Annotated in this window: 154 protein-coding genes and 1 pseudogene (1 of these 155 cut by a window edge); 73 read left to right on the plus strand and 82 right to left on the minus strand. The window is 66.1% G+C overall.

Annotated features, from left to right (window positions below; genetic code table 11):
• Both ABD243_RS13930 and ABD243_RS13935 read left to right on the plus strand, forming a co-directional pair.
• A protein-coding gene (locus ABD243_RS13930; RefSeq protein WP_344366826.1) for a sugar porter family MFS transporter crosses the window boundary here: on the plus strand, window positions 1–811 show its 3' portion. It extends 638 nt beyond the left edge of the window; only the last 811 of its 1449 coding nucleotides appear in the window; its start codon lies beyond the left edge, outside the window; its stop codon occupies window positions 809–811.
• Between the two features lie 93 nt (window positions 812–904).
• Window positions 905–1942 (plus strand): LacI family DNA-binding transcriptional regulator, encoded by a 1038-nt coding sequence (locus tag ABD243_RS13935; protein ID WP_344366828.1) that lies wholly within the window; start codon window positions 905–907, stop codon window positions 1940–1942.
• A 119-nt stretch (window positions 1943–2061) separates the two neighbouring features.
• On the opposite strand, the gene ABD243_RS13940 is transcribed toward ABD243_RS13935, so the two are convergent.
• Window positions 2062–3057, minus strand: a complete 996-nt coding sequence (locus ABD243_RS13940) for a Gfo/Idh/MocA family oxidoreductase (protein WP_344366830.1) — start codon at window positions 3055–3057, stop codon at window positions 2062–2064.
• Between the two features lie 183 nt (window positions 3058–3240).
• Between ABD243_RS13940 and ABD243_RS13945 the strand changes: the two genes are divergently transcribed.
• Window positions 3241–4272 (plus strand): LacI family DNA-binding transcriptional regulator, encoded by a 1032-nt coding sequence (locus tag ABD243_RS13945; RefSeq protein ID WP_344366832.1) that lies wholly within the window; start codon window positions 3241–3243, stop codon window positions 4270–4272.
• Window positions 4273–4279: 7 nt separating this feature from the next.
• Here ABD243_RS13945 and ABD243_RS13950 read toward each other — a convergent pair whose 3' ends face one another.
• Window positions 4280–4873 (minus strand): DnaJ family domain-containing protein, encoded by a 594-nt coding sequence (locus tag ABD243_RS13950; RefSeq protein ID WP_344366834.1) that lies wholly within the window; start codon window positions 4871–4873, stop codon window positions 4280–4282.
• A gap of 718 nt (window positions 4874–5591) precedes the next feature.
• On the opposite strand from ABD243_RS13950, the gene ABD243_RS13955 reads away from it, so the two are divergent.
• Window positions 5592–7619, plus strand: a complete 2028-nt coding sequence (locus ABD243_RS13955) for a glycosyltransferase family 2 protein (RefSeq protein WP_344366836.1) — start codon at window positions 5592–5594, stop codon at window positions 7617–7619.
• 44 nt (window positions 7620–7663) lie between these two features.
• On the opposite strand, the gene ABD243_RS13960 is transcribed toward ABD243_RS13955, so the two are convergent.
• The 4 genes from ABD243_RS13960 to ABD243_RS13975 all read right to left on the minus strand — a co-directional run bounded on the left by ABD243_RS13960 (window position 7664) and on the right by ABD243_RS13975 (window position 13023).
• Window positions 7664–8554, minus strand: coding sequence for an NAD(P)-dependent oxidoreductase (locus ABD243_RS13960; protein ID WP_344366838.1), 891 nt, complete (start codon window positions 8552–8554; stop codon window positions 7664–7666).
• A gap of 18 nt (window positions 8555–8572) precedes the next feature.
• On the minus strand, window positions 8573–10492 hold the full coding sequence (locus ABD243_RS13965) for a TRAP transporter large permease (RefSeq protein ID WP_344366840.1): 1920 nt from the start codon (window positions 10490–10492) through the stop codon (window positions 8573–8575).
• Window positions 10493–10572: 80 nt separating this feature from the next.
• Window positions 10573–11607: a DctP family TRAP transporter solute-binding subunit gene (locus tag ABD243_RS13970; protein WP_344366841.1), complete on the minus strand. Its 1035-nt coding sequence runs from the start codon at window positions 11605–11607 to the stop codon at window positions 10573–10575.
• Between the two features lie 60 nt (window positions 11608–11667).
• Window positions 11668–13023 (minus strand): NAD(P)H-dependent oxidoreductase, encoded by a 1356-nt coding sequence (locus ABD243_RS13975; protein ID WP_344366844.1) that lies wholly within the window; start codon window positions 13021–13023, stop codon window positions 11668–11670.
• 240 nt (window positions 13024–13263) lie between these two features.
• Between ABD243_RS13975 and ABD243_RS13980 the strand changes: the two genes are divergently transcribed.
• Together ABD243_RS13980 and ABD243_RS13985 are read left to right on the plus strand one after the other, a co-directional pair.
• The gene (locus tag ABD243_RS13980; RefSeq protein ID WP_344366846.1) at window positions 13264–14298 is read left to right on the plus strand and encodes a LacI family DNA-binding transcriptional regulator; all 1035 of its coding nucleotides are present in this window, start codon (window positions 13264–13266) and stop codon (window positions 14296–14298) included.
• A 24-nt stretch (window positions 14299–14322) separates the two neighbouring features.
• Window positions 14323–14634 (plus strand): putative quinol monooxygenase, encoded by a 312-nt coding sequence (locus ABD243_RS13985; RefSeq protein ID WP_344366848.1) that lies wholly within the window; start codon window positions 14323–14325, stop codon window positions 14632–14634.
• 123 nt (window positions 14635–14757) lie between these two features.
• Here the strand turns inward: ABD243_RS13985 and ABD243_RS13990 are convergent, their stop codons facing one another.
• The 4 genes from ABD243_RS13990 to ABD243_RS14005 all read right to left on the minus strand — a co-directional run bounded on the left by ABD243_RS13990 (window position 14758) and on the right by ABD243_RS14005 (window position 19933).
• Entirely contained in the window at window positions 14758–15723 is a 966-nt protein-coding gene (locus ABD243_RS13990; protein WP_344366850.1) for an MBL fold metallo-hydrolase, read from the minus strand.
• Window positions 15724–15732: 9 nt separating this feature from the next.
• Entirely contained in the window at window positions 15733–17421 is a 1689-nt protein-coding gene (locus ABD243_RS13995) for a long-chain-fatty-acid--CoA ligase (protein WP_344366852.1), read from the minus strand.
• Between the two features lie 79 nt (window positions 17422–17500).
• On the minus strand, window positions 17501–18742 hold the full coding sequence (locus ABD243_RS14000) for an MFS transporter (protein WP_344366855.1): 1242 nt from the start codon (window positions 18740–18742) through the stop codon (window positions 17501–17503).
• Between the two features lie 369 nt (window positions 18743–19111).
• Window positions 19112–19933: a TM2 domain-containing protein gene (locus ABD243_RS14005; protein WP_344366857.1), complete on the minus strand. Its 822-nt coding sequence runs from the start codon at window positions 19931–19933 to the stop codon at window positions 19112–19114.
• A 375-nt stretch (window positions 19934–20308) separates the two neighbouring features.
• On the opposite strand from ABD243_RS14005, the gene ABD243_RS14010 reads away from it, so the two are divergent.
• From ABD243_RS14010 to ABD243_RS14040, 8 genes are all read left to right on the plus strand, one after another.
• Entirely contained in the window at window positions 20309–20611 is a 303-nt protein-coding gene (locus tag ABD243_RS14010; RefSeq protein WP_344366859.1) for a hypothetical protein, read from the plus strand.
• 27 nt (window positions 20612–20638) lie between these two features.
• Window positions 20639–21142, plus strand: a complete 504-nt coding sequence (locus tag ABD243_RS20940) for a DUF2510 domain-containing protein (protein ID WP_425547205.1) — start codon at window positions 20639–20641, stop codon at window positions 21140–21142.
• A 224-nt stretch (window positions 21143–21366) separates the two neighbouring features.
• The gene (locus tag ABD243_RS14015; RefSeq protein WP_344366861.1) at window positions 21367–22965 is read left to right on the plus strand and encodes a PucR family transcriptional regulator; all 1599 of its coding nucleotides are present in this window, start codon (window positions 21367–21369) and stop codon (window positions 22963–22965) included.
• Window positions 22962–23906, plus strand: a complete 945-nt coding sequence (locus ABD243_RS14020) for a glutaminase (protein ID WP_344366863.1) — start codon at window positions 22962–22964, stop codon at window positions 23904–23906. Before ABD243_RS14015 ends, ABD243_RS14020 begins: the two co-directional genes overlap by 4 nt.
• A 73-nt stretch (window positions 23907–23979) precedes the next feature.
• Window positions 23980–25494 carry an amino acid permease gene (locus ABD243_RS14025; RefSeq protein WP_116766229.1) on the plus strand — a complete coding sequence of 505 codons (1515 nt, stop codon included), beginning with the start codon at window positions 23980–23982 and terminating at the stop codon, window positions 25492–25494.
• Window positions 25495–25557: 63 nt separating this feature from the next.
• Window positions 25558–25704, plus strand: coding sequence for a hypothetical protein (locus ABD243_RS14030; protein ID WP_161958206.1), 147 nt, complete (start codon window positions 25558–25560; stop codon window positions 25702–25704).
• A 98-nt stretch (window positions 25705–25802) separates the two neighbouring features.
• Complete coding sequence (locus tag ABD243_RS14035) at window positions 25803–27530, plus strand: thiamine pyrophosphate-dependent enzyme (RefSeq protein WP_344366869.1); 1728 nt, start codon at window positions 25803–25805, stop codon at window positions 27528–27530.
• Window positions 27531–27756: 226 nt separating this feature from the next.
• On the plus strand, window positions 27757–29232 hold the full coding sequence (locus tag ABD243_RS14040) for an HAL/PAL/TAL family ammonia-lyase (protein WP_344366871.1): 1476 nt from the start codon (window positions 27757–27759) through the stop codon (window positions 29230–29232).
• A gap of 111 nt (window positions 29233–29343) precedes the next feature.
• On the opposite strand, the gene ABD243_RS14045 is transcribed toward ABD243_RS14040, so the two are convergent.
• Window positions 29344–30123, minus strand: coding sequence for an SDR family NAD(P)-dependent oxidoreductase (locus ABD243_RS14045; RefSeq protein ID WP_344366874.1), 780 nt, complete (start codon window positions 30121–30123; stop codon window positions 29344–29346).
• A 67-nt stretch (window positions 30124–30190) separates the two neighbouring features.
• Here ABD243_RS14045 and ABD243_RS14050 point away from each other — a divergent pair, with 67 nt between their 5' ends.
• Window positions 30191–30895 carry a TetR family transcriptional regulator gene (locus ABD243_RS14050; RefSeq protein WP_344366876.1) on the plus strand — a complete coding sequence of 235 codons (705 nt, stop codon included), beginning with the start codon at window positions 30191–30193 and terminating at the stop codon, window positions 30893–30895.
• Window positions 30896–30998: 103 nt separating this feature from the next.
• Here ABD243_RS14050 and ABD243_RS14055 read toward each other — a convergent pair whose 3' ends face one another.
• Both ABD243_RS14055 and ABD243_RS14060 read right to left on the minus strand, forming a co-directional pair.
• Entirely contained in the window at window positions 30999–31538 is a 540-nt protein-coding gene (locus ABD243_RS14055; protein ID WP_344366878.1) for a DinB family protein, read from the minus strand.
• 148 nt (window positions 31539–31686) lie between these two features.
• Complete coding sequence (locus ABD243_RS14060) at window positions 31687–32412, minus strand: DUF2306 domain-containing protein (protein ID WP_344366880.1); 726 nt, start codon at window positions 32410–32412, stop codon at window positions 31687–31689.
• A gap of 134 nt (window positions 32413–32546) precedes the next feature.
• On the opposite strand from ABD243_RS14060, the gene ABD243_RS14065 reads away from it, so the two are divergent.
• A complete protein-coding gene (locus tag ABD243_RS14065; RefSeq protein WP_344366882.1) occupies window positions 32547–33284 on the plus strand; it encodes a TetR/AcrR family transcriptional regulator in 738 nt (245 codons plus the stop codon).
• Window positions 33285–33291: 7 nt separating this feature from the next.
• Here ABD243_RS14065 and ABD243_RS14070 read toward each other — a convergent pair whose 3' ends face one another.
• The 3 genes from ABD243_RS14070 to ABD243_RS14080 all read right to left on the minus strand — a co-directional run bounded on the left by ABD243_RS14070 (window position 33292) and on the right by ABD243_RS14080 (window position 35138).
• Window positions 33292–34080 (minus strand): alpha/beta fold hydrolase, encoded by a 789-nt coding sequence (locus ABD243_RS14070; protein ID WP_344366885.1) that lies wholly within the window; start codon window positions 34078–34080, stop codon window positions 33292–33294.
• A 91-nt stretch (window positions 34081–34171) separates the two neighbouring features.
• Window positions 34172–34669 carry an SRPBCC family protein gene (locus tag ABD243_RS14075; protein WP_344366887.1) on the minus strand — a complete coding sequence of 166 codons (498 nt, stop codon included), beginning with the start codon at window positions 34667–34669 and terminating at the stop codon, window positions 34172–34174.
• A gap of 19 nt (window positions 34670–34688) precedes the next feature.
• Window positions 34689–35138 (minus strand): ArsR/SmtB family transcription factor, encoded by a 450-nt coding sequence (locus ABD243_RS14080; protein ID WP_344366889.1) that lies wholly within the window; start codon window positions 35136–35138, stop codon window positions 34689–34691.
• Between the two features lie 205 nt (window positions 35139–35343).
• Here ABD243_RS14080 and ABD243_RS14085 point away from each other — a divergent pair, with 205 nt between their 5' ends.
• Window positions 35344–36357, plus strand: coding sequence for a medium chain dehydrogenase/reductase family protein (locus ABD243_RS14085; RefSeq protein ID WP_344366892.1), 1014 nt, complete (start codon window positions 35344–35346; stop codon window positions 36355–36357).
• Window positions 36358–36402: 45 nt separating this feature from the next.
• Here the strand turns inward: ABD243_RS14085 and ABD243_RS14090 are convergent, their stop codons facing one another.
• Window positions 36403–38376 carry an ATP-binding protein gene (locus tag ABD243_RS14090; protein ID WP_344366894.1) on the minus strand — a complete coding sequence of 658 codons (1974 nt, stop codon included), beginning with the start codon at window positions 38374–38376 and terminating at the stop codon, window positions 36403–36405.
• 246 nt (window positions 38377–38622) lie between these two features.
• Here ABD243_RS14090 and ABD243_RS14095 point away from each other — a divergent pair, with 246 nt between their 5' ends.
• On the plus strand, window positions 38623–39195 hold the full coding sequence (locus tag ABD243_RS14095) for an MOSC domain-containing protein (RefSeq protein WP_344366896.1): 573 nt from the start codon (window positions 38623–38625) through the stop codon (window positions 39193–39195).
• A 140-nt stretch (window positions 39196–39335) separates the two neighbouring features.
• Here the strand turns inward: ABD243_RS14095 and ABD243_RS14100 are convergent, their stop codons facing one another.
• From ABD243_RS14100 to ABD243_RS14125, 6 genes are all read right to left on the minus strand, one after another.
• Entirely contained in the window at window positions 39336–40019 is a 684-nt protein-coding gene (locus tag ABD243_RS14100; protein ID WP_344366898.1) for a hypothetical protein, read from the minus strand.
• Between the two features lie 90 nt (window positions 40020–40109).
• Window positions 40110–41231, minus strand: a complete 1122-nt coding sequence (locus tag ABD243_RS14105; protein WP_344366900.1) for an NAD(P)/FAD-dependent oxidoreductase — start codon at window positions 41229–41231, stop codon at window positions 40110–40112.
• A gap of 65 nt (window positions 41232–41296) precedes the next feature.
• A complete protein-coding gene (locus ABD243_RS14110; RefSeq protein WP_344366903.1) occupies window positions 41297–42352 on the minus strand; it encodes a Gfo/Idh/MocA family protein in 1056 nt (351 codons plus the stop codon).
• The gene (locus ABD243_RS14115) at window positions 42352–43131 is read right to left on the minus strand and encodes an amino acid ABC transporter ATP-binding protein (protein WP_344366905.1); all 780 of its coding nucleotides are present in this window, start codon (window positions 43129–43131) and stop codon (window positions 42352–42354) included. Before ABD243_RS14115 ends, ABD243_RS14110 begins: the two co-directional genes overlap by 1 nt.
• A complete protein-coding gene (locus ABD243_RS14120; protein ID WP_116766251.1) occupies window positions 43128–43916 on the minus strand; it encodes an amino acid ABC transporter permease in 789 nt (262 codons plus the stop codon). Before ABD243_RS14120 ends, ABD243_RS14115 begins: the two co-directional genes overlap by 4 nt.
• 112 nt (window positions 43917–44028) lie before the next feature.
• Window positions 44029–44877 (minus strand): ABC transporter substrate-binding protein, encoded by an 849-nt coding sequence (locus ABD243_RS14125; RefSeq protein ID WP_344367153.1) that lies wholly within the window; start codon window positions 44875–44877, stop codon window positions 44029–44031.
• A 203-nt stretch (window positions 44878–45080) separates the two neighbouring features.
• Here ABD243_RS14125 and ABD243_RS14130 point away from each other — a divergent pair, with 203 nt between their 5' ends.
• From ABD243_RS14130 to ABD243_RS14140, 3 genes are all read left to right on the plus strand, one after another.
• Window positions 45081–46163 carry a LacI family DNA-binding transcriptional regulator gene (locus tag ABD243_RS14130; RefSeq protein WP_344366910.1) on the plus strand — a complete coding sequence of 361 codons (1083 nt, stop codon included), beginning with the start codon at window positions 45081–45083 and terminating at the stop codon, window positions 46161–46163.
• Between the two features lie 134 nt (window positions 46164–46297).
• Window positions 46298–47593 carry a cation:proton antiporter domain-containing protein gene (locus ABD243_RS14135; RefSeq protein WP_344366913.1) on the plus strand — a complete coding sequence of 432 codons (1296 nt, stop codon included), beginning with the start codon at window positions 46298–46300 and terminating at the stop codon, window positions 47591–47593.
• Window positions 47594–47938: 345 nt separating this feature from the next.
• The gene (locus ABD243_RS14140; RefSeq protein ID WP_344366915.1) at window positions 47939–48142 is read left to right on the plus strand and encodes a hypothetical protein; all 204 of its coding nucleotides are present in this window, start codon (window positions 47939–47941) and stop codon (window positions 48140–48142) included.
• A gap of 58 nt (window positions 48143–48200) precedes the next feature.
• On the opposite strand, the gene ABD243_RS14145 is transcribed toward ABD243_RS14140, so the two are convergent.
• From ABD243_RS14145 to ABD243_RS14170, 6 genes are all read right to left on the minus strand, one after another.
• A complete protein-coding gene (locus ABD243_RS14145; protein WP_344366917.1) occupies window positions 48201–48794 on the minus strand; it encodes a cysteine hydrolase family protein in 594 nt (197 codons plus the stop codon).
• Window positions 48791–50284 (minus strand): NAD-dependent succinate-semialdehyde dehydrogenase, encoded by a 1494-nt coding sequence (locus tag ABD243_RS14150; protein WP_344367155.1) that lies wholly within the window; start codon window positions 50282–50284, stop codon window positions 48791–48793. The genes ABD243_RS14145 and ABD243_RS14150 overlap by 4 nt, the downstream gene beginning before the upstream one ends.
• Window positions 50281–50796, minus strand: a complete 516-nt coding sequence (locus ABD243_RS14155) for a riboflavin kinase (protein WP_344366919.1) — start codon at window positions 50794–50796, stop codon at window positions 50281–50283. The genes ABD243_RS14150 and ABD243_RS14155 overlap by 4 nt, the downstream gene beginning before the upstream one ends.
• Entirely contained in the window at window positions 50793–51278 is a 486-nt protein-coding gene (locus ABD243_RS14160) for an NUDIX domain-containing protein (protein WP_344366921.1), read from the minus strand. The genes ABD243_RS14155 and ABD243_RS14160 overlap by 4 nt, the downstream gene beginning before the upstream one ends.
• Window positions 51279–51402: 124 nt before the next feature.
• The gene (locus ABD243_RS14165) at window positions 51403–52833 is read right to left on the minus strand and encodes a purine-cytosine permease family protein (RefSeq protein WP_344366923.1); all 1431 of its coding nucleotides are present in this window, start codon (window positions 52831–52833) and stop codon (window positions 51403–51405) included.
• A 101-nt stretch (window positions 52834–52934) separates the two neighbouring features.
• On the minus strand, window positions 52935–53873 hold the full coding sequence (locus ABD243_RS14170) for a flavin reductase (protein ID WP_344366924.1): 939 nt from the start codon (window positions 53871–53873) through the stop codon (window positions 52935–52937).
• 140 nt (window positions 53874–54013) lie between these two features.
• Between ABD243_RS14170 and ABD243_RS14175 the strand changes: the two genes are divergently transcribed.
• The 7 genes from ABD243_RS14175 (at window position 54014) to ABD243_RS14205 (ending at window position 59519) form a co-directional block, all read left to right on the plus strand.
• Complete coding sequence (locus tag ABD243_RS14175) at window positions 54014–54694, plus strand: GntR family transcriptional regulator (protein ID WP_344366926.1); 681 nt, start codon at window positions 54014–54016, stop codon at window positions 54692–54694.
• A 100-nt stretch (window positions 54695–54794) separates the two neighbouring features.
• The gene (locus ABD243_RS14180; RefSeq protein ID WP_344366928.1) at window positions 54795–55406 is read left to right on the plus strand and encodes an amino acid synthesis family protein; all 612 of its coding nucleotides are present in this window, start codon (window positions 54795–54797) and stop codon (window positions 55404–55406) included.
• The gene (locus ABD243_RS14185; protein ID WP_344366931.1) at window positions 55403–55957 is read left to right on the plus strand and encodes an amino acid synthesis family protein; all 555 of its coding nucleotides are present in this window, start codon (window positions 55403–55405) and stop codon (window positions 55955–55957) included. The genes ABD243_RS14180 and ABD243_RS14185 overlap by 4 nt, the downstream gene beginning before the upstream one ends.
• An 11-nt stretch (window positions 55958–55968) precedes the next feature.
• Window positions 55969–56709, plus strand: coding sequence for an alpha/beta fold hydrolase (locus tag ABD243_RS14190; protein WP_344366933.1), 741 nt, complete (start codon window positions 55969–55971; stop codon window positions 56707–56709).
• Window positions 56699–58186 carry an aldehyde dehydrogenase gene (locus tag ABD243_RS14195; protein WP_344366935.1) on the plus strand — a complete coding sequence of 496 codons (1488 nt, stop codon included), beginning with the start codon at window positions 56699–56701 and terminating at the stop codon, window positions 58184–58186. Before ABD243_RS14190 ends, ABD243_RS14195 begins: the two co-directional genes overlap by 11 nt.
• 8 nt (window positions 58187–58194) lie before the next feature.
• The gene (locus ABD243_RS14200; RefSeq protein WP_344366938.1) at window positions 58195–58452 is read left to right on the plus strand and encodes a tautomerase family protein; all 258 of its coding nucleotides are present in this window, start codon (window positions 58195–58197) and stop codon (window positions 58450–58452) included.
• On the plus strand, window positions 58452–59519 hold the full coding sequence (locus ABD243_RS14205) for an LLM class flavin-dependent oxidoreductase (RefSeq protein ID WP_344366940.1): 1068 nt from the start codon (window positions 58452–58454) through the stop codon (window positions 59517–59519). The genes ABD243_RS14200 and ABD243_RS14205 overlap by 1 nt, the downstream gene beginning before the upstream one ends.
• Before the next feature lie 310 nt (window positions 59520–59829).
• Here ABD243_RS14205 and ABD243_RS14210 read toward each other — a convergent pair whose 3' ends face one another.
• From ABD243_RS14210 to glnT, 7 genes are all read right to left on the minus strand, one after another.
• Window positions 59830–60450, minus strand: coding sequence for a helix-turn-helix domain-containing protein (locus ABD243_RS14210; RefSeq protein WP_344366942.1), 621 nt, complete (start codon window positions 60448–60450; stop codon window positions 59830–59832).
• 29 nt (window positions 60451–60479) lie between these two features.
• Window positions 60480–61736: an allantoate amidohydrolase gene (locus tag ABD243_RS14215; protein WP_344366944.1), complete on the minus strand. Its 1257-nt coding sequence runs from the start codon at window positions 61734–61736 to the stop codon at window positions 60480–60482.
• A 73-nt stretch (window positions 61737–61809) separates the two neighbouring features.
• A complete protein-coding gene (locus tag ABD243_RS14220) occupies window positions 61810–62946 on the minus strand; it encodes an FAD-dependent oxidoreductase (protein ID WP_344366946.1) in 1137 nt (378 codons plus the stop codon).
• Complete coding sequence (locus ABD243_RS14225; protein ID WP_344366948.1) at window positions 62946–64310, minus strand: FMN-binding glutamate synthase family protein; 1365 nt, start codon at window positions 64308–64310, stop codon at window positions 62946–62948. The genes ABD243_RS14220 and ABD243_RS14225 overlap by 1 nt, the downstream gene beginning before the upstream one ends.
• Before the next feature lie 10 nt (window positions 64311–64320).
• A complete protein-coding gene (locus ABD243_RS14230; RefSeq protein ID WP_344366950.1) occupies window positions 64321–65061 on the minus strand; it encodes a GltB/FmdC/FwdC-like GXGXG domain-containing protein in 741 nt (246 codons plus the stop codon).
• Entirely contained in the window at window positions 65049–65957 is a 909-nt protein-coding gene (locus tag ABD243_RS14235) for a class II glutamine amidotransferase domain-containing protein (protein ID WP_344366952.1), read from the minus strand. Before ABD243_RS14235 ends, ABD243_RS14230 begins: the two co-directional genes overlap by 13 nt.
• Before the next feature lie 25 nt (window positions 65958–65982).
• Entirely contained in the window at window positions 65983–67371 is a 1389-nt protein-coding gene (gene glnT / locus ABD243_RS14240; RefSeq protein WP_344366954.1) for a type III glutamate--ammonia ligase, read from the minus strand.
• A 254-nt stretch (window positions 67372–67625) separates the two neighbouring features.
• Between glnT and ABD243_RS14245 the strand changes: the two genes are divergently transcribed.
• Window positions 67626–68915 (plus strand): ammonium transporter, encoded by a 1290-nt coding sequence (locus tag ABD243_RS14245; RefSeq protein WP_344366956.1) that lies wholly within the window; start codon window positions 67626–67628, stop codon window positions 68913–68915.
• A gap of 28 nt (window positions 68916–68943) precedes the next feature.
• Window positions 68944–69522, plus strand: coding sequence for a HutD/Ves family protein (locus ABD243_RS14250; RefSeq protein ID WP_344366958.1), 579 nt, complete (start codon window positions 68944–68946; stop codon window positions 69520–69522).
• 136 nt (window positions 69523–69658) lie between these two features.
• Here ABD243_RS14250 and ABD243_RS14255 read toward each other — a convergent pair whose 3' ends face one another.
• A complete protein-coding gene (locus ABD243_RS14255) occupies window positions 69659–70261 on the minus strand; it encodes a TetR/AcrR family transcriptional regulator C-terminal domain-containing protein (RefSeq protein WP_116766257.1) in 603 nt (200 codons plus the stop codon).
• Between the two features lie 139 nt (window positions 70262–70400).
• Between ABD243_RS14255 and ABD243_RS14260 the strand changes: the two genes are divergently transcribed.
• The 4 genes from ABD243_RS14260 (at window position 70401) to ABD243_RS14275 (ending at window position 74227) form a co-directional block, all read left to right on the plus strand.
• Window positions 70401–71858 carry an APC family permease gene (locus tag ABD243_RS14260; protein ID WP_116766258.1) on the plus strand — a complete coding sequence of 486 codons (1458 nt, stop codon included), beginning with the start codon at window positions 70401–70403 and terminating at the stop codon, window positions 71856–71858.
• Entirely contained in the window at window positions 71848–73467 is a 1620-nt protein-coding gene (locus ABD243_RS14265) for an amidohydrolase (protein WP_344366963.1), read from the plus strand. The genes ABD243_RS14260 and ABD243_RS14265 overlap by 11 nt, the downstream gene beginning before the upstream one ends.
• Window positions 73468–73793: 326 nt before the next feature.
• On the plus strand, window positions 73794–74000 hold the full coding sequence (locus tag ABD243_RS14270; protein ID WP_116766260.1) for a hypothetical protein: 207 nt from the start codon (window positions 73794–73796) through the stop codon (window positions 73998–74000).
• The gene (locus tag ABD243_RS14275) at window positions 73997–74227 is read left to right on the plus strand and encodes a hypothetical protein (protein WP_344366965.1); all 231 of its coding nucleotides are present in this window, start codon (window positions 73997–73999) and stop codon (window positions 74225–74227) included. The genes ABD243_RS14270 and ABD243_RS14275 overlap by 4 nt, the downstream gene beginning before the upstream one ends.
• 81 nt (window positions 74228–74308) lie before the next feature.
• Here ABD243_RS14275 and ABD243_RS14280 read toward each other — a convergent pair whose 3' ends face one another.
• Window positions 74309–74950 carry a TetR/AcrR family transcriptional regulator gene (locus ABD243_RS14280; RefSeq protein WP_344366967.1) on the minus strand — a complete coding sequence of 214 codons (642 nt, stop codon included), beginning with the start codon at window positions 74948–74950 and terminating at the stop codon, window positions 74309–74311.
• Window positions 74951–75085: 135 nt separating this feature from the next.
• Here ABD243_RS14280 and ABD243_RS14285 point away from each other — a divergent pair, with 135 nt between their 5' ends.
• Together ABD243_RS14285 and ABD243_RS14290 are read left to right on the plus strand one after the other, a co-directional pair.
• Window positions 75086–76129, plus strand: a complete 1044-nt coding sequence (locus ABD243_RS14285) for an agmatine deiminase family protein (RefSeq protein ID WP_344366969.1) — start codon at window positions 75086–75088, stop codon at window positions 76127–76129.
• Window positions 76129–77850: an amidase gene (locus ABD243_RS14290; protein WP_344366972.1), complete on the plus strand. Its 1722-nt coding sequence runs from the start codon at window positions 76129–76131 to the stop codon at window positions 77848–77850. Before ABD243_RS14285 ends, ABD243_RS14290 begins: the two co-directional genes overlap by 1 nt.
• Window positions 77851–77891: 41 nt before the next feature.
• On the opposite strand, the gene galE is transcribed toward ABD243_RS14290, so the two are convergent.
• From galE to ABD243_RS14310, 4 genes are all read right to left on the minus strand, one after another.
• Window positions 77892–78929 carry a UDP-glucose 4-epimerase GalE gene (gene galE / locus ABD243_RS14295; RefSeq protein ID WP_344366974.1) on the minus strand — a complete coding sequence of 346 codons (1038 nt, stop codon included), beginning with the start codon at window positions 78927–78929 and terminating at the stop codon, window positions 77892–77894.
• Window positions 78926–80098, minus strand: coding sequence for a galactokinase (galK, locus tag ABD243_RS14300; protein WP_344366976.1), 1173 nt, complete (start codon window positions 80096–80098; stop codon window positions 78926–78928). The genes galE and galK overlap by 4 nt, the downstream gene beginning before the upstream one ends.
• Window positions 80095–81306, minus strand: coding sequence for a galactose-1-phosphate uridylyltransferase (gene galT / locus ABD243_RS14305; protein ID WP_344366978.1), 1212 nt, complete (start codon window positions 81304–81306; stop codon window positions 80095–80097). Before galT ends, galK begins: the two co-directional genes overlap by 4 nt.
• Before the next feature lie 279 nt (window positions 81307–81585).
• Window positions 81586–82512: a C2 family cysteine protease gene (locus ABD243_RS14310; protein WP_344366979.1), complete on the minus strand. Its 927-nt coding sequence runs from the start codon at window positions 82510–82512 to the stop codon at window positions 81586–81588.
• Between the two features lie 330 nt (window positions 82513–82842).
• Between ABD243_RS14310 and ABD243_RS14315 the strand changes: the two genes are divergently transcribed.
• Window positions 82843–84102, plus strand: a complete 1260-nt coding sequence (locus ABD243_RS14315) for an NYN domain-containing protein (protein WP_344366981.1) — start codon at window positions 82843–82845, stop codon at window positions 84100–84102.
• Window positions 84103–84150: 48 nt separating this feature from the next.
• On the opposite strand, the gene ABD243_RS14320 is transcribed toward ABD243_RS14315, so the two are convergent.
• Entirely contained in the window at window positions 84151–85047 is an 897-nt protein-coding gene (locus ABD243_RS14320) for a LysR family transcriptional regulator (RefSeq protein WP_344366983.1), read from the minus strand.
• Window positions 85048–85179: 132 nt separating this feature from the next.
• On the opposite strand from ABD243_RS14320, the gene ABD243_RS14325 reads away from it, so the two are divergent.
• From ABD243_RS14325 to ABD243_RS14335, 3 genes are all read left to right on the plus strand, one after another.
• Complete coding sequence (locus tag ABD243_RS14325) at window positions 85180–86592, plus strand: M20 family metallopeptidase (RefSeq protein ID WP_344366985.1); 1413 nt, start codon at window positions 85180–85182, stop codon at window positions 86590–86592.
• A 124-nt stretch (window positions 86593–86716) separates the two neighbouring features.
• Window positions 86717–87961 carry an MFS transporter gene (locus ABD243_RS14330; protein WP_344366987.1) on the plus strand — a complete coding sequence of 415 codons (1245 nt, stop codon included), beginning with the start codon at window positions 86717–86719 and terminating at the stop codon, window positions 87959–87961.
• A 299-nt stretch (window positions 87962–88260) separates the two neighbouring features.
• Window positions 88261–88911 carry a M15 family metallopeptidase gene (locus tag ABD243_RS14335; protein WP_344366989.1) on the plus strand — a complete coding sequence of 217 codons (651 nt, stop codon included), beginning with the start codon at window positions 88261–88263 and terminating at the stop codon, window positions 88909–88911.
• A gap of 20 nt (window positions 88912–88931) precedes the next feature.
• On the opposite strand, the gene ABD243_RS14340 is transcribed toward ABD243_RS14335, so the two are convergent.
• Together ABD243_RS14340 and ABD243_RS14345 are read right to left on the minus strand one after the other, a co-directional pair.
• Window positions 88932–90935: a vWA domain-containing protein gene (locus ABD243_RS14340; RefSeq protein WP_344366991.1), complete on the minus strand. Its 2004-nt coding sequence runs from the start codon at window positions 90933–90935 to the stop codon at window positions 88932–88934.
• Window positions 90936–90965: 30 nt separating this feature from the next.
• On the minus strand, window positions 90966–92354 hold the full coding sequence (locus tag ABD243_RS14345) for a sigma 54-interacting transcriptional regulator (RefSeq protein ID WP_344366994.1): 1389 nt from the start codon (window positions 92352–92354) through the stop codon (window positions 90966–90968).
• Between the two features lie 146 nt (window positions 92355–92500).
• Here ABD243_RS14345 and ABD243_RS14350 point away from each other — a divergent pair, with 146 nt between their 5' ends.
• The 9 genes from ABD243_RS14350 to ABD243_RS14390 all read left to right on the plus strand — a co-directional run bounded on the left by ABD243_RS14350 (window position 92501) and on the right by ABD243_RS14390 (window position 101190).
• Window positions 92501–93178 (plus strand): MSMEG_4193 family putative phosphomutase, encoded by a 678-nt coding sequence (locus tag ABD243_RS14350; RefSeq protein WP_344366997.1) that lies wholly within the window; start codon window positions 92501–92503, stop codon window positions 93176–93178.
• A 46-nt stretch (window positions 93179–93224) separates the two neighbouring features.
• Window positions 93225–93926, plus strand: coding sequence for an SCO1664 family protein (locus ABD243_RS14355; protein WP_344366999.1), 702 nt, complete (start codon window positions 93225–93227; stop codon window positions 93924–93926).
• A 159-nt stretch (window positions 93927–94085) separates the two neighbouring features.
• Window positions 94086–95105: a VOC family protein gene (locus tag ABD243_RS14360; RefSeq protein WP_344367001.1), complete on the plus strand. Its 1020-nt coding sequence runs from the start codon at window positions 94086–94088 to the stop codon at window positions 95103–95105.
• Window positions 95106–95112: 7 nt separating this feature from the next.
• Window positions 95113–96075: a fumarylacetoacetate hydrolase family protein gene (locus tag ABD243_RS14365; protein WP_344367003.1), complete on the plus strand. Its 963-nt coding sequence runs from the start codon at window positions 95113–95115 to the stop codon at window positions 96073–96075.
• Window positions 96072–97118 (plus strand): cyclase family protein, encoded by a 1047-nt coding sequence (locus ABD243_RS14370; RefSeq protein ID WP_344367005.1) that lies wholly within the window; start codon window positions 96072–96074, stop codon window positions 97116–97118. The genes ABD243_RS14365 and ABD243_RS14370 overlap by 4 nt, the downstream gene beginning before the upstream one ends.
• 88 nt (window positions 97119–97206) lie before the next feature.
• Window positions 97207–98331 carry an FAD-dependent oxidoreductase gene (locus ABD243_RS14375; protein ID WP_344367007.1) on the plus strand — a complete coding sequence of 375 codons (1125 nt, stop codon included), beginning with the start codon at window positions 97207–97209 and terminating at the stop codon, window positions 98329–98331.
• Complete coding sequence (locus tag ABD243_RS14380) at window positions 98328–99401, plus strand: amidohydrolase family protein (RefSeq protein WP_344367009.1); 1074 nt, start codon at window positions 98328–98330, stop codon at window positions 99399–99401. Before ABD243_RS14375 ends, ABD243_RS14380 begins: the two co-directional genes overlap by 4 nt.
• Window positions 99402–99413: 12 nt before the next feature.
• On the plus strand, window positions 99414–100412 hold the full coding sequence (locus ABD243_RS14385; RefSeq protein ID WP_344367011.1) for a fumarylacetoacetate hydrolase family protein: 999 nt from the start codon (window positions 99414–99416) through the stop codon (window positions 100410–100412).
• Between the two features lies 1 nt (window position 100413).
• Complete coding sequence (locus ABD243_RS14390; RefSeq protein ID WP_344367014.1) at window positions 100414–101190, plus strand: SDR family NAD(P)-dependent oxidoreductase; 777 nt, start codon at window positions 100414–100416, stop codon at window positions 101188–101190.
• 19 nt (window positions 101191–101209) lie between these two features.
• Here the strand turns inward: ABD243_RS14390 and ABD243_RS14395 are convergent, their stop codons facing one another.
• From ABD243_RS14395 to ABD243_RS14420, 6 genes are all read right to left on the minus strand, one after another.
• On the minus strand, window positions 101210–101992 hold the full coding sequence (locus ABD243_RS14395; RefSeq protein WP_344367017.1) for an SDR family NAD(P)-dependent oxidoreductase: 783 nt from the start codon (window positions 101990–101992) through the stop codon (window positions 101210–101212).
• A 73-nt stretch (window positions 101993–102065) separates the two neighbouring features.
• Entirely contained in the window at window positions 102066–103028 is a 963-nt protein-coding gene (locus ABD243_RS14400) for a LysR family transcriptional regulator (protein ID WP_344367019.1), read from the minus strand.
• Window positions 103029–103103: 75 nt separating this feature from the next.
• Entirely contained in the window at window positions 103104–104681 is a 1578-nt protein-coding gene (locus ABD243_RS14405) for a GMC oxidoreductase (protein WP_344367021.1), read from the minus strand.
• 19 nt (window positions 104682–104700) lie between these two features.
• Complete coding sequence (locus ABD243_RS14410) at window positions 104701–106197, minus strand: MFS transporter (RefSeq protein ID WP_344367023.1); 1497 nt, start codon at window positions 106195–106197, stop codon at window positions 104701–104703.
• 154 nt (window positions 106198–106351) lie between these two features.
• On the minus strand, window positions 106352–107158 hold the full coding sequence (locus ABD243_RS14415) for a hypothetical protein (RefSeq protein ID WP_344367025.1): 807 nt from the start codon (window positions 107156–107158) through the stop codon (window positions 106352–106354).
• Window positions 107155–108195, minus strand: a complete 1041-nt coding sequence (locus tag ABD243_RS14420; protein WP_344367027.1) for a Gfo/Idh/MocA family protein — start codon at window positions 108193–108195, stop codon at window positions 107155–107157. Before ABD243_RS14420 ends, ABD243_RS14415 begins: the two co-directional genes overlap by 4 nt.
• Before the next feature lie 106 nt (window positions 108196–108301).
• On the opposite strand from ABD243_RS14420, the gene ABD243_RS14425 reads away from it, so the two are divergent.
• Complete coding sequence (locus ABD243_RS14425; RefSeq protein WP_344367029.1) at window positions 108302–109564, plus strand: ROK family protein; 1263 nt, start codon at window positions 108302–108304, stop codon at window positions 109562–109564.
• Window positions 109565–109612: 48 nt separating this feature from the next.
• Here ABD243_RS14425 and ABD243_RS14430 read toward each other — a convergent pair whose 3' ends face one another.
• The gene (locus ABD243_RS14430; RefSeq protein WP_344367031.1) at window positions 109613–110029 is read right to left on the minus strand and encodes a C-glycoside deglycosidase beta subunit domain-containing protein; all 417 of its coding nucleotides are present in this window, start codon (window positions 110027–110029) and stop codon (window positions 109613–109615) included.
• A gap of 68 nt (window positions 110030–110097) precedes the next feature.
• Between ABD243_RS14430 and ABD243_RS14435 the strand changes: the two genes are divergently transcribed.
• The gene (locus tag ABD243_RS14435; protein WP_344367033.1) at window positions 110098–111111 is read left to right on the plus strand and encodes a restriction endonuclease subunit R; all 1014 of its coding nucleotides are present in this window, start codon (window positions 110098–110100) and stop codon (window positions 111109–111111) included.
• 76 nt (window positions 111112–111187) lie between these two features.
• Here ABD243_RS14435 and ABD243_RS14440 read toward each other — a convergent pair whose 3' ends face one another.
• From ABD243_RS14440 to ABD243_RS14495, 12 genes are all read right to left on the minus strand, one after another.
• Window positions 111188–112192, minus strand: a complete 1005-nt coding sequence (locus ABD243_RS14440) for a sugar phosphate isomerase/epimerase family protein (protein WP_344367035.1) — start codon at window positions 112190–112192, stop codon at window positions 111188–111190.
• 14 nt (window positions 112193–112206) lie between these two features.
• On the minus strand, window positions 112207–113409 hold the full coding sequence (locus ABD243_RS14445; RefSeq protein ID WP_344367037.1) for a Gfo/Idh/MocA family protein: 1203 nt from the start codon (window positions 113407–113409) through the stop codon (window positions 112207–112209).
• The gene (locus tag ABD243_RS14450; RefSeq protein ID WP_344367039.1) at window positions 113406–113804 is read right to left on the minus strand and encodes a C-glycoside deglycosidase beta subunit domain-containing protein; all 399 of its coding nucleotides are present in this window, start codon (window positions 113802–113804) and stop codon (window positions 113406–113408) included. The genes ABD243_RS14445 and ABD243_RS14450 overlap by 4 nt, the downstream gene beginning before the upstream one ends.
• An 8-nt stretch (window positions 113805–113812) precedes the next feature.
• On the minus strand, window positions 113813–114877 hold the full coding sequence (locus tag ABD243_RS14455) for a sugar phosphate isomerase/epimerase family protein (RefSeq protein ID WP_344367041.1): 1065 nt from the start codon (window positions 114875–114877) through the stop codon (window positions 113813–113815).
• A gap of 21 nt (window positions 114878–114898) precedes the next feature.
• A complete protein-coding gene (locus tag ABD243_RS14460; RefSeq protein WP_344367043.1) occupies window positions 114899–116002 on the minus strand; it encodes a sugar phosphate isomerase/epimerase family protein in 1104 nt (367 codons plus the stop codon).
• Window positions 115999–116394, minus strand: coding sequence for a C-glycoside deglycosidase beta subunit domain-containing protein (locus ABD243_RS14465; RefSeq protein ID WP_344367045.1), 396 nt, complete (start codon window positions 116392–116394; stop codon window positions 115999–116001). The genes ABD243_RS14460 and ABD243_RS14465 overlap by 4 nt, the downstream gene beginning before the upstream one ends.
• A gap of 66 nt (window positions 116395–116460) precedes the next feature.
• Window positions 116461–118023 carry a GMC oxidoreductase gene (locus tag ABD243_RS14470; protein ID WP_344367048.1) on the minus strand — a complete coding sequence of 521 codons (1563 nt, stop codon included), beginning with the start codon at window positions 118021–118023 and terminating at the stop codon, window positions 116461–116463.
• Window positions 118020–118796 carry a TIM barrel protein gene (locus ABD243_RS14475; RefSeq protein ID WP_344367050.1) on the minus strand — a complete coding sequence of 259 codons (777 nt, stop codon included), beginning with the start codon at window positions 118794–118796 and terminating at the stop codon, window positions 118020–118022. Before ABD243_RS14475 ends, ABD243_RS14470 begins: the two co-directional genes overlap by 4 nt.
• A gap of 29 nt (window positions 118797–118825) precedes the next feature.
• Window positions 118826–119197 (minus strand): nuclear transport factor 2 family protein, encoded by a 372-nt coding sequence (locus ABD243_RS14480; RefSeq protein WP_344367053.1) that lies wholly within the window; start codon window positions 119195–119197, stop codon window positions 118826–118828.
• A gap of 6 nt (window positions 119198–119203) precedes the next feature.
• Window positions 119204–120040: a carbohydrate ABC transporter permease gene (locus tag ABD243_RS14485; protein ID WP_344367055.1), complete on the minus strand. Its 837-nt coding sequence runs from the start codon at window positions 120038–120040 to the stop codon at window positions 119204–119206.
• Window positions 120041–120043: 3 nt separating this feature from the next.
• Window positions 120044–121003, minus strand: a complete 960-nt coding sequence (locus ABD243_RS14490) for a carbohydrate ABC transporter permease (RefSeq protein ID WP_344367057.1) — start codon at window positions 121001–121003, stop codon at window positions 120044–120046.
• Window positions 121004–121055: 52 nt separating this feature from the next.
• Complete coding sequence (locus ABD243_RS14495; RefSeq protein ID WP_344367059.1) at window positions 121056–122351, minus strand: ABC transporter substrate-binding protein; 1296 nt, start codon at window positions 122349–122351, stop codon at window positions 121056–121058.
• 233 nt (window positions 122352–122584) lie between these two features.
• Between ABD243_RS14495 and ABD243_RS14500 the strand changes: the two genes are divergently transcribed.
• Complete coding sequence (locus ABD243_RS14500; RefSeq protein ID WP_344367062.1) at window positions 122585–123529, plus strand: LysR family transcriptional regulator; 945 nt, start codon at window positions 122585–122587, stop codon at window positions 123527–123529.
• A gap of 62 nt (window positions 123530–123591) precedes the next feature.
• Here ABD243_RS14500 and ABD243_RS14505 read toward each other — a convergent pair whose 3' ends face one another.
• On the minus strand, window positions 123592–125070 hold the full coding sequence (locus tag ABD243_RS14505) for a sugar phosphate isomerase/epimerase family protein (protein WP_344367065.1): 1479 nt from the start codon (window positions 125068–125070) through the stop codon (window positions 123592–123594).
• Between the two features lie 30 nt (window positions 125071–125100).
• Complete coding sequence (locus ABD243_RS14510) at window positions 125101–126393, minus strand: C-glycoside deglycosidase beta subunit domain-containing protein (RefSeq protein ID WP_344367158.1); 1293 nt, start codon at window positions 126391–126393, stop codon at window positions 125101–125103.
• A gap of 178 nt (window positions 126394–126571) precedes the next feature.
• Here ABD243_RS14510 and ABD243_RS14515 point away from each other — a divergent pair, with 178 nt between their 5' ends.
• Together ABD243_RS14515 and ABD243_RS14520 are read left to right on the plus strand one after the other, a co-directional pair.
• A complete protein-coding gene (locus ABD243_RS14515) occupies window positions 126572–127129 on the plus strand; it encodes a hypothetical protein (protein ID WP_344367067.1) in 558 nt (185 codons plus the stop codon).
• Window positions 127126–129987, plus strand: a complete 2862-nt coding sequence (locus tag ABD243_RS14520) for an ATP-binding cassette domain-containing protein (protein ID WP_344367069.1) — start codon at window positions 127126–127128, stop codon at window positions 129985–129987. The genes ABD243_RS14515 and ABD243_RS14520 overlap by 4 nt, the downstream gene beginning before the upstream one ends.
• Here the strand turns inward: ABD243_RS14520 and metH are convergent.
• Window positions 129977–133627: a methionine synthase gene (gene metH, locus ABD243_RS14525; RefSeq protein WP_344367071.1), complete on the minus strand. Its 3651-nt coding sequence runs from the start codon at window positions 133625–133627 to the stop codon at window positions 129977–129979. The genes ABD243_RS14520 and metH overlap by 11 nt on opposite strands.
• A 194-nt stretch (window positions 133628–133821) precedes the next feature.
• On the opposite strand from metH, the gene ABD243_RS14530 reads away from it, so the two are divergent.
• The 3 genes from ABD243_RS14530 to ABD243_RS14540 all read left to right on the plus strand — a co-directional run bounded on the left by ABD243_RS14530 (window position 133822) and on the right by ABD243_RS14540 (window position 137317).
• Window positions 133822–134598, plus strand: a complete 777-nt coding sequence (locus ABD243_RS14530) for an electron transfer flavoprotein subunit beta/FixA family protein (protein ID WP_344367073.1) — start codon at window positions 133822–133824, stop codon at window positions 134596–134598.
• Between the two features lie 11 nt (window positions 134599–134609).
• Window positions 134610–135593, plus strand: coding sequence for an electron transfer flavoprotein subunit alpha/FixB family protein (locus ABD243_RS14535; RefSeq protein WP_344367075.1), 984 nt, complete (start codon window positions 134610–134612; stop codon window positions 135591–135593).
• Between the two features lie 512 nt (window positions 135594–136105).
• Complete coding sequence (locus ABD243_RS14540; RefSeq protein WP_344367077.1) at window positions 136106–137317, plus strand: cytochrome b/b6 domain-containing protein; 1212 nt, start codon at window positions 136106–136108, stop codon at window positions 137315–137317.
• A 24-nt stretch (window positions 137318–137341) separates the two neighbouring features.
• On the opposite strand, the gene ABD243_RS14545 is transcribed toward ABD243_RS14540, so the two are convergent.
• The 4 genes from ABD243_RS14545 to ABD243_RS14560 all read right to left on the minus strand — a co-directional run bounded on the left by ABD243_RS14545 (window position 137342) and on the right by ABD243_RS14560 (window position 142159).
• The gene (locus ABD243_RS14545) at window positions 137342–138025 is read right to left on the minus strand and encodes a response regulator (protein WP_344367079.1); all 684 of its coding nucleotides are present in this window, start codon (window positions 138023–138025) and stop codon (window positions 137342–137344) included.
• The gene (locus tag ABD243_RS14550) at window positions 138018–139415 is read right to left on the minus strand and encodes a sensor histidine kinase (protein ID WP_344367081.1); all 1398 of its coding nucleotides are present in this window, start codon (window positions 139413–139415) and stop codon (window positions 138018–138020) included. The genes ABD243_RS14545 and ABD243_RS14550 overlap by 8 nt, the downstream gene beginning before the upstream one ends.
• Window positions 139416–139697: 282 nt before the next feature.
• The gene (locus ABD243_RS14555; RefSeq protein WP_344367085.1) at window positions 139698–140531 is read right to left on the minus strand and encodes a sulfurtransferase; all 834 of its coding nucleotides are present in this window, start codon (window positions 140529–140531) and stop codon (window positions 139698–139700) included.
• 191 nt (window positions 140532–140722) lie between these two features.
• Window positions 140723–142159, minus strand: a complete 1437-nt coding sequence (locus ABD243_RS14560) for an MFS transporter (RefSeq protein WP_344367087.1) — start codon at window positions 142157–142159, stop codon at window positions 140723–140725.
• 437 nt (window positions 142160–142596) lie between these two features.
• Between ABD243_RS14560 and ABD243_RS14565 the strand changes: the two genes are divergently transcribed.
• Together ABD243_RS14565 and ABD243_RS14570 are read left to right on the plus strand one after the other, a co-directional pair.
• Window positions 142597–143079 carry a sensor histidine kinase gene (locus ABD243_RS14565; protein ID WP_344367089.1) on the plus strand — a complete coding sequence of 161 codons (483 nt, stop codon included), beginning with the start codon at window positions 142597–142599 and terminating at the stop codon, window positions 143077–143079.
• Between the two features lie 145 nt (window positions 143080–143224).
• Entirely contained in the window at window positions 143225–144058 is an 834-nt protein-coding gene (locus ABD243_RS14570) for a hypothetical protein (RefSeq protein WP_344367091.1), read from the plus strand.
• Window positions 144059–144553: 495 nt separating this feature from the next.
• Here ABD243_RS14570 and ABD243_RS14575 read toward each other — a convergent pair whose 3' ends face one another.
• Window positions 144554–146038 carry an HNH endonuclease signature motif containing protein gene (locus ABD243_RS14575; RefSeq protein ID WP_344367160.1) on the minus strand — a complete coding sequence of 495 codons (1485 nt, stop codon included), beginning with the start codon at window positions 146036–146038 and terminating at the stop codon, window positions 144554–144556.
• A gap of 76 nt (window positions 146039–146114) precedes the next feature.
• Window positions 146115–146999: an aminoglycoside phosphotransferase family protein gene (locus ABD243_RS14580; RefSeq protein ID WP_344367093.1), complete on the minus strand. Its 885-nt coding sequence runs from the start codon at window positions 146997–146999 to the stop codon at window positions 146115–146117.
• 256 nt (window positions 147000–147255) lie between these two features.
• Between ABD243_RS14580 and ABD243_RS14585 the strand changes: the two genes are divergently transcribed.
• On the plus strand, window positions 147256–147564 hold the full coding sequence (locus ABD243_RS14585; RefSeq protein WP_344367095.1) for a hypothetical protein: 309 nt from the start codon (window positions 147256–147258) through the stop codon (window positions 147562–147564).
• Between the two features lie 107 nt (window positions 147565–147671).
• Here the strand turns inward: ABD243_RS14585 and ABD243_RS14590 are convergent, their stop codons facing one another.
• The 4 genes from ABD243_RS14590 to ABD243_RS14605 form a co-directional block, all read right to left on the minus strand.
• A complete protein-coding gene (locus ABD243_RS14590; RefSeq protein WP_344367097.1) occupies window positions 147672–147854 on the minus strand; it encodes a hypothetical protein in 183 nt (60 codons plus the stop codon).
• 110 nt (window positions 147855–147964) lie between these two features.
• On the minus strand, window positions 147965–148165 hold the full coding sequence (locus ABD243_RS14595; protein ID WP_344367099.1) for a hypothetical protein: 201 nt from the start codon (window positions 148163–148165) through the stop codon (window positions 147965–147967).
• Between the two features lie 33 nt (window positions 148166–148198).
• Window positions 148199–148783 (minus strand): hypothetical protein, encoded by a 585-nt coding sequence (locus tag ABD243_RS14600; protein WP_344367101.1) that lies wholly within the window; start codon window positions 148781–148783, stop codon window positions 148199–148201.
• Window positions 148784–148788: 5 nt separating this feature from the next.
• The gene (locus ABD243_RS14605) at window positions 148789–148923 is read right to left on the minus strand and encodes a hypothetical protein (protein ID WP_344367103.1); all 135 of its coding nucleotides are present in this window, start codon (window positions 148921–148923) and stop codon (window positions 148789–148791) included.
• Window positions 148924–149595: 672 nt separating this feature from the next.
• Between ABD243_RS14605 and ABD243_RS14610 the strand changes: the two genes are divergently transcribed.
• A complete protein-coding gene (locus ABD243_RS14610; RefSeq protein ID WP_344367105.1) occupies window positions 149596–151218 on the plus strand; it encodes a DUF262 domain-containing protein in 1623 nt (540 codons plus the stop codon).
• On the plus strand, window positions 151208–152452 hold the full coding sequence (locus ABD243_RS14615) for a type II toxin-antitoxin system HipA family toxin (protein WP_344367107.1): 1245 nt from the start codon (window positions 151208–151210) through the stop codon (window positions 152450–152452). The genes ABD243_RS14610 and ABD243_RS14615 overlap by 11 nt, the downstream gene beginning before the upstream one ends.
• A gap of 29 nt (window positions 152453–152481) precedes the next feature.
• Here the strand turns inward: ABD243_RS14615 and ABD243_RS14620 are convergent, their stop codons facing one another.
• The 4 genes from ABD243_RS14620 to ABD243_RS14635 form a co-directional block, all read right to left on the minus strand.
• Complete coding sequence (locus tag ABD243_RS14620; protein ID WP_344367109.1) at window positions 152482–154539, minus strand: ABC transporter ATP-binding protein; 2058 nt, start codon at window positions 154537–154539, stop codon at window positions 152482–152484.
• Window positions 154536–156278: an ABC transporter ATP-binding protein gene (locus ABD243_RS14625; RefSeq protein ID WP_344367111.1), complete on the minus strand. Its 1743-nt coding sequence runs from the start codon at window positions 156276–156278 to the stop codon at window positions 154536–154538. Before ABD243_RS14625 ends, ABD243_RS14620 begins: the two co-directional genes overlap by 4 nt.
• A gap of 92 nt (window positions 156279–156370) precedes the next feature.
• Window positions 156371–156946 carry a hypothetical protein gene (locus ABD243_RS14630; protein ID WP_344367113.1) on the minus strand — a complete coding sequence of 192 codons (576 nt, stop codon included), beginning with the start codon at window positions 156944–156946 and terminating at the stop codon, window positions 156371–156373.
• A 146-nt stretch (window positions 156947–157092) separates the two neighbouring features.
• Window positions 157093–158013: a 2-hydroxyacid dehydrogenase gene (locus tag ABD243_RS14635; protein ID WP_344367115.1), complete on the minus strand. Its 921-nt coding sequence runs from the start codon at window positions 158011–158013 to the stop codon at window positions 157093–157095.
• Between the two features lie 121 nt (window positions 158014–158134).
• Here ABD243_RS14635 and lhgO point away from each other — a divergent pair, with 121 nt between their 5' ends.
• The 3 genes from lhgO to ABD243_RS14650 all read left to right on the plus strand — a co-directional run bounded on the left by lhgO (window position 158135) and on the right by ABD243_RS14650 (window position 161288).
• Window positions 158135–159349 carry an L-2-hydroxyglutarate oxidase gene (gene lhgO, locus ABD243_RS14640; protein ID WP_344367117.1) on the plus strand — a complete coding sequence of 405 codons (1215 nt, stop codon included), beginning with the start codon at window positions 158135–158137 and terminating at the stop codon, window positions 159347–159349.
• Window positions 159350–159560: 211 nt separating this feature from the next.
• Complete coding sequence (locus tag ABD243_RS14645) at window positions 159561–160409, plus strand: serine hydrolase (RefSeq protein WP_344367119.1); 849 nt, start codon at window positions 159561–159563, stop codon at window positions 160407–160409.
• A gap of 213 nt (window positions 160410–160622) precedes the next feature.
• On the plus strand, window positions 160623–161288 hold the full coding sequence (locus tag ABD243_RS14650) for a response regulator transcription factor (RefSeq protein ID WP_344367121.1): 666 nt from the start codon (window positions 160623–160625) through the stop codon (window positions 161286–161288).
• Between the two features lie 51 nt (window positions 161289–161339).
• Here the strand turns inward: ABD243_RS14650 and ABD243_RS14655 are convergent, their stop codons facing one another.
• Window positions 161340–161519 carry a hypothetical protein gene (locus ABD243_RS14655; protein ID WP_344367123.1) on the minus strand — a complete coding sequence of 60 codons (180 nt, stop codon included), beginning with the start codon at window positions 161517–161519 and terminating at the stop codon, window positions 161340–161342.
• Window positions 161520–162039: 520 nt separating this feature from the next.
• Between ABD243_RS14655 and uraD the strand changes: the two genes are divergently transcribed.
• The 8 genes and pseudogenes from uraD to ABD243_RS14695 all read left to right on the plus strand — a co-directional run.
• Window positions 162040–162537 carry a 2-oxo-4-hydroxy-4-carboxy-5-ureidoimidazoline decarboxylase gene (uraD, locus tag ABD243_RS14660; RefSeq protein WP_344367125.1) on the plus strand — a complete coding sequence of 166 codons (498 nt, stop codon included), beginning with the start codon at window positions 162040–162042 and terminating at the stop codon, window positions 162535–162537.
• Window positions 162534–162875 carry a hydroxyisourate hydrolase gene (gene uraH, locus ABD243_RS14665; protein WP_344367128.1) on the plus strand — a complete coding sequence of 114 codons (342 nt, stop codon included), beginning with the start codon at window positions 162534–162536 and terminating at the stop codon, window positions 162873–162875. The genes uraD and uraH overlap by 4 nt, the downstream gene beginning before the upstream one ends.
• Window positions 162876–163311: 436 nt before the next feature.
• Window positions 163312–164667, plus strand: a complete 1356-nt coding sequence (locus ABD243_RS14670; RefSeq protein WP_344367130.1) for an MFS transporter — start codon at window positions 163312–163314, stop codon at window positions 164665–164667.
• Between the two features lie 67 nt (window positions 164668–164734).
• Window positions 164735–165418, plus strand: coding sequence for a GntR family transcriptional regulator (locus ABD243_RS14675; protein ID WP_091254270.1), 684 nt, complete (start codon window positions 164735–164737; stop codon window positions 165416–165418).
• A complete protein-coding gene (locus ABD243_RS14680) occupies window positions 165415–166212 on the plus strand; it encodes an aspartate/glutamate racemase family protein (RefSeq protein WP_344367134.1) in 798 nt (265 codons plus the stop codon). Before ABD243_RS14675 ends, ABD243_RS14680 begins: the two co-directional genes overlap by 4 nt.
• A gap of 58 nt (window positions 166213–166270) precedes the next feature.
• On the plus strand, window positions 166271–167716 hold the full coding sequence (locus ABD243_RS14685; protein WP_344367137.1) for an amidohydrolase family protein: 1446 nt from the start codon (window positions 166271–166273) through the stop codon (window positions 167714–167716).
• Window positions 167717–167757: 41 nt separating this feature from the next.
• A complete protein-coding gene (locus ABD243_RS14690) occupies window positions 167758–168456 on the plus strand; it encodes a maleate cis-trans isomerase family protein (RefSeq protein ID WP_456509112.1) in 699 nt (232 codons plus the stop codon).
• 180 nt (window positions 168457–168636) lie between these two features.
• Window positions 168637–168929, plus strand: a pseudogene (locus ABD243_RS14695) (pyruvate dehydrogenase (acetyl-transferring), homodimeric type); the annotation flags it as partial.

A 168929-nucleotide genomic window follows, 5' to 3' on the forward strand; every position in this document is an offset into this window, starting at 1 on the left:
CGAGGACAGCCGCCGCGTCCTCGACCTCAGCCGCAGTCCGGAGGAAGCCGCTTTCGAGTACAAGGAAATCGTCGAGTCCGCGAATGCGGCCCGGAATGAGCGCTCCAGCGCCTGGCGCGATCTGAAGAACAATCCCTGGATGCGCCGGCTCCTCTGGGTCGGTATCGGACTCGCCGCGGCCCAGCAGGCAACCGGCATCAATACCGTGAACTACTACGCACCCACGATCCTCGAGCGCAGCGGCCTCGGCGTGAGCGCTTCCCTAGTGGCTACCATCGCCGTGGGTGTGACTTCGGTGCTGATGACCGTCCTGGGCATCTGGCTGCTGGGCTTCATCGGGCGCCGCCGCATGCTGGTCATTGGTTTCTCCGGGGTCGTGGCTTCGCAGGCACTGCTCGCCGTCGTCTTCACGCTTCCCCAGTCGGAAGTCGTCAGCTACACCATCCTGGCCGCGATGATGCTGTTCGTGGCCTTCGTGCAGTGCTTCATCGGCACCTGCGTGTGGCTGCTGCTCTCTGAAATCTTCCCGCTGGCCATCCGCGGCTTCGCGATGGGCATTGCGGTGTTTTCCCTCTGGACCGTGAACGCGGCGATCTCCTTCCTGTTCCCGATCCTGGTCGTCGCCCTGGGCTCAACCGGCACCTTCACCGTGTTCGTCCTGGTGAACATTGTTTCCCTGATCTTCGCGGCGAAATTTGTCCCGGAGACCAAGGGGCAATCGCTGGAGGAGCTGGAGGTACACTTCCGCACCGGGGCCATACCCGTCATCGCGTCCGCGATGGCAGCTGACAAAGCGGCCGCAGTCCTGTAACCCCGGCAGCCGCCGCACCGGGCCCCGTGCCCATGAATGGCGATGGCGGGAACCGCCGTCGATCCCGCGATACGCTTGCCGGCAGGAGGCCATTTGTCCGGGAGTGAACCGAAGCAGCACGGAGTAGCCAAGCGCGCCACCATTGAGGATGTGGCGCGCTTGGCCGGCGTATCGCGTGCCCTCGTTTCCCTGGTGCTGCGGGGTTCACCAAAGGTGAGCGAACAAAAAAGAGACGCCGTTGCCAGCGCCATTGCCACTCTCGACTACCGGCCCAACAACGCGGCCCGCTCGCTTGCCAGCGGACGGACGCGAACAGTGGGAGTGCTCCTGGACGACCTCGCCAATCCTTGGTTCGTGGAGCTGCTCGACGGCCTGCAGAGCATCTTCCGGGAGCAGAACCTGAGGATGGTCCTCGGCGACCCGCGCTATCTGGCCCGCCCGGGGGAAAGCCCGGTGTCCGCGTTCATGGAACTTCGCGTCGACGGTCTGGTCATCGCAGGAGACTTCAACGCCGATGAAGACCTCACGCGCGCCACACTGCACACGCCGGCCGTCGTCGTCGGCACCCGCGCGTTCGACCTCCCGGCAGCGGACCGTGTCACCAACGACGACGCTGCCGGTGCCCGCATGGGCGTGGAGCATCTGATTGGTCTCAGCCACAACGACATTGCCTTCCTCACCGCTCCCACCGGAGCCGCCAGGTTGCGGGCCGACGCCTACCGGGAGACGATGACCCGGCACGGCTTGCAGGACTACATCCGGGTGGTGCCTACGGACATGAGCGAACACTCCGGCTTTTCGGCGATGAGCCGCCTTATCGAAAGCGGCCGGACGCCCACAGCGGTCTTCGCCGCCAACGACATCCTCGCCGTCGGTGCGCTCTCGGCCGCCGACGACCACGGCATCAGCGTCCCTTCACAACTCTCACTGGTCGGATACGACAACACCTATCTCGCCGGGATCCGGCACGTCTCCCTCACTACCGTCGACCCCGTCAGCCGGGAAGTGGGTATCCGAGCCGCAGAGTTTCTCCTCGCCCGCATCGCCGACCACTCCCTGCCGCCACGTACCGAGGTGCTGACACCCCGACTCGTCGTTCGCAACAGCACCGCTCAAGCCACCTCCACCTAACAGCGCCGGCCACCCAAAGGCAGCGCGCAACCGGCCCCATCCGTCGGACCTGACGGCTTCCTCCGGCCATGATTAAGCCCGCAGGTCGGCCCCGACGGCACCCCGCGCCTTGGGGAGACTTAGTATTCGATCCGCTCCGACTTCCCCGTGTGCAGGGAGCGGGTGGCGGCCTCCGCGATGGCCTGGGCCTTCAACCCGTCATCGAGCGAGGGCGTCAGGGGCGTCCCGCTCTCCACCGCGGCCACGAAGTGGGCCAGGGCGGCGGCATAGGTGGGCTGGACGCGTTCGAACCACCCGGGGTGCAGCCCGTCGTCCACCACCTGGCCGGCGCGGTACCGCGACACGGCTCCGGTGCGGCGGCGTCCGGCCTCGACCAAACCGGCGGAGCCCATGACCTCGATCCGCTCGTCGTAGCCGTAGCCCGTCCGCCGGACGCTGTCGATCTGCACCAGCGCACCGGTCGGCAGCCGGAGGGTGACCGCGGAGGTGTCGACGTCGTCGTACTCGGCCAGGCGGGGATCTGAAAGGGCGGAGCCGGCGGCGAAAACTTCCACCGGGTCCAGCCCGGTGAGCCAGCGGGCGAGGTCGAAAAAGTGCACGGTCTGGTCCCGCATCTGGCCGCCCGACGTGGCGATGTAGGACAGCGGCGGGAGGGCCGGGCCCCGTGTGGTGAGCTGGAGGAGTTCGACGTCGCCGATCTCACCGGCGTCGATGGTCCGCTTGAGTTCCGCGTAGTCGCGGTCGAAGCGGCGGTTGAAGTCGATCATGACCGGGACGGCGCGCCCCGCCGCGTGGGCGGCGGCTTCCCGGGCCCGGTCAAGGTCCAAGTCGATCGGCTTTTCGCACAGTACGGCCAGGCCGGCGTCGGCGGCGCGGACCAGATGCCGGGCGTGGGTGTCGGTGGAGGAAGCGATGAAAACGGCGTCAATGTTTTCCGGATCGAACACCTCGTCCAAGTCCGCGGCGGCGCTGGCCCCGTGCGTCTCGGCCAGGGCCTGCGCCCGGCTCCGGTCGATGTCATAGATGCGGGAAAATTCGACGCCGGGGTGGGAAGCGAGGTTGGCGGCGTGGACGGATCCGATGAAACCGGCGCCTAAGAGAGCAAAGCGCAGCACGTCAGTGTCCTGTCTCGTGGCGGGCGGGCTTCGGCGACTGTGGTGCACTCATAACAATTCCTCACTGCTCGGCAAACCCCATTGACGAACTACTTGGACAATTACTTGGACCGGTCCATAATGGACTTTGTCGGGATCACCCGTCAACCCCTATGCTGGGACGGCATCCAGAGGAGGAGCGCCATGAACCAGCCGCCGGCCCCCGGCCATCCGCCCCGCCGGCCCACCATCCGCGACGTCGCCGAGCGCGCCGGAGTGTCCAAATCCCTCGTGTCCCTGGTGCTGGGCGGATCGTCCAACGTGAGTTCAGACCGCCGTCGGGCCGTCCTGGACGCGATGGCCGAACTCGGCTACAGGCCCAACCAGCTGGCCCGCGGGCTCTCCAGCCCGCACAGCGGCACTATCGGTGTCCTGCTCAACGACCTCCGAAATCCCTGGTTTGTCGAGCTCCTCGAGGGCCTGAGCGCGACGCTGCACGCAGCCGGGGTCTCCCCCGTGCTGGTTGATTCCTACACCGACAACAGGGTGGGCCGACGATCCGTGGAGACTCTGCTGGAGCAGCGCATCGACGGCCTTGTGGTGGTCGGCACCACGTCAGAGGAAGCTGCCCTGGAGACGGCCATCGCGACCGTGCCGGTGGTCCTCGCCGGCACCCGGGAGCCGGCGCTGCCCGGGGCGGACATCGTGGTCGACGACGATGAATCCGGGGCCCGTCAGGCGGCCGAGCACCTCATTGCCCTGGGCCACCGGCGCATCGCCCACCTGCAGGGCCCCGGCGAGATCGGCCGGCTGAGGCGGGCAGGCTACGAGGCCGCGATGCGGGATTCCGGGCTTGATCCCTGGGTGGTGGCCGGCGGCATGAGCGAGGAAAGCGGGTACGAGGCCGCGCGCCGACTGCTGGCCGGACCGCAGCGGCCCACCGCGATTTTTGCGTTCAACGACCTCGCCTGCATAGGCGCGCTCTCGGCCGCCGCCGACCAGGGCCTCACGGTGCCGGGCGACCTCTCCCTGGTCGGCTACGACAACACGTACCTCGCCCGCATCCGCCACCTGTCCCTAACCTCGGTGGACAACGGCAACTTCGCCGTGGGCCTGCAGGCAGGCAGGTACATCCTTGAACGGCGGGAAACCCGGGATCTTCCGCAGCGGCTGCATCTCGTTCCGACGCAGCTGGTGGTGCGGGGTTCCACCGGGCATCCCCCGGACAGCGCCTAGGCAGCGCCTAAGCGGAGCCGTTCCAGAGCCGCCGCCACCAGGACTGGGCCGGTTCCGGCTCGGTGGGAGCAGCGGCGGCCGTGGCAGCCCGGCGCCCCCGCCAGCGGTCCAGTTCGACGTCGACGTCGCGCGTCTTGGTGATCACCGGCGGGCCGCCCTGAAGCTGCCGCCGGGCATCGATGACCCGAGCGTTGAAGTCCTCCACCATCTCGCGCACCTGCTTCTCGCCGAACTGGGCATCGAGCCGGGCATCGAGTTCGGCGTCCTCGGTGCGGAGCAGGATCGCCTTCGGGCCCAGGCCGGAGATATTCTCCCGCTGGATCAGGCCCTTAACCCACCAGTCGGGGTCGTACACCTCCCCCAGGCCCGGGATGGGTTTGCCGGCGTACTTGAGGTTGTCGAACTTGCCCTGCGCCATGGCGTCGCGGATCAGGTACTCGGCCTTGGCGGCGTCGTCAATCTTGGCCCGCTTCTGCCGGAGTTCCTCCTCCGCGGCGTTCAACGCATCGTTCTCCTGCGCAGTGCTGCCCGAGGCCCGCACGCCGCGAAGTTCCGCCGCGCGCTCCACCCGGCGCCGGAACGCGCTGCTTGAACCGCTCACCCCGCTGCTCATCAGCCACCACCGTCCTCGCCTGCCGGAATCGCGGATCTGCCTTTCCAGTATGAGGAACAGCAAGGCGGCGGCGAAAGGGTTGGCAGGCGATTGGACTGCCAAACTCCCTGCGCCCCGGGCCCGCCCGCAGTCCACAGCCGAGACGGGACCCTAACGCCCCCGTAACCCGGTGTTAACCCAACCGTGCAAGGCTGGGGACTTCGGAAACTAAGCATCCTTCCCATCTTTCCTGCAGAACAGATCCCGAGGAGTTGCAGCCGTGAACAGCCAAGAGCGCCGTCCGTCCGGAAGCCCCCAGCCCGCCAGCAGTGAGGAAGGAACCCGGGATCTGAGCAGCACGCACGTCACGCATGTCCGGGAAGATGTGGCCCTGGCAGGACGGTGCGCCAATGTCCACTTGCCCACCGGGCGCACCTGCACGTTGCCCGTGCGGCATCCGGGCTCGTGCAAGTTCGTCGGCCCTGGGGACGCGGACAACATCGCCGTGCACTAAACCAGTGCACTAAGCCAGCGCACCAAACCGCAGCGCACTGGGCGCCTGTGCAGCGGGTTCCGGCGCATTAACATGCGGTGATGGCTCCTGGCGCCACCCAAACAGCACCCCGGGCGCAGTTTTGTGCAAGTATTACGCCAGCCCCGGCGACGCGGGGCACTCCGCGGCTACGATGATCGGACTTGAGCACCGGATCTAGCTGAGGGAGATCACGTGTCTCGTGAGGATCTACGGCAGCGCGCCGAAAGCGCATCGGCTGAGGGACTGTCGGCCGACAAGACTTCTGCGGCGCCGCGGCCCGCACAACTTGATGCCACGGCGCTGACCCGCGCGGGCATTGCCGGCTGGGCTGCCCGTCTGGGACCTCCCGGGCCGGAAGCGCCCCGGTCCCGGCGGCTGGCCCATCTTGGCGGCCTTGCCGCGATCGCGGCCCTGGTCCTGTACCTGACATGGCGTGTGCTGTTCACGATGCCGTCCGGCGAATGGAACCTGACCATCGCCTGGATCCTGGTGACCTTCGAGGCCCTCCCGCTGGCCGGCCTTATCCTGAAGGCGTGGTCCGTGTGGAACATCGACAGCCATCCGCCGGCGCCGGTGACCGAGGCACCCAACGGCATGCGGGTCGCAGTCCTGATCCCCACGTACAACGAGCCCATCGAGGTGCTGACGCCCACGGTGGCCGCGGCCTGCGAGCTCGCCCCGGACCATGAGACCTGGGTCCTCGACGACGGCGACCGGCCCTGGGTTGAGGAAATGTGCGCCGCCTACGGCGCCCGCTACGTCCGCCGAGACGTCCACGACCACGCCAAGGCCGGCAACATGAACCACGCGCTGGGCCTGATGGCCGCGGAAAAGGCCGCAGGCGGCCCGGGCATCGACATCATCGCGGTGCTGGACTGCGACCACGTCCCGCTGCCCACCTTCCTCACCGCCACGCTGGGCTGGTTCGAGGACCCGGAGATCGCGCTGATCCAGGGTCCGCAGTCCTTCTACAACGGCGGCGCGTTCGACGACGACGGCATCACCGGCGAGCAGGGCACCTTCTTCAACGTCCTCATGGCCTCCCGCAACGTTCCCGGCGCCGGGCCCTTCTGGTGCGGGTCGACGTCGTTGTTGCGGATGAGCGCCCTGGAAGAGGTGGGCGGCGTGGCCACCGAAACCATCACCGAGGACATGCACACCACACTCAAACTCATCCGGCGCGGCTGGCGGACCGTGTACCACCACCAGACCCTCGCCGTCGGGCTGGCGCCGGCGACGCCGGACCAGTACCTGTTGCAGCGGCGGCGCTGGGGCATGGGCGCGATGCAGATCCTGGTCCACGAGAAACTGTGGGCGGCCAAGGGTTGGATGTCGTGGCGGAACTACCACGAGTACCTCAACGGCACGCTGTGGTGGCTGGAGGGCATCGCCACACTGGTGGCCTTCCTGATTCCGGTGCTGATCATGCTGTCCGGGGCCCAGACCTCCACCGCCGGTCCGCTGCTGTTCACCGGGGTCTTCCTGGTCATGTTCACCGTGCGGCTGTGGGGCTCCAAGCAGCTCATGCGCAACGAAATCCATTGGCCCACGGCCTTCGCCCTGCGGATCTTCCGCGTCCCGGTTGGCTTGGCGTGCCTCTGGTGGCTCATGTCCCGGAACGTCCTGGAGTTCCAGGTCACGCCCAAGGGCGCCGCGGATTCGCGGCTCCGCGGCCGGACGCCGCGGATTCTGATCGTGATGGTGGTTCTCATCACCGCGGTCATTCTGTACGCCGCCGCCGGGCTGGCCGGCCTGGTTCCCTGGCGCACGACGCCCGGTTCCACGGTGGCCTCTGGCGCCTGGCTGGTGCTCGCCGGCGCGGTCCTGGTCCTCGGCACCCGGCGGATCCGGGCCGCTGAATTCGCCACGTCCCGCCGCAACGCGCACCGGATCGAGGTGACGGCGCCCGTGGAAGCCGAGGGCGTCTGCGGCGAACTGCTGGACATCTCCGTCGGCGGCGCGGCCGTACGGTTCCCGCACGGAACGCTGCCGGCCTCGGGCCTGGTCACACTCCGGCTCCCCGAAGCCGCGCCGGTCCAGCTGCAGGTCATCCGGACCACCGAGCAGCAGGACGGATCCCAGACCGCGTCCCTGCGGGCGGCCGACGACGACTGGGCCGCCTACCGTGCGCTCTCGTTGTGGATCTTCCACACTCCCGCAGGGGCGCTGCCCGAATTCCCGCCGGGTGTTCCGGCCGCGGCGTCGCTCCGGGGCCGCTGAGGATCGCGGGCCCTCCGAGGTAGGTCGCCGACGCCGCCACCGGGTCAGCCACGGAGGCCGAGGTAGATGCCCGTGTGGTCCAGGTCGCCGTGGCCCGCGGAGACCATCGCCTGAAACGCCGTCAGGAGGCTTCCGGCGAGGGGCAAGTTCAGGCCCGCCCCCGCGGCGACCTCAGCGATGAATCCGAGGTCTTTGAGCTGGTTCTTGGCCGATCCGCCGCCTGCGAAGTCGGTGTCAATCCACCGCTGCCCTTTTTGCCGGAGCACCTCGGAGTTCGCGAGTCCTCCGGCCAGGATTGACTGGACCCGTTCAAGATCCAGCCCGGAGGCTTCGGCGAGCGCCATGGCTTCTGCCAGCGCGGTGACGGTGGCGGCAACGACGATCTGGTTGCAGGCCTTGACGGTCGATCCGGCACCGGTGTCGCCGAACCAGGCGACCGTGGAGCTGTATAGCCGGAAGAGCGGCGTGAGCTGCTCCACAACGTGGCGGGGTCCGCCAATCATGGTGCTTAGCCGGCCCTCTTCGGCGCCGATGGTGCCGCCGCTGAGCGGTGCATCAATGACCGTCACCCCGTGTTCGCGCTGGCATTCGGCGGCGAAGGCCGCGACGGCTACAGGCGAGACCGTGCCATGGATGACCAGTACGGGGTTGACGATCCCGGCAGCCTTCCACGCGGCCAGGAGCCCGTCCTGTCCTTCCAGGAGCCGCTGAACATTCGGGAGGTCGGGCAGCACGGTCAGCACCACGTCGCTGGCCGCATCCGCCGGGGAGGCGGCAACGCGGCCGCCGGCGATGGCCTCGGCCTTGTGCGCCGTGCGGTTCCAAAGCGTCAGGGGGACGGCCGCGGCGATGATGTTCCGGGCGATCGGGGCGCCCATGGGACCTGTTCCCAGCAGGGCCACTGACGTGGGCAATCCGGTGGAAGTAACGTTCATTGTTTGCGGTCTCCTGGCTTAGAAGGGGATGAGCCCGGCGAGGGCGGGGAGGAAGGTGCTGAACCAGGGAACCGCGGCCAGCACGAGGAGCCCGATGAACAGGGCCGCCAGGTAGGGCCAGAAGTGCGTGAGGCTGTTTTCCACGGTTTCGCGGGCGGTGGCGCAGGCGACGTAGAAGCCGACGCCCGCCGGAGGAGCGAACGAGCCGATGCCCATGGAGATGATGAGGACCATGGCGTACTGGACCGGGTTGACGCCGAAGTCCGTGGCGATCGGCAGCAGCAGCGGGGCAAAGATGAGTACTGCCGGCAGCCCCTCGAGCAGCTGGCCCATGATGATGAGCAGGATCACCGTGAACAGCATGAACAGGACCGGGGAGTCGCCGAGTCCGGACATGAGGTCGTGGATCTGCTGCGAGACGCCGGCGAGTGCGAGGGTCTGGGCCAGGGGCGAGGCCGCGGCGATGATGAAGAGCACCATGCCCGCCGTCGTCGTCGTTTCACGCAAGGTGTCACCGAGGAGTTTCTTGCTGCCGCGGCGGTAGGTGGCGGCCAGGACGAACGCGTAGGCCACCGCGACAGAGGAGACCTCCGTCGGGGTCGCGAAACCGGTGAGGATGCCCGCCACCATGCCGACCGGCAGGAGGAGGGTTGGCAGCGCGAAGAATGTCGCCGAGCCGCGTGCGCGCCAGGTGGCCTTGGGGCTGGCGACGCCGCCCTGCTTGCGGGCCCGCAGGAACACGAGGCCCATGACGACGAGCGCCAGGAACGCCGCGGGAATGAACCCGGCCAGGAACAGGGTGGTGGTGGAGATGGTCGTGATGGAACCGAGAACGAGCAGCACGATGCTGGGCGGGATGGTTTCGCCCATGATGGCCGACGCTGATAGGACAGCGACCACCTCGCCGCGCGGGTATTTGCGTTCCTCCAGCATGCCGCGCATCGTGGTGCCCACGGCGGCGACGTCGGCGACTTTGGATCCGGAGATGCCGGAGAAGATGTACATGGTGACGACGACCACCTGCAGCAGGCCGCCGCGCAGATGGCCGATGAGGGCGTCAACGAGCTTGGCCAGCGGCAGGGTGAGGCCGGCGGAGTTCATGACCGTGCCGGCGAGGATGAAGAACGGGATGGCCAGCAGCACGAACCCCTTGGCGCCTGAGGCCATTCCGATCGGGATGGCGCTGACATCGGAAATGCCGCCGAGGTAGAGGTAGATTCCGGACGCCAGGGCCAGGACAAAGGCGATCGGGAGACCCAGGAAGAGCAGCAGGAACAGCACTGCGAGCACCACGCCGAGGAGGACGTTCGGCGATGCGTAGTAGAAAAGGGGCGGGGCCAGGAGAACGACGGCGACCATCGCCGCGGCGATCCCGGCGGCAACCAGAACGGGACGGCGTTCCTGCCGCCAGAGCTTGACGAGCGCGAACCATGCGATGAGCACCATGCCGGCAGAGAAAGGCATCGAAACCCAGAACACGGGCAGCTGCAGGATCGGCGTCTTTTCGTCGATCTGCTGGGCTAGGGTCGGCACGAAGAGGGCGAATGCGCCGGCGCTCATGACGAAGACGAGCCAGTCGACCAGGGCCGCCAGATAGGGCTTCCACCCCGCGGGCAGGCGCATGATGAGTGCCTGCACCGACATGTGCGCGCCCTTGGGATAGGCGATCGCTCCGCCGATGAAGGCAATCGTCAGGAGTGCTATCTCGGATACTTCCTGGGTCCAGAGCACGGAGTCGCCGGTGATGAGCCTGACCATGATGTTCAGCAGGATGACCAGGAGCTCGGCGAGGATCGCCGCGCCCACGATCCACTCCAGTGTTCTGTCGAACCAGAGTCCCCCGCTCCAGCGCGAAGCGACGTGACCGTGGTGCAGGATCTCTTCCGCGTCAGACGGAATGACCTCCTCGAGTTCCTCGGGAGCGAGGGCGTGTTTCATGTTCTTCCAGACTGTCGACATTGAGAGCGGGAGGGCGGGCAGGGGCGGGAGGCCGGGAAGACGCTCCCACCCCTGCGGGACTAGCTAGAGGTGGTGAAGGCGATCGCCTGATCGAAGAATTCCTTGCCGATGAGCTGGGAAAACTCCGGATACAGACTCTTTGAGGCGGCCTTGAACTCCTCGAGGCCGGTGGCAGTGATCTCGTTGGTCTTCATGCCCTTGGCAGCGAGTTCGTCCAGCTGCTTCTTGGACTGTTCGGCGTCGTAACCGGTCTTGAACGTTGAGGTTTCCGCCGACGCGTCGGTGAGGGCCTTCTGCTGGTCGGCGCTGAGCGACTCCCACTTCTTCGACGACAGGGCCAGGACCCAGGCGTCGTTGATGTGGTTGGTCAGCGAGACGTACTTCTGCACTTCGGAGAACTTGTTGGTCCAGGGCACTTCGATCGGGTTTTCCTGCCCGTCGATCGTTCCGGTCTGGAGACCGGTGAAGACCTCGGAGAACGCCATGGTGGTGGGGCTGGCGCCCAGCTTGCCGAAGAAGTCGGTCCAGAGAGTGTTGCCCGGAACCCGGATTTTCAAGCCCTTCAGGTCCGCGGGCTTCTCGATGGGACGGACCGAGTTGGTGATCTCGCGGCCGGTCCGGGTCAGGAAGCTCAGGGCGACGGTGTCCTTCTTGGCCAGCTTGTCCTTCAGAGCCTGGCCCGGCTTGCCGTCAAGGAAGGCCGCTTCCTGCTTGGTGTCCTTGAACAGGTACGGGATGCTGATGGCATTCATTTCCGGCACCACCGAGGCATACACCGAGGTGGACAGGATCAGGGCATCCAGGGAGCCGCCCTGCAGCCTGGTCACGGCGGCGTTCTGGTCCCCGCTGAAGCTTGTGCCGTTGGGAACCACCGTGACGGCGACGGAACCGTTGGACGTCTTCTTCACCTGGTCGGCGAAGTGCTGGGCCGAGACTCCGACAGAGGATGTGAGCGGGTCCGGAATCGACAACTGGATCTTGGCGACCGGTCCGGCCTGCCCTCCGCCGGATGCTCCGGCGGCACAGCCGGCAAGGACGGAGGCTGCCAGGCTGCAGGCCAGGACTCCGGTGATGGCGCGGGTCTTCGTATTCATGCGATGCCTTTCTTCATTGGAAGGATGTGATCCGGCGTACGGAAGCAATCAGGGAGTGAGTCAGGCCCCTACGGCAGCGGTTTCGGCGATGAACACCTCTGTTTCGCGGCGCAGCTCAAGAGCCTGGGACAGGGAGTCGTCAATGATGACATCGTCCCAGCGGACAATGTCGCCCTTGGCGACGTCGTTACGCAGTTCGACGTGGTGGGCCAGCGCAACCGGGAGGGCGCCGGTGGCCACCGAGTGCTTGGCCGAAACGAGCTTGCCCCAGACTGTGAAGCCGCCTTCGCCGTCGAGGAATTCGCCGGCTTTGAGGTCCTTCTTCGCCGTCGCGACGACGTCACCGAAGAATCCGATGGGCGAACCCGTGGCGATCCCCCGGAGGGCGGCATTGGCGATGGAGACGTTGAGTTCGAGGCCGACGTAGTGGTACGGGCGGTACAGGGCCGCGTACTGGCCGGTGGGGTCCGGGTGCCAGGGGTACTCGTTGAAGCAGCCGGAAACGTAGCCGTTCGTGGCTTTCACGACGACGAAGACACCCTCCTGGGTGTTGTGGCTGATCCAGCTGCCGTCGCGGTTGACGCTGGACATGACATCGACGCTTCCCTCGTGGGCCAGTGCCCCGCCGACATCGCTGGGACGGCAGATTGTGGCGATTTCCTCGACGTTGCCCGGCGTAAAGCTCAGCCCGGCATCGGACGGTTCGAGCCCGGCGCCGTTGGCCACGGCGGCCATTTCGATTGCCGCCTTGGTCCCGTCCCGGAAGGACGTGTGCATGTAAGGGTTCAGCTGCCCGGAGTCGGTGAGCTCCTTCGAGAATTCCCAGTTTTCCCAGACGTTGTCGGGGTTCATTTCGTGATAGTGCTCAAGGTACTTGGCGCCCTTGCCTGCACAGACCACGTCAAACCCGCTGGTGCGGGCCCAGTCCACCAGCTCCATGATGAGGGCGGGCTGGTCGCCGTAGGCCATCGAATAGACGACACCGGCGGCTTCGGCCCGTTTGGCCAGGGCGGGGCCTGCCAGGGCATCGGCCTCGACCGTCACCATGATGATGTGCTTCCTGGTTTCAATGGCGCGGAGCGCGTGCTTGATCCCCACGATCGGGTTGCCGGTAGCCTCGACGATCACGTCGATGTCGACGTCGAACAGCTCGTCCGCGTTGGCAACAATCGCCGTCGTGCGGTTTGTGAGCGCCGTGGCGATGTCGGGGGCGATCTGCCCTGCGGGCCAGTCGACCAGCGCGAAGGCGCCTTCGGCGCGTTTGACGTTGATGTCCGCGATGGCGACGACGTGGATGCCGGGGATGTTGTTGGCCTGGGCAAGGTACATGGTGCCGTAGCGGCCGGCGCCGATCAGGCCGACCCGGATGGGGCGGCCTTCCTGTTCACGGTCGGTGAGGAGTTTGTGAAGATTCACTGGAGTCTCTCTGGTAGGGGTGCGAAGCGAAGAGACACCCTTCCGCCGTAGCGGATGGCACAACTTCCTTGTCGCGGTTTGGCTTGAAATTTACCCGAAGTGGAACCGGTTCCACTTTTGTACCACCCGGTGCTAAGCTGTGTCAACGGATCCAAACGAAACGTCTTCCGCCAGCTCATGGCGTTCGACCGGAGACGCTGTGTACGAACTACTGCCTAGGATTTCCCTCAAGGAGGAGCGGTGAAGAAGGCCCCAACCATTCGCGATGTCGCGGCGGCTGCGGGAGTCTCGGTCTCGGTCGTGTCCCGGGTGCTGAACCCGGATTCCGGGCCCGTTGCACCAGCAAAGCGACAGGAAGTCGTCCGGGTCATCGATGAGCTGGGCTACCGCCCCCGGGCAGCGGCCCGCGAGCTCAGCGGGGGCCATGCCCTCACGATCGGGCTCGTTGTCACCGACCTTTCCAACCCGTTCTTCGCCCGCCTGGCCGACCGCATCGTCTGGGAGGCCCGCAGCCACGGCGTGCAGGTTGTCTTGATGACCACCCAGGAGGATCCGCATCTGGAGGCGGAATCGCTGGATACCCTGCTGGACCGGTCCGTCAGCGGCGTCATTGCCACTCCCACGGGCGGCAACATTGAGAAATGGGCGCGGTTGCAGGACCTTGGCGTGAATGTGGTGTTCGTTGACCGCACCATCGAGGAACTCGGCAATGTCGACGTCGTCAGCATTGAAAACTTTGACTCCGCCCGGCGCTCCACCGAGTACCTGATCGGCCTCGGCCATACCCGGATCGCCCTCGTTACGGGGCCACTGAGCACGTCAACGGGCCGGGCCAGGATCAGCGGTTACCGGGCGGCGCACGAGACCGCTTCGCTGCCGGTTGACCCCCTGCTCATCCGCGACGTCCCCTTCCGCGGGGATGCCGGCGGCGATGCCGTCGGTTCCCTTCTTGCCATGCCGCAGCCGCCCACGGCCCTCATCGTCGCCAACACGGCCCAGGTGCAGAGCTCGGTGCGGCGGCTTGTCCAGAAGGGGGTCCGCATTCCCGAGGACCTCTCGGTGATCGTCTTCGATGACAATCCGTGGACAGAACTAATGACCCCGCCGCTGAGCGTGATCCGCCAGCCGCTGGACATGCTCGCCGTCCATGCGCTCGAACTCGTGCTTGGACGCATGCAGGGCAAGCTGCCGGAAGGGCCCCGGCTAATCGAGGTCAAGGCCGACTTCCTGCCGCGCAACAGCTGTGCCCCGCTCGCCCAGACCGCTACCCGCTAAGAACCACATCGCAAAGGAAAAACCATGCCCGTCGTCGTCACCGCAACGTTTACACCCAAAGAAGGATCCTTTGACCAGGTGGTCGAGGCCCTGTCCCCGGCCATTGCAGAGGTCCACGAGGAACCCGGCTGCCTCCTCTACGCCATACACGAATCTCCCAACGGCCAGATCCTCATGATCGAGAAGTGGGAGTCCGCTGAACTGCTCGATGCCCACGGCGCAGGCGGCCCGGTTCAACGGCTGAACGCCTCCTTGGAAGGCCTCCTGCAGGGGCCGGTCGCCGTGATGCGCCACGAGCCAATCCCCGCCGGAACCCCGGGCCAGGGCGCTCTCTAAGAGCCGTCCCCGTCTAACCGCGCCTCAAGTGGGCATTTCGAGGCAATGTTCTTCACGATCATCGCCGCGAAGTGCCCGCTTGCGTCGGCGTATTCGCCGTTGAGGGCCGAGGCGGCTACCGCCTCACTCCCCCTCGACGCAGAGGATGAAACCGGGAGACACGTGTCGGCCGGGGCCCCCGCCGGCCTCGTCGATGGCCCGGCGGATCTCCCGGAGGTCGTCGACTTTCATCTGCAGCGGCGGTTCGTCCGGCTGGTACGTGGTGTAGATGGGGTAGTCGACGCCGGGTTCCCGCGACATCTCGATGTGGCAGCCCAGGACGTGCGTGACGGGACGGGTACCGCAGAACCTGATCAGCCGTTCGATGGTGCGGACAAACGCGGGCCAGTCCTGGATATACAGCCGGCCGGGATATACCGTGTCGCCGGTGAGCAGGAAGCCGGTGTATGGATCGTAGAACGTGACTGCGGCGTTGTGGTGCCCCGGGCTCGGCCAGCATTCCAAGACGCGTCCGCCCAGATCCACCTGCGCCGGCTCCACGGAGCCGCCGCCGTCCGAGTCGCTCTCGTCGTCTGAGCCGTCGCCGCCGCCGTCCGAGTCGCCCTCGTCGTCTGAGTCGTTGCCGTCGTCGTCAGGGTAGTCAGTGAACCCGAAGAATTCCCACGCGCTGTCCCGGGCCGCGTCCACTAGAACGGTGTCGGGGCGTCCTGCGAACTGGGCATCTCCGGCAACATGGTCGCCGTGCGGATGGGTGTGGAGGACAAGTAGCTGGTAACCGTCGCGGGGATGCCCGGCAAGCCACCCGTCCATAAGGCCGTCGACAACGCGGCGCAGGGGGAAGAAGTCCGGGGACGCGGTGGCGCCGGTATCGATGAGCACGGCACGGGCGTTGCCGAAAAGCAGGAACATGAACGGCGCCTCGTAATTGACCGCCATGTTCTGACGCAGGATGAACGTGTGGTCGTCGTAGGCGTGGACCTGGATGTCCGGGTCCGTGTTGTGCTTCGCGGACTCGGATCCGTGGATCCAGGCCACCTCCAGATCGCCGGGGCGCGGGACGCCTGCGGTGAAGTCGATTTCAGTGTGCATTCGGCTTCCTCACAGCTCCGGCAGAACTTGCTCGCGCACCTGCTTGCGGAGGATCTTCCCCAGCATCGAACGGGGCATGTCGCCGATCGCCACGATCCGTTTGGGGACCTTGTAACCGGCGAGGTGCTCGCGGCAGTACGTGCGCAGGGCCTCCTCGTCGAGGTCGGCACCCGGGGCGAGTTCGACGGCGGCGACCACCATCTCACCGCCGCGCTCCAGCGGCTTGCCAATCACGGCGGCGTCGGCAACATCGGGGTGCAGCCGCAGCGCGGCCTCCACTTCGGTGGGCGAGACGTTGAAGCCGCCGGTGATGATGAGTTCCTTGGCCCGGTCCACGATCTTGGTGAAGCCGTCCGCGTCCACGGTGACGACGTCGCCGGTGCGCAGCCAGCCGTCGGGCGTGAGGGCTTTCGCGGTTTCCTCGGGGTTGTTCCAGTAGCCCTGGAAGACCTGCGGGCCCTTGATCAGCAGCTCCCCCGGCTGGCCCTGAGGGACCTCAACGGCCGGGTCGTCGATGTCCACCACCTTCATGAGCGTGGACGGGAAAGGTACGCCGATGGTTCCGGTGCGCCGGGTGGGGAAGAACGGGTTGCCCATGGCCACCGGCGAGGACTCGGTCATCCCGTAGCCCTCCACGAGCAACCCGCCGGATACGGATTCCCACAGCTCTACGACGTGGTCGGGCAGGTTCATGGCGCCGGAAATGCAGTATTTGCAGGACCGCAGCGAGATGCCCTTTTCCTTCGCGGCCATCGCGGTGCGTTCGTAGATCGGCGGGACGGCGCAGTAGACGGTGGCGGGCGCCTTCTTCATGGCGGCAAGGATCAGATCCGGGTCGAACTTCGGGAAGAGGACCAGCAGGCCCTGTTTGCGGATGCCGTAGGTGAGGTAGAGCGTCATGCCGAACGCGTGGAACATCGGCAGGATCGCGTAGAACACCTCTTTGCGGTACTCCGCGCCATGCATCCAGGCCTCGCCCTGCAGCGCGTTGGAGTACAGGTTGAAATGGGTCAGCATGGCACCCTTGGGCCGGCCCGTGGTGCCCGAGGTGTACTGGATCGCCGCGAGGTCGCCCACGGAGGGCCGCGGGTGCGCGGGGTCGATCCGGCCGTGGGCGAGGAGCCCCTTCCACGGCGTGGTGCCGGGCGCCGGCGCGGTCAGCGAGGCACGCGTTTCGCGCAGTTTCTTCACCGGCAGGTGCAAGGCGAGGCGTTTGACGGCGGGGAACGCCTCCAGCAGGTTGACGGAGACGATGTGGTCGATTTCGACGTCGTCCGGGAAGTCCCGGACCGCCGCCGCGGCCTTGTCCCATGCGATCACGATCCGCGCCTGGTGGTCCTCAAACTGGTGGCGCAGTTCCCCGGGGGTGTACAGGGGGTTGTGTTCGACGACCACCGCGCCCAGGCGAAGCACCGCGTAGAACGCGACGACGTGCTGCGGGCAGTTCGGCAGGATCAGGGCCACCCGGTCACCAGCGCGGACGCCGAGGCGGCGCAGGCCCTCGGCGGCCCGGTCCACCTGTTCGCCGAGATCGGAGTAGCTGGTGCGGCGGCCGAAGAACTCCAGTGCCGGCGCGCTCCCCGCCTCGGCCACGGACCGCTCCAGCATGTCCACGAGCGACTCCGTGGGCAGTTCGATCTCCGCCGGGACGCCCGGCTGGTAATTCTTCACCCAGGGCTGCTGGTCAGTTTTCGCCATGGCCCCATCATTTCCTGAAGTTCCGGCCGGGGCGAATTCGGGCGCGGGGGGCCGACGGCGGGTGCCGGGCGGCTGATGCTCACGCCGGTACGCTATGGACGGCCTCCGGGTCCGGTACCGCGGCCTTCGCCGTCCGGGTCAGCGCGATGGCTGCAAGTGCCACGACGGCGAGCGCGGCGCAGGCCGCGAAGACTCCCTGGTATCCGAGCGCGGTCATGGATCCGAGGGCGATGATCGGGCCGGAGACGATCGCGCCGACGCGCCTGGTGTTCATGTAGAGGCCCGAGGCCAGCCCCGGACGCGGAATGATCTGCTGAAACAGGGTCAGGCCCACTCCGGCCACAATCGCAAAGAACCAGGCATTGAGGATCTGGAGCGCGATGAGACCTACGGGGTCGGCGACGAAGGCCATCGCGGCGTAGTACGCAATCCCGGCGAGACAGCCTGAGGTGATGAGGGCACGGCTGGAGAACCGCGCGCTCAGCCGCCCGATGACAAGCAGCGCGGGGATCTCAAGCGCGGCGGAAACGCCCAGCGCGATACCCGCCCAGAGGACGTCCAGGCCAAGCCGGCCGGTCACGAAGAGGCCCATGACGGACACTGCGGCACTGTTGGTGGCCTGCAAGGCGATGAACGCGAGGACGACGGCGGCGAGGCCGGCCCTGGACAGCGGCGGGCCGTCGTCGTCCGGGGTTGACGGGCCGGTCGGGTCGCTGACCGTCTGCGGTTTCCGGCGGATCATGGCCGCGGTGGTGGCAATGTTGAGCACGGCCACCGCTGCGAGGGCCAGCAGGATCGCACGGTTGCCCAGCGTACCCATGATGAGCGTTGCCAGTGGCGGCCCGGCCACCCACGCGACGGAGACGACGGCCCGGGTTTTCATGACGTCCGCCCGCGGCGCCCCCGAATGTTTGAGGTGCGCGAAGAGTAGCGAGACGCCGACTCCCGCCGGGCCGCCGAGGGCGATCAGGCCGACGACGGCGACCGGGAGCGAGGTAGTGCCGGCCAGCACGCCGGCGAGCACAAGGGTCAGCCCGGCGCAGACCAGGAGGGGCCGCAGATAGTTGTTCATGCGGTCGGCATAGGCGGGCACCAGCAGGGCGGCGACAAACCCGCCGGCGTTGTAGACGGCAAGGACCCACCCGACGTCGGCGGGGGTGGCGTCATACAGCGCGACCAGCAGGAGCGCCAGCGCGGGGTTCAGGAAGGCGAACTGCAACCCCCAGAGCAGTGCCGCCGAGGACACCAGCAGGCGCGGGGGCGTGGGTGAGGCCCGTGGCGTTTCCTCGAGTCTGGGGCCGCCGCTCTGACGCATGCGCATGTCGGTTGTCTCCTGTCAGGTCGCGGGTGCCGGCCGGCGGCGGCCAGACGGCCGCACCCACGCCCCCAAGGCTAAGCGCGGCCGTTGCGGCCCGGGAGTCACTGCCAGTACCCCCATCGGGAGGGGAGGCACCCAAGGTGGTTCGACCTCCCGGGCGGGGAACGATGGAATTGAACAAAACTTTGCCGGAGACCTACGTAATGAATCCTCTGTCTTGGCCGCCTTAATAGGCCATGGTGCGGATTACGGTCGCGGCAACGGTGCCACTCCATAAAGACCTAATTGATGAGACCGATCAGAGGGCAGCAGGAAAAGAGCCCCCGACGAGGTATTCGCCGAGGGCTCCTAAGTCAAGCAATGTAGTCGCTACTACTGCTTTTCTTCGACCGTGACCGTCCAGCCAGCGAAGTTAGCCGCGGTCACGTCCAGGTAGTAAGCACCCGCGCTCTTGTGCAGGGCCGTTTCCCCGGACTCGTCCTTGGTGACCATCTTGACCGGGATTCCGCCGTCCTTCATCTTGTCCTTGCCGTCCTCCATCAGATAGATGGCGCCAATGGCCGCGGGCTTGCCATTGACCAGCTCGGCGCCCGTGAACTCATAAACGAGTCGAGCTTCCTTGCCGGACAGCTGGAAGGACTGGCTGGCCAGGTCGGTCGAGCCGGTCAGCTCGGCAACCTTGGTCCACGTCGCAGCGGCAGCCGGAGCGGCGGCGGCCGGAGCGGCGGCGGCCGGAGCGGCGGCGGCCGGAGCCGAAGAGGGAGCGGAACCTCCACGGGCGATGTTGATGATGAAGCTCAGCGCCACGAGGGCCAGAGTCACGATGAGCGCGATCTTCTTGTGCTGCTCGTAGCCTGCAAGCTTGAGGCCCTGCTTGTCCGTCTGCTTGTTGGTTAGGACCAGGATGAGGTCCACGAGGGCCCAGATTCCCACACCGCCGAAGGTGACGAGCTTCAGGATGCCGGTGCCGACCTTGCCCAGGTAGAAACGGTCAACACCGAAACTGCCAAGGAGCAGGGACAGCAGCCAGGTCGTCAGGAACGACTTGCTGCTTACGCCGTACTGCTGTCCGGCCTGGGGGCCCTGGAAAGCGGCCGGAGCGCCCGGGTAGGCTACGGGGGCTCCGGGGTACGGTGCCGGAGCCTTCGTGTAGTCGGCCGGGGTTCCGGCGGGAGGGGGCGTTGGCTGGCTCATTGAGGTCCTTTCGTGGGCAGCCTGATGACAGGCCGCGCTACGGATGCGAGGTTGAAATGGTGCGATATTGCGGCTGGCTGGTCGACCAGTCTTGGGTGCGAGATTCGCAATGTGAGCGGCGTATACGCCTGCAGACTTGGCGCGCTAAGGCGGGCTCATGTGTCTTGTTCTTCCCCCAAAGTTATGCGCGGCATCGCCGCTCATTCCCAGAGAATACACAGCTACTTCGGCGTCACCAATTTTGACGGGATGTTATTTCCGGCATCGCCCTGTATTGCGTCACAAAGCCGGCAAGAGACGGCTTCGACTCCCGGGCTGCACCTAAAAGACCTGACAGGTAGTCGCAAAGAAATCACCAGTTAGCGCCACAGCTGAATGACTTGGGATAAAGTCCGGATCAGCAGCGTTTTGGCGGGATGCTTCCACGGATTACAGCACAGCTTTAACACGGCCTCGCGAGCAAAATCCAGCAGGGGAACGCCTCTGAAAGGAAAAGACCTCACGGGCAAGATGAAAGGCAACCGTCTGAACATGGCGGCAAATGTGGGGACTTTTGTCACCAGCCGCCAGCAGCTGAATGTGCAGCGAACCCTCATGCAACAGAATGCCATTCGGGCCGAGTACGCGGCAGCCCAGCTGGCCCAGATGAGGCACGAGCAATTCACCGAGGAATACTAGCGGCTTTGCCAGTGGGCAGACGCGGAAGTGGCGGCCGGGCGCAGGAGTCAGGAGGATGCGAATGACTACGTCGCAGGTTACTGGCACAACCTCACCACTCCGGCACCTCAGGCGTCCGACAGAATCACCGCCAATTTCGGTGAATTTCTGGCTGCGGGCTTCAACATTGGCGGGCCCCGCGCCAGTTGGTATAACGAGGGCGGCACCGCCCGCTACTGGGACGGCCACGCGTGGACGCACCACACTACGTCCCCTGAAGTGGCCCGTGAACTAGTCAAGAGGCTAACGGCGGACAGGTATGCCCACGATGGCGTGCAGACTCTCCCGGCCTACGAGCCACAGCCGCCAGCTGTGCAGCCGCAAATGCCGCGGGAATCTATTGGTCCAATGCAGCCTGTTCAGCAGACTCCGGCGGCGCCGCCGTTGCCGCCGTTGCCGCCCTCCGGCTGGTACCCGACGGGTACGCCCGGAGTCCTGGGCTTTTGGGATGGCCAGTCCTGGACCGGCCAGACTCGGCCTGAATCGCGTTGAACCGGAAAGAGGACGACGGCGGGACGTGCACGCCGTCGTCCTCTACCGCTTGCGGGCACAGGCTGGCCCACGCCCCACACCGCAACCGGGCCCTCCTTGGTCCCCGGACCTAAAACGAGCCGCGTAATTTAGGATCATTTCCATATTTTCGGGGATAACCGCTCGATAGCATGAAGTGTCCGGACAGAGCCGTCCGGGAGGGTGCCAATGTCAGAAGGAAGCCCATGGCCGCAGCTACAGTGGACGACATCCTCGCGGATCTCCCGCTGGGCTCCGCGACCCTGATGCTTCGGCCCGCCCGCACGGATGCGGCGATCGAGCGCTTTCTGATCGTGGACGCCGACGACGAAAGCTCCGACGGCGGGGCCGCGTTTGTCCTGTTGGTCGGCGTTCGCGGACGCTCCGCGTTGCCGGCAGTTCGGCGCCTGCTGAAGAACCCTCCCCTGGTCCTGGCCGTCAAGGGCAGCCCGGAGGAACTGGCGGAAGCCGAAGAACTGCTGCGCGCCGCCGGAACCGGCCTGCTGCTGGTGGACCCGTCCGCGGACTGGGACCGCCTCCTGTCCATCGCCAAGGACCGCATCCAGCCGCCCAGCTACCAGCGCGAAGTGCTGACCCTGCTTGAAGAGGACCTCTTCGCCATCGCCCAGACGACTGCCCGGCTGACCTCCAGCCACGTCGTGATCGAGGACGCCGCCAACAAGGTCCTGGCATATTCCACCGTCACCAACGCCATTGACGAGCTCCGCAAGGCCTCCATCCTGGCCCGGCGCGGCCCGCGCAAATACGAACTCCTGCTCAAAGACCTTGGCGCCTACCGCGAGCTGCACCGGACCCGCCTCCCGGTCCGGGTACCCGCCCGGCCCCAGGACGGCCTGCGGGAACGCGTCGCCATCACCTTGTTCGCCGGCAACCGCATCATGGGCTACATCTGGCTCCAGGAAACCGGCGCCGGCTTCGGCGACGACGTTGATTACGTGCTCACCGGCTCTGCCGCGCGTGCCTCCGCCGAGCTCATCCGGTACCGCAACCAGCAGTCCGTGCACATGCGCGAGGACCGGATCGCGCGCCTCCTTTCGGGTCCGGCGGAGGCTGCGGCGAGCGCGCACAGTGAAAAGATCCCGGCGGACCGCCCCTCGGCCCTGATCCTGCTTGGCCTCTCAGCGTCTGAAGCCCGGGAGGACGACGCGGCGCTCAAGCACGGGGAGCTGGCCAATCTCGCGTCGATCCACGCGGCCGCCTACAAATCGTCAGCCATCGTGGGACAGTTTCACGGCGACACCGCCGTCGTCATCCCCGGTCTCCAGTCCGCCAACGCCGACGCCGGACTGCGGAGTCTGGCCGAGGCAATCGTCAAGGACGCCGCCAAGCACCTCGGCATCAACCCCTTTGCCGCCGTCGGACCCGTCGTCCCCGATCTACTCTCGATTCATTCCGCGATCGGAATAGCCGAAGCCCTGCTCGGCTGCATGCGACGGTCCGGCGAAGTTCCGGTAGCCACCGTCGACGACTTTGAGGCGGAAATCCTCTTCCACGACGCCGTCGAAAACTTCACGACGGCGGCCTTCCGGCACCGCAGCCTCTGGGCCCTCCTCCGACACGACGCGGAACTGGCCGAAACCCTGCGTGCATTCTTCGACGCCTCCCTGGACGTGGCCGAGTGCGCCAAGCGGATGCAGCTGCATAAGAACACCGTCTACTACCGGATCAACAAAGTCAGCCGGGTCACCGGGCTGAACTTCGGCAATCCCCGCGATTCATTGGTCGCCCTGCTTCATGTTCAGGAGTGGGCCGGCACACAGAAGGAGCACCTGGGCAAGAAATGATGACAGCACTTGATTCGCCGCCGCTTGGCCCGGTCCTCGAAGACCTTGTCCGCAGCCACCGGCCCCGGACGGAAGCGGGGTCAGTTCCGGCCAATATTCCCCACCTGCAGGTCCCGCCGTTCGACCGGTTCGGCATCGCGGTTGCCACGACGTCCGGAGAAGTCTTCAGTTCCGGCGACGCCGATCTTCCGTTCTCGATCCAGAGCATTTCCAAGGTCTTCACCCTGGCGATGGCGCTCAGCGCCGACGACTCCGGCTCGTTGTGGTCCAGGGTCCTTCGCGAGCCGTCAGGGACGTCCTTCAACTCCCTGGTCCAGCTTGAAGTCGAGCACGGGATCCCGCGGAACCCCTTCATCAATTCGGGCGCACTGGTGGTCACCGACCACCTGATGGAAAGATCACCCGACGCCGCCGCTCAGGTCCTGCGCTTCCTCACCGACCAGGTGGGTCACCAGAATGGAAGACAGGGTCCCTTCATCGATGAGGTGGCCGCAAGGAGTGAGCTGTCCAGCAGCAGCCGCAATCTGGCCCTTGCCCACTTCTTGAAGGCATTCGGCAACCTGCGGCGGCCCGCACAGGCCGTGGTGGAGAACTACGTCAGGCAGTGCTCAATCATGATGACCTGCGTGGAGGTGGCCAAGGCGGGCCTGTTCCTCGCGCAGGATGGCCGCGGGGCGCAAGGCGCGGTGGTCTCCCGGAGCGAGGCAAAGCGCATCGGCTCCATCATGCTGACCTGCGGCATGTATGACGCCGCCGGCGAGTTCGCCTACCGCGTGGGACTTCCGGGGAAAAGCGGTGTGGGCGGCGGCATTCTGGCGATCGTCCCCGGCGAGTGCGCCATCTGCGTCTGGAGCCCGCGGCTGGATTCCAAAGGAAATTCCCTGGCAGGCTCGGCGGCTCTCGCCGACCTGTCCGACCGGACCGGGTGGTCGATCTTCTGATCTGACGCCTCGCTGTCCCCACAATCTCTCTCCAAACCCCATTTAGATCTCCGACAGATCGAAAGGAACACCCATGCCCAACAACCCCAATGACGAGGTTGGCTTGTACGAGGCCGATGGTGGCCACGCCCATGCTTCGGATGCACTGATCCACGCGGAGGACTCTGGCTACCACAAGAGCCTGAAGCCCCGGCAAATCCAGATGATCGCAATCGGCGGGGCCATCGGAACCGGCCTGTTCCTGGGCGCCGGCGGCCGGCTCAACGCCGCCGGCCCGTCACTGGTCATCGCCTACGCCGTCTGCGGCTTCTTCGCGTTCCTGATCCTGCGCGCCCTGGGAGAACTGGTCCTGCACCGGCCCTCTTCAGGATCGTTCGTGTCCTACGCCCGCGAATTCTACGGAGAGAAGGCCGCATTCATCTCCGGCTGGTTCTATTGGATCAACTGGGCCACCACCACCATCGTGGACATCACCGCCGCGGCCCTCTACATGAACTTCTTCGGCAAGTACGTCCCCTGGATGGGGACCGTTCCACAGTGGGCGTGGGCGCTGATCGCCCTCATCGTGGTCCTCTGCCTGAACCTTGCCTCCGTCAAGGTCTTCGGCGAACTCGAGTTCTGGTTCGCCCTGATCAAGGTCGCCGCCCTCGTCGCGTTCCTGCTGATCGGCAGCTACTTCGTCATGTTCGGCACCCCCTTGGAAGGCCAGGAAGTCGGCTTCAGCCTCATCACCGACAACGGGGGCATCTTCCCCAACGGCCTGCTGCCCATGATCATCCTCATGCAGGGCGTGCTGTTCGCCTACGCCTCGATCGAACTGATCGGCACGGCCGCCGGCGAAACCGAAAACCCCGAAAAGATCATGCCCAAGGCCATCAACTCCGTGGTCTTCCGCATCGCCGTGTTCTACGTCGGCTCGGTCATCCTGCTAGCCCTGCTGCTGCCCTACACCTCCTACCAAAAAGGCGTCAGCCCGTTCGTGACGTTCTTCGGATCCATCGGCATCCAGGGCGTGGACGTCATCATGAACCTCGTGGTCCTCACGGCCGCCCTGTCCTCGCTGAACGCCGGCCTTTACTCCACCGGCCGCATCCTGCGCTCTATGTCAGTAGCCGGATCGGCCCCGAAGTTCGCCCAGCGGATGAACAAAGCCGGCGTCCCCTACGGCGGCATCGCTATCACCGCAGGCGTCTCCCTCCTCGGTGTCCCGCTGAACTACCTGGTCCCCGGCCAGGCCTTCGAGATCGTCCTGAACGTCGCCTCGGTAGGCATCGTCGTCACCTGGGCCACCATCGTGCTCTGCCAGATCCAGCTCAAACGGTGGGCAGACAAGGGCTGGCTCGAACGCCCCTCGTTCCGGATGTTCGGCGCCCCCTACACCGGATACCTCTCCCTCGTCTTCCTGCTCGGCGTGCTCGTCATGGTCTTCATCGATTCCCCTCTCACGCTGCTGGTGACCCTGGTGGCCTGCGCGCTGATGGTCGGCGGCTGGTACGCCTGCCGGAAGCAGATCCACGACATCGCCGAAACCCGCGACGGCTTCACGGGCGCCGCGCCCGTGCTGGCCAACCGGACTCCGATCCACTAATCGCTAATCGAACATTCGTCTGCTGACCGGTCCCACCATCCGACCTACAACCTGAAAGCCTCCATGAAGCCACGAAACCCGCTGAATCCCGGCCGCACCAGCACCCTGCAGGAGCGCCACCCGCCAGCCGTGCGCACCAGCAACCCGCCGGCGTCGAACGACAGCTGCGAGGACGGCTGCTTCTTCTGCACCGGACCGGAAACCGACTAGGCGCCACCATCCGTTCCGCTGGATTCAGTGGACATGCCTTGCCCGCCAAACCAACCCAAGAAGACAACCAAGTGATGAAAACGGAGTCTGCATCCACCATGACCGCAACCGACACGTACCCAGTCGACGGCGCCACCCTCCCACCCCTCCAGACGGTCCCGGCGGCTATCCCGGACAGCTTCAACGGCAGCGGCGCCCTGAAATCCGCCGGCCACGTGATTGTCGATTCCCTCGTGGCGCACGGGGTTGAGCGCACCTTTGTTGTGCCGGGCGAAAGCTTTCTGGACGTCCTCGACGGGCTGCACGGCTCGGACATCGAGACCGTGGTCTGCCGGCACGAGGGCGGCGCCGCGTACATGGCCGAGGCCGACGGCAAGATGAACCAGCGTCCCGGCGTCGCAATGGTCACCCGCGGGCCCGGGGCGGCGAACGCCCACGTCGGCCTGCACACCGCGTGGCAGGACTCCACCCCGATGCTGCTCTTTGTCGGTCTCATTCCGTTCGCGCACCGGGACCGCGAGGCGTTTCAGGAGTTCGACATCAAGGCGTGGTTCGACACCGGTGCCAAACGCGTGATGGTCCTGGACCACCCCGAACGGGCCTCCGAGATTGTCGCCGAGGCCATGTTCGCGGCCATGAGCGGCCGCCCCGGCCCCGTGGTGGTAGGCCTGCCGGAGGACATCATCCGCGTGCAGATCGATCCGGCCCTGCACCCGGCCATCCCGGTGGCCGCGGGCGGTATGAGCAGCACGGATGCCGGCGTCCTTGCCGAGGCCCTGGCACAGGCCAAGAAGCCGCTCTTTGTCACCGGCGGGAACGACTGGACCCAGGACGCGGCCACGGAACTCACCGAATGGCTCGAAAAGCATCACATCCCGGCCGCGGCGGAATGGCGCACGCAGGGAACCGTCTCCTTCGACTCCCCCAGCTACGTGGGACCGATCGGCTACGGCCGACCCCGCCCCACCTACGACCTCCTGGAGGAAACCGACCTGCTCGTGTTCGTCGGGACGGTCCCGGGCGACGTGATCACGGACGGCTTCGTCTGCAGGCAGGACTGGAACAAGAAGAACTTCCTGGTCACCATCGATCCCTCGCTGCGCGGCCGCTCCGGCCCCGTCTCCCGCCAGATCCTGGCCAAGCCGGAGGCCTTCGTCCGGGATCTCGTTAACATCGACCTCCCGGTGAAGGAGGAGTGGAAGGCGTGGACGGCCCGGATGCGTGCCGAGCAGCAGTCCTTCGCCAGCCTGCCGCCGTCCAGCCCGGACGAGGGGCCTGCCAAGATGGACACCCTCATGGCCAACCTCGTGCCGCTGCTGCCCGAGGACGCGATGGTCACGTTCGGGGCCGGCGAGCACACCAACTGGGCGCACCGGTACTTCCCCACCCGGCGCTACGCCTCGATGATCAGCGCCCGGAACGGCTCCATGGGGTACTCGATTCCATCGGCCATCGCGGCTTCGCTGGCCAGCCCGGAGCGGCGGGTGGTCACCATCGCCGGCGACGGGGAATTCCTGATGAACGGCCAAGAGCTCGCCACGGCCGCCCAGTATGGAGCCACGCCGCTCATCATCGTGATGGACAACCAGGAGTACGGCACCATCCGCACCCACCAGGAACGCCACTACCCGTCCCGGGTATCGGGCACGCAGCTGAAGAATCCCGACTTCGGCATGATGGCCCGGGCCTTCGGCGGTTTCGGCGTCACGGTCACCGAGGACCAGGACATCCCGGCCGCCCTCGAGGCCGCGCTGGCCGCCATCGACCGCGACGGCGTGTTCGCCCTGGTCCACCTCGTCGTCGAACAGCGCGTCAAGGCCTACTAGATTGCGGTCCGGACAGTAAACAGACGGACGACGACGGCGGGAGCCTCCCGCCGTCGTCGTGTCCTCCTGGTTGCGCTATCAGGTCTGGTTGTCATTCGGCGCCGATAGCCGCCATTTCTGAAAGTGCAACGGGTGGTGGGGTGTCCCCTTGTCCGGTGATCTCCTGTCCGGTGATCTCTTGTACGGTCGGACGCCCCGGACCACACTGGTTGCTGGAGGCAACGTCATGGAACCAGTCACCATCAGCGATCTGCCGATGACGCAGGAGGAATTGGTCGCCGTAGCCGAGGGCGCGCCGGTGGCACTCGGCGAGCCCGCCAGGGCACGCATCGCGGCGAGCCGGGTCCTGTTGGAGGAGGCCATGTCCGGCGGCGACCCGATCTACGGGCTCAGCACCCGGGTCGGCCACGGCAAGGACACCAGGGTGCCGCGCGAAGAACTCGAACGGCAGCAGCAATTCCTCGTGGCAAGCCATGGCGGCGCGTTCGGCCCCCTGCTGGACCGGACAGTGGTCCGGGCCGCGATGGCCGTTCGCCTCAACGGCATGGCCCGGGGCGGCTCCGGCGCCAGCCCGGCCGCTGCAGACACCCTGCTGGCCATGTTGAACGCCGGCGTCCACCCGGTCCTGCACAGCACGGGCTCGGTCGGAGCGGCCGATATCAGTCCGATGGCCGGCATCGCCCAGGTGGCTGTCGGCACCGGCACAGCGGAATTCCGGGGCGAGACCCTCGCCGGAGCCGAAGCCCTGCGCCGTGCGGGCATCGCGCCGCTCCGGCTCGAGGGCCGGGACGGACTGGCCATAATCTCGGCCAACGGCGTCTCGATCGGCCACGGGGCCCTGGTGCTGGCCCGCGCGGCGCGGACGGCCGGCGCCGCGGACCAGGCCGCAGTCCTGTCCATCGAAGCCACCCGGGGCAACCCTTCGGTCTTTTCGGCCTCCGCGGCCGCGGCCAAGCCGTATCCGGGGCAAGTCGCGGCAGCGGCCCATCTGCGCGAACTGCTGGAAGGCAGCTTGCTCCTGAACCCGGGCGGGCCGCGGTCGGTGCAGGATGCCCTTTCCTTCCGGGTGATCCCGCAGGTCCACGGCGCGTTCCGTGAGTTCCTCGCCACGGCCGGGAGTGCCGTGGACACGGAGCTGAACTCCGCGAGCGATAACCCGCTGGTCGACGTCGCATCCGGCTCGGTGCTGAGCAACGGCAACTTCCATCCGATGGTGCTGGCGATCGCCTTCGACGCCCTGCGCGTGGCTCTGGTCCACGTGGGGCAGCTCAGCGAACGCCGCATGAGCCACTTGTGGACTGCCGTCATGGCGGCGAAGAAGTCGGGGCCCCCGCCCGGGAACCGCGGGCCCGCCGCGGCGCCGGGCGTGCAGCTCCGCTACGCCGGCTCCGCCTGCTACACCGAGCTCCGCCTCCTGGCAGCTCCCGCCACCCTGGACTCGACCATCCTGGATGTCGGCGTCGAGGACCATGCGACGGGAGCCATGCTGAGCGTCCGCAAGACCGAGGAAGCGCTGAGACTTCTTGAGGACCTGCTGGCGATCGAGGTTCTGCTGGCCGCCGACCTGCTGCGCATCTCGTCGCCGGGAACGCTCGGCGTTGGGGCCGCGGCCGCTCTCGGGCTCACCGAAGAGGCGGCGGCCGGCGCAGGATCGGCCGCCGACGTCCACCGCAATCTGCGGGAACGCTTCCCCGGAGCCTAGCCCTCCCCCTGGATGCGCTATCAGTCCTGGTCGTCATTCGGCTCGGATAACCGCCAAGTCTGATAGCGCAACGGGTGGACACGGGTGGGTGGGCCCGGGGTGGACGGACCCTTAGACCGCCGACCAGCCGCCGTCGGACGCGAGGACCGCGCCGTTGACGTTGGTGCCGTCGTCGCTGAGCAGGAAGGTGATCGAGGCTGCCAGCTGCGCCGCGGTGGCGGGGGCCGGGATGTTCACGCCCATGAGCGGCTGGAGGCGCGCGGCACCGAGCTCGGATCCCCACGGGGCCTCGATGTTCGTGATGGTGGCGCCGGGGGCCACTGCGTTGAACCGCAGGCCCTTCGGCCCGTACATCACGGCGGAGTTCTTGGTCAGGCCGATGACGGCGTGCTTGGACGCCGTGTAGGTGGCGCCGGCGGCGGACCCGCGCAGCCCGGCCTCGGAGGCGATGTTAACTACGGAACCGGTGCCGGCCTCTAGCATGAGCGGCACGACGGCGCGGGTCAGGCGCATGAGGGCCGTGACGTTGATCCGGAAAACCCGCTCCCAGGTTTCGTCGTCCACCTCGTGGATCGGCGTGAAGTTGTCCATGATCCCGGCGACGTTCGCCAGCGCATCAACGCGCCCGCCCGCCGCGGCCACGACGGCGGCAACGGTTTCCTCAGTGGAGATGTCGCCGGGCACGGGAACCAGGTCCAGGCCGGCGTTGTCCTGCACGAGGGCGTCCAGGCGTTCCTTGCTGATGTCGGCCGCGATCACCCGGCCGCCCTCCCGCGCGACGCGGAGGGCCGTGGCCTGTCCAATGCCCGATCCCGCACCCGTGACGATGACGGTCTTGCCGGCAAAGCGGCCCGCGGTGACGGTTTCCTGCCATGAAGCTTCGTTGCCCATGATGTCCTTCCAGACGTTGAGGATGCTGACAGGCTCACCTTATGACACTCTGTGTCATTATGTAAGGGTGAATACCGGCCAGCCCTCCGAGGACCACCAGCCCGCCGCCGCGCGCGCCACCGGGCGGCCGGCGACGATCGACCCCGAGGCCGTCGCCCGCATCGCCCTGCGCCTGTTCGCCGAGCGCGGCTACGAACAGACGTCCATGGAGGACATCGCGGGCGCGGCCGGGATCGGGCGCAAAAGCCTTTACCGCTACTTCCCCAGCAAGGCCGACCTCGTCTGGGGCGGCATCGAGCCGGTCACGGAGGCCGCCGGCCGGGCACTGGACCAGGCTCTGGGAAGAGAGCTGGACAGCGCGGGCGACGGCGGCGGCCCCGTTGGCAAGTCCGACGACGGGGCCGCTGGCGCGTCCGACGGCGGGCATCGGCCAGGGACGGGTGCGGCGCAGATCCGGGCGGGACTGAGTGCGGCGGCCGTCGCCGGGGCAGCCGCGCTTCCGGACCTCGCCCTTACCCGCGGGCGCCTGCGGCTCATCGCCGAACACCCGGAACTGGCCAGCCGGAGCTACGCCGCCCTCGCCCCCCAGCGCGAGCGGGGCCGCCGGTATTTGATCACGCTCGGCGTCCGCGACGACATGGCCGGCTACCTCTGCGCGGCCTATCTCGGGGCAACGTTCGAGGCCTGGATGCAGTGGGCCGCCGGCAGCGATCCCGATCCCGCGCCATACCTGCTGGCCGCCCTGACCGTGCTGCAGATGCCCGACGCGTAGGAGTCTTCGAAAGACGCGCAGGACTCCCTGAAGACGCCGGCGGGCGAGTGGCGCCATCGGACTCCCCGCCGGAAACGCCCGGGGAACGCTGTGGCCGCCGCGGCTACTCCCCGGTCTGCCCGTCCACCGCTTCGCGGAGGAGGTCGGCGTGGCCGTTGTGCCGGGCATACTCCTCGATCATGTGGCACAGGATCCAGCGTAGGCTCGGCGCCGAGCCATCCGGCCAAGAGCGCCGGGCCAGTTGGTCCAGGCCGCCGCTGGCCAGGGCATCCGCGAGGCGTTCCCGGGAGCGGTCGACGGCGCCCTGCCACAGGTTGCGCAACTGGTCCGGGGTGTCCTCGGCGGCGGAATGCCAGTCCCAGTCCGGGTCGGCCTTCCAGTCCACGGTTCCGAACGGAGCCTCCCGGTCCCGCGCGTGCAGGGAACGGGAAAACCATTCGCCTTCCACGTAGGCCATGTGCTTCAGCAGCCCGCCCAGGGTCATCGATGAGGCAGCGGTCGTCGCCCGGAGGCCGGCGGCTTCCAGCCCGGCGCACTTCCACGCCAGCGTGGCCCGCTGAAAGTCCAGGAAACCCAGGAGGGTCGCGGTTTCATCGGCGGCAAGGGGAGGCTCCGGGCGCCCCTGATCGTCCACAATCGTCATGCGCGTGAGTCTAGCGGCCTGCCATCCGGCGTCCGTGGGGCGCGCCGCCGACGCCTCGCCGGCCTCGAACTCGCCGGAAACTCTCCGAGTCGCCGGGAAATTACGGCGAACCGGCACGCTTCCGGCTACCTCGACGACGGCGGGCGCCTCACGCCGTCGTCCGCCTCACCGGTTCAAGACCCGCGACTTTCCGCCGGGAAGACCGCGGCACCCTCGTGGCCCGTTGCGCGCGGCGGCGGATGACAAACTCGGCCACCGCAACATTGATCACCCAGGCCGATCCCAGCAGCGCCGCCCGGGTCGGCTCGTCGGGCGGGCCGACCAGCAGTATCCACGGCAGGCTCACCAGCGCCTGCGTTCCCGCGGCGACACCGATCGCGTAGCCGCGGGTCATCCATGCTCCATGCCGCACGAAGTCCCGGCGCAGAATGGCTACGACTCCCAGGACAATGCTCGCCGCCATGGCCGAGCCGAAGACGAGCCGCAGGACGAAGAGCGCCGGGCCGTCGCCGGGCGGCAGCGGATAGAAGGCGGCCATCCACAAACCGGACAGGGCGGCCAGCAGGCCCGCGGGTGCAAGGATGCGGCCGGCGATGCGGTGCCAGCCGCGGCGGCCCCGCAGCGAGGGCAGGAACTGGAATGCCCCGAGCAGGCTGTAGGTCGTGACGCAGACAATGTGCGTCACCACGGGAACAGGCGAGGCGAAGAACCGGGCGTTCTGCGGCGTGATGGCGGCACCTCCGGTCAATTCCGTCAGCCGCGCCGCCCCCGCAAGGACCGGGATGAGGCTGAGCAGGATCAATCCGGCGGGTACCGGCCACTGGGGGCGACGGCGGACGCGGGGCACGGGAGCGCTGCTGGCATGAATTGTCATGGCTTGGTCCTTCGCTGGAGCGGCCCACGGCCTGTTTCGCGCGGCTCGTGGTGTACGGCGTACACCTGATGCGCACAACGCTAGGTGTACGCCGTACACTTGTCAAGAGGAGACCGCTAGGGAAAGGTGGCCGGATGACCCAGCAAGCGGAGCGCACGCGCCGGATCCCCCTGAGCCGGGGCCGGGTACTCACGGCCGCCGTCGTACTGGCCGACGAGGTGGGGATCGAGGCGCTGAGCATGCGGCGGCTGGCCCAGGAACTCGGCGTCGTGCCGATGGCGCTCTACAAACACGTGGCCAACAAGGAGGAACTCCTCGACGGCATGGTGGATGCGCTCGTCAGCGAGATCGATCCTCCCGCCCGCGATGCCGACTGGAAGGACGCAGTGCGGCTGAGGGTGCTCTCGGCCCGGCGGGCGCTCCTGCGTCACCCGTGGGCCCGTCAGGTCCTGGAGTCGCGCACCAACAAGACGCCGGCGGTCCTTGGGTACATGGATTCGTTCATCGGGATGTTCCTGGCCGGCGGCTTCTCCGTCGATCTGACCCACCACGTCATGCATGCCCTGGGCAGCCGCATGTGGGGGTTCACCCAGGAGCTGTTCCCTGACTCCGCCGGCGGGACGGCGGAGGAGACGGCGGATCTGCCGCCGGAGGCGCAGGCCGCCATGTTCCGCGAGATGGCCGAGCGGTATCCGAACATCCTGAAGGTCGCCACCTCGTCCGCGCACGAGGACTCCGTGGTGGGGCAGGGCTGCGATGACCAGTTTGAGTTTGAGTTCGCGCTGGATCTGCTCCTGGAGGGCTTTGAACGACTGCACCGGCAGCACTGGACTTCCATGCCGAAAAAGACCTCGACGCCGGCAGAGCCCTGACCGCGCCCTACTCCTCCAGGAACCGCAGCAGGTAGGGGACGATGGTCCGCATGGCCGTCAGGTCGCCGCCGCTCGCAGACAGTTCGCCGAGGTAATCGCCATGGCCACCCGGCACGATCATCAGGCGCGCCCCGGGAATGACACGGGACATCCGCACGGCGTGTTCTGGGCTCATGACGTCGCGGTCGGCGCCCAGGACGAGGGTGCGGGCCGTGATGCGGCGCAGGTCATCGTCCGGCCAGCCGGCGAAGGTCAGGATGCGCTGACGGTCCAGCTCGAACAGCCGCTCGAGGTGTCCGGGCTCCGGATTCAGCCGGCGGTCCGCATTCTTAAGCGCCTCCGGCATTTCGGCAAGGGTGCCCTTCGCCATGCCGTCCCAGAACTCGTCGCTGACCGCGTCCCGGCTGACGAAGGTGGAGGCGGCAATCAGGCACCGCACGGAGGCCGGATACCGCATCGCCAGCGCCAGCGCGGTATGGCCGCCGGCGCTGAAACCGAGCACGTCCACGGAGTCCACCCTGAGCTCGTCGAGCACGGCTTTGACGTCGTCGGCGGAGTTTTCAGCGGTGAGCGGGCGGCCGGTCGCCGCGGTCCGGCCGTGCCCTTCTTCATCGACGGCGATTACCTGGAGACTCTCGGCCAGCAGCGCCGGGATGAGGCCGGCGAAGTTCGTCTCGATGGTCGACCCTCCGCCGGGGATGAGCAGCAGCGGGGGCTTGTCGGCCCGCGGGTGACCGTGGACCTCGTAGTACATGCGGAGATCGCCATTGGCCGCGTAACCGTGGGTGAAAGTCACAAGGCATCCTAACGCCGCACGCGGCGGGCTGAATAGGGCCAAAGCGGACGACGGCGGGAGGGTTCCCGCCGTCGTCCGTTGTCGTTGCAGCTCAGGCGTTGACGGATTCGGCGAGGATCGCGTCCACCTGGCCCAGGGCCTGGTTCATGCCCTCTTCCATGCCCATGGCGACGATCTGCTCCATCTGTTCCTCGGCCTCGAAGGTGGACAGGACGGTCATCCGGGTGCGGCTGCCGATCGGTTCCAGAGTCACAACCCCGTGGATGCTGCCCATGTCGGCCACGGGGTCGCCGTTGTCGTCCGAGAAGCCGTCATCGAACTCCAGACGGTGCGGGGCGTCGATGGCGATGAACCGCCACCAGCCACGGGCCTTCTCCCCCTCGGGGCCCGTCATGAAATAGGTGGCCTCGCCGCCGGGGACGAAGTCGTGCTTCTCGAACGTGGCCGGCCACGTGGGCGGGCCCCACCAGCGCTCGAGCTGGCGCGGGTCTTCCCAGATCTGCCAGACGCGCTCCACGCCGGCGTCGAATTCGGCTACCACGGCGAGGCTCAGCGCCTCGAGATTCTTGACTGAACTGACAACGGTCATGACAAACCCTTCCTATCCTTCAGCGTTGCTGCGTGTTCCCTGCCTGTTTCGTGCCTGCTTCGGTGCTGTCTGATTCTGACCTGGCTGGTTCTGTCTGGCCTGGTTGCGGGTCGGCTGTCTCGGCGAGCAGGTCGGCGATCCGGTCGGCCCGCTGCCGCCAGATGACCTCGTACTCATCGAGCAGGCGGCGGGCCTTCTGTAGCCCGTCATGGTTGGCCCGCACAATCTGTTCCCTTCCCCGCTTCTCCTTCGAGACCAGCGAAGCCCGTTCGAGCACCGCCACGTGCTTCTGGACGGCCGCGAAACTCATGGCGTAGAGGGCAGCCAGTCCGGAGACCGAGTACTCGCCCACCGTCACCCGGCGCACAATGTCCCGTCGGGTCGTATCGGCCAATGCCTGGAACAGATGGTCAAGTTCTTCGTCGCTGAGCGGTTCGCCGAGCTGATTCCTGCGCTGATCTACAACCATTTGGTTGTAGGATAGTCCGGCCCTGCGACAGGAGTCAATGGGGTGGCGGGTGGCCCGGGACGCCGAGTTCGCCGGAAGCCCGCCAATTCGCCGGAAGCTTACGGCGACCTCACACGGGTCCGGCGAATTCGCGTGCCTGTTGCCGGAGACATCCGTGCCGGATGGACCCGGTGTGCCGGCCGCGCGCCGGGCGTAGAGTGAGCCCATGAAGCGTGTAGTGATCGACCGCTTCGGCGGCCCCGAGGTCTTGAATGTGGTGGAGGTCGAGGATCCCCGCCCGGGTCCGGGTGAAGTCCGCGTCAGGGTCCTCGCCTCCGGCGTCTCGTTCACCGACGCACAACTGCGGGCCGGTACCTATCTCGGCGGGCCGAAGCCGCCGTTCACGCCCGGCTACGAGCTCGTCGGCGTCGTCGATGAACTCGGACCCGGCTGCTCGCGGATACGCGTGGGAGACCGCATCGGTGCGCTGACTGTGTGGGGCGCCAACGCCGAGAAGGTCTGCGTCCCGGAAGTGTATGCGGTGGAGGTGCCCGAGGACCTCGACCCGGCCGAGGTCGTGAGCCTCGTCTTCCCCTACATGACCGCCTACCAGTTGCTGCACCGCACGGCCAAGGCGAAGCCCGGGGAGAGCGTTCTGGTGCACGGCGCGGCCGGCCGGGTGGGCACAGCGATCCTCGAGCTCGGAGCGCTGGCCGGCCTCCGCCTCTACGGGACTGCTGCCGGCCGGGACCGTGCTGCCGTGGAGCGGCTCGGCGCGGTGGCAATCGACTACAAGAACGAGGACTTCCTGGCCCGGCTCCGCGGGCTCACCGGCGACGGCGTAGACATAGCCCTCGACGGGATCGGCGGCCCGCTGTCGCTACGTTCCTTCCGCGCACTCCGGCCCGGCGGACGGCTCGTGGTGTTCGGCCGCTATGCCACCATCGCTAAGGGGCGCAAGAACTGGCCCGGGGTGGTCGCCTGGTACGCGGCAACCGGGAGCGTCGCCCTCTGGGGCTGGCTTTCGCCCCGCCGAAAGGTGCTGTCCTACCGAATCCAGAAGTTGCGCATCCATCACCAGGACTGGTTCCAAGCGGATTTCCTGGTGCTCCTCGAGATGCTCCGCCGTGGCGAGATCCACCCTGTGGTGGCCGAGCGGCTGCCGCTTTCGGAGGCCCGGCACGCCCACGAACTGCTGGGAAGCACGGCGGCAACAGGGAAAATCGTGCTCGTCCCCTAATCCGGCACGGTCACCGCCGGGTCACCGCGCGAACTCCGGCCGCGCCTAGCCCAGGAACGTGCGGTGGATGTCGCTCCCGTAACGACGGATGATGTCCCGTTTGGCGGCCTGGAAGGCCTTAAGGTCGCCCGCATGCCCGTGCTGTTCCACGCGGCGCCTGGCCAGCTCGTCCGAGATCACATCCAGGAAGAGCTCGGCCAGTAACAGCCGGGCGGAATCCCGGAAACGGCCGCGGCCGTCGACATACAGCTGGACCGTCGGGGCGCCGGTGTTGATGATGACCTTGCGCTCCGCGGGGCTGTAGACGGCACGGTCCGCGCTGTTGTGCAGGGTGCGGAAGTCGTAGCCGGTGAAGAGGTCGACGCCGTGATCCCGGCTCGGGCGGTGGACCTCGCGGTGCGCCGCCTGTTGCGCCGAGGCGTCGGTGGCGATGGCGTGGTGCGGCGGCTGGTCGGTGCTGCGGCGGGAGGCGTGTTCAGCGATGACGATCTCGCACAATGCCCAGTAGTCGCCAGCCCGGACAGTGATCTCGCCGTGCTCCCCCGACCGGTCCCCCGCCATGGTCCACTCGATCCTCCGCGTGTCCCTGAGCGCGCTGACCGGGACCGGGGCGGGTGTGGGGTCAATCCGCAGTGAACCGGGCAACGCGAGCTCAAAGGTGAGCGTCCCGGCGTCGGGCAGCTGGCCCGGATCCAGCAGCAGCGCGACATGGAACGGATGCCCCGGCGGGCGGTAGTAGAAGGGCGTGGTGAACCGCAGGGCCGCCGGCGGTGCCGCCGCCGTGCCGTCGCCGTTCCGGAGCGCCGGCGCCGTCTCCAGCCCCAAATCGATGACGGCTGCCTCGCTCATGTGCTGCAGCAGGTGCTCGATCATCTCCGCGGTCCGCCCCGACGTCGTGGCGCGTTCCAGGTGGGTGAGCTTTTCCTTCTCAGCCTGCACGGGGCCGGCGATCATCCGGCTGACGGCGCGGGAGAAGGCTGCAACGAAGGGGTCCTTGAGATTCAGACCCTCCCGCTCGTCGCTGATGATCGCCTTGCCCCGGCCCAGCATCTCGGTCAGTGCCGGGCAGCGCACGGTGCCGAAGAGGTATTCCGTGCCTACCTGGTTCTCGTACTCGAACAGTTGGCAGTCGAGCACGGCCATGCCGGATTCGACCACCAGGCCGGCAGTGCGTTCGTCGCCCTTGAGCGTCAGTTCCACGTCCCGTGCCCGCTTGAGCGTGACGGTGAACGGGAACTCCTCACCATCAAGGCTGAAGCTTCCCGGCTGGTCGGGGCCGAGGAGCACACTGGCCGGCGGTTCGTGGAAACGGATGTTCTCGCTGCCGTAGTCCTCGGCGCCGGGGCGTCCGTGCACCAGCTCCACCTCGCGCCGGTCCAGGACGTCCCGCAGGTAGATGTTGTCCGAGAGCGACTGCAGCAAGGTCGAGTGCTGGGTGATCGTGACGTGGGGATTGTCGACGACGATCGTCACCCGGGTGCCGTTGCCGGCGGCGCCGTCCGTACCGTCGGCGCCGGCGTCGATGTCCCCGGCGGGGATGCCCAGCCGGGCGTAGTCGGCGGGGAAGGCGCGGCGGTCTGCGCCGTCGTCGTCGTAGAGGTAGCCGCCGTTCTCGCCTCGGAAGACGTCGATGCGGGTGAACCGGCCGTTCTGGATGGTCTCGATCCAGCCGTGGCCCAGACCGAAGATGGCCTGCTTGAGCCCGCGGCCGAAGTACCCGCGGCCGGCGCCTTCACCGCGGGCGAGCGGGCTGTGTGCGCCGCCGTAGCTGAGGATGCGTCCGGCCTGCTCGAAGGACATGCCCTCCGCTTGGTCGCTGACCATCAGCACGGCCCCCGCGTGGTGGCGCTCGTAGCCGACGCGGATCCGGCCGGTCACGGACGCCCCGGCCTTCTCCAGCCGGGCGTAGCTGTCGTCGCTGTTGGTGATCAGTTCCACCAGCGCCTTCTCCACCGAGGCGAAGCGCCGGGAGTCGATCCCGATCACCCGCTGGTCCACTTGGATTTCGGCAACCGTCATGCTCTTTACCTCGCTCACAACTTCGCTGTTGCTGCGCCGTCGGCACGGGACCGGGCCGATACGTGGAGCGTAGCAGTTTGGGCGCCAACACCGTTCCCCACGGCCGAGTTCGCCGGAAAGCTGCCAATTCGCCGGAAGCTTCCGGCGAGCTCGCACGTTTCCGGCGAATCCGGCGCGCAGCCTCGGCGTGGGGCCGCCGAGGCGTGCATGGTGCCGAGTCTGTGTGATGGAGGATAGTTTTAGGGCATGACGGCAAGCTACAGGTACGACGTCGGGATCCTCCATCTGCTCGTCTCGCCGGCGCACGCCTACTTTGGCCGCGCGCGGGACGGTGCGGCGGAGGTCCCCACCACGGACGCGGACCGGGTCGAGGTGGTGGCTGGCAAGGGCATCGTCGGCGACCGGTTCTTCGGCAAGGCCGCGCACATGGACGCCGCCGTCACCATCCTCGCGGTCGAAGCCCTCGAGGCGATGGCCGCAGAGCTCAGTATCGGGCCCTTTGACCCGCTCCTGACTCGGCGCAATGTGGTCCTCCGGGGCGCTCAGTTGGCTCCCCTGCTGGGCCGGGAGTTCGCCCTTGAATCGGGCGGGGACGTGGTCAGGTTCCGGGCCGGTCGCCCCGCCCACCCCTGCGCCTGGATGGACCGGATGCTCACTCCGGGGGCGCATGCCGCCATGCGGGGTCGGGGTGGCGTGCGTTGCCAGCCGCTCTCGGACGGCTTTCTGAGCCGCGGGCCGGCCGTGCTGGTCAGCCCTGTCCCGCTCGAACCCGAGAAAGCCGGCCACGCTGTGGTGCTCCGGCCGACACGCCTGCCGTAGCAGTAACCGGATTGCGCAGGGTCCGGGGCTCACAGCCACAGCCGATTTCGCCGGAAGGCTGCCAATTCGCCGGAAGCTTCCGGCGAGCACGCAGGTTTCCGGCGAATCCGGACCGGAGGCTTCTGCTGCGTACGGCGGCGCTACGGCTGGGCTGCGGCGACAGGCGCGGCCGCCCGCGGCCAGGCCTGGTCGAGCCCTTTCATCCGCCGGTACGCGACCCGCACAAACCGCACCCCGTTCGAGGCGATACTCACCACCCCGAAGAACGCGAAGCCGAACACCGGGTCCCCCGCCTCGGCGATCTTCAGCACGGCGATGCCGGCCAGGAAGTAGATGCTGCCTTCCAGGGTGTTCACGCCCAGGGAGAGCAGGCTCAGGCCGCGGGTGGAGGCGCTGACCAGGCCCTCGTACGCGGCGGGGACGGCGTAGAAAAGGGTCGATACGCCCAGCATGAGCCCGAGGGCGTCCCGCACGGGCATGAAGAACCGGGCGCCGATCGTGGCAACGGCGAGGGCCGCCGCCGAGCCGGCCCCGGCCAGGACAATTTCGCGTCTCTTCCGGGTATCGGTCCGGGCCACTTCCCGGCACAGGACTGCGTGGATCACGATCCACAGCATGTTGGCGGCCAGCACCCACCAGCTCTGGACCAACAACGCCAGAGCCAGCCAGCCCAGTCCGGTGCCGGCGAGCACGCCCAGGCTCATGCCGCTGACGCCATCGCTGGTCCCGGTGCGCTGCACCCGCAGGAGCGCGGGAACTGACCGGATGAGCTCGACGGCGATCAGGGCCAGCCCGGCAAGCGCGGCGGACGTCTCGGCGAACAAGTTGCTCCTTCAGGTTCCCGCGACCATTGCGCAGTTGAAGCCACCATAGCCGAGCCGTGACGGGCACGGCTCGGCCTCTGATGGCAGTGCCTAGGAGAAGCGTCCCGGCCGGAACGTGGCGAGCATGGGGTGTTTCTTGCCGGTCATGATCTCGCCCGCGAGCAGTTCGCCGGCGATGAGGCCCAGCGTGGCCCCCGAGTGTGTGAAGGCCACGAAGCAGCCGGGCACCTGGCCGAGCTCGCCGAGGACCGGCTCGCCGTCGCCCGGGATGGGCTTGTAACCGATCTTCCACGAGGCAGGCTTGAGTTCGGGGTTGCCGGCGATGAGCTTGGAGGCTTCGTCGGCGAGTTCCTGGACGACGTCATCGGGGACGCTGAAGGAGCCGTCGGCGTGTTCGGTGATGTGCTCTTCGTACCAGTCGTGGTCCAGGGCGAGTGTGTTGCCGGGGTTGGGCCGGACGGCGGCCCGAGGGGTGTTCAGCACGGCCTGCAGACCGTGCTCCACGGGTTTGGTCACCACCAGCATGGAGACCGGGGACCCGTTCGGGATGTCGACGCCGAGGGGCGCGACGACGTCCGGCGTTGCGGCACCGCACGCCACCAGCACCGCGTCCGCCTCAAAGGTTTCACCTGCTGCCGTCTCGACGCCGGCGGCCCGGCCGCCGTCGACCGTGACGGAGACTTTTCCGGCGTTGAGGATGAGTTCGCCGCCCAGGGCATGGAACTCTTCCATCAGGAAGTCTACGAGTTCGGGCAGGCTGACCCAGCCCTCGCCGGGGTTGAAGATGGCGTTCTCCGGCACGGCGTCCGGATCGATGCCGTGCGTGGCCGCGGGAATCTGTTCGGGGGCAAGGAGCTGGGAGTTGTAGCCGATGGATTCTTCGTAGTCGTGGCGGGCTTCCGTGGCGGCCGCCTGTCCGGCGGAGTTCCACATGAGACCTCCGCCGAACTGCAGCCAGTCCCGGTCCGGGTCCGCGGCGAAGAGGGTGCGGTAGCGGTCCACGCCGGCGACCCGGAGCTGGTGGTACGGGGTGGACCGTTCTCCGGCCGAGTTCAGCCACGACAGCGAGCGGCCCGTGGCCTCGCTGGCCAGGCCGCGTTCGCTCAGGAGGATGACGGAGGCGCCTGCGCGGAGCAGGTGGACGGCGGTGGAGACGCCGAGGATGCCGCCGCCGATGACGGCGACGCGTTTGGTTGAGGGCGTGGAGGACATGGGTCTCCCTTTCGTTGCGTAGTGGGTTTGGGGTGCGCCCGGGCCTTGGCCGGGGCGCAGTGTGGCTAGGCGAAGGCGCGGATCGTGTCGATGACCTTCAGGACTTCGAGGGACTCTGCGGGGTCCACGGGTAGCGGGCCTTCGCCCCGGAGGGCTCCTGCCAGCCGGGTGTAGAACTCGGGATAGGCGCCCGTCTGGGCAGGGACGGGTTGGGTGGCGCCATCGACGCCGACGCGCCCCCAGGATTCCTCGGGGTCGACGCCGTACGCGGGATCCGAGGACGTCATGCCGGCAGCGAGGGCCGGCTCCTGGCTGTCCAGGCCCCACTTCGTGTAGCCGGCCTCGGAGCCCGCGACATGAAACCGCGGGCCCACCTGGGCCGCCATGCCGTTCATCCACAGCCGCGATCGGACCCCGGATTCATGGAGCAGGGACACGAAGGCCTCGGTGTCGGCGCCGTCTGGGTCCGGGCCGCGGTTCGCGGTCTCCCCATAGCTTTCCGTCACAGCACCAAAGAGCTGGATGGCCTGGTCGATCAGGTGGGCGCCGAGGTCGTTGAGGATGCCGCCGCCGTCGGACACTGCGGCGGTGTCCCGCCAGTTCCCGAAGCCTTCCGGCCGCCACCACTCAAAGCGCGACTCGAAGGTGCGGACCTCCCCCAGTGCGCCTTCCCGGAGAAGCTTGCGGAGCGTCAGGAAGTCGGCGTCCCACCGCCGGTTCTGAAATACCGTGAGCTGCACCCCGGCGTCGGACGCCCGGGCGATGAGCGCCTCGCCTTCGGCCGCCGTCGTGACGAACGGCTTGTCCACCACCACATGGAGGCCACGGGCCATCGCGGTTGCAGCGAGGTCGAAGTGGGTCAGCGGGGGCGTGCCGAGGACCACGAGGTCAAGGTCGCCGGCGAGGTCGAACAGGGCCTCCGGCGTCGGGACGATCCGGGTGTCAGGGTAGAGCCGTGCCGCTTCGGCAGCGCGGACCGGATCCGCCGTGACGATCATGTCCAGGGAGTAGCCGGGATGCGCCGAGATCAGCGGCGCATGGAAGACTTTGCCCGAGATTCCGAAGCCGACGACGGCGGTGCGGACGGGTGCCGCTCCTGCGTTTCCCTTCAGGGTCTCCATCAGAGCACTTCCGAGAGGAAGCGCTGGAGGCGTTCGCTTCGGGGGTTGTCGAAGAGGTCGGCGGGGGTTCCGGACTCGACGACTTCGCCTTCGTCCATGAAGACGACCTGGTCGGCGACTTTGCGGGCGAATCCCATCTCGTGCGTGACCACGAGCATGGTCATGCCGCGGCGGCCGAGGCCCGCCATGAGGTTCAGCACCCCTTTGACCAGTTCCGGGTCCAGGGCGCTGGTGGCCTCGTCGAAGAGCATGACTTCCGGTTCCATGGCCAGGGCGCGGGCGATCGCGACGCGCTGCTGTTGTCCGCCGGAGAGGTCGCGGGGGCGGTGGTCGGCGCGTTCGGCGAGGCCGACCTCGGCGAGGCGGCGGCGGGCGCGTTCCCTGGCTTCGGCTTTGGGCATGCCTTTGACGCTCCAGAGGGCCAGGGCCACGTTCTCGAGGGCGGTGTGGTCCGGAAAGAGGTTGAAGTGCTGGAACACCATGCCGATGCGGGCGCGCAGGATGTCCGGCTTGACCGCCAGGGCGCTCTCGCCGGCCAGGAGCACGTCCCCGCTTTTGGGTTCGTGCAGCCGGTTGACGCCGCGCAGGAGGGTGGACTTGCCGGAGCCGGAGGGCCCGATGATGCACGTGGTGGTGCCCGGTGCGACGGTGAGGCTGACGTTGCGGAGCACCTCGATGTCGCCGTAGGCCATGGTGAGGTTCTTCAGTTCCAGGCTGGAGCCGTGGAAGGTCTCGATGTCCGGGGCGGTGTTCTTTGTGGTGTTGCTGGCGAGGCTCATGTGTTGCTCCCGGTGGTCAGCGGCGAGGCCGCGGCGAGTTCCTTGACTTCCTTGAGACCGCTGCTGGGTGCGGCGGGGCGGCGCCGGCCGGTGCGGAAGCGGTTGTCGAAGTGGTTGACCAGGTGGGTCAGGGGCACCGTGATCAGCAGGTAGAAGATTCCGGCCATGACCAGGGGCGAGAGGTTGCCGGAGAGGACGGCGGCGTCCTGGCCGACGCGGAAGAGCTCCCGTTCGGTGACCAGCAGGCCCAGGAAGTAGACCAGCGAGGAATCCTTGACGATCGCGATGAACTGGTTCACCAGCGCCGGGAGGACCCGGCGGACGCCTTGCGGAACCACCACGAGGGCCATGGATTTTGCGTAGCTCATGCCCAGGGCACGGCAGGCCTCTCCCTGGCCTTTGTCCACGCTCTGGATACCGGCGCGGAAGATTTCGCCGATGTAGGCGCTGGCAATCAGGCTCAACGCGATGATTCCCAGGGGGTACGGCGACGGGCCGAAGATCGACTGGCTGAAGCGGGCGAATCCCTGGCCGATCAGCAGGATGGTCAGGATGGCCGGGAGGCCGCGGAAGAGGTCCGTGTAGATCCGCGCCGGGACCCGCAGCCACTTGGAGGGGGATATTCCCATCACCGCAACGATCATGCCGAGGGCAACTCCGATGATCGTTGCCGCGATGGAGATGATGAGGGTGTTGAGGAGACCGACTCCCAGAAGCTGGGGCAGGACTTCGGCCATTGCGTCGAAGTCGAAGAAGGTGCGGGTGATGGTGCTTAACCAGTCCATGGTTGCTCTCAGACGTAGGTAGCTTGTGGATCCCGGACGGGCCGCGCTGCGCGGCCCGCCCGGTCAGGTGGCCGCCGGGCTAGGTCCCGGACGTGCCTCGTTGTGGGGACGCTTATTTGCTGGGGGCCGGGCTGGCCGTCTGTTCCGCCTTAGGCAGGTACTGCTCGGGCATCGGGGAGCCCGGGAACCACTTCTGGTAGAGCTTCTTCCAGGTGCCGTCCTCCATGGCTGCGGCCAGGCCCTTGTTGAGGGCGTCCTTGAAGGCGGTCTTGCCCTTGGCCACGGCGAACCCGGCGGGGGCATCGAAGGACGGGATGTCCGCTGCGCTGACCAGGCCGTACTGCGTTTCATAGGCCTTGGCGGCCTCGTAGTCCAGGAAGTGCGCATCGACGGATCCGCTGTTGACGGCGGCGATTGCGGTGTTGTTGTCCGGGAAGCGCACCAGGCTCGCGGAAGTGAAGTTCTTGACGGCGTAGGCCTCCTGCAGCGTTCCCTGCACGACGCCGAGTCGCTTGCCGGCGAGCCCGTCGGCGCCGGTAATGCCCGAGGTCTTCGTGGTGATGACCGTCAGATATCCGGCGAGGTACCCATCGGAGAAGTCGACGGTCTGCTTGCGCTTGTCCGTGATTCCAATGGCCGCAACGCCGGCGTCGAACTGACCGTTGGAGACGGCGGCGAGCAGCCCAGAGAAGTCCTGTCCGGTGAAGACGACCTTGTCGATTCCGGCGCGGTGGGCGACGTCCTTGAAGAGCTCGACGTCGAAGCCCGTGAAGTTCCCCTGCGCGTCGGTGAAGGTGTAGGGCTTCGAATCGCCCAGGCTGGCCACGCGAATGGTGCCGGCCTCAATCAGGCCATAGGGGTTGTCCGCCGGCGAGGACGCTGCGGAGGAGGTTCCTCCGCAGCCGGACAAGGCCAGGACCGCGGCAACAGCGGCGGCGATGAGCGCCACCGGGCGGCGCATTTTGTTTCCTGTGTTCACAGCGTTTTCCAATCGTGGGAGTGAGGGCGAGGTGGGCGGGCAATTGGCCCCCGGGTTGCGGACTGTCGATGCGAGCCTTGCTGAGTCCGGTCTCAGTCCCTAAGATTGAGACCGGACTCACATCGATTGCTAGAAATGTAATCGAAGCCACATGGGGCGTCAAGAGTCCGCTACGAAAGGCCGTAATGAATAGTGATGCTTCCCGGCGCCGCGATGTCACTGTCGCCGACGTCGCCAGAGCCGCCCAGGTTTCCAAGGCCCAGGCTGCCCGCGCCCTGGGCAACTACGGTGCCGTGAGCGACGACGTCCGTGAGCGGGTGCTGGCCGCTGCCGAGGAGTTGGAGTACCGGCCCAACGAGCTCGCCCGCAGCATGAACACGGGGAAATCGCACACCATCGGGGTGGTGGTCGGCGACATTGAAAACCCCCATTTCGGCCTCGCCACGCGGGGCATTACCGACACCGCCAAGCGCAGTGGTTTCAACGTCATCCTGATCAACACGGATGAGGATACCGAGGCGGAAATCGATGCCGTCCGGGTGCTCCTGGACAAGCGCGTCGACGGCCTGATCGTGGCACCGGCGTCATCCGTGGAAACGCAACATTTACGCCGCGTTCACGAATCCGGCCGCCCGCTGGTCCTGCTGGACCGCAAGGCGTCGGGGCTCGACGTCGACACCGTGGCGGTGGACATGGAGGGCATCTCGCACGACTCCACGAGCTACCTGATCGGGGCCGGACACCGGAGGATCGCCTTCGTCTCCACCCTCAAGACGGACGAGCCGTACCGCGACGGCATGGTCCTGGACTCGTCCCAGATCTCGGACCGGCGCGACGGCATGAAACGGGCGTTCGATGAGGCGGGTCTGAACCTGCCGGACGATCTGATCCGCCTCAACGCCGGCGACAACGAGTCGATCAAGAAGATCACCCGCGAGCTGCTGCAGCGCCCGGATCCGGCGACGGCGATCATCGCCTCCGACGGCCTGATCGGCCTCAGCGTCGTTGAAGCCATCCAGGAGCTGGGCCTGCGGATTCCGGACGACGTCTCATTCCTCATGTACGACGACTTCGCCTGGACCCGCCTCACCACCCCGCCGCTCACGGTCATCGCGCAGCCCGTCTATGACATGGGTGTTGCGGCCGCGGCGGCCCTGATCCGGCAGATCGAAGGCCGGAAGGTGCCCGCGGCCGTGCCGGAGTTCACGGCCGAACTGATCCGCCGCGGCTCGGTCGCAGCCCCGCGGGTGACCGGTGTCGGCAACTAATCTGCGGCCGGCCAGGGTCCCTAGGGACTTTGGACACGGGCATCGGCAGCCTCGCCGCGCCTAAAGTTGAACATGGCCTGTTCCGACACGTCTCATGACGACTCCGGGGGCACGGAGGCGGGCACCGATCCGTCATGGAACTGACGGTCGTAGTCCTGATCACCGCCGCACTGTTCGCGTGGGCGCTGGTATCGGCGCGGCTGCAGCAGGCGGACCTGACCGCTCCTATAGTGTTCACTGCTGTCGGCATGGGCCTGGCCTGGGCCGGGCTGGTCGATGCCGCGTCGCCCCCGGCGGCCATCACCCCGGTTGTCGAGGTTACCCTGGTGTGGGTGCTGTTCTCCGACGCCGCCCGTCTGCCCCTTCAGGAGTTGCGCCGGGACGTGGGCCGCTATGTGCGGTTGCTGGGAATCGGCCTGCCTCTGACGATTGTGTTCGGGTGGGTGCTGGCCGCCTGGTTCTTTCCTCAGTTCGGACTGTGGCTGGCCCTGCTCGTCGGTGCGGCGCTGGCCCCTACTGACGCCGCGCTCGGGATCCCCGTGGTGACGAATCCGGCGGTGCCGTCGCGGATCCGCCAGCTGATCACCGTCGAGAGCGGCCTCAACGACGGCATCGCCACCCCGGTCGTCATGGTCGCGATCGCCGGCGCGGCCGCCGCCGCAGGTCTGGAGAGTGCAGCTGGTCCCGGCAGTGCCGCCGTCGAGCTGCTTATCGGCGCCGGCGTTGGCGCGGCAACCGGCGCCGTGGGCGGGTGGCTGCTGCAGCTGGCCCGCCGGCGCGGGACGAGCGCCGAGGACTTTGCCGGTGTCGGAGTCCTTGCCCTGAGCCTGCTCGCCTACACCGCCGCCCTCGCTGTGGGCGGCAACGGATTCGTCGCCGCCTTTTGCGGCGGTCTGGCGTTCGGCACGTGCGCCGGTCAACGGGCGCCGGCCGAACTGGTCTTCGTCGAGCAGATGGGCGGCTTGGTGTCGCTGCTGGTGTGGCTGGCCTTTGGAGCCATCACCATTCCGACCATGCTGGCGCACTTCGTCCCCCTGACCATCGTGTATGCCGTGCTCAGCCTCACGGTGGTGCGCATGCTGCCGGTGGCACTGGCCTCGCTTGGCACCGGACTGGACCGGCGCACCGTCCTGTTCGTGGGCTGGTTCGGTCCGCGCGGCCTGGCGTCCCTCGTGTTCGCGCTGCTGGCGCTGGAAGCCCTCGGACCAGCGTCCGACCAGGCGGTGGCCGTCATCGCCGCCACCGTGCTGCTCAGCGTCCTGGCGCATGGCTTCAGCGCCGCGCCGCTGGCCGCCCGCTACGGCAGAGCCGCTGCCGCAGCAGGGCCGGAGCCGGGAGGGCCGGTGCCGGTCACCCGCGCTCCGGCCCGGGGCCTGAGCCGCAGGCACACGCCCACGGCACTTTTCCCGCGGAAGCGCCCCCGTCTGTAGTCCGAACGGACCCTGCGCGACGCCGTCGCAGTTCGCGCCACGCCGGTGCCTGTGATGAGTCTCACGCGCTATTTTCGCCATCTGGCTTGAGACGTCTGCGCGGCGCTGTGCACTATGGAAAGGCAGGGCAGGGAGCATTGCTCCCGGTCACGCGGCCCCGATGTTCGCTCCGACGCCACGCGTCCGCAGTGAACCGGGGGCACCCATCCTGGTGGACGCAATGAGGCCAAACCGGTGAGCTCGCAGAGCTGCCCAAGGTTTCAGGCGTTCCTGGTTTGGCCCCACGGCGGCTCCGCATCGGTGCGGCAGCCGGACATCCGGATTCATGAATGGAAGCACTGAACAATGACGTTTGAAACTGCCAACTCTGTAACCCACAAGCTCTGGGACCGCGCCACGATGCACCACGAGCTGGACGCCCTGATTCACGACCTCTCGGAGCGCCACAACACCGCCAAGAGCAACATCGCGGTCCACGCCAGCGGACCGGGCACCTTCACGCTCAGCCTGACCCACGGTGCAGCAAACCTTGAGGCAGTTTCCGCCTAGCAAACACACGGAGGACGACGGCGGGAGGTGACTCCCGCCGTCGTCCTCTGGCGTTTGTCTAGAGTTCCGCGGGCTTAGCTGCAGGCCGTAAATTCAGGAGGGATTCGCTTTTGACGACCCTGATCATCGGGGAAAGTAGCTCCATGAGGTTTAACGCCTGATCATGAGCAGCGTCGCTTTGGCCGGCGCAGGCGTCCTCGACCACCGTCACATATCGACCTGCATCCACGGCGCCCAGGGCCGTAGCGAGGATGCAGCAGTCGGTTGCCACGCCAGTGAGGATCATCTCGTCGCCGACGGGGATCCGTTCTGCCAACTCTTGCCCCCATTTGGAGAACGTCGGAAGGTCTATTGAGGCGCGGAGCTCAACGCCGGGAAGTTCGATGTGCCATATGGGATCGGCGGGATCCAGGCGCATGCTTTGCCAGCGGTCGTAGTACGACGACCACGAGCCTTTCTCCACGGGGCCGGGGACAAAGCGCGTGATGATGGGCTCCAGTCCGGAGGCTGCCAGACTCGCGATAGTTCGGGTCGCTTGGTCGTAGCGCGGGATGTGCCACTCCCCCGTCTGGCGGAAGGCGCGTTGCATGTCAATCACGACCAGATGGCTGTTTGCCCCGCCCGTTGAAGTCCTGGCCCAGCTGCTAGTCACGATTTCCGGCCTTCCTTGGCAGCCCAGGGGTCGGCGATGCCGATGTATTGGGTGGTGGTGTATTCGGCGATGCCTTCGGTGCCGCCCTCGCGGCCCAGGCCGGATTGTTTGACGCCGCCGAAGGGAGCGGCGGCGTTGGAGATGACGCCGGCGTTGAAGCCGACCATGCCGAATTCGATCTGTTCCGCGACGCGCAGGAGCCGGTTGAAGTCCCGGCTGTAGAGGTAGGAGGCCAGCCCGTATTCGGTGGCGTTGGCCAGCCGGATCGCGTCCTCTTCCGTGCCGAAGGTGGTCACGGGCGCCACGGGCCCGAAGATTTCCTGGCCCAGGATCGCGGCGTCGTTCGGGACGTTGGCGAGCACGGTGGGCCGGTAGAAGTAGCCGGGACCGTCCACGGGGGAACCGCCGGTGACCGCTGTTGCCCCGGCGTCGACGGCGGCGGTCACCAGGGCGTGGACGTCGTCGCGGGCGCCGGCGTCGATCAGCGGGCCCACCGTGGTGTCCGGTTCGGTGCCGCGGCCCGTGGTCAGGGCACCCATGGCGGCGGCGAACTTCCGAGTGAACTCGGCGGCTACGGATTCCTGGACGAGGAAGCGGTTGGCGGCGGTGCAGGCCTCGCCCATGTTGCGCATCTTCGCGGCCATCGCGCCCTCGACCGCGGCGTCGAGGTCGGCGTCCTCGAAGACGATGAACGGGGCGTTGCCGCCGAGCTCCATCGAGGTGCGCAGCACATTTTGGGCGGCGTCGGCCATGAGGCGCTTGCCCACCGGGGTGGAACCGGTGAAGGAGACCTTCCGGAGCCGGGAATCGGCGAGCAGCGGCCCGGAGATCCCGGCGGCGCTGGAGGAGGCCACAACGTTCAGGACCCCGGTGGGCAGGCCGGCGTCGAGCATGGTCTTCGCGAAGAGCTGGGCGGTCAACGGAGTGAGCTTGGCCGGTTTAAGGACCATGGTGCAGCCGGCGGCGACGGCGGGCGCGACCTTGCGGGTGGCCATCGCGAGGGGGAAGTTCCAGGGCGTGATGAGCAGGCACGGCCCCACGGGCTTTTTCTGCACCAGGATCTTGTTCCTGCCTTCGGGGGTGGTGAGGTAGCGGCCGTAGTCGCGGACCGTCTCCTCGGAGAACCAGCGCAGGAACTCGGCGCCGTAGGCCACCTCGCCGCGGGCCTCGGCCAGCGGCTTGCCCATTTCCAGGGTCATGAGCAGGGCGAAGTCCTCGGCGCGCTCGGTCACCAGGTCAAAGGCGCGGCGCAGGATTTCGGCGCGTTCACGGGGTGCCGTCCGGGCCCAGGCGGCCTGGGCCTTGTCGGCGGCGTCGAGCGCGGCGAGGGCGTCCTCGCTCGTCGCGGAGGCGAGCGTGGCGAGGACCTCGCCGGTGGCGGGGTCGTGGACGTCGAACGTGCCGCCGTCGGACGCGTCACGCCACTGCCCGCCGATCAGCAGACCGGTAGGGACGGAAGCGATGAACGCCGCCTCCCGGTCGAGGGTCATCGTGTTTCCTTCAGCCACTGAGGGCTCCTTTCAAAGGCCTTGTGCGTTGCTCGTTGTGCGACAGTTAACGTTCGGGGCAGTTGCTCAGGACAACTCGCGACGCCGCTCTCGTGGGATCCCGGCGAAACGAGCCCAGGATAGTGCTGTTGGGCCCAGTTCCGAGTTGCTGTGATGTCGTGGCGCAGTTGCTCGGTTAGGGCGTTAATGCTTGAGAAGGTTTGTTGATCCCGCAGCTTGGCGGTCAGGGTGACAGTGAGCTTCCGCCCGTAGAGGTCTTCGTTGAAGTCCAGGAGGTGGGCTTCGAGCAGTTTGTTTCCTATCTGGGCATAAAACGTCTGCCGTCGTCCAATGGAAACTGCCGCGAGCCAGGACGTTCCGGAGTCGGTCCGGATCACCGCAGCCCATACCCCGTCCTCTGTCTGTTCATCGAAGAGCTGGATGTTGGCGGTAGGGAACCCGAGTGTCCTGCCTCGTTCGTCCCCGTGTTCGACGAGGCCCTGGATGACTGTCATGATCCTGTTCCGTGTTGGTTTGGTGGTGCCGGGGCCGCCTCGAGGACCTGATCCAGCCACGTCACGCGGTTGCTGAATCGTCTGATCCTCGAAGGCGCCGTCCAGCGGAAAGTGTCGTGTTCGTCATTGACGGTCAATCTGCGGCGCCGGGTGACGGCCGTGAAGGTGTGCACCAGCCACGGATTGCCTTCCTTGTCGGGCAGCAGAAGCGGTGTCCCCTGCCGGAAATCGATCAGGTCGTTCTCGGTAAGTCCTGTTTCCTCGCGAAGTTCCGTAAAAGCTTGCCCTTCAGGAGAGGTTCCAGGCTCGAGGTATCCGGTGATGCAATGCCAGAGTCCGCGGTCATGTCCGACGGAGTGGCTTCGCTTGAAGAGGGCGATCCGTCCTCGCCACTTAACGATCACGGCAACCACGGTGCGGGGCGGGCATTCTGCGGGTGGATGTGCCTCTCCGCCTACCCATAACAGCGGTGCGATACTCATGTTGATCCTGGTCCGTCTCGATTGTTGTTGGGCGGATGCGGTTGTGCTGTATGGCCGTGGCGACCCATGGCTGTTGGGGATGGGACTGGCGGCTCCCCTCCTGTCGTCGGGGAGCCACCTGGTCTTAGAGGGTTTGCCCGGCGATGCTGCGGTCGAGCATTTTATGTCCGGAGAGGCGCGGACGCCGGTGGGTGGCGAAGTAGACGCCGGCCGCGACGGCGGCCCCGACGTAGTAGGAGAGGTCTCCTATTTGGGGGAATGCGGCTGCGATGGGGCCGGTGTAGATCGAGGACATCCAGAACGGGGATGAGACGACGACGCCTGCGGCCCAGGCCACGAAGCCCCATTCGAACTTCCTGCTCTTGTCGAAAAGCTCGCGCAGGCCCCGTTCCGTGCGGCGCCCTCCGAACAGGTAGTCGCACACGAGGACAGCTACATATGGGGCGATGCAGTAGGCGGTCAGATTCAGGAAGGCGGTGAAACCTGCGTTGAATCCTTCCTGGCCCCACAGCGCCACGAGGTATGAGGCGACACAGATGACCACGACTGCCGTGTGGCGTTTTACCGGCACGCCCATGGTCTGGATGGAGATCGCGCCGCCGTAGACGTTGAGAAAGTTTTGGGTGAAGGAAGACAGCGCGACGACGCCGAGTCCGACCGCGGCCCAAGGGCCCATGAGTTCCTTAAGGGCGCCGATGCTGTCGGAAGCGCTGGTAGTGGATCCGAGGACGGTCCCGAGGACTCCCATCCAGACCAGGGTGATGAAGTTTCCTAGCATTGTCGCCCAGCTGGCGCCGCGCCTGTTGCCGGCCGTGTTGGGGAGGTATCGGGAGTAATCGGAGGCGAATGGCATCCAGGCGACGATGAAGGAGAAGAACCATCCGAAGAAGATGATCCAGCCGCCGATGCCGTCAAAGCCCGGGGCAGATTCGTTGACGACGTTCACGACACGGCCGTTGGCCGCCGCAACGATGGTGATGAAGGCGAAGCCGATGACCAGGACGAAGGAGAGAATGCGCTGGAGGAAGTGGATGAGGTTGTATCCGACGACGGCAACGCCAAGCTGGATGCCCATGAGAATCAGGGCAGAAAGCCAGAACGGCACATCGGTCAGTAGTGAGATGGCCTTGCCGCCGAGGATCACGGTGACGGCGGCCCAGCCGATGCCGGCGAAGACATTCACGTATGCCACCGGGAAAAGGTTGCCGATGAATCCGAGAGGTCCCCGGCCCTGCATCTGCTGCGGGACGCCCAGCCGGACACCCATGGCTGACAGGTATCCCATTCCCGCCGAGGACGTCACGCCGGCGAGGACGATGGCCAGGACGGCAGCCCAGAAGGGCAGACCAAAGTAGGCGGCACTGAAGCCGAGGACAACGATGGGGAAGTTCATGCCTGCCGCGAACCAGAGGAAGAACTGAGAGCGGGGCTTGCCGTGCCGTTCCACGTCGGGGATGTGTTCGATGCCGTAGGGCTCAATTTTTGTGAGGCTGTTGCGGTATCCGCGGTCTTCGGCGACGCTGTCTTCGACAGCACGCATGATGTCTGGGCTCATTTTTGGTCCTATAGTTGAATGCGCACCTTGGTGCGCTGCTTTCGAGCAGATGGGTCGGCGCGGCTGGTTTCCTGTCCGAGGTTGGTCAGCCGCGCCGGAACTTAGAGTTCGGCGAGGTCTGCGCCGTCATAGAACCGCCCGGCTTTATAGACCATCGGTGCCGCGTTGTCGATCTCTGCATGACGGACCCGGCAGATAAAGACCGTGTGGGTCTTCGCTTGGAATCGTTCCTGAATCTCGGCTTCGAGGGATGCGGCCGAGCCGTCCAGAAGCGGGCTGCCGTTCGGGCCCTCGTGCCAGTCAAGCTCCGCGAACTTGTCCGGGGCCTTGGAGGCGAAGACACGCACGGTGTCGAGCTGCCCCGTTCCCAGGATGTTGATGCCGAGGTGGCTTGATGAGAAGAGCGCCGGATAGGTGCTGGACGTCTTCTGGACACAGATCAGCACCAGGGGCGGCTCGACAGAGACTGAACAGTAAGAGTTCGCCGCCAGGCCTTTGGGCGTTTCGCCTTCTTTGGTGGTGACCACGGTGACGCCGGTGATGAACTGGCGGTTGAACGCCTTCATCAAATCTGCGTCAAGCTCCGGGACGTCACCGCCCTCTCCCGCTTCGGCCGCGGCTATCCCGCGCAGAGGGCGAATCCCGAGGCCGGCCAGCAGTTCACTCCCGTCCCACGTCACGGTTTCTTTCGTGATCTTCCCGTCCTGGAGGACCAGGATGTTCGAGCCCCTGGTCTGAACGGTAAGGCCCGTGGGCGGGACGCCGAGGTATTCGTGGGTGTGGGTGCCCGTGGACGTCCAGAAGACGGCCACCGTTTCCTCACCTTCGACGATGTCATCGATCGTCGTGCGCAGGTCCGGGAAAGCTTCCCGCACCGCGGCGATCTCGGCTTTTAGACCAGTGATGTCGACAGTTGCGCCTGTCGCCTTACTGGTTCGCGTGTAGCCAGGGGCCACGAGGCCGTCGAGAGCGTTGAGCTCACCCTTGTCCCAAGCAGCGAGCCAAGCTGACGTGATTAGCGGTTCAAGTGTCTGTTGCATACCAATGACCGTAAGGCAGGTCACATGAGCGCGTCAACAGAAACCGATGAAAACCCCTAAATTGCCGGAATTCGTCGAATTTTGAGAAAGCCACCCCCGTCCCTTGACTCGCTTCTTGCATGCAACATAAGCTGGCATGCATGCAAGAAGAAATGGTGCTCAGTGTTGAAGCAGATGAACGGAAGGGCCTCCTCGAAAAGATCCGGGGCCTCGTCCTGGGAGGCGACTTCCCGCCCGGCGCAGTGCTGCCGGAGGCTTTCCTTGCCCAGGAATTCGACGTCAGCCGCACTCCGGTACGGGAAGCCCTCAAGCAGCTTCAGAATGAGGGACTGGTGGAGATCCGTCCGAAGGTAGGAACCTTCGTCCGCGAGCCGACCCACAGGGAGATCATCGAGCTGTTCCAGCTGAAGGAGTCCCTCGAGGGACTCGCAGCATCGCTGCTCGCCCGCCGCGGCGAGACACCGGAACTGTCTGCTCTCCGCCGGAACCTCGAGGACTCCGAGGCCGCGGTCCTCACAAATGACAGCGAGGCCTACGCCCGGCTGGTTCATGAGTTTCACTGGACCATCGTCCGGGGCTCGGACAATCTCAAGCTTGCGGAGCACTATGAGCGGCTCATGAACCAACTCGCCTACCAGCGGCTGGTCCTGCGCACCATTGAACACCCGGGCAGGATCGCAGCCTCCACCCGCGAGCACCGCGCCGTCCTCGAAATGATCGAACACAAGGACCCCTTCGGTGCCGAAACCGCCATGAGGAACCATGTCCATGCCTCGTCCCGAGAGGCCCTCACCGAACCGGCGCAGTCGCTCCGGAACTGAACGACCCACGAAAGGAAGCCATGCGCTTCTCCATCTTCCACGCCCTCGGCGGCTTCTGGTCCGTCCGGTACACCAACCAGCACGCACTGGCCGGGACCAAATGATGAACGACCAAAGGCTCGGCATCCGCAAAATCGTGTACTACAGCGAGGAGACACTGCTCGAAAACGGACTCTCCCCGGCCGTGCCGGCGGTCCGCGCCACGGCAGCGGCTGTGGTCAGCAACCCTTGGCTGGGCGGAAGAGCCACCGACGACCTGAACGAGGAAGTAATCCGGCTCGCCCCGGTGCTTGCGCGCAAACTCACCGACATACTCACCAACGAGCTCGGGGGCGTAGACGCGATCCAGGCGTTCGGCAAGGCTGCAATCGTGGGCACCGACGGCGAGATTGAACACGGCGCCGCACTGATTCACACGCCGTTCTTTGGAAACCTCGTCCGGGAGTATTTCGACGGTGAATCCATCATCTGCTTCGCCGATGACCGCGCCGACGCCGGCGCCTCACTCGTTGTTCCTCTCTGGCACAAGAACGCCGCCGCCACCCGCACCCACTATCAGACGATCACCACCCGCATTGGGGATGCGCCCCGGCCCGGAGAAATCGTCGTCGTACTCGGCGCTTCCACGGGGCCCCGTCCCCACTCACGCATCGGCGACCGGCTCACCGACCCCATCGTCAAAGCAGACACCCTAGGAGAACTAATTTCATGAGCATCCGCAAAATCGTCACCCTGACCGAAGACATCCTCATCGAAGGCGGGCGGGAGGTCACGCCCACCGCACGGGTCGCCGTCGTGGCCGCCATCGTCAAGAACCCGTGGGCCGGACAGGGGTTCGTCGAGGATCTCTCTGCCGGGATCGACGGGAACGCCTCTGACATCGGCGCACTGCTCGCCCCCCGGGTGCTCGAAGCTCTCGGCGCCCCCGCCGAAGCGTACGGCAAAGCCGCCATCGTGGGCCTGAACGGTGAAATCGAGCACGGTTCCGGACTGATCCACACCCTTGCCTTCGGAAACCATTTCCGTGACGCCGCCAAGGCCACCACCCTTCTGCCGGCCGTGGAAAAGCGCGGCCCCGCCGGCGTCGTGTTCGACATTCCGCTCAAGCACATCACCGACGCGACCATCCGTTCCCACCACCAGAGCATCGAGGTCCGGATCAACGACGCGCCTCATGCCGACGAGATCGTGATCGCCCTCGCCGCCGCAGCCCAGGGACGCCCGCAGCAGCGCCTCGCCGCGTTCGCCACCGAAACGAAGTAGGAGACGCACCCGTGAGCCGCGTCCGCGTAGCGCTGATCCACGGCGTCGGCCTCGACGGGTCGATGTGGGAGCCCTTGCGTGAATTCCTCGAACCGGAATACGACGTTCAGGTCCTCGAGCTCCTGGGGCACGGACGCCGCGAGGAAGCCGCGCCTGAGGGGCTAACTCTGGCCGCACTCGCGGCGGACGTCGCAAACCGCCTCGAACCGGGCACCCATGTGGTCGGATTCTCTCTGGGCGCCCTCGTCGCGCAGCATCTGGCCAGGTTCCGGCCCGAGCTCGTGGCCAGCCTGGTTTCCGTCGGATCCGTGTGCGCCCGTACACCTGAAGAGCATGCCGCGGTGATGGTGCGGCTGGCTGCGGCGGAATCCGACTTCCCCGCAACGGTGGAAGCATCCATCCGCCGGTGGTACCCGGAAGGGTCCCCTGTCCCGGCAGAACTGGTCGTGGCAACGCGGGAAGTGCTACTTCGCAACGACCCGCAATCCTTCCTCGCCTGCTACCGCGTCTTCGCGACCGCAGACGCGGAGATCGCGCCGGAGCTCCCCCGGATCGCCGTTCCGGCCCATGCCGTGACCGGTGAGCTGGACCCGGGATCGACGCCGGACATGAGCGTCAGGCTGGCTACGGCCATACCCGGTTGCACCTACTCGGTCATCCGCGGGGCCCGGCACATGATGCCGGTGGAGCGTCCCCAAGAGCTGGCCAACACCCTCACTGCCTTCTTCAAGGAGCATTCACATGTCCACTGATCGCCGCTACGAGCACTTCATCAACGGGGAATGGGTTCCACCCTCATCCGGGGAGTACTTCGAAAGCACGAACCCGGCCACGCTGGACGTGCTCTACCGGGCCGCACGCGGTAACGAATCCGACATCGACCGGGCGGTTTCGGCCGCGGCGGCCGCCTTCGAAAACCCCGCGTGGCGGGATCTCAGCCAGACCCGGCGCGGGCATCTGCTCCGGCGCCTGGGGGACTTGGTGGGCGAACACGCGGAGGAACTCGCCCGCATGGAATCCGAAGACAACGGCAAGCTCCTGCGGGAGATGCGCGCCCAGCTCGCTGCCGTGCCCGAGTACTACTATTACTACGCAGGCCTGGCTGACAAGATTCAGGGCGATACTATCCCGGGCTCCAGCCGGGCCATGCTGAACTACACCCTCCGCGAACCCCTCGGGGTCGTCGGGGCCATCACACCATGGAATTCGCCGCTGACGCTCACGACCAGCAAGCTCGCTCCCGCCCTCGCCACGGGCAACACCATCGTGATCAAACCGTCCGAATACACCTCTGCCACCGTTCTGCGCTTGGCCGCGCTGGCCGACGAAGCCGGCTTCCCGCCCGGTGTCATCAATGTCGTCACCGGCTTCGGAGCAGAAGCCGGAGCCGCACTGGTTGAAGACCGCAGACTGGCCAAAATCTCCTTCACCGGCAGCACCGCAACAGGCGCCCGCATTGCCTCCTCAACCGCGTCCCGCTTTATCGGCTCGACGCTGGAACTGGGCGGCAAGTCCCCGAACATTGTCTTTGCCGACGCCGACGTGGCCAATGCCTCCATGGGGGTCGTAGCCGGCATCTTCGCAGCGGCCGGCCAGACCTGCATAGCCGGAAGCCGCGTGTTCGCCCACAAGTCCGTCTACGACGAGCTTCTTGAGCGTGTCGCCAACCGTGCCCGCAGCATCGTCATCGGCGACCCGCTGTTGGACGCCACTGAACTCGGGCCGCTGGCCTTCCAAGACCAGCGGGACAAGGTCGCCAGTTACGTGACCCTCGGCATTTCCGAAGGTGCCACCGTTCTGACCGGCGGCGGCCGGCCCGATACCGGCCTCAGCGGCTACTTCTTCGAACCCACGGTGCTCACCGACGTGGACAATTCCATGCGCGTGGTCAGGGAGGAGATCTTCGGCCCGGTCGCTGCGATCATGCCATTTGAAACCGAGGAAGAAGTACTCCGCCTGGCAAACGACACCAGCTACGGACTGGCCGCCGGAATCTGGACCACCAACCTCGCCCGGGCCCACCGGATGGCAAGCCGGCTCGAAGCCGGCACCGTCTGGGTCAACACCTACCGCACCATGTCTCCCCAATCACCCCGGGAAGGCTTCAAGACCAGCGGGGTCGGCGTCGAACACGGAATGGAAAGCATCCGGGAATACACCAGACTCAAGAGCGTCTGGATCAACACGGACGAATCTCCCCTTGCCGATCCCTTCGTCATGAGGAGCTAAGGGACGTAATGCCTCTTATCGAAGTCTCCATCGCCCGGGGCCGAACCCCCGAGCAGCTCCGCTCGCTCATCAGCGAGCTTCACCGTGCCGCCGAAAGCTCAGTGGGCGCGGCACCCGAAAACACCACCGTCCTAATCCGTGAAATCGAGCATGAACTGTGGTCTCGCGGTAACCAAACCATCGCCGAACGCAACGCAGAAGCCCAGCAAGCGGCACCCATCCAGGCAGTGGCGGCGAACATCGCCCCAGATCGAAGGAGTCACTAATGCGCTTTTCCCTCTTCGCCCACATGGAGCGCTGGGACGAGACCGTCTCACACCAAGAATGCTTCGAGAACCTGACGGAGCTCACCCTCATCGCGGAGGCCGGAGGCTTCAGCACCGTCTGGATTGGTGAGCACCATTCAATGGAGTACACCATCTCGCCCAGCCCCATGCCCCAGCTCGCATACCTCGCGGCGCGCACGTCGCGTATCCGCCTGGGCGCCGGAACGATCATCGCACCCTTCTGGAACCCACTCCGGGTAGCCGGCGAAACGGCGCTCCTTGACGTCATCAGCAACGGCCGGATGGAAGTCGGACTGGCACGTGGCGCCTACCAGTTCGAGTTCGACCGTCTCATGGGCGGCATGTCCGCCGTCGATGGCGGCAAGCACCTGCGCGAGCTCGTCCCGGCCGTGCGCGCGCTCTGGGAAGGGGACTACGCCCACGAGGGCGAGGTCTGGCAGTTCCCGACGTCGACCAGCGTCCCCAAGCCCGTGCAGAAGCCGACCCCGCCCATGTGGATCGCCGCCCGCGACATCTCCTCACACGAGTTCGCGGTCGCAAACGGCTGCAACGTGATGGTCACGCCTCTCATGAAGGGCGACGAGGAGGTCGAAGACCTGGCCCGCAAATTCGACTCCGCTGTGGAGAACAACCCCGGCGTCCCCCGCCCGGACCTCATGGTGCTCCGCCATACCCACGTTCACCCTGCAGACGAGCCCGAGGGATGGCGGCGCCCGGCCGAGGGCATACAAAAGTTCTACAGGACCTTTGACGCCTGGTTCGGAAACAAAACCACCCCGAAGAACGGTTTCCTCGAGCCCAGCCCTGCAGAGAAATTCGCCGACCGCACGGAGTTCACGCCCGAGTCCCTTCATCAGACGGCGATGATCGGGACGCCTGACGAGATCATCGAGCGGATCCGCCACTACGAGGCACTCGGTGTCGACGAGTTCAGCCTCTGGTCGGATAACAGCCTCACCCATGAGGAGAAGAAACGCTCGCTCGAGCTCTTCATCGAACACGTCATGCCGGCCTTCCAGGAGCAGCCTGTATCCGCGGCACGTTGATATCCGCTGGCGGCTGAATCAGGACAACACGCCAGTACCGCAAGCCGGGACGTGCAGCCTCGAGGGAAACCTTCGTCGAGCGCGCATGCGACCTGTAACGCAGTCAGCGAGCTCTTGAACGTCTCGGGGTCGCCGTAAGCATCGAAAGCTTATGGCGACCCCTGCTGTTAAGCAGCGGAATCATGGCCAGTGGAACGCCGCCATCCAAGCGCGGACCCTTCATCCGCGGCGCCACCACGGATGCACGCATCGCCTCCTGAATCCTGCGAATTGGCAGGACCGGGATACGCCAGACGGTAAGTAAGGGCTATTATTTGGCCGCGATGGCCAGGAATCTGATCGGCAGGTCCAAGAGCTCTAAGGGGCCGTGGGGGCCTTCGCCGTCGAGGAGCAGCGAGTCGCCTGCCTCCATGGTGTATTCGTAGGCTCCGTGGCCGTAAATCATCTTTCCGGTGAGCATGTAGATGAATTCGGTGCCCGGGTGCTGGAACAGGGGGAAGACGTCGGAGGCGTTCGTCAGTGTGACGAGTGTCGGTTCGAGGGCGTCGGTGCGTCCTTTCAGGGTCCCAAGCACCCGGTATTCGTGCCCGTGTTGTGTTCCGCTGCGCACGGTCAGGCTGCCCTGGCCGTTTTTGGTGAACGTCGCATCGCGGTCGGTGTCGGCGCCCCGGAACAAGGCCGTGACCGGAATCTTTAGGCCGTCGGCCAGGCGCTGCAGTGTGGTCAGCGAGCACGAGGTGCTGGCCGACTCGATTTTGGAGATCATCGCTTTGGACAGCCCCGTCCGGGCCGCGAGTTCGGCGGCCGACAGCCCGTGGGCTGTCCGGTAGCGTCGGAGCTGCCCGGCAATGATGCGTTCCAGTTTGCCCGCCGCATCCTCTGCCGGTGCCTCTACCGGAACGTCCGTTTCTCCGCCAGTCTGATTGGTCACCCAGCCATCATAGGCTTCAGCCACGGCTTCTATCCGATCACTCGGGCCTCTCCCAGCAGGCCCGCGAGAACGTCTGCCAGGGCGCCGGCACCGGCCTCGGCATCGTGGTCCTCCACCAGTTCCTCCGGCGAATGCGAGATCCCGGTCGGGTTCCGTACGAACAGCATGGCGGTGGGGATGTGACCGGCGAGCACTCCCGCGTCGTGGCCGGCGCCGGTGTCCAGGACGGGCGCTTCGGGAAGCAGCGCCTGCAGCCGGTCACGCAGACCGGTGTCGAAGTGCACGGTGGGGCTCAGTGATTCGGTGCCGAAGCTGACGGTGCACCCTTCCTCGGCGGCGATGACCTGGGCGTTGAGGTGGATGGACTCGACCAGGGCAGCGGTCACCTCGTCCCGCGGGTGCCGGAGATCAAGCCACAGGTCCACCCGGGAGGCGATGACGTTGGTGCCGCCAGGGACGGGCTGGAGCCGACCGACAGTGGCGCGTGCGTCCCGGTACTTCGAAGCCGTGTCGCGGATGCCGATCATGATCTTGGCCGCGGCGATCATCGGGTCTTTCCGGTCGTTCATGAGGGTGGTTCCGGCGTGGTTTCCCTGCCCGTGCACTGACAGCTTCCACCGGCCGTGGCCCAGGATGGAGGATCCGATGGCCACCGGCCGGTCCAGATCAACCAGGCCCCTGCCCTGTTCGACGTGCAGTTCAACGAACACACCCAACTGTTGGAGGGTCGTGCGGTCGGCGCCGATGAACCGGGGGTCCTGTCCGTTGGCGGCGGCCACGTCGGCGTAGGTGTTGCCGTCTGTGTCTTTGAGGTTGCGGGCTGTGTCGGGGTCCAAGGCGCCGGTGAGCAGGCGCGAACCCAGACATGCGACGCCAAAGCGGGAACCTTCCTCTTCGGGGAAGACCGCGATGGCCAGGGGCCTGCGGGGTCGGATGCCCTGTTGTTTCAGGATGTCGACGGCCACCAGTGCGGAAGCAACACCCAGGGGGCCGTCGTATTCACCTCCGCCGGGGACGGAGTCGAGGTGGCTTCCCGTGACGACGGCGTCGCTGCGTATGCCGGTGGCGGTGTCCCACCAGGCCCAGATGATGCCGTTGGTGTCGGTGGTGACGTCCAGTCCGCGTCTGCTGGCCTGCTCGATGAACCAGCTTCGCAGTTCGGTTTCGGCGTTCGAGAAGACCGGGCGTGAGTATCCGCCGCGGAAGGTGTCGGTCCCGATGCCGGAGATGTCCCTCATGAGGCCGGTGACGGTGTCGGTTGCCGGTTTGGTCGCTGGGGAGGTCACTGGCTGGTCCGTTTCTGTAGGTGATTTTCGTGCCGGGTCAGTAGGTGCTGACCGGCTCGTCGGTGCTGACCGGTTAGTTGGCGCTGATTCGGGCGGTTGCCGGGCGGAACCGGGCAGGGATGTCGCCGGTTCCGGTGGCGAGGTCGGCCGCCCATTGCCCGATCAGGGGCGCGAACTTCGCACCGTGCCCCGAGCACGGGGAGAGGACGGTCAGGCCGTCGGCCCGGTCGATGAGGAAGTCCTCGGTCGGGGTGTTGGTGAACAGGCACGTGGTCTCGGCATACGGCTCAGGGTCAAGTCCGGGGAGGTACTTCTGCACGTAGTCCACCACACGACGCCGGTTGTCCGGGTCCACGGTGCCGGTTTGGGCGACGGCGGAGGGGATGAACTTTCCGCCGTTGTATTCGGCGACCTTCTGCCCGGCGAAACCGGCGTCCCGCCCTCCGGGTAGGCCGTAGGTCTGGATGGCCGCGCTCTTGTGGATGAAGGTCGGCCACGGCTCGTCGTTCCGGTAGCGGAAGTGGTACGCCTGCTCCTGCCGGACGGTGATCTCGGGCAGTCCTGCGAGGAACCCGTCCGGTAGCCCGAGCCGTCCCAGCAGCCCTGGGAGCCAGCCGCCGGCGCTGACGATGACGTTTCCGGCGTCGATCTCCTCCCCTGCTGCGGAACTCACGCGGTAGCCCGATTCCCGCTTCTCCACGCCGGCAACGTCCCAGCCGGTCAGCAGCGTGGCGCCATGTTTCACGGCCTCGTCGATCATCGCGGTGACAGAGCGTTCGGCGTCGATGACGCCGGCACCGGGGTGCCAGAGTACGGAGGTGTCAAAGAAGAACTGTGGCCAGCGGGACCTTGCGTCGGCTGCGCTGAGGAGTTCGTGCTCCACGCCGGCGCCGTCGAGGACCCGGGCCAGGTGCTCCGGCTGCCGTTCGGGTCCGTAGTCCACGGCGCCGAAGGGCGTGATCAGTTCCAGCCCGCCGGCCCGGTCGAGTTCGTCCCACAGGGCCTTGGACTCGATCACGGCCCGGGTGTAGAAGTCGTCCGGGTAGGCGTAGCGGAAGATCCGGGCGGACCCGTGGGAGCTGCCGTCGTGACTGGCCGGGACGGTGCGTTCCAGGATGGTCACGTCGTGGCCGCGGGCGGCCAGCTGCCAGGCGGTGGCGGCGCCGGCCAGTCCGGCGCCGATCACAACGTATTCGGCTGATTGGGTCATTACTTCGCTCCGGGGATCCAGCTGGTGCCGGCCAGCGGTACCCGGGCCATGGCGGAGGCTTCGATGGTGAGGGCCACGAGGTCTTCCGGTTCAAGGTTGTGCAGGTGGGACTTTCCGCAGGCGCGGGCGATGGTCTGGGCCTCCATGGTCAGGACGCGGAGGTAATTGGCCAGGCGGCGGCCGCCGGCGACCGGGTCCAGGCGGGAGGAGAGTTCGGGGTCCTGGGTGGTGATGCCGGCAGGGTCGCGGCCGTCCTGGAAGTCATCGTAGAAGCCCGCGGCCGAGCCGAGCGCGGCGTATTCGGCGGCGTAGCGGGGATCGTTGTCACCCAGGGCGATGAGCGCGGCGGTGCCGATGGCGACGGCGTCGGCACCCAGTGCCATGGCCTTGGCGACGTCGGCGCCGGTGCGGATGCCGCCGGAGACGATCAGCTGGACCTTCCGGTGCACCCCGAGTTCCTGGAGGGCTTGGACGGCCTGCGGGATGGCGGCCAGGGTGGGGATGCCGACGTTTTCGATGAAGACCTGCTGCGTGGCGGCGGTGCCGCCCTGCATGCCGTCGACGACGACGACGTCGGCTCCGGCCTTCACGGCCAGAGCGGTGTCGTAGTAGGGGCGGGAGGCGCCGATCTTGACGTAGATGGGGGTTTTCCAGTCGGTGATTTCGCGCAGTTCGCCGATCTTGATTTCGAGGTCGTCCGGGCCGGTCCAGTCCGGGTGGCGGCTGGCGGAGCGCTGGTCGATCCCGACCGGCAGGGTGCGCATTCCGGCGACGCGTTCGGTGATTTTCTGTCCCAGCAGCATGCCGCCGCCGCCGGGCTTGGCGCCCTGGCCGAGCACGATTTCGATGGCGTCGGCCTTCCGGAGGTCGTCCGGGTTCATGCCGTAGCGGGACGGCAGGTACTGGTAGACGAGGTGCTTGGACTGGCCGCGCTCCTCGGGGGTCATGCCGCCGTCGCCGGTGGTGGTGGAGGTTCCTACCTCGCTGGCGCCGCGGCCCAGGGCTTCCTTGGCGTTGGCTGACAGGGCGCCGAAGCTCATGCCGGCGATGGTCACCGGGGTCTGCAGGTGCAGCGGCCGACTTGCGTGGCGGTCGCCGAGGATGACGTCGGTGTCGCACTTTTCGCGATAGCCCTCGAGCGGGTAACGGGACATGGAGGCGCCGAGGAACAGCAGGTCATCGAAGTGCGGGACTTTGCGTTTGGCGCCCCAGCCGCGGATGTCGTAGACCCCGGTGGCGGCTGCGCGCTGGATGTCTGCGATGGTCGCACGGTCGAAGGTTGCTGATTCGCGCAGGCCGAGCTCTTCGGTGTGCTGCGCGGGAAGAACGGCCGGGGATTCCTGGGGCAGTGAGGTGACGGTCATGGGAGTGTCCTTAGTACGACGTCGAGTTGTGGACGCTGAAGTGGTAGAGGTTCCGGGCCGATCCGTAGCGTTTGAAGTCCGCCGCGTCTTCGGTGCGGCCGGCTGCGGCGAGCAGGCCGGCGAGTTCCTGGAGGTGTTCGGCTTTCATCGGCTTTTCGATGCAGTCCGCCCCCAGGGATGCCACGGTCCCCTTGACGTAGATCCGGGCCTCGTAGATCGAGTCGCCGAGGGCGTCCCCGGCATCGCCGCAGACCACCAGCCGGCCGGCCTGGGCCATGAAGGCTGACATGTGGCCGATGTTCCCGCCGACCACGATGTCCACGCCTTTCATGGAGATCCCGCAGCGGGCGCCGGCGTTGCCGTCGATGACCACGAGTCCGCCGTGACCGGTGGCTGCGGCCGACTGGGAGGCATCCCCTCTCACCTGGACCCTGCCGGACATGATGTTCTCCGCGAGACCCACGCCGGCGTTCCCGGTGATGGTGACCTCGCCCTTTTGGTGCATGCCGGCCGCGTAGTACCCGGCATGGCCTTCAACGGTGACGCTGATGTCGGCGTCGATCCCGACGGCAAGGCTGTGTTTCCCGCCCGGGTTGGTGACGGTCCAGGACTGGCCGTCCGTGGCATTGTGAAGGGCCTGGTTCAAGTCCCGGACCAGGCTGTCGGCCAGGTCAACAGCGATGGTGCTGTCGGCTGCGTCTTCCCTGCGGGCGGTGTATTCGTGCGCTGGGGTTTCGATCAGAGTGACCATGTGTAGACCTTTCCGGGTTCCGGTTCAAAAATGCGGGCTGTCTCGATGCCGGGCAGGGCTGCCAGGGCACGGTACTCGGAGGCCATCGCCACGTAGTCGTCCGTTTCGGCGATGATGGCGGGCTTGCAGGCGATCGGGTCGCGGACCACGGCCATGCTGTCGGCGGTGGTGACGACCAGGGTGTAGAAGCCGTCGAAGACCTTGCCCAGGTTGGTGAGGGCCGTTTCCAGGTCGTCGCCCTGCCGAAGTCGGGAGGCGATGTAGCGGGCGCCGACCTCGGTGTCGTTGTCGGAGTCGAAGACCACGCCTTCACGCAGCAGATTCCGGCGGATGGTGGCGTGGTTGGAGAACGAGCCGTTGTGGACCAGGCAGAGGTCGTCGGCAACGGAGAAGGGGTGGGAACCGCCGGCGGTCACGGCGGATTCGGTGGCCATGCGGGTGTGGGAGAGGCCCTGGCTTCCGGCCATCGCCGCGAGGCCGTGCTCGGCGGCGATGTCCATCGGGTGGCCCACGCTCTTCATGACGGCCACGTGCTCGCCGCGGCCGATGATGGTGGAGCCCGGGAGGGTTTCGCTGACGGCCTTGACCAGCAGCTCAGTCCCGACGGCGGCGCTCACCAGGGTGGTGTCCCCGACCACCCTGACGGCGGTGGCGGCGGAGGCGGGCAGCAGGTTTTCCAGCGCCGCGCTAATGGCATTCACAGGCATGCCCTGGTCCTTGCCCAGGAGGCTAAGCGTGGAGGTGCCTTGGGCGACGAGCCCGGGAGTGTCGTAGACGGCCAGGCCGGCGGAGTCCGGTCCGCGGTCCACGATCTGGCACATCATGGAGGACAGGAGGCTGCCCATCTGGTGGTGCAGCGAAGGGTTGCGCAGCTGCAGCGCGGCGATTCCACACATAGTGTGTCCTTTACTTGGTGGTTGGTCAGATTGAGGTCAGGTAGGTGCGGATTTCCCAGTCGCTGACCTGGTTGTGCCAGCTCAGGAACTCCTCTTCCTTGGCATCGGCGTAGTATCTGCCGATCTGCTGATCGCCGCTGAGGCTGGCGAGGATCACCGGGTCGCGGCGCAGGGCCTCGACGGCGTGCAGGAGCGTCGCGGGCAGGAAATGGGCCTCGGGCCCGGCTTCGCCCGGGCCGGACGGGGATCCGGGATCGGTTCCGCTGGCGACGCCGTCCAGGCCGGCCTCGACCGCCGTGGCGATGGCGAGGTAGGGGTTGGCGGAGCCGTCCCCGGAGCGGAGTTCGATCCGCTTGTCGTCCGGGACGCGGATCATGTGTGTGCGGTCGTTGCCGCCGAAGGAAGCCCTCCGCGGGGACCACGTGGCGCCGGAGGAGCTCGTGGTCGCACCCGAGCGCTTATAGGAGTTGACGGTGGGAGCGAGGAATGCCTGGAGGGCCGGGGCGTGGTTGAGGATTCCGCCGATGAACGAATAAGCGAGCTCCGAGAGCCCCAGACCGCGTTCGCCGTCGTCCCCGGGGAACAGCGCCTCGGCGCCGGACCACAGGGACAGGTGGAAGTGCAGGCCCGTCCCGGTCCGGTCCGTGAAGGGCTTGGGCATGAACGTGGCGGTCATGCCGCGCTGTTCGGCGAGAATGTTCAGGATGTAGCGCAGGGTGACGACGCGGTCGGCCGTGGTGAGGGCATCGGCGTAGTTGAAGTTCTGTTCAAACTGCCCGGCGGCGTCCTCGTGATCGTTGGCGTAGTTGCCCCAGCCCAGCCCGTTCATCGCCTCGGAGATGGACGTCAGGTGGTCGTACATGCGGGTGACGCCGCGGGCGTCGTAGCAGGGGTGGGGTGAATCGTCTCTGGCATCGGCGGTGGTCAGGGAGCCGTCGGGGTTCTTGTTGACCAGGAAGTACTCAACTTCGGCACCCACCTTGGCCTGCATGCCTTGCTCCGCCAACCGGGCGAGCGTGTTCTTCAGGATCACCCTCGGGGCAAAGGGCCAAGGAGTGCCGTCCACGTGCGGGTCGCAGTGGATGATCGCCAGTCCCTCCTTGATGAAGGGCACGGGCGTGAAGGATGTGAGGTCGGGAACCGCGATGAGGTCGGAGTCCTGCGGCTTCTGCCCGATCAGCCCCGCCGCGTAACCGGCAAAGCCCATCGCACCGGCCTCGAGCTCGTCCGCGGCTTCGACCGGAACCAGCTTCGCGCACGGTTTGCCGGTCATATCCACGAACGTCGCCAACAGGAACCGCACGTCATGGGCCTTCGCGATGTCCGCAAGGGAAATCTGTCGGGCTTCGGCCGGCAGCCCGGCGTTTGATAGCGCTGACGGGCTTGGTACTTCAGGGGTTGCGACACTGGTCATCGGAACTGTCCTGTTCAATTGGTGTTACCTACGGGGAAACGTTGTTGAACCACAGTAGTCAAAGTGATGTTACAGGCGTGCTCCCCGAGCGTTAAATCCACGTGTCACGATCCGGCGGCGAACGCAACAGATATTTAACGCGCATGAAACCCACCATCGTTCACTGGCATGAATCATGGTTTCATCCCACGGTTACGTTGAGCGCCTCCGTTTCTGGCGGATATTGACTTCCACCCCTTCTTGATTGGAGTTCCATGAATTCTGGAGACGTCGCCTGGATCCTCGCCGCGAGTGCACTGCTGTGCATCATGATCCCCGGCCTTGCACTGTTCTACGGCGGCATGGTCGGCTCCCGCAGAATCCTGAACATGATGATGATGTGCTTCGGAGGCATGAGCATCGTCGCGGTCCTGTGGGCGGTGTTCGGCTACTCCATGGTCTTCGGCAATTCCATCGCCGGCGCTGGACTCCTCGGTGACGTCACCGAGTACTTCGGCATGGAGCAATTACTGGCCGAGGACCCGAACGCGCCCATACCCGCCGCACTGTTCGCTGCCTTCCAGCTGTTCTTTGCCGGCATCACCACCGCCATCATCGCCGGGGCAGCCGCCGGACGCATGAAATTCGGCGCATGGATGACCTTCGCCGCCCTCTGGGCCACCCTGGTCTACTTCCCCGTCGCCCACTGGGTATTCGCATTCAGCTCGGCCGACGGCTCAGTGACCGGCGGCTGGATCGTCAACAGCCTCAAGGCCGTCGACTTCGCCGGTGGAACGGCCGTTCACATGAATGCAGGCGTCGCAGCCCTCGCCCTCGCCCTGGTCCTGGGACGCAGCGCAGGCTGGCCCAAGAGCGAACACACCAAACCCCACAGCCGGCCGCTGGTACTGGTCGGCGCGGGACTGTTGTGGGCCGGCTGGTTCGGCTTCAACGCAGGATCGGCGCTCACCGCCGGGCAGTCCGCCTCCGTGGTGTTCCTGAACACCGCCGTCGCCGCATGCGCCGGCCTCCTGGCGTGGGCCATGGTGGAACGCATCCGGCTGGGCAGCGCCAGCAGCATGGGCGCCGCCTCCGGCCTGATCTCGGCCCTCGTCGCCATCACGCCCGCGTGCGGCGCCGTCAGCCCCCTCGGCGCGCTCGCCATCGGCGTGATCGCCGGCGCCGTCTGTTCCCTGGCCATCGAACTGAAGTTCCGCATGGGCTTCGACGACTCCCTCGACGTCGTCGGTGTCCACCTGGTCGGCGGCATCCTCGGCACCCTCCTGATCGGCCTCTTCGCCACCGACGCCGCACCCAACAAGGTCAACGGGCTGTTCTACGGCGGAGGCTTCGAACTCCTCGGAATCCAGACCGTCGCCACCCTGGCCGTACTCGCCTACTCCTTCGTCGTGACATGGGTCATCGCCAAGCTCCTCAACGTCACCATGGGCCTGCGCGTCCATGAAGCCGATGAACTGCGCGGCATCGACATCGCCGCCCACTCGGAGGCCGCCTACCTCAGCGACGAAGAACCCGTGGAACTCGGCTCCCCGAGCCGTGCATAAAGCGTCAGAAGAAAGCTCGCGCCTTCTCGTGCCCAAGCGCTCCATCGTCCGCACCCCCCGCCTGCACCGCATCCCCTGGAAGAACGGGGGCGGCACCACCCGGGAAGTCGCAGTCTTCCCGGGTGGTGCAGGCCCGGACACGTTCCGGTGGAGACTCAGCCTGGCCGACATCGTCAAAGACGCAGCCTTCTCAAACTTCCGCGGCACCGACCGGCACTTCCTCCTTGCAACTCCCGGCAACCTCAGCATGGTTGTCGACGGGGCACGCCGCACCGCCGCCTACGGCCGAACCGAAGCCTTCCCGGGAGAAGCGGACGTATCAGTCAAGTTGTCCTCGGGACCAACTTCCGTCATTAACCTCATCACCGCGCGGGCTGACTGCACCGGGGACGTCTCGGTGGACCGCCTTGACGGGCCGTTGATCCCCCAACCGTATGCCGTCGCCTGGGCCCTCCTCGACGGAACCGCATGGGATGACAGCGGAGAACAGCTGGAACCCCTTGATTTTCTAATGTGCGGCCCAGGAGCGGAAGGAATTCACTTCAACGAAGCCCTGATGGCCACCCTCTTTGTTCTTCCCAGAGACAAGGGCGGGGAACAGGCGTGACGAGACACTCCGCTTCATAGAGGAGCCAAGCAGCTGCCGGCGCACCGGCCCATGTTAGCAACGCCAGAGGACGGCGGCAGGAGTTACCTCCCGCCGCCGTCCTCTGGTGTTCAGCCGCTTGGCCGCGTCGCCGCCCCTAGAGCCGGGCGCGCAGTCCCGCGATGATCACTTCGAGCCCGAAGTTAAAGGCGTCTTCTCCCCGCTGCCGGGGTGGTCCGGCATGTTCGAGCGCGCGTGTGAGCGCCGGGAACCCCTCGCCCGACGGCGCCCACACGACGTCGGGCGCGGCCAGATCAAGGGCCGCGCCGAGGGCGAAGCTGTCGATGGTCGTGATGGCCGAGACGACGTCCTTTCCCTCAAAGCCAGCGCCCTCCAGCGCCAGGGCCAGATCCTCATACAGGCCGATGACCTTGGCGTCCTGCACAGTCTGCAGGACCATCAGCGGGGCCAGCCTGGGATGCCGGGCGAACGCGTCACGGTAGGCGCGGATCACTACACGGAGGGTGTCTTCCCAGCTCAGCCCCTGAAGTGCGGGATATGGGGTCTCGCTGATGATACGCCGGCGCATCAGCTCAAGGATCTCCTCCCGTCCGCTGACGTGGTTGTAGATCGATGACTGGCTGACTCCGATGCGCCGCGCCAACTTCGGCAGGCTGAAGTCGCCGGTCTCATCGACCAGTTCGAGGCTGGCGGTTACGAGTCCGTCGATGGATATCAGCGGAGCGAGCGGGCGGCCCATGGGGATTCTCCAATCAGTGGCTCCTAAGAACCTACACAATTTTTTGGGACTCAGTATTGTGCGCCGGGTCACAGGGACCCATAATAAACGAAAGGCTATCGTTTATGAGAGCTCCTGCCCCCTCCAAAGGAACCCCCACATGTCCGACACCCAAACACAGCCGTCCAAGACGGCGGCCGAGAACGGCCTCAAACGCAATGCCATTGGCACAGGCGGCATCGCCTTCCTGGTCATTTCCGCGGCCGCCCCGCTAACCGTGATGGCCGGCGTCGCTCCGGTTGCCATTGCGACCGGCGGTATCGGTGCCCCCGCCGGCTATCTGATCGCCGGCGCGGTCCTCACGATCTTTGCCATCGGCTTCATGGCGATGACCCGGCACGTCAAGGCTGCCGGAGGCTTTTACACCTACATTTCACTGGCCATGGGCAAGACGGTAGGTCTGGCCTCCGCCGTGCTGGCGATTGTCTCGTACAACTGCCTGCAGATCGGCGTTTACGGGCTCTTTGCGGTGCAGACCCAGTCCATGCTTCATTTCATCTTCGGTCTCGACGTCCCTTGGCCGGTCGTGGCGCTGAGCGCCGTGGCCGCCGTGTGGTTCCTCGGTTACCGCGGCATTGATGTCGGCGCCAAGGTGCTCGGGGTCCTGCTGGTCGCCGAAACCGCCATCCTCGCAGTGATGGGCGCGGGCATCCTCTCGCACGGGGGTGCCCACGGGATCAGCGGCTCCTCCTTCACCCCGGAGAATGCCTTCAACCCTGGAGTACTGGCAATTCTGGGCATCTGCTTCGCCGCGTTCATGGGGTTCGAGTCCACCGTTCTGTACCGGCGGGAGGCGCGGAATCCGGACAAATCCGTCCCCCGGGCGACCTTCATCGCTGTGGGCTTCATGTCCGTCTTCTACGCCTTCATTGTGTGGACCGTGGTCCAGGCGTACGGTGACGGCGACGTGGTCCAGGCGGCGGGACAGCTTTCCAACGGAATGTTCTTCGCGACCATCAACCAGTACGTCGGCCCATGGGCCGAGGTGGTCATGTACGTCCTGATTGTCACCAGCGTCTATGCCTCCCAGCTGGCGTTCCACAACGCCATCAACCGCTACGTCTACATGCTGGCCCGCGACGGCGTCCTGCCGGCGTTCCTGGGCAGGACCCACTCCAAATACAAGTCCCCGCACCGTGCCGGCCAACTGCAGTCCCTGCTCGCCGCCGTCGTGATCATTGTCTGTGCAGTCCTCGGCGCAGACCCGTACCAGCAGCTGTTGATCTGGGTAAACACGCCCGGCATCTTTGGCATCGTCGGGCTGCAGGGCCTGGTCTCCGTGGCCGCCTTCATCTACCTTCGCCGGAACCCCGCGGCGGTAACGAACCGCCTGGTCGTTCCGCTGAGTATCGCCTCCGCCGTGCTGCTCTTCGCCGTCGTCGCCATGATCGCGGTCAACATCGAGCTGCTAACCTTCGCCGACACCCTGACCAACACCATTATTTTGCTGGTCACTCCTGCCGTCTTCCTGGCGGGACTCCTCACCGCCCGCAGGCTGCGCACCCGGCGGCCCGCGACCTTCGAACGCATAGGAAGTTTTGAAATCCATGAATCCTGATCTGATCCTGCTCGCCGACACCGTCCACACGCTGGACGGCACGCCGGAACCGGTGCAGGCGGTGGCCGTAGAGGACGGCCTGATTGCCGCCGTCGGCAGCCGCACCGACGCCACGGACTGGCGGACGGCCGGGACCCAGGTGCTTGACCTGGGTGCTGCCACGCTGACGCCAGGGCTGGTGGACAGCCATATCCATCCGGTCCTTGGCCTCGATATGACCGGCGGCCGGGATCTCTCCGGCGCCCGGACCCTCACCGAGGTGCGCCAACTATTGCACGCTGAGGCCGCCGCCGCCGCACCGGGCGGATGGGTGCGGGGTTGGGGGCTAGACCCCAACCTCTTCGGCTCATCGCGCGTGCACCGGGAGGCTGTCGACGACGTCGTCGCCGGACGCCCCACCCTGATTCGGCTCTTCGACGGGCACTCGGCGCTGGCCAGCGTCCGCGCCCTGGAGCTTGCCGGCGTCACCGGCCCGCGAGTCTTTGAACAGGCCGCCGAAGTAGTCTGCGACGACGACGGGGTGCCGACGGGACTGCTGCTGGAGGCGGCGGCCGTAGACCTTGTGGAGCGGCACGCGCCGACGGAGCCGTTCGCAACCCGGAAATCCCGGCTGGCGGAACTGCTCCGCCGTTTTGCCCGCTCGGGGCTCACCGGCGGACACGTCATGGACCTCGGCGCGGGATCGCTCGAACTCTACCGCGCGCTGGAGAACGACGGCGACCTGCCGCTGCGGCTGCGCTGCGCCGCCTGGTGCATGCCCGGAAGCGGAGAGACGGAGTGGGCGGAACTTGCGATGATGCTCCGGGAGGGCGGCCGCCGCTGGTCGGTGGATGCCATCAAGCTCTTCGTGGACGGAACCATTGACAACGGCACGGCCTGGCTCTTCGAACCCGACTCCTACGGCCAATCCACCGCACCCTTCTGGCCGCGCCCGCAGGAGTATGCCGAAGCAGTCCGATACTTCGCCGGTCGCGGCATTCCGACTGCGACCCACGCGATCGGGGATGCCGGCGTGGCACACGTGCTCGACGCCCTGGAATCGCTGCCTTCCTCGACTCCCGCGACGGTCCACCGGGTGGAGCACATTGAATCCATCCCGGACAACCTGATCAAGCGGTTCGCCCGACTGGACGTCGTGGCGAGCATGCAGCCGACTCACTGCACCCACTACTCACGGGCGGACCACAGCGACAACTGGTCCACGCGGCTGGGCAGGGAGCGGGCCGACCGCGCCTGGCGCTGCCAGGACCTGCGCAAGGAGGGAGTGACGCTGGCCCTGGGGTCGGACTGGCCCATCGCACCGTTCGAGCCGTTGCCGATCATGGCCGACGCCCGTTTGCGACGGCGTGCCGGCCAGCCGGACGAGTCGCCCATCGGGCCAGGCCAGGCGCTCACAGCCCTCCAGGCCCTGGAGGGCTACACCTCGCACGCCGCGCGCGCGGCGGGCCTATTCCACAGCACCGGATCGATATCGGTCGGCAAACGCGCAGACGTCACTGCCTTTGAACGCGATCCGCTAACAGCAGACCCCGATGACTTGGCCGGCAGCAACATCCTGGGCACGGTCGTGGACGGAGATATCCAATTCATGCTCGACCGGGTGGAATAGCACAGCGGCTGTAAGCACCACGGCGGGTGGAATGCTCAACCACGGGCTTTTCCACCCGCCCTATCGAGTCGCGCGGCATATTTGTTCACACTCCTCTCACCCGGTTGACAGCCTCACAGCCTTGAGCCAATAATGAACGTCATTCATTTATTTGCACGCTCCTCTTCCGCCTGCACCAGCAAGCGGCGTCGCAGGCCCGCCGTCAGGGCGTTAGCCCCACTGGGGATGGTGCGCTGGCCGCAAGAAACACGTCCGGGCCCGGAAGCGGACGTCATCGTGCGCGGACTTGCACCGCACCAACACATTCCTCGAAGAAAGGCGACATCATGAGCGACGATCACGACTGGAGCAACCTGGTCGGCCGGCCGGTGGAGGTATGGAAGGACGGGCATCTCATCCGAACCGGCTATGTGGACGACGTCGCCCAGGCTGCAGGCGCCCTATGGCTCGCAGGCCACGGTGCGGACAGGCGGGCGCTCTATCAAAAGGCAGACGGCTATTCCGCCAAGCCGGTATGCGAGGCGGCGCCGTGAATCTCTTGGCCGGTGCCGAAACCGTGCAGAGTATTGAGGTCCTCGCCCAGGACCGGGAGTCGATGGACCGCGGCCTCAATGCCGCAGTGGAACTGATGACGGAAGTCGCTGTCGGGCTCGCCACCCATGGCATCCTTGTGAGCCGCCTTGACGACAGGCTTTTCCGCGTCGGGTTGAGCGAGCTTGTCCCCTTCGGCTACACGGAACAGCGCGACTGCCGACCGTGATTCCCTGCCGTCCGCACCGCCCCGAAGGCGGTGGCGTGCGGTCCCTAATCAGGCGGCCGCCGCGGCTGAGGCAGAAAGGCATCAGCCCTGGGAAGAACCCAGCTGCTGCAGCGAACCGCGCGCCGCACCCACCATCCCTTCGACCGCGCGGGCCAGGTGGGTGCCGCGGTCATTGACGCCGTCCCAGCGCACCAACGCCTGGGCGTTCAGCCCGTCGATCATCCCCAGAATCTGCCAGGCGACAGATGCGGCGTCGGAGGTCTCGAACTCACCGGCCGCAATACCGGCCTCCACCACGTCTTGCAGCATGGCCTGCCAAGCGTCCATCTGATCGCGGACGCACACCGCCAAAGCCTCGTTGCGCCGGCCCATGGTCCAGGCATCCACCCAGACCGCCGTGACGTCCAGGCGACTGCTGTCCAGCAGCGTGTCTAAAAGGTAGGCAAGCTGCCCGCGGGCTGACGGCATCCCGTCCAGGGTTGCCTGCAATTCCGCTGCTTCCGCCGAGACGATGCCGGTGAAAGTGGACGCCACAAGGGCCTCAACATTGGGCTGGTAATGCGCCACCAGGCCGGAAGCCACCCCCACGCGGGCCGCCACATTGCGCAGGGTGATCGACCCGAGCCCCTGCTCGAGGGCGATAGTCCGGGCCGCCTCTGAAATCTCGCTGGCCCGTTCCCCTGGCGCCTTTCGGACGGCGCGTTTCCTCTGTGTGCTTGACATCACCTAACAGTCTAGAGTAATTTTCAACCTTATTGATCGATTGATCAATAACGGCTTGGCGTCGTGCCTATGCGCGCCCCTCATTGGGGAGGAGGCGTGCAGTGCCGACGCAAAAAGGACTAAGGAGCCCTTCTCATGGCGTGGAGAATGCCCGCTGAAACCGCACCTCACGATCGAACCTGGATGGCGTTCCCCCGCACCGGCCTGACCCTGGGCGACGACGCCGCTTCAGCCGAGGAGGCCTATGCGGCCTGGACGGCCGTCGCCCACGCGGTTGCCGAATTTGAGCCGGTCACCATGGTGGTGGATCCCAGCGAGCGGCAGCGGGCTGCCGACATGCTCGGCAGCGGCATAGAACAGCTTGAAGCCCCACTGGATGAGTTCTGGATGCGCGACGTCGGACCGACCTTCGTCGTCGACGACGAACGTCCCGGCGTCCTCGGCGCGGTGGACTGGGTCTTCAACGGCTGGGGTGCACCCAAGTGGTCCGAATGGGAGAAGAGCGCCGGGATGGCGCGCTTCGTGGCCGAAAAGTCCGGTGCTGAGCTCGTCAGCTCGCTGCTGGTCAACGAGGGCGGCGCCATGCACGTCGACGGCGAAGGCACCGTGCTCGTGACCGAAACCGTGCAGCTGGACCCGGGCCGGAACCCGTACGCGGACAAAGCCCGCGTCGAAGCAGAGCTGGCACGCACCATCGGCGCCCGCAAGACCGTCTGGGTGCCGCGCGGCCTGACCCGCGACTACGAGGATCTGGGCACCCGAGGCCACATCGACATGGTGGCCACCCTGCCCTCCCCCGGCCGGGTCCTGCTCCACACCCAGATGAATCCGGAGCATCCTGACTACGAGGTCAGCCGCACCCTGCAAGCGTTTTTCGAAACCCAGACGGACGCCGCAGGCAGGCCGTTCCGGATCCTCCCGCTGCCGGCCCCGCAGACACTGCGCGACGAGGAAGGCTACGTGGACTGGAGCTATGTCAACCACCTTGTGGTCAACGGCGGCGTGATCGCCTGCGGCTATGGCGAAGACAGGGCGGACGCGATGGCCGCGGAAATCCTTGCGGAGGCATACCCGGGGCGCCGCGTGGTCACCGTGGACGCCCGCCCGATCCTGGCCCGCGGCGGGGGCATCCACTGCATCACCCAGCAGCAGCCCACGCTCGACGGGCCGGTGGCGTGATGGCGGGCTTCGACGTCGTCGAGGCGTCCATCGCCCAGTTGCGTGACGCCTTGGAGTCCGGCCGGGCCAGCAGTGAGGACCTTACCCGTTCCTACCTTGAGCGCATCGCAACCTACGACCACAACGGCATCACGCTGAACTCGCTCGTCGTCATGAACCCTGACGCCCTGGCGGATGCCAGTGCCTCTGACGAGCGCCGGGCCGGGGGCACGACGCTCGGGCCGCTGGACGGCATCCCGTACACGGCCAAGGACAGCTATCTGGTGAGGGGCCTTACCGCCGCAGCCGGTTCGCCTGCTTTCGAGCATCTCGTGGCACAGCGGGATGCGTTCACCATCGAACGTCTGCGGGCGGCAGGCGCGGTGCTCATAGGCCTCACAAACATGCCGCCCATGGCCAACGGCGGCATGCAACGCGGCGTCTACGGCCGCGCAGAGAGCCCCTACAACGCCGATTTCCTCACGGCGGCATTCGGCTCCGGCTCCTCCAACGGTTCTGGCACCGCGACGGCGGCGAGCTTCGCGGCGTTCGGCCTTGGGGAGGAGACGTGGTCCAGCGGGCGCGCGCCGGCGTCGAACAACGCGCTGTGCGCGTACACGCCCTCGCGAGGGGTCATTTCCGTCCGTGGCAACTGGCCGCTGGTGCCCACCATGGATGTGGTGGTGCCGCACACGCGCTCCATGGCAGACCTGCTCGAGGTGCTCGACGTGATCGTGGCCGACGACGCACAGACCCGCGGCGACTTCTGGAGGGTCCAGCCGTGGGTGGACATCCCGGCCGCCTCGGCGCTCCGCCCGTCCTCCTACCCTGCGCTGGCGCCGGCAGATGCCGACGACGCACGCTCGGTGTTGAAGGGCAGGCGGCTGGGCGTGCCGCGGATGTACGTCAACGCCGACCCCGACGCCGGCAGCAGCGAGAAGCCCGGCATCGGCGGGCCGACCGGCCAGCGCATCCACACCCGCGGCTCGGTGATGGAACTGTGGGAAGCGGCACGGCGCGATCTTGAGGCGGCCGGCGCCGAGGTTGTGCTGGTCGACTTTCCGGTGGTGTCCAACTATGAAGGAGACCGCCCCGGGGCACCCACGATCGCCACGCGCGGCCTGGTGAGCCCGGAATACCTGCAGCGGGAAATCCTGGATCTCTCGGCCTGGGCCTGGGAAGACTTCCTCGCAGCGAACGGCGACCCTGCCCTGAACACTTTGGCTGCGGTGGACGGCGCAACGATCTTCCCCCATCCGGACGGGGCGCTCCCGGACCGCTATGCCGGCTTTGATGACGACATCGCCAACTACCCTGGATACATCCGCAAGTACGGCGCCGCATCGTTGACGGACATCCCGCATCTCAAAGGTGGCCTGCAGGGCCTGGAGGAGACCCGCCGCGTGGACCTGGAGGCATGGATGGACAGACTCGGACTGGACGCCGTGCTGTTTCCCGCCGCCGCGGACGTCGGGCCCGCGGACATGGACGTCAACGAGGCCTCGGCGGATCTCGGCTGGCGCAACGGCGTCTGGGTCGCCAACGGCAACCTCGTGCCGCGCCATCTGGGCATCCCGACCGTCACTGTGCCCATGGGCACGATGGCCGACACCGGCATGCCCGTTGGCCTGACCCTCGCGGGCCGGGCCTACGATGACACCTCACTGCTGAGCCTGGCCGCCGCGTTTGAGGCAACGGGTTCCCGCCGGACAACTCCCCCACGGACGCCCCGGCTGACGTAAGCGAGACCGGACATATCCGGATTGAGTACTTGGCTGGCGCTCTATTCCGTCATGTGCGGCGCACCCAAAGCGTTGTAGCCGTGCGGGTTGTTCTTCTGCCAGCACCAGTGGTCCGCGCACATCTCATCAACAGTCCTCGTGGTGGACCAGCTCAGGTCCGCCAGGGCCGAGGCCGCGTCGGCCCAGAAGGCGGGGAGGTCGCCGGCGCGGCGTCCGGTGAGCTCGTAAGGGATCGGACGGCCCGCGGCCTTCTCGAAGGAGTGCAGGACCTCGAGCACGGAGGAGCCCTTGCCCGAGCCGAGGTTCCAGCGGAAGACGCCGGCCCGGCCCGCCACGTGGTCGAGCGCGGCGACGTGTCCTTCGGCCAGGTCCACCACGTGGATGTAGTCGCGCAGACAGGTGCCGTCCGGGGTGTCGTAGTCGCCGCCGAACACCATCAGTTTCTCGCGCCGGCCCACCGCCACTTGGGCGATGAACGGTACAAGGTTGTTGGGAATGCCCTGCGGGTCCTCGCCGATCCGGCCGGAGGGGTGGGCGCCGACGGGGTTGAAGTACCTCAGGAGGGCGATGTGCCAGCGGCCGTCCGCTGCTCCGAGGTCGGCAAGGATGTCCTCGATCTGTTCCTTGGTCCGGCCGTAGGGGTTGTTGGCGCCGATCTCCATCTTCTCCACGTAGGGGATCGGGTTGTGTTCGCCGTATACCGTCGCCGAGGAGCTGAAGACGATTGAGCGGACGCCGTGCCGGTCCATCGCCCGGAGCAGGTTCAGGGTGCCCACGAGGTTGTTGTGGTAATACATCAGGGGCTCCCGGACGGACTCCCCGACGGCCTTGAGGCCGGCGAAGTGGATGACGGCGTCGACCGGGTATTCGGTGAAGACGGCATCCACCGCCGCCTCATCAACCAGGTCCACAAGGCGGAAGGTCAAGGGCGTGCCGCTGAGCTCGGCAACCCGGCGGAGCGATTCCTCGCTGGAGTTGACGAGGTTGTCGATCACCACCACCTCATGGCCGGCTTCCTGCAGGGACAGAACGGTGTGCGAACCGATGTAGCCGGCACCCCCGGTGACCAGAATTCTCATTGGATGCGCTCCGCGCCGGCTGAGGGGGTGACGGTGAAGATTTCCGGCCGGGTGAATCCCGCCTCCGCGAAGGCGCGGACGACGGCGTCGCGGACGTCCTGCTCATGCTCCACGGGAGTCAGGGCGATCGCCGAGCCGCCGAACCCGCCGCCGGTCATGCGGGCACCGATGGCGCCGTGGATCCGGGCCGTGTCCACGGCGAGGTCGAGTTCGGGGCAGGAAATCTCAAAATCGTCCCGCATTGAGGCGTGGCTGGCATCGAGAAGGTCACCGATATGGGCCGGGCCCTGGGAGCGGAGAGTCTCCACCGTCCGCAGGACGCGGCCGTTTTCCGTGACGATGTGACGGACCCGCCGAAACGTGGTCGGATCGAGCACCTCGCTGGCGTTCTGAAGGTCGGCGACGGCGACATCCCGCAGGGCACGCACGCCCAGGACCTCGGCGCCGAGCTCGCAGGAGGCGCGGCGGGAGGCGTAACCGCCGTCGGCGTGGGAGTGCGAGACTTTCGTGTCGATGACGAGCAGGACCAGTCCCGACTCCTGCGCCTCGAACGGCACGAGTTGAACGGATTGGTCCCGGCAGTCGAGGAAGACGGCGTGGCCGCTGGTGCCGCGCAGCGACGCCGACTGGTCCATGATGCCGGTCGGCGCGCCGACGAACGCGTTTTCGGCGTGCTGGGTCAGCAAGACCATCTCCTGGGCCGAAAGCCCTGCACCGGTGAGTTCGTTGAGGGCCGTCACGACGGCGCATTCGATCGCGTGGGAGGATGACAGCCCCGCGCCCAGCGGGACATCGGAATCCAGCAGCAGATCGAAGCCCGGAACCTCAACGCCGCGCTGCTGCAACGCCCACACGACGCCCAGGGGGTACTTGGCCCAGCCGGGCGCCCGGCCGGGTATCAGGGACGCGGCGTTGGCCTCCACAATGCCGTCGTCGCCGGAGGTGGACAGCAGCCGGACGGTGGAGTCGTCCCGGAGCCGGACCGCCGTCGTCGCGCGTTTGTCGATGGCGAAGGGCAGCACGAAGCCTTCGTTGTAGTCGGTGTGTTCACCGATCAGGTTCACCCGCCCGGGGGCGGCCCAGACGCCGTCCGGGGCGGCCCCGAAGGTGGCCTCAAAGCGGCTGATCAGGTTGTCCGGATGGGCGTCGGCGCGGGTGGGCGTGTTCATGCAGGGGCGCCTTCCGGGGTCAGGGTGGTGCGGGTTGCGGTGTGGGTTGTGGTGCGGGTTGCGGTGCCGGCCGTTGTGCCGGCGACGTCACTGGCCACTTCACTGGCTACTTCGCTGCCTACTTCACGCAGCCGGGCGGCGACCGATTCGGGGGTGATGTCATTGATGAAGGCCCCCATCGCCGCTTCGGAGCCCGCCAGGTACTTGAGCTTGTCGGCGGCGCGCCGGGGCGAGGTCAGCTGCAGATGCAGTTGGCCCGCCCGGCGCATCTCCGTCTCCAGAGGGGCCTGGTGCCAGGCCGCAATGTAGGGGGTCGGCGTCGGGTATAGGGCGTCGAAGCGCCGCAGGAGATCCGGGTAGAGGTGCGCCAGCTCATCGCGTTCGGCCCCGCTCAGCGCCGCCAGATCCGGAACCTGACGGTGCGGGACGAGGTGGACTTCCAGCGGCCAGCGCGCGGCAAACGGCACATAAGCGCTGAAGTGTTCGCCCTCCAGGACCATGCGGCTGCCGTCACTGCGCTCGGCCTGCAGCACGGACGCGGCGAGCGTCGCCGTGCCGTCGGAGGCATCGAAGTACGCGCCGGCCGCGGCGGCCAGGACGGCGGCACGCGGCGTCACGTAGGGGTAGGCGTAGATCTGCCCGTGCGGGTGGTGCAGGGTGACGCCGATCTCGGCGCCCCGGTTTTCAAACGGGAAGACCTGCCGGATGCCGGGCAGGGCGCTGAGGGCCTCGGTCCGGTGGGCCCAGGCGTCAATCACGGTCCGTGTGCGGCGCCAGCCCAGATCGGCGAAGGACCCCGTGTGCTCCGGGGTGAACGCCACCACCTCGCAGCGGCCCACGGCCGGTGTCGAGGTTCCCCAGGCAAGTGCCGCCGGGAGCTCGCTCGTGGCCGGCCCGAGCGAGGGGAAACGGTTTTCAAAGACAGCGACGTCGTAGTCCGGAGCCGGAATCTCGGTCAGGTTGGCCGGCGTCGTCGGGCAGATCGGGCACCGGTCCGCCGGCGGCAGGTGCGTACGGGACTGCCGGTGGGCGGCGACGGCGACCCATTCCCGGCTGAGCGCGTCGAAGCGCAACTGGCCCGGGTCGGGGCGGACGGGCAGTTCGCGGTGGTCCGTCAGGGATTCGGGGGCCCGTTCCGCTGTGCCGGCATCGTCAAAGTAGAGGATCTCCCGGCCGTCGGCCAGGAAGGTCGTAGTGATGCATGTCATGTTCACATTTGTACACTAACGTTCGAATGAAAACAATATCGAACAAAGTGAAACATTGCCGGCGGCGCGAGGAGGGATCGCACGCGTTGCGGACCTGACCGTGGGCGCCAGCACGATCGAGGCCATGGAGGAGGGGTGCATCGACGACGACGACGGGTCTGGCAGCGGCCGAGGCCGGAAAGCGGAAACGGCTCCGAACCGCCGGACGGGTGCTTCCCCGGGATCCGTGAATCCCGACAGCGGCGCTTGGCCGCCGTCGTTCGCTCAACTGTCTGCTTCTCAGGGATAGGTGGGTATCGCGATGTACTGGTTGATGTTCGTGGACCGGAAGGTGTCAAACGACAGCGTTTCCTGGCCGCCCTCCGGATTTCCCACCACGACGGTTTGGTCGGAGGCGTTCACGTCCAGCACTGCGTAGGAGTGGTCGGATACGAGCTTGCCGTCGGAGTTTGAGGTCCCCAGCGTGACAAGGCCGTTCGCGAAATCCTGCTGCACCTGCTCAAAGCTCACTTGCGTCATGGGGCCGCCGGGGTTGCGGTCGACGCCCGCCTTGCCGGTGATGGCATAGAGGCCATTGTGCACATCGTGATCCTGGGCGTTGCTGAGGTCAGTGCCTTCGATGCCTTTATAGCTGTTGCCGTTCGCGGCCGCCCAGCCTTTCTCGATAATCGCCGCCCATGAAACGTTTTTGCCACCGATATTTTCGATGCCATTTTCAACGGTTTTGCCGCGGCGATATGGGAGGTCACCGTTGACCGTCACCTGCACCGGATTGGGCACCCCGTCGTACTTGCTGTGAAATGAAATGGTGTAAGTGCCGTCACCATTGTCGTGAACCATGTTTTGAATGGTGTCAGGCTCCCGCGCGGCCACCGTCAGCAGAGCCGCCAGGAAATAGCAGTCTCCGACGTCGCCCTGCTGGATATTTGTCAGGTCGCCGGAAATATTCGGTTTGCCGTTAGCGTCGAGGGCAAACAGCACCTGGTTCGGTACTCTCTGGTAGGTCCCGCGACTCACCGAGGGGTTTGTGCCCGCAGGCCCCGATACGCCCGGAGGCGCCGACGCTCCCGGACTCGACGCAGGGTTCGGCATAACGGTCGCCCGGTAAATGAAAACAAGCGAAATTCCAAGAATGACCACGACGGCAATCAGTGAGTAAATGCCGATGGCGCGAAATTTAGCTGATCCGAATGCTGCACGTTTCATGTGACGTGCCCTCCCGTTCTGCGGGCTACTGCTTGGGCGGCGACATCGCCGCGTCAAGATCCACCGGCATCCTCGCCGCCGGACCCTGGTAAGTGATCAAGTCGCCAACTAATAAACAGCTTGCCGTAGGCAACCAGACCCGCGCAAGGACCAGCGGAGGATCCACAGGCAAAACACATGGAAGTCACAGCTAGGGAACCGGCCTGGCCCGCAATGAGTCCGTGACGTGCCGGGGACGGCGGCGAGAGCCCTTGCGTTCGCCGCCGGCAAGCGGCACCAACTGGAACGACACATCTGGCACGTCCCGTCTCCTGCTGGCACACTGAGCCGATGAGTGATCCTCTCCCCCAGTCCCGGCGGCCTGGCATCCGCGCCGCGATGTTCGTGGACTTCGACAACGTCTATACGGGCCTGATGGCTTTGGACCCCGCCGCGGCCAAGAGGTTCGCCGAGGATCCCAAGCACTGGACGGAAGCGCTGGCAGACGGCGGCACAGGTGCGGAATCCCGGCGTTTCCTGATCCGCAACTGCTACCTCAACCCGGTGATCTACTCCAAGTACCGGCCCTACTGGACCCGGGCGGGCTTCCGCGTGATCGACTGCCCCTCCCTCACGCAGCGCGGCAAGTCCAGCACCGACATCAACCTGGTCCTGGACGCGATGGATGCGCTGTCCGGCGCGGCGCATGTTGAGGAATTCTTCGTTGCCTCGGCGGATGCGGACTTCACCTCGCTGGTTCAGAGGTTCCGGGCGGCCGACCGGATGACGACGGTCATCGCCGCCGGGGCTGTGGCGTTCGCGTACCGGGAGATGGCCGACAGCGTGGTGGAGTCCCACGACTTCGTGGCAATCCTCAACGGCACCTCGGCCGAGATCCCCCGCATGGTGCCCTCCGCCGGACTTGCCGCCCCGCTCCGCACCGCACCGGGTGTTTCCGTGGCCGCGACGACGGCCGCCGACGAGGTCCGCGCCCTGGTGCAGGCCGCGCCCGGTCCGGTCACCGGGGCCGTGGCAGCGCACAGGGCCCTAACGGCTGACCCGTCGCTGAAGACCGATTGGGGCGGTCACGGAAAGTTCGGGGCCTGGATCGCGCAGATCGGCCAGGGCGTCCAATACTCATCCACGCCGTCCCCCGGCTGGGTATGGGACGCGAAGCGGTTCTCGCCGGAGCTGTCCTCGCTGGCCTCCGAAGGCAGGCCGGCGATCGAGGAGCAGGTCACCCGGGTCACCGACGTGCCGGCCCTCTCCGCCGATCAGTTCCGGCAGGTCTTCGTCTCGCTGGAGGCGAAGCTCCGCGAGCACCCCGGCAACCGCAGCGAACTCGCCCGATCCGTCCGGGACGACTGTGTGGCGGCCGGGCAGCCGGTGTCCCGCTCGGCCGTCAACTTCGTGATCCAGGGCGTGGTGTACGCCGGAGGCTCCCTCTCCGACGACATGACCGCCAGGGACCTCGCCGCCGCGTGGGCCAGGAACGTTGAAGAGCTCTGCCGGCTCGCCCTCATGGAGTTCGACGACGCCGAGAAGCTTGCGCTCAAGCGCTGGGCCGGGGGCGGCCTGCTGGAGGCGGGCCCGGGCAATTCCCGGGCCTAAGGCTGCGCCCCACGCACCAGGACCACCGGTTGTTGCCTTGCTCCTGCGCTAGCTTTCGGCAAGAATCCCGGCCAAGACTTCAATGAAGGCCGTCTGCACCGCAGGTCTGCGCCGGCCAGCCATCGTCTGAATCTGCGCCTGCCGCTGGTGAAATACCGGATGATCGATAGCCACGAAGACAAGCCCGTCCTCCCCCTCCGGACGAGCCACAAGACGGCTCATCAGTGCCGCCCCGGCTCCTGCCCGGGCGAATTCCAATGCAGGGCTGACCTGATCCGCTGACAGTGCAATCCGCGGAGATATCTGTTCCATCTGCACGGCTATGTCGAAAAGCTCTCGCTGGCTGAGGCCTTTAGCGGGAAGGGTAAGCGGATATGCACACAGTTCGTCAAGGCGCACGCTGTTTCGATCCGCGAGCGGATGTCCTGTGGCTACCACGGCGAAGGCCGGAGCGGCCGCGGAAAACTCAACGGTCACATCACGTTGGAGCCCCAGCGCGTAAACGGCGGCGATGTCTGTCCGGCCGTCGACGACCATCCGCGTCGCTTCGGCTGAAGAGACCACATCCAAGTGAAAGTCGACGTCGTGATAGTCCACGATGAACCGGGCGATCGCCTGGGGAACCCTGCACCTGGCAAGCCCCTCAGAACTGACAACGTTGATGATTCGCTTTTGCCGCTTGTCAAAATCTTGAAGTTCCCGGATCAGCGCCTCTCCTTCGGCTTCACTTCGCCTAGCGTGCGCAAGTAGGAGCCGTCCAGCCTCCGTCAGCGTCATTCCTCGCGGATGCCGCGCAAACAGCGTGACGCCGATCGTGCGCTCCAGGTTGCTTATCTGCCGGCTAATGGCGGACGCCGACACGTGCTGGGCGATGGCAGCTTCCGTAATTGAACCGGTTCGGGCCACGTCATGAAAATAGACCAGTGCAGTAGGAAGCATCCTCATTGGCCCCATCTAAGCTCCGGTTTGCCTTGAAGTCAACGCCACTTGATAAAACGATGCTGGTTTGTGAGCTGGCGCACTCCTAACGTTGATTCCGTTCACCCGGCACAAGGCACTATCCCAGGAGCACCGACCATGACCCTTCCGCAGGAAATATCAAGCATTGCAGAGGCATATGTTTCAGACGGACAACTGTTCGAGGAGCTGAAACGCCTAGTTTCTTACCGGACGGAGAGTGCTACCGCAGCCGGGCGAATTGCCTTGAAAGCATACCTGGAAGATGTTCTCGTTCCAGCCCTGGCAGAGCTCGGCTGCGACACCGAGCTTCATCCCCGCTGGAACGGCGGGGCCAACTCGTTTCTGATCGGCACCCGATTCGAGTCCGAGGAACTTCCAACCGTCCTTTGCTACGGGCACGCAGATGTTGTCGGTGGTCAGGACGATGGCTGGGACGACGACCGCAGCCCGTGGGTCCTCGACGCGGACGGCGACCGCTGGTATGGCCGCGGAACGGCCGACAACAAGGGCCAGCATCTGATCAATCTGGCGGCGCTGCGCATCCTGCTGGAAAGCAACGGCCGTCTGGGCTTCAATCTGAAGTTCCTGTTCGAATGCGGCGAGGAGATCGGGTCGCCCTCGCTGGATGAGTTTTCCTCGGTCAACAAAGACAAATTGGCAGCGGACATCTTCATTGCCTCAGACGGCCCCAGACTGAGCGCGGAGTCGCCTACAATATTTCTCGGATCGAGGGGCGGAATCACGTTTGAACTGGACGTCAACCTGCGGTCCGGCAGCTACCACTCCGGCAACTGGGGCGGTCTACTGCGCAACCCGGGGACGACACTGGCAGCTGCCATCGGCACCTTAGTCGACGGGCACGGAAGAATTCTCTTGCCGGAGCTGCTTCCAACAACCATCCCCGAGTCCGTTCAAACGGCGCTCAGCAACATTGCCATTCCTCACACTCCCGGGGACCCGCACATCGACACTGACTGGGCGGACACCGGCCTCACACCAGCCGAACGACTCTACGGCTGGAACGCTCTGGAGGTTCTGGCCCTTGGCTCCGGCGACATCGAAGCACCGATCCACGCGATCCCGGGATCGGCGCGTGCGATACTCCAGCTCCGGTTCGTAGCAGGCACGCCGACGGACGGTGTTGAAGCCACCATCCAGGCCCACCTTGACCGCCACGGATTCGAAATGGTGCGGGTGCGCCAAACCACGTTCTTTCCCGCGAGCCGCCTCGACCCCGCCAATCCCTGGGTGGAATGGGCACGCCGTTCCATCCACGGCACCACCGGCATCCAGCCCACAGTGCTGCCGAACATCGGCGGTTCCCTGCCGAATCACGTCTTTGAGGGCGTTCTGGGTCTTCCGACGCTTTGGATCCCGCATTCCTATCCCGGCTGCCGCCAACACGCACCCAACGAACACATGCTGGCGTCCATCGCCAGCCAGGGTCTGAAGATCGCCTGCGGCCTCTTCTACGATCTGGGCCAGACCGGCGTCAACGTCGAACTTCCGCTCTCCGCGACCACAGCCTGAGCCACCCCAATACCGGAGCAAAACAATGAACCCTGCACAAAAGGCCTCCCCGATAGGAACCGCCGTCGCCGGCCCCAAACCATCAGCCGGCGCCCCGTCCCCAAAGAGGACACCCCCGCAAAAAATGGCCTCGCCCGTCCGCGGGATTGCGGCCGCGACGATCGGCAATGCGCTCGAATGGTTCGACATGTCCATCTACGCGCTGCTGGCCATCTACATAGGAAGGAACTTCTTCCCATCCGATAACCCTGCCACCGGGGTCATCCAGGCTTTCGCAGTTTTCGGCGCGTCCTATCTGATCCGCCCGTTGGGTGGCCTGGTCCTTGGCTCCTATGCCGACCGGAAGGGCCTCAAAAAGGGTCTGATGCTGACAATCCGCCTAATGGTGTTGGGAACCGCGCTGATTGCGTTCATGCCAAACTATGATTCCATCGGCATTCTGGCGCCCCTCGGGATCATCGTGGCACGTCTCATTCAAGGCTTCTCCGCTGGCGGTGAATTTGGCGCGGCAACGTCCTACCTCATCGCACAAAACTCAGAACGCCGCGGATTCCTGGGAAGCTTCCAATTCGCCAGTCAGGGTCTGGGATCGCTGACCGCAGCAATCTTCGTTGTCGCGCTCACAACGGTGGTGTCAAACGAGGACATGATGTCCTGGGGCTGGCGGATACCGTTCGTCTTCGGACTTCTGGTTGGACCTGCCGGCTACTACATCCGCAAATTCGTCGACGAAGCACCCATAGACCACGGGCCCGATCCGGAACGCCACGAGCCGATCCGCGACCTCTTCAAGAGCCAGAAAGTGGGCATCCTTATCGCTGGGGGCGCCCTCGTCGTATCCACTGCAATGAGCTTCATCCTCGACTACATGCCCACCTTTGGCATCCAACAACTCGGGCTGCCCAAATCGTCGTCATTCTTCTGCCTCGTTCTCACCGGCATCATTCTGACTTTCGGAACTCCCATGGTGGGGCACTTGTCGGACAAGTACGGCAGAACCAAAATAATGATTCCTGCAGCTTGCGCCATCGGAATATCGGTAATTCCGTTGTTCCTTTGGCTCAATGCCGGCCGCACGTTCTTCGTCCTGGCCTCCGTCATGGTCATCCTCGCGCTGCTCAAGGCCATCTATTTCGGTGCTCTGCCGTCGGTCATGTCCGATGCCTTCCCCGCCCGGGCCCGTGCCACCGGGCTGTCATTCAGCTATAACACTGCCGTCGCCGTCTTCGGAGGCTTCACGCCGATGATCGCCGCGTTCCTCGTCCAAGCGACCGGGCAGAATATGTCCCCCGGCTACTACATCGCCGCACTCTCCTGCCTCAGTATCGTTGCCCTGAGCTGCGGCCTGAAGTACCGCGGGATCCGGTGATAATTGAGCACCTAAACTCGTCTGACCCCTGACCCCCGACCCCCGACACCTGGCCGGCGGCGGCCTGCTGGAGCCCAACGGCGGCAGCTCCCGAGCCTAAGGCTGCGCCCCACACGGACGACGGCGGACCTCCCGCCGTCGTCCGCTTGCGTTTGACGGGTGTTTTGCCGTGCCCTTGGCCTGCCCGCCCCTCGACGAGTCCGCGCGTCCCCTCGACCCCGGCGCCTGCAGACCGATAGAGTTCCCGCATCTGTTCCGGACAATTCTTAGGAGCCCTCGTGCTTAAAGGAATCAGTAGGATGACAGGTGCCGTGGCGGGGCTGGTGCTTTCGCTCGGCATGATCGCACCGTCGGTGGCGGCAGTGGCCGCGGCGGGCTACGACATCAGTTCCGCCTCCAGCCTGCAGGTGGTGGTCAACAAACACCGGCAACTGAACCCTGCCACCTACGTGCCGGCGCAGCTGGTCAGGGTCCAGGGGGAACGGTTGCGGGCGGAGGCTGCGGACGCCTACAAGCAGTTGACCAGGGCCGCCAAGGCGGCCGGCGTGAACATCATTCCCATCAGCGGCTACCGGTCGTTCAGCCAGCAGGCCAGCCTCTATGACAGCTACGTGAGCCAGTACGGACAGGCGACGGCGGATACCTTGGCTGCGAGAGCCGGCTACAGCGAGCACCAGACCGGTTTGGCGATGGACATCGGCAATGCCAGCGGAACCTGCGCCCTGCAAGCCTGCTTCGCGAATACCCCGGCGGGGCAGTGGGCGGCTAAGAACTGCCGGGATTACGGATTCATCATCCGATATCCGGCCGGCGCCGAGGCCACTACCGGCTACACCTACGAGCCATGGCATCTGCGCTATGTGGGAAAGAACGTCGCCCTCGATATGGGCAGCACGGAGACCCTTGAGGATTACTTCGGCCTGGAAGCGGCCCCGGATTATCTCCAATAAGGCGGCGACGCGCAGATCGTCTATGTAGCCCAGTCGGCGTCGTCGTAGGGGCGTCCGCGGAAGTGGGCGCGGAGATACTCCCCTACCACCGCAGCGCCCAGATCCCCGGCGTCGGGCGCCACCACCCGGCCGTCGATCCGGCGGGCCATCCGCTGGACAAACCGTTCCAGGCCTGGGTCGTCGCCGAGCCGGAAGAACGTGGCCTGCGTACCGGCACGCCCAAGGCGGTCCAGCTCGGCGATGGTGACACGGATGGTCTCCGGGTCCGGCGGCCAATTGAACCACGAGTCGCCGTCGGCCAGCAGGTGCGCGGTGGGTTCGCCGTCAGTGACCACTAAGAGAACCGGCTGCATGGACGGGTGCTGGCGGAAGAATCTGCCGGCGAGCAGCAATCCGTGGTGCAGGTTGGTTCCCTGCTCGCGCAGGGCCGGCAGGGACGTGAGCTCGCCGATATCCATGGACTGCGCGTACCGGCCGAACGTGATCAGCTGCAGCCGGTCGCCGCGGAACCGTGTTGTGACCAGATGGTGCAGGGCGAGTGCGGTGCGTTTCATGGGCACCCACCGTCCCTCGGCGGCCATGGAGAAGGACACGTCCGCGAGCAGGACGACGGCGGCCTGCGTGCGCGCTTCCGTCTCGGTCACTTCGATGTCACCCACGGCGAGGCGCAATCCCCGCCCCGGGTCACCTCCGTCGGCAATCGTGCGGCGGATCGCGTTGGTGATGGTTCGGGTGACGTCCCACGGTTCGGCGTCGCCGAACTCCCACTGGCGGCTGGAGCCGGTCTGTTCCCCGGCTGCCCCGGCAACGCGGGTGTCCCGGCGGCCCTGACGGCCGGAGAGCTGCTTGGCGGTGTCGCGCAGCAGCGACCGGCCCAGTCGCCGCATGGCCTGCGGGGAGAGCTTCAGGTCGCCGTCTGCGCCGCGCTGGAGGAAGCCGCCGTCGTGCATGGCCTTTTCGATCTCCGCGAGCGTCCGGGCGGACACGGCAGCGTCCTGTCCCAGCTGCCGGGCGAGCGCGTCCAGGTCCAGGTCGTCCAGGCGGGAGCCGTTGTAGGACTGGGAGAGCTGTTCGGCGAGTTCGTCGAGCTCGGCGAGGTCCTGCAGCACGCCGGTGCCGTCGCCGAGGCCCAGCCCCTCCTCGCCCTCAAAGCGTTCGGAGCCGGACCAGTCCTCGCCGGGGCGCAGCGCCTGCAGGTTGGCATCGAGTTGGCCCAGCTGTGCCATAAGCTCCGGGGAGCCGAACGCCTGGGCGGAGAGCCGCATCAGCTCCTCGCGCTGCTCGGCGGACATGGACCGAAGCATCCGCTGGGCGGCGGCCGCGCGCTGGGCGAGCGCGTCGATCAGCTCCTCGACGGACTGCGGGTTCTCCGGGAAGAACTGGCCGTGTTTAGCCATAAACTCCTGGAAATCCGCGTCGGCGTCCTCCCCGCGCCGGTGTTTGTCGAGGAGTTCGTTGAGGTCCTGCAGCATCTCGGCCACGGCCGCGCGGTCCTCCTCCGTGGCGCCCTCGAGCGCCTGCTTCATCCCGGCGAACCGCTGGTCCAGGATCTCGCGGCCCAGCAGGTCCTTGATCCGCTCGTAGGCTTCCCGGGCGGTGCTGGACTGCCAGTCATAGGAGGCGAGTTCGTTGACCGCTGCCGCCGTGGACTTCGGCAGGTTCTGCAGCTGCATCTCCCGTAAGGCGCGGTCCGTGTCGTCCATCCGAACGTCGCGGGCGAACTGCTTGCGCTCCTCCAGCACCGCAGTGTCGAGCAGCTTCTGGACCTCACTGAGGGTGCCGTCCAGCCGGTGCCGGCTTAGCAGGTCACTCCGCCGCTGCTGTACGCGACCGGCGAGGTCATCGAGCCCTTCCCGGCTGCGGCCGCCGCGCCGCAGGAACTCCTGCAGGGCGTGCCGGGGCGAGTAGCCGGCCATGACGTCCTCGGCGACGGCCTCAAGTGCCTCCGCCAGGTCGACCGGCGGGGCGAGCGGATCGGGTCCTCCCGTATACCGGCCGTATCGGGACCGGTTGTGAACGCTCATGGGCACTCCTGTACTCAGCCGTAGATGTAGTCAGCCGTAGATCGTCGCCTCGTCGTCGGACTCCTTGGAGATCCGCCGGGCGAGGTAGAGCCCTTCCAGTGCAAGTTCGACGGCGGCGGCTCGCTGCCCGTCGTTTGTCGCGCCCAGGCGCTCAGTGATTTCGTCGTAGAGGCTGGATCCGTTGAGGGGCGGAAGATTTTGGAGGAACTCCCGCGCTGTGACCAGTTCCCCCGTAGTCACCGTGGAATGACCGTCGAGCGCGGCCACGAGCGGACCCATGTCGATGCCGTGGAAGTGCGCCCGCACCGCTTCCGCGGTAGCCATGCGCAAAAGGTGGTCCAGGATGTCCTGTTCCCGCCCTTCCTCGCCCGACTCGAACTCAATCTTCCCTCCGAGGACCTCCACCGCCGCGTCCAGGTCGATGATCCGGGCGACGGCTTCGTCTTCTCCGCGGACGCTGGCGCGGCGCAGGGCGGCCGCGGCGACGGTTTCGGCACCGGCAATGGCGAAGCGCGCGGAGACTCCGGAGGTCTGGTTGATCGCCGGGGACTGCCGCAGCGCCCGGGTGTAGCGGGCCAGGATCTCGAGGATGACTGGCGGGACGCCGGCCACCAGGTGCCCCTCCTGCCGGATAACGGCGACCTCGTCGTCGAGCTCGATCGGGTAATGGGTGCGGATCTCGGCACCGAAGCGGTCCCGCAGCGGCGTAATGATCCGGCCGCGGTTCGTATAGTCCTCCGGATTGGCGGACGCGACCACCAGGACATCCAGCGGCAGCCGCAGCACGTAGCCGCGGATCTGGATGTCGCGCTCCTCCATCACGTTGAGCATCGACACCTGGATCCGCTCGGCGAGGTCGGGCAGTTCGTTGATGGCGATGATTCCGCGGTTGGAGCGTGGGACCAGGCCGTAGTGGATGGTTTCCGGGTCGCCGAGACGGCGGCCCTCGGCCACCCGCATGGGGTCGACGTCGCCGATCAGGTCGGCGACGGAGGTGTCCGGCGTCGCAAGCTTCTCAACGTACCGTTCCGAGCGGTGGCGCCACGACACCCGCAACCGGTCCCCCTCGGTGAGGGCACGGGCGTGGGAGTGCTCGGTGATGGGTTCGTACGGGTGTTCGTTCAGTTCCGAGTCCTCGATCACCGGCGACCACTCGTCCAGCAGCCCGGCCAGGGTGCGGAGGAGCCGCGTCTTGCCCTGTCCCCGTTCGCCCAGCAGGACGACGTCGTGGCCGGCGAGCAGTGCCCGCTCGAGCTGGGGCAGGACGGTCCGGCTGAAGCCGTACATCCCGGGCCAGGGATCCCGGCCGGCGGCGAGCGCGGCCAGCAGGTTGTCACGGATTTCGCGGCGCAGGTCCTTGTGAACGTGGCCGGAGGCACGCAGTTCACCAACAGTGAAGATATCGGGGCGATCACTCACTCCTCCACCGTAGACCTGTACCCGGCGGGGAATCGAGGGATTCTTTGAGATTCCTGAGCTTTGGGCCCGAGTGCGGCATACCGCTCTGCGCCTCCCCCTTCCCTCGCAAGCTCGGGCGGGGCCCCTGGCGCTACGCTTAGATCCTGATGACTGCAGCAACTCCGCCGGCATCGCCGGCACCCGTCACGTCACCTGAGCGGCAGGGCACGCTCCTGCTTCTGGTGCGCCACGGGGAGACGCCGACGACAGGCACGGTCCTCCCGGGGCGCGCGCCCGGACTGCACCTGTCCGAGCGCGGCCGTGCGCAGGCCGAACGGGTCGCGGACCGGCTCTTTGGACTACCAGTGGACACCCTATATTCGTCCCCGCTGGAGCGCGCCTGCGAGACGGCGGAGCCGACGGTGGCACGCACGGGACTGGAAGTAAACCACGACGACGGGCTGCTCGAATGCGACTTCGGCGACTGGACCGGATCTGCGATCGCCGACTTGGCGGCCCTGCCGGAATGGCAGACCGTCCAGCACAGCCCGTCCGCCTTCCGCTTCCCCAACGGCGAGAGCTTTCCGGAGATGCAGGCGCGGATCGTCGGCGCGATGGAGGCACTGCGTGCAGCCCACGCCGGGGGTGTCATCGTGTGCTTTTCCCACGCCGATCCGATCAAGGCCGCGGTCGCCCATGCCCTGGGCACGCCCTTGGACCTCTTCCAGCGCATTGTCATCAGCCCGGGCTCGGTGTCGGCCATCTCGTTTGTGGAGGGTCAGGACCCGGCGGTGCTGATGGTGAATTCGACGGCGGAGCCGCTCAGTGGGTTGAGGGCACAGTGAATTCGGGGCAGCGTGCATAGGGACCTTCGGTGAATCGGGGCGGCCGGTGTCCGGCCGGAAGCTGACACTGCTCCGCGAGGGCCGCGTCGAGCTGCTCGGGCGCATCCCGCGCAGCAGCAACGAGACGTTCCTGGTCCAGGTCTCCGGTGGGGACGACGCCGCGTATGCGGTCTATAAGCCGGAGGCCGGGGAACGGCCGCTGTCCGATTTCGAGCCCGGGCTTTACAAACGGGAACGCGCGGCCTACCTGCTCAGCGAGTCCCTGAATTGGGGACTCGTGCCGGCGACGGTGATCCGCGAGGACGCCCCCTTGGGGATCGGGTCGCTGCAGTGGTTCATCGAGTGCGACTTTCAGGAGCATTACTTCACCCTCTACGCTGACGCCCCTGAGACACACCGCGAGCTGGCGCGGATCGCCGTGTTCGATTACGTCGCCAACAACACGGACCGCAAGAGCGGCCACGTGCTGCGCGGCGACGACGGGCGGATCTGGGGCATTGATCACGGGCTGTGCTTCTCGGCAGCATTCAAACTCCGCACCGTGATCTGGGACTTCGCCGGCGACCCCATCCCCGGTGCCCTGCTCGAGGACATCTCCCCTTTCGCGGAGGCCGCGCCTCCCGAGCTGGCCGAACTACTCGACGATGACGAGGTCACCGCCCTGCAGCGCCGCGTGCAGCGACTGCTGCGCGCAGGGGTGCTGCCGGTTGATCGCACCGGCATGCGCTACCCGTGGCCGCTCGTGTAGGTGGCTGCTTCCGGAACGCGCGGGTCGAGGATCACTTCAACTATCCGCCAGACAAATAGGTGGCATCAGGAAACGACCCTTCACCGAATAGCTCTGGTGCTTCAGTCTGGTTACTAGACCCGCTGGTCCCGTCCAGCAGCAACATAGAAGGACTTCAACGTGGAAACTCCCCTCTCCCATCTTGCCCACCTCGAGATCACCACCCCGGACGTCGAAGCCTCGGCACGGTTCTATGAGGAAAAGTTCGGCATGCGCATCATCGACCGGGTAAACGGCAACGTCTACCTGCGCTGCTGGGGCGACTACTACCGCTACAGCCTCGTCATCACCGAAGGACCGGAAGCCTCGCTGGGCCGGATGGCCTGGCGCACCAACTCCCAGGCAGCCCTCGAAGCAGCAGCCCGGGGCGTCGAAGCAGCCGGAGTCCAGGGCAACTGGACCGCCGGCGGCCACGGCTACGGCAAGGCATACGAATTCACCGGCCCCTACGGCCACCACATGCGCCTGTTCTACGACGTGGATAAGTTCGTCGCCGAAGCCGGCTTCGAGTCCACCTACCCTGACCGGCCGGAACGCCGCAGCAGCCACGCCGCCGCTCCCCGATTCCTGGACCACGTCACCGTCGCCACGTCTGACGTCCGTGGCTTCGCCAAGTGGTACAACGAGGCCCTCGGCTTCCGCGTCATGGCATTCGTGGACCTGGACGAGGCCCCCATCACCGTCTTCTCCGTGCTCACCACCAATGAAAAATCCCACGACCTCGGCGTTGTCCTGGACACCTCCAACCGCCCCGGGCGCGTCAACCACATCGCTTTCTGGGTTGACGCCACCGAGGACCTGCTGCGCACCGCGGACGTCATGATGGAAAACGGCACCCCGATGGAATATGGTCCCTCCATTCACGGCGTGGGTGAGCAGAACTTCCTCTACTTCCGCGAGCCGTCAGGCCTGCGCGTGGAGCTCAACTCCGGCGGCTACCGCAACTACGTCCCGGACTGGGAGGCCAACACCTGGAAGCCCTCCGAAGGTTCGAACAACTTCTACAAGAACGGCGCCATGCCGCACTCCATGACCGAATCATTCCCTCCCGCCGAAGGCTTCACGGCCACCGAAGAGGGCGCTTCCCCCGAGATGAAGGAAGCCCTCCTGAACCCCTACGCCAAACAGGGACGAGGCTAACGGCGCCATGGCTGAAGCTACGTATTCTTTGATCCGCTTTCAGGAACCGGGTGACCCCAAGGCCCGGGCAGGCATGCTGGTGGGCGGTCGTGTCGTGCCGCTGAATGAGGACATCAATTCCATCATTGAGCACTGGGACACCACGGAGTGCCAACTGGATGCCATCGCCGCTTCTGCCGCTGAGCGTACTGGCCTGGCAGCGGCCGACGTGGAGCTCCTGGCCCCGGTGGAGCCGGTCCAGGTCCTCCAGACCGGCGCCAACTACCGCAAACACGTGATCGACCTTGCCGCAGCGCACCGCGGCCAGGGCGAGGACGAGGAAGAAGTGCGCGCCAAGACGGCGGCCATGATGGATCAGCGGGCAGGGCAGGGCACGCCGTACTTCTTCATTGGACTCCCGACGGCGATCGCGTCCGCGACGGAGGACCTCACTCTGCCGTCCTATTCCAAGTCCCATGACTGGGAGCTGGAACTTGCAGCGGTCATCGGCAGGACGGCATTCCGGGTCACCCCCGAGGAAGCCCTGGAGTACGTGTTCGGCTACACCATGGTCAACGACATCACCACCCGGGAGTACGTTTTCCGCAAGGACATGCCTGCCATCGGCTCGGACTGGTACCGGGCCAAGAACGCCCCAGGCTTCTTGCCGACCGGACCGCTGCTGGTGCCGGCAAAGTTCTTCGGCGACCCGCAGGACGTCCAGGTGACGCTGAAGCTCAATGGCCAGGCCATGCAGGACGAATCCACCCGGGACATGATCTTCGAGGTCGCCAAGCTGGTCAGCGAGGCCTCCCAGATCATGCCGCTGCGCCCCGGCGACCTGGTCCTGACCGGAAGCCCCGCCGGCAACGGACAGCACTGGGGCCGGTTGCTCCAGGACGGCGACGTCATGGAAGGCACCATCACCGGGCTGGGCACCCAGCTGATCCGCTGCAGGGACGAAGTGCAAACTGAAGGCAGCCAGCCGTGACCGCCCAAGACATCTCCCCTGCCACCATCTCCGCCACCGGGGAATCAGCCACTGCTTCCCCGGTGATCCGGCGTGAGGACCCGCTTGGCAGCATCCGCGCCATGGCCGCAGCCCACAACAATTGGGGCCGCTGGGGCGCAGACGACGTTCTGGGGACCCTGAACTTCATCGACGCGGCCAAACGCATCGAAGCAGCAGCCCTGGTGAAGACGGGCGAGGCCTTCTCGCTGTCCCAGCCTTTCGACACCAACGGACCACAGAAGGGCTGGCGCCGCCGCACCAACCCCGTGCACACCATGACCGACACCGGCGTGGACGCCGAACGCGGCAACCAGGGATTCCCGCACGGCTTCGGCGGAGCAGACGACGTCATTGCCATGCCGTTGCAGTGCTCCACGCAGTGGGACGGCCTGGGCCACATTTTCGACCAAGGCAAGGCTTGGAATGGCCGTGCTGCCGGGGACGTGGTCACCTCTGAAGGTGACCTCGTGACCGGGATCGAAACCGCTGCGGCGAAGATCGTGACCCGGGGTGTGTTGCTGGACGTTGGCCGCGCGCTCGGACCCGAGATGGGACGGAGCGACGGCGAGTTGCCGGACGGCTTCGCCATCACCCCGGAGCACCTCCAGCGGACCATTGAACTGCAGGGGCCAAGCTCCCGAGTAGGCCGGGGCGACATCGTGGTAATCCGCACCGGGCAGCACACCCGGGTCCGCCGCGACGGCTGGGGCGATTACGCCGGCGGTTCCGCCCCCGGGCTGTCGTTCAGCACCGCACCGTGGCTGCACCGCAGCGAAATCGCCGGAATCGCCACCGACACCTGGGGCTTCGAGGTCCGTCCCAACGAGTTTGAGGGCGCCTTCCAGCCACTCCACCAGATCGCCATCCCGAATCTCGGGCTGTTCCTGGGTGAAATGTGGGACCCGGACGGCCTGGCGGAAGCGTGCGCGGCGGACGGAAGGTATGACTTCCTGCTCAGCGCCGCACCGCTTCCCATCACCGGGGCCGTGGGGTCACCCGTCAACCCGATCGCCGTCCGGTAATCGGGTCCGGTAATGAGAGTCCGGTAGCTTTCAGTACAACAGCAACACAACCACCAGCAGGTACGCCGTCAATACAAAGGAGTCAGCGATGGCAGCAGTACAGAACGTCGGAATCGTCGGGGCGGGAGCCGCGGGACTGACCGCAGCCATCCTCCTGGCCGACGCCGGAATCCACGTGGAAGTCCTGGAGAAGGCGGAAGCCCCGCAGACTCTCGGATCGGGAATCACGCTGCAGGGCAACGCGTTACGGATCTTCCGCCAGCTCGGCGTCTGGGAGCAGATCGAGGCGAAAGGCTACGCGTTCAGCACCCTCGGCCTGCGCGCCCCCAACCCCGACGGCACCGTCATCGCGGTCCTCGAGGACATCCGGACCGGCGGCGAGGACCTCCCCGCCACGCTGGGAATGTACCGTCCCGACCTGACAGCCATCCTCCGCGAACGGGCTGAGCAGGCAGGTGCACGGATCAGCTATGGCAAGACCGTCACCGGAATAACGGACGACGGCGGTTCCGTCACCGTCAGCATCGCCGACGGCGGCACCGCACGCTACGACCTCCTGATTGGCGCCGACGGCCTGCACTCCGCTGTCCGCAAGGCCATCGGCATCGACGTCGAACCCCAGCCCACAGGGATGGGTATCTGGCGCGCGTTCGTGGAGCGGCCAGAGGACGTGGTCCGCACCGACCTGACCTACGGCGGCCCCTGCTTCATCGCCGGCTACTGCCCCACCGGCCCGGACACCATCTACGCCTACCTCGTAGAGAAGGCCCAGGAGCGCAAGCACGAAGACGGCCCCCGCATCATGACCGAACTCGCGGCAGCCTACGGCGGCCCCTGGAACGAAATCCGCGCGAGCCTGGACCAGAGCGCCCGCATCAACTACACGTGGTTCACCACCCACCTGGTCGACGGGCCGTGGAACCGCGGCCGCACCGTCATCATCGGCGACGCCGCCCACAGCTGCCCGCCCACGGTGGCACAAGGGGCGGCCATGGCCCTGGAAGACGCCGCCGTGCTGGCCGAGCTGCTGATACAGGCCGACGACCTCACGGAGACCCTGTGGAAGGAGTTCACCGACCGCCGCCTGGACCGGGCAAAGGCGGTGGTCAGCGCCTCCGTCCAGCTGGGCCAGTGGATGCTCGACGGCGTTCGGGACGCCGACGTGCCCGGCCTGATGCACTCGCTGTCCACCTTGCTGAGGGAACCCGCATGAGCGCCCACTCTGCTGAAACGCCCACTGTGGACGTACACGCCCACATCCTGCTTCCGGCCCTGCAGCAATTGGTGGCCGAAGCTGATCCCGAGGGGTTCGGCGCCCAGCAGGCCTTGGAAGTGCGCCGCAACGGACCGGAGTCCATGGCCGCTTCGGGCCGGATGATCAAGGAGCGATGGCCGCAGCTGACGGACCTGGACCGCCGGCTGGCGGACATGGACGCCCAAGGCGTGGACGCCCAACTGGTCTCGCCGTCCCCGTCGCACTTCTACTACTTCGCCGGCGAGGATCTGGCCCTGCAGGTGGCCAAGTCCGCCAACCAGGCGGTGCTGGAGTTCGTGGGCCGCGCTCCGGAGCGGCTGAACGGGCTCGGTCTCGTGCCGCTCCAGCACCCAGCCCTGATGGTGGAAGCGCTGGACCACGCTGTGCTGGAGTGCGGGCTGCTTGGCGTGGAAATCGGCTCGTTTGCCGCCACTCCCGGCGACCCGGAGCGCAGCTCCGTTGAACTTTCCGACCCCCGTCTGGAACCGTTCTGGACCCGTGCCGAGGAGCTGGAGGCCGTGGTGTTCCTGCACCCGTTCGGCTGCTCGCTGGATGAGCGGCTGGACCGCTTCTACCTCGCCAACACCGTCTCCCAGCCCGCAGAAAACGCGGTGGCCCTGTCCCACCTGATCTTCAGCGGCGTCCTGGACCGGCACCCGGACCTTAAGATTCTGGCGGCGCACGGCGGCGGCTACCTCCCGACCACTCTGGGCCGCTCAGACCATGCCTGGCGGGTCCGGCCGGAGGCACACGGCTGCGCCCAGCCGCCGTCGTCATATCTGAAGAAGCTGTACTTCGATTCGCTGGTCCACAGCGCTGCTGAACTGCGCGCCCTCGTGGCCGCCGCTGGCCCGGAACGGGTGCTGCTCGGCTCGGACTACCCGTTCGACATGGGCTCCGACCTCCCCGCGGCGGAGGTAGCCGAGGCATTGCTTCCTCCCGAGGACGAGGCCAAAGTGCTGGCCGGCAACGCTGCCGCCCTGGGCATCACGCCCGCTTCAATCCTTACCGCCCGCCGCACAGCCTAAGGAAGAATTTTCATGGTCAAGATTGCACGCTGGAACCACGCCGGCGGGACGCAGTCCGGCTTCGTGGACAACGGAACCTGCTACGCCCTGCCCATGGGCCAGAGTGTCCAGGCCCTTTTGGACGCCGGACTGGACGAAACGCTGAGTCTTGCCCGGCAAGTCATCGGTTCTGGCCCTGCCGTCCCCCTGGCCGACGTGCAGCTGCTCGCCCCGCTGCTGCCGGCCACCATCCGGGACTTTGTGGCGTTCGAGGAACACGTCGAAGGCGTGCGGAAAAGCATCGACGGCGTGGCGGGCGTGGTGCCCGAGTGGTACGAGGCACCCACCTTCTACTTCACGAACCCCCACACGGTGACCGGCACCGGTGAGGTGATCGGCATTCCGGCGGGCTGCGACGACCTGGACTTCGAAACGGAAGTCGCCGCCGTCGTCGGGCGCGTCCCCGGCAGCAACGGCAGGAACCTGACCGCAGCTGAGGCGCACCGGCATATTTTCGGCTATACCGTCCTCAACGACTGGTCGGCGCGCGACTTGCAGCGCCGGGAGATGAAAGTCAGTCTGGGGCCGTGCAAAGGCAAGGACTTCGCCAACACGCTGGGGCCCTGGATTGTCACCGCCGATGAGTTCGAGGACCTGCACGACGCGGAGGGGTTCCTGCCGATCTCCATGGCCGTGGAAGTCAACGGCGAAACCATCGGCCAGGACCTGCTGTCCAATATGGGCTGGCCCTTCGCCGAGCTGGTGGCGTACGCCTCGCAGGATTCCGTGGTGCGCCCGGGCGATGTGCTGGGCTCCGGCACGTGCGGCAGCGGCTGCCTCGCCGAACTCTGGGGCCGTAACGGCTCACAGACTCCCCCGCCGCTGAAGACCGGCGACGTGGTCCGCATGACGGTGGAAGGCATCGGCAGCATCGAGAACACGGTGGGTGAACGCCGCAACGCCGGGACCCGGGTGAGTGCCCGGCAGCGTCCACGCAACCGGGTTGCCTCCCCGGTTATTTCCGGGACTTAGGGTGGTCTCCCTTCAGCTCGATGGCCGGACTGTGGTGGTCACCGGCGCGGGCCAGGGCCAGGGCGCGGCGGAGGCGCGCATGCTGGTGGAGGCCGGGGCCCGTGTCATCGCCACAGACCTCGCCGCGGACATGCCGGCTGGGCTGGCCGTCGTGTCATCGACGTCGCCCGGTGCGCTCGTGTACCGGCAGCTGAACGTCAGCGATGCCTCCGGCTGGTCCGATCTCGCTCAATGGATCCGGTCCCAGGGATGGCAGGTGGACGGGCTGGTCAACAATGCAGGCATCACCCAGCGGAGCCGGTTGCTGGATGCCTCTGTGGCTGACCTGCAGAACGTCTACGAGGTGAACGTTGCCGGAGTCCTGCTCGGCATCCAGACCCTCGCGCCGCTGATGGCCAGTAGCTCCGCGATTGTGAACGTGGGCTCCGTGGCGGGCCTGACCGCGCACTATCCGGAGGCCTACACCGCCAGTAAATGGGCACTGCGGGGCCTCTCCCAGGTGGCTGCCATGGAACTTGGCCCCCGGGGAATCAGGGTCAATTCTGTCCACCCGGGCTTCATCGAAACGCCCATGACGGCGAGCGCCAAGGCCGAGTTCAGGCAGGCGACCATGGCCGAGACCCCGCTGGGGCGCACTGGAAGCGTGGAGGAGGTGGCCGGCGTCGTGTTGTTCCTCCTGAGCCCGCTCTCTTCGTTCGTGACCGGTGCCGAGATCCCCGTGGACGGCGGCCAGTCAGGCCACGGCGGAGCAAAGTCTGTCTCCGATGCCATGCGCTAGCCCTGCAGCACGATGCCAACTAGCCCGGCAGCACCGCCGACCAGCCGCCGTCGACCATCAGGTTGGCGCCCGTCACGTATGACGCTTCGTCGGAGGCCAGGAACAGCGCGCACTTGGCCACTTCTTCCGGCGAGCCGATCCTGCCCAGCGGGATGCTGCCGGCGATGGAACGCATGGGGTGGCCGGCGGCCAGGAGGTTGCCCTCGGTGGCTGCAGTGCGGATCATTCCGGGGCTGACAGCATTGACGCGCAGTCCATGCGGAGCCCCTTCGGCCGCGAGCTGCCTGGTCATGGCCACCACGGCTCCTTTCGTGGCGGTGTGGGCCAGCCGGCCGTTGGTCATGGAACCGGTAACTCCTGCCGTGGATCCCACCAGCACGATGGCGGCGTTCTGCGCCCGGATCAGTTGTGGCCAGAAGTATTTGACCGGCAGGAACACCACGTCCATCTCGTGTTCAACATTCCACTTCCAGTCGGCAAACGTGAGCTGCTCCACCGGGGCGAAGCGGGTGACCGCCGCGTTAGCGTACAGGATGTGGATCTGGCCATGGTTTGCGGCTACGTCCTGCGCCCATGCCGCCACAGCGGGCTCGTCCGTCAGGTCTACCCCGCTGCTGCTCATTCGGCCCCCGGCTGCGGTGACCTGGCGGACGGTGGCTGCGGCGCCGGCGTCGTCCATGTCGCAGCCGATCACTATGGCCCCTGCCTCCGCGAAGGCGAGCGCCGCCGCCCTGCCTTGGCCGCTGGACGTTCCGGTGATGACGGCGGTTTTGCCGGCCAGGCGCTGGCTGGAGACAGGCATGGGGGGTCCCTTCTGAAAGTACGTTTCTTCGACTTTCGCAGGGTTGGTCCGGACGGGGAATGGCGCTTTGGCTCTAGGTAGTATCCGCCGCACGAATAGTCACCGGGTGGGCGGCGACGGGGAAAAGTTCGTGCAGCCGCGAACAGGCCCGCTGGACCACGGAACGCAGCCAGACGCTGGCAGGGTCCTCCGTCTGGGACGGGTGCCAGTACATCGCTTCCACAAGGGACGCTTCAGCGTCGTCCGTGAACTCCAGCACAACGATTTCCGCACCGCGCTGGGCCCGTGCTGCCAGCATTCCCGGGACCAACGCCACAAGGTCTGTCCCTTCCACCAGGAGTGGCAGGGACAGGAATCCGGCCACCACAGCCGCCACGCGGCGCTGGATGCCCCGCGACTCGAACAGCTTGTCCGCCGGGGTGCTGATTCCCTCGCCGAAATAGCCGACGGCGTGGGGAACGGTGGCCAGGTCCCCCAGGGTGAGCCGGGGCTGCTGGAGCAGGGGATTTCCGGTGTCAGCCACAGCCACGAAGCTGTCCCGGAAGAGCTGCTTGCTGGCTCCCTGCATGTGGTATCCCGTGGGCCCGACGAGAAGGTCGATTTTAGAGTAGTCGGCCATCTGGCCCTGGATCCCGGACTTGGCTGTGGGAACGAAATCCACAGACACGCCGGGGGCGGCCTCGCGCAGGATCCCCCGCAGGGGACCCACAATCAGCGCCGCCGCGTAGTCCGAGGCTGCGATGATGAATTCACGCTCGCTCGTGGCGGGGTCGAACCTGGACCGTACACGCGTGGCCCGCTGGATGTGAAGCATTGCTTCATCAACCAGCGGGACCAGGGACTGCGCGAAGGGCGTGAGGTCATACGTTCGGCCGTTCCGCACCAGGAGTTGGTCGTCGAAATGGCGCCGGAGCCTGGCCATCGCGGCGCTGGTGGCTGGCTGGCTGAGCTGGAGCCTTTCAGCCGCCCGGGAAACGTTGCGCAGCTCCAGCAGGACCTGCAGTTGGGGCAACAGGTTCAGGTCCAGGTTCTTCATACCCATAGGTTATCCGTGCTCCGAGCCCGGCCGTCTTAGCGGTCGGTGGCACCCGGCTTCCCAAGAGCTGTCAGCTCAGGCGCCCTCCGATCCAAGCGCTTCGGCAACTTTCCGGGCGCCGCGGACGGCGATGGCCACACTCATCAGCGTGGGATTCATGGCCGTTGCCGTCGGAATGAGAGCGTTTCCGCCCACCACCAGGTTGTCGTAGCCCCACACACGTGACCACGGATCCGCCACCGAGGTGCCGTCGTCGGTTTCACCCAGGCGCATGGTGCCCTGATAGTGCAGGCTCGAGCCGTTCGGCATGAGGCGGGGCTCGGCAACGAAGGCGCCAAGGGCCTTGCCGGCACGCCGCAGCCGCTCAGTGGCCTCGGCGATTTCCGCGTTTTCCCGTTCAGTGAGCGCGTACTCGATGCTCATGTTGGGGAATCCGCGGTAGTCCGGTTCGTTGTCGTCGAAAGTGACGGCATCCTCGTAGCGCGGGTGCTTGCGCATGCCGTAGCCCATGTTGACGTAACCCCAGCGGTTCTCGGAGTAGGGGGTTCCCGGCTCCATCGGGAACGGAGTCGATTCGGAATACATCACCTGGACCGAGAAAGGGTGCTCGGGCTCGGAGAACGGGATGCGGTTCACTGCCGCAACAGGGTCTGCCGGGTTCAATGCGCGCCGGGCCAGTTCGGCGTCGAGGTCCTCCTCCGTGGCGAAGCGGCGCATCTTTTCGGCGTCCAGCGCCACCGTGGAGATGACCACGGGATGCTCGGTCAGGTAGTGGCCCAGCGCCTGCGGTCGCACGCCCGACGCCCACAGGAGCTGCGGTGAGCGGAAGGCATCCCCCGCCACGACAACGGCGTCCGCCGCCACAAATGACGTCTCGCCCGTGCGCAGGTCCTGGACGGTGACCCCGCTAGCCTGGTGTCCGTCCAGCTCCACGCGGCGGACCAGGGTGAGGTCACGGAGTTCAAACTTCTTTGAGAGCGCACTGTCCTTATCGATGAGCGGACCGAGGACGACGTCGGCGCCCGCCCAGCGCACGGAGCCGTCCGGTTGCGGGTCTCCGGCAACCGGAAGGGTGCCAACGCCGTACCCCTCTGGCAGTTCCGCGCCGAACTCTTCGTCAAGGAGTGACCTAATGGCTTCACCGACGGTGGAATCGGCGAACGCGGCACTCTGGACGTGCAGGAGCTCCTTTGCCTGGCCGATCAGCTCATCCCACTCCTCGTTGACGATAAACGGAATCTTCTCGCTGAACGCCGGCGACGGCGTGGCGCAGGTCCAGTGCGCACCTTGGCCGCCGACGTTGGTGGCCGCAGCCGCTGCGGGAAAAGAGGAAGCGTGGGCGGAGCCGGCTCCACCGAAATCGAGCAGATGGGTGCCCTGACGGGCGGTGAACATTCCCTCGGTGACCGTCCCGGCCGGGATGCCGAGCGATTCACGGTAGGCGCCGGCCTGCGGTCCCTGCGACATTTCCCGCGCACGGGCCTTTTCGCCAGGGTCTGCAATGTTCCGGACGCTCTCGCCGGGAAGGTTCGTCAGCTGTGGTCCTGCTTCGAACATCACCACCCGGGCTTCAGGGACCCGCTCGAGGATCACCCGAGCATAGGTGGAACCGATGGGCCCGCTGCCGACGATGGCAATAGTGGGATTGGACATGGTGTCTCCTTCGAAAAAATCAGGCCGAAAGGGTTTCGGAAGTTGTTTGGGGGGCGGGAACCGGTTCGTCGGAGAGGCGGCCATGCGGGAGCAGGATCGCTGCGACAATGCCCACGGCGTAGGTGGCCGCCAGGGAGATGAAGATGGGTGTGAAGACTGCACCATATATCTGCGCGATGGTGGCCCGGACGGCGGGCGTCGCCCCGTGGACCAGTTGCGGGGTAAGGGTGGAAGCGTCAAAACCTACTGGCAATAGGGCCGCCACGCCGAAGCCGATCACCCCGCCGATGATCGCCGTCGCGACCGTTGAGCCCACCTGCCGCACCAGGTTGACGGTTGCCGTGATGGTGCCTGTCTGGCTGGCCGGAACGGCCCCCTGGACCACTGCGACGATCAAGCTCATGAACGCACCGGTGCCCATACCAACCACACCCATAACGATCATGGGCACCCACAACGGAAGCCCCGCGGGCAGCAACGCCATCACAGAAAGTCCGGCCGCTCCCAGAGAGGTTCCCAGGATCGGGAAGATACGGTACCGCCCGGTCCGGGTGGCCAGCCATCCCGTGAGCAGGTTGCTGATCAGCATGCCGAACACTGTTGCGATGGGGACGAACCCGGACACCGTGGCGGTGGTCTGGTAGGCCATCTGGAAGTAAGTGGGCAGGTAGGCCGTGATGGAGAAAAGCCCGACGCCGATGATCGCCGATAAGGCGGTGCCTGCCGCAATGGTCCGGTTCGCGAAGACGTGGAGCGGCACGATGGGTTCGGGAGCCCGCCGCTCAATAAAGAAGAAGGCAACGAAGCCCAGGACGCTCACTGCAAGCGCCGCAGCGGTGCCAGGGCCGGCGCTCCGTTCAGCAGCCCACGTGACGGCGAGCACGAGGGCCACCAGGGCCGTGGTGAAAACAGCCGCCCCGGCGACGTCGAAGTGGCGCGGCATGGGTCCCGGTTCCAGATGCGGAACAGCGATCAATGCGAGGCCCAGGGCCGCTGCGCCGACCGGAATATTGATCCAGAAGACCCACGACCAGCCCCAGTAATCGGTAATGGCGCCGCCGAGTACCGGGCCAACGAGGATCGCGATAGGGAAAGCCGCACCAATGATGGCCATGTAGCGCGGCCGTTCCCGCTGCGTCGTGACCCGGGCAATGATGGTCTGGGACATCAACTGCAGGCCCGCGGAGCTCATCCCCTGCAGGACACGCGCCGCGATGAGCCATGCCATGTCCTGGGCGAAACCGCAGGCAAGGGAGGCGGCCAGGAACATGACCAGCGAACCGAGGAAGATCCGCCGCGCTCCGAGCACATCACCCAGCTTGCCGAGCACGGGCAGCAGCACGGTGCTGGCGAGGGTATAACCCACAACGACCCAGCTCATCAGTTTCAGTGCGCCCAACTCACCGGCAATGGTGGCCAGGGATGTGGACACCACAGTGTGGTCAAGGGCTCCGAGGAAAGAGACCGTAAGGAGGGAGATAACAAGGAGACGGAGTCTCAAAGGCGAAAGTGGCATAGTGATCTACCCGAACGATCGGGCCGTCGACGCGACGTGTTGTGCCTCGGCCGCACCATCACGGACGAGAACGGGTCCCGAGGGAACCCCGGCGCCACTAGCCATACTACCTCACTTTAGTCCAAAAACAACAAAAGAATGCCCGAATTCGACATCATTCGCGCCAGGTGCCCCTTAAGGCCCAGGTGAGGGCCATGTCCTCGAGCAGCTCATCCAGGTCGGCGACGTGCCGGCCCGAGGAGCAGGCAACAAGAGCCCGGCGGAGCGCAAGGCGGGCTGATGATTCGTAGCGTTCCGGAGCCCTCAACGCCCCGCCCGCGGTGGACGTCTCCAGGCGCGTCAGCCCGGCGGGTTGGTCCACGGTTACTTCCGTCCTCACCTCGCCGAGGGCCAACACTTGGACCAGCCCTCCGAGGTGAGTCCCGCCCGCCAGTGTCCCGACGAGGGTAGCGGGAACCGACCCGCCGGCGGGTCCCGCTGAGTCCAGGAGCGCGATCCTGCCGTGGGTAGTGGCCCTGCAGGCCTGTGGAGTCAGCGGCCGCCCGGTCAGGGACCGCTCCCAGCCAAAGCCGTCCCGGAGAACGGCTTCGAGGCTTGCAGCGGGAGCCGCACACTCGACGGTGACGATCCGGGCCGGGCTTCCCCGCCTAGCCCGGACAGCATCAGCAACAACGTCGGGGCGCAGGCGGGGGCGCTCGGCGATCAGCGGAATATCGCCCGGCCAGGGTTGGGATGCAAGTGATTCCTGCGGAAGCACCCCGGGGTCCGCAAGCACCACAGCCACCGCTCCTTCCGCCCGGGCGGCCAGCATGCCCTGCCACCAATCGCCGGATCCAGGCACCGCCGCCACCGCGCCACGGACGTCGTCCGTGCGCACTGCGCTCAGGGGAAGTTCGGCAATAGCGGCAACATAGGCAGGCAGTGCGGTGCAGACGCCGAACCCTCGAACTGCGGGATTCACTGCGGCACCCCTTCAAGAACTTTCGCCACGACAGCATCGGCGAGGTCAATTGCATGGAGCGAGTCGGCCAGCAGTTCGTCATACTCCACCGGGGCTGCACCCTCAAGGAGCGACGCGAGCAGGCGCCACTCCGCCACATAGCCGTCTTCCGGATCCCGCCGGTACTCTGTCCACTGCCCGTCCACGCTTCGTACGCGGACGGCCGCGCTTCCGGCATGGACGAAGGCCGGCGGGAAATTAACCTCGATACGGTCATGGGAGGTGGCGACGCTCATCCGCCAGAGCGCGTCCGGCCCTTCCGGAAGCATGGTGAGCGCCAACTGGACCAAGACGTCACCCGCCCGGTACCCCACCAGGTAGCCGATGGGCCTGGCCACCTTCGCGTACACCACTTCGTCGACGCCAGGCGCAATGTCCCTGACGGCTGGAGAGTCATGGATCGCGAGGCCCGTCAGCAACTGCCGCAGGACGCCGGCCGCCACTGCTGGATCGTCCAGGTCAGGACGGCCCCGCCGGGCCGCCGGGAGGGGACCGCCCTCGACCACCAGCCGGTGATACCTGTCATTTGGCGGGAGCGCGAGCGTCACGGAGATTGCCTGGACCCGGCCTTCGAGGGCCACAAGATGATGCTTCGCGCGTCCCCAGGCCGCATCAAACAGGTGGTTGGTTCCCACCACCAGAATGGCGCCGGCGGCCCGGCACACAGTAATGACCTCATCGGCTTCCTCCCGGCTGGTGGCCAACGGCTTCTCGCAGAAAATGGCGCGCTTGCCGGCAGCCACTGCCTCCAGAATCTGGCGCGCATGTTGCGCAGGCGGACTGCAGACGGCCACCACCTCCACCGTTGGGTCTTCAAGGAGGTCCGCGTCCCCCTCCGACCAGCGGGCGCCAAGCCTCTCCGCCAGCCCCCGGGCGCGACCGCTCCCGGCATCGGCAATGTGCTGCACCGTGAATAGTTCCGCCAGTCCTCCCAGCACCGGCAGGTGAAGGGCCGCGACGCCCGGCCCTGCTCCAAGAATCCCTACTCCCCAAGGCATCGTTGCCCCCCCTTCTTATGTTCTTATTATTCATAAGTAGGAAAAGTTTTGGCTATAGTCACATCAAGCCGCACCTTAGTCGCTCCAATGTGTGAGAATTGTTGCCATGACGACAGACTCCACCCTCCGCTTTGGAGCACAGACGGATGAAGTAACGAGCCTCCTGCGGATCGTCAACCTGGTGCGCACGGGCGAGGCCACCACGCGCCCTGAAATCGGCAAGGTCACCGGCTTGGGCAGGGGCGTTGTCAGTCAGCGCGTGGATCAGGCAATCCAGATGGGCTTCCTCGGCGATGGCGAGTTCGGAGCCTCGTCCGGGGGCCGCGCCCCCCGGACCCTACGTTTCCGCGCGGAGCGGGGGCGGATCGTGATTTGCGCCCTCGGAGCGGCTCATATGAGGGTTGGCGTAGCGGCCCTCGACGGCGACATCCTGGAACACAGGCACCGCACGTGGGATATCGCACAGGGTCCGGAGAAGACCATCGACGCGGCGATGTCCCTGATTGACGACATCCTGAAGAAAGACGCGGAGGTGCCCGTCTGGGGTGTGGTGGTGGGGCTTCCGGGCCCGGTGGACTTCGCCTCGGGGCAGCCCGTGGCGCCTCCGATCATGCCGGGGTGGAACGGTTACGATGTCCGCGCACCATTCGAGGAACGGTTCAACGCACCGGTATGGGTAGATAACGACTCCAACCTGCTTGCCCTCGGCGAACGCGCCCGGCGGCGCGACGCCCTGGTGGACCTCATCTACTGCAAGATCGGCTCAGGAGTCGGAGCGGGCCTGCTGTCCAAGGGCAGGATTCACCGTGGTGCAAACGGGGCCGCCGGCGACATCGGACACGTCCGGGTTTCCGATTCCGACGCACAATGCCGCTGCGGCAAGATCGGTTGCCTGGAAGCGGTTGCCGGCGGCTGGGCCCTCGTCCGGGATGCCGAACAGGCTATCAAGGAAGGTGCTGGCAGCTCCCTGGCCCCGAAGGCGAAAAAGGGAGCGCTGACCCTCGAGGACATCACCCTGGCAGCCCACGACGGGGACCCCCTGGCCATCACCCTCATCCAGAAGTCGGCACGGGTGGCAGGCGAGACCATTTCAGCCCTGGTGAACATGTTCAATCCGGGAGTCATTGTGATCGGCGGTGCCATCGCGTCCGCCGGTGAAGTGTTCCTGGCCGAGGTGCGCCAGCGGGTCTATGAACTGTCACTGCCGCTCGCCACCCGCGACCTAACCATCACGCTCTCGGTAAACGATGAGCGCGAACCGCTGCGCGGCGGAGCTGAACTGGCCCGCGAGCAGCTGTTCGACGTCACTTTCCCCCGCTGGTTCGCGGAGGGCCGGCCGTCCCCTGAACGAGCCGCCGTTCCGGCGTAAAATTCCGGCGTAGGGTACCGGCATGACGGGAAAGCGCCCCCGGCCCCCTCAGGCCACGTCGCGGGACACGCTGGGCACCGGCACCCGGTCAGGATCCAGCAGGGCCTCCAGGCGGAACGGCAGGAGCAGCGGCGAGCCGGGACCTGCCTGCAGGTAAGGCACCAGGAGCTGGAAGCAGACAGCCACGGCGTGTGCACCGCCGCGAAGTTCGCGTTTGCCGGCCAGGACCAGCCTGTCCTGCACGAACCACCAGCCGGACTCGGCCTGCAGCGAATCTGCCGGCACACTGCGGGCCCCCAGCACTACCGCCAACTCCCCGGGTGGCACCCTTACGCCGTCGATCTCAACTGCAAAGCCGCCCAAGCTGGACAAGGGCATCGAGCGGATCCAGGGAAGACCCACCCTCAGCTCAAAGCCCGCGGGCGTGGCCGTCAGCGCATCTTTTCGCAAAGCGGTTTGCAACATGACTTTCGTCCTTTATCCTAAAAGTGACATAAGTTTGTCATTCATAAGCATAAATGGGAAGGCACTCTATGGCCCCCGAATTTCCAGACAACTGGACCCTCTGCGCCAGCTCCTTCAACTGGGCCCCCGAGATCACGGCAGCACGGCGAACGGCCCAAGACATTGTCACTGGCATCGCAGACTCCGCGGTGAAGACAATAGAGCTCGAGCCTGGACTGCTGTGGCGGACCTTCCCCGCTCCGCAGGACGCCGAGGTGGACGCACTGCGGGATTCGCTGGCCGCTAGAGGGGCACGCGTCAGCATCGTTGGTGCCAGCCTGGACGACTTCACATCGCCAACCGAACGCCGTTCGCTTCAGGAACGTCTGGACTTCCTGGTCCCCCAACTCCACGCCGCCCGCCGGGTGGGCGCGAGCGGAGTCCGGTTGCCGGTCGGACAGGCGGGCACGGAACTGCTGACGCTGCTGCAACCGCTGCTGCATGAGCTCGACCTGGTGCTGTATGAAGAGATCCAAGGGCAGCAGTCGCCACGGAACCCTTCCGTGGCTCCAGCCCTGGATGCAATAGCCGGGCTGGCAGATGACCATGTGCGCGTGCTCGTGGATATCAGCATGCTGATGCCTGCCCTTCCCGTGACCTACCTTGAAGAGCTGCGGCGCGGAGGCGTCTCCGCGGAACTTCTGGTGCGCCTGGAGAATGACTGGCGGGACCCAGCCACGCTCGACGCCGTCACGGGCCTGCTCCGCTCAGGGAAGGTTCCGCCGCACATCCATACCCTCTTCATGAACTTGCTCATCCGGTTCGGCCGCAGCGATGCCGCAGACCTTCAGGGCATCCTCTCCTTGGTGGGTGCCTTCCATTTGAAGTTCTGGGACCTGGACGACGACGGCGGCCGGGTTTCGCAGCCGTTGCGGGACCTTGGCAGCCTGCTCGGCAGGAAAGGTTTCACCGGCACGCTGACCAGCGAATGGGGTGGCCACGAGTGGCTGCAGGATGACCCGACGGAGACGACGCGCAGGCATTTGGCACTGGCGGAGACTTGCCTGGCGGGGTCAGCGCCGACCGGCAGGGCTGCGGTCTGATCAAAGCTCAAAACTACAACTGAACAGCGGAACGGCCAGCCCCCGAAGTACCTGGGACCGGCCGTTCCGCTGTGTGCTACTTGGTGCTGAAAGCGGCGTCGAAGGCCGCTGCGGACGGTTCATAGCCGGAGAGCCGGCGGACGAACGCAAGCGCCTCGGGGGCACCATCCAGCCGGTCCATGCCGGCGTCCTCCCACTCCACGGACAGCGGGCCGCGGTAGTCGATGGCGTTCAGCATCCGGAACGCATCCTCCCATGGCACGTCGCCGTGGCCTGTGGAGATGAAGTCCCAGCCGCGGCGCGGATCAGCCCAGGGCAGGTGGGATGAGAGGCGCCCGTTGCGGCCGTTGGCCAGCCGCTTCTTCGTGTCCTTGCAGTGCACGTGGTAGATGCGGTCCTTGAAGTCCCACAGGAACCCCACCGGGTCGATGTCCTGCCACACCATATGGCTCGGGTCCCAGTTCAGGCCAAAGGCCTCGCGGTGTCCGATCGCCTCCAGGGTGCGCTGCGTTGTCCAGTAGTCGTACGCGATCTCGGACGGGTGCACCTCGTGGGCGAACCGGACGCCGCACTCGTCGAAGACGTCCAGGATGGGGTTCCACCGGTCCGCAAAGTCCTGGTAGCCGGCGTCGACCATCTTTTCGGAGGCGGGCGGGAACATTGCCACGTACTTCCAGATGGATGATCCCGTGAAGCCGGTTACCGTCTTAACGCCGAGCTTGGCGGCGAGCCGTGCGGTGTTCTTCAGTTCCTCGGCGGCACGGCGGCGGACCCCTTCGGGCTCGCCGTCGCCCCACACAACGTCAGGCAGGATGCCGCGGTGCCGTTCATCGATGGGGTCGTCACAGACTGCCTGGCCCTTGAGGTGGTTGGAGATGGTCCACACGTTGAGTCCGTGGCGTTCAAGGATGTCCAGCTTGCCCTGCACGTAGGCGTCGTCATCCCAGCGCCAAGGATCCAGGTGGTCACCCCAGCAGGCGATCTCCAGGCCGTCGTAGCCCCACTCGCCGGCGAGCCGGGCGACCTCCTCGAACGGCAGGTCGGCCCACTGGCCGGTAAACAGTGTGATTGGTCGAGCCATCTGCTCCCCCCTCCTCAGCCGGCCAGCACGGGAACGCCGGCAGCGACGCGTGTCCAGACGGAATCATTTTCGGAACTGCGCTCGACGGCGTCGAGCACCCGCTGCACCCTCAGCCCGTCAGCGAACGACGGGTGCGGGTTTGTGCCGCCCACGATGCCCTCCACGAGGTCCTTGACCTGGTGGGAGAAGCCGTGCTCGTAACCGAGCATGTGACCCGCGGGCCACCACGCCGAAACGTAGGGGTGGTCCGCTTCCGTGACGAGGATCTTCCTGAAGCCCTGGCGGTCCGCGGGTGCGGTGCGGTCGTAGAACCGGACGCTGTTAAGGTCCTCAAGGTCGAAGGCCAGGGCGCCCTTGTCGCCCGAAACCTCGATCTCCAGCGCGTTCTTGCGGCCGGTGGCAAAGCGTGAGGCTTCAAACGACGCCAGCGCCCCGGTTTCGAAGCGGCCGGTGAAGATGGCGATATCGTCCACGGTCACCTGGCCGTAGCCGGTCCCGGCAGCGCCGGAGAGTCCAGTGCCGGACAGCCCGGAACTTGAGTTCAGGAGAGGCCGCTCCTTCACGATGGTGTCGATGACGCCGGACACCTTCGCCAGGTTTAGCCCGGTGACAAACTGGGCGAGGTCAATGGCATGGGCACCAATGTCCCCCAGCGCCCCGGAACCGGCGTGTTCCTTCTGCAGACGCCAGGCCAGCGGCATTTCGGGGTCCACGAGCCAGTCCTGCCGGTAGGAGGCGCGCACGTGGTTGATCGTCCCCACTGCGCCTTCGGCGATGAGGTTGCGGAGGAAGGTGACGGCCGGGACACGGCGGTAGGTGAAGCCCACCATCGCCCGGATGCCCCTGGCTGCCGCGCGCTCCGCAGCCTCGGCCATCGCTTCGGCTTCCGCCACCGTGTTGGCCAGCGGCTTTTCGCACAAGACGTGCTTCCCGGCCGCAAGCGCCGCGATCGCGATTTCGGCGTGGGAGTCACCGGGCGTGACGATGTCGACGACGTCGATATCGTCCCGCGCGATCACTTCCCGCCAGTCTGTGGCTGATTCTGCCCAGCCCCACTTTTGGGCGGCGGCAGCCACCGCTTCGGCGTTCCGGCCCACAACGACCGCCATTTCCGGCTCGGCCGGCAGGTCGAACACCCGCGGTGCCGTGCGCCAGCCCTGGGAGTGGGCGGCGCCCATGAAGCCATAGCCGATCATGGCCACACGCAGGGTGCTCATGCGAGCACTACCTTGCGCTCGACCGCCACGCGGTTGCCCACGTAGCGCATGGGTGCGATCTGCATGTAGAGCAGGCGGAGCGTGAGGATGACTTCGACGTCGATCTCCTCGCCGGCGTCGGGGACGCGGTCCAGCGGGATGATGACGTCGGGCTTGTCTGCGACGAACCACAGGGTTTCCCATTGCTCCGGAAGCTCAGCTATGGAGTAGGACCTTCCCTGCAATTCGAAGCGGAGGGACGCTTTGGGTATCTGCACGCCGTCAACTGTTGCGGCGACGTCGTCAACGGCAGACAGCCAGAGGCTGCGGTACCAGGGCAGCTGCACCGACACGGCGATGCCCTCGGGGTGCCTGCGGACGTCGGTGTCCTGGAACAGGGAATTGTGAGTTGCCATGGTTTTCCTTACTTAACGGTCTCGACCAAGGTCGGGTGGGAGTCGGGTGCATTAGGGTCAACGGCCGCTTCAATGGCACTCCGCATCAGCGTGTGCTGCTTCTTGACGAGGTCGATCGGATCGGATTCGCCGAGATCCGCGAACGCGTGCCCCTCCCACTCGCTGGAGAGGTATCCCTGGTAGCCGCCCCTAACGAACTGGCGCACAATCCGGGCAATGTCCATCGCAGGTTCATTGCCGTTCTCGTCAATGTCGTAGAACTTCGCGTGGACGTGGAAGATCTGCGGCATGATGTCCAGCCATTCCTCCGGTGGAACCAGGCCGTGCATGTTGAAGGCCAGCCGGGTGAACGGGCCGAGGCGTGCTGGATCGAAGTTGTTGGCGTTGAGGTAGTCCTCGAACTCCTGGTTGCGTTCGTGCATGGGCAATGGTTTGCGCCAGATGTCCTGCATGACGGCGAAGTGCTCCTCGGGCAGTCCCATCTGCGTCAGGGTGCGGAACAGGGTCGGGGAAAGGCTGTGCATCGTGGAGCTGAAGTCTGCGGTGAAACCGAGCCGGTCGCTTCCCAGTTCCTCGTACATTTCCCGGATCTGCAGGATCTTGGGGTCGTTCGGGCCCTGCGGCGCGTGGATTTCGTAGCCGAGCTTCTGGTCGTACTTCTCGGCCAGGGGAAGCAGCCGGCGGAGTAGTTCCTTGCCGGCGGAGCGGATTACCACGCGGTGGAATCCGAGCTTGTTGGCGGTACGCAGTTGCGCGGCGAAGAAGTCGTACTCCTCGTCCGGCGTCATGTCCCGGTCCTTGCGGCGGCCCATGTCCAGGTTGGTGCCGACGGCGCTGGGTGTCAGGCCGTAGCGGTCCATGCTGTCGCGCCAGAGGCGGATGAAGTCATCGTCCACGTCGGGGTAGGTTCGCAGCATCTGCGCGATGTTGAATTCGACGCCGGGGCCGAGGCCTTCGTCGGCAACAGCCTTGATCAGCGTCTCGGGCGTGTAAAGCCCGGCGGCGAACTCGGAGGTGAGTGAATAGAGGGTAATGCCTAGCTCGATACCCGAGCCTGCGATGCCTTCTGACATGTCTTTTTGGTTCCTTCGTTGTCAGCCGCGGACGGGCTGGGCGAGATGGCTGTTGAGGATGCGGCGCGCCTCGGAGGCGTCGGTGATCATGGACGAACCGGCGTTGGCCGCGGCCGAACGCTGGACGGCCTGCTCGCCGCGGATTATGTCGAACGGGTCCTGCCAGTTGTTCCAGTGCCAGCCTTCGTATTCGCTGGAGATTGCACCGGAGTAGCCGTTCTCGACGAGCTGCCGGACCAGGTCACGTACCGGTACCGAGGGCTCTTCGCCGTTCTCGTCGATGCCAAAGAACTTGCCGTGCACGTGGCGTACCCACGGCATGATTTCCAGCCACGTGTCCAGCGGCGCCGGACCGAAGAGCCCTGTTCCGTTGATGGCGAAGTCGATGCCAAGGTCCGGCCGGCCGTTGCGCGCTGCCAAGCCGATGAAGGCCCCGAAGCGCTCACCATGGACCTTTTGTGTGTTGGGCGGTCCTTCGGCATGGAAACCGTTCCACAGCTCAACCACCTGCCGGAGAAGCTCCTCGGAAGCACCACGGCGGCGGTAGGCCTCCAGCAGGGAGGGAGCAAAGCCCGTGACCGTGGCGCCCCAGTCGGCGGTGAAGCCCAACAGCGGGGAATTGAGTCTTTCATAGCGGTCGCGCAGGGCCAGGACACGTTCATGGGCGCCGTGCTGGTCCGCGTGGACTTCCAGGGCCAGGGTGACCCCGTACTGCTCCGCCACGGGAAGCAGGCTTTCCATCGCGTCGGGAGTCAGCGAGATCTGTACCCGGGCGATCGGGAAGCCGAGCCGGGCGGCCACTTCGATCTGCTTGCGCATGTACTCGACCAGCTCGTCGTGGTTCATGAGCCGGTCACGGCGGATGCCCGTGTCAACGTTAACTGCGAGGGAGGTGGGCACCAGGTCAACCTCGGCAACAAGGTCACGGAACTGCCCAACGAAGGTGTCATCAATCCGGTCCGGGAAGCCCCGCAGGCTGGAGAATCCGATGACCTCAAGGCCGGGGCCGAAGCCTTCGGCCGCCACCTTTCGAATCAGGCCATCAAGGTCGTACTGCCGGGCGTGGGAGGCCCGGGTGAAGCTGTAAAGGGTGACGCCCTGTATCGGCGTGCCGAGGCTGGTCATCGCTGTGCCACCTTCATGGTCTTGGTGTCGTGCTCTTCGATGTGCAGCACGCCGTGGTCGGTGATGATGTACGGGATATAGAGCTTCAGGTCGACCCGGACCTCGTGCTCAGCCTGCTGATCCGGGACGGGAACGTCGCCCGAAAGAACGGCCGAGTCCAGGGGAAACCACCATTCGCCGGTCTCGTCCACGAGTTCCTCGAAGCTGAAGGTGCGGTTGTTCATGGTCCAGCGCAGCGAGCCCTCCGGTGCGCTGACGCCGTCAACGCTCAACGCTGCCCCGGCAATGCACGAACCCGGCAGGGCCCTGTACCAGGGGATGCGGACTTCGACGGCTGTGCGGCCGTCCTGGGTGGTGAGTGTTCCCTGCTCGATAATGCGGTCGGCGATCATCGAGACCTCCTTGTCTGCGGCATGTCTTGCCTGTGCTTGAACAGAGTGGCGTGGGCCACTTCTTCATTATTTAGTCAGTCTAATGTCAGATTTAGACATAAGTAAAGAGCTGGTGATTTCTTCCGCAATCCTCCGCGCACCGCGCACCGCGAGCGCCACCGCCGTCAGCGTGGGATTGCACGCCGTGGCGGTGGGGATCACGCCGTTGCCGGCCACAAAGAGGCCGGGGACCTGCCAGACCTGGCTGTCCGGGGAACACACGCTCTCGCCGTCGTCCGCCGCGCCCATGCGCGTTGTGCCCTGGTAGTGGAGCGAAGACCCCGGCGGGAGGACGAAGGGGCGCTCGTCGAGCGGTTCGCCCACCGCCTTGCCCAGCCGGACAATTTCCTGCCTGGCACGTTCAAGCACGTCATGGTCGCGTCCCGTGAGGCGGTAATGGATGCGCATGGCGGGCATTCCGTATGAGTCGCGGGCGTCGTCGTCGAACGCCACCCGGTCGTCCCGCTGAAGGTCCTTGGCGCAGAACAGGCCCAGCCCAACAATCGATCCCGGGACGATAGGGTCATCTTCGGCCAACGGGACAGGGGACGCATCCAGCTGCATGATCTGGCCATGGAATGGCGCGTCGTCAGTGTACGGAACCCACGCCACCCCGCTTTGCTCGCTGAGCGCGCCGTCCGCAGCCGTCGGGCTATGCTCGGCCTCGACGTCACGCAGCCTGCTCGCGAACACCACCTGCGCCTGGTCGTTGAGATAACGGCCCAGCGCGGCGGGCCTGATTCCGGAAGCCCACAGCAGTTGCGGCGTGCGCAGGGCATCCGCGCCCACCACAACGTAGCGGGCGGCCACCTGATGGCTCTCTCCGCTGCGCCGGTCCTGGACTTCAATGCCGCCGGCCCTGCCGTCGTCATCGACGAGCACGCGGGTCACCAGCGACTCGTCGAAAAGTTCAAACTCCGGATTATCCCGGGTCACGCCCCCCATGACGACGTCGGAGCCTGACCAGACAAGGCCGCCGTCCTTCCGGCGGTGCACGGCGAGCGGCATGGGCTGGACGCGGTAGGCCCGGTCCCGGCCCTCATCCACAACGGCTGCAAGGCGTCCGCGGACGAGGTCCGAGAACGGGGCGCCGTCAAAGGCATGGGCGGTCACGCCCAGCAGGCGGTCGGCGTCCTCGAGAAGCTGCTCCAGGTCCGGCAGGAATGCGATGCGCTCCTGCCCGCCCGGGCGCGGGCAGGCGGCGGTCCAGTGGGCAGCCATGCCGCCCACGTTGCTCGACATGGCGGCGACTGGCATCCCGTCTTCTCCGGGGAACGCATAGCCGTCCGGCAGCAGGTAAGTCCCGGGCCGGGCGCGGCGCTCCCCGCTTTTGACGGCGCCGGGTGAATTCACCGTTTCCGCGCCGGCTCCGGGGCCTTCCGATGCCCGCTGGGCAAGACTGCGGCGTTTAGCGTCCCCGATGTTCTTCACGTGCGCCCCGGGCGGGCTGCTGACCGTGGGACCCACTTCGAACATGGCGATGGTGACGCCGGGCGCCTCCTCGCTGAGGATTCGCGCGTACGTTGATGCCGTCGGTCCGCTGCCAACGATGGCGACGTCGACGGTGTCGGGGTACCGGCGGCTGCTCATCGCCCCGCCACCAGTTCCTGGATGCGGCGCACGGACTTTGCCGAGTCAATAGTCGGGTAGTACTCGAGCCCGATGGGGCCGGAGTAGCCGCTGTTCTGCAGGTCTGCGAGCCGGGCGGGCCAGTCGATGGATCCTGAACCCGGCTCCCCGCGGCCCGGGGCGTCGGCGATCTGCACGTACTTGATGAGACTGCCGGCGTTGGCGAGTTCGGCGGCCACGTCCTCGCCTTCGACGGTGGAGTGGTACAGGTCGTAGAGGACGCCGAAGTTCGGGGAATTCACGCCGCGGGCGACGTAGACGGCTTCCGCGGTCCGGTCCAGCAGCGCCCCGGGGTGGTCAACCCGGATGTTCACCGGCTCGAGGACCAGGGTGATGCCGGAGCCCTCGATGTGCGCGACGCCTCGGGTGAAGATTTCGATCAGCTCGTCAAGCTGGTCCTGCCGCTTGCGCCCGCCGAAGCCGGTGCCGCTGCCCACCACGATGCGTGGGCAGCCGAGCTGCTGCGCTACCGCCACGCCGGCGTCCAGCCCCTCGTAGAAAGGCTCGTGGTTTCGGGGCGGGATCATGAACTGCATGCGCGGTTCCGCGAGCTGGGCAGTGAGCTGGACTCCGGTTTCCTCGAGTGCGTCCTTGAGGGCCGGAATGTCCTTGCCCGTCGGGCCCCACATCTCGACCGCATCGAAGCCGGCGGCAGCGGCGGCACGGACCCGGTTCGCGGCGCTTTCGTTTGATTCGGCGAACAAAAGGTCAATATTTGGCGAAAGTTGAAACATGGGTGTCTCCTGAAATGTTGAAGAGTGGTTTAGAACATGGGGTGGTCGTGGACCGGACGCTCCGGGACCGGTTGAAGCACGTCCCAGTGCTCAACAATCCGCCCGTTTTCGAAGCGGTAGATGTCTGCGACGGCCGCGTCGGGACGCCCTGGACCTGAAGCGCGTACATGCACCATCGCCAGGTCACCGTCCACGAGGATGCGCTGGATATCGAAACTCGCGTCCGGGGATCCATCAAATTTTGGCGTGAGCATCCGGATAGCCGCCTCAGGCCCGTCAGGAATAGTCGGGTTGTGTTGCCGGTAGTCGCCGGCCACAAGGAAGTCGAAGGCTTCACGCACCCGTTTTTGGGTGTAGAAGATCTCCACGAAGCGTTCGAACGCTGCGCGGTTGTCAACCATCGCGGGTCAGCCCTTCAGGCCGCCGGAGAAGCCCTGGATGAATCGCTTCTGGGCGAACAGGAACAGCGCCAGGATGGGAATCATGGAGACGATCACGATCGCGAAGATCGAGTTCCACTTCGAGACCAGGGAGCCGATGTAGTAGTACATGGCCACCGGCAGCGTCTGGTTCGCAGAGCCGCCCAGGAAGATCAGCGAGGTGAAGAAGTCGTTCCATACGATGAGTCCGGCGAAGATGGTGACCGTGCCGGTGGCAGGAGCCATCATGGGGAACACCACCTTGGAGAAGATCTGGGACTTGCTGGCGCCGTCGATAGTTGCCGCTTCCTCATAATCTGTGCCAAGACCCCGGAAGAAGTTCGCGTAAAGGAAGATCGACAGCGGCAGGAGCATGCCGGTATACAGGATGATCAGGCCCCATGCCGATCCCGTGAGGCCAATGGCACGCGCACCCATATAGAGGGGAACGGCGCCGAGCTGGCCGGGGAGGATGATGGCAATGAGGAAGAGATAGTACGCGCCCCTGCTCCAGCGGCGGGTGTTGCGGGAGATCACGTATCCGGTGATTGAGCCCAGTGCGATCAATCCGACTATGCTGCCCGCCGTGATGATGACACTGTTCACAAGGCCCATGACCACGTTGGAGTTGCCCGTGGCCGTCAAGACAGCCACGAAGTTGCTGAAGTCCGGGCTCTTAGGCGGCGCGAGGGGCGACGTCGTATACATCTCGCTGTCAGGCTTAAGAGCCGTGGTCACTAGGAAGTAGAACGGGGCGAGGAAGATTAGCGCCAAAGCCCAGAGACCAATTTCCCGGAGCAAGGTGAGTTTGGTGTAGCGGAACATTTGTTAGTCCTCGGGGTTCGATCGCGTCAGCCGCTGCTGGAGAACGGCGAAGAACAGGATGATGACGGCCAGCACTAGGGCCAGGGCGGCACCGCCACCGAAGTTCCCGAGCGCGAACGCCTGCTTGTAGACCTGGGTGGCCAGCGTTTCGGTTGCACCCGCCGGCCCTCCCCCGGTCAAGGCCATGATGGGGTCGAAGACCCGAAGCCCCTGGACGATTCCCAGGGTGGTCGCAATGGCAATGGCGGGGCGGATAGCTGGCAGCGTGACGTTCCGGAATCGCTGCCACAGGTTGGCGCCGTCAATGGCGGCCGCCTCCTCGACTTCCACCGGCACGCCGGCCAGTCCGGCCAAGAAGATCACCATGGCGAAGCCGGTAGAGCTCCAGACAAGCACCACCAGCACCGTCCAGATGGCCCACTGCGGGTCCGCGAGCCAGGGCTTCGCGAGGTCGCCGGCGCCTATCGAGGTCAGGAAGACGTTGATCGGACCGTCGAAGTCGAAGATGTACTTCCAGATGTAGGCCGTGGCGAGGGGGCTGAGCACCACGGGCATGAAGAAGAGAGTGCGGAGGATGTAGCGCGTCTTGAGGACCCGGTTCAGGCCGAGGGCGATGATGAGGCCCGCGACGCTGCCAAGGAAGACCGACCCAAAGGCCAGGAAGAGAGTGTTCAGCAGGGCGCCGAGCTTGGTGGGATCTTTGAAAATGGCTTCAAAGTTCTGCCAGCCGACCATTTTGAACGAGCCGATGCCTGTCCAGTTGGTGAAGGCGAAGAAGCCGCCGATGCCGGTCGCCACGTAGTGGATGGCGATGACAAGGGCAATCCCGGGCAGCGCCCACCACCAGTGCCCGAACTGTAGGCCCCTGCCCCGGGGGCGGGCCTTTGGGTCCGCCCCCGGAGTGCGCTTGCCTCGCCGGGGTGCTTCAGCTGCTTCGCTTTTCGGTTGCATCGTCGCAGTCATGGTAATCCTTGCTTATCCCTTTGAGTTCTCGGAGCTTGGTGATGTGAAGCTGTTACTGGTCCCAGGCTGCATCCATCGCCTGCAGCACCTGGTCGGCAGTCTTCTGGCCAGTGATGAGGCCCTGGACGCCGGTGGCGAGTGCATCGTACACGGCTGAGTTGGGCCACTGGCTGTTCGGCAGCGGGCCGTACTTTCCGCCCTTGATGAGATCACCGACGTTCTTGTACGCACCGCTGTTGAAGTCGTAGCTGTCCAGGCCGCTGACCGGGAGAGCGCCGTCGATTTCCGCGAAGGCCTTCGTCTGTTCAGGCTGTGCGGCCCAATCGAGGAAAGCCTTCGCCGCGTCCTTGTTCTTGGACGCCGCGTTGATGGAAAACGCGTAGTTGGCACTGGCAAATACGAAACCCTTATCCGAGCTCTGCTCTGCAGGGAGCCCGCGCACATCGAAATCCGAGTCGGCGGCCGCAGACTTCAACTGCTTCCAGCTGGGGCCCGGGATAAATCCGGCAACGGAAGTTCCGCTGGCAAGGCCCTTGGTGATGGCGTCGAAGCCGGCACCTGCGGCGCCCTTCTGGAAGCAGCCAGCGTCATTCAGTTTGGTGACTGCCTCCAGCGATGCCTTCCAGCCGTCCGAGCCGGCGAAGGTGGTTTCCTTGGCGGTACGCTTTTCGTTCCACTTCGGGTCCTCCGCATAAACGCGGGACGCTGCGAGCGACATTGCCATCAGGCCGGTGTTTGGAGCAGCGGAGCCGGCCAGCGCGAAGAACGACTTGCCGGACGATTCGAGCGTTTTGCACTGCTCTTGGAGTGAGGAGAAGTCTGACGGGAAGTCAGCGATGCCGGATGCTTTGGCGGCGGTCTCATTGGCGACCATCCCGACCACCGTGATCTCCGGGGCCTGGCCGTAGACTTTTCCGTCCGTTCCAAAGAGGGCTTCGCTGCCCGTGGGAACAAGCTTCTTGGCGGCGTCGTCCAAAGGCTCAAGGAAACCTGCCTGAACGAGGGGCAGGATGCTGCGGCCGGTGCCGGAACCCGGCGCGGTCACCACGACGTCGGACGCGTTTCCGGCCTGGAGCTGGGTCCGCAGGGTCTGGTCGTACGAGTCATTGGGCTGCGGGTTGAACGTGATCTTCACGTTGGGGTTCGACTTCATGTACTTCTCAGCCAAGACCTGGAAGGGGCTCTCAATGGTGTTGGAGGTGGCGAACGACAGGGAAAATTCCTGTGAGCCCCCAGCGGAGGAATTGCTGCCAGCGGAGGCTGAGCAGCCGGTAAGGACGAGGGCTGCGATAGTGGGGACGGCGAGGGCGCCGACCTTGAGGCCCGAATAGCGACGGTGCTGTGTCATGTCCAGCCTTTCTGACTTCGTTGTCGAAAATATCCGGGGCCGTGACCCCGGTCACTCATCAGTATGCAAGAGATGTGCCGAAAACGCACATAAGTCTTACCGATGACAGACATAAGTCATGCGGGGGGTGAGCGGAAGCACTTACATCGAGAAGTCTGATGCCGGCCGCCCAACTTATCGACGCCGCTGATACACTGGCCCTACTTAGTTCACCGTTGAAGGATTGCCGTGCCGTGATGAATCATGTTCTGCTATCCCGGCTCGACCTCAACTTGCTGATTTCGCTGGATGCCCTCATTACCGAACGCAGCGTGACCAGGGCGGCGGAGCGGCTCCACCTCAGCCAGCCGGCGCTCAGCGCCTCGCTCGCCAGGCTCAGATCCCACTTCGGGGACCCGATCCTGGCCCGTCGCGGAAATGCCTACGAGCTCACCCCCTTCGCCCTGCGGCTCGCGGAGCACACCACCACCGCGCTCGAGGCCGCACGCCGCGTCTTCGAGAGCCAGGCCACCTGGGAGCCCACGGAATCCGAGCGTGAGTTCTCCATCTACGGCTCGGACTACGGCTTCACGACCATTGGCCGGGTTGCCTCCGAACTTGCCGCTGAGCGGGCGCCAGGGGTCCGCTTCCGGTTTATGCTTCACAACCCGATGGTGGTGGAGGATGCCGCCAACCGCCTTCGTTCCGTAGACGGCATGGTGATCCCCCACGGGTTCCTTACCGGGCTCCCCTACCTGGATCTATGGAGGGACGGGTGGGTGGCCGTGGTCTCCTCGTCCAACGACGCCGTCGGCGATCGCATCACCATGGAGAACATCGCCGAGCTTCCCTGGGTGATGACCTATCAGACCCGCTCAGCCTCAACGTCGGCGGAACGGCAGATCCAGCAGCTGGGTGTTGAGCCGCGCGTGGACGTGGTTGTTGAAAGTTTCCAGTCCCTGCCGCACTTTGTGGTGGGAACCAACCGGATCGCGCTCATCCAGGCGGCGCTGGTACCGTTCGCGCTGCGGATAGGCGGGGTGCGGATCCTGCCGCTGCCCTTCGATGCCACTCCGCTGGTGAATGCCCTGTGGTGGCACCCCGTGCACAACCGCGATTCGGAACATGAGTGGATGCGGGGCCTCTTCAAAGAGGCCGCTGACATCGTGGCAGCCGCCGCAACAAAGGAAGCCCCTTAAATGCCTCGATGCCCGCCCATTTCTGGACGGGCATCGAGGCTATGGGACGTTCGGTTGCAGCGTCAGGCTGATGCCAGCGCCGTCCGCATGCTCTTGCGGATGAGGTCGTGCTGCTGACGGACCAGCAGCAGCGGATCCACCTCGCCGAGCTCGGCGAAGGCGTGGCCTTCCCACTCGCTGGACCAGTAGCCTCGGTAGCCGCCTTCTACGAATACGCGGACCAGTTCCGGATAATCGATGGCCGGCTCGTTGCCCTGGTCATCAATGTCGTAGAACTTCGCGTGGACGTGCATGATTTGCGGCATGATGTCAGCCCACTCCTGGGGGCTGACATGGCCGTGCATGTTAAAGGCCAGGTGGGCGAAGGACCCAAGCCGGGCAGGATCGAAGTCGCGTCCGCGCAGGTAGGCAATGAACTCCTCCTGCCGCACCCGCATCGGGGCGTCAGTGGCCCAGATAGCCTGCAGTCTTTGGACGGCTTCGTCGTCCAGCCCGGCACGGCGGACGGCACGCAGGAGCGTGGGAGACATGCTGTGCATGGTCGAGGAGAAGTCAGCTACGAAACCCAACAGTGGCGAATCAAGCTCCGCATAAACGTCGCGGACCTTCATGATCTCCGGCGAGTTGGGCCCCAAGGGGGCATGGATCTCGTAGGCAAGTTTGAGTTCGAGGTCCTCGGCGAGCGGCAGGAGCCGGCGAAGAAGCTCCGGCTTCGCACTCTGGATGCGGACGAGCGGGAAACCCAGCTTCTTGGCGCCGCGGAAGAGCGTCTGCGTGAACTCGTACTCTTCGTCCGGGGTCATGTCACGGTCACGGCGCCTGCCCATATCCAGGTTGGCGCCAAAGGAGCTGGCCGTGAAACCGTGTTTGTCGAAGGCCTCCTGCCACGAGCGCGCGAAGTCGTCCGTCACGTTGGGATAGGTAGGCAGGACCTGAGAGGCCACGATCTCGATCCCGGGGCCGATGCCCAGCTCCGCCACCCGGCTCAGCAGGCCGTCGAAGTCGTACCAGCCGGCGCGGAATTCGGCACTTGCCGAGTAGAGGGTGAGCCCGAGGGCGAAAGGATCCCCCTCAGCTTTGGGCGGAGGCGGGGTGACCGCCGTCGTCAGCTCCGGGGCCGCCGCCGCCTTGTCCGTGACGGTCAGCTCCAATGTCTGGTTGACGAAATTGGGGACGTACATGCCGGGACCGCCGTCCTGGCCGGGGGCAATCTGCATGTAGGGCAGGCGCAGCTCACCGATGATCTGGATTGTGTGCTGCTCGCCCAAGGCAACAGGACTCTCCGTTTTGGCAATGAGCAGAGGATGTTCCTGGAGGAACCAGAGAGTTTCGCTTTGCGCGGGCAGGTCCGGGAGCGCATAGCGGATACCGTCCAGTTCCAGGGTCAGGTCCCCGGCGGGGATTTCCCGGCCGTCGACCATGAGCCGGAGGCTGGAGACCGAGGAGAGCCACAGGCTCCGGTACCACGGAAGCGTCAGGGCCAGCGCGAGGCCCTCGGGGTGGGTGCGGAGGCTTGCATCGTCAAGAAGTCCGTTTGGCATGGTTGTCTCTTTGCTGGGAGGTGGGATGGGTTAGGTAAGTCCGCCGGCGATGCGGCGGATCAGGGCGTGTTGGCGCCGCACCTGCTCGATGGCACGCCAGGGAGTGCGTTCGCCTTCGTATTCGCTGGAGAGGTAACCGGTGTAACCGGAGCCCTTGAGGGCCTGGAGCACGGGCAGCCACGGAATCTGCTGGTCTTCCAGCAGCTCGTTGATGTCGTGGAACTTCGCCTGGACGAACACAACGTACTGTGCGATATCCGCGAAGTCGGCGGGATTGACGCCAATGCCGTCAAGGAAGGCGGGCCGTGTCTCGCGGGTTTCCCCTTCGCGCAGCGGGATGGGCCGGTCCTGGAAGATCCCGGTATCGATGAGGAGCCCGAAGTTCTTGGTGCCCGTCCGCTCGATGAGCGCGATGTAGTCCTCGACGACGGGGTGTTTGATGGGCGTTGGCGAGTGGATTTCCGGGCAGATGATGATCCCCAGTTCGTGGGCCAGATCAAGGGAGCGTTCCACGGACTCGGTCCAGATGGGGTCCGGGACCAGGTCGCTGGACACGACGCCGATCTTGGGGCGCACGAACCCGAAACCCAATTGGCTGGCAAGCCGCAGGTCCCGCTGCAGGGCATCGGCGCCCTCGGCAACGGTCATGCTCCGTCCCGGGTGCAGACGGGTGTCAATCCAGGAGCCGTAGTTCGTGGGCTCCAGCGAGTACTTCTCCAGGAGGCCGAACCAGCTGTCGATCCAGGCGGGGGACGGTTCAGGATAGCCGGGGATGTGGCCCTCGCCGAGGATCTCGACGCCGGTGGCGCCCACGTCCGCGACGGCGGCCAGCGCCGTTTCCAGGTCCATGACCGTGCCGTAGTCACCCATGAAGCTGTACAGGGAAACGCCGTAGCGGAAGGTGCCTTCGCGGCCTTCCGGCGCGAGCGTCACCTTGCGGCTGGTCCGGTGCACGGTGGGCTGGTGCTCCAGCGGGATATAGGACATGCGCAGCCGCAGCTCGATGGAGAGCTCGTGGACGCCCTGGGGGAGGCCGCCGTCGAGCGGTACGGTCACCACGGCCGCTTCTTCAAGGGGCCAGCGCACGCCGTCGCTGTCCCAGAGCTGCTGCAGGGTGTAGGTCCGCTCACCGAACGTCCAAAGCGGAACGTCAGGTCCGACGTCGACGATGGTGCCAACGCGAACGGCGATGCCGTCGATGAGGGACGCGGCCATGCCCCGGTAGGAAGGCATTCGAACCCGGAACTGAAAGCCGGTTACACGTCCGCCGTCCTTTACGTTGCGGAAGCCGACGGACTGGATGAGGTCTCTTTCGAGAAGCATCATTGCTCACTCTCTCTAGGTGCAGAATCCAGAGTAACAATCATTCCGTCACTTTTATACTTAAGTTAGCGTATATTCGACAAAACTGCGGCTCCCGCGACCTTGATTCATGAGGGGCCTCACGTCACACAACGCGACGGCATCCGGTTCCGGACAGGCAACGCCCTACCCTTGACAGGTGACTTTGACTCGAATCCGCACCGCCGCCGCGAGCTCCTTCGCCGCCGCAGGTCTCCTGTTTTCCCTCGCCGCCTGTTCGACGCCGGCCGCCACCCAGCCCACCTCCTCTGCACCGGCTTCCCCGGCAGCAACTTCCTCCAGCGCCGCCTCCGAGCCCTGCACCGGCGTGAAGGTCATCACCGATTCGGGCGCCCTGAAGCAGGCTGCCGCTGACACGTCCGTTTGCGTTCCCGTGGACGCTCCGACTCTCGCCTCCAAGGTGCTCGAAGATGCAAAGGTGAAGGTCGAGGGCACTGCCGCATATCCCAAGGAACTGGTGTGCCGTGTGAACGGTGTACCCGCCGCAGACTTCGACATCGCCCACAAGGGCGGCACGTACCGGGAAGATTGCAGCAAGATGCCCGCCGCCTTTGCCTACTGGGCTCTCTGGGTCAAGCCGGCCTCCGGCGCCTGGGCATACGCGCAGGAAGGCCTCGGCACCCTGAAGGTCAGCCCGGGAGAGAGCCTGGAACTGCTCTTCACGGTCGACGACGCACCGGCCGCACCCGCAGCATGACCTTTCGACCCGCGCCGTTACGCGCAGCGGCGGCTCTCGCCGCCGTCTTCATCGCGGCGCGGGTCCTCTACCGCATTCTCTTCAACGGGGCGGGCACGGGTGAACCCGTCCTGCTGAACATGCCGCCGGTGCCGCTGCCTGCCCCGTATGCCCATGTGGTCCTCCTGGGCCCGGTAACGGCACCCGGCCTGTGGGCGGCGGTCCTGTCCGCCCTGCCGATCGCCGGAATGATCCTCGGCTTCGGCATGCTCAACGCCTGGGTGGACGTGGCCCGCGGCTTCCGGCACCTGGCCCGCGGCGGCCCCCTGCAGGGTACGGCCCGGACGCTTGTGGTGGCTTGGGCGGCGCTCCCGGCGCTCTCCGACGCAGTGACCTCCGTACGCCTGGCGTTCCGGTTGCGGGGCGAACGCTTCGGACCCCGAGCCCTTGTTCCCGTGCTCGAACGCACCCTCGAGCACGCGGGACGGGTGGCCGCGGCCCTGGAGTTGCGCGGCTTCGGCAGCCGGGCAGCACATCAGCCCGCCCCCGGTGCCGAAGCACCGGTTCTCATCCCGGACGCACAATTCCGCATTGGTGACACGCAGGTGCGCGTCACCGGGTTCACGCCGTCGAGCGGGTCAATGACGGTCATTACCGGGCCGACGGGCTCCGGCAAGTCCACGATCCTGCGAGGTATCGCGGGCCTCCTCTCCCACGTTGACGGTGGAGACATTTCCGGCACGCTGCACGTCGCCGGAACGGACCGTGCCGCCACGCCGCCGCGCGATACCGCCCGCCTCGTCGGCGTAGTGTTGCAGAATCCCCGCGCCGCATTCGCCACCACCCGGGTCCGGGACGAAATCTCCCTCGCACTTGAGCTGCGCGGCGTGGCTTCCGGTGTCGCCAAGGCCCGGGTGCTGGAGGTCGCGGAGCGCATCGGAGTGTCGGCGCTGCTGGACCGGAATGTCAGCACCCTCTCGGCGGGTGAGGCAACGCTCGTAGCCATCGCCGCCGCGGTGGTGGACCATCCGGTCCTGCTCCTGGTTGACGAGCCCCTGGCCGACCTTGACACCTCAGCACGCGGACGCGTCATCGCCGTCCTCGACGCCCTCGCCCGCGACGGGGATGTCTGCGTCATCGTGGCGGAGCACCGGGCGGACTCGCTCGTACCCGTTGCCGACTCGTGGTGGACCATTTACGAGGGCACGTTGGTGCCCGGTGTCGCGCCGTCCGCTTCGGCCCCGGCTGCTGCCTACCCAATGCCTGTTCCGGAAACGGGGCATGCACCCGTACTTACTGCGACAAACCTCGCGGTGCACCGCGAGGGCAAGCCGCTGGTGCGCGACGCATCCCTGGCCCTGCACCGCGGTGAAGTGGTCGCCCTGGTGGGGCCGAACGGGGCCGGGAAGTCGTCCCTCCTCGTGGCGCTCGCCCTGGGGGAAGGCACGCCCGGTGAAATCACAGTCGACGGCGGCCGCGTCGCCCTTGTGCCGGACGCCTCCGACGACCTCTTCACGAGGGACACCGTCGCGGCAGAGCTTGGAGCGGCGGAACGACGGCGGGACCGGGCGTCCCGTCGTTCCAACCGTCGCCGCCCGGGTAGTGACCGGCTTCCGCCAAGGCCGGCGGAATCGCGCCTTGCACGCCTGCGGGGAGACGTCCGGATGCCCATTGGACACGAGCATCCGCGGGATCTCTCTGCCGGGGAGCGCAGGATCCTTGCCATCGCCCTACAGACCACGGACGACCCGCAGGTACTCCTGATCGACGAGCCTACCCGCGGGCTCGATTACGAGGCACGCACAGCGGTCGCGGCGGCGCTCCGGGCCGCAGCGGACGACGGCGCGGCGGTCCTGATCGCCACCCACGACCTCGACTTTGCCCGCGGCCTCGGCGCCCGGATCCTCCCGATGCGCGACGGCGTCGCCCCATCATTCGTGACAGAAGCCGCCCCGGCCAGTGTCCCCACAACACAAAGCAGCACAGCACAACGCACCGCAGAACCACGGTTCATCGACCCACGGCCGGACAGTCCGGGTGCGGCAGCAAGAGTCCGCCACATCCGGATGCCGCGGGGCGTAGAGTTCGCAGTCCTCGCGTCCGCAAACCTTCTTGCCCTGGCAGCGTTCTGCTGGCCTTTGCTCGCCGCTGCCCTCCCGGAGGATGCCGCCGCGGCCCTCCCCTACGCGGCACTGGCCATCGCGCCGCTCGCCGCCGTCGCCGTCGTGGTGTCGCTCGACGGCTCGGTCCGCTCCGCGCATACGGTGGCGTTGCTCGGCGTGCTGGCCGCCATTGGCTCGGCGGTGCGGGTGGCGAGCACCGGCGTCGGCGGTGTGGAGGCGGTCTTTATCCTGCTGATCCTGGCCGGCCGCGCCTTCGGTGCCCGTTTCGGCCTGCTCCTCGGCGCCGCCACCATCGCCGTGTCCAGCGTCCTGTGGGGTGGCATCGGGCCCTGGTCACCGTTCCAGATCTTCGCCTGCGCGTGGGTGGGCGCCGGGGCAGGCCTGCTCCCCCGCAGGGTGCGCGGCAAAGCCGAGCTATGGATGCTGTGCGGCTACGGGGCCCTGGCGTCCTACGCGTTCGGCCTGCTGACCAATCTGTGGTTCTGGCCCTTCGCGGTGGGTGCCGGCACCGGCATTTCCTACGTGCCCGGCGCGCCGCTGGCCACCAACCTCAGCAGCTTCCTGCTATACACGCTCCTGACCTCGACCGCCGGATGGGACACCTTGCGTGCCATCACGACGATCATCGGAATCACCCTGGTGGGGCGGGCCATTCTCGCCGCACTCCGGCGGGTGAAGCCGGTCTCCAGCACGGGCGGACAGGCCGCAGTGGCCCACCCCGCCCAGAAGAGGGACAGGCTTCAACTCACACCTTGAAGTACTTCGCCTCCGGGTGGTGGAACACGAACGCGTCGGTGGACTGTTCCGGGTGCAGCATCAGCTCATCGCTAAGGACCACGCCCATCCGCTCTGGACGCAGCAGTTCCGTTACCTTGCGGCGGTCCTCCATGTCCGGGCACGCGGGGTATCCGAGCGAGAACCGCGCACCGCGGTAGTCGAGCTTGAACAGGCCGGCCTTGTCCTTGGGCTCCTCGGAAGCGAAGCCCAGCTCCGAGCGGATGCGCGCATGCCAGAATTCCGCGAGCGCCTCGGTGAGCTGCATAACCAGGCCGTTAAGTTCGTAGTAGTCGCGGTAGTGGTTTCCTTTGAACAGCTCGCCAGTCACCTCGTCGATCTTGGAGCCGGCGGTGACCAGCTGCACCGGCAGCACGTCCACCTGTCCCGATTCGCGCGAGCGGACGAAGTCGGCGAGGCACAGGTGCCGGTCGCGGCGCTGGCGCGGGAAGTCGAAGCGCAGCCGCTCGGTGCCGATCGGGCCGCCTGAGCCGCCGTCGGGGGCGAGCAGTCCCGCGGTGCCGAGGACGCCGTCGCGGTCCTCCCCGTGGTGCAGCACCACCACCTGTTCCCCCTCGGAGACCACCGGGAAATAGCCGTACGCGACGGACGCGTCAAGCATTCCCTCGCCGAGGATGCGGTCCAGCCAGTACCGCAGGCGCGGCCGCCCCTCGCGTTCCACCAGTTCCTCGTAGGAGGCGCCGTCCTCGCCGCGGCCGGGCTTGAGCCCCCACTGCCCCATGAAGGTCGCCCGTTCGTCGAGGAAAGTAGCGTAGTCGTGGAGTGCGACGCCGCGCACGATGCGCGTGCCCCAGAACGGCGGCGAAGGCACGTGATTGTCGGAGGCGACGTCGGACCGGCCGGGCATCGCCTCCGGCTCGGTCACCGTGAACTTCGGGCCGCCTTTATGGATCCGCTTCTTCAGCGGCGGAAGGCCGACGGCGTCCGGGTCGGCGCCGCGGGCCACCTGCACCAGGGGCTCCATGAGTGCCAGGCCCTCAAAGGCGTCCTTGGCGTACCGGACGGTTCCTTCAAACTGCTCCGCCAGGTCCTGCTCCACGTAGGCGCGGGTCAGGGCTGCGCCGCCGAGGATGATTGGCCATTTCTTCGCGAGCCCCCGGGACTGCAGTTCGGCGAGGTTTTCCTTCATCACCACGGTGGACTTCACCAGCAGGCCGGACATGCCGATCACGTCGGCGTTGTGCTCCTCGGCTGCGGCCATGATCTCGGCGATCCCCTGCTTGATGCCGATGTTGATCACTTTGTAGCCGTTGTTGGTGAGGATGATGTCCACCAGGTTCTTGCCGATGTCGTGCACATCGCCGCGCACGGTGGCGATCACCATGGTGCCCTTGCCGGAGGAATCCGACTTCTCCATGTGCGGCTCGAGCAGGGCAACCGCATTCTTCATCACCTCGGCGGACTGCAGCACGAAGGGCAGCTGCATCTCGCCGGCGCCGAAGCGTTCGCCAACCACCTTCATGCCTTCGAGCAGCTGGTCGTTGATGATGCCCAGCGGGGTCATGCCTTCGGCGCGCGCCAGGTCGAGGTCCTCTTCGAGGCCCTTGCCTTCGCCGTCGATGATGCGCCGCTGCAGGCGTTCGCCGGTGGGCAGCGCGGCGAGTTCAGCGGCGCGCTGGTCCTTGAGCGCTGCGGTGTCGACGCCGGCGAACAGGTCCAGCATGCTGTTCAGGGGGTCGTACGTGACATTGCCGTCGGCGTCGTGTTCGCGGCGGTCCCAGATGAGGTCCAGCGCCACCTTGCGCTGCTCTTCCGGCAGCGACGCGAGCGGCACAATCTTGGCGGCGTCAATGATGCCGCTGGTCAGGCCCGCCTGCACGGCCTCGTGCAGGAACACCGAGTTCAGGGCCATGCGCGCTGCCGGGTTCAGGCCAAAGGACACGTTGGAGACGCCGAGAGTGGTCTGGATACCGGGATATTTCGTGGTGATCTGGCGGATGGCCTCGATCGTTTCGATGCCGTCCCGGCGGGTTTCTTCCTGGCCGGTGGCGATGGGGAAGGTCAGGCAGTCGACGATGATGTCCTCGACGCGCATGCCCCATTCGCCCACCAGGGCGTCGACGAGGCGCGAGGCGATGGCCACCTTGCCCTCGGTTGTGCGTGCCTGGCCGTGCTCGTCGATGGTCAGGGCGATCACGGCGGTGCCGTGTTCCTTCACGAGCGGCATGATGCGCGCGAAGCGGCTGTCCGGGCCGTCACCGTCCTCGTAGTTGACGGAGTTGACCACCGGGCGTCCGCCGATGAGTTCGAGCCCGGCCTGCAGGACGGGTGGTTCGGTGGAGTCGATGACCAACGGGAGGGTGGAGGCCGACGCGAAACGTGAGACGACCTCCTTGATGTCGGCCACGCCATCGCGCCCCACGTAGTCAATGCACACATCGAGCAGGTGCGCGCCGACACGGACCTGCTCGCGGGCGATATCGACGCAATCGTCCCAACGCTCGTCGAGCATTGCCTGGCGGAACGCCTTCGAACCGTTCGCGTTGGTGCGCTCGCCAATCGCGAGGTACGCAGACTCTTGGTCGAACGGCACATGATGGTAGAGGGACGCGATGCCGGCTTCACGCTCGGTGGGAACGCGGCTGCCGTCGGCGCCCCTCCCGCCGCTGGTGACAGCGACGCTGGCGCGCAAGGGCGCAAGACGCTCGACGACGGCGGCCATGTGCTCCGGCGTCGTACCGCAACATCCGCCCACGAGGCCCAGGCCGAATTCCCGCACGAACTGCTCGTGCGCGGTGGCGAGTTCGGTGGGTGAGAGCGGGTAGTGCGCGCCGTTGGCACCAAGGACGGGCAGGCCGGCGTTGGGCATGCAGGCGATGGCTACGGTGGACTGCTTGGAGAGGTGGCGCAGGTGCTCGCTCATCTCATCCGGGCCGGTGGCGCAGTTGAGGCCGATGGCGTCGACGCCGAGCGGTTCGAGGGAGGTGAGCGCGGCGCCGATCTCGGAGCCCATCAACATGGTTCCGGTGGTTTCGACGGTCACCTCGACGAAGATCGGGAGCCGGATGCCGCGGGTGACGATCGCCTGCTTGCAGCCGTTGACCGCGGCTTTGGTCTGCAGGAGGTCCTGGCTGGTCTCGATGAGGAAGGCGTCCGCTCCCCCGTCGATGAGGCCCTCGGCCTGCAGCGCGAAGGTCTGTTTGAGGTAGTCGTAGCTGGTGTGGCCGAGGCTGGGGAGCTTGGTGCCCGGCCCCATCGAGCCCAGTACCCACCGCATCCGCCCGTCTGTTTTTTCTGCCGCTTCGGCACGGTCCCGGGCGATCTCCGCGCCCTTCCGGGCGAGCTCTTCGATCCGGTCATCGATGCCGTAGTCGGAGAGGTTGGACCAGTTCGCGCCAAAAGTGTTCGTTTCGACCGCATCGATACCCACGGCGAAGTACGCGTCATGAATGTCCGCGAGAACATCCGGACGCGTCGCATTGAGGATCTCGTTGCAGCCTTCAAGGCCCAGGAAGTCGTCCTCGAGCGACAGCTCACGCCCCTGCAGCATGGTGCCCATCGCTCCATCGGCAATGACGACCCGGTGGTTCACTGCATCCAGCAGCTCCTGCGAACGGACTGGGCGGGGGACGGACTCAATATCAAGCGCAAAACGAGGCATCTAAACAGACTACGGGCGGGGCAGTATGCAGGGCGCTGTATTTCCATGTACTACGACGGCGGGGGTCGCCTTCCTGAGACCTTCGAGTCACGACACGGGCCCGATCAGTCAGGAAGGGCCTCACTTTCGTAGACTCGATGGAGATCCGACCCGTCTCCTCTGTAGAGACAAGCCCGCCACAGGAAGAGCCATCGATGAAGATTGTCGTTCTAGTAAAGGAGGTCCCCGATACCTACGGGGACCGAAAACTGAACCTGGAAACAGGCCTCGCCGATCGGGAAGCCAGCGAAGCAGTCATTGATGAGATCGGTGAGCGGTCCTTGGAGCTGGCACTGACGTACGCCGACGCGCACGAGGGCACCGAGGTCGCAGTCCTCTCCCTCGCTCCCGAGGGTGCGACGGCAACGATCCGCAAGGGGCTTGCGATGGGCGCGGGGAGCGCCATCCACGTCTCTGACGAGGCGCTCCGGGGTGCGGATCTGGGACTTACCGCCGAAACTCTCGCAGCAGCGATCCGTCGCGCCGGGTTTGACCTCGTGATCACCGGCAACGTCTCCACCGACGGATCCGGCGGGATGATTCCCGCGATGCTCGCAGAATTGCTCGACGTGCCGCACGCTACCGGCCTCAGCTCCGTGGAAATCAGCGACGGCGCGGTGTCCGGCACCAGGCCCGTTGAATCCGGCGTGCAGAAGGTGTCAGCGAACCTGCCCGCGGTGATTTCCATTACCGAGGCGCTTCCCGGCGCGCGCTTCCCGAACTTCAAAGGAATCATGGCCGCGAAGAAGAAACCCCTTGAGGTGCTTACCCTCGCAGACCTCGGGATCACGGCCGACAACCCGGAGGCGGCGCATTCGATCATGCTGACCATTGCAGAGAAGCCCCCGCATGCGGCGGGCGTAAAGATCATTGACGAGGGTGACGCCGGCGAGAAGCTCGCTGACTTCCTTGTCGAAAACCGACTGGCTTAGGGAGAAACGACATGACTGAATTCCCTCCTGACGCCATCCTCGTCGTCGTCGAAACCCGGGCAACCGGTGAACTCGAGAAGGCAGCACCCGGGCTGTTCGGCGCTGCCGCTGCGGTCGGCACGCCCATCGCCTTGGTTCTTGCCGCACCCGGCGCCGGCAGCGCCGCCGCTGCGGAGGCCGCGGGCCTGGGTGCCGCGCACGTATTGATCGCGGAAGCTCCGGATCCTTCCGTGCTCGGGCTGCCGGGCGTTGACGCCCTTGCCGCCGCCGCGGAGCAGGTGCAGCCGGACGCGATCCTGATTTCGCATTCTCTGAACGGGCGCGACCTCGCCGGCCGTTACGCTGCCCGCACGCGTGCAGCGGTTTCTGCCGATGCGGTCGGTGTGTCCCGTGATGACGAGGGCGTCGTCGCCCACCACTCCGTCTACGGCGGTGCCTACAATGTGACGTCATCGTCCACGTTCGGGGCGCCGGTAATCACGGTTCGGCAGGGCTCCATCGATGCCCGGGCTGCGGCTCAGCCGGAAGCCTCGGAGACCTTGACCGTGACGCGCTCCGAGAAGCCGGCCGCGCGGATCGACTCGTTCGAGGAGGCGGTTGCCGCCACCTCGCGGCCGGAGCTGCGTGGTGCCGCGAAGGTTGTCGCGGGTGGTCGCGGCCTCGGGTCGAAGGAGCAGTTCGCACTGGTCGAACAGCTCGCCGATGCGCTCGGTGCTGCCGTTGGTGCTTCGCGTGCCGCAGTGGATGCGGGCTACATCCCGCAGTCGCAGCAGGTCGGCCAGACCGGGGTTTCGGTGTCATCGCAGTTGTATATCGCGCTGGGCATTTCCGGCGCGATTCAGCACCGGGCCGGCATGCAGACCGCGAAGACGATCGTCGCCATCAACAAGGATTCAGACGCGCCGATCTTCGAGATCGCCGACTTTGGTGTGGTCGGCGACCTCTTCAAGGTTGTGCCGCAGCTGATCAGCGCGCTTGAGGCTCGGAAGAAGTAGTCATGGCAACTTTTTCTCGGTCTGTTCGGCGGGGCCTGCCGCGCGTCGAAGGTGGTGAGCCCTGGCCCGCAGCAGGCCAGGCGCCCGCACGCATTGTGACGGCAGGAGCGGCGGCCCGGTCCGCGTCTGTTTCCGGGGAGGGATCGGTCACCGCCGCGCCCTCCGCCCCCGCACCCTCCGCCCCCGCTGCTGCCGCTGCCCTGGAAACGCCACCGGCGGCATTGTCCGCTCCGGTCCCGGCAGTGAACCCAGGCGCCGCTGTGGCGCGGCCGCTTCGCCGCGGCCTGCCGCGCGTGCCGGGCGGCGAGCCGTGGCCGCCCGCGGGCGAGGCTCCGGTGTCAGAGGGGGCTCGGTCCGGGGCTCCCGCCGCAGGCGCCACGCCCGCGCCGGTCACAGATGTTGCTGCGGCTGCAATAGCGGCAGAGGCGGCGACGGCGGCTGCAGTAGCGACGGCGCCGACGTCGACGGCGCTTCCAGCTGTTCCGGCCACCGCACCCGCCGCACCCGCGGCAGTGACGCTGGGAACCACTTCGCTGCGTCGCGGGCTTCCCCGCGTCCCCGGTGGCGAACCGTGGCCGCCGGCTGGACTCGCTCCGGCGGTCGCCGCCGCCCCTGCGGCGCAGGCCGTTCCCGAACACGTTGCCCAGGCCCCGGCCCCGGCCGCCAGCGTGGTGGAGGCCGTCGCCGAGGCTGAGCCCTCGGCAACGGCGAGTGCACCCGCGGCCGCGGCCGCCCCGGCAGCGGCGGCACACGCCGTCGTCGCCCCGGCGGCACAGCCCGTCGTCGCCGCTGAAAAGCCCGTCAGGCCAAAAACCGAGGCCAGGCTCTACGGGTCGCGTACCCGCGGGCAGTGGATCAAGCTCGTCGTGCTCCTCGCGGTCGGCGCCGTGGCCGCCGCAGGGATTCTAGTGCTCGCCGCGCGCGGCGTGACGACGCTGCCGGGCGTGCCGGAGTTCCTCGAGAGGTACCCGGGCGCGTATCCCCTGCCCGACACGGTGGAGCCCGGCTTCCCCTGGTGGGCGCAGTGGGCGCACTTCTTTAACATCTTCCTGATGGTGCTCATCATTCGCTCCGGCTATCAGGTGCGCACTCAGCAGAAGCCGCCGGCGTTCTGGACGCCGAAGCGCGGTGGCAAGAAGATCAGCATCAACTTGTGGCTGCACCAGTCGCTCGACATTTTGTGGCTTGTCAACGGACTCATCTTTTTGGTGCTGCTGTTTGCCTCGGGACGCTGGATGCGAATCGTCCCGACCAGCTGGGAGTCGGTCCCAAACGCACTCTCCGCGCTCCTGCAGTACATGACACTCGACTGGCCCGTTGAGAGCGGCTGGGTGAACTACAACAGCCTGCAGCAGATTATGTACTTCCTCGTGGTGTTCATCGCGGCCCCGCTGGCGGCGATCACGGGTGTGCGCATGAGCGAGTTCTGGCCGAAGGACGCGAAGAGGCTGAACAAGATCTACCCGGTGGAGGTTGCGCGCGCCATTCACTTCCCGACCATGCTGTTTTTTGTGCTGTTCATTCTCATCCACGTGTTCCTGGTGTTCGCGACCGGCGCGCTGCGCAACCTGAACCACGTGTTCGGCGGCACCGACGTGGTGAACTGGGTCGGATTCTGGCTCTTCGCGGCCGCAATCGCCATCACTGCGGCCGGGTGGTACGCCGCCCGCCCGCTCATCATCGCGCCAATCGCGAAGCTGTTCGGTCAGGTGAGCAGCCGCTAGGTTTCACCGGGCCGAATTGCCCGTTCAGGTGCCCAGCAGACGGCGTTCGTGGGCGAAGGCGACGAGCTGCAGCCGGGTTCGGAGCTCCAGCTTGTCCAGCACGCTGCGCAGGTGGGTCTTGATGGTTGCTTCGGAGACGAACAGGCTCTCCGCCATTTCGCCATTGCTGAGGCCTTTGGCCGCGAGCAGGAAGACGTCCCGCTCCCGCGCGGACAGGACGTTGAGGACCGACAGGTCCGGGCCCGCCGCGGGAGCACTGCGGGCCGCATGTTCAAACAGAGAGTGGATGGATCCTGGCGCGATGACCGAATACCCGGAGTGAACAGTGCGGATGGCTGCCAGGAGGAACTCCGGTTCCGCACTCTTGAGGAGATACCCGCTGGCCCCGGCCTGCACCGCCTGGACCACGGCCTGATCCCGGTTGAAGGTGGTCAGTGCGATGATTCTTGGCTTGTCGGTGCCCACAGCATCGGCGCGCTGCACAATCCGCCGGGTGGCCTCGACGCCATCCATGACCGGCATACGCAGGTCCATCAGCATGACGTCCGGACGACGTTCGCTTGCCAGGGCTACCGCCTGTTCCCCATCGTTCGCCTCTCCGGAGAGTTCCATGTCCTCCTGGCTCTCTATGAGCATGCGGATTCCTGCACGGAACAGAGGCTGGTCATCCACCAGGGCGACGGCGATGAGCGCCCCGGCATCAGCCACGGTCGTGCACTTCCCGGGCAATCGCTGCTTGCTGCAGTCCGATTGCGGCGAGCAGCGGCTGGGCTTCCGCATCCGCGATTTCCGTGAGGGAGCCCGGGGCTTCAGCGCAGACTGTATCGTCCGTTTCCCTCGCTTCCCGGGTTCCGTAGGGGACGAAGACCGTCACACGGAAGTGTTCGCCGTCGGGGCCGGCCGTGAGCCAGCCGCCGGCCAGATGGGCGCGTTCGCGCATGCCGGGAAGTCCCCGCCCGACCCGGGAGGAGGACGGATCGCCGGCGCCTGCTTGGCCGGGGTCTAGCGCCGAGGCCACGTGCAGGGTCAGGCCCGGGCCGCTCCAGTCAAAGTGGAGCCGCACGTCCGTGCCGCGCCCGCCATGTTTGAGCGCATTGGTCAGGCATTCCTGGACGATCCGGTAGACCGCCATCTGCTGGCCAGTTGAAAGTTCCACGGATGTCCCGGACTCGCTGCGGTGGACCTTCAAACTGCCGCGCTGCATCCCTTCGATGAGAGCCGGAATGTCGCTAAGTCGCGGCTGGGGCGTCACCATGCCGTCATCACGGACTCCCTCGATGACGCGTTGTGCATCGACCAGTGCGCTGCGGGCTGACCGGGCAATGGTGTCCAGGGCGTTGAGGACAGCTTTGGGCTGGTCCTTGCTCAGGTATCGGGTTCCGTCGGCTTGGGCGGCGATGACTGCCAGGGAATGGGCGAGGACGTCATGCAAGTCCCGGGCGATGCGCGTCCGTTCCTGCTCGACAATCAGGTCGATCTCGGTTTCCTTCAGGCTGCTCTGCGCCAGCTCCCGTGCCCGGAACAGGCTGCCCCGTTCCTGGTACAGCGCCAACAGAAGTCCGACGGCGGCGCAGGATCCGGCTATCAACAGGAGGAGTGCAAATAGCTGCCAGCCGTAGTCCTGAAGCATCCAGCGGTCGCCGGCGTACGCAGGAGGGTACCAGCCGACGCCGTTGCCGTACCTCCACGAGAGCATCAGGAACGCCATGATGGCAGCTGCGACCACGTTGGCGCCCGCAGCGATATAGCGCAGCCGCTGCGGTGCGGTCCACAAGATGAAGCCAAGAGCGACAAAGGAGCCCAGATAGATGGCCCAGTGATTGGAAGCCATCGGCGGCAGTGCATGACTTAGCTGTCCGGCAAGGAGTGCAACCGTGAACCCGAGGGACACCAGCGGCTTCCAGGAAGCTGTCGCAATGGCCAAGGTCATCAGCACCAGGGGCCAAGATCCAGACCAGCTGTCCAGACCCGTGTTGCTCACCCCGTACCCACCGGTCGGGCCCATTCGGCCGGCCTCGGCCACACACCACAGGGAGAAGAAGATGACGGCCGCCACGAGGGCGCCCCAACGCCGGACATATTTCAGAACTGGTTCCATGCCAGTCACCATATCCACGGCAATCACGCGCTTCTCTCCATTTGGCTGAGATCTCAACCTAAAAGCCAGAGGATTCATTCTTTGAGCCAGAAACTAGTGGCCACTGGCCACACGATACTTCCGTTCGGCGGTGAAAGGGGCGGAGCATTCGGGCCAGTGCTGAGAGAACTCCGGCTGATGGCGTATCTACGGCAGAAGAACTCGAGCGCCTGATCGCCCTCGGCGCGCGGCACAGAGAGATGTCGACCAAGAATCAGGGGTTCAGAAGTTTCAAGGCCCGCATCACGAGGTTTCCACCGGCGACTCGGGCATCCGTCCCCATTCAGCCCAGGAACCTTCGTAGACCCGGACGTCTTCACGACCCAGCAGATAGGTCAGCGCGAACCACGCCGTGCAGGCTCGGATACCGATAGTGCAGTACGGGATCACCTCGCGAGCGCCCGCGGGGTCTATCGGCGCAAATATCTCCCGCAATTCTTCGACGTTTCGGAACGCCCCGCCGTCGTCGCGCAAGGCGTCGATCGACAAGTGAACGGCCGAGGGAATGTGGCCGGCGCGACCTCCTGGTTCGAGTCCACCCGACGGCCAGAACCGCTCGCCCCGGAATTCAAGATCACTGCGCACATCCAGAATCGTGACCGAGGGGTCATCAATCGCGCTCTGCACCCGCGTCCGGTCGGCGCGGAGCCGTTCATCCTGGCCGGGCAGACGGTAGTCGGTCGTAGCCGGTGCGGGCACCTCCGTGGTCCACGGACGTCCGGCCTCTTGCCACGTGTCTCGAGAGCAGTCGAGAACGCGAACGTCGGTATGGCCGTAGAGCTTCATGAGCCAGAAGCCCATTGCCGGTCCATAGCCATAGAAGACCACTGTTGAGTCCGGGGCAATCCCGGAACCGGCGATCAGCTTTTGGACGGCGGCCGCATCGACGAGCTGGTAGTTGCCGTCCTTCAGGTCCCGGTAGACGTTCCACAGCACAGCACCCTCAATGTGCCCGCGGTCATAAGCCGTCGCATTCACGTCGATCTCAATCAGGCGAAGCCCTGGATCGTGCAGATGCTCCTCAAGCCATGGCGCATCGACGAGGACATCGCCCCCTGCATCGCCCGTATCGTACATCTCCGGACCTCCTGAAGTGCGTCAGGGAACGGGACGGAGCCCGCTCTTCGCTGAGAATCCGCACATTACTCCGCTTCCGGTCGATCCGGTACGGGCAGCGGCAATGACGGTGGCTGCCGGGCTGCAACTATGTGACCAGCGGGACCGGCGGCGGGCTCTCCCGCCCCGTCAAGGGCTCATCTGGCTCTGAATTACTCTCGCGCTGCTGCGTGGACCTGCTTGACGGGTTTTGTGGCGGGCATGCCGATGACGGCGACGACGGTGAGCACGGCGGCGATCAAGACGGCCAGGAAGACGGCGCAGGAGGCCGCGACGACTGTTTGGGGGTCCGTCTCGCCGTGCGGAGTGCCGGCGTAGACAGCGTTCGCTATCGCCCCGAAAACGGCGACGCCGATGGAGCTGCCGATCGACCGCGCGAACAGGTTGGTGCCGGTGACCACACCGCGCTCGTTCCATTCGACGCTCGATTGGGCGGCGATCAGTGTCGGGGTCGCGACGAGCCCGAGACCCAGCCCGACGATGAAGCAACTGCCCGCGACAAGCGCAACGCTGGGGACGGAGGCGGTGAGGGCAAGGACTGCTGTGCCGATGACGGTGACCGTGATGCCGATCAGGGCCGTATTCCGAAACCCGATCCGAAGATACAGGCGGCCCGATTGGGACGCGCTGATCGGCCAGCCGATGGTCAGGGCCGCCAAGGCGAGCCCGGCCAGGATCGGGGAGGTGGAGAGTGCTCCTTCGAGGAACGTGGGAACGTAAGAAGTGAGGCCAAGCATGACCGCTCCGACGCCGAAGGCGATCATCGCCGTCGTGGCCAGCAGCCGCCGGGACACCACCCACGGCGGCAGGACCGGCTCCGCCGCCCTCCGTTCAACCAGGAGGAACGCGGCGAACAAGAGGGCGCCGCCCGCGAAGACTGCAATGCTGATGGCGGAATCCCAGGCCCAGGCCTGGCCGCCCTCGAGGGCCCCGAGAATGAGCAGGGTGAGCGAAACTGTGAGCAGCCCCGCTCCCAGATAGTCGACCCGGTGCTGCACGCGCTCAATATTTTCGTGGAACGACCGGACCAGCATCCACCCTGCCACCAGGCACAGCGGGATGTTCACGAGGAAGATGCCACGCCAGATGCCCAGCGCGGCAAACACTCCGCCGAGCGTCGGGCCAACCACCGAGGAAACTGCCCACACGCTCGCAAGGTAGCCTTGCACTTTTGCCCGCTCTGCCAGCGTGTAGATATCGCCGGCGATGGTGATGGCCATCGGCTGGACCGCTCCGGCACCGAGGCCCTGCACCACGCGGAAGGCGATGAGGACCGGCATGCTCCAGGCGACGCCGCACAGGATCGAGCCGAGCAGGAACAGGCCAATTCCGATGAGCATGATCGGCTTGCGGCCGATGGTGTCGGAGAGCTTCGCGTAGACAGGTACTGACACGGCCTGCGCCAGCAGGTAGGCGGAGAAGAGCCACGGGAACGACGCGAACCCGCCGATGTCTTGCACGATCGACGGCACGGCCGTCGCCACCACGGTCGCATCGATCGCCACCAGACCCGTGGAGAGCATCAGGGCAATGAGGACAGGTCCGCGTTTGGAGCGGAAGCCGACTCCGTCGGCAGTCGATGTCGTCATGTGATCTCGTTCCCATCCGCGTGCAGGGCGCTTTGCGCGCAGAACCGGTTCCGGCCCCGACTGCATAACCGCACCCTTCACCGAATTAGTCCCCGACGCCCCTCATAACGCTCCCGACCGGACCGCTCAAGAGGCTCGCCGACGTCGGGAAGGCCGCCATGAACAAGCGGACGACGGCGGGACTTTGAGTTCTAGCGGTAGTTGCAGCACTCCGTGCGGCCGGCCTCACGTTCCGAAGCGACATCGTCGAAGGCCCAGGCGGTCAGCAGATCCTGCTGGAGGACCCGTCCGGAAATGTGGTCGAGTTATTCCAACCCGCAGGCACCTAAACACCGCGGGCCGGATGACCTCTGACAGGCAGACGACGGCGAGACATCCTGCCTCTGCTCTCGGCGCGTCACCGGAAAATGCCAACGGCACAGGCGCACAGTAAGAATATGAAATCACTACAAAGCGATGAAGTCGTCGCCGTACGTGGCGTCCTCACCGATACACACCCGGTCGATTTCCATGCCCTTGGACTGACCGGCGCAATTGACCGCCTGACCCTCCCCCTCCGCAAACGCGGCATCGTGGTGCATCTGGAGACTCCGCGCCACCGGATGGAAGTGGACCGACAGTCCGCAACTCTTCTGTACCGGGCGGCGCAGGAGCTCCTCAGCAATGTCTATAAGTTCGCTCAGGCATCAGTTGTCACCGTCCGGCTCAGCTGCGTCTCCCACGGCATGACCCACGGCATTCAGCTCAAAGTGACCGACAACGGCGGTGGTTTCGACGCACCGGCAGCCATGATTGGCCGGCACACCGGCATGGGGCTACGCCTTATGCGCCTGGCGGTGGACCTTGCTGGCGGAGAGGTGATGATCGATTCGTCCGCCGCCGCAGGAACATGTGTGACCATAACGCTGCCCCTGGACTAGCGCCGGCCCGTAGGCCGCAGCGGCATGAACCTTGCCCCCTCATCCGTGAGAAGCGTCACAAATAAATACGGCCGCAGCCGGGAGTGAGCCGCAGGCAGGTAAAGTTATCTGTTCGTAACATTACCTGACTGAAATGTGTTTGAAGATGCCTGCAGACTCCGCTAACGAAGACAAGCCGAAACAGCTCCTCGGGCTAAGCGGCACCCAGACTATTGGCTCGGCGTTGGCCGCGGTGACCTCTGCCTTCGTGGGGTCCTTCCTCGGCGTCGCCGGGACCCTTATCGGCGCCGCACTCGGCTCTATCGTTGCCACGGTGGGCGCCGCTCTCTATGCCCGAACACTCAGCTCGGCCGCCGCCGTGGCATTGAGGAAAATGCCCCAGCGACGCGTGGGTGGACTGCCCGCTGACGACGGCGACGTGCTGGCCGCCAGCGCTCCGGCCGAGAGACCTCGAGCCAAACGGGTGAGGATGCAGTTCACCCCCAAGACCTGGATCAAGGTCGGGGCGGTCAGTGCTGCCGCATTCGTTATCGCGATGGTCGGGGTCACTGCATTCGAATTCGGAACCAATAAGCCCATCTCCAGCCTTGTCTCGTCGACGTCGAGCATCGAGGGTGGTGTGGCCGGGCCCACGACGACGCTGGGCACAGCGCTGAGCGGCACTCCGACCGCCCCGGACAAAACGGACGCATCCACCAAGGACGTGAAGGACGCGCCTGGGCAAGTCGCGCAAGTGCCGGGGCAAGTCCAGGAAGGCGCCAACAAAAAAGATGGCCTGACCACGGACGGTAGCCCCAGTGGCGCGGACAGCGGCTCGGCCGGAACCGCAGTGCCGGGAGCCGGCCAACCAAGCGTCACCATGCCGGCGGACGTCGTCCCCGAAACCGGCCAGAGCCCGGACCCCGCCCCCACGACCGAACCGACCCCGCAGCCCGAGGTGTCCTCGAGTTCGAAAACGGCCCAGCAGCCCGCACCGTGATGGCGAAGTGAGGGCGGGGCCGACAGGAACCTGATCCTTCAGGGCCGTGCTTAGGTTTGAACAGCCACCCGGCACCGGTCCACCTCGCCCGGGGCACCTAACCTGTTAGTGATGGTGGGCCAGGGCGGCTGTGTTGTCGCGGCTAACTCATCCGGCGGGGATTACCGGATTCTCAGCGGTCAGCCCGCGCCCTGGCCTTCGCGGGCCACTTCTTCCAGAATCCTGGCTGTCGGCGCTGCCGTCATCAGCTGCCCTATCACTCCGACGCATACGGCCCGGCCGAACTTCACTACCTCGGCGCGAGATTGTGGCGCACCGCAATCACCAAGGTAGTGAGCGGATGGATCGACGACGACGACTGTTCCGACGCAGACGCCCGCAGGATTGTGCAACTCGTCGCACACGAGAACGCCCACCGTGTGTACGTGCTCCCCTGGGCATCGGAGCATGGAGGGGCGTCGGAGCATGGAGCGCCGAATCTAGGAAGCGCCGATCCTACGCCGCGATGAACAGTGCCCAGCCGGGAAAGGGATCCACCGGTAATGGCGGCTCGGTCTCGCCGGGTCCGACGGCACCGGCAAGTACGTCCGGCCATTCGGGCGGATCCGTTTCCCAATCGGGCGGTTCCAATTCCCAGTCGGGCGGTTCCGCCGCGGGGCCTTCACCGGCGTCCCCGAGGGACTGCGGCCAGTGTGGCGGTTCCCAGTCTTGTTGTTCGCTGGGATACGAGCGTCCCGCGGGTGAGATCCAGCCGGGTGGCTGGTCCCGGGTGGCGTCGACCGGCCTCCATGCTGTGGTGTGTCTGAGACGGTGGTGCCGCCGGCATGGCTGACCCAGGTTGGTGATGCCGGTGCCGCCTCCCTCGGACCAGGCCAACACGTGATCCGCTTCGTTATCCAGAGAATGGTTATTGCAGCCTGGAAAAGGGCACCGGCCATCCCGAAGCCGCAACCATTGGCGCATCGCCTTCGGAACCCGGTAACTGGTCCGCCCGATCTCCAGCGGCGCTCCATTGCGCGGATCGGTCAGCACACGCAGGAACGATCCGGCCCCATCCCCCACAAGCCGACGGGCCATGGTCGGAGGAATGGGACCATACCCGTCCAGCGTGGCCGGTTCCGACGCGGCGCCTAAAAGAGACAGCGCCGGCACGGTCACCAGGACCTGCGCCTTGGGTGACGGAGTTCCTTCCGCCACCCCCGCCAGCAGCCAGTCAGCGGCGACGTCCGCACGGAGCTGGGTAAGGGTCCGGGATTCATTCGGCCCCTGCAGGGCACGCGCCGCCTCCGTGGCACGGGACCATACACCCACCGCCACATCAGCAGTCAGATAGGCCGAGAGCCAGGCCATGCCGTCCCGGTCCGGCACATATTCCAGCCGACGGTCCTCCTCACCCTTGCGGTGCCGCGCTTCGATGCTGACAGGATGGTGCAGCTCACGCCATCTGCGCGCTTTGGCCCGGAACCTGCCCGGAACTAGCTCCCCTGCCGGGCAGCCGCGCGCGGCAAAGTCAGCTTCGGGGTCCAGGAAATGAGCCTCCAAAGCAGCGCCCGCGGCGGGATCCAGCCCGGACGTTTCATCACACATCACCCGCGCGTGTTGCCAGGAAATGCTTCCTGCCTGCAGCGCAGACAGCGTGAGGGGCAACCTGGTGGTCAATTTGGCTGACTCAGCCAGGAGCGCCGCCGCCGATCTTTCACTCACGGTCAGGACACAGGCCACCTCTGCTGTCACCGCCATTTCCTGGGCGGTGCGCTCCTGCGGGGAAACGGCCGGGGACGCCATGGCGGCGGCAGCGCGGGCATATCCGGCGGCGAAGTGCACTTTCAGCGCGGCAAGCCTGGCCTCCATGCGGCCTACCTCAGCCATGCCGTCCAGGCACGCGTCCGCTTCGTCCCGGAGAAAGTCAGTGTCAGTCGAGGCGGGGTTCCCGGCTCCGCGACCGGCACATGCAGCCATCGCAGTGAGGGAGGCCTCCATGGCCTCCAACGTCTCCGCAGCTGCTCTGCTTTCCACACTCACAGCATATGAGGAGGCACTGACAATAACGCCGGCGTCAGAGATACAGGATAGGTCCGTCACCCAGGATCTGCCTGATCCCGAATTTCCCTACGGCGAACATCCGCGGATTGTCGTCGGAGTTGCTCAGCATGGCGGTGGACAGGATGAGAGCCCAGCCGCGCGCCCTCATCCAGGTGTCCCCGTCCACGGCGGAGCCAAAGGCGCGCATGAAGCGGCGGCGTGTGCCGGCGTCGAACATCAGCCACCCCACCGCAAGATCGACAGCGGGGTCCCCTGCCCCGACGTCGCCGAAGTCGATGACGCCGGCCAGGGAGCCGTCGTCCGCCAGCAGGATGTTGCCGGGGTGGAGGTCCCCGTGGAGCATCATCGCCGGACCACCCCAGACTTTGGCGGCACAGGCCTGCGCCCACACTGCTCTCAGCGCGGCCGACTGCGGGTAGCGTTCGTGGTCCTTGAGCCGTTCCACCAGCACACCGTCGCGGTCTGTCAGCGGCACGCCCCGGAAAGGGTTCACCGGGATGCCGGATTCGGCGGGCACATGAAGGGACAGCAGGAAATCGGCCAGGCCTTTTGCCGCCGACGCGCGGCCCGCCGGGCCGACGTCGGCCGCAGCGGCTCCGGGGACCCACCGCACGATACTCCACGGCCATGGGAAGTCCGACGTCGGCCGGCCGGGGACGGGAACCGCAACCGGGGAGCGGCGGGCTATGTCGGGAAGGTAGCGCTGCTCTTGCAGTATCAGCGGAACGGCCTCCGCCCGGCGCGGCAGCCGGACGGCCAGGCGGTCACCGAGCCGGAAGGTCGCGTTGTCCCAGCCGTTCGCAACCCGCTCTATAGGACAATCGGCGAGGTCGGGCCGCTGGTCCCGGACAAGGCGCTGGACCACCGCGTTGCTCACTTCCACCGTGGCTGGCGGCATTCGGGCCATTCAGAAATCCGCCTTCCTTTGCCGGCAATGCAGTCCGGCCTTCCCTTGTCCGAATATAGTTCAAGACCCCGACCGGTAAATTGGAGACGATGAACCTCCTCCTCCAGGCTCCCTCGAGGGGTGGATTAATCGGTCAACGGTTGCATCTCGAACAGCTTTCTATTGAAACAGTTTCGACGCCCATCGGCCTGGGCATCGGATTGCATCTGGACGCGGTCCCCGCACCGGACGGACTAGGCTCCGGAGCATGATTACTTTTGAACGGGCGCGGCAGATCGCCCTCGACACGATCCGTCCCACGTGGGTAACGGACGATTGCGGCGAATATGTCGTTGCCGACTACGGTTTCGAAGACGACCGCGCTTGGTGCCTTGTGGACGGTGGCCGCCGGCTCGTCATCGACGGTGACTACAGTTGCCAGCTCATGGGCCGAGGTTCCACACTTGTCGACAAGAAAACCGGCGAAGTCTCATCCCTGAACTATCTGGAAGACCCGGAGCGGTTCAACGCCATGATCGAGGTCGGCCACCACCCTCCCGAAGACCCTGTCGGCTAACAGACTCTTGCGCCGTGGCTGCTGAGCAGGAACATGATGGTGGGGCCGGGACCGGCGGTTAGGTCGCAGTTGAAATGGCGGTTTGCCGTTCCGTTTAAGGCGAACAGTCAGCGCTTCCGTGGGACGTTGACGCGAACGTCGGCGGCCTGGGCTTCATCGAGCACCCACCTCTGGTACTTCGGGTGCTCTGGGTATCTTTTCCGAAGATAGTCCCGGACGACCTTCCCCGGTCGGTGCTCGTTGGTGTATCCGAGTTCCCGAGCGAGTTCGGCGGGTTCATATGTGCTCATAGCCCCGAGTGTAGGCCCTAACCGGGTGATGTTAGACGTGGCAGCATTGAGCGCCCGTGAGTGGATCCCTCCACCGGACGTCACCGCTCCTGCCGCCGAAACCATCATGTCTAGGCCTTGTCCTTGGCCCACCACAGGACTTCGACAGCGTGCTGCTGATGCCGAAATCCCTCGCCGAGAAGGGCAATCAGCAAGTCGTTGCTCCACAGCATGAGGCGTCCAATAGTCCAGTTAACCTTTTCGGGGTCGGGCAGTTCGAGACCCCAGAGCGACCGTGCGATCTCCCGCTTGCCGGCCATGCCGGTGGACATGAGAATCGTCAGGTACCTCTCGGGGCCGACGATTCAGAGGACCTTCGTGAGCAGCGACTCCTTGAACCCTTTCATGGCGAAGGGTGTGGTGTCTTTGATGAGGGCGGTCAGACGGTCCTCCAGATCAACGGGTGTTGTGCCGCGAAGCAGATACTCGACTGCCATGCGGATCTGTGCAGCGCCGGCCTCGGGGCCCATTTCTTTCCATGCCTCATTGAGGACGGACATGCTTCCTGGGTTGGCGCCAACGTTTGAGTTGGCGAAACCCTTCAGATCCAGAGGGTCCGCTTTCGGCAAGCCCTCGGCGCTGAAGACCTTCTGATACTTGGCCCAATACGGGACGACGTTCGGCTCAGGCTCGGGCTCACGATTGAGGAACGCGGCCTTGAGTTCGTTACCCCGTGCGAGCTTCGCGGGATCGACGTCCCCGGGCTTCGGTGACCGCTTCTTGATGTCCTCGAGCGTTGGCAAGGGGATTTTCTTCCGCTCCGGTTCGCCGCGGAGCCACTCAAGCCCGCAGTGCTCGCACTTGAGCCTCCGCTGCGTCCCCGACAGCCGCTCGATCAGCGCGACGTATTCGTCGATGAGGTAGGTGGAACAATTGAGGTCAATCGCCATAGGGCTTACCTTTCGAACACGCTTGCTAGCGCCGAGGCGAGAGCCGGCCGCCCGTTTGCCGGTCGACGGCTGAGGTGGCCGACCTCCTCGACGCCGAAGAAGTCGCCGCCCTGCAGCACCGCGTCGAGCGCCTGCTCCACGCACGGGTGCTACTTGTTGACCTGACCCGTAGGCGCAACCCTGGCCGCTCGTGTAGAAGCTCGCTTGAGCCTGCCAGTACGTACTTCAGGTCAGGAACTCTCCTAGCCTTGACCAGCAACCATGGTCCCTCAGAAAAATCTATCCGACCCTTGCTGAACGTGATATTCCCTGGCGTCGGAGGCGGGAAGTTCGCTGCGGTTCTCGACGCTGTGGGCTTCGTCTTGGCGCGCGAACGGGCAATAATCGACCGAGGGCCACAGATGCCACAACGTGTTCGCTTCTGCGCCTCCTAAATGCTGAATGAAGCCCGCTCCCCAGGACCGTAATCTGTTCGTCAGATGCCGAGTACGTAGAATCTGCCGTCTGGTGCTGGGCAGTAAGATCGTGGTGGAGTCGGCCGGCGCGCCGAGGCTGCGCGGGTTGGAACCGTGGCCTGGCACCAGCGGGCAGAGACGTTCGGCACAAGCCTCGCCCCCAGTCGACCGCGATGTTGCGAGAATGAGGCCGCGGCCGCCGTCAGTATCCGTCGCCTCGGGCAACCCCGGGACTAAAGCTAACGATATCTTCGCTTCCGCGGATGATGGACTATGTCGGCCGGACACCTCATATAGGCTCGAACTGACACGTAGAATCATACGGTCGAAGGCTGAGCCTGAAGGACAATGGGAATCATGCAAAGGAACGAAAAGCCGCTTGACCGGTCGGCGTCAACTACTACAACTTGGGACATACCCAAGATCGTCAGTCAGGCGATGTCTGGCAAATTGCGGGTGCCGACTTTTCAGCGCTCCTTTGTCTGGGATCCGAAGGACGTTCTAAGACTTTTCGACAGCCTGTACCGCGGGTTCCCAGTCGGAACATTGCTACTCTGGCAGCAACCTCTTAAGCCAGGCACCAGCCGCTTTGGCCCCATAGAATTTGACGTCCCTGAAGACCCGGAGGGACTCTGGATCGTAGATGGTCAACAGCGAGTCACGTCTCTTGTGGCAAGCCTTTCACCTATTGAACACCGACATGATGAGAGATTCGACGTCTTTTTTGACTTGTCTCGCAAGCGATTTGTTGGACCTCTTCGAGGCATGCGTCCCCCGAGATCCATACCGATTCGTGAAGCACTCGAATCTCGCCGCTTGCTCGCTTGGCTGCGAGCCCACGGCGACGACCTAGAAGACGCTGACCTCGAGACGGCGGATGGTCTGGGTGGCGCCCTTCGCGACTACAAGATACCGGCGTACATCGTCGAGGAGAACGACGAAAGCCTGCTCCGCGAAGTCTTCGATCGGGTCAACAGCGCCGGAAAGCCCATCTCTCGAGCACAGGTATTCCACGCGCTTTTCGCACAAGGTGCCGAAGAGGGGAGTCCCGCAACCGTTGTAGAGGAGCTACGTTCCAGAGGATTCGGGCGCCTTGACGAGGGAAAGGTCGTCCAGAGTCTTCTGGCCATTAGAGGAGGGGATGTCCAGAGGGACATTCATGACGAGTTCGACGAGGGAGATGAGCTCGCTGACTGGTATGACCGCACAGAACGCGCACTGAGTCGGGTCTTCTCCTTCTTGAATACCCAAGGAGCACCACATCTCTTGCTCCTGCCATCAACGTTCCCCATCCCCGTTCTCGCCGCTTTCTTTGACCTTCACCCCGAGCCTGACGAGTGGATTCTTGAACTGCTAGGGAGGTGGCTATGGCGAGGATGGGTCCATGGGTTCGGCAGGGAGGCTGGCCAGACACCTGCTCTACGCAAGGCGATCCAAGTGGTCAATCCGAAGAAGGGAAGGCCTGAACTCGCTCCTGACCCATTTACGGCGGCTAAGCGCCTACTGGACAATGTTGGCGATAGTGAATTGACTAACCTGAATTTGGACAGCTTCATGACGGCGAGAGGAAATGGACGACTTTTCCTATTGGCCCTGAATGCGCTCGGCCCGTTGGACCCTGCCGGTCAGGCCATAGACGTACCTCAGGTGTTGGAATCTAGAGGGACGTCCGCCATCGGCCAACTGGTGCCTGGCCCGAGATCGTTAGTAGCAAATCGAGCTTTTTGGCTTCCGGAGTGGCCCAAGCTAACAGGTGCCGAATCTCGAGAAATACTGAAGTCCCACAACATCTCTTCAGCTGCGGCATCAGAGCTACGCCAGTTCAATCCTGACGGGTTTCTGGCTCAACGCGAGCGCGACATCTTGGAATCCACACTGTCGTTTCTGAACAGTAAAATGGACATTGGGCTTCCGGCTAGGCCTCCCCTTTCTAACCTCATGGTCAGCGATCCCGAGACGGTCCCTAACGATGACGAATAATCCCAAAACAACGAGTCTATTGGTAGAGATTCAAAAACCAGACGGCATATGGGAGAGCGTTGGCTACCTGAGGAGTCAGAACGACACGAACTGGTATGAGTCGAAACCAGAATATTGGCGTCTGGCAAATAGACCAGTCTTGGGTCAGATCTTCGAAGAGAAGGGCGAACACTGGTCCCCAAGAGCCACGGCCGCCATTCCCCGCTGGTTTTCTCATCTACTTCCGGAGGGAATACTCCGGCTAGAGACGGCAGCTGCGGCTCAAATTAATCCGGTCCGGGAATTCCAGCTTCTTGCTCGACTTGGTGCGGATGACCTCCCTGGCGCAGTTCGGGCGACCCTACTATCTGAAGACGGCGAGCATAAGGTCCCAGAATTATCGATCTCGCCCGACGAAGATGAGGAGTTGCAACCACTCCTGAAATTCAGCCTTGCCGGCGTGCAATTGAAATTTTCCGTGGCAACCACCGACCGCGGGCCGACCGTCCCGGTTTCGGGTAAGTCGGGAGATGCGATCCTGAAGATGCCCGACGGTCGGTCCGACTTCGGGGGCGTACCAGAAGCCGAATTCGCAGCCATGACCTTGGCAAAATTGGTCGGCCTGAATGTCGCGCCAGTATCCTTGGTTGACGCCTCAAACATTCAGGGGTTGGGCAGATGGTCCTCGAAACTTCCCGGGAACTCATTACTTATTGAAAGATACGATCGACTTCCCAACGGACAGCGCGTGCATGCCGAGGAACTAGCTCAAGTCCTTGACATTCCAACTGCGCGCATTAATGCGAAGTACAGTAATGCTAATTTCGAATCCATCGCAAACTACATTTCTAAAATTGTCGGTGTTGATGTGGTGGGTGAGGTCATAGATCGCATAGTTTTCAACATCATGATTGGCAATGGTGATGCTCACCTGAAAAATTGGTCACTTATATATCCAGACGGCCGCATTCCAGCGCTTAGCCCAGCCTACGATATCGTTCCTACAGTTTTATATCTTCCCAAGGACGATTTAGGCCTGAATCTGAATGGAACAAAGGAATTTGCGGCTATCAATGCTGAAAGTTTCGAACGGCTAGGGGGCGCCACTGGCTTTGGGTACAAGGAAGCGAGAATCCGAGCCAAAGAGATGGTTCATCGGATCCTTGATAGCTGGAAATCATTGAACGACCTTTTACCATCTGAGCAATTTCGGAAGTTGGATTCACGTCTCGGCGAACTAAGTCTGCTGAATTAAAAATGACTTCCTAGCTGCCCGGCAGGTTACTAAACCTCCGCCACAGGAGCCGCGAACTGCGCCGCATACAGCGCCGCGTACGCCCCGCCGGCCGTCAACAAGGAAGCGTGCGTGCCCTGCTCCACGATCTGGCCGGCCTCCATCACCAGGATGAGGTCGGCGTCGCGGATGGTAGAGAGCCGGTGGGCAATGACAAACGAAGTCCGGTCGGACCTCAGGGCGCTCATGGCCTTCTGCACCAGCACCTCGGTGCGGGTGTCCACCGAGCTCGTCGCCTCGTCCAGGATCAGCACAGAAGGCCGGGCCAGGAACGCCCGGGCAATGGTCAGTAGCTGCTTCTCGCCGGCGGACACGTTCGAACCCTCGTCTTCCAGCACGGTGTCGTAGCCCTGCGGCAGGGACCGGACAAACCGGTCCACGTACGTCGCCCGCGCCGCCTCCACAATGTCCTCCTCCGAGGCACCGGGCCGGCCGTAGGCGATGTTGTCCCGGATGGTCCCGCCGAACAGCCAGGTATCCTGCAGCACCATGCCCATCCGCGAGCGCAGCTCGTTGCGGGTCATCGCGGTGACGTCCACGCCGTCGAGCGTGATCCGCCCGGCGTCGAGCTCGTAGAAGCGCATCATCAGGTTCACCAGCGTGGTCTTGCCCGCTCCTGTCGGGCCCACAATGGCGACGGTCTGCCCCGGCTCGGCCACGAGACTGAGGGAAGAGATCAGCGGCTTGTCCGGGGAGTAGGAGAAGGAGACGTCCTCGAACACCAGCCGCCCCCGCCCATCGGAAGGAGCCTCGCCGGGCACAGGATCGGCCGACTGCTCCTCCGTGTCCAGGAGCTCAAACACCCGCTCGGCAGAGGCCACACCGGACTGCAGCAGGTTCGCCATGGACCCCAGCTGGGCCAGCGGCTGGGTGAACTGCCGGGAGTACTGGATGAACGCCTGCACGTCGCCGAGCTGCATCGCCCCGGCGGCCACCTGTAGGCCGCCCACCACGGCGATCCCCACATAGACCAGGTTCCCGATGAACGTCATGGCCGGCATGATCAGCCCGGAAATGAACTGCGCGCCGAAGCTCGCCTGGTACAGCTCCACGTTCTTCTGCCGGAACCGCTCCTCCACCTCGCGCTGCCGGCCGAAGACCTTCACCAGCGCGTGCCCGGTGTACGTCTCCTCGATCTGCCCGTTGAGCTCGCCGGTGTGCCTCCACTGCGCCACGAACAGCTTCTGCGAGCGCTTGGCGATCACCGCGGTGGTCACGAGGGTCAGGGGAATGGTCACCAGCGCAATGATGGCCAGCGTGGGCGAGAGCAGCAGCATCATCACCAGCACGCCCACGACGGTCAGCAGCGAGGTCACGGCCTGGCTGATGGACTGCTGCAGGCTCTGCGAGATGTTGTCGACGTCGTTGGTGACCCGGCTGAGCAGCTCGCCGCGCTGCACGGAATCGAAGTAGCGCAGCGGCAGCCGGTTGATCTTGGCCTCGATCCGTTCGCGCAGCCGGAACACCGTGCGCTGGACGACGCCGTTGAGGATGTACGCCTGCATCCAGCCGAACGCCGAGGCCAGCACATACAGCACCAGCGCCCACAGCAGGACGGTGGCCAGTGCGGTGAAGTCGATTCCGGTGCCGGGCGTCAGCGTCATGGCGCTGAGCATGTCCGCTTTCTGGTTCTCCCCGGCGGCGCGCAGCTGGGCAATCAGCTGCTCCTGGCTTACCCCGGCGGGCAGCTGCTTGGACACGACGCCGGCGAAGATCAGGTTGGTGCCCTCGCCCAGCAGCCGGGGACCGATCACCGAGAACGTCACGCTCACGACGGCGAGCATCAGGACCAGCGTCAGCCACAGCCGCTCAGGCCGCAGCTCCCCCAGAAGCCGCTTCGCGGACGGCCAGAAGTTCATCGCCTTCTCCGCCGGAATGTTCATCCCGGCAAACGGGCCGCCACGGCCGGGGCCGCCCGCCGGGCGGGGAATCCGCAGCGGGGCCTGCGCGCCGGGAGCGCCGCCGGAAGCGCCGGGCGTGGACGTGCCGGGTGCGGCGACGGGTGCCCCGGTGGCGGAGGGTGTCGGAGCCTTGTCGGTGCGGCTCATACGGCCTCCTCCGCTGCGAGCTGGGAATTAACAATCTCCTGGTACGTCTTAGACGTCGCCAGCAGCTCCTCGTGGGTGCCGTGCGCGACGATCCTGCCGCGGTCCAGCACCAGGATCTGGTCCGCGTCCACGATGCTGGAGACCCGCTGGGCGATGATCACCAGGGTGGCCCCGGCCGTGCTCTGTTTGAGGGCCAGCCGCAGCCGGGCGTCCGTGGCGGTGTCCAGTGAGGAGAAGGAGTCGTCAAAGATGTAAAGCTCGGGCCGTTTCACCAGGGCCCGGGCGATCGCGAGCCGCTGCCGCTGGCCGCCGGAGACGTTAGTGCCGCCCTGAGAGATCGGCGCGTCCAGCCCGCCCTCCATCTCCTGCACAAAATCCTGTGCTTGGGCAATGCTAAGTGCCTGCCAGAGCTCGGCCTCGGTGGCGTCGGGCTTGCCGTAGAGCAGGTTGCTGCGCACCGTGCCGGAGAACAGGTAGGGCTTCTGCGGGACCAGGCCGATGTGCCCCCACAACAGGTCCGGGTGGAGCTCGCGCACGTCCACGCCGTCGATCCGCACCGAACCGGACGTCGCGTCGAAGAGCCGCGGCATCAGGTTCACCAGGGTGGTTTTGCCGGAGCCGGTGCTGCCGACGATCGCCGTCGTCTGCCCCGCGCGGGCGGTGAAGCTTACGTCGGAGAGCACCGGCTGCTCGGCGCCCGGGTAGGCGAACCCGACGTCGTGCATCTCCAGTTCGCCCCGGGCAGCCCGCCCGGCCGCGCGCGAAACCGGACGCAGCGGTGGCCGGACGCTGGATTCGGTCCCGAGCACCTCGCTGATCCGGTCCGCCGAGACCGAGGCCCGCGGGATCATGATGGCCATGAAGGTGGCCATCATGACGGACATGAGGATCTGCATCAGGTAGCTCAGGAACGCGATCATGGTGCCCACCTGCATGGAGCCGTCCTCGATCCGGAACGCCCCGAACCAGATCACGGCCGCGCTGGAGACGTTGAGCACCAGCATCACGGTGGGGAACGCGAGCGCCATGAGCCGGCCGGCCCGCAGCGCGGTATCCGTGACGTCCTCATTGGCGCGGGCGAAGCGGGCGGTCTCCACGTCCTCCCGGACGAAGGCCCGCACCACCCGGATGCCGGTGAGCTGTTCCCGCAGCACCCGGTTGACGGTGTCGATCCGGGTCTGCATGAGCCGGAACAGCGGCACCATCCGGATAATGATCGACCCCACCGCGGCCAGCAGCACGGGCACGCTGACGGCGATCAGCCAGGACAGCTGCAGGTCCTGCCGCATGGCCATGATCACCCCGCCGATACAGAGCATGGGCGCCGTGATCATGAGCGTGGCGGACATCAGGACGAGCTGCTGGACCTGCTGGACATCGTTGGTGGAGCGGGTGATCAGGCTGGGCGGACCGAAGCGGGTGACTTCCTGCTCGGAAAACTCCGCCACCCGGGTGAAAATGGCGCCACGGACGTCCCGGCCCAGCGCCATCGCGGCCTTCGCGCCGAAATAGACGGCGGCGATGGTGCAGGCGATCTGCAGCAGCGTGACCATGAGCATCATGCCGCCGATGCGCAGGATGTAGTCCGTGTCCCCCTTCGCGACGCCCTGGTCAATGATGTCCGCATTCAGGGTGGGCAGGTACAGCGAGGCGATGGACGCCGCCAGTTGGTAGACGACGACGGCGAGCAGCAGCCGCCGCTGCGGCCGCAGGTATTCGACGAGCAGTTTCCAGAGCATCCGCTCTCCAGTTCACGCGTCTCGGACAGTTTCACACAGAACGATGTGAGGGTCAGTTTACGTCCGGATGCCGTGAGCGGGCCGGGTTCCTCTCAGGGCGAATCCGTGGCGGTAAGCTGCCCGCGGGGCACGCTCGCGGGGTCCGTGCCGGCGGCATTCCCCGACGAGATCTGCCGTTTGACCTGCTCAAGCTCATCTTGGAGCACGTCAACGGTGGCCCGGTATCTTGCGAAGTCCGCCGTCCGGCGCCTGGCCACGGCGAAACTGACGGAGGCAGCCAGAATGGCAAGCGGGAAGGACACCAGCAGGGCCCAGCCGGACGCGGCAAGGAAGTCCAGCGAGATGGGAAGCGCCCGCTTGAAGGCCAGAAACTCGTTCACCCCGCCCACCACTCCGTTAAGGGCGGAGTCCAAGGGGCCCAGGAACTGCCCCACCACAGGCGTCCCGGCAAACGATGGAGCGCTCAGCGGTGGCTCTCCCCCCGGCGACCAGCGCGGATCTTCGAAATGGTTCAGGACGTAGATACCGGCACCTACGTTGAGGGCCGCGAAGAGCAGGACGGAACCCAGCACGGTCCAGTGAAGCCTGCGTGGACGCCACACGCCGGCCACAACCACGAAGATGGCGGCCGTAACCCAGGAAAGGATGCGGAGTTCGTCGCGATTCATACCGCTCAATAAATCCAAGGAATGCCCGCCCGTTACGTCTTTGAGTTGGAACCGATGCCTGCCCCGGTCCCGAGCGAGCTTATCCCAGTCACCCCCTCCAGAATTCCGCGGCAGTAACCGGCCCGGGCTGCGGAGTCCGGCAGGTGTCAGCCGCCCAGCACCACGTTGGCCGCCGGTTCGCCCGCCAGCATCAGCTCGATCTGCCGCTGGAGCAGCCGTCCCATCCGCGGCCGCATCGCCGAACTCGCCCCGCCCACGTGCGGGCTGATGATGACGCCCGGGGTCCGCCACAGCGGGTGGTCCTGCGGCAGGGGCTCGGGATCGGTGACGTCCAGCGCGGCGCGGATCCGGCCAGTGGCTGTGTGCCGGACCAGGGCGTCGGTGTCCGCTACGGGGCCTCGGGCCACATTCACCAGCAGGGCGCCGTCGGGCATGGCCGCGAGGAAGGCGTCGTCCACGAGGTGCCGGGTGGAGTCGCTGAGCGGAACCCCCACCACCACGATGTCGTGCTCCGGCAGCAGCGCGTGGAGCTCCGCGATGCCGTGAACGGGGCCGCGTTCGTCCGTCCGTTCCCTGCTGGCCACCCGGGTCACGCTGGTCTCGAACGGAAGGAGCCGGTCCTCGATCGCCTTGCCCACCCCGCCGTAGCCAACGATCAGGACGCGGCGGTCGGCCAGGCTGGCGGTGGGGCGGGCATCCCACCGGCCCTCCTGCTGGTTCCGGATGAGGCGGGGGAACTCGCGCTGGCTGGCCAGGATGAGGGCCAGCGCCAGCTCCGCGGTGGAGGTTTCGTGGACACCGGCCGCGTTGGCGAAGACCCTGCCGGAGGGCAGGAAGTCCGCCACGCCGTCGTACCCGATCGACTGGCTCTGGACCAGCGCCGTGTCCACGGTTTCCAGGCGTTGCAGGACCTGCGGGCCGCCCATGTACGGCGGCACCACGATGTCGATCCGCGGGCGGGGCGGCTCACCGGCGAAGTCCCATTCCAGGACGGTGACGTCCGGGTGCGGCTGAAGGTATTCACGCAATGCGGCGTCCGGCAGGCTGACAGTAATATTCCGGGTCATGATTGCCAGCGTAGTAGAACCGCCGGCCGTGCCTCACGGCGCGGACTCCCCTGACATCCGGGCGCCGTTCGGGATAGGGTCCACAACAACAGGCGTTGGAGTGCAGGGGAAGGCGGCGCGCGTGGCGGCTCGGATCGGGATCATTGGCGGCGGGATCGTGGGCATGGCGATTGCCCGTGCCCTGGTCCGGACCGGGGACTTCCACGTCACGGTCCTGGAAAAGGAGCACCGGGTGGCCGCGCACCAGACAGGCCACAACTCCGGCGTGGTGCATGCCGGCCTCTACTATCAGCCGGGATCCCTCAAGGCCGTCCTGTGCGCCCGCGGCCGGGCCCTCACCCGTGACTACTGCCGGGACAAGGGCCTGCCGTACCGCGAGCTCGGCAAGCTGGTGGTCGCGGTGACCGAGGCGGAACTGCCGCGGCTCGATGAGATCGAGCGCCGCGCCCGGGAGAACCGCGTACCGGACATGAAACGGCTCACCCGGGCGGAACTGCGCGAGGTCGAGCCGCACGCCGCGGGCGTCGCGGCCGTCCACTCACCGCACACCGCCGTCGTGGACTACGCCGCCATCACCGAAGCCATGGCGCAGGATGTGCGGAGCGGCGGCGGATCCGTGCTCCTGGGCCAGGAGGTGACGGCCGTCAACAATGCCGGCGGCGCCGTGCACGTCTCCACGCCGGCCGCCACGCACATCTTCGACCGGCTGGTGGTGTGCGCCGGACTGCAGTCGGACGTCGTGGCCAGGATGGTCGGGGCCAGCCCGTCGCCTGCGATCCTGCCGTTCCGCGGCGAGTACTGGGTGATGGCCGCCGCCCGGAGCCACCTGGTCCGGGGCATGATCTACCCGGTCCCGGACCCGCGCTTCCCGTTCCTGGGCGTGCACTTCACCCGCGGCGTGTACGACGACGTCCATGTGGGCCCCAACGCGGTGCCGGCCCTGGCCCGGGAGGGCTACTCGTGGGCCCGGGTGTCCCTGCCGGACACCCTGGCCTCGCTCCGGTGGCCCGGCGCCGCGGCCCTGGCCCGGCAGCACTGGCGGATGGGTGCCCGGGAAATCTCGGCGTCACTGCTCAAGCCGCTGTACTTCCGGCAGGCCCGGCAGTTCCTGCCCGAACTGCAACCCGGCGACCTCGCCAGGAAGGCCGGCGCCGGGGTCCGCGCCCAGGCGTGGGCTGCCGACGGTTCCCTGCTGGACGATTTCGCCGTGGACCGGCTGGGCGCCGTCACACTGCTGCGCAATGCGCCCTCCCCTGCGGCGACCTCCGCCTTGGCGATCGCCGACTACGTCCTGGAGCACCACCTGCAGATCGCCCCGCACCGGCTGCGCTCCTAGGACTTTGGAAAGACTTCGGGGGCGCCCCGCGCGGTCCGTGGACTTCGCCTGCGGCCGCGCCTAACGTCGGAGACACCACCGTTGCCAGTCAAGAACCTGTCGAAACGATCCGCCCCAGCACGCGTGTGCTGAGCACCCAGTTAAGTCCGGAGGGCCCACGCACATGACGACTCCGGGCCCGCGGCCGGCCGCGCCTCACCACCGCCGGAACGTGATTCTGATCTGGGCCGCCGCCGCGCTGGTGCTGGCCGCCGTCGTCGTCTTCGGTGCCATCCGCACCGGACCGTCGCCCGAGGGCGACTTCCTGACCGTCAGCCACAGGCAGGCGCAAAGCCAGTCAGCCGCGCCGCCGTCGCCCTCGCCCCGCGCCGCCGTCGACCTCCCCGCCGAGATCCAGCGGATCATCGGCGGACACCCCGATCACAGGATCGGCGTCGCCATCATGGACACCAGCGACGGAGCGCTGCAGAGCTACGGCGATGTGGCACCATACACGGCGGCGAGCACGGCGAAGGTCCTGACGGCTGCCGCCTACTACCACCTCGTGGAAACCGGCGAAAAGTCGCTCGATACTCAACTGGGCGCGTTCACGGCCGCGTTCCAGCTCAAGGCCATGATCAACACCAGCAGCGACGACTCGTGGATCCTGCTGATGCGGGATATCGGCTACCCCCGACTGACCGACTACGCCGCCACCCTGGGCATCACCTACGATCCCGAGCAAAACCTCCTGGCCCCGGCCGACATGGCCCGGCTCCTCCAGCAGCTCTCCACGGGCAAGCTCCTCAACACCGGGCACACCGCGGAGCTGCTGGGCTACATGCAGCACACCAATGACGAGGACCTCATCCCGGCGGCGGTCTCCCCGGAAATCACCGTCCACCACAAGTACGGCGTGGTGGAAGGATACGTCCACGACGCCGCGCTGCTCAGTGCGGGCGACCGCTCCTATGCGGTGGTCATCTACACGTGGGGCCCGAACGACGCCGACAGCGCGGCCCGTCTCGAACTCATCCACGAGCTGACGCATCAGCTCACCGGTGCCCTGTTCGGGCAGTAGCAGCACGCGGACGGTTAATAGTCCGAATATCAACCGTTCAAGGGTGGCGCACGCACCGTTACAGGGGCAGGATGAAAGAAGGCTCCGGAAGCCCTCCCGGTTCACGTAAGCGACGGCGCAAAATTGCAGCGACAGGCTTCGCGCGGACTGCACCGCGCCGATGCGCACGGACGTGGCGGACCGTCCGGAGCCGGGCTGTTCCTGGGAGTCGCCATGATCCGCATCCTCATAGCCGAAGACGACGAACGCATGTCCCGCTTCATCGAAGAGGGCCTGCGCGTGGCTGGCTACGCCCCGAGCGTGGTCGCCGACTCCGTCACGGCAGCGGACCTCGCGGCCAGCGGCGAATTCGATCTCCTGCTCCTGGCTGCCGGGCTTCGCCGGCTTGACGGCTTCGCCGTCCTGGCGGCCCTCCGCCACGGGCAGGCGGGGATCCCGGTCATCTTCCTCGCGGCCCCCGGGTCAGCCGCGGACACTCTCGCAGCGCTGGAGGGCGGCGCCGACGACTGCATCGTCAAGCCGTTTCCCCTCGAGGAACTGGAGGCCCGCGTCCGGGCCCGGCTTCGCACAGCCGACACCGGCGATCCGCTTACGGGGAGCATCATGCGCTACGGCCCGCTGGAGCTGAACCTGCACGCCCTCACGGTCAGCGTCGACGGCAGGACGGTAGAGCTCTCCGCCCGCGAATTCGCCTTGGTGGAAATGTTCCTGCTGCACCCGGGGCAGGTCCTGAGCCGGCAACAACTGCTCAGCCACGTCTGGGGCCGCGACTTCGACGGCACGTCCAACGTGGTGGACGTGCATGTGCGGCAGTTGCAGCTGAAGATCGGCGCAGAGCGCATCCTCACCGCCCGCGACGCCGGCTACCGCCTGGGGTAGCGCCCTCGGCTTACACAGCCGGCAGCACTCGCCGGCGGATTCTGCTGGCGTCTACCGGCCGAACAGCTTGGCGAAGAAGCCGGTCTTGGTGGTGGTTTTGGCGCTGGTTTCGCCCTCATGGCCGCGGCAACGGTCGGCACTGGGGACGCCCCGCATGACCTGGTCAACATGCTGGCCGCAACCGGCCCAGGTGGTCTTTCCGCACTTCTTGCAGGCAACTGCACGGCACATCCGGGTACTCCTCTGTCGGTGGGTCTAAGGTGTTCAGCATACCCCCAGGGGTATATGGACAGCAAATCCGTTGCGCCAGGAAGAAGTCGCTCACGAGGGGTGGATTGGGGCGGTTCCGGGCAGGCGACGGAAGTACCGGACCCCGCACCTACGCCGGGCAGAATCCGGCGGCGAGCCGCCCGTTCCGCACGGGCGAGCTAAAACCGGGAGAACCGGCAGGCACCGGAGACAACACACCAGGGCGGAATGCGCACCGCGGGGACCGGGAAAAGAGCGACGTTGCAACGATTCACGGCTGAGCCCAGCCGTTTTCGCGGCGATTTCGGACAGGTGCACCCCGGATCCGGGGTGCGCCTGTCCGTTTCCGTAGCGGTCACCGGAATCCGGCTGCCGGTTGACACCCGGCACACGGTACGGTTCAATCTTTTGCATATGCTGAAATAACAGTTCCACGATACGAATATCTTGTCCGTATAGCCCTACGCCGTGGATGCCAGCATTGACACAAAGGATCTGGCACATGCTGTTGGAAGACTTTAACGCGGCCGGACGTGCCGAGGCAGCGGCCGCGCTGCGACCCTGCCTGGACATAGAGCGCTGGATCGAGGAGATCGTCCAGGGCCGGCCCTTCGGCAGCGCCGCGAGCCTTCTGGAAGCGGCCAACCGTGCAGCGGAACCCTTTACCGGGCAGGAGGTGGAGGCCGCCCTGGCCCGCCATCCACGCATCGGCGAACGGGCCGCAGGAAACAGCACGGAGGCCCGGCTCTCCCAGTCGGAGCAGGCAGGCCTGGGAATTCCGGACCCGGCCGTTGCGGCGGCCATCGCCGAGGGGAACCGGAGCTACGAAGAAAAATTCGGCCAGGTCTTCCTGATCCGCGCCGCCGGCCGCAGCCGGGAGGAAATCCTCGCCGCCCTCAACACCAGGCTCGCGCACACCCCGGAACAGGAACAAGCAATCATCGGCCAGCAGCTGCGCGAAATCGCGGTACTCCGACTCGAAGGACTGATCGGCACATGAGCACCTCCCACGTCACCACCCACGTCCTGGACACCGGCACCGGCAAGCCCGCCGCCGGTGTCGCCGTCACCTTCCACAGGCTCGACGGCGAGCGCTGGGTTAAGATCGCGGCAGGCGCCACGGATGACGACGGCCGCATCAAATCCCTCGGCCCGGACAAGCTTCCGTCCGGCACGTACCGGCTGGCCTTCGACACCGGACGCTACTACGAGGCCGCAGGGACCGAAACCTTCTTCCCCGAGGTCACGCTGACCTTTGCGGTGTCCGAATCCCAAGACCACTACCACGTCCCGCTCCTGCTGAGCCCTTTCGCTTACTCCACATACCGCGGCAGCTAACTACACGCCCGCCCCGCCATCCACCCCGAATCACACCGGGAACAGGCTCCCTGTCGGATGGCGGGGCGAAGCCATGCCCACGCACGGCCCGCACAGGATCGCCGAAACCCCAGCGCCCCGGCGCCCCACAGTGGAACCCCGCCCCAGTCACAAACGGCATTTTTCGCGCGAACGCAACCGGCAGACCCGCATCCCTTGACAGTGGCCCGCGTCACTTCTATTCTCAATTTTGGGATCCCAAATTGGGATCCCAAAACAGGCAAGCTTGCCGAGCCCCGACTCCCCTGGGTTCCGCACCTGATGTCAGGCCAGATATCAGCCCCACAGCAGCACCGGGAAGCCCGCGCACAGGACGCCCCACACCCCGGCCTCCTGGCCCGCGAACGAATTGAATCTCTCACCCGCCGGCATTTTTCCTCTCTCTGAAGGAGAAGTTGTGTCTCTTCGAAATACCGAACCCCCCGTACAGGAAGCGTCAGCACCACACGCTGACGCCGCAAGCCCCAAGGACCGCGTTCAACGGCGCACCAATGTCCGCTGGAAAATGTTCCTCCTCCTGCTGGTCCTCGTGTCCGTGAACTACATCGACCGGGGCTCCATCTCTGTAGCCCTGCCCATCATCCAGAAGGAATTCAACATGGCCCCGGAGCTCGTGGGCCTCCTGCTCTCGGCCTTCTTCTGGACCTACGCCCTCATGCAGATCCCCGTCGGCTTGCTGATCGACAAGTTCGGCCCCCGCAAGGTAATGACCGCGTCCTGCGTCGGCTGGGGCGCCGCCACGGCAGCCTCGGGCCTGGCCGGCGGCTTCCTCAGCATGTTCATCGCCCGCCTGGGCATCGGCGTCACCGAGGCCGGAGTCATGCCGGCGGGCGGAAAGCTGAACGCCATCTGGATGCACAAATCCGAACGCGGCCGCGGCGCAACCATCCTTGACGCCGGCGCCCCGCTGGGCGCCGGGCTGGGCGGCATCCTCATCGCAGGCCTGATCGCATCGACGGGCAGCTGGCGGAGCTCGTTCATCATCGCCGGCGTCGCCACCGTCCTCATGGGCCTCGCCGTGTGGTGGTACGTCCGGGACAACCCGCGCCAGCACAGCGGAGTCAACGACGCCGAGGCCGAGTACCTCGAGGCCTCCCACGCCGCGGAGGACGCCGAAGCCGAACTCGAGGGCAGCAAGGGAAAGCGTGCCCTGCTCCCCTACCTGAAATTCCGCTCCTTCTGGGCCATGTGCTTTGGCTGGCTGGGCTTCAACGGAGTCTTCTACGGCCTGCTCACGTGGGGCCCGCTCTACCTGTCACAGGCCAAGGGTTTTGACCTGAAGACCATCGGCTGGTCCACCTTCGTGATCTTCGGCGCCGGATTCGTCGGCGAAATCCTCGGCGGCACCATCGCGGACAAGTGGAGGGCCGCCGGCGCCTCGGCCAACCGGGTCATGCGCACCCTCCTGGGCATCTCCAGCGTCGTCGTGATCGGCGGCCTTGTCGGCGTCACCGTCGTGCCAGACCCGACGACGGCGGTGGTCCTCCTCTCCGTCGTGATGTTCTTCCTGCGCTGGGTGGGCCTCTTCTGGAGCATCCCCTCCATCCTGGGCGGCCGGACCAACGCCGGTGTCCTGGGCGGCGCCATGAACTTCAGCGGCAACATCTCCGGCTTCGTCACCCCGATCGCCGTCGGCCTGATCGTCGGCGCCACCGGCTCGTACACGTGGGCGCTGCTGTACTTCGTGGGATCGGCGATCATCATGGGAGCATCCGTACTGACGCTGAACTACAACAAGCGGCTCCCTGTCTAAGCTAGGCCACGCAACACCTGTTCCCGGAGCCGGGAACGCAGTGCCAAAAGAACCCGAATGGAGCACCATGCTTACCGCTGAAGAACCCCAGGACAAGGAACGCCCCCTCCGGGAGGCTGTCCGGGACACCCTCCGCACCAGGATCTTTGAAGGGCACTACGTTCCCGGCACCAGGCTGGTGGAGCGCGACCTCGCCGCCGAATTCAACGTCTCGCGCCTCCCGGTCCGCGAAGCGCTGCGCATGCTGCGCCAGGAAGGCCTGGTCAGCGACCGCGGCGCGCGGGGAGCCGAAGTCAGCACGCTCAGCCCCAAAGACGTGGAGGATCTCTTCGACGTCCGCCAGTCGCTCGAAGTGCTGGCCTGCAGGCTGGCCGCGACCCGCGCCACGCCGGAAGACCTCGGCGCGCTGCAAACCCTGTTGGACGAAGCAGACCGCTGCCTTGCCAAGGGTGCCGTCATGGAAGCCCACCGGGCCAACAGCGAATTCCACGATGCCATCACCCGGATCGCGGACAACGGCTTCCTCAAGTCCGCGCTCGAACCCCTCCAAGGCCGGATGCACTGGCTGTTCCGGCATGTAAGCGACCTCCCCGAACTCATCGAGGAACACCGGGCCCTGTACGCCGCGATCGCCAGCGGTGACCCGGACCGCGCGGCCGCCCAGTCGGCGTCGCACATCGACAAATACCGGGAACAGTTTCCGGAGGATTTCCGCCGGACGGAACCCGCCCTTCATCGGAAGAACACATGAAACTCCTCGTCATCAACCCCAACATCAGCAACGACGTCACCGCGCTGATCGAATCCGAAGCCCGGCGCTCCGCCTCGCCCGGAACGGAACTGCTGGTCCGCACCGCAGGCCACGGCGTCGAATACATTGAAACCCGCTTTGAATCCCTGATCGCCGCCGGCGCCGTCGCCGAAATCATCGCCGAGTACACCCGCGACGGGTCCGGCACCGAAAACGGGATCGACGGCGTCGTGGTCGCGGCGTTCGGAGACCCCGGCATGCCCGCGCTGAAGGAACTGGCCGACGTCCCGGTCATCGGGATCACCGAGGCCGCCCTGTGCGCCGCGGCACTGCAGGGTCACCGGTTCTCGATCATCGCCATCTCGGACCGGATCCGGCCCTGGTACTTGGACTGCGTGGAACGCTTCGGGCTCGGCGGCCGGTTGGCCTCGATCCGGTCCATCAACGAGACCCTCACCGGCATCGGCTCCGTGCAGCAGGACTTCAAGGAGACCCTGCTGGCACTCAGCCGCCAGGCCGTCACCCAGGACGGGGCCGACGTCGTCATCCTCGCCGGCGCGCCGCTTGCCGGCCTTGCCCGCGAGCTGGCGGGCCAGATCCCCGTCCCTGTGGTGGACGGCATTTCCGCCGGCATCCAGATGGCACAGTCGGTGGTCAACCTCCAGTCCGGACCGCACCGGGCCGGCGCCTTCGCGCCGCCTCCGGTCAAGCCCCGCCGAGGGCTCTCGGACAACCTCGACGCCGCCCTCACGACGGCGCAGAACGCCGCCCGGGCAGTCGCCGGGTCCCACTGATAATCCGGCCCCGCTGACAACCCCGCCCCACTAGCTTCTTCCTCGAAGGAGGACAACGATGTCCCACGCCCCAGACCTTGTCATTGCCCATGGCACCGTGGTCAACAGTTTCGGCCGCCAGGCTGCCCACGTCGTGGTGCACGGCGGGAAGATCGTCCAGCTCGTGGACGCTTCCGAGCCCGTCCCCGCCGCCGCCCGGACCGTCGACGCCGCCGGCCGGATGGTGATTCCCGGCGGCGTGGACGGCCACTGTCACGTCGCCCAGGTAACCGGACGGTTCCGTACCCTGGATGACTACCGCACCACCTCCACCGCTGCCCTCTGGGGCGGCACCACCACGATCATCGACTTCGGCATCCCCCGCGACGCCCGGGAGACCCCGCTGGCCGCGGTCCTGCACAAAAAGGAACTGGCCCGCGAGTCCCGCTGCGACGTCGCCCTCCACGGCTCGGTTGTCCAATGGGACGAAACCGTGCCCTGGCAGCTCGAGCAGCTTGCCGCCGAAGGTGTCCGTTCCGTCAAGATGTACACCACCAACCGGGGCACCACCATGGCCGACGGCGACACCATCCTGAAGGTCATGCGCGAGATGGTCCGGCTCGACGGCCTGACCTACATCCACGCCGAACACGACCCCATCATTGCCGACTGCACCCGGCAGCACGCGGACGACGGCCGGATCAGCATTGAACACCTGCACCGGACCCGGCCTGAACTCGCGGAGGAAATCTCGGTCAAGGAGACCCTGGCGATGGCCGAATATACCAACGCCCCCGTCTACTTTGTGCACCAGTCCACGCCGGGAGCCGTGGATCTCGTCGCCGAGGCCCGCAGCCGCGGCCAGGAGGCGTACTCCGAGACATGCCCGCACTACCTCACCCTGGACGACACCGTCTACGGCACGTCCTTCCCCGAGTGGTACGCCTGCTGCCCGCCGATGCGCAGCCCCGAGACCGTCGCCGCGCTGCGGGACCGGCTTGCCGCCGGCGCCATCCACACCGTGGCCTCGGACCACTCCTGCTACGACCTCGCGCAGAAGCGCGAGCGGACCGATGACATCCGGGCCATGCCGCACGGCCTGCCCGGGGTGGAAACCCGCATGCCGGTCACCTTCACCGCCATGATGGACGCCGCCGGCGGAGCGGCCCGGGTGGAGGATTTCGTGGAAGTGTTCGCCGCCGGGCCGGCACGGATCAACGCCCTCCCGGGCAAGGGCATCATCGCTGCCGGATTCGACGCCGACCTCGTCGTGTTCGACCCGGCACAGGAACGCGCCGTCGACGGCGCCGCCCTGCACATGGGGACCGATTTCTCCCCGTTCGACGGCCGGACGCTCACGGGCTGGCCCGACGTCGTGGTGTCAGCCGGACGGGTGGTGCTGGACGCCGACGGCTTCCATGACCCCGGCCCGGTGGGCCGTTTCGTGGCCCGCAACGGATTCCGCGAACACCAGGCCGCGGCCGGCGCCGCTTCCGCACCCATCACCGTCCCCGCCACCCGCTAGGAGCTCCCGTGCATTCCGCAAACCGCCCCACCCGCATCGGCATGATCGTGCCGTCCTCCAACACCTGCCTCGAACCGCAGAGCTACCGCATCCTGGGCGACCGCGACGACGTCACCATCCACTTCGCGAGGATCCAGGTCACGAGGATCGCCCTCGACGATTCCTCAGACAAGCAGTTCGATGCCCCGGTCATGCGGGCCGCCGCCGAGATCCTGGCCACCGCCGACGTCGACGTCATCGCCTGGAACGGCACCTCGGGCTCGTGGCTCGGCGCCGGTCACGACCGCGAACTCGTCCAGGAAATACAGGACGCCACCGGCATCCCCGCCACCACCTCCACGCTGGCGTACATGGAGGCCTTCCGAGCCTTCGGCACCGAACGGATCGGACTGTTCACCCCCTATACGGAGGACGTCAACCGCGCGATCGTGGCGTCGTACGAACGGGACGGGATCAAGACGCTTGACCACCGGTTCCTCGGCCTGAGCGACAACGAATCATTTGCCCGGGTCTCCGACGCCGAAATGCGGCCCGGATCGCTGGAACTCGCGGCTTCGAACCCGGACGCGCTCGTCTACCTCTGCACCAACCTTTACGGCGCCAACATTGCCGAGGAAATCGAAGCGGCTATGGGCGTACCCGTGCTTGACTCGGTGGCCGTGACACTGTGGAGCTGCCTCAAGATGACGGGCGCCCCGCTGCTCTCCCCGCGCTGGGGCAGGCTGCTCGCCTCGGCCTGAGCGACTCCGCGGTTAACAAGCAACGCGGGGTCCTTCCGCTCGATTGTGACTGCAGGGCCGCGGTGATGCGCCGTTGGTGTTGACGAGCCCCGGGCCGCATCGATAATCTCGAATTGCAAGAAAGTTTTCTCATAGAATGAAAACTTGAGCCAACCATTCAACGATGAAAAGAGGCTGGACGTGGCTGCAGGAGAAGATACCTCCCATATCCTCAGCGGGTTGACAAACCAGCTGCCTGATCGTGATCCGGAAGAGACCGCCGAGTGGCTGGAGTCCCTGGATACCCTGATTCAGGAACAGGGCACCGAGCGTGCCCAGTACATCATGCGGAGCCTGCTTCAGCGGGCCGGGGCGCAGAGTGTGGGTGTTCCGCTGGTGACCACCACGGACTACGTCAACACGATCCCGGTGGACCAGGAAGCGCCGTTCCCCGGGGACGAGGAGATCGAGCGGAAGTACCGGGCGTGGCTGCG

This window comes from Arthrobacter humicola, assembly GCF_039531445.1.
GTDB lineage: Bacteria > Actinomycetota > Actinomycetes > Actinomycetales > Micrococcaceae > Arthrobacter > Arthrobacter humicola.

Bases quoted from the DNA above. Each gene is read 5' to 3' on its own strand.
- ABD243_RS14085 (WP_344366892.1), top strand. From the start codon at position 35,344: ATGAAGCGTGTAGTGATCGACCGCTTCGGCGGCCCCGAGGTCTTGAAT.
- ABD243_RS14335 (WP_344366989.1), top strand. From the start codon at position 88,261: ATGACAGGTGCCGTGGCGGGGCTGGTGCTTTCGCTCGGCATGATCGCA.
- ABD243_RS14095 (WP_344366896.1), top strand. From the start codon at position 38,623: ATGACGGCAAGCTACAGGTACGACGTCGGGATCCTCCATCTGCTCGTC.
- ABD243_RS14160 (WP_344366921.1), bottom strand. From the start codon at position 51,278: ATGAGTATCGCACCGCTGTTATGGGTAGGCGGAGAGGCACATCCACCC.
- ABD243_RS14040 (WP_344366871.1), top strand. From the start codon at position 27,757: ATGGAACCAGTCACCATCAGCGATCTGCCGATGACGCAGGAGGAATTG.
- ABD243_RS14655 (WP_344367123.1), bottom strand. From the start codon at position 161,519: ATGTGCCGTGCAGTTGCCTGCAAGAAGTGCGGAAAGACCACCTGGGCC.
- ABD243_RS14590 (WP_344367097.1), bottom strand. From the start codon at position 147,854: ATGAGCACATATGAACCCGCCGAACTCGCTCGGGAACTCGGATACACC.
- ABD243_RS14520 (WP_344367069.1), top strand. From the start codon at position 127,126: ATGACCTTTCGACCCGCGCCGTTACGCGCAGCGGCGGCTCTCGCCGCC.
- ABD243_RS14565 (WP_344367089.1), top strand. From the start codon at position 142,597: ATGAAATCACTACAAAGCGATGAAGTCGTCGCCGTACGTGGCGTCCTC.
- ABD243_RS14320 (WP_344366983.1), bottom strand. From the start codon at position 85,047: ATGAGGATGCTTCCTACTGCACTGGTCTATTTTCATGACGTGGCCCGA.
- ABD243_RS14395 (WP_344367017.1), bottom strand. From the start codon at position 101,992: ATGCCTGTCTCCAGCCAGCGCCTGGCCGGCAAAACCGCCGTCATCACC.
- ABD243_RS14550 (WP_344367081.1), bottom strand. From the start codon at position 139,415: ATGGAACCAGTTCTGAAATATGTCCGGCGTTGGGGCGCCCTCGTGGCG.
- ABD243_RS14350 (WP_344366997.1), top strand. From the start codon at position 92,501: ATGACTGCAGCAACTCCGCCGGCATCGCCGGCACCCGTCACGTCACCT.
- ABD243_RS13965 (WP_344366840.1), bottom strand. From the start codon at position 10,492: ATGAAACACGCCCTCGCTCCCGAGGAACTCGAGGAGGTCATTCCGTCT.
- ABD243_RS14690 (WP_456509112.1), top strand. From the start codon at position 167,758: ATGATCGTGCCGTCCTCCAACACCTGCCTCGAACCGCAGAGCTACCGC.
- ABD243_RS14135 (WP_344366913.1), top strand. From the start codon at position 46,298: ATGGAACTGACGGTCGTAGTCCTGATCACCGCCGCACTGTTCGCGTGG.
- ABD243_RS14105 (WP_344366900.1), bottom strand. From the start codon at position 41,231: ATGTCCTCCACGCCCTCAACCAAACGCGTCGCCGTCATCGGCGGCGGC.
- ABD243_RS14460 (WP_344367043.1), bottom strand. From the start codon at position 116,002: ATGACCAGCCTCGGCACGCCGATACAGGGCGTCACCCTTTACAGCTTC.
- ABD243_RS14420 (WP_344367027.1), bottom strand. From the start codon at position 108,195: ATGCCTTGGGGAGTAGGGATTCTTGGAGCAGGGCCGGGCGTCGCGGCC.
- ABD243_RS14530 (WP_344367073.1), top strand. From the start codon at position 133,822: ATGAAGATTGTCGTTCTAGTAAAGGAGGTCCCCGATACCTACGGGGAC.
- ABD243_RS14280 (WP_344366967.1), bottom strand. From the start codon at position 74,950: ATGTCAAGCACACAGAGGAAACGCGCCGTCCGAAAGGCGCCAGGGGAA.
- ABD243_RS14020 (WP_344366863.1), top strand. From the start codon at position 22,962: ATGATGACAGCACTTGATTCGCCGCCGCTTGGCCCGGTCCTCGAAGAC.
- ABD243_RS14405 (WP_344367021.1), bottom strand. From the start codon at position 104,681: ATGTCCAATCCCACTATTGCCATCGTCGGCAGCGGGCCCATCGGTTCC.
- ABD243_RS14230 (WP_344366950.1), bottom strand. From the start codon at position 65,061: ATGGTCACTCTGATCGAAACCCCAGCGCACGAATACACCGCCCGCAGG.
- ABD243_RS14125 (WP_344367153.1), bottom strand. From the start codon at position 44,877: ATGCGCCGCCCGGTGGCGCTCATCGCCGCCGCTGTTGCCGCGGTCCTG.
- ABD243_RS14555 (WP_344367085.1), bottom strand. From the start codon at position 140,531: ATGTACGATACGGGCGATGCAGGGGGCGATGTCCTCGTCGATGCGCCA.
- ABD243_RS14195 (WP_344366935.1), top strand. From the start codon at position 56,699: ATGTCCACTGATCGCCGCTACGAGCACTTCATCAACGGGGAATGGGTT.
- ABD243_RS14285 (WP_344366969.1), top strand. From the start codon at position 75,086: ATGGCGTGGAGAATGCCCGCTGAAACCGCACCTCACGATCGAACCTGG.
- ABD243_RS14090 (WP_344366894.1), bottom strand. From the start codon at position 38,376: ATGACGGTTGCCGAAATCCAAGTGGACCAGCGGGTGATCGGGATCGAC.
- ABD243_RS14065 (WP_344366882.1), top strand. From the start codon at position 32,547: ATGACCCAGCAAGCGGAGCGCACGCGCCGGATCCCCCTGAGCCGGGGC.
- ABD243_RS13990 (WP_344366850.1), bottom strand. From the start codon at position 15,723: ATGCACACTGAAATCGACTTCACCGCAGGCGTCCCGCGCCCCGGCGAT.
- ABD243_RS14365 (WP_344367003.1), top strand. From the start codon at position 95,113: ATGGCTGAAGCTACGTATTCTTTGATCCGCTTTCAGGAACCGGGTGAC.
- ABD243_RS14245 (WP_344366956.1), top strand. From the start codon at position 67,626: ATGAATTCTGGAGACGTCGCCTGGATCCTCGCCGCGAGTGCACTGCTG.
- ABD243_RS14625 (WP_344367111.1), bottom strand. From the start codon at position 156,278: ATGCTCTGGAAACTGCTCGTCGAATACCTGCGGCCGCAGCGGCGGCTG.
- ABD243_RS14610 (WP_344367105.1), top strand. From the start codon at position 149,596: ATGCAAAGGAACGAAAAGCCGCTTGACCGGTCGGCGTCAACTACTACA.
- ABD243_RS14155 (WP_344366919.1), bottom strand. From the start codon at position 50,796: ATGACAGTCATCCAGGGCCTCGTCGAACACGGGGACGAACGAGGCAGG.
- ABD243_RS14000 (WP_344366855.1), bottom strand. From the start codon at position 18,742: ATGCGCATGCGTCAGAGCGGCGGCCCCAGACTCGAGGAAACGCCACGG.
- galT (WP_344366978.1), bottom strand. From the start codon at position 81,306: ATGACATGCATCACTACGACCTTCCTGGCCGACGGCCGGGAGATCCTC.
- ABD243_RS14635 (WP_344367115.1), bottom strand. From the start codon at position 158,013: ATGACCCGGAATATTACTGTCAGCCTGCCGGACGCCGCATTGCGTGAA.
- ABD243_RS14255 (WP_116766257.1), bottom strand. From the start codon at position 70,261: ATGGGCCGCCCGCTCGCTCCGCTGATATCCATCGACGGACTCGTAACC.
- ABD243_RS14440 (WP_344367035.1), bottom strand. From the start codon at position 112,192: ATGGCTCGACCAATCACACTGTTTACCGGCCAGTGGGCCGACCTGCCG.
- ABD243_RS14585 (WP_344367095.1), top strand. From the start codon at position 147,256: ATGATTACTTTTGAACGGGCGCGGCAGATCGCCCTCGACACGATCCGT.
- ABD243_RS14375 (WP_344367007.1), top strand. From the start codon at position 97,207: ATGGCAGCAGTACAGAACGTCGGAATCGTCGGGGCGGGAGCCGCGGGA.
- ABD243_RS14205 (WP_344366940.1), top strand. From the start codon at position 58,452: ATGCGCTTTTCCCTCTTCGCCCACATGGAGCGCTGGGACGAGACCGTC.
- ABD243_RS14425 (WP_344367029.1), top strand. From the start codon at position 108,302: ATGACGACAGACTCCACCCTCCGCTTTGGAGCACAGACGGATGAAGTA.
- ABD243_RS14580 (WP_344367093.1), bottom strand. From the start codon at position 146,999: ATGCCGCCAGCCACGGTGGAAGTGAGCAACGCGGTGGTCCAGCGCCTT.
- ABD243_RS14225 (WP_344366948.1), bottom strand. From the start codon at position 64,310: ATGACCGTCACCTCACTGCCCCAGGAATCCCCGGCCGTTCTTCCCGCG.
- galK (WP_344366976.1), bottom strand. From the start codon at position 80,098: ATGAACACGCCCACCCGCGCCGACGCCCATCCGGACAACCTGATCAGC.
- ABD243_RS14450 (WP_344367039.1), bottom strand. From the start codon at position 113,804: ATGGCAACTCACAATTCCCTGTTCCAGGACACCGACGTCCGCAGGCAC.
- ABD243_RS14535 (WP_344367075.1), top strand. From the start codon at position 134,610: ATGACTGAATTCCCTCCTGACGCCATCCTCGTCGTCGTCGAAACCCGG.
- ABD243_RS14180 (WP_344366928.1), top strand. From the start codon at position 54,795: ATGATGAACGACCAAAGGCTCGGCATCCGCAAAATCGTGTACTACAGC.
- ABD243_RS14010 (WP_344366859.1), top strand. From the start codon at position 20,309: ATGACTTGGGATAAAGTCCGGATCAGCAGCGTTTTGGCGGGATGCTTC.
- ABD243_RS14400 (WP_344367019.1), bottom strand. From the start codon at position 103,028: ATGAAGAACCTGGACCTGAACCTGTTGCCCCAACTGCAGGTCCTGCTG.
- ABD243_RS14150 (WP_344367155.1), bottom strand. From the start codon at position 50,284: ATGACCCTCGACCGGGAGGCGGCGTTCATCGCTTCCGTCCCTACCGGT.
- ABD243_RS14220 (WP_344366946.1), bottom strand. From the start codon at position 62,946: ATGACCCAATCAGCCGAATACGTTGTGATCGGCGCCGGACTGGCCGGC.
- ABD243_RS14175 (WP_344366926.1), top strand. From the start codon at position 54,014: ATGCAAGAAGAAATGGTGCTCAGTGTTGAAGCAGATGAACGGAAGGGC.
- glnT (WP_344366954.1), bottom strand. From the start codon at position 67,371: ATGACCAGTGTCGCAACCCCTGAAGTACCAAGCCCGTCAGCGCTATCA.
- ABD243_RS14110 (WP_344366903.1), bottom strand. From the start codon at position 42,352: ATGGAGACCCTGAAGGGAAACGCAGGAGCGGCACCCGTCCGCACCGCC.
- ABD243_RS14595 (WP_344367099.1), bottom strand. From the start codon at position 148,165: ATGTCCACCGGCATGGCCGGCAAGCGGGAGATCGCACGGTCGCTCTGG.
- ABD243_RS14185 (WP_344366931.1), top strand. From the start codon at position 55,403: ATGAGCATCCGCAAAATCGTCACCCTGACCGAAGACATCCTCATCGAA.
- uraH (WP_344367128.1), top strand. From the start codon at position 162,534: ATGAGCACCTCCCACGTCACCACCCACGTCCTGGACACCGGCACCGGC.
- ABD243_RS14140 (WP_344366915.1), top strand. From the start codon at position 47,939: ATGACGTTTGAAACTGCCAACTCTGTAACCCACAAGCTCTGGGACCGC.
- ABD243_RS14385 (WP_344367011.1), top strand. From the start codon at position 99,414: ATGGTCAAGATTGCACGCTGGAACCACGCCGGCGGGACGCAGTCCGGC.
- ABD243_RS14170 (WP_344366924.1), bottom strand. From the start codon at position 53,873: ATGCAACAGACACTTGAACCGCTAATCACGTCAGCTTGGCTCGCTGCT.
- ABD243_RS14685 (WP_344367137.1), top strand. From the start codon at position 166,271: ATGTCCCACGCCCCAGACCTTGTCATTGCCCATGGCACCGTGGTCAAC.
- ABD243_RS14330 (WP_344366987.1), top strand. From the start codon at position 86,717: ATGGCCTCGCCCGTCCGCGGGATTGCGGCCGCGACGATCGGCAATGCG.
- ABD243_RS13995 (WP_344366852.1), bottom strand. From the start codon at position 17,421: ATGGCGAAAACTGACCAGCAGCCCTGGGTGAAGAATTACCAGCCGGGC.
- ABD243_RS14005 (WP_344366857.1), bottom strand. From the start codon at position 19,933: ATGAGCCAGCCAACGCCCCCTCCCGCCGGAACCCCGGCCGACTACACG.
- ABD243_RS13970 (WP_344366841.1), bottom strand. From the start codon at position 11,607: ATGAATACGAAGACCCGCGCCATCACCGGAGTCCTGGCCTGCAGCCTG.
- ABD243_RS14615 (WP_344367107.1), top strand. From the start codon at position 151,208: ATGACGAATAATCCCAAAACAACGAGTCTATTGGTAGAGATTCAAAAA.
- ABD243_RS14165 (WP_344366923.1), bottom strand. From the start codon at position 52,833: ATGAGCCCAGACATCATGCGTGCTGTCGAAGACAGCGTCGCCGAAGAC.
- ABD243_RS14265 (WP_344366963.1), top strand. From the start codon at position 71,848: ATGAATCCTGATCTGATCCTGCTCGCCGACACCGTCCACACGCTGGAC.
- ABD243_RS14680 (WP_344367134.1), top strand. From the start codon at position 165,415: ATGAAACTCCTCGTCATCAACCCCAACATCAGCAACGACGTCACCGCG.
- ABD243_RS14115 (WP_344366905.1), bottom strand. From the start codon at position 43,131: ATGAGCCTCGCCAGCAACACCACAAAGAACACCGCCCCGGACATCGAG.
- ABD243_RS14030 (WP_161958206.1), top strand. From the start codon at position 25,558: ATGAAGCCACGAAACCCGCTGAATCCCGGCCGCACCAGCACCCTGCAG.
- ABD243_RS14340 (WP_344366991.1), bottom strand. From the start codon at position 90,935: ATGAGCGTTCACAACCGGTCCCGATACGGCCGGTATACGGGAGGACCC.
- ABD243_RS14130 (WP_344366910.1), top strand. From the start codon at position 45,081: ATGAATAGTGATGCTTCCCGGCGCCGCGATGTCACTGTCGCCGACGTC.
- ABD243_RS14575 (WP_344367160.1), bottom strand. From the start codon at position 146,038: ATGGAGGCCTCCCTCACTGCGATGGCTGCATGTGCCGGTCGCGGAGCC.
- ABD243_RS14620 (WP_344367109.1), bottom strand. From the start codon at position 154,539: ATGAGCCGCACCGACAAGGCTCCGACACCCTCCGCCACCGGGGCACCC.
- ABD243_RS14055 (WP_344366878.1), bottom strand. From the start codon at position 31,538: ATGACGATTGTGGACGATCAGGGGCGCCCGGAGCCTCCCCTTGCCGCC.
- ABD243_RS14570 (WP_344367091.1), top strand. From the start codon at position 143,225: ATGCCTGCAGACTCCGCTAACGAAGACAAGCCGAAACAGCTCCTCGGG.
- ABD243_RS14045 (WP_344366874.1), bottom strand. From the start codon at position 30,123: ATGGGCAACGAAGCTTCATGGCAGGAAACCGTCACCGCGGGCCGCTTT.
- metH (WP_344367071.1), bottom strand. From the start codon at position 133,627: ATGCCTCGTTTTGCGCTTGATATTGAGTCCGTCCCCCGCCCAGTCCGT.
- ABD243_RS14435 (WP_344367033.1), top strand. From the start codon at position 110,098: ATGGCCCCCGAATTTCCAGACAACTGGACCCTCTGCGCCAGCTCCTTC.
- ABD243_RS14325 (WP_344366985.1), top strand. From the start codon at position 85,180: ATGACCCTTCCGCAGGAAATATCAAGCATTGCAGAGGCATATGTTTCA.
- ABD243_RS14235 (WP_344366952.1), bottom strand. From the start codon at position 65,957: ATGTGTGGAATCGCCGCGCTGCAGCTGCGCAACCCTTCGCTGCACCAC.
- ABD243_RS14475 (WP_344367050.1), bottom strand. From the start codon at position 118,796: ATGTTTCAACTTTCGCCAAATATTGACCTTTTGTTCGCCGAATCAAAC.
- ABD243_RS14495 (WP_344367059.1), bottom strand. From the start codon at position 122,351: ATGACACAGCACCGTCGCTATTCGGGCCTCAAGGTCGGCGCCCTCGCC.
- ABD243_RS14080 (WP_344366889.1), bottom strand. From the start codon at position 35,138: ATGGTTGTAGATCAGCGCAGGAATCAGCTCGGCGAACCGCTCAGCGAC.
- ABD243_RS14270 (WP_116766260.1), top strand. From the start codon at position 73,794: ATGAGCGACGATCACGACTGGAGCAACCTGGTCGGCCGGCCGGTGGAG.
- ABD243_RS14675 (WP_091254270.1), top strand. From the start codon at position 164,735: ATGCTTACCGCTGAAGAACCCCAGGACAAGGAACGCCCCCTCCGGGAG.
- galE (WP_344366974.1), bottom strand. From the start codon at position 78,929: ATGAGAATTCTGGTCACCGGGGGTGCCGGCTACATCGGTTCGCACACC.
- ABD243_RS14505 (WP_344367065.1), bottom strand. From the start codon at position 125,070: ATGCCAAACGGACTTCTTGACGATGCAAGCCTCCGCACCCACCCCGAG.
- ABD243_RS14035 (WP_344366869.1), top strand. From the start codon at position 25,803: ATGACCGCAACCGACACGTACCCAGTCGACGGCGCCACCCTCCCACCC.
- ABD243_RS13945 (WP_344366832.1), top strand. From the start codon at position 3,241: ATGAACCAGCCGCCGGCCCCCGGCCATCCGCCCCGCCGGCCCACCATC.
- ABD243_RS14455 (WP_344367041.1), bottom strand. From the start codon at position 114,877: ATGTCAGAAGGCATCGCAGGCTCGGGTATCGAGCTAGGCATTACCCTC.
- ABD243_RS14510 (WP_344367158.1), bottom strand. From the start codon at position 126,393: ATGCTTCTCGAAAGAGACCTCATCCAGTCCGTCGGCTTCCGCAACGTA.
- ABD243_RS14650 (WP_344367121.1), top strand. From the start codon at position 160,623: ATGATCCGCATCCTCATAGCCGAAGACGACGAACGCATGTCCCGCTTC.
- ABD243_RS13960 (WP_344366838.1), bottom strand. From the start codon at position 8,554: ATGAACGTTACTTCCACCGGATTGCCCACGTCAGTGGCCCTGCTGGGA.
- ABD243_RS14260 (WP_116766258.1), top strand. From the start codon at position 70,401: ATGTCCGACACCCAAACACAGCCGTCCAAGACGGCGGCCGAGAACGGC.
- ABD243_RS14430 (WP_344367031.1), bottom strand. From the start codon at position 110,029: ATGTTGCAAACCGCTTTGCGAAAAGATGCGCTGACGGCCACGCCCGCG.
- ABD243_RS14310 (WP_344366979.1), bottom strand. From the start codon at position 82,512: ATGAAACGTGCAGCATTCGGATCAGCTAAATTTCGCGCCATCGGCATT.
- ABD243_RS14315 (WP_344366981.1), top strand. From the start codon at position 82,843: ATGAGTGATCCTCTCCCCCAGTCCCGGCGGCCTGGCATCCGCGCCGCG.
- ABD243_RS14465 (WP_344367045.1), bottom strand. From the start codon at position 116,394: ATGATCGCCGACCGCATTATCGAGCAGGGAACACTCACCACCCAGGAC.
- ABD243_RS14410 (WP_344367023.1), bottom strand. From the start codon at position 106,197: ATGCCACTTTCGCCTTTGAGACTCCGTCTCCTTGTTATCTCCCTCCTT.
- ABD243_RS14485 (WP_344367055.1), bottom strand. From the start codon at position 120,040: ATGTTCCGCTACACCAAACTCACCTTGCTCCGGGAAATTGGTCTCTGG.
- ABD243_RS14630 (WP_344367113.1), bottom strand. From the start codon at position 156,946: ATGAATCGCGACGAACTCCGCATCCTTTCCTGGGTTACGGCCGCCATC.
- ABD243_RS14445 (WP_344367037.1), bottom strand. From the start codon at position 113,409: ATGAGCACCCTGCGTGTGGCCATGATCGGCTATGGCTTCATGGGCGCC.
- ABD243_RS14120 (WP_116766251.1), bottom strand. From the start codon at position 43,916: ATGGACTGGTTAAGCACCATCACCCGCACCTTCTTCGACTTCGACGCA.
- uraD (WP_344367125.1), top strand. From the start codon at position 162,040: ATGCTGTTGGAAGACTTTAACGCGGCCGGACGTGCCGAGGCAGCGGCC.
- ABD243_RS14470 (WP_344367048.1), bottom strand. From the start codon at position 118,023: ATGAGCAGCCGCCGGTACCCCGACACCGTCGACGTCGCCATCGTTGGC.
- ABD243_RS14490 (WP_344367057.1), bottom strand. From the start codon at position 121,003: ATGACTGCGACGATGCAACCGAAAAGCGAAGCAGCTGAAGCACCCCGG.
- ABD243_RS14200 (WP_344366938.1), top strand. From the start codon at position 58,195: ATGCCTCTTATCGAAGTCTCCATCGCCCGGGGCCGAACCCCCGAGCAG.
- ABD243_RS14560 (WP_344367087.1), bottom strand. From the start codon at position 142,159: ATGACGACATCGACTGCCGACGGAGTCGGCTTCCGCTCCAAACGCGGA.
- ABD243_RS14600 (WP_344367101.1), bottom strand. From the start codon at position 148,783: ATGGCGATTGACCTCAATTGTTCCACCTACCTCATCGACGAATACGTC.
- ABD243_RS14025 (WP_116766229.1), top strand. From the start codon at position 23,980: ATGCCCAACAACCCCAATGACGAGGTTGGCTTGTACGAGGCCGATGGT.
- ABD243_RS13985 (WP_344366848.1), top strand. From the start codon at position 14,323: ATGCCCGTCGTCGTCACCGCAACGTTTACACCCAAAGAAGGATCCTTT.
- ABD243_RS14290 (WP_344366972.1), top strand. From the start codon at position 76,129: ATGGCGGGCTTCGACGTCGTCGAGGCGTCCATCGCCCAGTTGCGTGAC.
- ABD243_RS14480 (WP_344367053.1), bottom strand. From the start codon at position 119,197: ATGGTTGACAACCGCGCAGCGTTCGAACGCTTCGTGGAGATCTTCTAC.
- ABD243_RS14015 (WP_344366861.1), top strand. From the start codon at position 21,367: ATGGCCGCAGCTACAGTGGACGACATCCTCGCGGATCTCCCGCTGGGC.
- ABD243_RS14380 (WP_344367009.1), top strand. From the start codon at position 98,328: ATGAGCGCCCACTCTGCTGAAACGCCCACTGTGGACGTACACGCCCAC.
- ABD243_RS14060 (WP_344366880.1), bottom strand. From the start codon at position 32,412: ATGACAATTCATGCCAGCAGCGCTCCCGTGCCCCGCGTCCGCCGTCGC.
- ABD243_RS14075 (WP_344366887.1), bottom strand. From the start codon at position 34,669: ATGACCGTTGTCAGTTCAGTCAAGAATCTCGAGGCGCTGAGCCTCGCC.